The sequence below is a fragment of the Anaerobacillus sp. CMMVII genome, assembly GCF_025377685.1.
Lineage (GTDB): Bacteria > Bacillota > Bacilli > Bacillales > Anaerobacillaceae > Anaerobacillus.
Genome location: NZ_JACEHK010000015.1, coordinates 403,701 through 585,548, shown reverse-complemented (window position 1 = coordinate 585,548; position 181,848 = coordinate 403,701). Strand labels below are relative to the sequence as shown.

Below are 181,848 nucleotides of genomic sequence, written 5' to 3'. Positions count from 1 at the left end.
TAATTTACCACTTTTTTTATTTGGGCAACTAGTGGTTGGGAGCCAACGTTTGTATATATTTTCAGATGATTTTTCTCCTGTTTTAGGATTTGAACAGGGACGCTAATCACTAACCCATGATTTTTTTTGCTTGCATTTTCTTCGATTTGAAAACTTTCTGCCTGAATACCGATCAGTAGTTCTTGCCCGTTAAAAGTTGATACTCATGATAAAGCTTTTGCGGCAGTCTGCAAGTATAGCCAGATGAAAAAAATTGCTGATCTTTTATGGTGCCCTTCAAAACGAAAAGCCTTCCCCATTCATATACTTTGCCACAAATACATGTTTCGGATCTTTTAGCAGAACTTTTGGCTCGCCCTCTTGCAGTATAGTTTTGTTTTTCATGATGACAAGTCGATCACAATATGGGAGCCATTCATATATATAACTACAAAAAATTACTACGGGACAACCTTTCCATTCATGAAGCTTGTCCTTTATTGTTGTTAAGATTAATTTCCGTTTACTATTCGATAATTGATAAAAAGGTTCATCAATGAAAATTAGTCTTGGATTCAAAATCGTAGCTCTTAGAAAGGCGACAGTTATTTTTTCTTCTAGTGATAGACCATACATATTTTTTCGAAGTCCATTGAAAAGGAAAACTGTCGTAGCAAATGATTAATTCTCTTTTCTACTTCTTTTTCACTGAAACCTTCTAATCTTAACGGAAAAGCGAGATACTCATAAATTGTTTTTGAGCCATTTTCGTCAATTAAATGATTATGAATAAATGCAATTTTAGCAGGATAATCTTCCATACTCTTAATGTCTTTCTTGTGTAAACTTATATAGCCTTCATATTCATTATCAAAACCTAGTAACACTTTTTTTAGCTCCTCTTTTCCATCCCCTACTGGACCTGAAATGAGGAGCCATTCACCATCATTAATGAAGAGAGAGACATCCTTAAGCAGAAAGGCTGTCTCTTTTTTTTTCCAGACATGTTTCATTGAAAGTACGTTCATAGTTTTTCACCTAATGCTATTGTTCCTTAAAATGAATTATTCAATCAGATTTTGCATCAAGCTGACTTAATTCTCTTCTTAAAATTAATAATCCTTGTCCAAGCGTCTGGATATCAATCATGTTCCACTCGTACAATTGCCTTAACTCCATTTCAAAAAGTTCAAGATCGCCTGCACGGTCACCAGTATAGATAAACGCCCCATGTTTCTGTAAAAACTGTCTTAGTTCATGCATTGTATTCATTCATATTTCACCCTATTTCATCGTCTAATAACTTTTATTATATCAGTTTAAAAAGTCCGATGAAAAGAAGGGGAACTAGTGGAATTAACGCAAAAATTTGCGGTGTACGATTCCGATGAATTAATTGATAAATAAACATAAACCCTAGAAATAAACCGCCACCAAAAAAGATCGTTCCAAAAATGGTGAACCAAAGTGAGACCTCTAAAGCCGCAATTTCGAATCCTAACACTAAAAAAAAGACTAGAAAAATAATTAGTGATGCTGGTTCTTGCTTTACATATCCAAAAGATGGATCATACTTCCAAATTAAAAAGCCAATTAGACCTAGACAAAAATACCAAAGAAAATACTCATAGCTCCATGACTGACAAAGCCTAAAAACTTCGTACCGATCACCATACCAAGATAAAAGAATAGAAAAAATGCCAACCCTACAAAAATAAACACCGTTTGATGCGGCTCCATTCTCCTTGAAACAAGTAACCCACCAGTAGACAAACCAACCAAAAAACAGTTAAAATAGACGATATAATAATTGCCATAAAATCTCTCACCTCAATTTAAATACTTGTATTAGTTTATGAATGTATGCTTATATTAAGGACAAGAAATTGAATTTATTTATCTCAAATGATGAAGAAGTTGAAAAGAGGGATTAAGTTGCAAGAAAATAAACTACATGACATACTGTTTCAAGGAATTCACGGTAGGGCAGAAACACTACCAGAAGAAAGAGCCTTATTCTTATCAACTATAAGTGAGCGAATATACTTAGCCTTAACAAATAAGCAAGTTATACATAAGGGAATGTATCCCGAAGCACTTGAGGTAATGCGAACAAAAAAAGACATTCACTTATTTATCAATGGTAAGCTTTCCTATCATTTGTATTCTAATTATCTTAAAGAAGCATCAAAGTACCGTATTCCTTTCACTGTTGTAAATGATGGTCATGACACTCCGATTGGACTTGTTCTAGCAAGCCAAACAGCGGTTAACTCGGGGAAGGACTATACCTTCTTTGTTGAAGATGATACTTTCCAAAGAGATATGGGAAAAAGTTAAATTCATTATCCTGAGTTTATAGAGAAATTTTTTTACCGTCTTTTGAAACTAAATGAGCGATAAGACAAATTCACTTGTCTTATCGCTCATTTAGTTTCAAAAACTTCAAGCATAGCATGAAGAGCCAAACGATGCTTGGCTAAAGTACAGTAAGATAAAATAAATATTCAAGAAACATTTTTTGTAAGATGACATTAAGCCACCCTCAGATTATGTTCGTAGCAATTCTACATTCTACATTATTTCTAAATTCTACATTCCTCATCGATCCTCATCTAAAGGATGGATGGCTGTTGGTCGTTGTCTTTTTAACGGAATTGGTGACCTAAAGATTACATCGCGAAAGCTTCTTGCTGAAAATGGCATAAATGGCCATAAATAAGGTGTGTGATAGACTTTCATTGTTGTCAGCAACAAAAATAACAGAGTAATCGAGATAACATAACCATAAACATGGAAAAACCCAGTCGCTAATAAAAGAACAATACGAATGAGACGGTTAGCTAAACTCATTTCATAGCTTGGTGTCGCAAAGGAGCCTACAGCAGCCACGGCAAGATATAATACGACCTCAGGTGAGAATAACCCTACATCAATGGCTACTTGTCCAATTAAGATTGCGGCAACAAGACCTAGAGCAGTTGCCAAAGCAGATGGTGTATGAATCGCTGCCATTCTTAGCATCTCAATCCCAACCTCTGCAATAATAAACTGCGCTAACAAAGGTACACTTCCTGTTTCATTTGGGCCGATGTATGCTAAACCTTCTGGCAAGAGTGCTTGGTTAGTAGCCAACAAAAGCCATAAAGGCAAAAGGAAAATGGATGCCCACACTGCCGAAAATCTTACCAATCTCAACGCTATCCCGATGATCGGCTTTTGACGATATTCCTCCGCATGCTGTAAGTGATGCCAAAATGTGGTTGGTGTAATAATAACACTTGGTGAGCCATCAACCATTATAATCACATGTCCTTCGAATAGGTGTGCTGCCGCAACATCTGGACGTTCGGTATATCGTACTAGAGGGTAAGGATTGTAATGTTGCCCAAATAAATATTCTTCAATCGTTTTATCGCCCATTGGCAAGCCATCTGTATCAATTTTCTGAAGAGCCTGTCTTATGTTATTAACAAGTAATGGATCAGCAATATCTTCAATATAAGAGATACATAAATCTGTTTTAGAGCGTCTTCCTACCGTCATGTATTCATGGCGAAGTGTTCGATCCCTAACCCGCCTTCTAGTAAGAGCCGTGTTAAAAATAATGGTTTCAACAAATCCGTCTTTTGCACCTCTAATAACCTGTTCAGTATCTGGCTCCTCAGGTCCTCGCACTGGGTATGTTCTCGTGTCAATGAGAATGACTTCTTCTATCCCCTCAACAACAAGAGCTGCTGGGCCTGCCAGGACTTGATCAACAACTTTATCTAGATCCTTTTCTGTTTCAATTTCCACGTAAGGGATCTTCGATTTAATTAGTGTTTGTAGGGCATCTTCTGTTAATTCTTCTTCTTTAATAGCCATAAACTCTCTTTGGATTTGAGTTAACGATTCATCTTTTGCAAATCCATCAACGATAAATATGGCCATTTTCCTACCGCCGTATTTAAGGTCAACCCTAACTATATCAAAACTTTTTTCGACGCCAAGTTCTTTGTTCAAATAAGCGATATTTTGCTCAAAATCTCGAGATATTTTATGTTTTATTTCTTCGTTCGACAATTTTACCGCCTCCACTTCAATTACATTTTTAGCTAAAGTAGAAAAATCCATGCAAAAAATATACAGAAGGTTGAATGAATCATGAAAAAACAGATTGCGAATTTCTCACAATCTGTTTTTTCATCATTCATAATTAATAATGCATAATTAGTAATTAAATTTACACCATTTCTGATAACATATAATAATAAATTAGTTTACTAGTATTTTCTAAAGACGACTCATGTGTTCTTTCATGAGAATGCGATTCTGCAATTCCTGGTCCGATTAAGCCATGAACGATATCGTTGCCTGAGCGAATTGCTGCTGAAGCGTCTGAACCATAGTAAGGATAAATATCAATCTCATAATTTAAACGGTGCTCTTTTGCAAGGTTCACAAGCTTATTTTTCAAGCGTAAGTTATATGGACCACTCGAGTCTTTTGCGCAAATGGATACACAATATTCGGTCGTTGTTTGGCCAAGCCCAATTGCTCCCATATCTACTGCTAAATACTCCACAGTTTCTGGACTGATATTTGAATTACCACCGTAACCGATCTCTTCATTATTAGAAATGAGGAAATGCGTCGTATATGGTAATTTCACATCATTCTCTTTAATTTCTTTCATTAAATTAAGTAAAATCGCTACACTAGCTTTATCATCTAAATGACGAGATTTAATAAAGCCACTAGCAGTTCTTTCAAATCTTGGCGCAAATGAAACAAAATCACCAACAGAAATTCCTAGCGACTTGACGTCTTCATCATTCATAACTCTCTCGTCAATCCTAACCTCAATATTTTTTTCGTCACGTTCAGCAGTTCCTGCATCTTTATAAACATGAACGGAGGCTTGTTGCATTAATATCGTACCAGTAATAGAGTTCCCCTCACTCGTTTCTATTTGACAATATTCACCTTCCACAGAATTCCAACGAAAGCCACCAATCATTGTTAATTTAAGTCGACCATTCTTCTTGATTTCTTTTACCATTGCACCTAAGGTATCGACATGGGCAGTTAACATTCGATGCTTTGAATTGTCTTCACCGTCAAGTGTAATGACTAAACCACCTTTTCTATTCCGTTTTGATTGGATATGTAGTTCATCACAATACTTTTCAATGAATTGGATAACCTTTTCTGTATTTCCAGAGGGGCTGGGAATGTTTACTAAACGCTCAATCAATTCAACGACTTCATTTGTATTAACAGTAAACGACATTTACTTCACTCCTTAAGTTTTTTATCATAATTAGCTTATTTTAAACATAAAGTTAGATAGGCTGTCCGAGGAGGGATATCTATTGAAAAAACTTATTGGCATTATCACTATTGTAGCACTAATGACTGGTAGTCTTCTATATTACGTAACTTTCTTAAATCAAACATTACAAGAAACCATTGCGAACTTTCCTATTGATGAAACAAAGAAATATAAGCACGTGGAAACAACAATCGAATTAATAGATCAAAATGACGAAGATGAGTATACATTAATTTGGAAGACTAAGTCTGAAATCAATGAAAAGTTGTATCTTAGTCATGATATTTCCCTATTATTTGAGGATGGACGCCTAAAAGAAATCCTAACTCAAGCAAAAGAAAATAGTAGCAAACTAACTCAATCTCTAAAAATTGCAGGTGAAGATAGCGGACACTATGAGGCGATTAGTTATCACTATGGTCAATTACATTATCCAAATGATATAACCAAGAGTGTGCAATCAATGAGCTATGACCAAATTTACATCCTCGATTCTCCACTAAGCCCATTAGTGTACTTCAAGAGTCCTGAAACTACAGAAGAACAAGAAGGAAAGAGAGTCTTAGATACTATTATTAATCAAAATTTACAGTACAACTGGGAGGAGCTAATTGATTATTTTCAAATCAATTCTGAAAACTACCACTCTGTTCCATTAACAAGTCTACATAAATACGGATATACAACGTTCCCTGAACTAACCAGTGAGGAAAGTAGGGAACTTATTGCCCAAACATGGGGAGCTATCTATCAATATTATTTTTTAGGCATTGAAAAACAGGATGGAACAGTTGTAAGCCCTTTGGCGAGCAGTGTTCCTCTTATCCTATACCACAAGACATACTCACACTTTATTATTATTTTTTCTAGTACGGGTGGGCAAAAGTACAGTGTCGTCAAAAATACGGGAAGATTTTAAGTTTTATTGTAGATTGTGATTGAAAAATAATATATGGCTTCAAACCATTCCATTTTTCAATTTACAATCTACATTTGTTTTTCTAGTACTTTTTCAATTGTCGTTTTTAACTCAATATATTCTTCCATATTTGGCTCTAACTCCAACGCCTTTTCTACAGCAAGATACGCTTCTCGATACTGTCTTAATTCATAGTAAACGAGAGATAAATTAAAATGAGCTTCATGAAGCAAAGGACGCTGCTCAATCGTAATTAGAAGGTTTCTTTCAGCATCTATCAAATAACCTAGCTTAGCTTCACTATAGGCTAATAAAAAATGAGCTTCTACAATATCTACCTCACTATCAACAGCAGCTTTAAGCAGTGGATAGGCTTTTTCAATTTCCCCTCTTTGTAAGAGTTCCTGACTAATTTGGATATTAATTAAATGCGTTTGTTGTGTATCTTCTTGGGTAGAAAAACCAAAGAGTAACAGTCCACTTACTGTTCCTAGCATCACAAGGAGGCTAGTCATTTGTAGTTTCCATTGTTTATTTCTCGGTAAGTGTATGCAGGACGCCGCCAAAAAACCACCAACTAATCCGCCTATGTGGGCACTGTTATCAATCATTGGAATTAAAAAACCTAAGCTAAGATTAATAATTAAGATAATGATAACGTTTTTACCCATTGTTCGAAAAAATAGTTTACGATGGATCATTCCGAAAAAAAGGATTGCACCAAAGCAACCAAAAATAGCCCCAGATGCACCTGCAGATACTTGACTGTTAAAAGCAAAGCTACTAATAGAACCAAATAATCCTGCTATGAGATAGATTAACAAAAACCTCGGTGTCCCATATATCCTTTCAACAAGTCCACCTAAGTAATAAAGTGCAATAGAATTCATAACAAGATGAATAATACCTATATGTAAAAAAACAGCTGTAAAAAAACGCCACCATTCACCTTGATGAATAAGCGGATCATATTTTGCTCCAAATTCGACTAACGTTAATAAACTAGTACTACTTCCATAGTACTCCATAAATCCAAAAATAATGAGAACGCTAATTAAGAGTAAAAATGTGAGCACTGGCTTCCCATAAGTGAATAAAGCTCTTTCTTGCTTTGACTTTCTGTCAGAAATTGCTACAACCTCGCGGCGGTACTGATGTATGTCTCCGACAGGATCATGACTAATTTGAGTTAATCTAGGAAGTTCGCAATTTATAACCTCACTTAACTTTGAAACTCTTTGTTCATATCCATGTTCACCATCAAGAATAAATGATTGTATAGTAATTCGGTTATTTTTTGTTTTTACTGGGTGATCCAGAAATCTCTCATACGAGTCCACCGGCAAGAAGCTAGAGATATACACATTAATAATATGCAGGCGTTTACTTCTTAGGTCTTTCCGCACATGTTCGGCATCTTTTGCTAGGTTTTCTAGATCTCTAGCAATATAGTTGCTCCAATTCATATCATGACGTAGAATTCGAATGACAGTTGTTCCTTCAGATGAGTCCTCTGTGGTTTCTAGCCAAATCTCCTTTTCCTCTGACTTAACTAGAAACGCACTCATACCAATATTTTTAACAAGATGATGAATCACTTGCCAATAGTAGACATCTTGGCTTAATTCGTCCATAATTTCATCCTTCCAAGTTGTTTTCGTTATAAATAAATTTAGCAACTTCAGGGAGACTATAACAAATATTTGCTGGCCTATGCCCAGTTTTTGGAGTTTCGTTTCTCGTATTCAAAAGATAGAATCCCAGCCGGCTTCTATCGCCCCAATGACGTCATGGTCCCACGAGTCTCCTACAAAAAGGTAGTCTCCGTCAGATTGTAACTTTTTCTTTGCTAGGTCAAAAATTTCTCGATTCGGTTTACAAACCTTAACTTCTTCCGAAATCAAAATACAATCATCGCTAAACCATTGATTAAGCGCCAATTTATTTATTTTATTATATTGAGTATCGGCAGTTCCATTCGTAATAATACCTAATTTAATATTTGCCTTAGCTAGATTTTCCATTAACAACGATAATTGGGGATAAGGTTCACTAAAGTCATCTATCACTAAGTAATAATGTTCGTGGAAATCATCCGCCTCTGAGTAGGTAAACGGGAAGTGAAAATGTGCCGCAGTTTGTAGAAAACGTTTTCGACGATATTCCGTTTGAGACAAAACGCCGGTTTCATAATCATTCCAATAAACATCACTATACTTTTTAAAAACAGTAAATAACTTTTTCGTATCAATTCCTTCTTGGAGATTTTTTGCTTTAAGGAGCGTATCAAAGCAAAAACAAATAGCTTTTTCAAAAGCATCCTCATGACTAAACAATGTGTTATCTAAATCGAAACAAATCGTTTTCCATCTCATAATACTCCCCCTTAAGTTTATTATAACAATCATTTCTGAGCTTTTCGAATGACCAGTATTATTTATTTTTCTTCTCTTACGTAAGCATAAAAAGAAGTAGACAGCTTCTGTCCACTTCAAGTTAGTTTTTCAAGTTTTTGGGCGGTTTTATGTTGCTTTTTAGATCGTCTGTTGCGAAGAAAGTTCAACCACACGTGAAGAGCCAAGCAACCGCTTGGCTACACTAAAATAAAGTAGCAACTCCTAAAAAGGCATAAACCGAGCATAAAAGCGATCTCGGATAAACGGAATTTGTAAAGCTCCAGAAACAGCTAAACGTCGGATCCACCTTGTACCCAATACCAAATTTATAATTCGATATCGGTACTGATAAATAAAAAATACTGAAATCATTGAGAGTACCATTGTCATTAACATATTACTGTTGTTGTTCCTGTTATCGAACATCCTTCAATCACCTCATTAATAAGTTTGCATTAATAAGGTAAATTTATTCTCAGATGATAAAAAAAACTCCAACACTGAAGTTTAGAAATCCAGTACTAAAAACGGTACTGTTTTCTTATTCTAAAAGAAAAACCTAATCGGCGGATTAGGTTTTCGGGGATAATTAAGATATTGGACCCATCGCATCCCGTAACACTTTGGCTGAATGGTGTAATTTTTGTCTTTCTTCATCACTTAAATTAAGCTCTAACACTTCTCTAATACCATTACTATTAACGATAGCTGGAACTCCAATATAAATATCATCCAATCCATATTCACCTCGAAGAAGTGTCGATACAGTTAACACTGAATTCTCGTTACGTAAGATCGCTCTTGTTAAACGAAGTAATCCCATTGCAATAGCATAGTGGGTTGCACCTTTACGTTCAATAATATGATAAGCTGCATCACGAACATTAATAAAGATTTTATCTAGATCTTCCAATGATCGTCCTTCCTTATGGTCTTCAAAATAGCTAAGGATCGAACGCCCACCAATATTCGCATGGCTCCAGACCGGAAGTTCGGTATCACCATGTTCGCCCATGATGTAGGCGTGAACACTTCTTGAATCGACATTGAAGTACTGTCCTAATAAGAACCGAAAGCGAGCGGTATCAAGAATTGTACCTGAGCCGATGACACGTTCCATCGGTAAACCTGAATACTTCCAGGTAGCGTAAGACAGAATGTCTACTGGATTTGTCGCAATAATAAAGACACCATTAAACCCACTCTTCATCACTTCACCAACAATTATTTTGAAGATTTTCGCGTTTTTTTCGATCAGATCCAAACGGGTTTCTCCAGGACCTTGATTTGCCCCAGCAGTAATAACAACTATATCAGCGTCTTTACAATCGGCATATTCCCCAGCCCAAATTTTCATAGGCGAGCCAAATGGCATGCCATGATTTAAATCCATAGCATCGCCTTCTGCTTTTTTCTTATTTAAATCGATCAATACCATTTCATCTGTAATTCCCTGGTTAAGTAGCGCAAAAGAATAACTTGAACCTACAAAGCCTGTTCCAATTACGACAACTCTGGTTGTTTATTATACTCCATTGATAAATGATCCACCTTCCAATAAAAATTCTATCTTGCAAAACGAAAAAAAGTGTTACAAGCCAATATATCTAGCGTATAAACTTTTTGCTCGAGTAATATCTTCTGTACCCTGCACGAGCGTTCTACCGTCAGGAAATAAGACTAATTTTTCGCCTTCAGTTAACTGAGCTCGAATTAAAAATGGGGTTTTTGTTACTTCTGCTACTTTGACAGTTTTTCAGCCCATACATGTAAATCTAATTTTTGCCCCATGTTAATCTGGACCGTTTCTCTTCCACAAAGCGAAGTTACGGCTTGCTCTTTATCCTCGTGAAGCGCTGGATATTCATGCAAACTGCACGTTGGACAATTCTCTTTGCTTTTAGAAAATTTCATTTCATACATATGATGCTTCCACACATCAAAAGTTATCAAACTTTTTCTTTGGACATCATGATTATCCGTTAAATACTTTAATGCTTCGATCACTTGAAATGAGGCCACGATATCAACAACTGGAGAAATAACTCCGATTGTATCGCATGTTTGACCTGCTGTATTCCCACCGCCAATAAAACAACGTAAACAAGGGGTAACTCCCGGGATAAAAATCGCCGACATACCTCTAGAACTAACCGCCCCACCATAGACAAACGGGACACCTGCTTTATAGCAAGCATCATTTATTAAAAAGCGTGTCTGAAAATTATCAGTCCCATCTAACACCAAGTCAACGCCATCCATTAACTCAGTTATGTTTTGCAAGGTAACATCAGTGACGACTCCTTCAACAGTAACATCTGAATTAATTTTCTGTAACCGATTTTGAGCTGCAATTGCCTTTGGTAGAGCTTGAGTTACATCATCTTCGTCAAAGAGCATTTGTCTTTGTAAATTACTTCGCTCAACATAGTCACGATCCGCGAAGCGAACATGACCAACCCCTGCCCGAACTAGATGATTAGCCAAAACTGTACCTAGTGCCCCCATCCCTACAATTAGGACTTTTTTGCTGCTAGTTTTTTTTGACCTTCTTCGCCTATTGGTTGAAACAGTATTTGTCTAGAATAACGTTCAATACTACCCATGACACATCCTCCAAGTTCTTTATGTATTACTAATTAATTTCTCAACAGCGATATCATGTTCCTCGGCTGGAACTTCTTCAACAATCTGCATCTCAAACGCTAGAGAAATTGTCTTATTGGGATAATCACTTAGGAAGCGGTCATAGTAACCTCCACCGTAACCGATCCGATAACCTCTTTGGTCATAAATAATCCCCGGAACAACGACCAAGTCTATGTCTTCTTTTTGAACAAGCTTAGTAATTGAGATGATTGGTTCTTTTAACGAATAGAAACTGTCCTCAACTTCTGTAAAAGAATTAATTTGATAAAATTTCAACTCTCTTTTTTGGGGATAACATTTCGGGACAACAACCCGCTTATTTGTCTGCCATGCCTCTTCAATGATAGCTAATGTATCTACTTCACGTCCTGTAGATATAGTAATCCCAATTGTTTTAGCCTCAGACCATTCAGTGCTGTTAAAAAGCTTCTCTCTAATTTTTTTAGATTGTTGCCAGTAGTCCGCTTCGTTCATCTCAGCTAGTCTTTGTTTCATTTTATTACGTAAATAGACTTTTTCCATATGATCACCTTTTAAAAGCTATTTTTAAAATATATGTAAAAGGATGCTATGAAGCTCTATTTTAAGAGCACCTTGATGTTTATTATACTTTATTCGTTTCATAAGTTAAACCTTCTGTATGTAAAAAAATAACTTGTGTTATCCGGATAAGAATAAAAAAAAGTAAGCAGAAAAAGTCTGCTTACTTTGTTTCGCGGTGCAAAGTCATCTTTTTTAATCTTGGGCTATATTTTTTTAACTCAAGACGATCTGGATTATTACGTTTATTTTTAGTAGTGATGTAGTTACGATCACCTGTTTCTGTACAAGCTAATGTAATATTTACGCGCATTCATTTTCCCTCCAAACATGCTTTACTTCAATCATACTTTTAAATAATAGCAAAATACTTTCTAACAATCAAGTACTTCTTTTTGAGTTATGACTGTTTTCCTTTAGAATATTAACATCCATTTAATGGAACTGATTTACCTTCTTGATATGATAGGCAAATCCCAAAGAGATATCTTGAAGCTCCATTTACTTTGAACACACCTGCGTTTTATTATTCTTGATAAAGGAAATGTTTAATTGCGTTAATGAATTATTCGTTAATACCTGTTCTTCAGTCCCATGACACATCCACAAATAGGCAACACTTTCTTCATTTGCTTTAATTTCTCCCTCTAAACTTATAACACTACTCATTGTTCCCCCAGAAGAGAACGGCTGCGATAATACGTGCCCTTCAGCTATTGAACTTGGCTGCTTAAAGTTCGCACAATATTGAACAATTCCACGATTCCCCATTTGTCCGTTCATTAAGAAATAATCTTCACCAAAAGAACGAACTAAAGCTGAAACCGCAGGGGCATAAAATGTTACTCCTTCTTCGGAGGATTCATTTGGACTTTGATTAAAGAAAAGCTTGATTTCTCTATTCTTACTCAGGTAGTTGCGAATTGAAATTACATGGACCATTGTCCCTTCATACGTACAGGGCTCTATAAGAACGGATAGCTGCATGGTTTCATTGAAAAAATTACTAGTTTCCGTTGACCATGAAGCATCATCTAACCAGGAAAATTCACCATCAATCCATATTCCATACTTAAGAGTACTATAGCTATTATATTGACCAAAATTCATTTTTTTTCACCCACCGTTTCTAGTGCTTTCGTTTTCCGATTGGTGCGACTTTTTTTCGCGTACTTTTTAGGCTTACTTCGCTGCTCAAATAATGAGGTATGAACGATAGTCGCTTCTGCAATCCCTTTATTTGGCCAAACCATCACGTCTGGTTTGATGGTTACTCCTACTGCAATTGTACATTTTTCACCGACAACCGAAGCTTCATAAAGTGAGGTTTCTTTTTCCAGCTTTGTTCCTTGGCAAATTGTCGTGCCACGTAATTCACTCTTAGCTCCGACAAATATATCATTCCATAAAATAGATTGTGTTAAAGAGCAGTCCGTTGACAATACCGAATGATTCCCAACAACACAATTTTCACCAAGTGCAACTCCCGAGCATATTACTGTTCCCTCACCTATTGATAGGGGAGCCTTTAATAGAACTCCCTCTTCAATTATTACATTGTCTCCAAACCACATGCCTTCTTGAACTTCAGTACCCAAAAGGTTAACATTTACTTTTTTCTGTAACATATCAAATTGAGTGTTTCGATAGGACCTGAGGTTTCCCACATCTGACCAATACCCTTCAGCATGAAACGCGAATAAGCGTTTTTTTTCCTTCATTAACAATGGAAATAGATCTCTGCTAAAATCAGTCGGTACACCTACTCTTAAATAAGATAGGATCTCTGGTTCTAGGACATATATTCCTGTATTAACTGTATCACTAAAGGCCTCATTCCAGCTTGGTTTTTCTTTGAAGCGGATAATTTCACCATTTTCATTCGTCGCTATTACCCCATAGTCGATAGGAGTATCAACTTGCTTCATGAAAACCGTCGCTAGCGCTTCTTTTTCCTCATGAAACTGAATTCCTTTAACTAAATCAAAGTCTGTTAACCCATCGCCGCTAACAACAATAAAACGTTCATCTAGAAACTTTTCCGCATTTTTTATACTCCCAGCTGTACCCAGGGGAATATCTTCATCAAAATAATATAACTTTACGCCAAATTGACTACCATCACCGAAGTAATCTTTGATAACCTCAGATAAATATTGAACGGTTACTGCGATTTCAGTAATTCCATGTTTTTTTAATAATTCAATTAAATATTCCATTACCGGCTTATGAATAAGTGGAACCATTGGTTTTGGAATGTTACAAGTTAAAGGACGAAGGCGAGTACCTTTTCCACCAGCCATGATAACAGCTTTCACTCTATTAACCCCCCAAGCGATATACTCTGTAAAATCAAACTAATATCAGGAAAGACTTTTTACTTCCATAACGGATAAACACTCTTCATAAATAGCGATTGTTTCTTTGGAAATGGAACTCCAACTATATTTGCTCTCGGCGAGCTTTTTACCATTTCGAGCAATTCTTTTGCTAGCTCTTGATTTTCAATTAAATTAATTACTTGGTTCGTTAAACTTTGTACGTCTTGTGGATAGATTGTTACTCCTGTTTTTTCATGTGTAATAATTTCTCCTAATCCTCCTGTATCAGAAACAATCGTCGGCTTTCCGACTATCATTCCTTCTAGAGCTACGATACCAAAAGGTTCGTAGTAACTAGGAAATAGACAAATGTCACACCCCTGAAAAATTTCATTTCGTTGATGATCCTCCACAAATCCAATAAAATAGACATGCTTCTCTAACTTTTTCTCGATAACCTGAGATCGATAGTCTTCTAACAGTGGTCCTTTTCCAGCGATTATAAATTTTACATTTGAATGTCTTGAAATTATCATTGGTGCTGCATCAATAATCGTCTGAAACCCTTTTTCCTTTACTATTCTCCCAACTGAAAAAATATAAATATCATTTTCTGAACCATATGTTAGCTTCCAGCTTGAGGAAGCATTTCCTATCACCATTTCGCGATCTACCCCATTTGGAATGATTGCTATTTTATCCAATGGCAACTGAAAGATGTTGATAACCTCATCTTTCATGTAATGACTACAGACAATTACCATACTCGCCTCATAGGTTAATTGCCATTCTTTTTGTGAGATATTTTGTTGCAGTTCTGTATAAATTCCATTGTTTCTTCCATGCTCAGTAGCATGAATAGTTGCAACGACAGGGATTTTCAATTGTTCTTTCAATGATATTGTAGCCACAGATACCAACCAGTCATGAGCATGAATAAGGTCAAATTGGACTTTTTTTGAAAGATCAAGGACATAGTCACAAATGGCTAAATTAAAACTACCTACCCAATCATAAAAGTCATTTGCCTCTGGCTGTAAACTAGTAACACGATGAATATGAACATCATTTATCATTTCATAATCTGGAGAACCAGTAACTGCTGTCGTTATTACATGGACCTCACAATCTTCATTCGCTAATGCCTTAGTAAGGTCAAACACATGTCTTGATAAGCCCCCAACAATCATCGGCGGATATTCCCAAGCTAGCATTAGGATCGTTTTTTTTCGTAGATTTAGCTGTTTTGCTATTTTCTGCTTAAAAGCGTTGTTCCCTTGACTTTTAACGAATATATCTAAAATAATTTCAGCTAGAAATGGATATTCAGCTTCATATTCAGATAAAAGGTTGTGATTTAATTGCATATTCACCAGAGAACTCCTTAATTGTTCATAACGGTTCATATGCTCAAGTAGACGATTAATTGCATATTGTGTTGCACTTTCACTATCTAGAATAAAAGGCCAATCACTACTCACTGCTAGCATCCACTCCCGTACCAACTGCTTTAAACCACGGTCTGTTTCAGCTGATTTCCCCTTAAATTCAGTTACTAACTGAACTAAGTCATTTTCCATACAGTGTAATTTGGGGTAGATCCAACAATTTTTTTCATTTAACCAAACCTCACCATATCCATCTCTTCCCCAGGTACTAAACGTAACTTCAGCTGTCTCAATGTCCAGGTAATGGCGCTCTAGAAATACTTCTGGAGTAATAAACTCTACTTCTTTACCACCATCAGTCAGCAAATGTTTTAACCAATCTGGTCCTTCAAACCACCAGTGACCAAAGAGTTCAGCATCAAATGGGGTTACAATAAGATATGGTGGTTTTATGGGTGATTCATTGAGCTGAAGCTCTTCTTTTACTTCTTTTATAAAATGATCACTATGCTCTTTAACCTTTGCTAAAGCATTTTCTCTAAGATAATAGTGTTTGTCTTCAGTCCTACCAGTGACCCGATGAAATTTTAGCATTGAGTCAAATCGAATTCCTTCAGAATGCATAAAGGGCTGGATATAATCCCAGTCACGTTCATGGGCAATGTCTCGATAAAACTCACGGTAATTGACATCACCTGGATATCCATCATACGAACTCCAAACCTGATTTGAGAGTCTCGTGTTCCGGGGAAACAACATAATCCCATTAGGTGAATAAATTGGTACAGAGGCCCCCTTGGAAGGTACTGGCTCTGCATATTTTAAAGCATGTTCATCAACAAACGTATAGCGAATTCCTTCTTCAAACAAGATACGATCGAGACCTAGATTAAAGGCACACTCAGGAAGCCAAAAACCTTTTGGTTTGAACCCGAAATATTTTGCAAATGTGCGGATTCCATGAACTATTTGCGCTCTTAGGCCTTCTGATGTTTGTAGATATGGTAAAAAAGCATGAGTAGCAGAACTGCAAATGCAGGTAATCTTTCCTTCCTCGCAATAGTTGCGAAAACCTTTTAAAAGATTTTGTTCATATTTTAGAAAGGTTTCCCTAATTTTCTCAAAACGTCTTGTATAAAACTCAACTAATAATCGTTCTTCGACTTTTTTAACTGTATTTTCTTCTTTTTTTAATAGAGACTGTGTCTTTTCAAGACTATGTAGAAATCTTCTTTGCATAAGAGGATCAGCTAACATTTCCATTAAAGGTGTAGAAAAGGATATTGTAAAAGCTTTTTGCTCATGTTGTTCTTCTAAGTTCCAAAGAAGCGGAATGTACGTTTCACACATGGCTTCGAATAACCAACGCTCTTCAAGTCTTTCATTCTCCCGATGTCTAACAAAGGGTAGATGTGCATGTAGTACAATAGAAAAATAACCATTTACCATTAGTTTCTCCACCCTTACGTTTATTTTTCATAATAAGAATAACTACTAAATCCCTCTATCCATTTAGGTTTGTCACTTCTAGCTTCTACCCAATTCAACTCACCCTCTACAATATCGTTTTGGGGTGCACGAGGTGTACCAATCGAATTAGATCTAAGGATTGAAAAGAAGCCACCGTTTTTTACAATCACCCCAATATCTACACAATATGTACGATTGGGATTTACGTGATAAAAAAACCATTGTCGACATTCTTCTGGTAGCGTGTACTCCTGAAATTGGTGGGCATTGTGTCCATTAAAAGTCATTGAGGTTATATCAAACAACCTAATTTTTTTTTCTAAAGTAGACCATTCCTGATTTAAATGTAGTTGAACGCTTCGTTTTTTTCCATTAGAAAACTCCCAATAACAAAATAGAGAGTGGGGTGATTGTACCATTAATCCACATTGATTACTTTGTGTCCAACCGGAAAAAGGCAAATCTTCTTTGTTAGCTTGGCTATCTGTTCTCTCCTTTTGATAGGAATAAGCACAATAATCTTCTAGCTGTTGTTGATGTTTATTGATTTGATATTGGACTGTACTTATGGACAAGTTTAATTCAGAGGCAATTTCTCTGATCGACAATCCAATATTTTGATATTTAAGAATTTCACTAATCAAGCACTTTTTCACCTCAATATAATCCGCGACCGCATTTCTTCGAAGTATAATTACATCTTACAATTGTTAGAAACCGGCAACAAGCAGTCTATTTTGTAGAAATATGTCTGTCCTATACATCATACTATGTATTTAATAGAATTTTTTATTTTGACTTCCTCTTTTCTAGGATTGAAAGAAAATCTAATCCAATCTGCAACAAGTATGACAAAAGTTGCTATGATTCTACTTGGCCAATTCTTTTTTTAGGTACAAGGTCCGACATTTTTCTAGGCAAAGGAGATTTGCATAATAAATCCAATTCCCTTTCGACCCTTCTGTATTTTTAGCATTTATGATATAAATGAATAGTATTGGACAAGGGAGGTATTACAGATGGGATTTACAATAACAATTTTACTTTTTACATCGATCATTTTGTTTACTATTTCTTTTGTGAAAAAGGACAGAAATAAAGAGGTAGAAAAACAAATTGAGAACTTTTCGATCACACTGATGCAAGAAATCTACCAACTCAAAAAGAAGATTAAAGTGCTAGAAGAAGAGATTTTGATTGGACAGGATGAACGTTATTTTACCAATAACCAAGATAGTTTCATAACATATGATCGAGATAAAATCTTAGCTTTATATGAAGATGGTCATTCTTTAGAAGAGATTGAACAAATGACTGGACTAAGTATTGAAAAACTTAATGAAATCTTAGGATAACCCTTTGAATTCGATCCAGTGAAAGGAGAAGAAGATGACAAAAAAGATGCTCCAAGGAATTGCTACCGGTATTTTACTGACAACTTTACTGTTCACCTATAAATATTATTTTACAGATGATTTCCATGTAATTACAGAGGTTACAAGCAACGAAAAGGTTGTTTTTACGGAACAAGACCTAGAAGAATATTTACAAGTTCACGGATTAGCTGTAATTGATCAATTAGAACTAGAACAATTACAAAATAATCAGGCTGTCTTAACCGAAACCCCTGAAACTACTCCTCCTCCAGAAAAAGTCATTGAAAAGGAAGTCATTAAGGAAATTACCTTTACGATTGAACCAGGAACAAGTAGTGGTAGTGTAGGACAGTTATTAGAGGAAAAAGGGCTGATTAGTGATCGGAAATTATTTGATAACTACTTAATAAAAAATAAGCTTGAAGGTAAAATAAAAGCTGGTGAATACTTTTTAACATCAGAAATGACGCTAGAAGAAATAATTGAAAAACTTACTTAAAACTAGACAAAATAGTAAACACTAACGATAATAAGAAAAGCGCAAGGCGCCCGCCTATCGGCGACAAGCAAATGTTCTGTCAGATTAAAAGTGCGCTTTTCACTTTTATATCTGGCAGGTTATTTGACCTCGAGCCGATGGCGCCTGAAGCTAGACATCTAGTACTATAAACGCATATACTTTCTTATTTTTTAATAATCGTCTAAAGGAGTTTACGATGAAACTAGTTGCAATTATAGTTGTTACCTTGTTTGCATTTCTAATTATTCCTCTCCATTATCTCGTGATCATGAAATTCACACATGCGGTTGATTATCCAAAAACACCGTTAATTTTGCTAGTAGTTGTAGCATTTTTAGCAGCGATTTTCACTGCAGGATATAATGAAGATAGGAGATGAACTTAGCAAATAGGGAATAAGGTTTGTATAAAAAGCATTTTGTCCGTAGCCAAGCATTCGCTTGGCTCTTCACGCTCTGCGTGAAGTTTAGGAAATTCATGTACGTAGACATCTTTCCCCAAAAAAATTAGTATATTTATTAAAAAAAATGAGGTGACACCGTCACCTCATTTTTGGTTACTCTTCAGTTTCCTCTTCTGTATCTTCGTTTTCTTGTAAACTGTCTCCATTCGGACCATTTCTATTTTCTTTCAAATCAAAGTACTTATCTAGAATTTGTGCCGTTATATTGTTTGCTGGACGACCAAAGTTATCAGCAATTTTTAGATAAGGCACGATTACAGCAAAAGCAACCTCTGGATTATCATAAGGCGCATAACCAACAAATGTATGATTATTAGCCTTATTGTTCAATACCTGCGCTGTACCTGTTTTCCCAGCTACCTTATAAGGCTTATTTGCCAGAACTCGAGCTGTTCCTTGATTTCCATGAACAACCAAACGGAAGCCTTCTTGGACTCGTGCAATTTGTTCATCCTTCATATCAACCCGATTTAATACAGTAGGAGAAAATTGTTTGACGATATTACCTAATTCGTTTTCTACCGTACTAGGTTCACGTATTTCTCTTACAAATCGAGGTTGAACACGATAACCGCCATTAGCAATCGTTGATACATACTGAGCCATTTGCAATGGTGTATACGTATCAAACTGACCAATACTATAGTCAAGTAAATTTCCGAGCTGTTGAACGCCACCGTTATAGCCGGTAGCCTCATTTGGAAGATCAATTCCTGTCTTAACTCCTAGCCCAAACTGATTAAAGTAGTAACGCATTTGGTTAAAACCTATCGTTCGATCATTTAAACCACCACCACGCTTTGATGCATAGTGATAATTACCAAAGGCCATTGCTATTTCAAACATATAAACGTTAGAAGATCTTTCGAGAGCTGTAAGATCATTAATACGACCTAATGATCTACCACCAAATGAACTTTTTCGCGTTTGCCCAATCATAATTGGACGATCAAAAAAAACTGTTCCTGGATTGGCATAACCAGCCTCAAAACCAGCGAGCACTGTAGCACCTTTCACTGCAGACCCCATGACAAATGCATCGTGAACTACGCCTAAATCATGATTATTCCCAGATTTAGAAGTATCGTAACCCGCCATTGATAAAATTTCACCTGTATGTGGATCCATCATCACAACGTAGGCTGCTCCATTATTAATAAAACCACGATTTGCAAGGACTCTCTCTACCTCATCAGCGATAATTTGTTCAACAGCAAGCTGTAGCTCCATATCTACAGACAAAACTAAATCTTTTCCACGTTGCCCCTCCTTTACTCGAGGTGCTCCGATCATTTTTCTAGAACCATCTAAAGTCTGTTCCACAACAGCTTTTTTTCCTCTTAACACATCTTCATATTGTTCTTCAAGTCTACTTGTTCCTACATGATCACTACGATCATAGCCCAATGCTAAATAACGATCTATTTGCTCTCTTGGTATTTGTCCCGTGTTCCCCACAAAGGCAGAAAACGAATTTCCGTAATTGTATTTTCTTTTTGAATCCCTAAGAATATCTACTCCAGGTAACTCATTTAAATTTTCTAATACCTGGGCTGCTTCTTTATAGGTAACCCCAACTTTTACTCGCTGTGGCGAATGAGCATAGCCTCGATCAAATTCACGTTTAATCGCTAAAACTTCCAATTCATCTTCAGTAATCTCTTTTAGATGCTCATCTGTTATTCGATCTAATTGGAGGCGGTAAATTTTCATAGGATCATTTTCTAATTCAATCATTTCTTCTCTTGATACTAATTCTTTTGCTTCCTCTGTCCTCGTTATAAGCCAGTAATCTTTCTTATCTCTCTCGGTAATACTTGAAAGATCCACTTCAATAAAATCGTTAAGTCTTTTCGCGACACGAAGCTTCTCCTCATTTGATGTATTTCTGCTTGTGTAGGTTACCGATAATACTAGCTCATTATCAACAACAACATTACCAAAGCGGTCATACATGATTCCTCTTGGTGCATCGGTTTTAGAACTCACACTTACAGTTCGTTCAATTTTCCGTTGGTAATCTTCTCCCTGTACAATTTGGACAACGCCTAAACGTAATATAAGTGCAGAAAATAATAAAAATACAACAAAAAACAAGATATTTAACCGAACCGGCATATGCGTTTTCTTCTTATTTTTACCCATGAACCAGTTCACCTCTTTCTAGATTGTAATCAACATACCCCTCCTATTATACTAAAAAAAACAAAAATAGACACCCTCGAAGGTGCCTATATAAAGGATGTAAAATGTAGAATATTATTTAATTAGCTCAGTAAGCCTTTTCAAAAAAATCTACATTCTACATTTTACATTAAACCGGTGATCCGTCATTTTGTCCATCACCTTGTTTTTTATTTCTGACTAGGCTGTATTCTTCTCCGCCTTTTGATGGGTTGTCAATGTTTATTTTTCTCACAAAGAAGTAAATGATTAGATGTCCTGCTCCAAGAAGTAATAAGAGCATCGGGATCCCCTTTTCTTCATCAAACATTGTTACAGTTAAAAGAAATAGTAGTATCGAGGTTATTCGTCCACTATTTAAAAAGATCTCCCTAACAACGATATACTCAACCCGCATTTCAGCTGCCTTCCAGCCTCTACCTATAATATCGTAAGTTAATGAAATATATGGAACAAGAAGGATGGGATAAGAAATAGATATAACGATCCCATACATAATTAATCTTGTGAAAGTTGGTTCAAAGGCAATCAAGAAAATGGCTAAATATAAACCAATCCCACCAATTAAAATTGCTTTTTTACGAAAATGCGGCTTTATAAAACGCCCAACTAAATAATATGTGACAAAAGAAACCGCTGAAGCTACTAAACCATAAGTTCCAATTGCCAATTCACTATTCGTTGCAATATAAACCCATACAACAATCACAAAAACAAACGTACCCTCGCGTAGTCCCTGAAAAAAGTGAGCAAACAAAATATTTTTCCAATTAGGACTATGCTTTCTTTCTTGAATAATACGCTTAAAATCAAAGGTACCTGTGGCTGGACGCCTATTTAAGAAAAAGCTTAGGATCACAGCTGCTACAAAAAGGGCCAAGGAAATACCGAAAATTACTCGATAACCAGTAAACTTTTCCATACTCGTAATGAGAAAACCAGCTAAAATCGGCCCGATCATTCCCGCAAAAGATGTCAGCAATCCAAGAAAACCATTAAAAAAATCACGGGTTTCCGGTTCGGTAATTTCAAATGTTAATACATTAAACGCAAGCCAGTAAAAACCAAAACCAATCCCTATTAAAGCCCCTAAAAGCAGTAAATAACTATTGGCTTTTTCTCCTAAAAATAAAACCGTGAAAAAGAAACGGATAGGAAGGATACTCCTAACCGTAAAACAATAACCCGATCAATTTTTTTGGCCCATCTACCGGCTAAGATAAACGTAAGCGGCTGCATGACAACTGATGCTAAATTGTAAAGAGCAATATGAGTAAATTCTCCTGATTGCTTCCATAAGTAAACATTTACAAACGTATTAGACAAGGCAATACTAAGTGCATATAAACCACCAATGATTAAAAGGAGGGTTAAATCACGGTTTACTTCTACCTCGCCAAGAACTTTTTAAAGAAATTTTTCATTTGCGACTCCCCTTTAACATCTCAATGCTAGTTTGTCTTAAATAAGAGTCGTTATACTAATTAATTGGTAATAAAACTGCTAATTATTTGGAAGTTTTTCTTTGAACCTATAGAACTAAATGATGAAATATTAAATTTGCAAAAAAAGAGACTTACTCAAATTTGAGCAGTCTCCCTTATTTAACAATTATTTAGCAGCGTTAAAACGCTTTGATACTTCATCCCAATTTACAACATTCCAGAATGCTGCAATGTAATCAGGACGCTTGTTTTGATAATTTAAATAATAAGCATGCTCCCAAACATCAAGTCCTAAGATTGGTGTTTTGCCTTCCATAATTGGCGTGTCTTGGTTTGGTGTGCTCGTAACAGCCAGTTGACCATTGTCAACGATTAACCAAGCCCAACCAGAACCAAAGCGTGTTGTAGCCGCTTTTGCAAATTCTTCTTTGAAAGCATCTAAGCTACCAAATGCAGAATTAATCGCATCAGCTAATTCACCAGTTGGAGTGCCGCCACCATTTGGTGACATTACTTCCCAAAATAGTGAATGGTTTGCATGGCCACCACCATTGTTACGAACAGCAGTACGAATGCTTTCTGGTAGTGCATCTAGGTTGTTTAATAAATCTTCTAGGCTCTTCTCAGCCAAATCTGCATGACCTTCTAGAGCATTATTTAAATTTGTTACATAAGTATTGTGATGTCTACCATGGTGAATTTTCATTGTTTCTTCATCAACGTGTGGTACAAGTGCATCAAAAGCGTAAGGTAATTCAGGTAATGTAAAGTTTGCCATTAAAATATCCTCCTTAAAATGCTTAAAAATTATTTTTCCTAAAACTTATGTTTTAGCAATTTCCTTTTTTCAACAGTTCTTCACTGTCATTACCTACATTAGCAGATTTCCCCTCTCCTTTCAAACGATTAGACTTGAGATGATCCCAGAATAAGTAATTAATGATTAAATTCACTTTTACCTTGCTATGATACCCATAAAATTACGTCTCATAACTAATCTTCGTATCACTACTAGCAATTTTAAAAGGAACAATCTATCAGAAAAAGCTTTTATGATAGTATTATTAGTTCTTTAGGTAGCAGCCAAAGCAAAACCCCAATTGTCATGCTTGAAGTCAAAACGAGGGAACACCTAAGAGCAACAAAGTCTACAAATGTAGCCAACAAAAATAATACGATACAAAAAAACTTTATAGAAGATGTTTTACGCATTTTTTTGAAAATTTTATTTATACATGTATAGACAGGCTTTTCATGCTAAAGGAGGAATAGAAAGATGAATTGGTTCGAAGCACTTATTTTAGGAATTGTTCAAGGCCTTTCTGAATTTTTACCAATATCCAGCTCCGCTCACCTTCTGCTCGTACAGAAGCTGCTTGGAATAAAGGTAGATGGAAACCACTTAGAATTTGAAATATTACTTCACTTTGCATCTCTACTGGCAGTAACTATTTATTTTCGAAAAGAGTTATTAGACATTATTCATGGGTTCTTTGCCTATCTTTTATTCAAGAATAAAGAAAAGGTAGCTCAATTCCGCTTTAGTCTATTATTAGTATTTTCCACAGGAATAACAGCAATTATAGGGAAATTGTTTGAAGGCCTTATTGGAGAAAACATCACGAACACAGCAACAATCGGAGCATCATTGATTGTCACTGGACTATTTCTCATCTTAATCGAACATGGAATTAAACCAGGTAAGCGTACCGCTCGCGAGATGAATTGGAGAGACGGTTTCTTAATTGGCTTCGGCCAAGCACTAGCAATTTTACCAGGGATTTCAAGGGCTGGAAGCACATTAGTGACAGCATTATGGTGCGGATTAGAAAAGAAGACAGCGGTACGGTATTCTTTTCTACTTTCCATCCCGCTGATTTTAGGTATAACTATCGTTGAAGTTCCAGACATGTCCCCGGATTTTTTCAACCTTTATTTTGTAGAAACAACGATTGCGTTTATTGCTAGTTTCCTTTTTGCTATTGTTGGTATTAAGTGGTTAATTTCAATGGTAAACCGCACCCGACTTTCGTATTTTGCTATTTATTGCATTGGTTTAGGGACACTCGTTTGGATTTTTCTTAGAGATCTTCCCTTCGTCTAAGCAAGAGGCTTGAAGAAAAAATTTGATTATTACTAGAAAGCTTTAAACGGTTATTCTCAAAATGTATTCGCATTTGTTCATCAAAAAAGATGGTATGCTTCTTAAACATAAAAAGTCGAAACTCATTAGTCTTAATACTCACCAGTTCATTTTGCATAGTACCTGCTTCAATATTAAGAACAGGAACACCATTCATAGCACAACCACAACCCTCAGTATCATAAAAAAGAACCAAAATTTCATCCGGTTTTAGTAACTCAGAAATGTATTTACTTGCATCGCTTGTAAAATTTATTTCCATCTCATTTCCTCATTTCAGCTAATATATATAATTCCTACTAACCACATGAAGTTTAGCACTTTATGTGGTCTTTTCATGTGCTTGGGAACTATTGAAACATTTTACTATAGATCATACCGTTTAAGTCATATTTGTTTATAGTGTACTCCTTTATCAACTTTTTCATTTTGATTCTACCCTGAAAATAGTTCAGTCTTCGGAAGTTCAACAAATAGAAAAAACGATCTATAGGCTCATATAAAATGAACATACAGATCGTTGGATTATGTACTATGGAGGAGGAAGAGGGATTCGAACCCCCGCGCGGTTTAACCCGCCTGTCGGTTTTCAAGACCGATCCCTTCAGCCGAACTTGGGTATTCCTCCGTAATTAATTGGTGGACCCTGTAGGACTCGAACCTACGACCAACCGGTTATGAGCCGGTAGCTCTAACCAACTGAGCTAAGGGTCCAATTTAATATTAAATCATTTCAAGGGCGATTGATGGGAATTGAACCCACGAATGCCGGAGCCACAATCCGGTGCGTTAACCACTTCGCCACAACCGCCATATGAGAAAGTGAATAAATTGGTAGCGGCGGAGGGAGTCGAACCCCCGACCTCACGGGTATGAACCGTACGCTCTAGCCAGCTGAGCCACGCCGCCATATATGGCTCCACAGGTAGGACTCGAACCTACGACCGATCGGTTAACAGCCGATTGCTCTACCACTGAGCTACTGTGGAATAAAAATTAAGGACAAGATTTATATTACCATGAATTAAATTCTATTGTCAACAACTTAATTTTAATTATTTCTTCATTAAGTTTTTAGAATAAATTCGAATGACAAGAAAAATATACCATATTCCTTTTTCATTAGCAAGAACTTTTTAACATGAATGTGCCTGCGCATCCATTGCTTAAGATGGCAGGCACACATTATTTACTTAAAGATTTTCTTCACCAATAACGGCTTCAGCGATATTAACTGCATGATCACCAATACGTTCTAAATTACTAACAATATCTACAAAACGATTCCAGCTGCACCAGTACAACTTCCTTCATTCACACGCAGAATATGGTTTTTACGAAGCTTTCGTTCCATTTTATCAATCTTTTCTTCTTTTAACATAACTGAACGTGCTTCAATTATATCATTAAGCTCTAAAGCCTTAATTGCTTGCTTTAACGTTGAAATGGTCAAATCAAACATTTCATCTAGATCTTGTATAGCTTGATCTGAAATCGTTACTTTGTTGGTTATTTTATAGTCAATTAATTCAACGATGTTTTCCATATGGTCCCCAACACGTTCTATATCACGTACTGTATCCAAAAGCATCGAATGTAGTTCTGAATCTTTAGCAGATAAAGACTTAGCAGAAATTAAAATTAAATAATCGGTAATTTTATGGTCTAAGTTGTTAATTGCATCCTCAAATTGCACCGTCAATTCTGCATGCTTCTTCTGATTCGTTTTCGCATAATGACTTGCCTCAATTAACCCCTGCTCTGCAAACTCAGACATTCTTAAGACTTCTTTTTTCGCTTGTCCTAATGCAATGACTGGGGACTGCTGAATAAACAGAGGATCTAAATGCTGTGCTTTGTATTCAATTGCCGAATCCTTTCCAGGTATAATCTTCGTTACGACCAAGGCTAATACCGCAACGAAAGGTAGCTGTATCAGTACGTTGGCAAAGTTAAAGATCCCGTGGGCAAAGGCAATTTGCATTGCTGGATTAAGTTCAAGTAACTCCCCAATATAAGCAATAAAGTGTGTGTACGGCACTAATAATAGCAAGATAATAAATGTACCTATTAGATTAAAGATAACATGTGTTAAAGCGGCTCTTCTTGCAGCAATAGACGCTCCAATAGAAGCCAAAACTGCTGTAATAGTTGTCCCAATATTATCACCAAATAATACTGGAAGTGCTGCCCATAAATCCATAGTCCCCTGTTCATATAATGTCTGCAATAAACCAATCGATGCTGATGAACTTTGAACAACAACAGTAAATACTGTTCCAATGACTACACCGAGAATTGGGTTTTCACTCATACTCACCGTTAAATCTGTAAACGCTTGGAGAGTACGGAGCGGTTTCATGCCATCTCCCATTAAACCTAACCCATAAAATAGAGCACCAAACCCGAAAATAACTTGTCCATAATTTTGTGCTTTTTTATTCTTAATAAAGAAGATAAGAAAGTACCTATAGCGATAATTGGGAGTGCGTATGCCTGAATTTTAAAACCAATGATAAAGGCAGTAACAGTTGTTCCAATGTTTGCCCCCATAATAACCCCAATTGCTTGTTTTAAGGTCATAAAACCTGCATTTACAAGACCGATCGTTAAAACGGTTGTCCCTGTACTAGTTTGTAACGCTACTGTTACTACTAACCCTGCGATAACCCCCATTACCGGGTTTGATGTGAATTTATCCAAGATATCTCTAAGTCTGTTACCAGCTACTTTTTGGAGACCATCACCCATGAATTTAATACCGAATAGAAATATTCCTAGACCTCCAAAAAACAGAAAAAGAATTTGTTGAATATCCAAAATACTCGCCCCTTCAAAAATAATTAACCTCTTTAATTCGACAATCCTCTACAAGCATACTTCTTAAATGTTGATGAATTATTAATGCTTTGTAAAGATTTTGTAAAGATTATAATTTCGTCTTGCTTATTTCCAAAGTTTTCATTTATTTCTTTATTGGTTTCTAATTGTTAGTTACTACTACTTGTTAGGGTCTTAAAGTTTCTGTAAAATATACAAGTAACAAATTTTTATTGGATCGAATAAAAAATTTATAGTTATAAAGGAGACGGAGAATGAACATTTTCCAGCAATTAGTTAAAAGTATTTATTCACCACCAACCGTGGCTAAGTTTCGTTTTCAAGGAATCGGAAAAACAATTTTATATGTATTCGTCTTAATGCTGATTACAACTTCAATATCTGGATATCAGCTAGCTACAATGATTTCTACAGCAGCAAACCAATTCCAAAATGATCTTACAAATGAAGTGCCAGATTTTGAAATTAAAACAGTATCCTACTATCTGATATTGATGAGCCTGTTTACCTACAGCAAGATGACGGAATATTTATCTTTGATTCGACTGGAACTTTATCCGCGGCCGATCTTGAAAATAATTATGATGCCGCTTTAGCTTTATTGGAAACAGAAGCGGTATTTATCTCAGATGGAGTTGCAGAATCATTTCGTTATCGAGATTTAGGAAACATCAATATGACGAAACAAGAAATTGAAGAGTTTACTGACACGATCATTGAACTGTTACCTTTGATAATCGCTATTATTGTATTCCTATTATTTATCGTTCTTACAACGTTGAAGTATATCGGTATTTTTGTTCTCACTTTATTTGGGTTAATCATAAAACGTAATACTGGGATTACGCTATCCTACAAGCAAGTTTGGGTTTTATCTGCTTATGCAGTTACATTACCAACTGTATTCTTTGCAATCATCGATGGTCTAAACATCACGATTCCTTTTGCATTCACACTTTATTGGGTAGTTGCTGTAATTATGCTTTACCTTATCTTTAAAGAAATACCTCAATCTCAAGTGAAAAAGGAAGAAACAGCAGACGACCTTGATCGATACTAATAAGACAAGAAAAGCGCAAGCGCCCTGGGAGCCCCGACAAAAGCTACTGACCTCGTGCACAACATGTTTTACTTCCAGAGTTACTTCATTCAGCTTTGCCTCGAGGGGCTGGGCGGGGCTCCTGCGTCACTACGTTTACTCGTCGCAAAACCTGCAATGAAGTAACTTCATAGATGTGTCTTGGAGCTAGACAGTTATTACGTTGAAATTTTATACATTCTTATCTTATAACAAAAACGAGTAGAGGCTTTTAGCTCTACTCGTTTTTTTCTGTAACATCTATGATTTTTCGAACTACTATTCGAGTCCCATCTACTGAAATAACTTCAACATTTGTTCCTGCATCTAACCATTGACTATCACTGGTTGCACTATAATATTTACCCTCTATTTCAATTGTTCCAATCGGTCGAAATGGAGTTGTTGTCAAAGCCTGCTTACCAACTAACTCTCGATAGGATGCATTAAGCGAATTATACCCTAATTCTCCGGTTAAACGGTCTTTTAAGGTCATTTTTGACCAAATATTTCTAGCTGGAAACACCTTCATAAAAAGTGCTGAAGCAAGAGCTCCAATGATTAGTGCCATCGCTACTAAAAACCCATATAAAATGGAAGGTGCAGGGAGGGCTATACCCAAGATCATTAAGAAAATCCCAAGCAGAGCTACAGTACCATCCGTAATAAATTTACCATCGATGACAATTAAACTTATTCCACACAGATAAAGTACCGCTACCCATAACCCCATTCCAGAGCCAACTGTAATATGATACGAAAAATAAGTGGCCATAATTGCAATTCCCAAAATAGCAAATAGACCTTTTACTTTCACTAATAGCTCTCCAAATAAAAATAATGTACCTAAAAAGACAACTAAGAAGCCAACACTAGCTATATTTAATATTTCCAATCCAATCCGCTCCTCTCTACATTTTTTCTGTACTATATAGTTACGAAAATAGATCTACTTTCGTTTCAAAAAATTATCAATGATTATTTACAAATTTGGCATAATAATTATGAGGTGATAGTAATGAAAAAAAATCATGAGAAAAAGAAACAAACAGTAAGTCAACCAAAGCAAGTGACGTTCCCATTCAAACAAATAGAAACAAAGAAACTCTCTGTCTAGACGTTACATATTCTTACCAGTTTATTTATATTAAAACAACATGATGCCTATTAGACTAACCAAAAGGGCCACCTTCTAATGAAGATAGCCATTATTTAGATTATCCTTTTGTAAACCAACCTTTTATGACATTTATTAGCTCATTCAAAACATCTAGAAATCTCGCAATAAACGTTTGGGTATCTTCTCTACCTAAAAAATCGCCTAGGTTGTCACGAATTTTGCCAATTTGATTTTGAACTTGATTCCAATCAATATTTAGATCCTTCATTCGCTTAAATAATGAAGTTAATCCATTGAGTTCTTCATCCGTTAGGGTAATTCCAAGCTCTTGTGCAACACGTAAAATTAAATCTCTTAATTCAGCGTCAGTAGTCACTGGATTTTTAGCAATTTCTTCTTTAATTCTAGTCATAAGTTCTGTTGCTTGATCTAATCCAAAACGGTCCCCCAACTCGGCAGTCTTAACCATTTCTTCATTAGCCACTTGCTTTTGTTCTTCAGGAATTTCAATGTCAGTTGTTATTTCGTATGCTTTAATAATTCCAGTCAAAGCTCCAGTCCCTGAAACTTTAAAAGGAGCGGTTACATATATATCTGCATCTGTAATTCCTGCCGTAACTAAAGCATTCGCATACATTCCCTCGGAAACCCAATCAATATTGTTTGTTTCAACATTAATACCAGCGCCACTTTCTAACATAGTAATTCTAGTTGAGGAAATTGAGCGAGTTCCAATTTTCTGTTTACTAATATAGTTTCCTAAATATTGGTGCTCTTCTTGGTTTGTTACGGTAATAATCTCAACATCATCAGATACATTCATTTCACGAAGTAGCTGGGTCTTTTGTTCATCAGTTAGATTTTCTCCCAATGTAACAATTACTTCTCCTACTACAGCATCACCAAACACTGCGGTAGGTGTAAAAATACAAAATAGTCCTATTAAAATTAATAAGGTTACTTTTTTCATTAGTATATTGCTCCCTCCATATGTAGCTATTGTGGTACTTAAAGTAATAGAACACTTTTTAAGGACAAATAAAAAGTGACTTTTGACCTATTTTAAAGCATCCACCCAAAAAAGTGCAAATTATTCCGCTTTCATATGACTATTTTGAAAATGTCGGTCAATGCTTAAGACCCCAAAAAAGAATTTCACCACTATCCCCTTTTTATTTCTTTTCTCGCAAATAAATTTATATTCATTTTTAATGCTGTTATAACCCAAATGCTCATAAATAAAAATAAAAAAGCTGCTTTTACAAACATATCTACTACCTCAACCATCCAAACAGCAAAAAAAATTGGTCCAAAGGCTACACCTAAAAAACGAATCATTCCATATAAAGAAACAATTAGTCCCCTCTCTTTTCCACCTACTGAAGAAGTTATTAGCGTATTAATACATGGCAAAGTAAATCCTACCCCCATACCAATCATTGTTACTCCAAAGATAAGACTAGAAAACGTTGGACTAAATACCAAAAATACCAGAGCCCCTAAAACGATAGCTGAGCCTATTAATAATAGCTTCTTCATATAGCTATGATCTTCACCAATTTGCTTACCTGTCCAATAAGAAACTGCAGTTAAAGCTCCTAAAGGAATTGTAAAAACGCTTCCCTTAAAGATGCCATCGACTGCAAAAATCCGTTCAATTTCAAAAGAGAGATATACTAAAAGACCAAATAAAATAAACAAACCAGCGGAAGCTAAAAAGGATAGTGGAAAAATCCAATTTCCTTCTTTTTTTAGCACACTCACTAACATCCTCCCATAGCTCGATAACGACTCATTGTATTTTTCTTGAACAACAGAATTTACTGAGAAATATATACCTATGAATGCAAGTAACGAGATAATAAAATACACATAAAATGCACTATACCAAAAAATTAGAGCAGCCAGAGCCCCGATAAAAGGACTAAATACCTTACCAATCCCATTAAAGACTTCTAAAGCACCTAAGTTTTTGCTACGTTCTTGACCAGAAAAAAGATCGCCAACCAAGGCCATGGCTAAAGGAGCTGTTCCTCCTGCACCAATCCCTTGAAGTACCCTGCCAATCACAATCCAACGAAAGGGATCAGAAACTCCCTTTCCCGCAACAATTGTAATGATTGAGCCGATCATGACAAATATAAGAGAAATAAGGACAATTTTTTTCCTGCCATAACGATCCGATAAAAAGCCCACAACCGGTATCACAATAGCTGCGACAATTGAAAACACCGATAAAAGGAACCCTACCTCGACAGCAGAGATATTTAATTCTTCTTCCATAACTGGCAATATCGGAATTAGCATGGAATTCCCTAGGACCATGACCAATGGTAAAAGTCCGATGATTAACATTAGAAAAGATTTATTTTTCATAAACATCCCCAGTTTTTTAGTCATATTAGAAATTGGACAAGCATAGCTTAAATTAACAGCTTGTCCACGGTTAAAGATAAATTAGGAGGGTTTCCATGAAAAAAATAGTAATACCCATACTCTTATTAATTTCAATATATAGTATTTATTATGACCTTAATATTGGTACATTACCCACGAAACAAGTAGCCACGGCTCATGCACAAGAGATTGAACCTACTCAAAATAGTGTAACGGGTGAAATACCCGCTGAATCGATAGTTGTTGAGCCTGGATATACGGTACTGTCGATTGTAGAGGAACTTCATAATGAACCTGTTAATGCTTCAATCCAACAAATTATTGTTGATTTTGAAACACTTAACCCAGGTACTACCGCTAATAAAATCCAAATCGGCAAAGCTTATCTCTTTCCGGTTTACCGAAAATGATTTGTTTCTTTCTTGCCAAACATTCCACTTCATTGATAAAATGAAACTAATTTTGAATTGTTTTTAGGTAAAGCATAATTGCTTCTAACCTAATGAATATTTCAAATTTTCTTTAATTCTTATTTACAAGAAGGGGCGAATTCTAACCAATGACCCAAATCATTCATAGAACGAAAACAAGACCTGTAAAGGTAGGTCCGCTGACAATTGGCGGAAATAATGAGGTCATCATTCAAAGTATGACGACAACAAAAACTCATGACGTAGAGGCAACTGTCGCCGAAATCTTACGCTTAGAAGAGGCAGGATGCCAAGTTGTACGTGTTGCTTGTCCTGATATGCGAGCTGCAGAAGCTATTAGTGAAATAAAGAAAAGAATAAATATCCCGCTTGTAGTTGATATTCATTTTGATTATCGCTTAGCCTTAAAAGCAATTGAAGGTGGAGCAGACAAAATTCGTATTAACCCTGGAAACATTGGCAAGCGCGAAAAAGTCGAAGCGGTGGTTAAATTAGCCAAGGAAAAAGGAATCCCGATTCGTATTGGAGTGAATGCTGGAAGCTTAGAAAAACGAATTATTGATAAATACGGATATCCTACAGCCGATGGCATGGTCGAAAGTGCTCTGCACCATATTAAATCCTTGAGGACTTGGATTTCTATGACATCATTGTTTCCATGAAAGCATCGGATGTTGATTTAGCGATAGAAGCATATGAAAAAGCAGCCCAGGCATTCGATTACCCGTTACATTTAGGAATTACAGAATCCGGAACCTTATTTGCTGGTACGATTAAGAGTGCTGCCGGACTTGGAGTCCTTCTTCATAAAGGCATTGGAAATACAGTTCGAATTTCCCTTAGTGCTGATCCTGTTGAAGAAGTAAAGTTGCTCGAGAACTACTTAAATCATTTGGTCTCGCTGCAAATGCTGCAACTTTAATCTCATGTCCAACTTGTGGTCGCATCGAGATCGATTTAATTAGTATCGCAAATGAAATTGAAGAATATATCTCAAAGATTAAAGCACCAATTAAAGTAGCTGTATTGGGTTGTGCAGTGAACGGCCCTGGTGAAGCAAAAGAAGCTGATATAGGGATTGCTGGTGCTAGAGGAGAAGGCTTATTATTTAGACATGGAGAAATCGTTCGTAAAGTTCCAGAAGCCGTAATGGTCGAAGAGCTTAAGAAGGAAATTGATATCATTGCAGCTGAAAAAATTCAAAAGAATCTCCAGAAATAAGAAAAGAGGGTTAACTTAACGAATGTTAAGTTAACCCTTTTTTTAAATCCATCTTTGCTATTAGAAAAATGGTGAGAAAAACAACGTTAAGATAAGCGAAACTGCACCGATACCAATTGCCCAGTTTCCTAGTCCCGTTGCGCCATTTCGACGAGCGATAAAGCCAACAATTATACCTGCTGCTCCTAAAATCACAGGTAAGAAGAACAATGAAATTATTGACAATACGATAGCAAAAGCTCCTACGCCTCTACCTTCGTTAACTTCACCGTCCATGTCAGCATCAACCTCTCTGTCCTCTGCAAACGGACGTTCTCCAACAAAACCACGTTGCGGTGCAAACTCGGCTGCTGTTTCTTCTCGATGATCGCCAATAGGATAGTCAGCGGATGTTACACCATTTGGATTTTCGTCTCTCTCTGTATTTTCTAAACGAAGAGATCGATTATCTTGATTGGTGTTATTGTTATTTCCCCCGTTGAACTGATTGGTGTTTGTCGTATTATTTACACCATTAAACCTATTGTTATTGGTTATTCATATCAGTCATTGTCATCCCTCACTTTCTTTTTTCAGGAGCATTTTTAGTATTACACTACTTTTCTCAGTTATAGATGTTAATGATTTCAAATTAAGGAATGATCTATTTTATGGTATTATTATATTAGCGTATACCTTAGTTCCATTGTGCACTAAGGTTACTGCTTGCATTTTTGCTTTCTTAATTTGTGAAATGAAATATGAATGGTGGGTCTAATATGAAAAAGCAAATTCGTTTTGGATTAGATATTGATGGAACTGTGACTTGTCCTGAGACGTTTATTCCATATTTAAACAAACATTTTAACAAAAATATTACATTAGCAGATATTACTGAGTATGAACTGTCCCCTCTACTAAATGTGACAAAAGATGAATTTTGGGTTTGGATGAGTAAACACGAACCAATTATCTACGAAAATGCAAAAGTCGCTGCATCATTTCTTGAAGTTTATAAAAAGTGGCAGGATCAACACCACTTCACTTATATAAGCGCACGTGGGAACCATCTTCTTGAAATTACTCAACGCTGGTTTGAAAAACATAGTATTCCCTACCATCACATCGAACTCTTGGGAAAACATGATAAATTAAATGCTGTTAAAAATCACAACATCGAAATTTTCTTTGAAGATAAGCATGACAATGCCTGTGACATTGCTGAAGAATGCAACATCCCAGTTATTCTAATGGACACCCCCTACAATCAGGATCCGATTCCAAATCAAGTAGTTAGGGTCAAGGATTGGAATGAGGCTGCAGTTTGGGTCAATAATTGGATGAATACTTAGAAAAGCCAAGCCTCCCTGCTTAGTCCGACAAGCAAATAACCTTCCGCCCCAAAGTGGCTTTTCACTTTGGGGCGGAAGGTTATTTGACCCCAAGGGGCTGGGGCTTGCGCTAGAAACCAACTAAGATATCAATAAAGTAAAAATTTACTTAGAAAAGCAACAAAAAAAATTCCTCCTAAATTTAGGAGGAATTTTTTAATTACTAATACAGTTTTTGCAATAACCATAGACTTCGAATTTATGGCCGACAATTGTAAACTCCGGTGTAGCGGTAAGTTGATCCATAGGACATAAGTGCACATGTTTTGTCTTTCCACACGTCAAACAAATAATGTGGTGATGGTGCTCCTTTACAGAACAACTAAATCTAAATTTCTTTTCACCATCTAGTTCTGTCATTTCCAATATTCCTAAATCAACAAAGGTAGATAAATTACGATAAATAGTATCAAAACTCAAACCTGGATAATCATTTTGCATAGCTTCCAATACATCCTTAGCTGCGATATATCGTTTTTGATCGGAGAAAAGTTGCAACATTTGCTCTCTTTTCCCCGTATGCTTGTACCCTTTTTCTTTTAAAAGATGTAATGCTTGTGTTACATCCATTATTAAACGCCTCCCCTGAGTTGTCATACATCTTGTTAAGGTTTCTTTTTAAGACAATTGTTATGATCAATATCATCACAGCTGTTACAACAATGGTTCCACCTGGTGCCAAATCTAGATGATAAGCGCTAATTAAACCTATGATGACTGATAGCTCACCAAACAAGATCGAATAAATGAACATTTGTTTAAACCCTTTGGCAATCCGCATACTTGCAGCAACTGGTAAGGTCATTAATGAAGAAACAAGAAGAATCCCTACAATACGCATTGAAGAGGCTATGACAAGCGCGACCATGATAATAAAAATTAAATGAACGAGTTTTTTATTCACACCAGAAACGATCGCTTGTTCTTCGTCAAAAGATAAGAAGAACAATTCTTTATAAAAGATAATTAATAATATGGTAACAATTAATGTTATTGCTGAAATTGTCCACAAATCTGATCGAGTTACAGCAATTACACTTCCAAATAAATAGTTAAAGAGATCTGTATTGAACCCTTCTGCTAGTGATATAAATACAACCCCTAATCCGATCCCACCTGAAAGGATTATTGGAATTGAAAGTTCTTGATATGACTTGTAAACTGTCCTTAATTTTTCAATGAGCAGTGCTCCCCCAACCGAAAAAACAATTCCTAAATAAAGAGGGTTAAGCCCAGCAAATAACAATACGTGTTTTCCTAATAATAAACTACCAGCAATTCCTGCTAAAGTAATATGCGACAGCGCATCGGCAATTAAAGATAAACGCCTAACTACAAGAAACACACCTAAAATAGGTGCTAAAAATCCAACCATAATTCCAGTTAAAAAGGCATTTCTTAAGAATTCATACTGGAGAAAAACTGAGATAAACTCCATTCTACTTCCCTCCAACAGTGTTACTATTATGGTTATGAACAAGCAAATGTACATCCTGCCCGTGAAAAGCTGAAAGCCCATGGTTTTCTTGAAATTCTCTCGTATTTCCATGGAAATGTAATTGCTTATTTAAGCAAGCTACAGCATTAACGTATTCTGTCATTGCCGCGACATCATGCGTAACCAAAAGTAGGGTTATTCCGGTTTTATTTAGTTCACTTAACATTGAATAAAAATTGGTAGCAGACTGAATATCAACTCCGACAGTTGGCTCGTCTAATATTAATAATTCGGGATCACTAACTAAGGCTCTTGCAATAAACACTCTTTGCTGCTGTCCACCTGAAAGTTCTCCAATATTTTGCTTTGAATATTCTGTCATACCAACTAAATCTATGGCTTCTCTTACCTTTTCTTTATGTTTTTTCGTTAAAAAACGGAAAAGTCCAACCTTTGCAAACAACCCCATTGAGACAACTTCAAATACTGTTGCTGGAAAACCAGTATTAAAACTATTTGCTTTTTGTGAAACGAACCCAATCTTTTCCCAATGATGAAATTTATTAATTGGATGTTCGAAAAGGTTTATTTGTCCTTTAGTTGGCTGTAATAAACCTAATATACATTTAATAAGCGTAGACTTTCCTGATCCATTTGGTCCAACTACTCCAAGAAATGTACCTTTTTTGACCTGTAAATTAATATTATCTAACACAAGTTTTGATCCATATTGAAAAGATAAGGACCGAATGTCAATAATATTTTCAATTACCTCAATATCTTTTTGCATAAAAAAAATCCTCCAATGAAAGCTACTATAAGAAAAACCCACTATTACAGAGTAAATTTCAAGCTTTTCTTATAACATCTTTACACTATTTTTATAGATTACAAATACTCCAATTTTCTCTCCAAGAAAAAACCTTTTTATTTAAGAACGATTCCGTTTTACCCATTGTAGTATACATGACTAAATTTGTTTTGTAAACGAAACTCCCTTTCCATTATAGTGTTGTATAATGAAAAAAATGCTTTTTTCTTTCCACATAATAGTAGGAGGTTACAACTTTAATGCACAAAGAAAATTTAGCTCTTATCGATATAGGCTCAAATTCCATTCGCCTTGTTATTTTTCAACTAGATGAAGGCGGTTATCATAAAGAGGTACAAAATTTAAAGGTCGTTGCTAGGTTAAGTAGCCACATAAATGGTGATGGAAATCTGACAGATCAAGGTATGAACGTACTGCTTGCTTCATTAAAAAGGTTTCAAGATATTACCCGTACATATGAACTCATAAAAATTAAGTGCGTTGCTACCGCAGCTATACGCCAAGTGAAAAACCAAGAAGCAATCTTAACGAAAATTACGGAAGAAACAGATTTTTCCATTCGCATTTTAACAGAATACGAAGAAGCTTTCTATGGTTATTTGGCAGTTACCAACTCAACAAACTTAAAAGATGGGATTACCATTGATATAGGTGGTGGAAGTACTGAAGTAACACTGTTCAATAATAGACAATTGCTTTATTATCATAGCTTTCCTTTTGGCGCCATTACGTTAGCGAATAAGTTTATCAAAAATGAAATCCCCACGAGTGAAGAGTTAACTCAGTTAAGAAAATTCCTAATAAAACATTTTCAAACATTATCATGGGTTAATCAAAAAGACTTACCTCTCATAGGTATTGGGGGAAGTGCAAGAAATCTCGCACTTATTCAGCAAAGGAACATAAACTACCCGCTTTCTGGCTTACATCAGTATATGATGAAGTATTCCAATCTTAAGGAAATTACAGAAAACTTGATCACATTACCTCAAAAGCAACGTCAATCAATTGATGGATTGTCAAAGGACCGTGCTGATATTATCATTCCTGCTGCTGAAGCAATTACAGCTCTAATGGAAGTAGCGAATGCGAAAACATTCATCATTAGCAATAAAGGACTTAGGGATGGTCTTTTTTACGAGGAACTATTTAAACAATTACATATTGATCGCTTTCAAAATGTAGCGGAAGAAAGCTTTAACCTCCTTTCTCGCAATTATGATATTAGCTTGAATCATGTTACTTATTTATCTAGTCTGGCAAGAAACTTATTTTGTGAATTAAAAGGATTATTTGCTCATGATCTTACTAAAGAAGATCTGCGCCTTTTACATTTAGGTTGTCGAGCACTTTATATAGGTGAGTTTATTAGCCATGAAGCTAGTAGTCAACATACTTTTTACCTATTAACGAATTTATCCATTGACGGAATTTCACACTCAGACCGCTTAAAGATTGCCCTGATTGCTTCCTTTAAATCTAGGAGTAGTCTGCAATCCTACCTTCTGCCTTTTAAAGAGTGGTTTACAAAGGCTGAGTGTGAAAAAATTGAATTCTTAGGTGCACTTTTGAAATTTTCATACAGCTTAAACTTAACAAAACGGAAGGTTTTTTCTACAATAAAACTAACCACGCAAAGCGCTGATAACATTCACATAGAATTAAACTATCTAGAAAATCCCTATTTTGAAGAAAATCAAGCACAAAAGTATAAAAAGCACCTTGAAAGAATTTTAAAAAGGAGGATCGGTCTGATCTTTTGTAGTGAAACTTAACATATCATTTATTAAGACTGTTTTTCTTAAAAATTGTTACCTTTAAAATAGCTGTAGTAAAGACAAGTTATATCTAGTTCTCAGGGGCATCTTTTCTAACATGCGATGGATGGAAACGCATATATAGGGAGTAATTTATTAAATTAGTGTCTATATACGAAAAGTGCTTTTAATTAAAGCCAAACCAAATTTATGAATAGCCATTGTGCTAGAATTTTCTATGTCTGGAAAGGTGGATTTCATGCTTGAAAATTCAAAATTAATTAGAAATAATATTGATTTAAATAACCCCCATTTTTACAATAACAGAGAGTTAAGCTGGCTCAGATTTAATGAACGAGTTTTAGAAGAGGCTATTGATGAGCGAAACCCCTTATTAGAACGATTAAAATTTATGGCTATTTTCAGCTCTAATCTTGATGAGTTTTTTATGGTTAGAGTTGCAGGCTTAAAGGATCAAGTGAAAGCTGGATTTAATAAGCCTGAGAATAAAGCAGGACTAACCCCAAGGGACCAGCTTGAAAAAATATCTACCTTAAATCATCGAATTGTTGCATTACAAGACCGACTATTTACAGAAACTCTTGTTCCGATGCTATATCATGAGGGGTTTCAATTTTTGGCTATTGAACAATGTAATAACGAGCAACTTCAGTACCTAAAAGAACGTTTCGTATCCTATATTTTACCTGTTCTGACACCGATGGCTATTGATGCTTACCGTCCTTTTCCAATGCTACTAAATAAAAGCTTAAATTTAGCTGTTTTATTAGGAAAAGCAAATCAAAAGAAAGAAAAGTTGGCAATCGTTCAGGTTCCAGGAGTTTTGACACGCTTTATTGCAGTCCCCTCTTCAAATGGAAAAAGTCAATTCATCCTCCTAGAAGATGTGATTAGTCATTTCATTTATAAACTTTTTAACGGATATTCTGTTATATCAGTTTCTCCTTTCCGGATTACAAGAAATGCTGATTTAACGATACATGAAGAAGGCGCTCGAGATTTATTAAGAGAAATTGAAAAAGAATTAAAAAAAAGAAAATGGGGAGCAGCAGTTCGACTAGAAATGCAAGAGGGAAAAATGTCAGAGAACGTATTAGCCTTCTTGCTAGATGTCTTAGAATTAAAACAACGCGATGTCTATTCTTTTAATGGCCCTCTTGATTTAACATTTTTGTTTAAGTTTTATTCGCTCATAGGTGCAGAGCATGATTACTTAATCAATGAAGCATTGGTTCCTCAACAGCCAGAGGATTTGGCCAATGAGGAAGATATATTTGAAGCAATCCTCAAAAAAGATATTTTTCTACACCATCCTTATGAGTCCTTTCAACCGATTATTGATTTTATTTCAACTGCCGCTGACGATCCTAATGTATTGGCAATTAAACAAACTTTATATCGGGTCAGTGGTGACTCACCAATTATACGTGCATTAGCAAGAGCTGCTGAAAAAGGAAAACAAGTGACCGTACTTGTTGAGCTAAAAGCAAGGTTTGATGAAGAAAATAATATCCAATGGGCCAAAAAGTTAGAAAAAGCCGGAGTTCATGTAATCTATGGTATCACTTCATTAAAAACCCATAGTAAAATCACTCTGGTCGTTCGACATTACAAAACAACATTCAGCGCTTTATTCATTTGGGTACAGGAAACTACAATGACACTACTGCAAAACTCTACACAGATATGGGGTTGTTAACCTGTGACGAAGATTTCGGAGTTGATGCAACTAACTTTTTTAACTATTTAAGTGGTTTTAGCGAAAAACCAAAATGGAATTATATATCAACTGCTCCTTTTGAAATTAGAGAGACTTTCTTATGCTTAATAGATGAGGAAATCGCTTTTCATAATCAAACTGGGAATGGAAAGATCATAGCGAAAATGAATTCTCTAACCGATAAGCCAATTATCATGAAACTTTATGAAGCAAGTCAAGCCGGTGTAAAAATTGAGTTAATTATCCGGGGGATTTGTTGTTTAAGACCTGGCATTCGTGGTGTGAGTGAGAATATCACGGTTATTAGTATCGTCGACCGCTTTTTAGAGCATAGTCGTGTATTTTATTTTAACCATGGAGGAAAGCAAGCCATTTACCTTTCTTCAGCAGATTGGATGACCCGAAATATGGAAAAGCGAATTGAAATCCTATTCCCAATTAGAGATGAGCGGATTAAACAGAGAATTAAGGAGATTTTAGATATAAGCTTAAAGGATAATGTAAAAGCAAGACGACAAGACAATCAGGGAAGCTATAACTATGTAAAGAAGGGCAACTCAGAAATAGAAATCCAAAGCCAATTGATTTTCTATCGAATGGCTGCAAAGTACTTCGAGGATAGCTAGAAAATGACAAAAAAGCGGAAGGCACTGCCTTCCGCTTTTTTTATCGCTCTTTTCTAAAAAATAGTTGCTATTAGTTTTTAGGGTGATTTTAAGCCGTTAACAAATGTCGTTACATTTGCTTTCATCATTTTTATATACGAATTAGTATCGTCTGTTTTACCTATAGCGTCGGTAAAAACTGTACCTGCCACATCTACACCTGTTTCAGTTGCAATTTGATTTATATATCTTGGGTCTACTGTTGTTTCAATGAATAAAGCAGGAACATTTCCATCTCTAACAATATCAATAATTCGAGAAATTTGCCCTGTTGTTCCCTCTTCATGAGAATTTATATCCCAAATTCCCTCTGTAATAAATCCATATTCTGCCCCAAAATATTTAAATGCATTTTCACTAACAACGATGACACGGTTTTCTATCGGAATATTTGCTACTTCAGTCTCAATCCACTCGTGTAATTGCTGAAGCTCTTCGATATACCGTCCGCCATTCTCTTTATAAAGTGAAGAACCTTCCGGATCTAATTCTGATAGTTTACCCACAATATTATTTACGTACTGAATTACATTCACAACACTTAGCCACGCATGAGGATCATATTCATCAGTGGAGCCTACCAAAGGAATAGGTTCTATACCTTGAGACGCTTCAAAAACTGGTGTGTTTGTTACCTGCCCCACTATTTTCGTTAACCATTCCTCTAAATCTAGCCCATTTACAATAAATACATCGGCATTACTAACTTTCTGAAAGTCACTGTTTAGTGGCTCATACTCATGAGGTTCTTCCCCAATAGGAACAATGTAACTCGTTGTTCCTCGATCACCAATAATTTCCCCTATGATATCATCTAAAATTGAGAAACTCGTTACTATTGATAATCCCTCAACAGATTGGTTAGCTTCTTCATTATCATCGGTACCACCACAACCAACGACTACGAACATTGCTGTTACAATTAATAGGAAATACTTATAAATTTTTTGTTTTAACATGTTTTCTACTCCTTCCATCAACCTTGTTGTATATTTGATCGAAATGCCCGCCAAATCACACCTTGTTTAGGTGAGAATAAAAATGCTAAGCCAAACAATAATGATGCTATTAAAACAATCATTGAACCTGAACTTACATCAAAAATAACTGAGAAGAACAGTCCGAGGACACCAGAAACAACACCAAATAATGCTGAGAAAACAAGCATAACAGACAAACGATCAGTTAGCAGATAGGCTGTTGCCCCCGGTGTAATAAGCATTGCAACTACCAGGATAATCCCTACGGCCTGTAATGAGGCCACTGTAACAAGAGATAAAAGTAACATTAGCATATAGTGAATGAATTTCACTGGTAGTCCTGTTGCTTTGGCCATTGTTGGATCAAAGGTACTTAATAGCAATGGTCGATAAAACAAGATGATCATAAAAATAACGAATACACTCATGCCAAAGGTAACCCATAAATCTGTTGTTGAAACTGCTAGGACATTACCAAAGAGAATATGCCATAGATCAACACTTGTTCCTTTTAATGACGAATTAAGAACAACACCAAAAGCAAACATCGCTGTAAACATTATCCCAATGGCAGAGTCATCTTTTATTTTACTATTTTGAGAGATGTAGCCGATTCCTAATGCGGTTAATACTCCAGTTACGACTGCTCCAACAAAAAAACTAGCTCCAAGCATATAAGCAATAACTACTCCAGGTAATACTGCATGTGAAATGGCATCGCCCATTAATGCCATACCTCTCAAGATAATAAAACAGCCAATTACCCCGCAAATAATCCCTACTAAAATAGCAGCAATTAAGGCATTCTGTAAGTATTGATACCTTGATACTTGGTCAATAAAGTTCATTACTTGTTGCATTAATTGCTCACCACCATCATGTTTTCCTGATTTCCAAATAGCGTTATACTTCCTTTATACGCAGTTGAAAGAAGTTCAGGTTTATAAATATCGGCAACTGTTCCAGCGCCAACTAACTCTTGATTTAAAAGTAAAAGATGATCAAAGTATTTCTCAACCTTACTTAAATCATGGTGAACGACAAAGATTGTCTTCCCCTCATATTGAAGCTGGCGTAATAAATTTACGATGATCTCCTCAGAAGTAGCATCGATACCAACAAACGGTTCATCTAGAAAAAACATATCTGCTTGTTGTGCTAGAGCCCTCGCAATGAATACTCTTTGTTGCTGACCACCAGAGAGCTGACCAATTTGTCGTTTCGCAAACTCTGTCATCCCAACCTTCTCTAATGCATCTCTAGCTATCTCTTTATCTATTAAGGAAGCCTTTTTATACCACGGAATAAACGCGTATCTTCCCATCAACACAACATCTTCCACTAAAACAGGAAAGTCGAAATCAATGGCACTTCTTTGTGGTACATAGGATATTTTCTTTCGCATTTCTTTTATCGATTTACCACAGATCTCAATCTTACCTGCAAATTTCTCGAGTCCGAGTATTGCTTTGATTAATGTTGACTTCCCCGCTCCATTTGGGCCTATAATTCCTACTAACTGGCCACTATGAAAGCTGAAATTAATATTCTTTAACGCTTGGTGACCATCATAATTTACAGAGAGTTTCTCTACTATTATTTCAGGTTGATTAGCTCTCATTTGTTTTCCTCCTTTAGGTTTGTAAAAAGTTTGCGCTAGGAACATATTTTGCACTACGGCAACTTATAGATTAAAAAATATAAGTTTTAACTAATTGCTAGAAACAATTCCGTTAAACTTATATTTGTTTTTCAAAATAATGAATTTCATACTTCATTATTTTCGCTATTCTATTCTAAATGTAGTTGCGTAGAAACCCTTCGAAACTACATTTAGATTGATACAGCTCGGTTAAGGTAATTATGAAATTCACTCAAATACAATCTAAACTAATTACAATATATGAACGTTAGCTACATTTGTGCATTAATATTGCCTATAATCCAAAATGTTTCCTTAAGTAAACATTTTTAACCACAACTAAATTATAAAACAATTATTTAATTTTGCAAACATTTTATTTTTGATTGTAGCGAGCAATTCAATAATCAGATAAATAAGTTCTATTCAATATATCGTTTTATAGCATCTTTGTAATAAGAATAAAAAAGATGTTCACCCTCTAAATCCTCTTACATAAAATAAACAGACTGATTATTTTAGAGAGAGGAGAGCTAAAAAAATGAACCCTTTTATCTTACAAATGGTTAATAATAAATTAAATTCAATTAAAAAAGATGAGTTAATTCATTTAGCAAAACAATATCAATTTAAAATAACAGAGGCACAAGCTAAAAAGATTATTGCCATTTTACGTTCAGAAACAATCGATGTTAGTAATTTAGCTCAACGGGAACGGATCTTAGCCAAAATCAAACAACAAGTTGATGCTAAAACTGAGAAGCAAATGAATGAAATGTTGAAGCAGTATGATCAGTTTTTGTAATTATAGAATGTCGAGTGTGAGTTGTTGTTGTTGTTGTTAGTTAAACAAGGAGACATCAAACTAAAACTAAAAACCTCCCTACATTAGGGAGGTTTTTACTATGCCATAATCTTCTCTTTTATTTCTGGATCGAAAGTTTTGCTTCTAAGCATGGCGATTTCATGTTTATATGGTGCTTTTGTATCCTTTTTATCTGGACCAACAAATGGTGTTTCCAATATCTTTGGAACATCGGCTAGTTGCGGATGATGAACAATGTAGCAAAGGGCATCGAAGCCAATATGACCAAATCCAATATTTTCATGACGGTCTTTTTTAGCACCGCGTTCATTTTTACTATCATTGATATGAAGAACCTTTAAGCGATCTAGGCCAATTAGTTGATCAAATTGATTTAAGACCCCATCAAAGTCCTCAACGATATTATAGCCAGCATCATGTACGTGGCAAGTATCCAAGCAAACGGATATCTTTTCATTTAGATGGACACCATTTATGATTTCTGCTAGCTCCTCAAAGCTTCGTCCGCATTCAGAACCTTTACCAGCCATCGTCTCTAACGCAATTTGTACTTCTTGATCTCTTTCTAACACTTCGTTAAGTCCTTCAATAATCTTCTTAATTCCGATATCGGCACCAGCATTCACATGGGCACCAGGATGAAGAACAATTTGCTTTGCCCCAAATTCATGTGTTCGAGCTATTTCTGACTTCAAGAAATTAACCCCTAACTCAAACGTCTCAGGCTTTTGTGAATTGCCAATATTAATGATATATGGGGCGTGAACAATAATTTCGTCAATTCCATGTTCAAGCATATGAGCTAGTCCAGCAGGAATATTTAACTCCTCAACTGGCTTTCTTCTTGTATTTTGGGGTGCACCAGTATAAATCATGAACGTATTAGCACCATATGACACTGCTTCCTCGCTTGAAGCAAGAAACATCTTTTTACCACTCATTGATACGTGTGATCCTAGTTTCATCCTCTCAATTTCCCCTTATTATTTTTTTTTCTTTCTTCTATTTTTCAGATCTTCTTTTTCTTGTGCCCATCTAGCTCTCTTCTTATAAGAAGGCTTTACCTTTTTCGGTTTCGCCTTTGCTTTTCCACCTGTATTAGCAACAACTGTACCTTTTTTGGTACCTGTTGGAGTAACTAATGTTGTTTTTCTCACATGACGTCTTACTTTATTTTCTAACTCTACCCATTCACCATTCTTCAAGTCAACATATTTGAAGCGAATTTTTCGATCCGTTAATTTTTGAATCGCTTGTTCGTCCTTCTCCTCAAAAATAGATAGAGCAATTCCTGATTCCCCTGCGCGAGCAGAACGTCCGACACGGTGAATATACCAATCCAAATCATTTTTCGGTAATTCATAATTAATGATGTGAGTGACACCTTTAATATCAATACCTCTGGCAGCTAAGTCTGATGCAACTAGATACTGAACTTTTGCTGCATTCACATCCTTCATCACTTGCTTCCGATGCCTAGGCTGCAAGCCTCCATGGATTCTTTCTACATTTAACCCCGCTTGAAGCATAGCGTCTGCCACTTCATCCACTTGCTCTTTTGTATTAGCAAGATAATCGCAAAATAAGGATTATATTTCTTTGCTATTTCTACTACAAGCTTTAATTTATCTCGATGTTTTGCCGGTAATAAGAAGTGTTCAATTTTTTCAGCAGTCGTTTGTTGTGGATCAACTTGAACATGACGCGGGTTGTTCATATATTTCTTAAGAAATGGTTGAAGTTTTTCTGGAATGGTTGCAGAGAATACTAACATTTGTAACTCTTCACCCATACGCGAAGCAATTTTATCAACCTCTTCAATAAAGCCCATATCAAGCATTTGGTCTGCTTCATCAACCACAAGGATTTGAGATGTATACACTTTTAACGCTTGTTCTTCCACCATATCAAAAATGCGTCCCGGTGTCCCAACAACAATTTGTGGTTGCGTTTTTAATTTTCCAATTGTTCTTAATCGATCTGTTCCACCTACAATAAGTCTAGCATCGATTTCATCTTCACCACTAGATGTTACCAATAGTTTTTCCAGTTCTGAAAAAATTTGAGCAGCCAACTCTCTAGTCGGTGCAGTGATTACTGCTTGTACTTCTTCCTTTGTAATATCGATCCGTTCAACCAATGGAATTAAAAATGCTAACGTTTTTCCTGAGCCTGTTTGTGATTGTCCAATTACATCTTTCCCTGAAATAATTGCTGGAATTAACCGCTCTTGTATTTCAGTTGGCATAAAAAAGCGTTGCTCATTTAATGCCTCAATAATAAATGATTTTAGTTGAAACCGTTCAAAATTTGATTTAGTACTCATTCTCATTCTCCTACCTTTTATATCCTCTATTATTTTAGAGCTATTTCGATCTAGTTTACTCCTGTAAATAGTAACCGATCGAAAGTTCACTTCCTATTAACGACAGGTTTTCAATTATGTTTACATCTTGGTTTGATGAAAGTGAGCTTTCTTTGTGTTTACTCTGTAAATAGTAAGTACTCGAAAGTTCACTTTCTATTATTGACAGGTTTTCAATTATGTTTACATCCTAGTTTGGTGAAAGTGAACTTTCTTTGTGTCTGGCATTTTTATCCTAGACACTATACTATACCATTCTTTTCGGAAAATCAAAACGACATAATTCTAGGATTATGATTATTGTTCCCAAACTGAAGCACACCCATTTATATACGTGCATATACCTAATTGTAGAGAATGATGTTTTTGCAAAGGAAAGGATGGAGCTCATGTATCCAATGCCAACACCGCAAATGCCACCATATGCTCCTGGCCCTTCAATGTTAGCACGGGGGTTTTTTCAGGGAGGCGCACACCAGCTAAGTCATGTACCTCTACAACAAGGGATGGTTGGTCAATCAGGTGGTTTGTTATCAAAACTGTTTGGTGGTGCACAAGCTGGAGGAGGGGGCTTGAATAATATATTAGGTATGATTCAAAACGCCCAAAAAGCCATTGGTGTCGTTCAACAAGTAAGTCCAATGGTACAGCAATACGCACCGTTTGTGAAATCTCTACCTGCTCTTATTAGTATGATGAGAAATAGTAATTCAGAGGATTCAGCAGACGAAAGCGAAGCAACCGAAGAAAAACCTGTAAAACTAACTGGTGGTAAGAAGAAAGCTATAGCAAATGAAAAAAAGCAACAAGGAAAACCAAAAACTAAGAAAAAACATACTAATCGAAACAAGAAGCCAAAACCTTTAAACATCAACAAAACACCAGTCAGAAAAGCACCAAAAGAAATTACAAAGGGAGTTCCTGCTCCTAAGTTATATATTTAACTATCTATCGTTTCAAACAGCTCACCCATGATAAGAGGCTGCCTCATTTTATTTTTTGAGCCAACCTCTTCTTTTCATACATAATTTTAACTAGTTAGGACATACTATAGTAGTAGACAGGAAAACAGTAAATTGTTGTAAAATTTTTCTTTTTCACACAAATGTGCTATACTATATTTATCCTCAAAAATCTTCATCAATAATTACCACTGTTTTTTACATATTATGCTCCGCTTAATTGTACTATTCTCCTATTAAACCCATATGAATAGTTAGGTATTTATGGAGAATAGCTGTTTATTGTATAAAAACGTTTGGAGGTATGCTTATGTTCAATATAGGTGATCACGTTGTCTATCCATATCACGGTGCCGGAACAATTCGCGACATCGAGGAAAAGGAAGTTTTAGGGGAGAAATTATCCTACTTTGTTTTATATTTCCCTTTAAATGATGTTACATTAATGCTTCCTGAAAATCGAATCAATAGTTCTGGTTTAAGAAAAGTTATTGAAGAAAATCAACTAGATGAACTAATTTATGCACTTCAAAACGGTATTCAAACTAAGAATGAAAATCCTAAGCAATACTCTAGAGAAAATGAGAATTTATTAAAAACAGGGAATATTATTGATGCAGCACATGTTATTGCTAACCTGAGTCTAAAGGAATTTGAAAGAACAAATGGACTTCATATTCAGGATCGTAAAAACTTAGATAAGGCAAAGCAATTCATTGTGAGTGAGTTAATGCTTGCAAATGAAATGACAGAAGAAGAGGCATACGCTTTTATTGATAAAAACGTACAAATTTCACAAGGTGCTTAAAGTATTAACAAAGGCTTTCGCCACAGCGAAGGTCTTTGTTTTTTCTATTTTTATATAGAAACTTTAAGTACAACCGCGTTTTACTCATTACACATTCATTGCATAATGTTCCATTATTCAATTATAATGAAGAAAGTTCAGCGAACAAAAGCTTTAGGCTGGTTTTCTGTCTTGTTAAGCATAAACTAGGAGGTTACTAAACGTGGAAGTAATAAAAATTTCTCCCCGTGGCTACTGTTATGGTGTGGTAGATGCAATGGTTCTAGCTAGGCAAACAGCTAAGAATTTAGATTTACCAAGGCCAATATATATTTTAGGTATGATTGTTCATAATAAGCATGTTACTGATGCTTTCTCTGAGGATGGTATCATTACATTAGATGGGCCCAATCGTCTTGAAATCCTTAAAAAAGTTGATAAAGGAACTGTTATTTTTACAGCCCATGGTATTTCTCCGGAAGTACGAAAAATTGCAAGAGAAAAAGGCCTTACAACAGTTGATGCAACCTGCCCTGATGTAACAAAGACCCACGACCTAATCTCAGAAAAAACAAAAGAAGGTTATCATGTTATTTATATCGGCAAGAAACATCATCCTGAACCTGAAGGAGCTATTGGTGTCGCTCCAAACCATGTTCACCTTGTTGAAAATGTCTCAGATGTAGAAAAACTTGATTTGACTAGTGAACGTATCATTATTACTAATCAAACGACCATGAGCCAATGGGATGTCTCTCACATCATGAAGGCTGCGCTAGACAAATATCCGCATGCTGAAATCCATAATGAAATATGCCTCGCGACCCAAGTTCGTCAAGAAGCAGTAGCCGAGCAGGCAAAAGAGGCTGATCTTCTTATCGTCGTTGGGGATCCAAAAAGTAATAACTCCAATCGACTAGCTCAAGTATCTCAGGAAATTGCTGGCACTACCGCCTACCGCATTGCTGATATTTCTGAGTTAGAATTATCATGGCTTAAAGATGTAAAAAAAGTAGCGGTTACGAGTGGCGCTTCAACACCTACACCAATTACCAAAGAAGTAATCAATTTCTTAGAGCAATATGATGCTGAAGATCCTTCTACCTGGACGATTGAAAGAAAAGTTCCTATAAATAAAATTCTACCAAAAGTTAAAGACTAAAACGGACCTTATCGGCCCGTTTTTTTTTATGAATTGATTGTTTTTTTTAATTAGAGTGATATACCTCAAACACTAAGCTCTCGAAACTCTAAATGAGCTGCTATAAAAATGTAAAAGGGTCTGTATTTAATGTAGAGAAGATAACCTTTGTATCATAATTTTTTTCTACAAAGAAAGCTTCTAGGTAGTTTTTTACGGCTTCTTTCATAATTTTTTCAACGTTATGTCCGGGATCGATGATATTTAAACCGTCCATCATCGCATCATGGGCAACATGGTAATAGACATCACCCGTCACAAGGACGTCAGCACCCTTAAATAGAGCGGTAGGAACATATTTATTACCATCCCCACCTAATACAGCTACTTTCCTTACACGGTCATTTAGGTTACCTACTACTCTTAAACCTTCGACCTCAAATGCTTGTTTTACAATTAAGGCAAAGTCCTTTAAGGACATCTCCTCTTTAAGTAGTCCAATTCGCCCTAACCCTAGCTGTTCTCCTTTGTTGTCTAACGGATAAATATCATAAGCAACTTCTTCATAAGGATGTGCTTTTTTTAAGCTTGAAACTACTTTATTTTGCAGATTAGCAGGAAAAATAGTCTCAACTTTTGTTTCTTGAACAAATTCAAGCTTATTAGCCTCTCCGATATAAGGATTGGCTGTTTCTTCCGGTTTAAACGTTCCAGTTCCCTCTGAATTGAACGTACAATGACTATAGTTTCCGATGTGCCCAGCTCCAGCATTAGCAAGAGCTTCTCTGACAGTGTTAGCAGCTTCAGTAGGTACAAAAACAACTAATTTTTTTAGCTGAATTTCTGAGGTTTGAGCTAATACCTCTGTTTTTTCTAACCCAAGCCTTTGAGCCATTAAATCATTAACTCCGCCCTTAGCTACATCCAGGTTCGTATGAGCAGCATAAACAGCGATATCATGTTTGATTAATTTTTCAACGATCTTACCGTAAGGGCGATCAGTTTGTATCGCCTTTAATGGACGAAAAATAATTGGGTGGTGAGCAATTATTAAATCGACCTCTTCTTTAATCGCCTCATCAACTACCGTATCTAGTAAATCTAGGACTACCATAACCTTTTTAATCGGTTTATTTAACGTACCAATTTGCAGTCCAATCTTATCGCCTTCAACTGCCAAAGATTTTGGTGACCAGCTTTCAAAAGCCTGTATGATTGTCTGGCCATTTGCTAATTTGGTCATTTTAATACCTCCTCAACACTTCTTATTCGCTCTACTAACTCCTGTTTTTTGTTTTGCACTTCAGGAGTTGGCTTCGCTTTTTCAAATTGAGTTAGAATTTTACGCCATTCTGTGATTTCATTTGTCCATTTTTTTATAAAAATCTCATTACGAATTTTCATCAGGATTGGCCCCAATAATAACTCTAACTGATAATTAGCTACGCTATATGGGTTTTCCCCGTGCCTTTCCGCAGTTAAGATTTCATATATAATTCCATCTTCTTCAAGAATTAGCTCATTGATGAGGGTCCACCCATTTGCTTCAAGCCAAACTCTAATTTGATTTGCAGCTACATTTGGTTGTAATACTAGCCGTTTTACACCCTCTAACTTCGTCTTACCTGCTTCCAAAATTGATGCAATTAACGGCCCACCCATTCCTGCAATGGTTATTACGTCTACCTCTCCTTCAGCAATGACTTCTAACCCGTTTCCTTTTCTGACCGATATATGGTCTTGATAGTTTAGTTTGTTTACCTGATCAACGGCAGAATGAAATGGTCCATCGTTTACTTCACCAGCTATCGCCGCAGTAATTATGCCATGTTTAAAAGCAAAACAAGGCAAATAAGCATGATCTGAACCAATATCAGCTAACCTACTACCAGTCGGAATTTGTTCTGCTACTAATTTTAATCGTTTTGATAAATTACTCTCATTCATATGCTTCACCTAAATTTTATGTAGTCTATTAATTCCATCTTAATTGTTTCAGTAGATACATGCAACTTCGCAAGACATGAAAAAGAAGGATTGCCGTAACACAATCCTTCTTAGCGATTACTTTGTTGCTTCTAGTAAGTATTCTGCAAGAGCCTCTACTTCACCAGCATCTTTAACTAAACCACCTGGCATACTTGTTCCTGGAATGCCTTCATTAATAATTGCAATTACTTCTTCTTTTGAATATCTGTCTCCTAATCCAATTAGGTTAGCCATTGGACTTTCAAAACTCGCACCATGGCACCCAATACATGTCGCTTTATAAGCTTGTTCACCTAATGCCATTGGATCTGTCGTATCAACCGGTCCTTGTGGTGGTTGCTCACCTTCTCCTTCTAAAGCTAATCTTGCATCCTTTTGGTTTACACCTATAAAGGATAAAACTAACATTAGGGCTAAACCGACCACTGCGATTGCAGCATATCCGTATAAAGGTTTTCCTCTCATACTGCCACTCCTTCACTTGATTATCTTTTTTTATAAGACCATTTTTTCAAACTAATGCTATTTTACTCGAAAAATGGGCACTAGAAAGGGAAAAGCATAATTTTTTGTGAGAATCCTTAAATTATTCACATTAACATCATAAATATAGTTATATCATAATAAAAATTAATAGAACAAGCTTTATTTAAGATTAAAAAATAAAAAAAATGTTCCTATTGCAACTCCAAAAACACCTGAGAAAATAAAATACTTCAAGTTATATCTTTTCCCAATTAAGAGCCAGACAAAACAGGTAAAAATAATTGTTACAAAAATTGCTTGAGGTTGATCTGGGAAAAAACTGCTAACCCCATAAACCATAGCAAGAAAAACCATTAATGCTCCTAATAAAATATAGAGGTGCATAAAAATCTTATTGTCTTTTTTTACTGATACTGCTAATAAAAACATAATACTACTAAAAATAAACACAAGACCCGTTTGCAAAAAGGGTGAAAAGTCAGTAAAATAAATTACAAGAAATGTTAATCCAAATATTACTAAACCAAACGTCATCATGATAAGCTGAAAAAGCCTTTTTGAACGATTTTCTTTTGGAACGACCAAGTTCCCAGTTTCTTCACCTTCTGTGTAGAGTGTTAATAAAAAATTACAATATTGTTCTGGGAGAAGTCGAGTCTTTTTCCAATGCTTAATTTCATCGATAATTATTTTCTTTCGTTCCATGTTTATTTACACCTCTAGATTATGTAACTATATTTCAAGCATGATTTCATTTGGTTGGTTATCATGTTATACTGCTGTTTTCATGTCGTATTAGTTGTTTCAACAGCACTATGCGAATACAATCCTAATAAAAAAGGCTTACTTCATAAGTTTGAAGTAAACCTTAAAAAATCAAGCTTATTCTAAGAAGTCTTTAAGGCGTTTGCTTCTACTAGGATGGCGAAGTTTACGTAACGCCTTAGCTTCAATTTGGCGAATACGTTCACGAGTGACACCAAAAACTTTCCCTACCTCTTCTAGAGTGCGTGTACGTCCGTCATCAAGCCCAAATCGTAGACGTAAGACATTCTCTTCACGATCAGTTAACGTGTCTAAAACATCCTCTAGCTGCTCTTTTAATAGTTCATAAGCCGCAGCATCTGAAGGCGCTAATGCTTCTTGGTCTTCAATAAAGTCGCCAAGATGAGAATCATCCTCTTCACCAATAGGTGTTTCTAAAGAAACCGGCTCTTGAGCAATTTTTAAGATTTCACGAACTTTTTCCGGTGTTAAGTCCATTTCAGCTGAAACTTCTTCCGGTGTCGGTTCTCGCCCTAAATCTTGGAGTAACTGTCGTTGAACACGGATTAACTTATTAATTGTTTCAACCATGTGAACAGGTATTCGAATCGTTCTTGCTTGGTCGGCAATAGCTCTTGTAATTGCTTGACGAATCCACCAAGTTGCATACGTACTAAACTTATAGCCTTTTTCATAGTCAAACTTTTCAACAGCTTTAATTAAACCCATATTCCCTTCTTGAATTAAATCTAGGAATAACATACCTCTACCAACATAACGTTTAGCAATACTTACAACTAATCGTAAGTTTGCTTCGGCTAAACGACGCTTTGCTTCTTCGTCACCCGTTTCAATTTTTTTGGCAAGTTCAATTTCATTTTCTGCTGATAGTAAAGGAACACGACCAATTTCCTTAAGGTACATACGAACAGGGTCATTAATTTTAATTCCTGGCGGAACACTTAGGTCGTTTAAATCAAATTCTTCTTCCTCTTTTGCTACCTCTTGAATGTTTGGGATATCATCTGACTCATTTAATACCTCAATACCTTGGTCACCTAGATATTCAAAGAACTCGTCCATTTGATCTGAATCTTGCTCAAAACCAGATAGTTTTTCTGTTATTTCGGCATATGATAGTACACCTCGTTTTTTTCCGAGCTCTACTAATTGTTCCTTAACTTGATCGATTGACATTTCTCCTTCTGCCACTGGGCGAAGTGGTTTCTCTGCCATACGACCCCCTCCTTCCGATAGTTCAACTACAAGCTCCTACATATCAAAACAACGATTGTTGCTAGTATTAGAACAGTTATATTTTTTTTATTTATAATAAAAGCAATTAGTGCTTTAATTCCTTTTTCATCTGAATAATTTCCATACCAATCTTTGCGGCAAGACCATGGTCTTCCCTGCTCTCTGCTTCTTTTCGTTCTTTTTCTTTATGTTCAATTTCCAGGATTCTTGGATAGTTTGTGATTTGCTTAAAATAATCATTCAATTCTTGCTCCGACAATTCTTCACTTACTGTCATCATCGCAATTTCCGCAGCAATTCTAGCTAGTTTTTCATCCGGTAATTTTTGGATAAATTGACTAGAGTTCGGCTCATTTCCTTCAGCATAATATGAATAAAGATAGGCCACTATTGATTGGTACTCATCAATATTAAAATTCCCACCGATTTTCGCTTGCACTTGACTTGCAATGTTGACATCTTTCATCATAAAAGCCAAAAGCATTCGCTCTGCATTATGAAATGCAGGTAGGAGACGTTTTTTTGTAGCAAAATTTGATTTGAACTTCGGTGCTTCCTGTTTTGCTTGGTTTATACTTTTACGATTATTTGATTTATCAAGGCGATACAGTTCTTGTTTCAAGGCATCCAAGGAAAGGGAGAATTCTTCTGCAAGTTGCCTAACATAATGATCTCTTTCAATCGGTTTTGAAAGTGATGTAATTTCTGTTAGAACAGCTTCTATGTATTGCATTCTTTCCCCTTCATTTTGTAGATTTCTTCCTTTTCGTAAGTAATTCATTTTAAAAGCCATTGTCGTCTGATTAGCACCAATAACTTCAATTCGAAATTTCTCAGAACCGTGTTTTTGAATATAATCGTCAGGATCATAGCCCTCAGGTAACTTTGCAACTTTGACATAGCAATTGTTCGCTTCAAGGATTTGAATGGCTCGATAGGTTGCCTTCAGTCCGGCTTTATCCGAGTCATAACAGACAATTACAGTTTCAGCATTTCTTCTAATTAGTTTTGCTTGTTCTTCTGTAATTGCCGTTCCTAAGGTTGCGACCCCATTACGGACGCCAGCCTCCCATGCAGCAATAACATCTACATAACCTTCAAATAAAACTGCCTCGTTTTTCTTTCTCATTTCTGCTCTAGCAAGGTGTAATCCGTACAGAATATTACTTTTATTAAATAGCTTTGATTCTGAACTATTTAAGTACTTAGGTAGTTCATTCCCTAAACTCTTCCACCAAAACCAATGACCTTACCATCCTTGCTCCAGATTGGAAACATGACCCTATTTCGAAAACGATCAAACAGTTTCCCATCAAAGTCTCGTTTAGCAAGTAGGCCAATTTGTTCCATATAATTTAGTGGGACATTTCTCTTCTGAAAAAAATGTGTTAAAGTTTCCCAGGAATCAGGCGCAAAGCCAATTGAGAAATGATTTATCATTTCTTTTGTGAAGCCTCTATTTACTAAGTAGTTTAAGGCATCCTTCCCTTGTTCTGTATTCATTAATAGATGATGATAGAGCTTAGCTGCTAGTTCGTTACCAGCAATCATCGAATTAAGTTCATTAGACGCATTTGTAGGTTCACTTTTTTCTAATTCTGGTAAATCAATGTTAACCCTTGCGGCTAAATGTTTTACAGAGTCTAGAAATTCATATCCCTCAATTGCCATTAGGAAGGAAAACGCATTGCCACCTGCCCCACAACCAAAACAATGATACAGTTGTTTTTCTGGTGACACTGAAAAGCTAGGTGTGTTTTCCCCGTGAAACGGACATAAACCAATTAGGTTTCGTCCTTGTTTCTTTAATTGAACATATTCACTAATCACATCAACAATGTCTACAGAATTTCTTATCTTTTCGATTTTTTCTTCAGAAATTCTACTTCCCATAAAAACCACACCATTCTCACTCGCTCTTATAAGAGGTCGGAGTATATTAATTCGAGTTTTTTTGCTAAATTCCTTCTACGTTAGACAAAATTTTTTCGAATTTCTCAACAAATTTTAAATTATCTTCTTTTGTAAACTTAGTAGGGCCCTTTGTTTTCATTCCAGCCCTTCTTTGCATCTTTCCTAAATACCTTGCCAATAATAGTTCGTCAATGTCCTCATTTAGAAACTGTTTCCCTCTAGGTGAGATTACTTTAATACCTTTTGGTAATAACAAGGAGGCCAAACCATGGTCCTGAGTTACAACTATATCACCGCGTTTACAATGATTAATGATATAAAGATCTACCTCTTCCATACGAGAATCCACCATCACAATGGTAGAACCTTCTAAACGATCAAGTGAATGTGCATAAGAAGCGACAAAAACAACAGTTTTTTTATATTTTCGACAAATCGACACAATCTCTTCTTTTACTGGACAAGCATCAGCATCTACATAAACGGTCTGTTCACAATTGCGCATAATTGACTATTCTACATCTCCCAGAGAAATCCTTCTTTTTTAACAGTAGCTTACAAATCTTCGTTGATTATCTCCCTTACTATCATTACCAAAAAAAAAATATTAAATCTTGACTTTTTTAATTTATTTGTTCTAGTTGGAAAATATGCATATTTTTTGATCACAATATTTCATTATAAGCCATTTTTTCCATTCTAGCCATATTTTTTTTATAAATGCATTTTAACATTCATTATTTCGCTAATAAGTTCTATATGCAGTTGCGTAAAAACTGTTCGCAACTACATATAGTAAATATAGCTTGAATTATTTGGTATTGATGAAATTCACTCTTTCCAAGAACAAAGCGCAAGCGCCCTGGTTAGCCAAGGTCTTCCTGGGTTACTTCTCTGCTTTGCTCCTGCGTCACTACGTTTACTCGTCGCAAAACCTGCAATGAAGTAACTTCATTGATGTGTCTTGGAGCTAGACTGTCACTATAATTAAACTTATCCACAGATGGTAAAACATATAATTTCCTTAACAAAGAAAAAAGCACAAAGTTTATTCACCTTGTGCTTTAATAAAATTTATTTCCCATTAAACATATTCCAAATCAAATTTGCAGTTTCTTCAACAGCTTTGTTAGAAACATTGATCACCGGGCAGCCAATTCTTGTCATAATCTTCTCTGCATAATCAAGCTCTAACTTAATTCTTTCCATATTTGCATAGTTTGCTTCCGCTTTTAGTCCAAGTGCTTTTAACCTTTCAGCACGAATATCATTTAGTTTCTCTGGACTAATTGTTAATCCAACACATTTCTTTGGAGAAATTGTAAAGAGTTCGGCTGGCGGTTCTACTTCAGGAACGAGAGGAACGTTCGCTACCTTTAAACGTTTATGGGCTAAATATTGTGAAAGTGGAGTCTTAGATGTTCTAGATACCCCTACTAAAACAACATCTGCTCTCATAATACCTCGTGGGTCCCTGCCATCATCGTACTTTACAGCAAATTCGATCGCTTCAACTTTTCTAAAGTAATCTTCATCAAGCTTATGAACTAGACCTGGTTCGTATCTAGGCTCTTTCTTAGTTAAGTCCTGAAGTTTCCCCATCATTGGACCAATAATATCAACTGTTGTAACGCCAGCCTTTTCAGCTAGGTCAATTAGATACTGCTTTTTATCTGGAATTACTAACGTAAATGCGATAATCGCATTTACTTCTTGAGCTAAAGTCACTACTTCTTCAATCGTTTCATTATCTTCAACGTAAGGAATTCTCCTGATATCGATCATAGAATGATTAAATTGACTAGCAGCTGCTTTGACAACTAATTCTGCTGTTTCCCCGACAGAATCGGATACTACATAGACTATTGGATGATTGATTATCTGCATTCTTACCTCCATTTTCATGTTTGAATTTTCACCTAAAAAAATTCAAAATGTGACATAAAATCAGTGAAATACTTATCTCTTTATTTAAACCAATTCATCATTTGCGAGATCTACAATCGCTTTAGTAATATTCGTTTTCGTTATTCTCCCGACAACCTCAAATTTCGTACCATTTTCATTTTTTACTACCGGAAGTGCATCAATTTGTTTCTCAATAAGTTTCTTTGCTACATCAATAATTAGATCTTCCTTATAACAAATCGTTACATTTGGCATTCTTGTCATAATAATACTCACCGGGATTGTCTCGAGCATTTGTTTTCCTATACTTGCTCTTAATAAATCTTTTCTCGATAGGACGCCCACTAGTGATGATTCTTGATCTACAACAAATAACGTACCAACATCTTCTAAAAACATGGTGCAAATAGCATCATATACAGAAGAAGAATCTGTAACAACCACTGGAATAGACTGATATTGTTGTACTGTTAACTTTGTTAATCTCTCAGTTAAAAGTCTGCTACCACTTTTCCCAGTGTAAAAGTAACCTACTCTTGGGCGAGCATCCAAGTAACCAGCCATCGTTAAAATAGCTAAATCTGGACGCAATGTAGCCCTAGTCAAGGAGAGTCTTTCAGCTATTTGTTCTCCTGTTATCGGGCCATTATCTTTTACGATTTGCAAAATAAGTTCTTGCCTTGTATTTAGTTCGATTTTTATCACCGCCTCCATAACACACATTACTAGTAAAACTAGCTATCCTTAAACTGACTAATGAGTTTTCCAGCTTTATGTATTTGTGTTTTTTCCAATCAAATGTGTTATGCTTTTTCGATAATTATATACCATAATAAGCAATTTTCAAATCCTTCTTGTCAAGAGTTTATATTTTTTTGATGATTTTGGCTAATCTAATTTGAATGTGCCGTAGCCAAAAATAGATTGTCGTCACTTAGCCGCATCCATAAAACAAGTTTTGCATTTTGACGTTTTCGTAAACTAAATGAGGCGGAGGGACAAATGAATTTGTCCCTCCGCCTCATTTAGTTTACGAACTTCACGCTATGCGTGAAGAGCCAAGCCTTGCTTGGCTACGGTCATAATGCAATTGTAATGGAAAATTAAAGTGGCTGTTGAAACTACTCAGCAGCCTGAAAGATAGCTCTAAAAAGAGATATCTTTCGATTATTCAATTTTCATTTTATCTATCTGATTTAAAAACCGTTTACTTTTTAGATATAGTCCTGAATATGCCTCAAAATACGCTTCTAAAATTTGTTTCAACTGCGCTTTTGTTTCGTTCTTGACTGAGATTGAACCTAAGCGATTTAAATCGAAATGATAAAATAGCCGTAGCAATTTAGCAGTAGCGGCATTCATTTTTAGTGTTCTTTCATCCATATGTACACAGCGGTGACAGAGAAACCCTCCTTCTTTTATCGAAAAAGAAAATTCTCCTTCAGTTGAACCACAATGCGAACAACCATCTACATGTAATCCAATTCCTGCAACTTTTAACATTTTCACTTCGAAAATTCTAGTCAAGATCTCATAATCTAAACCCTCATCGATGTAATTTAACGTTTGATATAGTAACTCGTATAAATACGGATTAATATCATTTTGCTCTGTTAATTTATCTAACAATTCTACGTTATAAGCTGCATAAGCTGTTAAAAAAATATCTTCTCGTATATCACGAAAGGATTTTATCATTTCCCCTTGGTTTAAAACACCAAGTCCTGAGGTTTTTTGAAACACAAACTGTCCGTGAGTAAATAATTGCGATATTGAAGAAAGACGGCTCTTTGGGCGTTTAGCACCACGAGCCATCACTCCAATTTTCCCTAATTCTCTAGTATACAATGTTAGGATCTTATTCGATTCACCATAATCGGTTGTACGAATAACAATTCCCTCTACTTTTTGAAGCATTCGTGATCACCGCGCCATTTTAGAATAGCAAACAAGATCAATTTGTAGGAGTGTCTATTTCATCTAGCTTCTCTCCGAACTCCTCTGTTGATTGCGTAGTGTCTCTTTCAATTTCCTTTAATATTAAGTAAGTGTCGACGCTACCTGTCATCGAAAATACCTTCCAGGAAAAATCTAACATAAGACATACCACCCTTTCTTTTTTCGAGAAACTAATTTCTGTCGTTCACGGTTTTACCCGAATTTCTATTTAAGCTATCCTAGACCTCGCTATAACATTTAGAGTGACCTTATTTACGAAAAACATGATAAGGAAAAATTACTAATTTTTTTAGTGTATAGTGCAATAGTGCAAAAAACATCGGGTACAATGCCTTAAATTGTACTCATTTTGAATAACTTTCACAACTTTACCTCTACACTCATTTTAGCTTATTTTCTAAATAAAAAACAATGGCTGTATAAAGCCATTGTTAAACAATTTAGTGCTATTTTTAATACTCATCTTCTCTAAAGCCAAAATCTCTTAAAAATCCTGGTTTATTTCGCCAATCTTTTTGGACTTTTACCCACAGTTCTAGGAAAATCTTAGAACCAAGCAATACTTCAATGTCCGCCCTAGCACGTTTACCAATTTCTCTAAGCATTGCTCCTTGTTTGCCAATGATAATACCTTTTTGAGAACTTCTCTCGACAATGATCGTCGCACCTACATAAACAGTCCCACCTTCACGTTGTTTCATCTGCTCAATTCCAACCGCAATTGAGTGAGGAATTTCCTCCCGGGTTAGGTGGAGAACCTTTTCTCGGATAAGCTCTGAGACTATAAAACGTTCAGGATGATCGGTTACTTGATCTGCTGGGTAATATTGAGGCCCTTCATTTAGATTTTGGATAATCTGTTCTTTTAATGTATTTACATTGTTGCCTTGCAACGCGGAAACAGGGATAATCTCCGCAAAGTTAAATTTCACTCGATATTCATCTATAAATTTAAATAGCTGATCAGGGTGTACTAGATCAATTTTATTAATGACTAAAAATACAGGTGTTTTAACGGATTGCAACTGCTCGATAATCATTTGATCACCACCGCCAAACCCTTCTTTAGCATCAACAACGAATAGAATTAAGTCAACTTCCCGTAAAGTTTGGTAAGCAACCTTCATCATAAAGTCACCTAATTTATGTTTAGGCTTATGTATTCCAGGTGTATCAATGAAAACGATTTGCGCATCATTTTCTGTGTAAACTCCTTGCACTTTATTTCTCGTTGTCTGTGGTTTATCACTCATAATGGCAATTTTTTGGCCAATTACATGGTTTAACAATGTTGATTTCCCGACATTTGGTCTTCCTATAATTGACACAAAACCTGATTTGAAGTTCTTTTTATTCATTTAAATCCTCCGGTGAAAAAGCTCCTGGTAATAAATTTGCGACTGTTGTTTCTTCAATAATTCCATCTAGGTTCGTTAAAATCACTTTCATATCACTTGGGCACAATTCTGAGATCACTTGCCTACAAGCTCCACAAGGAGGTACTGGACGTTTTGTATCAGCAACAACACATAATGTATCAAATTGTTTATCTCCTTCTGAATACGCCTTAAACAACGCTGTACGCTCTGCACAATTACACATACTATAAGCAGCATTTTCAATATTGCAGCCATGATACACTTTTCCATCCGTCGTCAGTAATGCTGCACCAACTTTAAATTTAGAATAAGGTACATATGCTCGTTCTCTCGCTATTTTGGCTTCTTCAATTAAGCGACTGTTTTCCATGTTTTATTCTTCCTTCCTGCTATTAACTTTTACTAGAATTTCTTTCTCAAAAGACTGTTTTTGTTCCGTGTTATTTTTTTCTCTTAGTACCATTGTCGCACGATCAGGCGGAACAACAACACCACCGGAAATAATAAATTTCAAGCCTTGTTCAACCGTCATGTCTAATATAGTTACATCTTCTTCCGGAACTAACACTAACCACCCCGAGGTAGGGTTAGGTGTCGTGGGCAAAAAGATATTGATACAGTTTTTGTTGGTTCTTCTTTGTACCTCACCTTTTGATTCTCCAGTTAGAAACCCAAGTGTATAGACACCTTTTCTTGGATACTCTACCATTACCACTTTTTTGAACGATGAACGTTCTTGAGTAAACGCATTAATCATTTGCTCTACAGAAGAATAAATATAATTGGCCACTGGTATTTTCCGGAAAAAATGATCGACACGGTCAAACAGATGTTGCTTGTTCCCTTTTCTTCTTAAAGAACCGATCACCGCAATAATGATGATAGTTAAAATAAAACCTATCCCAACAATTCGTTCAGAAAATGGTGTATATACCCCTAGGAAGTAGATGGTACCCTCATCAATTCGAATAATTCGAAGAGCTTTTAGGATATCTGACAAAAACTGCCCTAGGAACCGATCAATGATTGAAAACAAAAGCTGTAGAACGTAAATAGTTACGATCGCTGGTAAAAGTGATATAAAACCGACAATAATATTTTTTTGAAACGTCTTCCACATGAGAAGTAACCCCTCTCATTCGTTAGTATAGGACTGTTATCGCCTTGGTTTGCTTCTAAACCTAAACACTAAGGTCTCGTGGCATCTTTTCTAACAATGTACGAAAATAGCCTAGTATAATGAATTTTCACCAAAGAGTATTTACTATCTCTACTATTGGTTTATAAAAGATTAATATGCCTATTATAACTGCAAAAATGCTAAAAATGAAAACCGCACCTGCTGAAACGTCCTTAGCTACTTTCGCCATTGGGTGATATTCTGTCGTGACTAGATCTACTACCCTTTCTATAGCAGTGTTTACAACTTCTAAAGAAATAACGATTCCAACGACAAGGAGTAAGATTATTTTTTCTAGAAGAGGGATGTTTAAAGCAAAAGCTAAGACGATCACAACTAATGCAATGAAAAGATGAATTTTCATATTTTGTTCGCGGTGAATCGCATGTTTTAAACCTGTCCAAGCATATAAAAAGCTACAGGTAAATCTTTTCCAATAACGATCGTAATTATTTTTGAAGTCCATAAGCCTCTAATAATTCCTCTTGACGTTTAAACATTACTTTCTCTTCTTCCTCATTCATATGATCATACCCCAAAAGATGGAGAAAACCATGAACGACAAGAAAACCAAGCTCTCGGTCAATTGAGTGACCATATTCATCCGCTTGCAAAACAGCCCTTGGATACGAAACGATAATGTCACCTAATAGATTAGGTATATTTTCAGTAAACATATCACTCTCATCGTCATTTAGTGCAAAGGAGATAACGTCAGTTGCCGTGTCTTTATTTCGATATTCCTTATTAATTTCTCGGATTTTCTTATCATCTACGAAGGTAATTGAAACCTCTGAACCTACCGGCACTTTTTCCTCAACAGCTACAAAGTTGACAATTGTTTCTACAAGTTTCAATTGTTCGCTGGAAAGTTCATCTGTTTCATCATGGACTTCAATCTCAATGATCACTACTTTTTTCTCCCTTCTCTTTCACATCTTCTGGATATTCAATTCTAGAATGAAACGTTCCTTTTAGTGTTTCGCATATCGATGTAGCAATGATATTTAACTGCTTTAACGTTAGATCACATTCATCAAATTGGCCATCCTCTAGGCGATCTGTAATAATTTTCTTTACTAACAACTCAATTTTATCCGGAGTAGGCTTGGCCATTGATCGAACAGCTGCCTCAATACAATCACAAATCCCAACAACCGCTGCTTCAACCGTTTGTGCCTTAGGACCTGGATAGCGAAATTCCGCTTCCGGTAAAGGTTTTTCAATATCTTTATTTGCCTTATGGTAGAAGAACTTCAATAAACTTGTACCATGATGCTGCTCAGCAATATCAATAATTTCCTTTGGCATTTTGTAACTACGAAGCATTTCAGCACCATCATAAGGATGTGAAATAATAATCGTCTTGCTTAACTGTGGAGAAAGCTTATCATGCGGGTTTTCCATTTTCATTTGATTTTCAATGAAAAAGTGAGGCCGCTTTGTTTTTCCTAAATCATGATAATAAGACCCTACTCGAGCTAATAGTCCATTGGCACCTATTGCCTCGCAAGCGGATTCTGATAAATTAGCTACCATCACACTATGATGATAAGTTCCTGGAGTTTCAACCAAGATTTTTCGAAACAGTGGGTGATTTGGATTCGAGAGCTCAATTAATTTCATTGATGATAAAATTCCAAAACCAGCCTCAAAGAATGGTAATAAGCCAATTGTTAAAACTGCCGCAAGAAACCCAGACAGAAATGCAAAACCAATATTCGAACCAATCTCAATCCAGCCATACTGAGCATTCTTTAACATTAGTAATGCCACAATTGTACAAATATTAATAGCAGATACAAAAAGACCTGCTTGTAATATTCTTGAAACACGATTTGATTTACTTAAGAAGAATACACCAGCTACAGAACTAAAGAACACATAAATTCCTAAAGTATAGTTAAGTACAGCTGTCGATTCTGAATTGAAGATAATACTTGCCACAATCGAGAAAACCATACTAGTAAACAAGGCAACTCGTTGATGAATTAACATTGTGAGTAACATTGATCCGACGGCAACAGGGGCGATAAGCGTTATTCCTTGTAAATTTAAATTGTTAGTAAAACTAGTAATTTTCATAATAACCACTGTTACAAGGAAAACTAGCACATACATTAACAGATGACTGTTATTCTTTTGTAACGAGGTTTTTGCGTCACTAAAATAATAAGCGAGCATGGAAACTAAAAGTAATACCAAAATTGCTAAGCCGATAAAAGGAAAACTATTTACTTGGTCCTCATGAAGACCTAATAGAACGATTTGATTGTAAATCGTTAAAGTTATTAAATCCCCTTCTTCTACTAGCAACTGACCTTCACGGATCATTACCGGCTCGATAGCATCTCTAGCAGCTTGCTTTGCAAGTTCAGTAGCTACATTGTCATTCATATGGTTAGCAGTTATCGCAAAACGTGCGATCTCGATCATTGCTAAGTATAATTTCTGAGTACTTACTGATGAACGAACAATCTTATTTTCCACTAGATCTTGCGCTTGGTCGACATCATTTAAACTAATTTCTTCTCTCATGACAGTACGAATTGCGTCTAACGTAATATCCCTAGCGATATTTAATTCAGACTTATCCGTTTCCAAAAAGGTTATTAATGTTTGATCACTTAGATCGTCACTTGTCTGATGTGAGATTATCGCTCTTAATTGGGTTAATTTTTCTTCTATCGGAACAGCTTGTACCTCATTTAAATGTTCCTCAAGCTCTTCCTCTGTCTCGAATTCTCTTTGCTCTACTTCTTCTATCGCATCATTATATTTTTGTTCAGCTTCATCATTAATTCGACTCACTAGGTCAAAAATTTCTTCTATTTTCCTTGCTTGCTTTTCTTCAAAGTCCTTTTTATTAGTATATTGTGGTCCGACTGCATCTGCTGCCGCTCTCTTTTTCTCTTCTGTTGCAGGTTTATTCTCAATTGTTATTGGAGCTCGGATGTCTTGATCAGCTACAGCGCCTACAGACACATCAATCCGATGAGGGATGACGTTACTTAACATCGACAAATATAAGATCATCCCTAAAGTAAAGAACAGGATAACCCTTATGTAACGGTGGTCTTTTAATTTTTTCCACCACTTTTGTTGGTCAATTGGTGCCCTTTTCCCCATTTTCTCACCTCTTAAAATTTAAATCGTGGATATACTTTAATGCTACCATAGTTTTTATGCCTATAAGTACAAAATCGAGAATTAACAAAATGTTAATTCTCAATTTTATTATACAATATTAAATTTGTAAGCAGGTTACAAGATCATTACTGTTTTTGGGAATTATTTATTTTTCAATAATATTTTCTTGTTTTTCATACGCATTAATAACTTTTTGTACTAAGGTATGACGAACAACATCCGCAGCTTGCAAGTGTATAAAATCAATACCATGAACGTTTTCTAACACTTCAAGAGCAGTCCGTAAACCTGATTTTTTTCCTTTAGGTAAGTCGATTTGTGTTAGATCGCCAGTAATCACCATTTTAGATCCAAATCCTAATCTTGTTAAAAACATTTTGATTTGTTCTGATGTTGTATTTTGCGCTTCATCTAAAATGACAAATGAATCATCCAATGTGCGTCCACGCATATATGCTAACGGTGCTACCTCAATCGTTCCTCGCTCCATTAGTCTTACAGTTTGCTCTACACCTAAAACATCATGCATAGCATCATATAAAGGACGTAAGTATGGATCAACCTTTTCTTTTAAGTCACCTGGTAAGAAACCTAAACTCTCTCCAGCTTCAACTGCAGGCCTCGTTAAGACGATCCGTTTCACGTGCCCATCTTTTAAGGCGTTAACAGCCATAACAACCGCTAGGTACGTCTTTCCTGTACCTGCTGGCCCGATTCCAAAGACAATATCACGTTTTCTAATCGCTGAAACATAATGGCGTTGACCTAATGTTTTTACTAAAATAGGCTTTCCTTTAACATTCATTGCTATTTTTTCTTGATATAATTCCAGTAACTCTTCAAGCATACCTCTTTCAGCAAGTTGGACTGCGTAAATAATATCTCGCTCTGAAATGTGAGTTCCCTTACGAATTAAAATAAGAAGAGCATCTATTACCTCAACAACGACAGCTATTTGCGCGTCTTCTCCAGTAACTAAAATCTTTTCACCTCTAGTTACGATTGTAACATCTAACTTTTCTTCCATACGTTTTAAATGAATGTCGTTTGGTCCAAATAAATTTTGTGCCTCGTTTGCATTCTCTAATTGTAAGTCTATAAGCTTTTCAGACAATATTCTCAATCTCCTTGAATGATTGGTTGTGAAATTGCGATATCTTCTATTACTTGGTAGTGTATCATTAATTTTACTTTACCATTCTCGATTGTTTCGTGCAAAACTTTTTCCCGTTTTATGACTGCATCTTCATCCAACTTTTTTGTTAATTCTTCTCTAGCCATTTGCGTAGCAAGGCTTCTAGCTTCTTCAGTACTATATTCCACTATTAGTGTTTCCTTTTCTAAAAAATATTTACGGTTATATTTAATTGGTAACACCCACTTTAAAAACTTAAAGTTGCTACTATATTCATTTATTTCATATTCAGTGAATTCCGGTTTTCCAAAACCCCAAATCGGCACGTTAACATTTAGGATTGATAGTGAATAATTCTTCTTATTCTCTCCTGTAAGCGTCGAAAATTCACTTACTAATGGAATGGACACGTTAGACTTGTACCAAACTTCGCCAAAAATTTCCCCTTTTGCCGGGGCTATTTCCATCTTACCTTCCTTGCCAATAAAACCACTAATTAACATCTCACCTTTATCAACGAAATCATTTGGTACCACTTTTCCCTGCCCTTGTTCAACAAAAATATCATAGATAATTGCTTTTTTCTTTGAAACCAAATGACGTGGAGGAATAGGTTCTTGTTTTTCTGGAAACGTCTGCTCGACTACATTAAAGTGGTAGGTCGTCCCATTCAAAGTCACACCTATCCAAGTTGCTTCCTCAATCTCCGAAGTTACCTTCATTTGGATCTCTTCAACGCTTGGGAGTAGAAAGTGAAATCTCCCTTTCTTTATACCTAATTCTTGAACTGCTTGCGATAGTTGATATTCTACTTTAGGAGATGCCCCTTCAATTGATACATCCCAAACCATGTTTGATAAAATAAATAAAATAGCGACAAAGCTTAATACCCCTGCAACAAACCCAGTTCTTGATATCATCTTTTTAACAAAAAACGGCATTCCCCTTCTCTCAATAAAATACAACTTCACTTTCGTTTCTTTAACAATTGGGCGGAGCCGTTTTACATCTTCTAATGCAACATAACAAACAATTGTTTCATCTCCAACACGGCGAATATGCCAAATAGAAACGTTTTCCCGAATACATCTGTTCAAGAATAGCTCGGTATATTTCCCAACCACTTTTATTCTTGAAAAACCTGAAATTGTATTTGTCCATGAATTCTTCATTCACTTTTCACTCCTAACTACCTTTTTTTCTGCGCATTTTCATTTATGTAAATGACTTGGTCAATAATTCCTTCTAACAGTAGTTCTTCTGGTAAAATTGTTTTAATAACAAAATGATTGCCTTTTATTAATAGCTGACCCTGCTCTAATAACAATCTTAATTCTTGATTTGAAAATTTTAAGACGCCACGGTGATTTTCAATATAAATATGCAATTGACCAATCATCGTAATTCTTGGAAGATCCATCATGACATCTGCAGGAAGTTCCATTTTATCTGTCATCCATTTTCTGACCATCTTATTTATCTTCCTCATATGTAACGAACCCCCTTTCATATCATTTTTATGTTCAAAACTGAAAGGGTATCACACTTTTTTCTAATCTAAGAAGGAAAGCTACGAGATACAATTGAGAATGTAAAGTGCAAAGTTGAAAATGTGATTTTTTTTTGGGCAAACAAAGTAAAAGAATAAGAAAAGCGCAAACGTTAAGACCTGACAAAAGCAACTGACCTCGTTCACACTTCTAGAGTTTCTACTTGTAGCTTTGCCTCTAGGACCCGCTGGACCACAGAGGTAGCGTTTAAGTGAACAATTGTTTTTGTTCCCGAGGAGCTGGGCAGTGGAGCAGGATATTAACTACTAAAAACGTTTACTCAACTTACAAAAAAAAACAAGGCTAAGCATTATGCTTAACCTTGTTTTCTTCTTGTATTTAAAGTAGGGCGATATGAGCCTTTGGATCGTGGCTTTCCTAGTACCTCTGACCAAACGATCCCTTTAACAGCCTCATCTCTAGTAATATTGGAAAAGTCTAACGTTACCGGATTAGATGCTGTAATATCGTCTTTATATATAGGTGACTCTTTTGAGATGCGCTCGGTTCTTTTTGCAGTTTCCTTATTTTTCTTCGCTTTTTCGTATTTCTCTAAGAGCTCATTTCTACGTTGAACTTCAGCCGAGATTTCCTTTGGCTCACTATAAGAATATGACTGAGGCTGTTGCTTCTTTTGAGCTGGCTCCGTTTGAGCTTCTTGTCGGAAAATTTCTCGCCAATCTACCTCTTTTTGTTGCGTTTCTTGTCTAACTGGTGAGCCTGGCTTCCTCTTTCCCTTTTCTTCTTCTTGTTCATTTCCCTTTTTTAAATAATTGAGAATGGCACCAATGATAAAGAAAAGTAAAATCGGATTTGTAAATATTCTTAGGAGATCCTCCATATTTTACGGCCTCCTTTCTAATGTAAGAACTAGAAAAAAATGCTAAAATGGTACATTGTTTTTAGGACCTTGCTTATTTCTTTTTATCCTCATCAGTAGCTTTACCAATTGAGTCTCTCATATCAGTATCAGCCATAATGTTTTGGATGTTCATATAATCCATAACTCCAAGGTTACCTGATCGTAAAGCTTCTGCCATAGCAAGTGGTACTTGTGCTTCTGACTCAACAACCTTCGCTCTCATTTCTTCTACTCTTGCCTTCATCTCTTGTTCTGTCGCGACAGCCATCGCACGACGCTCTTCTGCTTTCGCTTGAGCAATCTTCTTATCAGCTTCCGCTTGGTCAGTTTGAAGCTCTGCACCAATATTTTTACCGATATCAATATCCGCGATATCAATGGACAATATTTCAAAAGCCGTTCCAGCATCTAACCCTTTAGATAACACTGTCTGAGAAATTAAATCAGGATTTTCTAATACTTTTTTATGACTATTGGCAGAACCGATGGTAGATACAATCCCTTCCCCTACACGAGCAATTACAGTATCTTCACCAGCACCCCCGACTAAGCGGTCAATATTTGCACGAACTGTAATACGTGCCTTTGCTTTTACTTCAATTCCATCCATAGCAACACCAGCAATAAAAGGTGTTTCAATAACCTTTGGATTAACGCTCATTTGAACCGCTTCTAACACATCACGACCTGCAAGATCAATCGCAGCAGCACGTTCAAAACTTAAATCGATGTTTGCTCTTTGTGCAGCAATTAATGCATTTACGACACGGTCGACATTACCACCAGCTAAGTAATGTCCTTCAAGCTGGTTAATGTTTAACTCAAGTCCTGCTTTAACAGCTTTAATTAACGGATTAACAACACGCGCAGGAATTACGCGACGAAGTCTCATCCCTACTAATGTGAAAATCCCAACACGAACCCCTGCAGCTAACGCAGAAATCCAAAGCATTACTGGTACAAACGTAAATAACACCGCAAAACCAATAATAAATAAACCTACAATAATGAGTAAAAAGATTTCTTGTGGCATTTTTTATTTCCTCCTTAATATTTAAAAAAATTAATCTACACTACTAAAGATACCCATAAACATTGGAACATTGCAAATGTTATCCTTAAGGTAAGTAAAAACTATGACTGATCTTCGACTTCACGAACTACAATTCTAGAGCCTTGAGTTGCTACAATTTTAACTTTTTTCCCTTGTGAGATAAATCCACCTTCTGATATAACGTCTAGTCGTTCATCATCAAAAATGACTGTCCCTGAAGGTCTTAACACTGTTGAAGTGTAGCCTACCTTACCTACAAGTTCTTGCCTCGTCGGATTAGATACATATCCTTGCTCTGACGTTGTTGCATACGTAAGTATCATTTTCTTTAACGGGCCTTTATAGCCAAAATACTTAAAGAAGAACACAGAAACGACAACTGTTACGACGACAGCTATTAAAATCGACAACAAAATATTGACAGTTGAATACGAAGCTAGAACCATACTGCCAATAATTGCGACAATCCCAAGAATACCAAATATTCCGAAGCCCGGGAAAAAGATTTCTACAATGATCAGAACAATACCCGCAACAAATAAAATCACCACTTCAAATCCAGCAAATCCAGCCACTAAATGACCGAAAAAGAATAAAAACAATGCAGAAAGCCCCATAATTCCTGGTATACCAAACCCTGGCGAATACAATTCTAAAACTAAACCTAAGCTCCCAATCGAAAGTAAGATCGGAATGATTACAGGATGTGTTACAAACCGGGCAATTTTCTCAGCAAAGCTTACTTCTAAATCTTTTATTACGGCATTTTCTGCTTCCAAAAATGTTAACAAATGATCACGATCATTTGCAATCGCTTCAGCATACCCTACTTTAATCGCATCACCTGAAGTTAAAGTTAGTAGTTTCCCCTCTCCAGCTCCTACTTCTGGTAGGTTAACACTAGTATCTGCCATGGCTCTCGCATAAATTGGATCTCGACCATTAAGCTTTGCAGCCTCTTCGAGTGTCGCAAGCCATGCTGACTGCATTTTGTCCTCGGCAGCATTTCCAGCACCATCTATAACAGCAGCCGAACCCATAGTCGTTCCAGGCGCCATGACAATTTGATCAGCATTTAGGGCTATGTAAGCTCCAGCTGACCACGCTTTTCCGATAACATAGGCTGTAATCGGGACTTCTGTCTGTCTGATTAAGTAAGCGATCTCTGTGGCAGCATCCACAAGGCCTCCTGGAGTATCTATTTCAAGGACAATGTGTGTCGCGCCTTCTTCAACAGCGGTAGAAAGTGCACGCCTCAAGAAGGCTTCTAGACCACGTTCTACCGATTGCTCGACAGGTATAAAGTAAACTACATCATTACTAGACTGACTATGTGCTGGAGGTTGTGCTATCCAAATGACAATAGCACAGGCGATTAGTGATAGAAAAAACATTCGTCTCATTACTAATTTACTCATGAACATCCTCCTTTCTTGTAGTTATGTAAATTCAATAAATAACAGACATTACATATACGTTTCTAGTATAGGAAAGTTCCCGCTTTTTTAAAAATAAATAAACGAATTTTATAATCACCTGAAATCAAGCTAGTTTCTATGATTACAAATAGACTTATTTGAAATAATACAATATGAAATTCATTAAATTGAGTGAAATTCATCATTACCTTACTATATCAATCTAAATACCTAAGCATATAAAAAACGCCTTGTGCTAGACAAGACGTTGTTTTATTTATGATAAATATTGTTGTACAAGTCGATTTACTACTGAACCATCAGTTTTTCCTTTAACTTTTGGTATAATCGCTCCCATTACCTTCCCCATATCAGCTTTTGAAGTAGCACCAATTTCTTGGATTGTCGATTTGACGATTTCAGCAACTTCTTCTTCTGATAATTGCTCTGGCATGTAAGCTTTTAAAATAACAACTTCTTCTCGTACTTTTTCGGCTAGATCTTCACGATTAGCCTTTTCAAACTCATGGAGGGAATCTTTGCGTTGTTTAAGCTCGCGATTAAGAACAGTGAGTGCTTCGTCTTCTGTAAGTTCTTTCTTAAGTTTAATCGCTTCGTTTTGTAAAGCTGATTTAACCATACGAATAACAGAGAGCCTTTGCTTTTCCTTATTCTTCATCGCTTCCTTCATATCAACAGTTAAACGATCAAGAAGATTCAAATCCAACACCCTCTCTTATTAGAACTTACGCTTCCTTGCTGCCTCTGACTTTTTCTTGCGTTTTACACTAGGCTTTTCATAGTGCTTACGCTTTTTCACTTCAGCCAAAGTACCTTCTCTAGATATTGACTTTTTGAAGCGACGAAGAGCAGCGTCAATCGATTCATTTTTGCGAACACGAGTCTCTGCCATCTTTAATTTCCCTCCCTCCGAAACAACCAATGAAAACATGTTTTACATAGCTCTCCTATATTAGAGGCTAAAAAATAGTGAAACAATCGCTAATTAGCGACAGTGAAAAAACATGTCTTTTAAGATTATAATATAACGACAATTTTAGGTCAACTTTTTTATTGTTTTTTCGATTTAATGAATTTCACATTTCATTATTTCCGCTACTAAGTAGGAAGTTCACTTTTTCTCTCGAAGGCTATATGACCTCGAGGGGCTGGGGGCTTGAGCTAGACATCTTATTCTAAAAACGCTTATGCTTCCTTAACCTTCAAAAAATAAAATAGTGCCTCTTCCCCTTGGCCTAACAACCTTTTTCTAATTTTTATTTTTTATTAGTCATGCCTGTACTCACTTGTCCATAGAAATGATAAAGAGGTGAGATTTATGGGAGAATTATTTTCTTTATTTGCTGTTTATATAACGATATTTCTTTTTGGCATGACGGTAATGAGAACTGGTTTAGTAAATTTATCACAAGACCGACTAAAAGTTACTTTAATGAAGATGACTAGTACACCTTGGAAAGGTTTATTAGTCGGTACCATTGTTACAGCAATTTTACAAAGTAGTTCAGCAGTAATGGTGATGACCGTAGGTTTAGTAGCTGCAGGATACTTAACGTTTAGGCAGTCAATCGGGATAATTCTCGGAACCAATATTGGTACTTGTTTTACGACTGAATTAATTGCTTTTAACATTACATCTGCAGTCATTCCTTTGTTGGTTATTGGCGTTATTTTATTAAATACGAGAAAGCATATCGCCTATTGTCTCGGATGTGTTTCTTTTGGTCTAGGCTGTATTTTTGTAGCAATGCAAGGATTAGAAAAGCTTGCTTATCCTATCGCCTCTATTCCTACTGCATATAATTTCTTGCAGTTAACAAACGAAAACAACCTGATTGCTATTGCTGTCGGTGCTGTTCTTTCTGCACTTATTCAATCAAGTACTGCAACTACAGCTATTGCTATGGGATTTATGAATGATCAGGTATTAGCACTACCTGCTGGGATTGGGATAATCCTAGGCGCAAACATCGGGACTTGTTTAACTGCTTTCTTAGCAAGCGTTGGCGCAAGTAGACCAGCAAAATTAGTTGCTTTTGCGCACATTTGGTTAAATATTATTGGGGTCTTAGTTTTTTTCCCATTTATCGGTTGGCTAGGCACAGTATCTGCTAGCTTAACAACGATTCCGAATCTACAGTTAGCACATGCAGGTACGATCTTTAATATCATCTCATCCTTAGCAGTTTTACCTTTCGTAGCACTGTTCGCTAATTTGATAAACACGTTACATGGGAAAGAGCAGTTCAGAGTGTAGAGTTTTGAGTTTTGAGTTTTGAGTTTTTTTTGCTTTGCTTCGTAGCTTGCTAATTTAACTCTTAACTCCTAACTAAAAACTAAAAAAGTGAGCCAATGGCTCACTTTTTAGTAGGTTGCGTCTGATTTTTCACCTTTAACGATAGATATCCCTGCGCTAGCCCCAATTCGGGTTGCACCTGCTTCTACCATTGCGAGTGCAGTTTCCCGGTCACGAACGCCTCCTGATGCTTTTACACCGATGTCAGGACCGACTGTTTTTCTCATTAAGGCAATGTCTGCCACAGTAGCCCCACCAGTAGAAAATCCTGTAGAAGTCTTAACAAAATCTGTTCCAGCCTTCACAGCTAGTTCGCATGCCTGAACTTTTTCTTCATCAGATAATAAGGATGTTTCAATAATTACTTTTGTTAGTGCTTTCCCTTTGGCAGCTTCAACTACAGCACGGATATCCTGCTCAACTAACTCATAATTCTTATCTTTTAGTGCACTTATATTAATTACCATATCAACTTCAGTAGCCCCATTTTCAATGGCATTTTTTGTTTCGAACGCCTTAACTGCTGAAGTTGTTGCACCTAATGGAAAACCAATAACGGTACAAACCTTTACTTCCGTTCCTTGAAGAATTTCCGCTGTTTTATGTACCCATGTTGGATTAACACATACAGAAGCAAAATTATATTCCTTTGCTTCGTTTGCTAATGTAATGATTTCTGCCTCTGTTGCATTTGCTTTTAGTAGAGTATGATCGATCATACGCGCTAAATGTTCACTCATAGATTTTACCCCCTTTTTAAGTTGTACGTACATCTCACATCATATCATTAATATTTTGAAAATACTATATTTAATATAGACTGTTTTCGCAAAGTTTGTTGCTTGAGTAAATACTAAGATTTCACTACTTATTTAGTAGGTAGTGCTCTTTTCTTACTCAATTTAATGGGTGATATCTTCATCTAACAAATTTCTCCAATTATTTTAGGTTAAAAAGCAACAAGTTTTTTTGTGCGACGAGTAACCGCAGGAGCAATCTTTTAGAAAAAAGCGTTTAGAAAAGAGCCTTAAGATAATAACTAAAAACTCCTAACAAGAAACCTTGCTAGGAGTTAGAATTAACTATTTACTTCTATTTCATGCAACTCATCTTCAATTACCCGGACAAATTCACCATAATTAACAGGATAACCCGCTTTAGCAATTTTAACTTTCACTAGCTTTCCAATCATATCTTCTGAAGCAGCAAATTTCACTTTTAAATAATTATCCGTGTATCCAATAAAATAACCACTTTCTTGATCATCACGATCCTCAGGAATAACCTCTAGTACTTCTCCTTCGAACTGTGAAGCGTATTCTTTAGCCAATTGGTTAGATAGCTCAATTAACTTATGAACTCTTTCATTTTTTACTTCCTCATCAACCTGGTCTTCCATTCTGGCTGCAGGGGTACCTGTTCGTTTCGAATAAGGGAAAACATGTAACTCTGAAAACTTATGTTTTGCAATAAAATCAAACGTTTCCTGGTACTCTTCAGCAGTTTCCCCTGGAAAACCGACGATTACATCACTAGTCACAGCAAGACCTGGTAAAGCTTCTTTCAAACGATCAAGACGTTCAGCAAAGAATTCCATTGTATACTTACGACGCATTCTCTTCAAAACTGTATCAGAGCCAGATTGAAGCGGAATATGCAAATGGCGAACAATTTTTTCAGAGTCATTGATTACCTGAATAACTTCATCGGAAATTTGGCTTGCTTCAATCGACGAAATTCGTATTCTCTTTAAGCCTTTAACAGATTCTAACTCTTTTAGAAGCTTGGCTAAACTATAATCCTTCATGTCCTCACCATACCCACCTGTATGAATACCTGTAAGAACAATTTCCTTATAGCCAGCAGCAACAAGTTGTGTAGCTTGTTTAATAACATCTTTAGGGTCACGCGAGCGCATTAAACCTCTAGCCCATGGAATGATGCAAAACGTACAGAAGTTATTACATCCTTCTTGTATCTTCAAAGAGGCACGAGTACGATCTGTAAAAGCTGGTACGTCTAGCTCCTCATAAACCCTAGCCTTCATAATATTACCAACTGCATTAATAGGCTGACGTTCAAGATTATACTGTTCAATGTATTCAAGCATTCGCGTACGATCTTGTGTACCAACAACGATATCAACACCAGGAATATTCATAATTTCGGCAGGAGACGTTTGGGCATAACAACCTGTCACACAAATAACTGCATCAGGATTTCTACGAACAGCCCTACGAATTACTTGTCTACTTTTTTTGTCACCTGTATTTGTTACAGTACATGTATTTATCACATAAACATCGGCTATTGTTTCAAAATCTTTCTTCTCATAGCCATTTTGTTGGAATAATTGCCAAATTGCTTCTGTTTCATAATGGTTAACTTTACACCCTAACGTATGAAATGCAACTGACGGCATACTCATCACCTCAACATCTCAAAATGATATGAAACTGCACTTAAAAAATACATTGCAGCAGTTTCCGTTCGTAAAATTCTTGGTCCAAAAGAGCAGGGAATAAAGCCTACCTTTTCTAGTTCTGTTACCTCTTCACCCGTTAAGCCACCTTCAGGTCCAATCACTACTAAGATAGAGTCTCCAGCTTTGGTCTTTTGAAGAGTTGTAACTAAATTTGTTTTTTCACCTTGCTTCGCTTGTTCTTCGAATGCAACTATTTTAATGTCATAGTGTACACTTTCTTTAACAAGCTGTTTAAAAGATAAGCTATTCAATACCTTAGGAATGACGTTTCGGTACGATTGCTCAGCAGCCTCTTTCGCAATTTTTCCGAGGCGTTCTAATTTTTTTTCAGCTTTTTTATCGTCCCACTTTACAATAGAACGATGAGCTCCGAAAGGCAAAAAAGCATGTGCTCCAAGCTCTGTTCCTTTTTGGACAATTAACTCTAGTTTATCACCTTTAGGAAGCCCTTGTGCAACGGTAACTTTTACCGGAAGTTCCGTTTGTTCAGTTAACACTTTAACGACAGTGCCACTGACTGCATGATTGGAGGTAGTGACAATTTCACATAAGGCTACGAGACCATCTTCATTAATGCAAATCAGTTGATCTCCTTGGTCCATTCTCATGACCTTAGTTATGTGCTTCACGTCTTCGCCACTAATCGAAAAATTTAAGTCATTTAGCTGATTATTTGCTACAAAATACCTTTGCACAAGTTCCACCACCAAAAGGAATTACTTACAAAACTTGAGCCTTGCTTTTGGCTCAAGTTTTGCAGTTCAAACATCTACAATTATTTGTTGTTCTTTGCAATAAAGGCGATCCAATCATCCATTTCAAGTGTTTCCTCAATAATAAAGCCGTTTTCTAATAGCGCATGTTCAACTTCCTGTCTTTTATTTCTAATAATGCCGGATGTGATAAATGTGCCATCATTTTTAAGGATCCTTCTAGCATCATCAATAAAGCGCAAGATTACTTCGGCTAAAATATTTGCGACTACTACATCGACCTCTCCTGTCACTTGTTCAAGTAAATTATTTTGTTTTACAGTAACAGTATCTTGAACTTTATTAAGCTTCACGTTTATTGTAGCACTTTGCACGGCAACCTCGTCTAAATCAAGCGCTAGGACTTTTTCTGCTCCTAATTTTGCCGCCGCAATGCTTAAAACGCCGGTACCAGTTCCGACATCAATGACATGATCGTTAGCAGTAATCTTCTTTTCAATTGCCTGGATGCAGAGTACTGTGGTTGGATGTGTCCCAGTTCCAAAGGCCATCCCAGGATCAAGTTCAATAATGCATTCGTCCTCACTCTGTGGAATATACTCTTCCCAAGTTGGAGTAATCGTAATGTACTTAGAGATTTTTACAGGCTTATAGTATTTCTTCCATGCAGTCGCCCACTCTTCTTCATTTACTTCACTTATTTTAACTGTGTTATGACCAATATCAATTCCATAAATGAGCAAACCGTTGATGGCATCTTTAATGCCGTCAACAGTTTCACCTAGAAAACTATTCACTTGAAGGTAAGCTTTAATGATAACTCCTTCTTCAGGATAATCGTTAGGAGATAGCTGATAGATTTCACCAAAATGATCTTCCCGTTCCTTCACAAGGTCTTCAGGATCTTCAATTACTACCCCACTAGCACCTGCTTCATGTAAGATGTTACATACAGGTTCAACAGCCTCTTGTGTTGTATGAATACTTAATTCTGACCATTTCATATGAATACCAACTCCATCTTCCTCATTAATTTTAATTAATCATTAAAGCTCTTAAACGCACGCTTAACTTTTGAGAAAAAGTTTTCATTTTGTTCATCTTGAGCTTGATTTCCTGTTAATTCTCCAAATTCTCTAAGCAAGTCTTTTTGCTTTTCTGTTAGATTCTTTGGTGTGATAACTCGAACCTTGATATGTTGATCACCTTGGCCATACCCACGTACATTTGGAATTCCTTTTCCTCTAAGCCTAAAATTCGTTCCTGTTTGTGTACCAGCAGGTATTTTCAATTTAATTTTGCCTTGTAATGTAGGAACTTCAACCTCATCACCTAATGTTGCTTGAACAAAGGTAATTGGCATTTCACAGTATAGATCATCTCCATCACGCTCGAAAAACTCATGTGGTTTCACATTGAAGACAACATATAGATCACCTGGAGGACCTCCATTTACCCCTGCTTCTCCTTGGCCAGATAAACGAATTTGTTGACCACTGTCAATTCCAGCAGGAATCTTAACGTGGATTTTTTTTCGTTTACGGACTTTACCTTTTCCTGCACAAGTTTTACATTTGTCTTTAATAAATTTCCCAGTACCATCACAATGGTTACAAACACGTCTATTTACAACACGTCCAAATGGTGTGTTTTGTTCAACATTTAATTGCCCTGAGCCATTACAATGAGAACATGTTTCTGGTTTTGTACCAGGCTTAGCACCACTTCCAAAACATGTATCACACGTTTCTTCTTTAGGAATTTCGATATCTGTTTCTTTCCCAAAAACAGCTTCTTTAAACTCTAAAGTCATCGTATATTGCAAATCTGCTCCTTGCCTTGGTGCATTCGGATTTCTTCTTGAAGCACCACCGCCAAAGAACATATCAAATATATCACCAAAACCACCGCCGAAGTCACCGCCACCAAAACCTTGATTTGGATCAGTATGACCAAATTGATCATAATGAGCCTTCTTTTGCGGATCATTTAGCGTATCATAAGCTTCTTTTACTTCCTTAAACTTACTCTCAGCATCCGCTTCTTTATTTACGTCTGGATGGTATTGACGAGCTAATTTCCGGTATGATTTTTTAATTTCTTCTGCAGATGCGTTTTTGTCGACCCCTAACACATCATAAAAGTCTCGTTTACTCATTGAACCCACTCCCGAATTTATTACATAACGAATATCTTAACACTATCCCTAAAAAATGTGAAGTAGAGACCTACTTTTGTGTTAATGTGGAAAAAAGTCAAAGCCTATAGAGCGGGACTTTGACTTTTTTCTCTAATCTCTTTAGAAAGAAGATTTATTTCTTATCTTCCTTTACTTCTTCATACTCTGCATCAACAACATTGTCGTCTGCTTTTGTTTCCCCAGCTTGAGCGTCTTCCCCGCCTTGTGCTGCTTGAGCCGCTTGTGCTGCTTGTTCGTAAAGCTTAACAGATAGAGCTTGAACTAATTCTTGAAGTTCATCTTTAGCCGTTTTAATTGCTTCGATATCAGTTCCAGTTAAAGCAGTTTTAACCTTTTCTTTTGCTTCATTAGCTTTTGCTACTTCAGCTTCATCAACTTTACCTTCAAGGTCTTTTAAAGTCTTCTCTGTTGTAAAGACTAAATGATCTGCTTCATTGCGAAGATCTACTTCTTCACGACGCTTCTTATCCGCTTCAGCATTTGCTTCCGCATCTTTCACCATTTTTTCAATTTCATCATCAGTTAAACCTGAAGAAGATGTAATTGTAATTGATTGTTCTTTATTAGTTCCAAGGTCTTTTGCCTTAACATTCACAATTCCGTTTGCATCGATATCAAATGTAACTTCAATTTGTGGGATACCACGTGGTGCTGGTGGAATATCCGATAACTGGAATCTACCTAATGTTTTGTTATCAGCAGCCATTTGACGCTCACCTTGAAGTACGTGAATATCAACAGAAGGTTGATTATCACTAGCAGTCGAGAATACTTGTGACTTACTAGTTGGAATTGTTGTGTTACGATCAATCAGTTTTGTAAATACGCCCCCCATTGTTTCAATACCAAGAGATAGCGGAGTTACGTCTAGTAAAACAACATCTTTAACTTCACCAGTCAAAACACCTGCTTGAACAGCTGCCCCTAACGCAACTACTTCATCAGGGTTTACGCCTTTATGAGGGTCTTTCCCAGTTAACTTTTTGATTGCTTCTTGTACAGCAGGAATACGTGTAGATCCACCAACAAGAACAACTTTGTGAATGTCACTTGGTGTCATTCCAGCATCTTTCAAAGCTTGACGAGTAGGTCCCATCGTACGTTCTACAAGGTTGCTTGAAAGTTCTTCAAACTTCGCACGAGTTAATGTCAACTCTAAGTGCTTAGGTCCTGTAGCGTCAGCCGTAATAAACGGTAGAGAAATCTGCGTTGATGTTACACCTGATAAATCTTTCTTTGCTTTTTCTGCAGCATCTTTTAAACGTTGTAATGCCATTTTATCTTGAGCTAAATCGATCGAATTTTCTTTCTTGAATTCAGCTACTAAGTGGTCAATAATTACTTGGTCAAAGTCATCTCCACCAAGCTTATTGTCTCCTGATGTTGCTCTAACTTCGAAGAAACCTTCTCCTAATTCAAGGATCGATACGTCAAACGTACCTCCACCAAGATCATATACAAGAATTGTTTGCTCTTCTTGCTTTTCAAGACCATAGGCTAGAGCAGCTGCAGTTGGCTCATTGACGATACGCTCAACTTCTAAACCAGCAATTTTACCAGCATCTTTTGTTGCTTGACGTTGAGAGTCATTGAAGTATGCAGGTACAGTAATAACAGCCTTTGTTACTTTTTCACCAAGATATGCTTCTGCATCTTCCTTAAGTTTTTGCAGAATGATTGCTGAAATTTCTTGTGGAGTATATTGTTTACCTTCTACTTCTACTTTATGGTCAGTACCAATATAACGTTTGATAGATTGGATCGTATTTGGGTTCGTAATTGCTTGACGCTTGGCAACTTCACCAACTAAACGCTCACCATTTTTAAATGCAACAACTGATGGAGTTGTACGATTTCCTTCTGGATTAGGGATAACTGTTGCTTCCCCACCTTCCATTACAGCTACACATGAATTTGTTGTACCTAAATCAATACCTATAACTTTACTCATTGATTATTCCTCCTAAAAATATATGTAATCCTTCTATTATTGACTAACCTTAACCATTGACGGTCGAATGACACGGTCTTTTAATTTGTAGCCTTTTTGAAGTTCCTCAACTACCTGATTTGGTTCAAACTCGTCACTTTCGACCTGCATAACAGCTTGATGGTAGTGTGGGTCAAAACTTTGTCCAACTGCATCAATTACTTGTAAGCCTTCAGTTTTTAATGCATCAGTAAGTTGGCGATAAACCATTTCCATTCCTTGTAACAAGCTTTTTGCATCATCACTTTCTACCTTTACCGCTAAAGCACGATCAAAGTTATCGATGGCTGGGATTAAGTCTTCTATAAGGCTTTGTGCCCTAAATTTAGTAGCCGCCTCCATATCTTGCCTAGTTCTGCGACGGAAATTATCGTAATCCGCTTGCGAACGTAGAAGGCGATTATTCAATTCTTTCACTTCCGCTTGAAGTGCTTGAATTTGCTTTTCTTCTTCTGTTAAAAGTTCTTGAGTTGCATCTTCTGTATCTAGTTGTTCTGCCTTAACAACATCATTTTCAACTACTTCAGCTTGAACATCTGTTTGTTCTTCTTGTGTTTGTTGTTTTGCTTGATCCAACTATTTCACCTCCCTAACAAAATAACTACTCTATATTTGAAATCTTCCTCGATCATCGAAGTTTCGATCATCGAGGGAAAATGAACGACCAATTAGAATGATAGATTTTTTTCACTCTTTGTCAATATTGCCATTACTTATTCCTTTGATACAAACTAGTTAATGTATTTGTCATACCTTTAGATAGGTAATCTAAGACACTAATCACACGCCGATATTCCATTCTGGTTGGTCCAAGAATTCCAATCGTCCCTAAGTGCTTTCCATCAACAGTATAAGTCGCAGTTATCACACTACACTGATCAATGGCCTGTAGTTTATTTTCTTGGCCTATTTTCACTGTAATCCCAGAGTTTTCAGATCTAAATATTTGATGAATTAGTTGCTTTTCTTCAAACATCTCTACTATTTGCTTAACTTTATCAACGTCTCGAAACTCCGGCTGAGAGAAGATGTTTGTTTTTCCACCAAAAAAGATTTTGTCATTCTTTTCTTGTTTCAACGATTGCTCAACCATTTTCAGCATATCTTTATAGTTCGTGATGTGCATTTTAAGCACGTCCCCAACCTCAGAAAAGATCTTCCCTCTCAGCTCCAGCATTGAAACTCCCTTAAGGCGCTCATTTAAAATGTTCACCATTATTTCAATATCTGATAACTCCATTCCCTCAGGAATTTTGATGGACTGTTTCTCAACATGACCAGTATCAGTAACGATAATGGCAACTCCCGTATCTTTTGAAAGTGGAATGATTTGCAAATGCTGCAACTTCGTTTCAAAAACTTCAGGTCCCAAGGCAATTGAAGTGTAGCTCGTCAAATTAGATAAAATTTGGGCTGATTGTTCAATCACTTGCTCAACTTCCTGGATTTTTTGGACGAACAAAGATTTAACGTCAACAAACTCTGGCTTATCTATTTCTTCTGGTGATAATAATTGATCTACATAGTAGCGATAGCCTTTTTGCGAAGGTATTCTACCAGCAGAACTGTGTGGCTTTTCAAGAAAACCGAGTTCTTCTAAATCTGCCATCTCATTTCTGATGGTAGCAGGGCTATACGAGATGTCTTCTCTTTTAGACACACTTCTAGAACCAACTGGTTCAGCGGAACGAATGTAATCATCAACAATAGCTTTTAGTATCAATAATTGTCGCTCTGTTAACATATCATATCACCTCTGTTAGCACTCATCTATGTCGAGTGCTAATTACTAACAATAATAAATTACCAAAAATCTAGGCTCGTTGTCAATGATATTGAAAAGATAGTTTGGAGTTTTGAGTGTAGATTTTAGACTTAAAGCTCGAAGTGATCGAAGTGCTATAAATCCCTTTAGTGTCTAGACATTTTTTTAACTCCGTCTTGCTTGTATGAACTACACCCTACACTAATTAAGAAGGAATTTTTCAAATACTTCGTTAGCTACAAATAATCCTCTCCTTGTTAATGCAATCCTATCGTTACTTACTTTTAATAGACCTTGTTCTCTTAATTGCTGAATTTCTTTTCCAAAAAGATCGTAGGGTGATTTTTGATATCGCTCTGTAAAAAGTGAAACAGATACTCCCTCAATTTTTCTAAGTCCGAGAAACATTTCCTCTTCGATTTTTTCATTGTCTGTTACTTTATGACTTTCAATAGTTGAAACACCTGTAGTCTCAATAAGAGATAGGTACTTTTTTATTGGGCCAGCATTCGCATGCCTATTTCCGTAGACATAACCATGCGCCCCCGCACCGATACCATAATATTCTTCATTGTTCCAATAGGTTAAATTGTGTTTGCTTTCAAATCCCTTTTTTCCAAAATTGCTGATTTCATAATGCTCATATCCGCTACTGATTAACGTGTTAATTAACAGATCATACATTGCTACTTCATCATCTTCTGGAGGGAGTTGCAGCTTCCCTTTTCGAAACAGTTGGTGAAAGACTGTTTTTTCTTCTATCTTTAGAGAATATGCCGAAAAATGTGGAACTTCTAACTCAATGGCTTTTTGTAAAGTTTCAGCAAACATCTCAGTTGTTTGCTGAGGTAAACCGAACATTAAGTCAATTGAAATATTGTCCAACCCATGTTTTCTAGCACTTGCAATTGTTTCATAAATATCTTTCTCTTCATGGGTCCTGCCAATCTTTTGAAGCAAATCTTTTTGAAAAGCTTGAACACCAATACTTAAACGGTTAATTCCTCCTGCTTTCATAACTGCTAATTTTTCAGCATCAGCATTTCCAGGATTTAATTCAATAGTAAATTCTCCACTTGGTTTAAAAATCTGATTAATCGCTCTTAAGAGGGTCTCTAACTGAGTGGCTGATAAAGCTGATGGTGTGCCTCCACCAATGTAGACAGTGTCAATAACATCAAAAGGAAATTTTGCCACTGTGGCTTTCATTTCTTGTTCGACGGCTGCGACGTATTCATCTACTGGCTGGCCTTTAAGAAACACTTTATTAAAATCACAATAATGACAAATCTGCTCACAGAAAGGGATATGGATATAGACTGCTTTTGGCTTAGACACGGGTTCACCTTCTTCTTTAATGTAGTTTTGAGTTTTGAGGGTTGAGTTTTGAGTTACTTGAAAGATTTGCATCGAAGCTTATCTTACAAAAACTCATAACTCAAAACTCTACACTCTTAACTGAATTTAGTTTGCGTAGAAAAACCGTAGAATTTCCATCTACGGTTCTCCCTTTTAAATCATTTATTTGCTATCGTCCATCTTAAGTACGGCCATGAATGCTTCCTGTGGAACTTCAACACTTCCGACACTCTTCATCCGCTTTTTACCTTCTTTTTGCTTGTCAAGAAGCTTACGTTTACGGGAAATGTCTCCCCCATAACATTTAGCTAGAACGTTTTTACGAATAGCCTTGATGGTTGAACGTGCAATAATTTTTTGTCCAATACTTGCTTGAACTGGAACTTCGAATTGTTGACGTGGGATTAATTCTTTCAGCTTTTCAACAATTACTTTCCCTCGTTCGTAAGCTGCATCACGGTGAACAATTACAGATAATGCGTCTACTTTTTCAGCATTTAACATAATATCCATTTTCACTAGTTTCGATTGCTTATAACCAATTAGTTCATAATCAAATGAAGCATAACCTTTTGTACTTGATTTTAGTTGATCAAAGAAGTCGTAAACAATTTCTGATAATGGAATGTCGTATGCTAGAGTTACACGGTTCGCATCTAGATATTGCATATCGAGATAATTCCCACGTTTTCGTTGACATATTTCCATGACTGAACCAACGTAATCATTTGGAACCATGATCGAAGCTTTCACGTATGGTTCTTCAACAAAGTCGATCACTTGTGGATCAGGCATTTTTGAAGGGTTATCAATACGCATTTCCTCACCACTTGTTAAAGTTACCTGGTAAATAACACTTGGTGCTGTCGTAATAAGGTCAATATTAAATTCTCTTTCAATACGCTCTTGGATAATTTCCATATGCAATAATCCTAAGAAGCCACAACGAAAACCAAAGCCTAATGCTTGAGACGTTTCTGGTTCATATTGCAGAGAAGCATCATTTAGTTCTAATTTCTCTAGAGCATCTCTTAAGTCGTTGTAATCATTTGTATCCAACGGATAAAGTCCACAGAACACCATTGGGTTCATTTTACGGTAACCTGCTAATGGTTCCTTGGCAGGGTTAGAAACACTTGTAATTGTATCCCCGACTCGAGTATCACCAACATTTTTAATAGAGGCTGTTAAGAAACCTACATCCCCTACTGTTAGCTCGTCCCGTTTTACTGGTTTTGGCGTAAATACTCCAGCTTCAATTACTTCAAATTCCGCTCCAGTTGCCATCATCCGAATTTTTTGACCAGGCTTTACCGTGCCCTCTACAATTCGAATGTAAACGACGACTCCTCGGTAAGGGTCATATAAAGAATCAAAGATCAGTGCCTGTAAAGGTCCTTCTGGATCACCACTTGGAGCAGGAACCTTCTGAACTACTTGTTCTAATATTTCTTCAATTCCAATCCCGTTTTTTGCAGAGGCTAAAACTGCATCAGATGTATCTAAGCCAATGATATCTTCGACTTCCTTTTTCACTCGTTCAGGTTCTGCACTCGGTAAGTCAATTTTATTTATAACAGGTAAAATCTCTAGATCATTATCAAGTGCCAAATATACATTCGCTAGTGTTTGTGCTTCAATACCTTGGGCAGCGTCAACAATCAATAAGGCACCTTCACAAGCCGCTAAGCTTCTTGACACTTCATAAGTGAAGTCAACGTGACCTGGAGTATCAATTAAGTGAAAAATATATTCTTCTCCATCTTTCGCTTTATACGTTAACTGGACGGCATTTAATTTGATCGTTATGCCTCGTTCTCTTTCTAAATCCATTGCATCTAGCATTTGGTCTTTCATTTCCCGTTGCGTTAATGCACTTGTTTTTTCTAGAATACGGTCTGCTAACGTTGATTTCCCGTGATCTATATGAGCAATAATCGAAAAGTTACGGATTTTCTCTCGACGTTTTAATCGTTCTTCTTTATTCATGAATTCATCACTCCTATATAATAAAAGCGCAGAGGGCCTGTTTAGCGGCGACAAGCAAATGTTCTGACAGGAAAGCTACTTCTTGAAAACACCTCTTGCAGCTTTGCGACGAGTAATCGCAGGAGCAAAAGTGTGCTTTTTCACTTTTTTATCTAAGAAAAAGTGAAATCCTTTTTCCTCGGCAGGTTATTTGACCTCGAGCCGCTGGCTCTCGTAGCTAGACAACTTTTAAATTTTTTAACTTTATATCTTTTAAAAAGCGCAAGCGCCCATTTAAGCCCCAAAAGTAAAAGTTCTAACGGATAAAAAGTGCGCACTATCACGATTTACCTGCGAATTTGAACAGTATGAGGGACATGGCGCTGCAGATATACATCTTTCCAGCTTCTAATTAAGTATTTATATTCTTGGCCCATCTTTTAGAATTGCCAATACACATAGAATAAATTATAACAATAGCAAGGTGTTGTTTCAATCTATTTTAGTTTAGTGACCTTTTAGATTACTCAAAAATAGGATTTTATGTATTCATAGGGATCATTTTTTCTTAAAATATGCCAAAAACAGCTGACAGATTTTAATCGTTAACAGTGGTTACGCACTAAAAAGACTGCTAGAAGCAGTCTTTTACGTCAAAATATTCCCAATTGTCGATGTCAACTTTGAAAGTAAATTCGAAAATACAACATTAAGCCCATCCGAGAGCTTAGCTCCCATTTGTGAAAATAAATTAAACGTTTCAATTTGTTCTAGCTTCGCTTGTTTCCCTTTTAAATCATGACTAGTTAATTCTCTTGGATTACTAGTAACGGTTTCGGTGTGAACGGACTGAACCTCTATTTTTTCTACAGGCTTTGTTAGGGCAAACTGGCTATCACCAGTCATCTTAACCATACTATTGCTTGCGACCTGTATACCGATTAATACTCCTAAAAATAAGATTGTTGTCGTAAAAAAACATTTTAATAAAAATTTACTCATCCGTTTACACCTCCAACATTACTGTTTATTTACTTTTTGTGCATTCCAATAGAATTCACTAAATACTTCTGCAAAGGCTTCTGCAGAGCGATAGGTTTCTTCTAGAGTATTTTCAACTCCACCAAATTCAACTAAGATTGAGTTTGGCGATAAATCCTGATTGTATCGTCCATTTGAACCAGATCCACCCTTTGCGATAACCCCTCTACTCAGCCCTGGATATTTCTTATCCAGCATTTCATGAAGTTCTGCAGCGAGTTTAGCATTTTTCTCGAAATTTTTATTGTTTTCACCGATAACAAAAAAAGTTCGAGCGTACTCAACACCATTTATCGTTACTGTAGTAATTTCCCTTCCTACACCATCTCGATGTAAGTCAAAGAAAAACTCCAAATCGCCATTCGTACTTATTGCTTCTTTAACAATCTCGCGTGACGCATCGTATGACTGACCATATACCCAACCACGTTGACTCAGCATTGAACCGATATCACTTTTATCAACTTCAACACCTATTCCCCTTTTTTCTAATTCACGACCTAAGCGTTCGCCGACAAGTGTAATGTTCACTTCTGAATGAAAAGCCTGATTCGGGACATTTGTATCTTTTAACTCTGGTAAAAATGATTCACGACTATGAGAATGAATAATGTGAACTACTTTTCTTCCATCAGTTGTTACTTGTGGTGGTGGAAACTCCTCTGCTGCTTTATCTAATTTATCCAAACTTTCTTGAGATGCTTCCCTTTCAGCCATCATCACTTCCATCGGCGGTGCCGATTCAATTGGCATATTCGTATAATCGGTTCCTTCACCAGCGACGATAATTTTTCCATCAAATAAGGCAAACCCAGGTAGTTCTCTTCCAAGTAAACTTCTGGGGTCATCCGGATTTAAACTAGTAGCCAATTCAAATGCTAGTGCTGAGATTTTAGGCGGTTCACTTTCTTCTGGCAAAACTTGCGTAAAATATGGGTTTTCAGTACCCATCATGTACATTAATGCATCACTTGATACATAGGAACTCCATGCATGTACAGTTGAAGAAGATATTCCATATCCAGGTTCAAAAGCGGTAAGCATCCCAGTAATAATAAATAAGGCAATCACCCCAACAATTACGAGGACCGCAAGCCGCTTAATACTTGTCCTATTTAACGAAAACGTAATACTTTTAAACTTTCTAGAAGACATGATCTCACCCTTTCAAGCTTGTCTACATTATGTGTATGACAAAGAATGAAGGGGTAGAACTTTTTTTAAAAGTTTTGAGTTTTGAGTGTTGAGTTTTTATGATTGGAATGCTTCGAAGCAAAACCCACATAACTCTTAACTCAAAACTCAACACTCAAAGCTTTAGTGAGTGTACATCCCAACATTATCTTGATCTACATCTCCGTGAAGGGCTGCGTTTAGTCCCGCTGCAATAACATTGGCCATATCTTCGATGAACACATCTACTTCTTTTGGTGTCACCATTAGATTGTGTCCTAGTGGTGCGAGTACCTCACGAATTAATTGGCGTTTCTCTTCTTCTTCTAAACCACCAATCATTCCCATGATATTTTGTCTAGTTTCAAGTTCAGGAAGATCCTCGTCTGTAAGAACTCGCTTTTCACCAAACGTCATCCCAGCAGGGGTTAAGGAACGAGATGGTTTCTTTCCTTCTCGCATCTCTCTGCCAAAATGTTTAAGAACAAAGTCAATTGTATCGCTAGTAATCGAAACGGCATCAACTACCGTTGGAATTCCCACTGCTATAACAGGAATACCTAGAGTTTCTTTACTAAGTTCCTTACGCTTATTTCCAACCCCAGATCCAGGATGTATTCCGGAATCAGATACTTGAATCGTTGTATTTACTCTTTCAATAGATCTTGCCGCTAGGGCATCAATTGCAATGACGAAATCGGGCTTCGTTTTTTCAATTACTCCATGGATGATATCGCTCGTTTCAATACCAGTGATCCCCATGACACCTGGAGTAAGAGCACTTACAGGACGGAAGCCGTCTGATATTTGTTCTGGTTGCAGTTCGAAAATATGTTTTGTTATTAATAAATTTTCTACCGCGATCGGACCTAGGGCATCCGGTGTAACATTCCAATTCCCTAACCCAACGACTAAACAACTTGCATCCTTGCTAATCCCTAATTGTTTTAAAAATTGATTAAATTCCTTTGCAAAAACACGTTCAACTTTTTCTTGTAATTCAGTATCTTTATTACGGATGCCCTGAATCTCAAATGTTAAATAACTTCCTGGTTTTTTCCCTAACCTTTGGGCACCTTCTTCAGTAATATCAACTGTTGTTATATGTACTCCCTCTTCTTCACGTTCTTTAACAATAACTCCATTGATTGTTTGCTTTTGCTCTGATTGACCTCTAGCTTCTCTTTCTTGGACTAACTCGTGAGCCTCAAGAGCTAAATCAGTTCGAACGTTATATTGCTCAAGATTAATTTCCTTAGACATAATAAGCACCCCTCATAACTTTTTCTATACAAATTGTTCCCTGTATAGTTTTATGCTATTCTCCTTTTCAATCCCCTATTGCAATTAGTCCAGAGTTTTGTTACAATGCAATGTGTTGTACTTATATATTCGCAATTTATCCGGTTGCATCAAGGAGGTGAAAGGAATGCCAAATATTAAATCAGCTATCAAACGCGTAAAAACAAGTGAAAAACGTCGTGCTCAAAATGCTTCAGTTAAATCTGCACTTCGTACAGCTATCAAAACTTTCGAAGCTAAGGTAGAAGGCAACGAAGTTGAAGAAGCTAAAAAAGCGTTCTTGGTTGCAACCAAAAAGCTTGATAAAGCTGCAACAAAAGGTTTAATTCATAAAAATGCGGCATCTCGTCAAAAATCTCGCCTAGCGAAGAAATTAAACGAGCTTTCAGCATAATAATTATATGAAAATGAAAAAAGGGCTACTGTTGTCAAGCTCCTCATTAGAGGAACCTGACAACAGTCAGCCCTTTTTTAGTAAGGCTATTTTCGCAAAGTTTGTTGCTTAAGTAAATACTAAGATTTCACTACTTATTTAGTAAGTAGTGCTCTTTTCTTACTCAATTTATTGGGTGATATCTTCATCTAAGGAATCTTTCCAATTTTTTTAGGTTAAAAAGCAACATGTTTTTTTGTGCGACGAGTAACCGCAGGAGCAATGTTTTAGAAAAGAGCCTTTAGTAAAAATATTCTTTTGTAGTTTTTAGAAATACGGAATTATTCCCCACCTAATACCCTTATGATAAACAGTTCTAACGCAAGTTGTTTATCCATTTTACCTGTTTTGATTTTGTAGTCAGTTTCAGCTAGTTCATCAATAAATCGCAATAAATTTTTTTCATCAAACAAATTCGCTTGTTGGTTTGCTAATTTAACGACATAAGGATGCAGCTTTAAAGTACCTGCAATGTTTTGCTGAGAATAACCTCGACTTGAGAGTTCCTTGACTTGATATAAAATTCGAAACTGACGTGCCAGTAAAGATAGTATCTTTATTGGTTCTTCCTTCTGTTTTATTAAATCATAAAAAACTTGAAGAGCTGCTTGCTTTCTCCGATGGACGACATGATCTACTAAGGAAAAAACATCCTGCTCCGTTGTTTTCGAAACTAATTGTTGAACAGTTAATTCATCAATAACTCCACCTTCTCCAGCATATAGAGCAAGTTTTTCAATTTCCCCGGCAATCATAATTAAGCTATTCCCAAGTAGTTGAATGAGTTTCTCTTTACCGGGTTTGGTTATTTCAACATGATATTTTTTCACACGACTATCAAGCCACTTCTCCATCTCCTGTTCAGAAAATGGAACAGCTTCAAGGACTTCTGCTTCTTTTTTTAACAGTTTAACGATTTTTTTTCGTTCATCAAGTTTTTCATATGGAGCAACAATAATAAAAATTGTTTCGGGAATCGGATTTACCAAATAATTCTCAAAAGCCTTTAAATCATGCTCAACCTTTGATTGATCCTTTCCAGTTAAAAAATGTGGATCCTTAACGATTACGACTCGATGTGTTCCCATAAAAGGTATTGTTAAGGCTTCCTCAATAGCAACAGAAATTGGCGTTTCCTTTAACTCATATGTAGACAGGTTGAAATCATATTGATCTTCTGTTAGAACTTTAGTAAGGAGCTTCTGAATCGTTTCCTCAATTAAAAAGGTCTCTGTACCATAAAGCAAATACACAGGGGACAACTGGCCTTTTTTGATGTTTTTTTGCACTTGTAAAAAGCTCATTTTTCTGATACCCTTTCTTTTAATGTAAATGTTAGTTATTACAATTTTATACATAGAAATTAAGTTAGTACAAGTAAAATGTGAACATCTTAGTCCCTGAACTTACTCGTACGGACTTTTAGCTAGTTAAAATTTTCTCTTAACAAAACAAAAGAGGAATTAACCGAATTGTTAATCCCTCCATTTATGATAAACGTCAGCTAGAGGTGCCTAGGATACCTCCTGATGACGATAATCAATGATGTTTTTTCTCGTTTATTAGATATCATATCCTATGCGGTTTCATTCTATAGGTGACAACATTTCACAGTATTGCTAATTCCTAAAATGCAATAATTACAATAAAATGTTCGATATGAGGTTGCGTTAAACCGATCGCAACTACCTATAGATTGTTATAGCCTGATTGAAATTACTCACAACATATTATTTTAAAACGCTTCTTTCTAAAAGTAACAAAATTTACGAAAACAGCCTTTTAAAAAGACTGTCCAAAACTTTTTAGGTAGTTACCCACATAAACATATAGAAAATGTTACAAATGTAGATTTTTTATCATTTTTCGCTTATACTAAAAACTGTATTAGGAGGGATGTCCAATGAACCAATTTGAAAAGGAAGTCCAAAGCAACCGTAATGATGCAGTAGATTCTGCAGTAGGTTTCGTTGTATCATTCGGATTTTTTGCCACAGTATTTGCTGTTGCAGTAGTTATTGACTTATTTGTCTAATTTTTACAGGGTGAAGAGGCTGACTAAAGGATCGTAACCTTACGACCTTCAAAGTCAGCCTCTTCTCTTTATTAAGGTACTTCAATGACAGTTTCAAAACTCCCTCCGCCGTTTCCTTTAAATACATAGCGGATTGCCCCATGTTGATCGGTTCTAAAAATCATCATTCTCTGATTTTCGAGTCTGGCAAGTGTTTCTGGATGGGGGTGACCATACAGATTATTTTTCCCCACTGATATCAATGCAACACTTGGCTTAGTCCTGTCTAACAATTCACTCGTCGTTGAGGTATTACTCCCGTGATGCCCTACTTTTAAAACATCAACACTGAAATTAGGATATATTTTTATTAATTGCTTCTCTCCGTCCCTTTCCAAATCCCCTGTAAATAGCCACTTTAAGCCTCCTAGCGTTGCATATATGACAATCGATTGATCATTTAGTTTTTGTTCATAGCCATATGGCGCCATAATTAGAAATTCACTATTTCCATTACTCCAATAATCCCCTTGTTTTACATATACGACCTCAGTACCAAGGGTAACAAAGCTGTTCAACAAATCCTTTACAATTTCCCCTTCTAATGGAACTGCACCATATAAAAGTGTTTCAACAGCAACCTTACCTACTATAGCTTCTGCCCCTCCGATATGATCATAATGTCCATGGGTTAAAATTAATTTATTTATCTTTCTTACACCCTTGGCCTGTAAAAACGGAAGCAGTACATCATTCCCAATGTTAAATACACGTTCTTTCGGTACTAACTCTTGATTAAAATCTACGATACCTCCCGTATCAATTAAGTACACGGCCTTTCTTTTTGGAAGTTCAATGTAGATACTATCCCCTTGTCCAACGTCAATCATGGTAACTTCACCTTCACTAGTTAAATAGGGAAGATTCCAATGGACCAAAGCGACAATAAAAAATACAATACTAGCTTTTAAAATTGTAAGTATAGAATTTGATTTTTCCCAAATGTAAAAAAGATAACCAATGGCTACATAATAGCAAACTACTAACCAGATTGGTGGTTTCCCAAAAAGTAACGTGGAAAGCGGTAACTTCATTCCTACTTGTAAACCATTATGGGCAATTTCTATCACAAAGTCATACAATACAAAGAAGAATTCACCAACTGGTGGAATAATTATGTAGCTAATAAATACGATAAACGAAAAAGGTAAGGCAAAAAAAGTAATAAACGGGATATAAATGAGGTTCAGTGGGATACTCCATAACGATACTTCATAAAAGTGGTAAATGATTAATGGGAAAGAAATTAATTGAGCTTGAATTGTAACAACGGATAGTTGTATTAGCCAGTTTGAATAGCGCGTTAGGATTAGACTTGCCGAGATAATGAGTTGGTAAGAAACGAGGAATGACAACTGAAAGCCTATATGAACTATGTAATTAGGATTTATTAACAGCAAAACAATACAAACGACACTAATTCCATCTAAAGGATTTATTTTTAGGCGGGCTTTATTTGAGAGAAGGATTACTACTAACATTGCAGAAGCTCTTATAACTGAAGGGGCTCCACCAGCTAAAATAACATAAATCGGAAGAATAACTAGTAGAAAGTCTACTGTTCTTTCTTTTGTCATACCAAGGCGGATTAAAATGAAATATAAACTAGAAGTCACAAGTCCGACATGAAGTCCAGAAACAGCTAGTAAATGGATAATTCCTAATGTCTGATATGATTTTAAAGTATCACTATCCATTAACCCTCTATCACCAAAAATTAATGCAGTGACAATCCCTTTACTTTCATCAGGAAAGTGGTCTTTTATCATTTGTACCCCAGTTTGTCTAGATCTTTGAATGATACTAAATGGAGATATCCCATTATCTGTACAATTTTTTAGTGATAAACTGACTGGGCTAAATTGGTAAAAAATATTCCTAGACGCTAAATAGCTCTTGTAATCAAAACTATAAAAGTTCTTTGGCATTGGCGGATCTTTAAAATTCCCTTGTAATGAACAATTCAGTCCGTACTTAAGTGTTTTTAAGTTATTTAATTCATCAATAGTTTTTGCAAAATAATTAACTTCTACCCTTTGTTTGTCTATTGTTTTTAGTTCAAATGAAATCTTAGTTCCATTATATTTAGGTATTGAGATTATTTGTCCTATGATCACATTTTGAGAAGGCACTGGTGGTGGTGGGGTAAAATAATAGGGGTTCACATAAAAATAAACAAAAAGTGTGATCGAAACAAAAATAAGTGGATACTTGTATTTGTTTTTATACAAAAGGTAGATTAGGGCTAACAATAAGCAAATGGAGACGCTATGTAAGCCCTGAATCCGAAAAATAATACTAGAAATCGTGGCCAGAGTTAAAATGTAAATCTTACCAGACAACTTTGTCAAACCTCCAAATCAAGAGATTATATTTTCTCAACCAGGTAAAAATAACTTATTAGCCTGATCTTTTAAACTCTTTAGCTCTTCCTCACTGATACCTGCCTCTTCAAGTTTCGTCAGTAATTCCGCTGTAAAAGCTAATTTTTCAGTGGTTTTCATATCTAAAATCATTTCCTCTAACTCTACATTTTCCACATGCACACCTGCACTTTTAAACAACTCAATAGCATATGGGTGATTTTTGTAATCTTTCGCATAGAAAACAGCTTTTATGCCGCTTTGTATAATTGCTTTAGCACAATTTAAACAGGGAAAATGAGTGACATAAATTTCAGCACCTGCAGTTGGGACTCCGAATTTAGCACATTGTAACAATGCATTTATCTCCGCGTGAATCGTTCTAATACAATGATTATTCTCTACATAGCAATTATCATCTGTACAATGGTCTCCCCCAGAAATTGAGCCATTATAACCGCCAGCAATAATTCGCTTATCTCTTACAATCGTTGCTCCTACCATTAATCGTGTACAAGTACTTCTTAGTGCAAGCAAATGACTTTGAGCCATAAAATATTGATCCCATGATATCCGTGACAAGGTTTGTCCCTCCTTCTTGCGTTTCTCTCTATAGTTTAGACAAAATATGACACGTCCGTCAATGTTTGAATGTAGAATGTTGAGTGTTGAGTGTTGAGTGTTGAAACATTGTGAAATTTTCACAATGTTTCAACACTCGTAATTCGTAATTCGTAATTATTAGCTCTGGCTTACTTCAAGTGCTTGTTGTAGGTCTGCAATTATATCGTTACTGTTTTCAATGCCGATTGATAGGCGAATTAGCTCAGGTGTGACCCCCGCAGATCGTTGCTCTTCTGGTGAGAGCTGCTGATGTGTTGTACTTGCTGGATGAATGACTAGGGACTTAGCATCACCAACGTTAGCTACATGTGAAAATAATTGTAGCGCATTAATAAACCTTTTCCCTTCTTCAACACCACCCTTAATTCCAAAGGTAAGAATTGCCCCCTTCCCATTTGGAAGGTATTTTCTTGCTAACAGATGGCTTGGATGGCTCTCTAAGCCCGGGTAGCTAACCCATTCTACTAAAGAGTTTTCATTTAAGTAATTCGCCACCTTTAATGCATTTTCACAATGGCGTTCCATTCGTAAGTGTAAAGTTTCTAAACCTTGTAATAATAAGAAGGAATTTAAAGGAGCTATTGCCGGCCCTATATCTCTTAATAGTTGTACTCGAGCTTTAATAATATAAGCTAAATTCCCAACTGCTTCTGTATAAACTATTCCATGATAACTTGGATCTGGTTTTGAAAGACCTGGAAATTTACCATTCGCCCAATCAAAATTTCCTCCATCAACAATAATTCCTCCGATTGAGGTACCATGACCGCCAATAAACTTCGTCGCAGAATGGATGACAATATCGGCTCCGTGTTCAATTGGCCGACATAAAGCAGGAGTAGAAAATGTTGCATCGACAACAAGTGGAATTCCATTTTCATGAGCAATAGTTGAAACAGCTTCTAGATCAAGGACATCCCCTTTAGGATTCCCGATAATTTCACCATAAAGAAGCTTTGTTTTATCAGTTATAGCAAGACGATAGTTTTCTGGGTCAGTTCCATCCACAAAGTTGACTTTAATCCCTAACTTTCTGAATGTATGCGCAAAAAGGTTATATGTTCCTCCATAAAGTGAACTTGAAGCAACAACTTCATCTCCACTCTCACAAATATTGAGGATCGCTAGCGTTATTGCAGATTGGCCACTAGCAGTTGCCAACGCTGCTATTCCACCTTCAAGTTCAGCAACCCTTTTTTCAAAAACATCTTGAGTCGGATTCATAATTCTTGTGTAGATGTTCCCTGGCTCTGCTAGAGCAAAAAGATTTGCCGCATGTTCAGTATCTTTAAAAACATAAGAGGTAGTTTGATATATTGGGACTGCCCTTGATAACGTATTACTATCAGCTTCCTGTCCCCCATGTACAGCAATTGTTTCTAAACTCCATTTTCTTTCGGTCATTTTTTGTTTTCCTCCTCTAATTGAGTGAATTTCATAATTACCTTAATCGAGCTATATCAAATCTATTTGTAGTTACGAATGGTTCTACGCAACTACATTTAGAACTAGTAGCGACAATAGTGAATTATGAAATTCATTAAAATAAATTCCCAAAATAAAAAACTCTTCCTCAGGTTGAGAGAAGAGTTAATATCTGCTTCTTTCTCTCATTTTTCAGAACTACAAAGCTCTGTTGGATTTAGCACCTTGTGTTTTCACACTGGTTGCCGGGTTTCATAGGGCCAGTCCCTCCACCTCTCTCAATAAGAGTTTTCATTTAATTTTGCCATTGTGGTGATTATACCGGCTAATAGTAAGAATTGTCAATAAATTTAAAGGTAAATGTTTTATTACTTTACCTCGATGAATTCTGTCATCTTTTCAACAGTTTTTTGACCTATTCCTGATACATTCGTTAATTCTCCAATGCTGTTAAATTTCCCATTTTCTTCTCGATATTTAATAATTGCGGCTGCCTTTGCAGGACCGATCCCTGGGATCTTTTGTAGCTCATCATTTGAGGCAACGTTTACATTGATTTTTTCACTAGATTTATTGGAGATTAATGGTACTAAGTCTTGTATTTCTTCCTCACCAGTTATTGGAACAAAAATTACCATTTCGTCCTCTAGCAATAAAGCCAAATTTATGACATTTTTATTTGCCTCTTGGAGAAATCCATTTGCTTTTTCAATGGCATGGACCACCCGATCTCCAAGTTTCATCTCATAGACTCCAGGTTTTTCTACGGCTCCTTTCACGTCAACGATGATGGGCTGAGCTATTGGGACAGTTTCTGTTTCGATGTCTACAGTTTCTTGGTACATAGCTAATTGAAATTGCTCTTGAGTATCTATGCTGTTGTCAAAATTTCTAATAAAGCTTACACTAAGTAGCAAGGCAATTGTACAGACCGCAATTAAAAAAATACGGTTGCGTTTAATTTTGATCATTTTAATACCCCCTAAATGAATGGTAAAAAGGAGAATCTTTACATGAGTGTACATTTACAAATGAAGGCCCACGTAAATAAATTTATTGCTGGAGAAAAAAGATACCGAGAACTGGATTTGTTACGGGAAGAAAAAATTGAGGCTGTAATACAAGCGGCGAAGAAAAATCAGGAATTTTCTTTAACAGAAATAAATGCTATTACTGAAGAGATGAACAACCTAAGTAGAAAATTCCGTTTTCCAATGAGGAAACTTGTCAAAAAAGAAATGGTAGTAGAATTTATTAATCGAAAAAACTAAACTTTTCTGCTCAGCAATGATTTATTTGCTGGGCTTTTTTGTATTTTCGCAAAGTCGCTGATTTGTGGCATAATCACTCTTTGAGGCACATAGACTTAAGGGAAGAAAGTTCGACAAGGAGGGGGTTGAACACATGAAAATCGGGATTATCGGAACAGGTAGTATGGGGAGCATTTTACTTGAAGCGTTCGTTGAATCAACTGCAGTAACCCCATCTCAACTTATCATCACAAACAAAACAATTGAAAAAGCATATGCTTTTACTGAAAGATTTCCAGATTTAAAAGTAGTTGAGTCCGCTAAAGATGTTGCTTGCGAGGCTGACATAATGTTTATATGTGTAAAACCTTTACAATTTCATTCATTACTTAAGGAGATAAATCCTGTATTGAAAGAGCATCAAATGATTATTTCAATAACTAGTCCGATAACTATTGATCAATTAGAGTCAATTGTTTGTTGTAAAACAGCCCGCATTATCCCAAGCATTACGAATAGTGCTTTAGCAGGGACTTCACTAGTAACTCTAGGAACTACATGTACTGCTGGCGATGCTGAAACTCTACACAGTCTACTGACACATATTTCCACACCCGTAATTATTGATGAAAAGATTACACGTGTAGCTTCTGATATCGCTAGTTGCGGACCAGCCTTCTTTAGTTATTTGGTACAGTGTTTTATCGAGTCCGCGGTACGCAAGACTGAAATTACACAAGATGATGCAACAAAGTTAGCAAGTGAAATGGTGATAGGATTTGGAAAATTACTTGAAAAAGAAATTTACACATTACCGACCTTACAAGAGCGGGTTTCAGTTCCAGGTGGTGTCACGGGTGAGGGCTTAAAAGTTCTAAAAGAAGAAATTGGGGATATGTTTGACCTCGTATTTGAAAAAACACATGCAAAATACTATGAAGACATAGAAAAAATAAAAAAACAATTCCAATAAACATATTATAAAAAAAATAACAATATGTGAAAAGAGTCAATTTCCACAAAATTAGGAAATTGACTCTTTTTTACTAGATCATGAAAATACTAAGCTTTTTTAGCAACAAAAAACCAACGTTCTGCTTTCTCATTGAGCTCGTTTAAAGAAAAATCACCAGTAATTGACACTAAATTAAATCCAGCGTTATGCAATGCTTGCTCATACATATTAATCGGGTATGTCCGTTGCTGATGAAATTCATCAAAACGCTCATAAAATCCCTGCTCATTTAAGACAAAAAAGGATAAATCATGCTCAACACTATAGGCAGGTTCACCAGCAAAACATTCCCAAATATAGGCGATCTCTTCACCATTATGTGCAAACGTATGGCCAGTAAACACTTCTTCAACTTTATAAATGGAATGAACATCAAATATAAATAATCCATTGTCCTCTAGATGGTCCGCAATTCTTTGAAAGGTTGTCAAAATTTCTTGTTCATTTTTCAGGTAGTTTAACGAATCACATAGAGAGACTACCGTATTAAATGTACCTAAGCCTTCTAATTCTCGCATATCCTGTTGATAAAATTGCACCGTTGTTCCTTCAACTTTGCTTTTTTCGTTAGCTATAAATAGCATTTCTTCTGATAAGTCCACTGCCGTTAGTTTAAATCCATGCTTACTTAATGGTATTGCAATATTTCCAGTTCCACAGCCAAGGTCGAGAATTTCTCCTTGATTTAAGTGATTCATTTCCAATATTTTTAAAACGAAAGACACCCACTGGTCATAAGGGGCGTCTTTCATTAACTCATCATACAAATAAGCAAACTTTCCGTAATTCATCCAATTTACTCCTTTTTATACGTCCAACCATCTTTTTGATAAATCTTACCTTCCTTTAGAAGTTTTCCGATGGCTCGTTTAAATGCCCCTTTGCTCATGTCGAACTTTTGCTTGATAATCATCGGATCTGAATTATCCGTGTAAGGCATACCACCCTCACGTTTCAATAAAAAATCATAGATTTTATCAGCATCATCATGTCTTCGTTCATGCGCTTTAGGTTGCATTGATATATTAATTTTCCCGTCATCTCTAACAAAGGTTACTCTTGCAGTTATCACTTTTCCAAGGTGCAAATCATCGGTTGTTTCATTAAAATGAAGAAAGGCAACATACCCCTGATCCGTCATTACGAAAACGCCTTTTTCCGCAAATGAATAAATCGTTCCTGTTATTTCCTCGTTTAAGATTGTCTTTGGGGCAAGTTCTGCCGCTTCCTCTATTGGCGTTCCACGAAGTAATCTCCCCATTAATCTTCCTTTTTTATCATAAATTAATGATACAGGAATTTTGTCGCCAACTTTTGGCCATAACGCACGGTCAGGACCTAGATCATCCATAGACAAGAATAGATCACGATCAATACCATTATATAAGAAAACACCATCTCTTTCATTTACAGATACAACTTTAAGCCAATCAAATTTCCCAAGTGAAATAATAGGCTTTTCCATTGTAGCGGCAAGACGTCCTTGATGGTCGTGAAATAAGAAGACTTCAACAGTGTCACCAACTTCGATTGGATCCGTGACTTGTCGTTTATGCAATAAAACATCTTCACTGTCTACTTTTTCAGATGTTAAAAAATAACCAAAATCAGCTTTGCGTGCCACCTTTAACTTAACAATTATTCCAGGCTTAAATTCCATTACCCAAGAACCCCTTCTACATCAAGTGTAGGCGCATCTCCCCAAAGCTTTTCTAAATTATAATAAACCCTCTCGTCCTTATGGAACACATGAACGACAACATCATCAAGATCGATTAGGACCCAGCGAGCTTGATCAAAACCCTCTAATCTTTTCAACTCTATCTCATTCTCTTGTGCAGTTTTCTTTATTTCAGTTGCAATTGCTTGGACTTGCTTTTCTGAGTTACCGTGGCAAATCAGGAAATAATCAGAGATCAGAGAAATCCCCTTCATATCTAAAACCATAATATTTTCTGCTCTTTTATCGTCTGCTGCTTTAACTGCTAATTCTAAAATTTTATTTTCATGCATGTACTAAAACTCCTCCTTTAAAATTAAGTGATTGTATGCTGCTAATGTATCTGGAAAAACTGGTTGTTTCTTTTTTATCAAAAACTGTATCGTGTTGGAGATCGAGGTCGTTAACGCTTCATTTAAATTATTTGCAGCTAGTAAACGAACTTCATCAACGCCAGAAAACGAACGATTTGGTTCAATATAATCTGCAATATAGATAATTTTCTCAAGTAAAGTCATATTAGGTCTTCCGGTCGTATGAAACCGAATTCCATCTAAAATATCTTCATCATTTATCCCAACTTCTTTTTTCACTAAGTATGCACCAACCGGAGCGTGCAGGAGCTCTTTACCGTACTTTAATAGTTTGTCACCCATGTTTTGCTCCCTAACAATTGACTTCATTTCTTCAATTGGTCTGTATTTTGCATAGTCGTGAAAAATAGCTGCTAACTCCACCTTTTTCATATCGGCGCCGTATTTTTCAGCTAACATTTCAGCTGTCTCTAAAACACCAAGTGTGTGAATATATCGCTTTTCTGGAAGTTGACCTTTAATAATTTCTAAAGCCTTTTCTCTCTCCATAAAGATCCCTCTCCTTAATATAGTCAAATACTGCCTCAGGAAGAAGGTACCGAACAGATCTGTTATTCAGTAAGCGTTCCCTAATTTCGCTTGACGAGATTTCTAATTGGGGCGCATCTACCAACACTACCTTTTCGTTATAATCTGATTTAACTGAGTATCCTGGTCGTTGCATACCGATAAAAGTAACCAAAGCTAGCAATTCATCAATACTCTTCCATTTCGGTAAATAATTTACCATATCCCCACCAATTATAAAACTAAAGTGATAACCTGGATACCTAACTCTCAGTTTTTTTATTGTATCAATCGTATAAGATGGACCCGTTCTCTCAAATTCGATTAATGAAAGGGCAAAAAATGGATTACTACCAATAGCTCTACGTACCATTTCAATTCTATCTTCATCGCTACACAAGTTGCTACTTGTTTTATGTGGGGGTAATCTTGTAGGCAAAAACCAAACTTCGTCTAGTGAGCAAGCCTCCCTAGCCTGTTCGGCAATTAACAGATGCCCAAGATGAGGAGGATCAAATGTACCGCCTAATAATCCAATTTTCTTCATAATCCTCCTCCTACCTTTAATATTTTCACCAATTACCTTTTCTATGGTAATTGGAGAGTTTTGTTTTCCCTGGATTCTTTATATAGGACTATCGTATTCCCAATCACCTGTACTAACTCAGCTCTTGCCCCTTTTGATAATTCTGAAGCAACTTCATCTTTATCCATTTCACAATTTTGTAGTACACTTACCTTGATTAGTTCGCGCGCCTCTAAAGCTTCTGAAATTTGCTTAATCATATTCTCATTAACACAACCTTTTCCAACCTGAAATATTGGGTTTAAATGGTGTGCTTGTGATCGTAAAAAACGTTTTTGCTTTCCTGTTAACATGAAAATCCTCCTAATTGTTGCAATACTATTTTCCTCATCCTAGCGGTGTCCGGTTGTTGACCTGTCCACTTTAAAAATGCTAAAGCACCTTGTTCAACAAACATCCCCACACCATTATGAGTAGTAATTGCTCTTTCTTCACCAATTTTTAATAACTTTGTTTGTAGTGGGTTATAAATTAAATCGCTAAGTATTGCTGTTGACTTGATATTGTCAATTGATATTGGAACCGCATCTATTTGAGGACTCATTCCTATGGATGTGGTATTAATCACAATATCATACATGGCTAAATTCTTTTCTGCATCTTGTAAGGAAAGGATATTAAGATTCGCCTTTTTATAGGTAAGGTAATTATCCTTAATTTCTATTGCCTTTTCTAATGTGCGATTGGTAATTGTTAATAGGGAAACACCTTGATTTGCTAAGGCTGTTACAATTCCCCTAGAAGCACCACCTGCACCTATTACTAGTACATTCGAATCTGCTAGTGGTTTTTTTAGCATTGGAATTAATGAGGTTAGATAACCTCTTCCATCAGTATTATAACCAATTAGACGACCTTCAATATTAACTACAGTATTTACAGCCCCAACCATCATCGCTTCTTCGTCAATTTCGTCAAGTAAATTCATAATTGAAACTTTATGAGGAATCGTTACGTTAAAACCAGAAATATTAAAAAGCTTAAAAGCTTCAACTGCTTCATTTAATTTTCCCTCTGGTACATCAAAAGCGTGATAAAATCCGTTCATGCCAAGCTGTTTAAACGCATCATTGTGCATAAGAGGGGACATTGAATGCCCAACAGGATGTCCTAGTAAACCATACAGTTTATTCATAGCAATATTCCCCCTTTTATAGCAGTTTTGAGTTATGAGTTTTGAATTTTGAGTTGTATTTAAAGTATTGCTTCGAAGCCTCTGCCCAATTAACTCAACACTCTTAACTGAAAACTAAATTAATGCTTTTCTAATTGAAACGACTACTCCTTTTGGTACATAGGCAGCTACTCTAGCTTTTTCTTCAACTGTCACCCAGCCGAGCCCAGAAAAGACGATGTCAGTCTTCTCATCACCAATTGTAAATTCATGTCTTACTAATGGTGGAAAATTTTCTAGATCTTCTACTCCAGGTGGTTGCAGAAGTTCACCAAGATGGTTTTTATATAAATCATCTGCTTTTTCTAGTTTGGTTCGATGAATTTGAATCTCATTTGAAACGTAACAAATAAACGAATTACGTCCTCCTGTTATATAATCGAGGCGAGCTAGACCACCAAAAAATAATGTTTGTGCTTCATTTAATTGAAAAACTTTTGGTTTAATCTCTTTTTTCGGCGTTATCGTTTTCAATTCATTTTTTGTTACATAATGAGCCATCTGATGATGATTTATAATTCCTGGGGTGTCATATAAGGAACTCCCATCATCTAAAGGGATATCGATCATGTCTAGAGTTGTTCCTGGAAAATGTGAAGTTGTGATCAACTGCTCCTCATCACCGCCAAACTCATTTATTAATTTATTAATAAATGTGGACTTCCCTACATTTGTTGCTCCTACAACAAAAACATCTTTTTTATTTCTGTATTGCTCAATAGCATCAGCTAACTCTAAAATACCTATGCCCTTATCAGCACTAATTAAGAAGACATCTAAAGGTTTTAATCCCAACTGCTTCGAAGCTGACTTCATCCAGTTGATTACACGGTTATGATTTAAAGCCTTTGGTAATAGGTCTACTTTATTCCCAACTAGTAAAACGTTATTTTTCCCGACAAACCGGTGTAATCCAGGTAACCAACTTCCGTTAAAGTCAAAAATATCAACAATTTTTACAATTAGGGCATCACGTTTGCCTAGACCATTTAGGATTTTTAAAAAGTCATCATCAGTTAAAGAAATATCCTGAACTTCGTTGTAATGTTTTAATCTAAAGCATCTTTGGCAGATTAGGATGTCTTTCTCTAATGCTGACTTCGGTACAAAGCCTAACCCTGTACTATCTTCCGTTTGTACCTTGACACCACATCCGGAACAAATTAATTCATGTTCATTCAACAGTATTGCCTCCTATTTTTTTCTTCATTTTAATGATATTTATAGTATTCTCAATAATTGAAGTCAATATAAAAAAGTCATTTAACCCCAGTCTCTCAATAATTCCAAGTATTTCAGAATTTCCTACTATTCACCCATTATGGTAAATAACTATTATAATCCAATACTGTCCAATGTTTCAATCTTATTCTCTTAAAAAAATTATGGCGTATTTCGTAACAGTTTTTAAAATAGTACAAAAACTTTTCGACAAATTTTTCCACCAAACTACAGATGTGGATATGTTTATACACAAATCCACACTTAATTTCCAGGGTTTTCCTTCATTTACAAACAGGTTATTAACACCTTACCCACAGGTTTGTGTGGATAATTCGAACGGTTGTTCCATTTTCTAGGACATGTTAGAATTTACTTAATCACAACTTACTACTATATGAAACCAAGATTATATACATGACAAAAGAATTTCAATACTGGAGGTGAACTGCGGATAACGCAGGCTACAATGAAAAGCTTATCTGATGATCTTTTAGTTGAAACATATTATAAAGCACTTGAATTAAAGCTAAGTACAGATTTTATTATGTTAATCAAGGAAGAAATCGAACGAAGATCCTTGCTAGACAAAATCAAAAAACTTCCTAATTCGTTCAGTTCAAACATAGATAAAGACAGAGAAAAGGTGAGCATAAAGCTCACCTTTTTATTTTTATATATTCTCTTGGACGAAATCTTTCGGTTCTTTGTTCTTCATCTACCATAAGGCCTTGGAATTGTTCACTTTGTTCATCTATATAATATCTTTGCTCATTCAATTCGTTTGCCCACCAAGCAACTACAAATAGGATACTAAATATTCCTAAAGCGACTATTGCTTTTTTCATCATCGCTACTCACCCTTTATTTCCATTTGTTATAAGGATGATGATATTTCAGGAAATATATACATACGATTTTCATTTGTAAATTCCAAAGTTACTTAAATCAAGCCATGTCAATTACATATAGTTACTTCGTGGCGCTTTTCCTTATTATTAAAAAAATTCTAAATTTATAGTTTTTTATTGTTCATAAAAAATATTTTTTCAAATAATCCCCTTAGTTTCTTCTTATTTAATAATTTTTTTACTAACGTGAAACGCTAACTTGAAGGAGGATGCACGAGAATAAATTTTAGTATATAATTTTAATGGTCTTAGTGCGGAGTTGTAGTGCAACAGTTTAAGCAGCAATTAATTGTTTTTTTAATTATTAAGAATAGGGGGTAAATCATTTGTCGTTGTTACATCTCGTTATTTTAGCACCATTTATCTTGGCCTTACTTGTTCCTTTTTTATACAAGTACATTCGTCAAGTACATACTGGTTGGTTTGTTATGATCCTTCCTTTAACATTGTTTATCTATTTAATTCAGTTTCTTCCTACTATTTCACGAGGTGAAACGATCTATTATCCACTGTCTTGGGTTCCGTCATTAGGAATTAATTTTGACGTTTACTTAGACGGCTTGAGCCTATTGTTTGGGCTCTTGATTACTGGGATTGGTACTTTGGTTGTACTGTATTCCATCTACTATTTATACAACAAGCAAAAAGAGGCGCTAAATAACTTTTACGTCTATTTACTAATGTTCATGGGGGCCATGCTTGGAGTTGTCATGTCTGATAACCTCATGACACTGTACATTTTTTGGGAAATCACTAGTTTATCATCAGCGTTATTAATCGCCTACTGGTTCCATAAAGAACGTTCAAGATATGGGGCACAAAAGTCGATGTTAATTACCGTAGCTGGTGGACTTACTATGCTAGCTGGATTTTCACTAATTTTTGTAATGACAAATACATTTAGTATCCGGGAAATAATCGCCCAAGCCGATGTGATTATTACGAATCCACTTTTCATTCCTGCAATGCTTTGTGTACTAGTAGGCGCATTTACAAAATCGGCACAATTTCCGTTCCACATCTGGTTACCAGATGCAATGGAAGCACCAACACCAGTAAGTGCGTATCTTCACTCTGCGACAATGGTTAAAGCTGGGATATATTTAGTAGCTCGTTTAACACCTGTTTTCGGTGCAGCACCCGAGTGGTTTTGGATCGTCTCAGGATTTGGGATTGTTACGTTATTATGGGGTTCAGTTTCTGCAATAAGACAAAAGGATTTAAAAGCTATTTTAGCCTTTTCAACGATAAGCCAACTAGGGTTAATTATGGCATTGCTTGGCTTAGGTTCTGCTGCCTTTCATTATGACGTAGCTGTAGTAGGTACTTTATATTACACTGCAACATTAGCAGCTGTCTTCCATCTTATTAATCATGCAACGTTTAAAGGTAGCTTGTTTATGATTGTCGGGATCGTCGACCATGAAACTGGGACTAGAGATATTCGTAAACTCGGTGGGTTGATGACCATCATGCCGATTACTTTCACTGTTGCCTTAATTGGTACACTTTCCATGGCTGGTGTTCCACCGTTTAATGGCTTCTTAAGTAAAGAAATGTTCTTTACTGCAGCCGTTAATGCTACAACATTAGACATTTTTAATATGCAAACCTTAGGTCTCATCTTTCCTATTGTTGCATGGATTGCGAGTATCTTTACCTTTGCATATTGTATGCTCATGTTCGTGCGTACCTTCTTAGGAAACTTTAAACCAGAGAAACTAGAAAAAGAAGTTCATGAAGCACCAATTGGGTTGTTAATTCCACCAATTATCCTTGCTTCATTAGTCGTTATTTTTGGTTTATTTCCAAACCTCCTTGCTTACTCAATTATTGAGCCAACAATGGCGGCAATTTTACCGGGAGTCTTAGCTGAGGGAGAACGTTTTTATGTAAACATTTATCATTGGCATGGATTTAATACCGAGCTATTTATGACAATTGGTGTCGTTATCTTCGGTGCTCTAGTTTTCTTAAACCTGAAGAAATTTGCCGAAACAACTTTCTTCTTAAGAGAAAGAGATCCGCTAAATCAGGTGTACGACAAAGGCCTTGTTGGTCTAGTATCTGGTTCTTTAAAAATAACAAACATGCAAATGACTGGCTTACTAAGAGATTATTTTGTATTTATGTCAGTATTCATCGTTGGTCTTATGGGCTACACAATGGTGAAATATAATACATTTGCGATTGATTTGAATAACGTGGCAGAAATACCACCTTATATTTTCGTTATTATCTTTGTTTTACTTGCGACTACTGTTGCGTTACCGTTTATATCACATCGGGTAACCGCTATTGTTGCAACAGGAGTTCTGGGCTTTATCGTTGCATTATTGTTTGTTGTGTTCCGTGCCCCAGACTTAGCATTAACTCAATTATTAGTTGAAACAGTTATGGTTGTTCTTTTCTTACTTGCGTTCTACCATTTACCAGAACTCAGAAAAGAAAAGTTTACACCACGCTTTAGATTAACCAACTTAGTCGTATCTATTGGTGTTGGTCTTGTCGTGACACTAACAGCGTTAAGTGTTCATGCGATGAGCTATTCTCATCCAATTCAATCAATATCTGATTACTATGTTCAAAATGCTTATGAACTAGCTGCAGGGAAAAATATCGTAAATGTCATCTTGGTTGATTTCCGTGGAGTTGATACGATGTTAGAAATAGTAGTATTAGCTATCGCAGCTCTAGCTATTGTTGTCCTAATTAGATTACGCATGACAGGGAGTGAGGACGTATGAGAAAGAACCTACTGATGCTCCATACAGTTACAAGAATTGTCGTCTTTATCATTCTTGCCTTCTCTGTATTCCTGTTTTTTGCAGGACATAACAATCCTGGTGGTGGCTTTATTGGTGGGCTAATGACGGCAGCTGCTTTACTGCTTTTATATGTTGCCTTTGATGTAAAAACAATAAAACAAGTAATTCCATTTAACTATACAACAATGATTGGTGTTGGTTTGTTAATTGCAATTGGTACAGGTGTCGCTTCAATGCTTGGAGGGTTTCCATTTTTAACTCAATTTGATCGGTATGTGACTGTTCCTGTGTTAGGCAAGCTTCATTTAACAACTGCGTTACCGTTTGATTTAGGGGTATACCTTGTTGTTGTTGGGGTAGCGTTACTCTCCATCTTATCAATAGCGGAGGATGATGCATAATGGAAATTTTAATGATTTTAACAATTGGGGTTATCTTCACTGTTAGTACGTATTTAATTTTAACGAAAAGTCTTTTACGAGTCGTTATCGGTATTGTTCTACTTAGTCATGGGGCTCACCTTCTTCTGTTAACATTAGCAGGATTTAATGATGGTGCACCTCCATTACTAGGGCAAGAAGCGGTAACTTATGCTGACCCATTACCACAGGCGTTAATTTTAACAGCCATTGTAATCAGCTTTGGTGTGACTGCATTTTTACTTGTAATTGCTTATCGCACATACAAAGTTCACAATACAGATGATTTAGATCAATTAAGGGGAAGTGCTGATGAATAACTTAGTCATTCTACCGATACTTTTACCGTTAATCGTAGGCGTAGTCTTAATATTGTTCGCTAAAAATTTAAAGGTACAACGTGTAATCAGTGGAATAACTGTCTTTGCCCTTTTAGGGATTGCGTTGTACCTAGCCCATCTCGTCTATTATGAGGGGATTTATACACTTGAACTAGGAAATTGGCCAGCGCCGTTTGGAATTGTTTTTAGTCGCTGACTTGTTTGCTACATTGATGGTTATTCTTGCTAGTGTTGTTGGGGTCGCATGTTTATTTTTTGGTTTTCAAACATTAAGTGAAGAAAGACAAAAGGGTTACTTTTTTCCTTTTTACTTCTTCTTATTAACTGGCGTTAACGGAGCGTTTTTAACAGGAGATTTATTTAACTTATTTGTATTTTTTGAAGTAATGCTTCTCTCTTCGTATATTTTAATTGTTCATGGTGGTACGAAATACCAACTACGTGAATCAATAAAATATGTAATCATAAACATCTTCGCTTCAGGATTATTTATTGTTGGTGTAGCTTATATATACGGTATTACTGGCACACTAAATATGGCTGATATTTCAGTTAAAGTAGCTGAGCTTGAGCAACAAGGTGTTTTAAATGTTATTGCGATTTTATTTTTAATCGTTTTTGGTATGAAAGGAGCTTTATTTCCACTTTATTTTGGCTCCCTAAATCTTACTTTGGTCCACCTGCAGCTATTGCAGCTCTCTTTGGTGGATTGTTAACAAAAGTCGGGATCTACGCGATCATTCGAACCTTTACATTAATTTTCTATCACGACCCTGGGTTTACGCATAATATCATTCTAATTTTAGCAGGAGCAACAATGTTCTTTGGGGTACTCGGGGCCGTTTCGCAATTTGACTTTAAACGGATTCTTTCCTTCCATATTATCAGTCAGGTCGGATATATGGTTATGGGCTTAGGTATCTTCACACGTTTGGCTATTGCTGGAACTATTTTCTACATTGCCCACCATATTATCGTAAAGTCTGCGTTATTCTTATTTGCGGGGGCTACCCAAAAGATAACCGGAACAACAGATTTAAAGAAAATGGGTGGATTGTTAAAAACTCATCCATATTTAGGTTGGTTCTTCTTCATTGCTGCAATTTCACTAGCGGGAATTCCACCATTAAGTGGCTTTTTCAGTAAGTTCGCGTTAATATTGTCAGGTATTCAAGAAGGCCGTTACATTATCGTCGCAGTTTCATTAGTCGTTGGGTTACTTACACTATTCTCAATGATGAAAATCTTTATATATGCCTTTTGGGGAGAGCAAAAGCTTACAAATGAGGAAGCGAAACAAAGAAAGGTTGGCAAATTATTACTACCAATCGTACCTTTAGTCTTCTTATCAATTATTTTAGGATTAGCTGCGGAGCCTATTTTCCAATTTTCTTTGGTAGTAGCTGACCAAATCCTAGACCCATCATTTTATATTAATTCTGTACTTAATAAGGAGTAGTTGCCATGGCGTTTCAAATCTTATTAAATATTGGTTTAGCGATAATTTGGATGCTACTTAGAAACGATTTCTCCCCTATCGAGTTTTCATTGGGTATGTGGTCGGAATAGCACTCCTCTATGTATTAAGACGATTTTTACATTTCGACTTTTACTTCCGTCGAGTTATCGCGATTATCAAGCTTATCTTATTGTTCTTATGGGAGTTAGTTCTAGCAAATATTGATGTTGCTAAGATTGTACTTAGCCCAAAGCTAGATATTCAACCTGGAATAATAGCAGTTCCAACCACATTGAAAACGGATTGGGAAGTAACGTTACTTGCTAGCTTAATATCACTAACTCCTGGAACCGTATCTATGTATTTTTCAGAAGATGGAAAGACAATTTACGTGCATTCCATTCATGTCCCTGATAAAGATGCAATGATCAAACAAATTCACAACACGTTTGAACGAGCGATCATGGAGGTGACTGAATAATGCTAAATATATCTCTAAACATAGCTCTAATCGTAATGTCAATGGCAATAGTCGTTTGCTTTATTCGTATTATAAAAGGGCCAACTATGTCTGACCGAGTAGTGGCACTCGATACAATTGGAATTACCCTGATTGGAATTATTGGGATTATCATGGTTATCCAAAATACAATAGCATACGCTGAGGTTATCCTTGTTATTGCAATCCTTGCGTTCATTGGGACAATTGCTTTAGCAAAATTCATTGAAGGAGGTGTGATCTTTGACCGAGATCGTAATTAGTGCCTTCGTGCTTCTAGGAGCCTTTTTAAGCCTTTTAGGCTCGATTGGGATTCTAAGGTTCCCAGACGTGTATGGACGCCTTCATGCGGCAACTAAAAGTGCCACATTAGGTGTCATTAGTATCATGCTTGCCGTCTTCATTTATTTTCATTTTGTCGAAGGCCTATTCAGTGGAAAGGTTCTGTTAACGATTGTCTTCGTGTTCATAACTGCCCCTGTGGCTGGCTTCATGGTTTCAAGATCTGCTTACAATACCGGAGTCAAGCTTTGGGAGAAGAGTGTCCAAGACGATTTACAGAAGGCTTTTGAAAATAAAAAGGTCAAAGGAAAAAAGGCTAGGTCATAATGCTAGAGCAGAAGTAGAATGTTGATAAAAGATTTAAGATGAGGTGCGCATATTGCACCTCATCTTTTTTGGTTTAATGTAGTTTGATCTATTGCCATGCTTTTGTAGGTCCAATCATTGACGCTATTAGCGCCTAAGTTTTACAGTTTCTTACAGATCAAGACTCTAATCACCGCTATTAGCGACCTAATTTTACAGTTTCTTACAGATCAAAGCACTAATCAGCACTATAAGTGACCGAGTTTTACAGTTTCTTACAGATCAAGACTCTAATCAGCGCTATTAGTGTCTGGATTTTACAATTTTTTTACAGATCAAAGCACTAATCAGCACTATTAGTGACCGGATTTAAACAAAAAAGAAGATTAACTCCTAAGAATTAATCTTCTAATCAACATGTTATTTATTTAGGGTAAATGCTTTACCATTACCTATTAAGACTGTCCTTCTGCTTTCCTTACTGCTTCTGCTAAAAGGTCGACGATGTGAACGCCTCGTACATCCTTTTGCAAGCCAGCACGCTCAATTCCAAGTTTCATTTGCAGTAAGCAACCTGGATTGGCTGTGACAAGGGTCCTTGCTTTTGTTGCCTTTGCATCTTCCATTTTTACATCTAATATCTGCATCGACATTTCTTGCTCAATAATGTTATAGACACCTGCAGATCCACAGCAACGATCAGCATCCTTCATTTCAGTAAATGTTACCCCCTCTATCGATTGAAGTAACTTACGTGGAGCACTGAATGTACCCATTACATTACGTAAATGACAAGAATCTTGGTACGTAACTACTTGTGGTTCTAAGACCATTCTCGGCATACCAACTTCAAGCAATACCTCCGAGATATCTTTAATTTTAGCAGAGAATGCCTTTGCACGTTCAGACCACTCTGGATCATCCTTTAAAAGGTGTCCATAATCAACCAAAAGTGCTCCACAACCACCAGCATTAGAAATAATATAGTCTGCTTCAACTTTTTCAAAGGCAAGGATATTTTCTTTCGCTAATTGTTTAGCGCCGTCTTTTTCACCACTATGGGCATGTAAAGCTCCACAACAGTTTTGCTTTTTAGGAATAACAATTTCACAATTGGATTTGCTTAAGATAAACAATGTTGAGTCATTTGTGTCCATAAACATTGTATCCATTAAACAGCCTGAGAAAAAAGCAACCTTCTTTTTAACTACGCCTTCTGCTTTAACATGCGTTGGGCGGTTATTCATCTTACTAGGTGATGGAACTTTTGGTAACACGCGCTCTATTTGTGATAAGTTGCCTGGTGCAATTTTCGTTAAATGTGTAGCTTGAGCGATTTTTTGAATACCAGTTGTTTGGTAAAACCAAAGTAAGCTACTAATCATCCTCATCCGATTTGGTTTCGGGAAGAGTTCGTTGAAAACAACATTGCGAAGCATTTTAACAGGCATACTATGCTTTTTCTTTCTTTGGATAATATCACGAGCATCTTCTAATAAAAAGCCGTATTTCATTCCAGAAGGACAAGCTGGTTCACATGCGCGGCAGCCTAAACATTGACTAAGTTGTTTTTCAAAATCCTCATCGGGTTCCATAATTCCATCAACAACGGCTTTCATTAAAGCGATTCTTCCACGCGGAGAAGCAGCTTCATTACCGCCTGACTCTCGGTACGTTGGACAGGCTGGTAAACAGAAGCCACATCTCATACAATTGATTAGCTCATCGTAATCCATACCTTCCTTCATATCGATGGCTAATTCTTGTTGTCTTTTTTCAGTTGCATTGCTCATCGATTAACCACCACCCGTTTACGCGATTCTTTTGCAAACATTTTTCCAGGGTTCATAATATTGTTTGGGTCGAAAGCCATTTTTAAAGTTTTCATAGCTTCTACACCTTCTTCTCCTAGCTTCCAAGCTAGGTAAGGTGATTTCATAACGCCAACACCATGTTCGCCTGTGATCGTTCCACCTAATTGAATAGCTTTTTCAAAGATTTCTTCAAAAGCAATTTCAACACGGTGCATTTCGTCTTTATCTCGTGCGTCAGTCATACAAGTTGGGTGTAGGTTTCCATCCCCAGCGTGTCCAAAAGTACAGATTTGTACATTATTTCGCTTTGCAATTATTTCAATTTCACGAACCATTTCAGCAATTTTAGAACGAGGCACTGTTGCATCTTCTAATATTGTAGTTGGCTTCAGTCTAGCTAAAGCTGATAGCGCCGAACGTCTAGCAGTAGTTAAAGCTGTTCCTTCTTCGTCAGTTTGAGCAATTTGTACTGATAAGGCGTTTTCTTCTTGACAGATTTCCGCCATTCTCTTAATATCTCTTTCTACTACTTCTAGCGGTCCATCTTGTTCAATAAGTAAAACTGCACCTACGTCGGTTGGTAAGCCGATTTTTGCAAAGTCTTCTACTACGCGGATGGTTGGTTGATCTAAAAATTCTAGTGTTGTAGGAATAATTTTATTTGCAATTATTTTCGAAACGGTACGGCCAGCAGCCTCAAGACTATCATAAAGCGCTAGCATTGTTTTTTTTGTTTCTGGCTTTGGAATTAGTTTTAATGTCGCTTCTGTAATTACACCTAACGTCCCCTCAGAACCAACCATTAATCTAGTAAAATCGTAACCTGCTACATCTTTTGCAAGCTTTCCACCGGTACGAATAATATTTCCATTCGGTAATACAACCTCTAAGGCAATCACGTAATCACGAGTAACACCATATTTTAAGCCACGTAAGCCACCTGAACCCTCATTGATGTTTCCAGCAATTGTTGAAATTTTCATCGAGCTTGGATCTGGTGGATAAAATAAACCTTTTGCTTCAACTGCATTAATCATATCTAACGTTATTAGTCCCGGTTGGACTGTAACTGTTAAGTTTTCTTCATCAAGTTCTAGAAGTTGGTTCATAAGTGTAAAAATCATTACGATTCCACCTTCTAGAGGGCATGTCCCAGCACAAAGGTTCGTTGCGTTTCCACGTGGTACGATTGGAATTTTATACTCATTACAAACTTTTACGATTTCAGATACATCCTGCGTATTTCTAGGTTTAATTACAGCATCTGGAAGTGCTTGGTAATTAGGCGTTGCATCATAAGAATAGGCAACCAAACTTTGTTTTGAGTCAAGGTAATTTTCTTCCCCTACGATCGCTTGTAATTTTTTCTTTGCGTCTTGACTAATCATTTTCATTCATCCCCCTATGGTTAGAAACTATAGCAAATCACTATACATCCCCGAAAAAGTTACATATAGATAACGATATGAGTAATTCGTAACTTTATTATAATTTTATAAAGCGCTTTCTTCTATAGTTTTTAACACAAAGATAAAGACGAATATCTAGTTTTTTTTGTATTATTATCTAACCTCTTTCCAAAAAGAGAGAGCAATGTAATACATAACCAAATTTTCTGTTTCTTTTAAGGAATATCCTGTCAATTCGTAAATCCGTTTTAAGCGATAATGGAGAGTATTGATATGAATATGAAGTTGTTTTGAGGTCTCTTTAATTGAAAGATTACTCTCTAGATAAGCCTCCAAGGTTTCTAATAGTTCAACTTCCTTTAAGAGAATACCCAATACCTTATCAACCACTTCTTTTCTAGTTTCATCAGTAATTTCTGCTAAAGCAACATCCAGAGTTAAATCGTCATAATTAATAAAAGAGCCACTTTTTTTGGCCACTCGTAACGCCTTTTTTGCATGATTATAGGTACAATGAAGCTTTTCTGGTACTTCAACCCTAGTTCCGATCCCGATATTGAGAGATATCCCATAAACTTCTTTTATCGTACGTTGAGCGATTTTCAATGGTGCAATCACACTATCTTCGAGATTTGTACTAGTGATCGCTTTCAGTAAGACAAAACGCCCGCTTCCCCATTGAACAAGCACATCTTGAGAATCCCCTGGAAAAAACTCTCTTAAGATTTCAATGGCTTCCCTTTCGATCATTTGATTTTCTTGCATTTTATTTTCAAGTTGAGCAATCTCAAGTAGAGCACAGCACCGGGGAATATCCATAGAAATCCCTAAAATTTCTCCTCGTTCTCTAAAATCTTCGTCTATATGCTGCAAGTGTAGCCATTCATAAACGTAGGTTTCAAGACCTCTGTATTTCGATTCTAGCTTCTCATGAGAATGCGCTTCTTGGATGATAAGTTCCGTCATTCTTTGGATAAGTTCACCAAACTGATTAACCTTACTAGGCTCTCCAGTAATCCCAATTACACCAATTGCTTTGTTATGAAAAATTATCGGTAAATTTATGCCTGCTTTTACACCTCTAAGATGATTAACATCCTCTTTTGAAATAACAATCTTACCTTTATTTTTAACAGCTATTAAGGCACCTTCATGAAAACTTCCTACTCGATTATGATCACTACCAGCAATGATGATACCGGTATGATCCACTACAATGACCTCTTCAGCTAAAATATGTGTTACTTCATTAACAATTCTTTGTGCCAATCCTGAAAGTAACTTCACCCTATTCCCGCCTTTCCTTTTGATATGTTCGCTGTCTACTTAAGCCCTATCTTTACAAGGGATACCATATTGAAATTACATAGCAGAGCTATATCAATGTTTTTTTACGCAACTACATATTCATAAAATTCATTAGCAGTTTATAAAAAGTATTACATTAAAGGGTTTGAAAAACCATGGCGATTTTTCAAACCCTTTGTTGGAACAAATAACATTCTATTTAATCGCTTATTTCGTTCCAACAGACGCCATTGGAACAAAAGCGCAAGGCGCCCGCCTATCGGCGACAAGCAAATGTTCTGTCAGATTAAAAGTGCGATTTTCACTTTTATATCTGGCAGGTTATTTGACCTCGAGCCAAGACCATCCTCGAATCAACTCCATCGCACCTTTGCGACGAGTAACCGCAGGAGCAGATGGCGCTTGAAGCTTGACACCAAGTACTAAAAACGCATATAATTTCTTATCTTTGAACAAAAAACATTCATATTCTAGCTTATTTCGTTCTAACTATTTAGTTAAATGTTCCGATTTTCAAACCTACTTGTACATCCATCGGTACCGTTAAAGAATCATCTAAGTGAATGGTACCTTTCTCAAATAATAGTACTACTGTTGAACCAAAGGAAAAATATCCAATTTCTTCACCTTTTCTCACGTTATCTCCTTTGAACGTTGGGTGAATACTATTAACATTCATCGCTCCAACCTTAACTAACGAATAGTGTTTCCCGTTTTCCATACGAATCTCAGTAATTATGCGATAATTTTTGGACAAAGGACGTTTTCCAAGCTGCAAACCTAACTCATTTACTGGATATGATTTATTACCTAATGCCCACTTTCCAACTACAGTTCCTGAAACTGGAGTATGAATTCGATGATAATGACTCGGACTTAAGTATAAAATGATATAAGTCCCTTCTTTATATTTTTCAGCCCGATTTTTATTTCCAAGCATCTCAACTAAGCTATAGTCTTGATTTTTAACATGAAAGGAACAATTTTCCGTTATCTGGCCAACGTTAGCCATTATCCCGTCTACTGGGCTGACAATACTTTTTGGCTCCTTGTTAATAATCCTTGCATCCTCCTTTAAATTTCTAACGAACAATTCCTGCAAACTGCCGTATTGATGCAAAGGCTTTTCCATTTCTGCCTCGTTAATGTTATAAACTTTTACAAAAGATTTATTGATAAATTTACTCGCTTTAGATTTTGTAAACGATTTTAATAAATATGAGTTCAAACGATTTCCTGATAATTCTACAAAAGATTGATAAATTGCTTTTTTCAATTTGCTTTCCTCCATGTCCTTAAGCACTAACCGGCTATTTTCATAGGTATTTTATAACTTTAATGGTTTAAAACAAAAAAAAGTCTGTCAATAATTGTTTACTACCTTTATAATAAATATGATACCATTATTTTTTAAAGTAAAAAATGCTTATATTCTATCTCATATGGGTAGTTTATCACAAGGAGTGATGTTTTTGTTTATCCTTCAACATCTTGATCAAACAATTAAAAAAATGAGAAGTCAAGCAGCTAACCTTTTAACCATCTTAAATTTAGGGTTAGGAGCTTTTGCAATAATATTCGTACTACAAGGGCAATTATACACTAGTTTATTATTTATTGTTTAGCTGCAGTATTTGATCGTTTTGATGGTATAGTCGCAAGGAAGCTCAATATTACTTCTGATTTAGGGAAACAACTTGATTCACTGTGTGATCTAATTTCATTCGGTGTTGCCCCTGCCTTACTGTTGTATTCTGCCATACTATATGACTTTGGTACACCTGGAGCTATTTTACGATTATCTTTATTGCCTGTGGAGCAATTCGATTAGCAAGATTCAATGTATCAGAATACCATGGGTATTTTGTTGGATTGCCTATTACAGCAGGTGGTTGTTTATTAACAATTAGCTTTTTGCTAACCGGAGCTCTCCCAGCACCAGCATTTATGTTCATAACGTTGATTTTATCGTTACTAATGATTAGTACATTCAAATAAGGAAAGTATAAAAAAACTCCCAATTTGGGAGTTTTTTCTATTGCTTCGGTTTTCCATTCACTTTTACGATGACGATACTTGAGTTCTCAATGGCCTCAAACTCGTGATCATCTTCAACTTCAAATTTCCCTAAAATACCAGGTTTTAGTATTTCTTCTTTATCACCGCTACGGAAATAAACTTCCCCCTCATTTACGATAATAATTGCCTCGCAGGGAGCCAAGTGACGAGGAATTTTTTCTCCTTGTTTCAATTGCAAGTTCATGACAATCCCCTGTTCAAATTCGAGAAGCATTCTTTTTGAAACAGGTGTTTCATAAAGGCTCGGGTAATTAATAACGTTCATGTGTATGCCTCTTTTCTTAGGTAGATTTATTGTTTCATCATTTTACACCCTTACAATACACCAGTTTGTTAATTTGTTTCAGTGAGAACAGTCACAAAGTCTTAAATAAACTATTTTCGTAACATATGACTTTAAATATTACGATCTCTTCTAAAAGATTGTTGCGATTAGCTTATAAGTCGTAATCAAGAGAATGCTTGGTTCTTCACGCTTGGCGTAAAGCTTTTGAGATTTAATAAGCCTTTGGGGCAAGTAAATTTTTCCTAAAAAAGCTTATTTAATCTCAAAATACAACCTAAAAGCAACAAAATTTTCGAAAACAGCCAAATATTAAAACTCATTCAAAGTAATCAGCATTGCTACCATTTTTTTCTACAATTTGGTAAACTTACGTTAATAAAATCGTATTTTAAGCAGGAAACTGGGGGTTTGGGCTTTTGCAAGTAATCTTATCGCACATTAATTTAGACTTTGACGGATTTGCTTCTATGATCGCCGCAAAAAAACTTTATCCAAAAGCAAAACTAGTATTACCTACAAAACAAGGAAAATCGGTCCAACGTTTTTTAGCAATCTACAGAGATTCCTTTAATTTATATTATCCTAATCAAATTGCCTGGAACACTGTGACAGAAGTTATTTTGGTTGACATTGCTTCCTTACAAAGAATTGGAGAAGTCAGTAACTATATTAATAAGGAAGAAGTCGAGTTTATTGTCTACGACCATCATCAACCAAATAGTAGTAACGTTTCTTCAAAAGTAAGCCTCGTCGAACAGGTGGGCGCTACAATTACTTTGTTAGTTGAAAAGCTTCAAAATAAGCAAATACCAATTTCTTCATTTGAGGCTACTATTTTTGCACTCGGTCTTTATACTGACACTGGTTCCTTTACATACTTAAACACGACCCCAAGGGATTTAAAAGTAGGTAGCTACCTATTAGAATGTGGGGCTAACCTGCAACTTGTTGCCAAATTTTCAGTATCACCACTTCAGGAAGAGGAACAACAACTGCTTTATTCATTGATTCAACAGAGTGAAGAGCATTTTTTTCAAGGTGTTGATATTCTTGTCGCGTATCACCAGCAGAAAGATTACACAGGTGGCTTAGCACTTCTTGCTAGAAAGGCTTTAGAAATGACAGGAACAGATGCATTAATCTTTGTTGTAGAAATGGGGAAACGAACGTTTATAGTTGGACGTTCAACATCTGATCGCATTGATGTGTTACCAATTATCCAACGACTAGGTGGGGGAGGACACCAGAAGGCTGCCTCAGCAATGATTAAAGACGGAAACTTTCAAGAAATTTTAGCCACTGTAACAAAACATATTCCTGAATTAGTTAAGCCATCTTTAACTGCAAAGATATTATGTCAAGTCCTGTTAAAGTTATATCTCCTGCAACATCAATTGAAGAAGCTGCTAAAATGATGCTTCGTTATGGACATACTGGGTTTCCAGTACTGGAAAATGGGAATCTTGTAGGTATTATCTCAAGAAGAGATATCGATAAAGCAAAACACCACGGTCTCGGTCATGCTCCAGTAAAAGGATATATGAGTACAGACCCTACAACCATTCCTTCTGGACTCTCAATAGAAGAAGTACAAAATCTAATGATTGAAAAAAATGTTGGAAGACTTCCCGTCATTGATAACAATCAGATTGTTGGGATTATCTCTAGAACAAACGTTATCGAAGCGCTTCATGGTGAAAAAATTAAGGTTGGTCAAGTTATCAATAAAAAATCACCGATTAAAATTTCCTTATTAGGTAGGATGAAGAAGTTATTGCCATCTCAGCTACTAGATCTTTTAAGAGATATTGGGGAAAAGGCTGATCAATTAGATTATCCTGCATATATGATTGGTGGTATTGTCCGTGATTTAGTCATAGGTCGAAAAAATGAAGATATAGATATAGTCGTAAAAGGGGACGGTATTTCTTTTGCTAAATTATTAGCGACTTCCATAGGGGGCAGTGTTCGAGTTCATGAAAAATTTGGTACAGCTACCTGGAAACATCCCTCTGGGTTAAAGATCGACATTACATCTGCACGTACGGAATATTATGATTATCCAGCTGCTTTACCAACTGTAGAAATGTCAAGCTTACGAGAAGACCTTTTCCGTAGAGACTTTACAATCAATGCAATGGCTCTACAAATTAATAACAACTATTTTGGTAAATTAATTGATTTTTTTCATGGCTACCACGATATTAAAAATAAAAAAATTAAGATTTTGTATAATCTTAGTTTTGTTGAAGATCCGACTAGAATACTCCGTGCTGTTCGTTTTGAACAACGCTTTGGATTTAAAATGGACAAGCAAACAATTGAAATAGCTCATATATCCGTTGATAAAATTGCGTCCACTTCAAAGCCAAGAATTGGGCATGAATTGAGCAGATTACTAATGGAAGAGCATCCAGTAGAATCTCTTGTCCGCTTAAAGGAATTAGGGGTGCTTAACTACTTAGTTGGGCCTAACAGTTGTAATGAGCAAACAGTCACCTTATTAAAGAAGTTTAAATCCTTTTTTGATGAGGTCACACTCTCAACACAAATCGAAAGTTGCGCTACAAAGCAGAATTGGATTTGTTATTTAGCTATTTTATTTTATTACAAACCTAAAGGCCTTGAAGAGGTAAGAGAATTAGCTCTGAATAATGAACAATTGCAAATCCTAAATGAAATTACCCAATTAGTTTCTGAAGATCTGAACATTTCTACTAAATTCAATTTAGGTGATATTCATTTATTATTGAGGAAATACCAAACAGATGCTATCATCTGTTATTCCATCCTGAAAGAATTGCCAGAAGAATTGTTAGTAGTAATTAAAGCTTATCTAATGACGAGAGTTTCTTTACCAAGGCTTATTAATGGAACCGACTTAATGGCTTTGAATATCAAAGCTGGACCTATTTACACGGAAATCTTACTTGAAATTGAATCTTCTTATTTAAACAAGGAGATCTTAACAAAAGAAGATGCTTTGCAATTTGTTAAAGATAAGTATTTAACTAAGAAGAGCTAGTATTGAATCCAGGATAGGTTTAGGCTAGCTAAGCTTACCCTTCATGTAACTTTTAGGAAGGCTGTTTTGGCATTGTATTTAAATTGGATCGTTATTAACCTGAAACATTAAGGTCTCAGGGCATCTTTTCCTCCTTACGACAGGATAGTGGGATTGCAAGCAATTTAAGCAACATATTTATGAAAAGAACCAATAAGAAAAAAGCTAACTCAAAGATATCCTCTTAAGAACAATACCTTTGAGTTAGCTTCTCTATGTACTTACCCTCATACCTTTTATATAATTTTCCGACTCAATCTCATGGATGACACAATTAATTTCTGCTTTCGATACTCCCTCAATCTTTTCAATTTGCTCTATGATTCTCTGGACTAATAACTGTTTTGCCTCCTTTGATCTCCCTGTTAACATAGTGATTTCTACGAAAACGAAGTTTAACTTCCCGTTTTCATGGTTACTCCTGTCATACATAGGTGCTTCATAAATAATTACTTGACCATAAGTTTCATCGATTTCTAAGACATCAAGAACAACTTTACGAACAGCTTCAGCTAATCTCCCATTTCTTTGACGGTCATTCGTTAATACCTTATGGATAATTACTTGTGGCACAGTTTTGATCCACCTTTCTAAATTTTTACTTGGCTGTTTTCCATAGCTTCTTGCTTTGATAGTAGTATAAACCTGAAACATCTTTTCTAAATAAGCAAATTATTAATGATGAAAGATGTTTTCCTTCTCAATATTAATAAAAAAAATGTAGACGAAAAGAGCCTTTATAAAACTCAAAATTCTGAATATCATGTTAATTTTACCATCATTTTCTAGTTATGTATCACATTTATAAAAAATTTTTCAGATTCCCGGTCACTTTCTAACTTAATACCCTTAATCAGATATCTTTTTTTACAAAGCTCTTTTCGTAAACATTGTGGCTTTTTAACCTAAAATAATTGAAAAAACCACCTTAGATGAAGAAATCTCCAGTAGAATTCGTAAGAAATGAGCAATGCTTACTAAATAAATAATGATATCTTAATATAAATGTGTAAAAATCCGGCTTCTGGGATTTTTACGAAAGCAACAAACTTTACGAAATCAGCCTTTTACAAAAAAAATTCTTGGAAATGATCCAAGAACCTTTGCTCTCCTACTACGATCTAGCGTGGTAGCCTAATTTTTTTAAGAGTTCGATCAGAACAGACTTCTCATCAGCTGATAGCCCACTAAAAATTAGCTCAATTGCCTCTTTATGTCGAGGAAAAATATCATCCATTAGTCCGGTACCATTTTCTGTAATAACCGCATAGGTAACACGACGATCTTTTGGACACGATTTCCTAACCAAAAGATTCTTTTTTTCTAATTTGTCGACCACATAAGTTATACTGCCACTAGATAAAAGAACCTTCTTGCCGATTTGCTGAATTGGTTGATCACCTTTATGATATAACAATTCTAAGACCGCAAATTCAGTCGGATTAAGTCCGTAAGTTCTGATATCCTCTTCTACTAGGTCGTGAATAGCTCTAGTTGCCCTTGAAAGTACAATAAACAGTTTTAATGAAACATTATTTTCTTCTAGATTCATTATAATCATACCTTTATTTTTATTATCTTGATACCAAGATAATTATACTTGATTTATATTTTCTATGTCAACCTATATTGATACAGACCTGAAGAGTCAAGCAATCGCTTTGGTCAGCTCCAGCTATTAGCAATACTCTATCTACATGGAGCTTACTTAGACATCACCTAGGGCATTTTTATAAGCAAAAAGAATGACTCAACTAGAGACATTCTTCTTATTACGCTCTTTTCTAAAATTGCAGCTATTAGCTTTTAGGTCGTAACCAAGCGAATACTTGGTTCTTCACGCTTGCGTGAAGTTTTTAAATAAGCCATTGGGACAAATAAATTTGTCCCAACCTAAAAGCAACAAATATTACGAGAACAGTATCTTATTTACTCTTTGTTATTGATTATTTAATTTGAAAATACTGGTTTGCATTGTTATAACAAATGTCTTGAACCATTGAACCTAGTAACTTATAGTCAGCTGGAGCTTCGCCGTTTTCAACCCAACCACCAATTAATTGGCAAAGTACTCTTCTGAAGTATTCATGTCTTGTGTAGGAGAGGAAACTTCTTGAATCGGTAAGCATCCCTACAAAAGTACTAAGTAACCCTAGATTTGCCAGGTCTGTCATTTGGTTTAGCATGCCTTCTTTTTGATCAACAAACCACCAACCAGATCCAAATTGAATTTTCCCCTTACCTGCACCACTTTGGAAGTTACCGCAAGCAGTTGCAATTACGTAGTTGTGAACAGGGTTTAACGTATAAATGATTGTTTTTGGCAGTTCGTCAGCCTTGTCTAATTCATTTAAGAAACCATTTAATTGTTTCGCTAATGAAAAGTCATGAATAGAGTCAAACCCCGTATCAGGCCCTAATTTAGAAAACATTCTCTCATTGTTATTACGAATTGCGCCAATGTGTAATTGCATAGCCCAATCTAATGAATGATAAAGTCTACCAAGAAACAACAATGTATAGGTTTTGTATTTCATTTCCTCTAATTCAGAGATTGAAAGACCTGTTCTCGCCTTTTGGAAAATGGCTGCCGCTTCCTCTAAAGTACACTGTTCAAACGGTAATGTTTGAATACCATGGTCAGAAACTCTACAACCCAACTCATGAAAATAATGTGCACGATTATCAATTGCAGCTAACAAATTCTCAAATGTGTTGATTTCAATTTCAGTAACTTCAGAAAGCTGATCCACATAAGAATTAAAGTCTGGTCTTGCAATTTCAACTGCTTTATCTGGGCGGAATGTTGGTAGCACCTTTGTTTCAAAGTTTGCATCTTCTTTAATCACTTTGTGGTATTCTAGGTTGTCTATAGGGTCATCTGTTGTACAGATAACTTTTACATTAGATCTTTCAATAATTTTTCGAGCAGTAAAGTCTGGTGATTGTAGTAACTCATTACAGTGATTCCAAAGTTCCTCACTTGTATCTTCACTTAGTAATAAATCTGTATTGAAATAACGCTTTAATTCTAAATGAGTCCAATGATAAAGCGGGTTTCCAATCGTATTTGGTACAGCTTTCGCCCAACGTTGGAACTTATCATAGTCAGAACCATTACCAGAAATCAATTCCTCTTCTATCCCTAAGCTTCTCATTGCTCTCCATTTATAATGGTCACCCGAAAGCCATATTTCTGAAATATTTTTAAATGATTTATTTTCTGCAATTTCCTTTGGGCTTAAGTGACAATGATAATCATAAATTGGCATTTGCTTTGCGTAGTCATGGTATAAAATTCTCGATGCCTCTGTTGGTAAAATAAAATCTTCATTTATAAACGGCTTCATGAAGTTGCCTCCTTAATTTTTATTGCTCTCTAGCTACCTGTACTTCTCTAACAAATTGACGTGCAAGTTCTGTTAAGTTTGTTAAGTAAGTTTCGTCAATTACTGCCTTTGTATTTACAAGTGTACTTCCAACGCCTGCCGCTACTGCTCCGGCTTTAATATAAGATCCAACATTTGAGACATTAATACCACCGGTTGGCATTAATGGGATATGCGGCATTGGGCCATGAATATCCTTGAAGTACCCTGGTCCAACAATGTTAGCTGGAAAAACTTTTATTAAATCAGCACCATTTTCATATGCCGTCAGAATTTCAGTTGGAGTGAGTGCACCCGGCACACTTAGAACACCGTATCTTTTTGTCATTTTAATCGTTTCAATATTAACCACCGGTGAAAATACAAATTTTGCACCAGACATGATGGCTGCTCTTGCCGTCTCAGGATCAAGTACTGTTCCAACTCCGACAATCGCATCTTCTTTAAGTTCATCGGCCACCATTTCTACTAAAGATAAAATTTTAGGTGTTTCAACCGTTAATTCTAATGCCTTCACTCCACCAGCACTTAAAGCTTTGGCAATAGGAATTATGTTGTCCTTATTTGCACCGCGGATAACGGCAACAATACCACTATCTTGGATTTGATTAAGTAAATTCATGTTTACCTCCATAAAGGGCTCTAATATAATTATTTAAATTGGATATATCTTAGTTTTACCACACAGGTATTACACCAAATTGATCTCAACAAGATGTAGCGTAATATCGATCGAAATCATGAATATCAGTCTTATAGGTGGAGAAAAACTTCCCCACCTACCAGTTCATTTTTATTAAACAGCTGTTACTTCATTTACTAGATTTTCTACAGTTGCCTTCATGCCTTGATCTAAAATGTCTTGTAGGTACTTAGCCACTGTTGGCTTTAAGTCTTGAACTTCATTTAAGTCTTGACCCCATACCTCAGTATTTCCTAATACCTCTGTTACTAGAGCAGTAACAGCTTCAGTTGTACCGTCATACTTAGACCAAGCTTCATTTAACGCTTTTATAGCCTCTTGGTTATCACGGATTGCATACTCAGTATCGCCACGTTTACCAACTAAGTCATTTCCTTCAGCTCTTACTGGACGGTTAAATGCTAATAAACCTGCTAAAGCAAACGTGATTGTTTGTGGCAATGCATTCTTTTGAGCTACATAATCTAATAATGAAGGGATTAAACGAGACTTGAATTTATAAACAGAGCTTAAGGCAATATCCTTTAAGTAATGTTTATTATAAGGATTTAAAAAGCGTTCTGTTACTGACTCAACAAAATGTCTCTTTTCCGCATCTTCAATCGCAACTGTTGGATAAATTTCATTTAACATTGCTTCTTTAATAAACTTGCTTAATGTATCATCTTCCATTACTTGTTGTACTGTATCTGCTCCTGCTAAATAACAAACGGAAGACATCATTGTGTGTGGACCATTTAACAAGCGAACCTTAACGTTTCTAAACGGCGTAATATCGCCCCATTTCACATTTAAACCTGCTTTATCAAATGGAATTAGTTCTGCAACTTCTTTTGGTGCGTCAATCGCCCAAAGGTGGAATGGTTCCCCAACTGTAATTAGATTATCTTCATAACCTAGTAACTGACGGAACTCTTCGACTGCATCTCTTGGATAACCAGTAACAATACGGTCTACTAATGTGCTACAGAAATGATTATGATTTTCTACCCATTCTGTAAATTCAGCTGGAAACTTCCACTCTGCCGCTAACTTTAAAACGATCTCTTTAAGTTTTTTACCGTTTTCTTCAATTAATTCGCAAGGGATCATCACAAGACCAGCTTCTGGACTTCCATTAAACTCCATGTAACGATGATAAAGTAAAGCTGTTAATTTTGCTGGAAATGATGTAGGAGTTTTTCCTTGTACATATTCTTCTTCTAAATAAGCAATTCCAGCTTCAGTTGTGTTTGAAATAACGAATTTAATATCTTTTGATGCCGCTAATGTTAATAGCTCTGACCAATCTGTATATGGATTAATTCCTCTAGAGATACATGAAACAACTTCATTTTTTTCAACTACTTGCCCATTTTCAATACCTCTTAAGACAACTGTATATAAACCATCTTGATCATTTATCATCGGGATTAAGCCTTGCTCAATTGGTTGAACTACTGCTACTTTACCGTTAAACAAGCCTTGCTTGTTCATTTCATGGATCATCCAATTTACAAAAGCTCGTAAGAAGTTTCCTTCACCAAATTGAATGACCTTTTCAGGTAAGTTTTCTTGAGTTACAAAGCTAACATGTTCTGGAAGTTCTTCTCTATTTATGTTTTTATTTAACTTTTCCATGTGTAATCGCTCCTTTATTATCATAAAGCTTACTGTTATAGAATAACGCCATCTTTAAATATTGAGATTTCCTTAAAGCCGTGTTTTTCATTGTGTGTCAAAACGTCACCAGATGCTAAATCAACAACGTACTCGAATAATTCATTCGCAAGCTCATCCATTGGCTTGCCGTTTAGAAGCTCACCAGCGTTAAAGTCGATCCAATTTCTCTTTTTATCATAAAGTGGTGTATTTGTCGAAAGCTTAACTGTTGGAACTGGACCGCCAAATGGTGTACCGCGGCCAGTTGTAAATAAAACAATATGAGCACCCGCTGCCGCAAGAGCAGTTACTGCCACCAAGTCATTTCCTGGTCCTTCTAATAAATTTAGTCCTGGTTCTTTTAAGCGATCACCATATGCCAAAACGTCAACTACTGTTGAATAACCACCTTTTTGTACACAACCAAGTGATTTTTCTTCTAATGTAGTAATTCCCCCAGCTTTATTTCCAGGTGACGGATTCTCATATACTACTTGATCATGCTTGATAAAGTACTCTTTAAAATCATTTACTAGATTCACAGTTTTCGTAAATGTATTTTCATCTTTTGCACGTTCCATTAGGATCGTTTCTGCACCAAACATTTCTGGTACTTCTGTTAGTACTGATGTTCCACCGTGAGAAATGAGGATATCAGAGAATGCTCCAACTAGAGGGTTAGCTGTAATTCCAGAGAAAGCGTCTGAACCACCACATTTTAATCCAACTTTTAACTTAGAAACTGGAACTGGTTGTTTCTTAAATTTTGATGCGTACTCTACTAATTCTTCCATTATCTCTAATGACTCAGAGATTTCATCGCCAACTTCTTGAACAATCATGAATTTAACACGATCTTCGTCATATTCACCAATAACTTTTTTAAATTCTGATACATAGTTATTCTCACAACCTAGTCCAAGAACAAGGACAGCTGCAGCATTCGGGTGGTTAACTAAGTTACTTAAGATTTTTTGAGTATTTAGAAGGTCATCGCCTAACTGAGAACATCCGAAGAGATGTGGATAATGGAAGACTCCATCAATTCCTTGATCCTTGAATTGGTCATTCGCCATTTTTGCAATGATTTCACATGTTTTATTTATACAACCTACTGTATTAATGATCCAAACTTCATTACGAATTCCTACTTCGCCATTGTCTCGTACATAACCATTAAAGGTTTTTTCTACGGCTGGTACAGGCAATTGTACTGGTTCAACAGGAGCATATGAATACTCTAATGTTCCTGATAAATTCGTTTTTGTGTTGTGAGTATGAACCCATTCGCCAACAGCAATCGTTTCTTTTGCATGACCAATTGGATAACCATACTTAATGATATTTTCACCTTTTTCAATTGGTTGAATTGCAATTTTATGTCCAAATGGCGCATCCGTTTTTAAAGTGATCTCTTGACCACTAACAACGATTACCTCGCCCTCTGATAAATCTTTTAACGCAACTACGACATTATCATTTTTATAAACTAATATATTATCTGCTTTCATGTTGACCCTCCTCAAAATATTAAAACCTAGTAGTACCAGTCTACACTGCACTCGTATATTAATAACAACGTTGTTATTTTCATTTTACTGAGTTTTAACAACGTTGTCAATTCCTAAAAGTCAACATTCCGATCTTTTTTTTTAGTTCTATTTGATGCCCTAAGATAAGTCCTACTTTTTTATCTATATTTCTTTCGTAAACTTTGTTGCTATTTACAGACTTTAAGTATTGCATTAATACACGACTTGCCTTACTTAGCCAAGTATAAGTTAGATAAGGGGCTGCCAAACTTGATGCAAACCCCTATACGGTATAATTGAAGACTGTTTTCGCAAGTTTATTGCTTTCGCGGAAATTCCAAAACCTGGATTTTTACACATACATAATAGATTTTCACTACTTATTTAGTAAGTATTGCTCTTTTCTTACTAAATTTATTGGGTGGGCCTCCATCTAAAGAATTTTTCAATAAATTTAGGTTTAAAAACAACCTTATCTATTGATATCTTCAGAATCGCTACTGTTAATAAAGCGATCGATTTCCTCGCGATCCGGTAACCCTTCAAAATCGCCATGAACTTGAGTAGCCATCGCACCAACGGCATTCCCTCTTTCAACAGCTCGCTCTGTTGATAGGCCATCTAAAAGTCCTGAGATGACACCTGCGGCAAAGCCATCACCAGCTCCTACAGGATCGATTACAGTTTTAACTGGAAAACCTGCTACTAATTGAGAAGAGCTTTCCGTAAAGTAATAAGCTCCTTTAGCTCCAACTTTTAAAATGACTAACTCCGCACCATGTTCTAAAAATAGTTGCCCTAACTTAGTTGGATCGCTTTCACCAAACATAAAGTTACCTTCTTCTACACCAGGTAATATGATATCTGCTAGAGCAGTAATTTCTAATAAAACCTTGCGTGCTTTATCTTCACTCCAAAGCTTCCTTCTTAAGTTTGGATCAAAGATGATCTTTACTCCATTATCTTTTGCGATAGCAATCGCTTTCATAACTGTTTCATAGCAACTGTCACTAAGTGCTGGTGTAATACCGGTGATATGAAGATATTTCGCCTGAGCAATATACTCTTCGTTTAAATCACTTGGTTCTAGTTTGCTTGCAGCAGATCCTTTGCGATAGTACTCAACACGAACATTGTCCCCGCTTCTTACCTCTTTAAAGTAAAGCCCTGTAGGTGCTTGCAGATCAGTTTTTACTTGACTAACCTCAACACCTTCTCCACGAACAAAAGAAACCATTGCCTTGCCGAACTCATCATTTCCCACTTTACTAATCCATCCTGCTTTATGGCCTAATCTTGTTATACCAATCGCTACGTTTGTTTCAGCACCACCGAATTTTCGTGAATAAGTATGGGCATATCTCATTAAAGGTGACCCTTCTGGCGTAAACAAAACCATTGTTTCACCAATTGTAACTACATCCATTTTTGTTCCTCCTGTTACAGGTATGAAAAACCCTTTAAGATGAAGGATCCTCTAAGAGGATCCTATTATTTATGCTTTGCCCTGTGTTGAAACTATCTTGCCATCCATCCGCCATCTACAACTAATACATGTCCATTGACATAATTTGAGGCAGGAGATGCTAAAAATACTGCCGCACCTACTAGGTCACTAGGAGTCCCCCAGCTACCTGCTGGAATTCTACCTAGGATCGATTTATTACGTTCCTCATCATTTCTAAGTGCTTCTGTATTATTTGTTTCAATATAACCAGGTGCGATTGCGTTTACTTGAATCCCTTTACTAGCCCACTCATTTGCTAATGCTTTTGTAAGGCCAGTAATACCATGTTTACTTGCAGCATAGCCTGGAACGGTAATTCCACCTTGGAAAGATAAAAGTGAAGCAATATTGATGATTTTACCAGCGCCATTCTCTAACATTGACTTCGCAAACTTTTGCGTAACAATAAATGCCGCGTTTAGATTTGTATCAATAACGGCTTGCCAGTTCTCCAATGAATGATCAATCGCTGGCTCGCGGCGAATAATCCCTGCATTGTTTACTAATATATCAACATGGCCAATTTCCGAAATAACTTCATCGCATTTTGAAGGTAATTCTGATGTGTTAGATAAGTCTATAATAACTGTTTTATAGTCTTTTCCAATACTTTCAATCATTTGTTCTGTTTCTTGCATATTATTCTGATGTCCTAATAAAACAATGTTAGCTCCAGCCTCAGCTAAACCTACTGCAATCGCTTGACCAATACCCGTTCTAGCACCAGTAACCAATGCTGTTTTGCCCTCTAATGAAAACATGCCTGACATGATCTTCCTCCTACTCATCATTCAAAATTTTATTATTTTAAATCCTTCATATCAACAAAGTCCATATCAGTGAACGTGTAATTTTCTCCTGCCATTGCCCAAATAAATGTATAGTTACCTGTTCCAACACCAGAATGAATTGACCAGCTAGGTGAAATCACTGCTTGCTCATTGGCAACAACAAGGTGACGTGTTTCACTAGGTTCACCCATAAAATGCATCACGCGATTTTCCTCATTCAAATCAAAATATAAATACACTTCATTACGACGGTCATGAACATGCGCTGGCATAGTATTCCACATATTGTTTGGAGCTAATATAGTCATCCCCATCATTAACTGACACGTTTGAATACCTTCTCCGTGTAAATACTTATAAATCGTTCGCTTGTTTGATTGGCTATCGTCTCCTAAATTAACAGGCGTTGCTTCATCAATCGCAAGCTTTCTTGTTGGATACTCTTTGTGTGCTAATGCAGAAACAAAGTAAAAACGAGCTGGATTGTTTGTGTCTACACTATGGAATGTTACATCTTGCTTACAAAGCCCGATGTATAAGCAGTCTTTTGTATTTACTGTAAACTCCTCACCATCAATTTTAACGATTCCTTGAGGACCGATATTAATAATTCCAATCTCACGACGCTCTAAGAAATATTCTGTATTCCAAGTTGGATGAGCTTCAAGTTTTAATTCAGTAGTCGGAACAACTCCACCGATAACTACACGATCTTCATGGCTATAAACCATCTTTATTTCGCCAGTAACAAATAATTTCTCAATTAAAAACTCTTCACGAAGTTCCTCTGTTGTATAATGTTTTGCATGTTTTGGATGTGTACAATGTCTAATTTCCAAGATAATTGCCTCCTAAGATAAAGTAAGTTGTTTTTTTAAAATGATAGTTTGTCGTTTTTTAAACAGCTAGCAATAACAAGATATATCAAGGTCTAGGGAAATCTTTTCTAATCAATACGAAAAGAGCCTTAATAGGTCATTTCCTCAAAATTTTCAAATGTAAATAAAGGTCCTTCTTCTGTTTCAAGCATTATGTTCGAAAAGTGTACATTTTTACAGTGCGAACCAATGATACCTTTGGTTGATTTTGCCGTAATATTTTCAAACACTAATTTTTCAAGCGGCATTTCCGGAAGTCCTTTTAATAAAAGAGCAGTACCTGAGCCTGTACAAGCTACATTGTTTATGCTTATATTCCTAAAAATTGGTGTCTCATCTGAAACTGGTACTTGTGTTGCCGCAATATCCTCATCTGAAATTTCATAGAACATATGGAAAACGATAGCCTCTTTAGCGATATTATTCATTCGAATATTATCTATCGTAATGTTTTCAATTAAACCTCCGCGACCGCGTGTGCTTTTAAATCGTAAACCAACATCAGTTCCAAAAAAGCTACAGTCAGAAACGCTGATATTTCGGGCTCCACCTGACATTTCGCTGCCAATTACAAAGCCACCATGGCCACTATAAACTTGGCACCCACGAATTTCAATATCCTCACAAGGTATACCTAACTTACGACCTGCTTCATCTTTACCTGACTTAATACAAATCGCATCATCGCCAACATCAAAAATACTGTTTTCAACTAGTGCATAGCGACAAGACTCTAAATCTAAGCCATCACCATTTTGCCCAAACCAAGGATTTCTAACAGTTACATTTCTAACCGTCACATGCTCACAAATCCAAGGATGGAGATTCCATGCAGGTGAGTTTTGAAATGTTGGACCATCCAATAAAATATGTTTGCATTTTCTTAAACTTAAAAGATTTGGTCTTAGAAAGTCACGGATTGCAAGGAAATCCTCAACTTTATCCGTTTTCTGTGCACGTAACTCTGCATAACGCTGTCGACCTCGCATTGCTGCTTCTGTAGGCCACCAAATGACTTCTTTTCCACTGTGATCTACGATTCCGCCTCTTTCAATTAATTTATTCCACTGGATCTCTGTCATTTTGAATTTCTTTACAGGTCGCCAAGCGTCACCAGATCCATCAATGACTCCTTCACCAGTGATTGCAACGTGGTCTAAGTTTTCACCATCAAGTGGCGATTTGCAACGAACGATCTCTTCACCCTCAAAGCTTGAAAGAATAAGAGGATAATCATCAAAATTTCGACTAAACAGCAGTAATGCTCCTTTTTCCAAATGAAGATTAAGCTTACTCTTTAAGGCAATAGGGCCGGTTAACCAAATGCCAGGTGGTACGATTACTTTTCCACCACCAGCCTTTGAACACGCTTCAATTGCCTCCTGAAATGCACTCGTACATACAAATTGGCCATCTCCAACTGCACCAAAATCAGTAAGCAAAAACTCACGCTTTGGTATGTCTGGTAGCAGCACCGTAACTTTAGATGACTGCTTACTTGTTGATGTCATTTTCTAAAACCTCCAGTATTACTTCCATCACCTTAGATAATTACGTAATGAAAGATTTAAAGCTTTTAGTTCAGCAATTACTAGTCCTGCTATTAGAGTTGCTCCGTATTCCGAAAAATGTGTATCATCTTGAACACCTTCAGGATAATTTGCTTCTTCACCAGGCTTATACCAAAGAAATAATTGTTTTGCCTTTTCAGCACCTAGTTCTTCAAGTAAACTCTTACTCTTTGCACCCAAATCAATAACAGGAACATTGCACTCTTCTGCTAGTTCTTTCATTGCAGTTGGATACTCACCGTGTGAGTCTACAAGTTCACCGTTTTCGTCAAAAGTTCTTCGCTGAACTGGAGTAATTAAAACCGGGGTCGCTTGGTTTTCATTTGCTACATCGATATATTGACGCAAATATGTTTTATACGTACTAAAGGGTTTAGTATGCCTTTCTACGTCAGGCTTTTGGTCATTATGACCAAATTGAATGAGCAGATAATCACCTTTACCAATTTCTTGAGCTATTTTTTCTAACCTTTTTTCATCAATAAAACTTTTAGAACTTCGCCCTGATGAAGCTGCATTAATAATGGTAATTTCATTCCTAAAATAACTAGATAATACTTGCCCCCAACCAGCCCGAGGAGCTACATCGTTCTGGTAATTAGACATTGTTGAATCTCCAGCCAAGAACAGTTTTATTTGTTCCATATGCCCCTCCGAATCATCGTCACTAAAGAACCGATGTTTTTTCACTCTCTAATAACTCGCTAATTTTAATTTGTCGATTTTCTTGTGATGATTTCCACAAAGCCTCACCAACAGCAATCGAATACGCTCCTGCTTTAGCACCTGCTAAAATCTCATAATTCCGTCGTGGATCAACTCCAAGGAATAAATCCTCAAGAAGTAATGGATCGCCCCCACCATGGCCACCTTTGTTCTGAACAACATGGATTACTTCTTTTGAGCCAAAGAGCGGAAAGTAATCAACCGTTTGTTGCTCTGGAAACGGGAATGGAATACGACTCGGTTCGTGAAATTCTGTCGTTTCAATACGGCCCTTCGTCCCATTAATCGCTAGGCGATAGCCTTCATAAGGAACAGAAAAGTTGATCGAATAGCTTAGTAAAGCACCTTTGTCGTACTTGACAGTTGCGACATACGTATCCTCTATCTCAATTTCTTTATCAAAGATACAAGCATCTGGACGATAATCTGTATATTTTGCCCCTAAATCTAAAGGTGCCTTAATATGATCATCGCTTACTGCTGTTTCTTCGCTACGGTTTGTCCAACGCATATAGTATTGGCAGTCGATCTTTTCAGTGCATGTTCCACAAAAACGACTGTCTTGTTTAGAAGGATTTAATTCAGCTCCCTGTCCATAATAATTGAGGGCACCATAAGCAAATACTTCTTCTGGTAATTGATCAATCCACCAATTAACTAGATCAAAATGATGTGTTGATTTGTGTACTGATAGACCACCTGAAAGTTCCCTTACTCGATTCCAGCGTTTAAAATAACTAGCACCATGGTATGTGTCAATATACCAATTTAAATCAACAGAAGTAACTCTACCAATCTTGCCTTCTAATATCATTTCCTTAATCTTTCGATGTTGAGCTCCGTAGCGGTAATTAAACGTTACGACTACTTTCCCTTTACTGTTTGTTTCTGCATCAATTACCCTTTGAGCATCCCTTGCATTTGTCACCATAGGTTTTTCGGTAATGACCTCTAAATCATGCTCTAATCCTTGTAAGATATAGGCAATATGGGTATCATCTCTACCAGCAACAATCATTGAGTTTGGTCTTGTTTCTTGCACCATCATTTCAACTTGATCCGGCGCATAGGTAGGAACAGACTGCAACTGTGGAAACTCTTCTTTAACAGCAAGAAATCTTTGTGGATCGATGTCCAAAAGTCCCACTATTTCATTTTGACTTGAAAATTTCTCCAACATTGGTCCGATGAACATCTTGATTGCTCGATTGCTTAGACCACAAATCACAAATCGTTTCATATTCATAACCCTCTATTCATCTGATATTTAGTTTGATGAATTTCATAATTCCTTATTTTTGCTATCAAGGTCTATATGCAGTTGGATATAGCTCGAGTAAGGTATATGAAATTCACTCAGTTTGCTAAGAGATGCGCAAGTAATTTGACTGCAAGCTCTTTATCATCACTATAATGAGGAATTAATGCCACATATTGATTTGGTAATGGATTAGCTATATCTTTAAAAAGTAATGAGTTACTTGGGATCGGAACTGCATACACCGACATTGCTCCGGTTTCGTCATTATGAAACATGTATTCTTCAACCCTTTGGATCTTATCGTTACTTTCAATTAGCAAATCGAGAGGGTGTACTCCTATCGGATCTAGAGCAGCCATAACAATATCCTCTTCCAGAATAAAGATATCTCCGCCTTTAGTAACGATTTCAATTACAATTTTTTCAACCACTTTCGGAAATAAGTAAAGTCCAAACTCTTCTTTCGGGATAACTTCCTCAATCACATTTTCTAAAACCTTACTAACTCGACCATCAAAAGCGTCATTTAATTCAGAAAAGATATAAATTTGAAAGTGATCTTCCTGTTTGTTTCCACCACAGCCAACTAACATCAACAACAAAATTAAGAACATTGATATTCTCACGAGTTGTATTTTCATTCCCTATCCCTCATTTCGTATTGAGTGTTAACGTGTAGCAATAGTTGACCACCATAGGGCTAGACCTTTTAAAATTTACAAGCCCTATGGTGACTTTTTCTCTACTTGTTTAACTTACTCATTTCAACACACGCTAACATGAACGCACCTAAACCGTGTAAATCATTAACACATGTTTCTCTAGCAACATAGTAATCATATACTCCACAAGAAGTACCGATACAAATTCCTTCTAGCTGAAGTCTATTTTCTTCATCAAATGAGATCATTTTATCTAGTAATCCTTGATAACTTTTATTAGCTACTTCTAAATAAGAAGAGTCAAGATAGTTTCCATTAACTGCTTTAGCGATTGTGTAAACGAACAAACTTGATCCAGAAGATTCTAACCAGTTATCTTCTAAGTGTCCTTTGTCCACAATTTGATACCATAATCCGCTTTCTTCGTCTTGGTACTTTACAAGCGTGTCAACATACTGCTTCAATTCGCCGATTAACTCTTCTCTTGCAGGATGTGCTTCTGGTAACTCCTCTAAAATATCTACAATTGCCATACCGTACCATCCAAGTGATCTGCTCCAAACCTCTGGTGCACGGCCTGTTTCTGGATTCGCCCATGGTTGTTCCTTTTTTTCATCCCAAGCATGGTATAGCAGACCAGTAGTTTCGTCTTTTGTATGATTTCTCATTAATTTCTCTTGGTATAAAACAGATTCTATCAATTCAGGCTCGTTAAATACTTTTCCGTAAATAACCGAGAAAGGACCAGCCATATATAACCCATCTAACCACATTTGGTATGGATATTTATCCTTGTGCCAATATCCACCTTCTGTTGTTTTATTTAACGTTTTTAATAGGTCACGAAGTTTTGTAGCTGCAACTTTATACTTTTCCCCTTTCGTTGCTTCATAAATTGGAAATAGTAATAGTCCAGGTTGAATAGCATCTAACTCATCACGACGGAAATAGAAGTTTCCTTCTTCATCGACTAGATCATCAACATATTTTTTGAAATAAGCGAAATATTCTTCCTTTTGTGTTTGTTGCCATACTCTATACATTCCATATAAGTAAACACCTTGGTGATAATGCCAACGATTTTCTGGCGGTAACTGCATAGGTGTATACCTTTCCATTAAAGATACACATGCTTTCTCAGCCCACTCTAATGGTGAAAGTTGCGTAGTAGTATTCTGTTGATTAGTCAAAAAAATCTCCTCCAATAACCAGTGCTTTATTTTTAGTTTCTTTTCTCCATTAACTTCCAACGTAAATCATTATTAAAATTACTGTTCCCTAAGTACATGTTAAATTTATCTTACTGTTAGAAGGTACGTCTACAATCCTCAATTCAGTTAAGTGAAAACGCTACCAGATCACTAATAATTCCCCTAAAAACTAATGAAATGAACGTAATGTAAGCAAATGATTGTTATGATTTACGGAGTTTTTTTAATTTGGATAGTAGAAAACGGTTACAAAAATTGTCGAATTTAGGGTGTTGCCAAACAATACTTTCATGTATAATTGTGTTCTAAACGTTTGTTATGGCATGGACAAGGAGGGTACTCATGAAAAAGGGAACCACTAAATTTTATCTGAGACTCATAATTCTTATATCAATTATTAGTGCATTACCTATTATTTTAGTAGGGTCTTTTTCTTATATAAAGGCATCAAACGCTTTATATGAAAAAGTGATGGAAGAAAAAACACAAAGTATTTATCAGATTAACACCAATGTTGAACAAGTTCTAAAAACTGTTGATCACTCTTTAACTTACTTTATTAACTCTTCATTTTTTAAAGAAACCATTAAGGAACCAATGGATGCTATCCAATTCCAACTTTATCGTCAAATTAAACAAGAGCTTAATCATCTTCAAACTTTTGACACTGGTGTAGAGGATGTCTTAATTTTAAGTCTTGAAGGTAATTGGGTCATTAATAATCGTGGCCTCTATCGAACAAATCCAACTGAAATTAACCAAGAATTTGCTCAGTACTTCGATTTACCACTTAGTTCGATGTGGATCTTAGATAATAACAACCTTGTCATGCAAGAGAGTCCTTATCGCGATAGTTGTACCTATAACGTTAGCTTAGTTAAAAAGCTGCCTTTAAATTTTAGTACAAAAAACGGGCTTGCAATTGTTAGTATCCCTACCTGTAATCTAGCTAAAGTGTTATCCGGAGACTCTGAAACAGAAACCTTAATGATACTAGACAATGATTATCGCATTATTGCTCATAATAACCTCTCATTAATTGGTGAAAGCTTTTCTAATGAACGGTTTATTTCTGAAATAAAGGAAAAACAAATTAAACCTGTGGGACAATATGCTACAGTTATTGATCAATCGAATTATACCGTAACCTATCGCAAATCAGATTATAACGGCTGGTTGTATCTCTCAGTAATTTCAAATAATACGCTAAAAAAAGAAACAACGCCAATTGGGTTATTTACTTTAACTATCTGTTTAATTGTTTTATTCTTATCGCTTTTACTATCTTGGATTGGTTCTAGACATATTTACCGTCCAATTAATGATCTTTACAATTCCATTGTTACTACCTTTAAAGGGAATTCTACTACTGCGAAGCAAAGTAATGATGAGTTTGAATTTATCAACGATCGAATTCATCATATGTTAGATCAAAACAATGAACTAGAAAGCAAACTTCAACGTCAAGTCGAGCAACTAAAGCATTTATTTATTACAAGACTGCTTGATGGCCATTTAAGTGACGAAGAGTTAAAAATGAAATATTTATCTTATAAATATCCTGAGACATGGAACCACTTATGTGTCCTAACACTTCAAATTGATTCTTTAGAGAGAACCAAATACATTCCTGAACAATCAGACTTGCTATTATTTACGATTAATACAATAGCCGGGGATATCATTCCTAAAGAGCGTCGACTAACACCTGTTCTTCGCAGAGACGTACAAATTACGATTATTGTCAGTGATCATGAAACAACAAAAGAGTTCGAGGCTTTTGTACATGAAATGGCTCAAAACCTTCAAAATAAAGTGAAAGAGGAACTCGAGTTACCAGTAAGTATTGGTGTGAGTCAACCGTTTACTAAACTATCACAATCAAGAGAAGCATATCAACAAGGGGTAGAAGTTCTTAAATATCGATTGAAATTTGGAAGTGAAGCAATTATTCATTATAAAGATGTTGATCATGGAAACTCATTAAAAACCTACTTCCCTGAAAATATTAAAAATGAATTATTTGATGTAATAAAATTAGGTGAACGTGAAAAAGTTGAGGAAACCTTAAATCTTTTAATTGAGAATATCTTCTCGAAAGATTTAAATACAAATCAATATCAAATCTCTCTTCTGCGTTTACTAAATGATTTGATTTTGCTTATGCAAACTCTAGGTGTCGAGTTAGAAAATCTTGATGATAAGAAATCCTTATTCGACCAACTATTTGAATTGAAAACTGTCAATGAAATTGAAATTTGGTTTAAAGAAACAATTGTTATACCACTAGTCACATCGTTGGAAGAACGTATTAATTCCCAATATAAAAATATCTCTGATCAAATCATTCATATTATTCAACAAGAATATGACTCAGATATATCACTAGAAGCAATAGCAGAAAGACTTCACTACAATCCAAACTACCTAAGTAGTATTTTTAGGAAAGAAACAAACATCTCATTTAGTGAATATATCTCTATGTATCGCTTAAACATGGCTAAAAAGTGGCTTGTTGAATCTGATTTATCAATTAAAGATATTGCAGAAAAGTTTCATTATAATAACTCGCAAAACTTTATTAGATCCTTTAAGAAAAAAGAAGGCTTAACACCTGGTAAATACCGCGAACTACATTCTACAAAAAAGTTTGATTAATTGCTTGGTAAAAATACAATGAGGATGACTCAAATGAGAGTCATCCTCATTGTAGATTACATGTGTTTCTGTATATTGACCATAGCCAAGCATTGCTTGGCTGCGGTCAATATTATATTAATAATTTCTATCGTAACTACCCGCCACTTAATATCGATAATTTGAAGTGGGGTCTTCTATTATCAGTGTGAATTATTTTCCGACTTCTCGTTTTGCACTTTTGAACTGAACCGTTACACCAAAGGTATAACTTTCTTATATTAGATCGTTTCTCTAGGCAACCAGTTATTTTCTCCTTTGAATACATGTTCAAGAGATATTTCTTCGGTAAGAATTGCTGACCAATGGACACGAGTATGTTCGCTTGCTCCAGGTCCAAAGCTTTGATATTCAGCATACCTTGCTGTTTTTTCATTTGCCTCATCCCGCCAGTTATCCCAGCCCACCTTCTTAATATGTGGTCCCATCCATGTCCGAATAAAAATCGTAGATGCATCTGGTCGCCACGGTCGACCGAGATAAACAGAATCTTCGTCTGCTGAACCGGTCAATTTACACTCTAAGAACACAAATCCAAAATTGACTTCTTTTGGGGTTGATGCCGCTGTGATATATCCTTTCCGTAAACTATGAATTTCACATTGATCAAATATAGCGGTAGCTGAACCAAAGATGAAATCTACATGACCTTCGATGTAACAATGAGTAAAGTAGTGTCGACCTTTCGCTGTATAAAGGGTATCTTGATTTGCTAGTAATCTTATATTCTTATATGTACAACGATCTCCTGAAACGTATAACGCTAATGCTTGACCTATCTCTGGGCCATAGCCAGCAGTGTTTTCAATTGTTAGATTTTCTACGTTTATTTCATCTGCTTGAATGTGAACAACTGCCGTTTTAAATGTACCGAGCTTTTGGATGTTTGCATCCACCATTTCCGCATAGGTGCCATCCGAAATAATTGTATGATCCTTACTCTCACCTCGAAGAGTAATGTTTGGTTTATTATCCGGAATTATCAATCGCTCGTGATATCTTCCATTTTTTATATAAATTAACACAGGCTCTAAAGGGTGGACTCGAACCTGATTTATCGCATCTTGCACTTTTTGAAAATCCCCTGATCCGTCTAAGGCTACAGTTAGTTGTAACATTTCTGTTTCTCCTCTCATTACCTCTGTATTTTTTATGCTATTTGGGCCGTAGCTAAGCGAATACTTGGCTAAGACCCAAAAGTCTTGCAGTTAATTCAAATCACTTGTATTTACAATTGATTGAAACCCTAACTCCTCTTTCGCATTTTTCATATCCCATGGCTTGCCTGGATTATCTGAAACACCATAATAAATTCCATAATGAGTATTTGTTTCAATAGCTGCACTGAACAAGTTGATCACGTCAACGCTAGATAATAAAGTCTTCCTTAATCTTGGTTTTTCTCTTACTGACCTCTTTTCATCATCTGGTACTGATCCAATACGCAGATTGATGATTGATAACCCATGGTCATCTGCAAAAATATGACCTATATTTTCAGAAGCTAGCTTTAAAACCCCATACAAACTTCTAGACAATGGATAATCCTTGATATTAATTTCTCTTGTCAACGTTGAGTTTCCGTCAACTTCATAATAATCTGTCACATGATTACTACTTGCGAAGATGACTCTTGGCACCTTTAAGGTTACAGCAGCTAAAAATATATAATAAGAGGCTTTAAAAAAGACATCCGTCATATCATTCAATTTTGAGACATCACTAATGCTTTCATTCGTGTGAGTAGCTAATAAATTGATAATAACATCTGCATCTTCCGGAATATCGTCTACTAATTCATCAAAATTTGTAGCATCCGTTTCAATATGGCCTTCGTCTTCACGGATATTTTTGTCTAGTACTATTATTTCGTACCTTTCATGCAGGCCTTTACTTAAAATGGTCCCGATTCTTCCGGCCCCACCAACTAATACAACTTTCTTCTTCATGAGTACCTCCAATTTGCAATTATTTCATTCATACTATGAGGGTACCCAATCCTGGAATGACAATTCTTGTCTTTTTCCAAAAGGCTGTTTTCATAAACTTGGTTGCTTTTAAGTCTTTTGAGAATAAATATGCTTTTGGGGACAAATTTATTTGTACCAATGGCTTATTTATTCTCAAAAGCTTCACGCAAAGCGTGAAGAACCAAGCTTTCGCTTGGTTACGACCTAAAAGCTAATAGCAACAATCTTTAAGAAAAGAACGTTCCAAAATGAACCTATCTGTTGTAGATATAGGAACACCACGAGTATAAGATTGTCTCTATCCTACTCGTGGTGAATTATTTTTCCTTTAATTTACTTGGAGTGATGCATCTAACTTTTCTTGTCGTTTTTTCTCTATATGAACAAAAGTACCGTTAACTAGCCACATCACAAAATAACTAGTAGTGCTAACTGCGAAAAATGGAATTAAACCTGGTATTTTCATAAAAACGAATTGTAAAGCAAAAATCCCTACTGCCATAAGAACTGTATGAACTGGATAACCGAGCCCGATGATTAATGCGTCTCTGACATAGTGAGACAGCTTTAATTGATAATGAACGTATATAGGGAAAAGGTATAACACGGTAATGACAAATAATACTGTAAGGAAAAATAGAACATATCTCACTAAATCCATCCAGAAAACATCATTCTGTAGCAACATAAAGTTGGTATAGAGTAACACGATCATGATATATAGGAAAAGTCCTAGCAAATTTGATTTGATAAATTCTGTCTTATAATATTTCCAATATGATTTAAGAATAGAGACATCCTCTCCATTAACCCATTTCCTAGTAATTGCAAATAATGCCACCGTTGCTGGCATTATTCCTAAGACGACACCGCCTAACAAAGTGAACATAATCCAAAGTACATTTATATAAGCAAGTCTCGAAATGTGAACACTAATTCGATAAAAACCGCCCATAAATCCGCCCATTTCCATCATAATTAACCCCTTTCTTAGTAGTTTAGTTGCCTTAAGCAAACAAGAGTTAAGGTTAGATGTAATTCTAGTAATATATATTCTTAATACTAGTATACAATTCTATGGATGTAAACGCCTTGGTAACCGTTTCCTTTGCTTGCTACTAATAACCGACATATTCAAACCAGTCAAAATCTGCATAATTACAACTTTCCTGACCATGACTAGTTGCATACATTCCAATAAAAGCTCCAACAAATCCACCAGCTACATCTGAGCTTAAAATCGTACCATCTACATCTTCCCTTAATAAATTCCATGTTTCCGGTGTTGTTCCATAGTAAAAACTATATGCTTGCCCTATCGCTTCGATTTTCAAATAAAGTAGATCAGTCGTTATTGGCTGAATAGCTAGTAGTTCATCTTGCCCATTGCTTCTTCTTATCAGCCGTATCGAGGATTGGTTCTCGTGTAAACCGTACTCTACTCTCAATTGATAATTATGATTCTGCAACAATACGATGCCAGCAGACTCACCCTCATTCAATGGAGAAAACTCGAGCTTAGTACGAACTGAAAAATTCATATGTTGTTGCCTTCGGCCAACAAAGCTGGGATTTACTTCTTCCGTTATGACTTCTTTCTTGGTCTTTAGGCGTAAGTACCCCGGTCGATCTTTTAATGACCAAAAATCCTCTTTGGGTGTACGAATAAAGCTCCATTTTAGGCCTAATTCACTTCCTTCAAAGTGATCACATGCTGGTTCAGTCCCCCATCTTGTTTCTACAAGATCTGGACATTGCATTTCCAATTCTATGATACCTTTTCCAGGGTTAACGACTGGCCACCCCTCTTCCCATATAAACGGAACTAAATACGTTTCACGCCCTAAGTTACGATAATGGCCACCATAAGGACGCGTTGCTAAACAAACCATCCACCATTCTCCATTTTGAGTTTCAATAATATCTGCATGACCAACATTTGTAATTGGATAGTTTCTTCCCAAATGGCGATGCGTTAAAATCGGGTTTGTTTTGCAGACCTCATAAGGTCCTGTAATCTCTTTACTACGAGCAATGGTTACTGAATGAGTAAAACCGGTACCACCTTCAGCGATAATTAAATAATAATAGCCATTGATTTTATATAGGTGTGGAGCCTCTTGAGCGTGAATTTGCTTTAATGCTCCGTCCCATAGGCTATATTTTGGACCGATGAGCTGCTTTTTCTCTAAATCTAACTCCTGCATCCAAATTTCAACGTGCTTAGGATACTGTGGCCCCTCAGGCGGGACACGGTTTCCTGTATAGTAAACTCTTCCATCTTCATCAAAAAATAACGATGGATCGATTCCAGGAGCATCTTCAAGCCAATTTGGCTCCGACCAAGGACCACTGGGATTAGTAGCAGTTACATAAAAGTTCTTACGTGCACCAGTAGCAGAAACCACAAAGGTTGTTATCGTGTAAAAAATACCTTCATGATATCGTATTGTCGGTGCATAAATTCCTCTTGAGTTTGGTGTACCATCTAAGTTCAATTGAGATGGTCGATCTAATACATGGCCAATTTGCTGCCAATTCACTAGATCTTTGCTATGAAAAATAGGAACTCCCGGGAAATATTCAAATGTTGATGTAACTAGATAATAGTCTTCACCAACCCTACAGATCGAAGGGTCTGGATAAAAACCGGGTATAATAGGATTTTTAAAAGTTTTCATATTAGATCGTCCTCTCTCGAATACATTTAGATAAGCGATGGCGCATGAAGCTAAACATAAAGTACTAAAAACGCTTATGCTTTCTTAACCTATTAAAAATGTAAAATGGTAAAATTAGAACGTCTTCAGTTCTAATTTTACTTTCTTACACTTTTGAGAGGGGTGACGCAAATGGCCACCCTTCCCTAAAGTTATTTACTTACTCTAAACCAATCAAAGTCAGCATAACCTGAGCTTGCATTCTCCCCTCTATTTATACAGAAAATTCCAAGTTGAGCGCCAATCCATTTTCCTTCAGTTGCAATAAAGCGTTGTTCAATCGATTTGAAATTCTCACCATCAATACTATAGCTAAATTGGCATTGAGCACCTTCAGCTACTTCAATTCGTAAAAAAACCGTCTCTACATCAAGTTGGTCTACTATTTCTTCTATTTCAGAGGTTGTGTTTCCGTTATTCTCACCGGTAAAATGAACTAAAGACAAGCCCGCATCCGATTTTTTCAGCATCACTCCTGCGTATTTCAAACCGAACATCATCAAGCCACTGCAGTCCTCACTACTTTCAGGCGTAAATGTGACACTGGTAGTTGCCGTAAAGGTAAGTGCTGGCAGCTTTTGTGTTAAGATTTGTCCTGCATCATATAGAGTTTCGACACCTTCTGGTAACGGAGTGGCAAAAAGTCGTAATTGGCTTTCGTTTTCACCGATCTTATACCATTCAACTTTTTGATTTGCGCGCCACTGCCATTGAAGTCCTAACGTATTTCCGTCAAATTCATCATTCACCTGCGGCACTGTGATTTCTTGTTGTATAGTAGTTGGTTTCTTCCAACGTGTAACCGGTTCACCGATCCCGTTTTCATCAACATTGTCCCCCATGACTGGCCAGTCATTCTCCCAACTCATCGGTTGTAAATGAGTGATTCTCCCATAGGCACCTTTATCTTGAAAATGAATAAACCAATTTTCTCCATTTTCTAGCTCGACCCACCCACCTTGATGTGGACCGTTGATATCAGTGCTTCCTTGATGGAGGACAATTTTATCTTCATAAGGACCATAAATGGACTTGGAGCGCAAAATTGTCTGCCAACCTGTTGGAACTCCACCAGCAGGGGCAAAAATGTAATAATACCCATTTCTCTTATACATTTTTGGACCTTCGATCGTTTCATGATGCAAATTTCCATCAAATACATGAACACCTTCGTCTAGTAGCGCTGTTCCATCAGGCTTCATTTTACTTACATGTAAGATACTTTTAAAACCAATTCTACTTTTAGCAAATGCATTAACTAAATACGCTTGACCGTCTTCATCCCAGAACGGACAGGTATCAATCCAACCTTTTACTTCTTTTACTAAATGTAGTGGTGACCACTCACCAAATGGATCTTTCGTTTTACTCATAAAGACGCCTTCATCAGGAGCCCCAAAGAATACCCAATAAAAACCGTCATGATAGCGAATACTAGGAGCCCAAACACCATCACCATGTCGTGGTTTATCGTAACTTTCAAAAGGCAACTTATCACAAACATGGTTAACTATTTTCCAATTTACTAAGTCCTTTGAATGCAAGATTGGTAAACAAGGCGACATATTAAAGCTGGAAGAAACCATAAAGAATTCTTCACCGACACGAATGACATCGGGATCTGAATAATCAGCATGTAATATTGGATTTTGATAGTATCCATTACCAAGGTCAGCTGACCAAACCTTATGATCTACCTGAGAAATTTCAGATTTCGTTTTCACGTTTTTTTACTTCCCCTCTTAGAATTCTAGTTTTACGAAAGAATAGATAGAGTAATTGCCTAATTTTTACTTAGCGGTAGATCGTACCGTTGCTACTATTCTCTACTTCCAAATATGTTTCAGAATAGATTTGTGATTGACGGCCGTTGATTGTTACATTATCGACTTTATTAAGCTTAACAACCGGTGTTGCTTCGTGTGTCTTTTTCATGACAACATTGTCAATATCAACATCTACTACTTCTTCCATCGTTAATGCAGGACCTTGGCGAGTTTCAACACGAACACGGTGGAATTCAATACCATTCACATGCTTACAATATATCCCTTCTCCTGCCATGATGATTTCGTCCTTCACCATATCAGGTTCTCCACCTTCCTCATTTGGATCAGTTGTCATTTCAAAGGTTACATTGCTCAATGAAACATCTTCAATTGGCATCTCTGGAAGACCATAGATGAAGGCTGCTGCAGCACGACATTCTTTTGCTGTGACATTACTAATTTTTATATGTTCAATTTTTGGTGTTTTTTCAGTGACCGGTATAGCTTCTGGTGCATTCATTAGTGGATCATTAACATCTACCCCGTAACGATAGAACGAGTTAATCGCAAAAGCGCAAAATACATTTTCCATGTAAATATTGTTGATTAGGATATTTTTCATGTATGCTCCACGAGCTCGATTAGTTTTTAAACGAATTCCACGATCAGTGCCGATAAATACGCAGTTAGAGATTGTTACGTTTTTAATTCCACCTGAGTTTTCACTCCCCATAACAACGCCACCATGTCCGTGAATCATTGTACAATTCGTAATCGTTACATTCTCAGTCGGTTTTCCAACTCTTCTGCCATCCTCATTAATTCCGGACTTTAAACATAGGCAATCATCCCCTACATCAAAATGGCAATCTGAAACTCTTACATTTGAGCAAGAATCAATGTCTAACCCGTCACCATTTGGAGTGTCCCATGGATTTTCGATTGTCACTTTACTTACGTTTACATGGTTACAATATACGAGATGCGTATTCCAAAATGGCGAATTCTGTAATGTAATTCCTTCCAAAGTAACATTCTCACAATTAAACAATTGAAGTAATGCTGGGCGTAAAAATTGCGACTCCCATTCTACTAAATTTGTATTTGGATCAGAAAGCACATTTTTATTTAATTCGGCAATTTCTTTTGTTCTAGAAGAAGAATAAATTTCTCCATTTTTAATTTGGTGGTAAACTTTCCACCATGCAGATCCTTGACCGTCAAAGGTACCATGTCCCTTAATTGCTACATTTTTTAAGCCATTTCCGTATATTAATGGTGAATAGCCGTAACACTCGTACCCAGACCATCTTGTTTGTACTGGAGCATATACATCAAAATTTGTATCAAATAATACCAACGCACCTGATTCTAGATACAAAGTGATATTACTTTTAAGATGTATCGGACCAGTTACGTATGTTCCTGCTGGAATATAAACAGTACCACCACCACTAGCTGCACACTCATTGATTGCATTTGCAATTGCCTCTGTATTGTCTGTTGCATTATCCCCTATTGCTCCGTACTTTGTTATATCGAAAAAAATCATCTTTGTTATCCTCCTAATCTATAATTCCCTATATTCAAAGTTTTGAAATTTTACGAGTCCATCTCCAGTAGCATCTAAGCCAATCCTTAAGCTTAGGAAACCGCCAAAAGTATTATGATGAAACCCTGAAGCGTCTAGAACTTTATCATATTTGGTCCATCTTCCTGTTTCATTTAAATAATAAAATGAAACAATATGATGATCATTTCTAATTCTTAATCTAACCGTGTCACCATCATAAGGGACTACTTTATACTTTTTAAATGTCCGAAAATGCTGAATTCCTTCTACAGTGACGGAAAGTCCAAAATATGAATTTTCGTTGTAATACAACATAAACTTTCCTTCAACAGCTTCTTCAACTGAAACATCAACTTCAACCTCATATGACTTATCTTGTGCCATATACAGCAGTGGTGAAACACCCCCAGTACTGTCCCCTTTAATATTTAGCGCCCCATTCTTAATCGAATAGCGTTGTTCATCTACTTCACCATTGGTTTGCCAATGTAAACCTATTCTTTTTTCTTCAAAACGATCTTTGGTTGGAAAACCGTGAGTTCCTGTTTCTCCCAATGGCTTTCGGAGCGGTTGATCAGCTTTTATCCCTTCTGGAACTTTATACCAACCGTTCTCTGTCCATTCTATTGGTAAAAGCAATGTTTGCCGGCCTAGTGTATGAAAGCCATTTTCATAAGCGTGATAAACCATCCACCACTCTCCTGAAGGAGTATCGATCAATGTGCCATGACCTTGTGACCAAAAGCGCTCTTCTTTTGTTTTCGTTTTGGTGATCGGATTGTATGGCGAATGTTCCCATGGTCCCCAGGGAGTTTTCGAACGAGAGCTAGCAACCATGTGACTCGTCGGTGGACCAGCTGTACCACCGACAGCTAGAGTTAAGTAGTAGTACCCGTTATGAAAAGTTAACTTTGGACCTTCTGGACTAAAAGCTTCAACTTCCCATTCTTTTGGGTATTTCCAAGGTTCATAGACATGCTGTACGTCTCCAACTACTGATAGCCCATCTTCTGATAGTTGCACCATATGTCCTCCAGATAAATGCAGGTATCGCTTCTTATCTGGACCAACTACATGGCCAGGATCAATATGTTTTGTATTCAGATTAATTGGTTTACTCCATGGGCCTTTGGGATCTGTTGCCGTAACTACCCAATTTGTTTTCTCTGCTGGAAAATAGATATAATACATTCCTTCATAATAAACAAAGTCAGGAGCCCAAACATCTCCATTAAAATGCTCAAGTGCGGTACCAATTGGCTTCCAATCGATAAGATTTTTAGAATGCCATATTATTAATCCCGGTAGATATTTGTAAGATGTGTTGACCATATAATAGTGATCCTCGACACGAATAATTGAAGGATCCGCATAGTTCCCTTTAAGAATAGGGTTAAGAAATGTTTCGGCATTATCTACAACTATTTCGCCAACCATTTTTCAATCAACCTCCTATAAAAATAAGAGGAATATGCAGCTTATTATTCATGTAAAAATACTACATTTTTAATGAATTCCATCGTTCATTATCCTCGCTCCCCGCTCTATATGCAGTTACGTAAACAATTGCAACTACATATAGATTGGTATAGCTTGCTTAAGGTAATTATGAAATTCACTTATTTAGTAAGTACCTAATTTGAATAAAAACGTTGCATATTCCTCTAAATGTAAATTCTAATTAACCTTTTACCGATCCTAAAAGAGCACCTTTTGCAAAATACTTTTGAATGAATGGATAAACCATGAGTACTGGTAAGGTAGCTACCACGATTACCGCCATTTTAATTGTAATTTCAGGTGGTGGCACGTCCGTAAAGTTGGCCCCATCATAGTTCATTCCAGTTGCTAGTACAACAATTTGTCGTAAAAGAATTTGAACTGGCCATTTCGACGAGTCACTGATATATAGAACTGCATGCATATAAGTGTTCCAATACGTAACTGCATAGAAAAGTGAGATTGTTGCAATCGCTGGTAATGAACATGGGATAACAATTCTAAATAGAATTCCAAAATCACTACATCCATCAATTTTTGCTGATTCTTCTAAACCTGCAGGAAGGTTTTGGAAGAAACTTCTTAATATAATCATATTAAAAGCATTGATCGAGACAGGGATAATTAACGCCCAAAGTGAATTCATTAAACCCGTTTGTTGAACTACTAAGAAAGTTGGGATCATCCCCCCGTTGAAAAGCATCGTAAAGATGATAAAGAATGTAATTTGTCTGCGACCTACTAAATCACGACGTGAAAGTCCATATGCCGTAAGTGTAGACATAAACATACTCCATAGAGTACCAACAACAGTTACGAATACTGAAATTGCCATCGCCTTCAAAATAGTATCTGTTGAGAAAATATAACGATAAGCATCTAAACTAAAAACCGTCGGGAATAACAGGAACCTTTTCTGAGCTAGTTCTGCACTTGTTGCAAAAGACGCTGCAATTACATGTACAAATGGGATAACTGTTAGAAACGCAATGATTGCGAGTATTGTATTGTTTGTAACATTAAATATTTTACTGCCTAATGATTTATCTTCTACCATTTTTTACGCCCTCCTTAAATTAAATCTTAGTAAACGCCTTCTTCTCCAGCTTTTTTCGCTGCCCAGTTAGCAAACATGATTAATACTAGACCTACAAAGCCTTTGAAAAATCCTACTGCGGTACTGTAACTAAACTGCCCTTGCTTTAAACCAGCTGTATATACATACGTGTCAAAAATTTCCCCTACTTCACGATTTGCTGCATTTAATAATAAGAAGATGTGTTCAAAACCTAATTCTAAAACATCTCCAACTTTTAAGATTAATAGAACGATAATAACACTCTTAATCGCTGGAATTGTAATGTGCCACATTTGTTGAAGGCGGTTCGCTCCATCCATTCTTGCTGCTTCATAAAGAGATGGATCAACAGCTGAGATTGCCGCTAGGAAAATGATTGTTCCCCAACCAGCTTCACGCCAAATTACTTGAATGATATACATCGGTCTAAACCATTCAGAGCTTAGTAGGAAGTTTATCGGTTTAAAACCTAAAAATTCTAATAGTCCATTAACCATCCCGCCATCTAACGTTAACATTACATAACTAATGGAAACGATTACAACCCAAGACATAAAATGAGGAATATAGATTAATGTTTGGATACTTCTTTTGAAAAATTCTTTTCTTACTTCATTTAGCATTAACGCTAAAATGATTGGTATTGGGAAATAAATAAATATTTGGAGTCCAAATAATATTATCGTATTCTTAAAGATCATTCCGAAATCTGCACTTGTAAATAGTCTCTCAAAATGCTTTAACCCAACCCATGTACTACCACTGATACCTTGATAAGGTTTATAATCTTGAAACGCAATGATTAATCCGTACATCGGTACATATTTATAGATTAAGAAATATAAAAGTCCTGGAGTAATCATTAAGTAGATCATCTTATTCTTCTTAATTTTTCTCCATAACTCGGCACGTTTTTCCGATTTTGGAGATTGTGGTGGAACTTGTTTTTCGACTGCTACATTATTTTCCATTTTCATCTACCTTTCTAAAACTATAATTTTTCATCTCTTTGTTCCTTTCAATCATGTTTTCTCTCCTTGGTTAAAGATTAATCTATTCTTAGAATAACAGCTATAATCATCAGGTTATTTAGGTACTAAAAACCCTGATTTTATAAGGCTTTTTTCATAAAAGTGAGACATTGATTATCAAATATATAAGCGGAATTTTCTTGTTTTAATCGGTCCTTAAACATAACTATTTTCAAGCAACCCTCTTTGAGAAAACATCCTTTCTAAAAAATTGTTCCTATTAGCTTGTAGGTCGTAACCAAGCGAATGCTTGGTTCTTCACGCTTTGCGTGAAGCTTTTGAGAATAAATAAAGGCTAACTCACAATGAGTTAGCCTTTATCATTTTCATTTAGTTAGCAGCTTTATAAGATGCTGTGAATTCTTCAATAATTTTGTCTCCGCCTTGTGATTTCCAGTTATCAACTGCTTTTTCAAATCCAGCTTCGTCAAGTTGTCCAAGAATGAACTTAATTGTAGCATCTTCAATAATTTGATATAATCTTGGGCCATCTAATACAAACGTATCAGAGTCAAGTGTTAATGTTGGGTTAGTGATTAAATAAGACTCATTTTCAGCTTGTAATTCAAGAGCTTTTAATTGAACATCGTATGAGAAGTAAGCATCATAACGACCATTTGTTTCAGGCTCACCAATTTCAAGTGAAAGGTAAGGTCTAACTTCGTTGTCGAATAGAGTTTGATCAAGAACTTTAGCTCTTCCATCGATTGCTTCATAATGTTCGCCTTCAACACCTCTAATTAAGATGTTAGCTACTTCTGGAGTCATTAACTGATCATAGAATGAAAGAATTCTTCTTAATTCAGCTTCTGTTTTAACAGAAGATTTCGGGAACATTACAACACTACCAAATCCAGGGATAGACCAAATTCCATACTCTCCATGTGGCCCTTCAATGTAGTTATGAACATCAAATACTACGTCTGGGTTTAAAGCTACAGTATCATTATATAAGCTGTTAACATCTGGCATTGAACCTACATAAATACCTGCAGTTCCATTTTTGAATAATGCTTGTTGATCATTCTTACTAGTTACAGGGAAATCTTGGTTCATGTAACCGTTTGAGTGAAGATCTCTCATATACTTTAAAGTGTCCATATATTGCGGAAACATAAACTCAGGTAAAATTTGACCATCTTGAATTCCGAAGTCATTTGGTACACCATGCCAAGAAGCAATTGTTTTAAATGCACCATATACTAAGTCACTACGGTCAGTAATCCCGATTGTATCTTTTCTGCCTGATCCGTTTGGATCGTTCTCAGTGAAAGCTTTCGCCATTTCAAAGAACTCAGCAGTTGTTTTTGGTGTTTCAATTCCAAGATTGTCAGCCCAGTCTTTACGGTAAATAAATCCTTGACGAGATAACGGTCTTCCTTGATATAAAGAATAGATTTTTCCATCTACTTTCGTGTTTTCTAAGATCTCTGGCTTTAACTTGCTTAAGTTTGGATACTCATCAAGATAAGCTCCAACTTCCCAAAATTGATCATCACGGATTGCATCTTTAAACTGATTAAATGTTTGGAAGTTCATTGGAACTACCATCGGTAAAGTTCCTGTTGCAAATGCAGTATTTAAACGGTCACTAAAGTTAGCATCTGGAACAAATTGAATATCTAGTACTGTGTTTGTTGCTTCTTCTACCATCTTTTTAATTCTATCACTAGGAACTTCAGGTGTATGAAGGTTCATCATGATTGAAATTTCAAATGGTGCTTCCTCTGCAGGAGTACCATCAGCATTACCCTCTGTATTCGTGTTTGTAGCGCTTTCATTTTTTCCACATGCAGCTAACAATAGTACGAAAAGTGTTAGTGTTGTGAAAAGTGTCATAAACTTCTTGTTTTTCAATACGTTCATTCAAACAACCTCCAATTTTTTTTGATTATCTCTTAAGCTAGTGATTGGATGACAAGTGTTTTATAGTAATAAAAATTGGCGATACGTCCATTTTACTATTATAAACGAATAGACCTAGTAATTGATTAACTATTTTTTACAATCCAATTATAGGAAAAGTAATTACTAACTATCCACACACGTTACCCGAGATAATATAAGGATAGAAAACAGATTGCTAACTTTAAAGCGTAAGGTTACTAAATCATAAAGAGGGGAAGATCTTGAAACGTTTCTCTTCCTTCAGCTCTTATCGGATTTCTTAACGGTAACGCTTTCAAAAAATTTACTATCTCTCTTTTTTAACCCCCTCTTCGATCCATCACTCCTTAATTGACATTGTGATAAGTTACAACTTGGTTGTTACATCCTTACTATAAAGAACGAATAGCCATTGCGTATATAATCAATACCTTACATGAATGTGTACTCTATCTTCTTTTTTGAGTTTGACCAGTGCAATGACTACTATTGATGACCCCAGTAAACAAGGAACCGTACCGTTTGAACACCCTTATCTCTACTAGAAAATCGGGTGTTGGCTATCAAATCGCTATTTTGACAACGTTTTCATACATCTAAGAAAAGGATTATCATATTATTTAGAGATTATTATTCCATTCTTCTAGGTCGAGATAGACATTATCTAAAGCCTTGTCCTCTCAACCAAGAACTACAAATCCTTGACCAACTTGCGACATGTGAATCAGCCTCCGCTAGTCCCAACCCATGTCTACCACTTTGAAAGATATGTAACTCAAACAGAATGTTATGAGTACTTAGAGCCTTAGCAAATGCCAAGCTGTTCTCAACTGGAACTGATCGATCATCTGCAGTGTGCCATAGAAAAGTTGGTGGCGTAGTCTCCTTCACTTGTTTTTCCGCTGATAATACAATGCGCTCTTCTTCAGTACTTCCTTCACCTAGTAAATTGACGACTGATCCTTGATGATAATTTTCAACAAATGAAATTACTGGATAGCACAAGACTAATACATTAGGTCTAGAACTTTCCCTCTCAACTGGATCTACAGCATTCTGATTTCCTAAATCAAACTGTGTTCCGGCAGTTGCCGCTAAATGACCACCTGCAGAAAAGCCTAAAATACCTATCTTATCTTTATCAATATTCCAATTAGGAGCATGGTACCGGACATAACGGATCGCGCGCTTTGCGTCCAATAATGGAGCTGGATGTTTAGAAGGGGCAACTCTGTAGTCAAGTAGAAATGCAGAAATTCCAAGACTATTTAACCACTTACAAATTGGTGCCCCCTCATGTAACGCTCTATGGTGATAACCTCCCCCTGGGCAAACAATCATTCCTGCAGATTTCGCTTCTCCTTCTACTATAAATGGAGTAAGTATCGGTACCTCCTCATCCATTGCTCCAGACACTTTGGGAGCACCATCTTTCCAAAGTAGTTTTGACATATTTCATCACCTTTTCCATTTGAAATTGTTTTACATAAGGATCTTTTCTTGAGGAAGCGGTATACTTAAGCTACCAACTATACTTTATTTTTGAGGTGGAACATGAACAAACAAGAGCTTCGCAACAGACTCTACTCCTTGCTGGGAGAACTTCCAGCAAGAGAGACACAAATTCAAATTAGTGTAATCGCAGTAGAAGAAAATGAGCATTACAAACTTGAGAAATTATTATTAGATTTAAACGGATTAGAATTGGTTCCAGCCTATTTTTTGAAACCATTACATAGTGATAATAAAAAGCTACCGACAATATTATTTAATCATTCACATGGTGGTAAATTTCATCTGGGAAAAGAAGAGCTAACTTCGGGAAATAGTTATTTATACACGCCTGCTTTTGGGATTGAATTAACCAAAATGGGCTATGCTGTTCTTTGTATCGATGCCTGGGGCTTTGGAGAAAGAAGTACTCGTACAGAAAGCTCTCTTTTTAAAGAAATGCTCTGGAAGGGGCAAGTTTTATGGGGCATGAGAGTATTTGATAGTATTAGAGCACTTGATTATTTACAAACCCGTTCTGATGTTGATGGTGAAAGAATAGGAACCATGGGAATGTCCATGGGTGGTATTATGACTTGGTGGTTAGCTGCTTTAGATACTAGAATTAAGTGGTGCGTTGATGTTTGCGGTTTAGCTGATTTCCAAGCTTTAATTGAAACGGATAGCCTGGATAAACATGGTTTTTACTTTTATGTTCCAAGATTGTTAAAATACTTTTCAACTGCTGAAATTAATTCTCTAATTGCTCCACGTCCACATTTAAGTGTCGCTGGTATTCACGATAAACTAATTCCAGTTTCAGGATTAGAACGAATCGAACCGATCTTAAAACAAATTTATGAAAATGAAGGAAAACCTCAAAACTGGAGTCTCAAAATGTTTGACTGTGGACACGAAGAAAATAAAGAAATGCGAGAAGAAATTGTTCGATTTCTCAAAAGAAACTTTTAATAAAAATCTGCCATTCTCCTTACTATCAAACACATCTCTGTAGTGAGGAAAATGGCAGACAAATTTTCATATTGTTTTATTGAATATCTTAACTACCTAAGTCTTATTAGGTAACACTAGAAATAGCCGTGCTATCTGTTCAGACCTGGTGGTGTAATCGGTAAACCTGGAGGAAACGGACTACCTTTACCTGGTGGTGTAATCGGTGGGCCTGGTAAAACAGATGGTTTGCCGCGACGTTCATTATCATCTCCAGCTGTTTCTTCAATTCCCATATAGGCGTTATATACTTCCCATAAATCTCCCCACTGAATGTTACCTTCAGCATCCCGCTTAATTCCAATAAGCTTCTCTTGGTCATCGTAAACGAGAATTTCTTGTAAGCTCTCTAGAATTTCATTAGAAAGTTCTTCACCAGATGCATTTACAGACGCTCCAGATTTAAACATATAGTTATTATCAGAATCTAAGTGTGTTGGATAACTATCATTTCTATGATCAACACCTTCAGTTCTGTAAGAGACAAACCCATTAATCGAAAAATCAGTTGGAATATGGGCATATGTTGAAAAGCTTAGATTTGCACCAACATTGTTAAAACCAATATTGTTGTTTGCAATTAAACCAGGATTACTGTTACTTGTAAACCCAAAGTATCCATTGCCAATTGCAATACTATTTTCAATAACGTGAGGAACATGAACCCCTTCGCCCCCAAGTTTAAAACCATTTTTACCGGCACTACCTTCATATCCATTCGTTAATGTTCCGTTACTAAAGGCAATACTATTTTTTATTGTTACAGGTCCAATTGCCCCTGTACCAACTTTCGTATATAAATCCCAACCATCATCAATATTATTATGAGATATACAACCATCAAATACATTTCCTTCACCCACTGTAAGCTTTGCTGCAAATCCATCGGCATTGTTTTGAGACGGATCAATATTGTCAAATGAAATACTATTAAGAATAAGGTTATAAGATGGCCATTGAGATTTATCATTTTCTGACGTGTCAGTTCGGCTTATTTGTAAACCTGTATCTCCATGCTCATAAAGCCTTACATTTTCAATGATATTATGACTTCCACCAACAGTATAACCTTTCGTATTTCCAGCTGAACGTGCAAAGTCTATCCCCTTAACATGCCAATATTTTCCACTATGGACAACCCCTTCAGACCTCTTATCGAAATCAATGACAGGTCTTGTAGTTGCTGCTGGGTCAGCTATTAGAAACTTCATTGCTTCAGTAGTACCATCATTATACTTTTTAATTTCAATTTTTGAGTTACGTACATAATTACCTTCAAGCACAATGATCGTTTGACCAGGTTTTACAAATTCGATTGCTGTATCTAGGTTAAGAGGATTTTCTCTCGTACCATCACCAGAGTTTGTTCCAGTTGGAGATACATAAATATCACCTTCTCCTCCAGCAAACGTTTTCGTTTGAACTGTAAAATTACGAACAATCGGTGCATACGAAGTTAAATATTGAGTATCGTTTGGTAAAAACGTTAAGCTAAAATTTGTATTGCTATTAGCAGATAAAATTGTAGGAATTTTTAACAGTTCTCCTTGTTCAACTTCCACCTCAGACGCAATTTCAGTCTGGCCTTGTCTCACTGTTACAGTTCCATTCACATTTGATCTTACGATTAAGTCATATTCAGACAATGGAGTTTTATCAAGAGATAAAATCTCTACATGTGGTGAAACTGGTTGTGCTGGTGGTTCTATTTTTGGAGCGTCTGTTGCAGCTGCCGTAACTGTATAGTCAATATTACTTACTTCAATGGTAGCAAGGCGTGCAGCATAGAAACCTACGTAAATTTTTGAATCTTGAACATTTAGTAAATCTGGCTCAAAGAAAATAGCCTCTTCGCCATCATTTAACATTCCCGTATAACCACTATTTGTTTTTGCTAATGTTAAGCGATAATTTTCTGTTGTATTAGCTGTAGTCGGTCTTTCATTTTTTAACATCTTTTTCTGAATTCCTTGGCTACCTTCACCATCAGAAGCTAGTACCCCGGTTCGCACAAATGCTTGCGTACCATTTGCATCTCTTGTCCCACCGCTAAATCCACCTACTGCGGCAATATTCGAAGCAAATACACTTGCATCTTGAACTGGGTTTATTGCATCTCTTGCCATAATACCGAAAGATTCTTGTCCATCATGAGGAGTTTTCGCATAAGTGATTACATGAATATCTGCTGATAAAACAAAGTTATCTTCATTTGCATCAATCTCGGTATAGTAAAATGCGATACCGTCATGATCACCAGTGATTTTTCCACCACCTTCAAGTGCGACAACTTTAATTGTTCCATCTTCTAAAACTTCTACATAGTTATTTGCATTTGAAGTAGATTGACCAAATCTCATCTTCTTCCATTCTACTTCCACTTCTTCTCTTACAGTTACTTGGTAAATAATAGATTCAATTTCAAGATTGTTTGGTACGATTTCAATATCATATATTCCTGCAGCTGAAAGATCAAAACTAGCTGAGTTGATCGTATATTCTCCAAAAGCCAATACTTCTCTATCACCATTATCATATACTTTTGAAATCACTAAGCCATCAACATTAAACTCTTCACCAACAACAAAAGTTGTCTGCGGGTAGTCCGCAACCTCAATGTTTGTTACCTCTTTAATCTTTACACTAACTGAGAATGTTACTTCCTTACTTTTGTGTGTAAGAGTAATTTCTTTTGTCCCTGGATTTTCAGAATCAAACCCAGAAACCTCGTATTCATTAGGCAACAGCCTTACACTAGAATTATCATCATAGCTTGCATAAACATTAATACCAGCTAGGTCCAATTCGTCACCAATAAAATAAAGCATTTTTACTGGTAATTGTCTAATGTCTAGTTGAGTTAGATCAGCATCTTTAACAGTAACATTGAAGGCTGTAGTTGTTTCTGGTGTTTCATTTGAGGAAATAGTAACTTCTACAATCCCTGCTTCTAAGAATTCATATCCTTCACCATCAAGGTTACTAATTGAAAACGTATATTGATCACTTGAGAGATCAGCAAATTTGTATCCGTCTTCATAGTTTGCTACAATGACAATTCCTGTAGGATCAAATTTATCGCCTTTATAGTAGACTGTTTTTGCAGGGAAATATTTAATCTCTAATTCGGTAACTGATAACGATAAAATCTCTAATTCAATCGTTCTCGTTACCCCATTATAATTAATTGTTATGGTATTTGTTCCAACTACACTGCTATCAAACCCAGTAACAATATAATCAGAATCAGATAATACCTGTTCAGTACCATCTGAAAACACTGCTGTTACTTTTAAACCATCTAAGTTTAAGTTTTGCCCTAACAAAAATTCAGTGTCCATTTCGGACGTATCTACCTTTAATTCACTTACTTTTCGTGCATCCACTTGGATTTCGAAGTTACTAAAGGTAACATCTGCATCTCGTGCTACGTAGAAACCTACGAAAACTTCATCTTTAAATAAGTCTACTGCAGAAAAGGTTTCACTTTGACCATTTGTTGTTACTACAAACGTATCTCCAGCTTTTCTAATTGATAAATCGTATTCTTGACCGGCAGCTGGCATTACTACATCTGCAAATGGTTCAAGTTTTGTCATATTTCCGGCTTGTACATTACTATCAGTCTTGTAAAAACCTTTCATAACTGTATCTAGTGCACCAACCGCTACATAACGAGAGATATGGCCACCTGTACTTGCATGCGTTCCAATTTCATCTCTTAGCATTAAACCAAATGATTTTTGGTTTGGAGTACTGATCCCACTCGTACTATTAAAACTATTTACTGTAGCTTTAGTGGTAATCTCAAAATTCACGCCTGCTGGTACTTCTTTATAATAGAAAGAGATCCCATCAGTAGTATTTGATACTTTACCTCCAGTAGCTAACAATGTTACTGAACCATCCTGATTTAATGTTGGTTCTGGATTTCTCGGTGGATTATTTGTTGTATTTGTATTATCACCAAACGCACTGAACTCCCAATCACCTAGTTCAATTTGTCCTTCAATTGCTAACTTTACGTTGCTGAATGTTACGGTTGTGTTTCTTGATGTAAATAGACCTGCATAGTTGATGTCACCTGTGAAGTTTTCGATCAACTGTTCTTCGTCACCGACTTTTAAGATAAATAGATTTCCTGTTTTCTGAATACTTAACTGGTATTCTGTTTCAGCTGCTGGAACGACAGCTTCCTCAAATAACCAATCGTTTTTTGCAAGACCTGTAGCTTCGGATTTATAAAAACCTTTGATTACTTGATCTAGAGCACCGACAGCTACATAATCTCCGGTAAATGTGCCCATATTTGTATTTACTAAGATGTTTTCGCGAAGCATTAAACCAAAAGCTACTTGATTATTAGCTGTCCATGCATCTACATGTGCAGTGGCTGTTAGTTCAAAATTCCCATCAAGAGGAACATCCTTAAAATAGTAAGCTATTCCTTCTGAACTGCTCGCGATTTTCCCTCTATTATTAGAACTTCTTAAGATTACAGTTTCATTTTCATTTTCTGTGATTTCAAAGTTTTCTTTAGTGATATTACCCTGTCCACCATTATCACCAAATACACTTCCTTGCCAGTCACTCGAAATATTAATCATGCCTTCAAAAGGATCTTGTTGAACTGTTTCAGCAAATGCCAACGTTGTTAAATTTAGAGATGAAAACATTAATAAAAAGATTAAAGTAAGTGAGAGCCATCTTCTTTGTTTCAAAGTAAATATACCTCCTTAAATTTGTTAACGCTTACAACTAACAGTAAATGAATCCCCCCTCCAAATAGTTTTGATAGTATTGTCACTCGTAAAGTCGACGAGCTATGACCGATACAAACCAAATCACTAGAGAGATTTAGATAATTTAAACCTCAACAACTTAATGAATTTCATAATTCATTATTTTCGCTATTAAGACCTAAATGTAGTTGCGTATAAACCATTCGCAACTAATTTAGATTGATATAGCTCTTTTAAGGTAATTATGAAATTCACTCAACTAAATAGAAATTAAAGTTTTGTTCTTGATAATTATAAGTACCACTTAACAAATAACACTATAATCATTTACTCAGGTGTGTGATAACACCACGTTTTCATCCTATGAAAAAAAGAAAAATGATTATTCGAACTATTAAAAGATTATAAAAAAAAGGCTTCCTGTCTACTATGACAAGAAGCTTCCTTTTCACTTATTTTACTGATAAGCTTGCAACTTCTGTTAACATACTCTCAATGTATTGTTTCGTTTCCGCCATATTTTCTGGTTTTACTGTATCAAGAATTATATCTACGTATGGCTTGTATTCAAACAATTTCTTAAATATTAATTCGTAATTTAGTTGACCCTTGCCAATTGGAGTCCAGATCATTGTATTTGTATCAGTAACTAAACAATCTTTTGCTTGAAAAGCGACAACTTTATTTCCCAGTAAATGAAACATCTCTTCAATTACTTCATCTTGATTAGCGATATTTTCTATTGTAATAAGGTTTCCAGGATCTAGAACGACTCCGATATTTGAAGAAGGAACCTCATCTAACAATTGTTTTAGCTTTACAGCATTATCAACCATATGATGCTCCGCAGCCTCTATTCCAATGAAGATCCCCCACTTTTGGGCTTCTTCCACTAGTTCATTAAGAGTTTCCTTTAAATTGAGCCAATCCTGATCTGTAAAATCATTATTTGGAAGTTTCCCTACTTCGACCGCAACAGTTGCTGTCCCAAAAAACTTAGCATGACGTAAAATTTCTTTAAATCTTTCAATATTCCTTCTACGTTGTTCTTCATTTCGATCAAATAAATGAAGATAGCACCCTAAGACAGAAATAGAGACTCCATACTTTTGAAACTCATCTCTAATTAACTTCGCTAAACCAGGACTTAACTTTCCAGGTTTCGTATAGTCTATGTCATCAAATGCTTTCCATAGAGCTAGCTGAACGTGACTAAAACCGTAGGAACCTACATTTTTAGCTACCTCTTTGTAATTGGATTTTCCACATAAATGAGCTAATACACCGACCGACATTTTCCCAACCTCTTTTCTATAGTTTCTTATTTTAATAGATCTTCTCGAAGTGGAGTGAAAATATCGACAATGATTGATTTTTCAAGAGCCTTTGCCCCGTGTTTCGCATTGCTTGGAATGACTAGCGTTTCACCTGCTGTGATAATATGCGATTTTCCTTCAATCTGAAATTCCAATTTACCTTGAATACAATACGTTAGCTGTTCATGTGGATGACTGTGTTCATACCCCTCTGCGCCTATCTCGAAGTGAACCTCCATCATCATTAATGACTTCCCTGGCTCAAAGATCTTCCGAGTTACCCCGGGTTCTGCATTTTCCCATTTTCCAATTGAACTCATAGTTTTATCCCTCCACTTTACTCTATGTTATTTATTGTGCTTGTTTTAGTTTTGCTAGATTTGAAGGTTCTGCCACTTTTTTAACAGCCCATTGCAAGAAAAATTGCATAAGTGCCATGAAAAACAATAACCAAGGCAAAAAGCCCGCATCTACATTTTGTATCGAAAGCATGACGATGATAACGCTAGTTGCTCTACCTAAATTAATCGCAGTTTCTCTAACCACAATCGATTCAATTCGGAAATTTTTGTTTAATGGAAGCTCATCCATCATTTGATAATAGTGCGCTGTGTAAGTGTTTGAATGCAGTGGATTAAAGATATGGTAAATAATCATGAATATCACAACTGTCCACATATTTATTCCCCACAAAAGCAATGATGAGGCTATGGAAAAGCCTATAGCAGCCAATAACATATACATCCCTGTTTTCTGAATAGAAGCGTAACGAGAAATTAAGTAGCTACAAATAATGGTTAAACTAAAGAAAAATACATTCATAAAGCCAATGATTTGTTCTTTCTCAAAAACAGTAAACAATAAGATTGCCGGGATATACATCATAATCCCTTGAGGAAGTCCGATAATGTACCAACCAGTTAAGGAACGAGAAAATTGCTTATATTTCCTAAGCATTTGAAAAGTATATTTGAGATAGTATGTTTTATGATGTGTTGGTGCCTTTTCCATTCTTAAACTACCGATGGAAGCAGTCAAAAACATCACAAATGCTAAACCAAAAACAATTGAATAGCCTGTTAAGTCAGTATATATACCGATAATGATCCCCGCTAGTGCCGGCCCTGTTAGTTGGGCAATATTATTGACGATCATATTCCAACCTAGGTACCTGTGGCGATTATTGTTATTAGAAAAATCATACATTAATGTAAAATGACCTAACCAATAAAAGGAGGTAGAAACACCTTTTAATAAGGCAAATAAATAAAAGTACTCTACCATTCTCTCCATCGCTAGAAAAATGGCTAAGTAGAAAATAGCCGTTAAAAAGATACCTGAGCGGTAAATAATTAAACGATCTTTTTGTTTTGCAATTTTACCAATCAAAATCGTTGCGATTGGCGCAGACAATAACGTAATTAAATTATAGGCACCATTAATCCATAGGTCATTGGTTAATCTCCATAAGTACAAGTTAACAAAAATAACCGATAATGAATTTCCAAACTGAAATATCCCGTGATTCGTTAGGGTTATTATCGCTTGTCGTGATAACCTTTTTTCCTTTTGGACACGAAACCATTTCATTACTCTAACCCCTCAATGCATCGACCATCTTATAGAACTGTTCAAAATCTGGATGTTGATAGTCAAAATCTAGATTTGCTAAACGATAACATAGACGGTGGATTAATACAGCTTGAGTGGAGGCATTCATATCTCCTTCAAACAGCCCTTGACTTAAACGAACCGCCACAGGCATATCAGGATAATAATCCCCTTTTTTCACCTGAGCGACATTGGGTGCAGAAGGTGAGTTAGCAATCTCTCTTGAGAATCCACCATCCTCACGCTTTAGCTTTCGTATATTAGCTGTTGTAATTTCAATAATAGTGGTTAAATCTGAATCTGAAATTTCTACTTCCATATAATCTAATAGATTTATAGAATTTCTAATGTAACACATATCAGTTGCGACCTCTGATTTTAAGCATTGAATGATACTTTCATAGATTTTTTCACTTCTAGGTAGAGGCTTTTGAAAACGACTATAAAATGTATGCAATTTAAATGTACCAGAAATTCGCACATACATTGACCCCTCACCCCATAATCCTGTCTCAGGGTCTTGGATTTCTTTAAAAAATTCTAGGGCTGTATTTAAATACTCTTCACGGATACCTTTAGGTAACTCTGCTAAATATATAGCTGACACACCTAAGCGGTCACAGCCTCTCCAACTATTTCGTAAATCAATGCTTTCTAACCATTGGCGGTATGATGCGATTGACTCCATATAATCAGGTGCTGAGTTATCCTTACTCGGAAGCGGGTAAAGTGGTTTTGCACCAAATTTCGCTAGCCTGTTCGTGCTGTAACCAATTGCTCTGGCTACCATTACTTCATCATCAACCATGTTTGGATTCCGGTCTAGAAAATAACCCGTATTCATGTCTTGTTTTTGTTGAAAAAAGGTTATTAACTTGCGTTTCATCTCCTCAGGCATAAGTTCAATTAGATGATAGCGCTCAAGGATATTTAATGCTTGGGCACTAGATTCAATATCTGGTTCAATGTTTTGCAGTTCCCTAGAACTTTTTGCATAATAAAAGCCGCCATTTTCATGATCATACTGACCAGCTAACCAAGGAAAAAAGTCATTAAAAAGATCCTCCAATGGTTTTAAAAGCGCTTTCTTTTCACTTATTGGCAATTCCATCTATTCCTCAATCCTCCCTAATTGTGAAGCCTGCTCCTATCATATGGTAGAATTCATATAATAGAAATAATCTGTACTACAGAAATAACAACCAAATGAAAGTTCTAACAAATTGATTATGACAAAGTGTCTGGATTGTTAGTTGATCTATGAGTACAAAACATTTTCTTTTAACAACGTTGTAAAAATCAAATAAATACTCTATTATTTATGTATATGTCCCTTATTTATGGAGGAATTAAAATGAGCATAACAATTAAAGATATTGCCAAACATGCAGGGGTTAGTTACTCAACTGTATCAAAGGCTTTAAGGAATAGTCCTCTCGTTAAAGATCCCACAAAAAAGAAAATCATAAAGATTGCCGAAGAATTAGGCTATGTACCTAACATCGCCGCTAGAAGTCTCGTACAAAAAAGGTCATATACGATCGGAGTTGTTTGGCCTACTGTTGAAAGGGTTGCTCCCTCAGCATTAATAACGATAATAAACGACATGCTCGAAAATCATTCATATACAACCTTACTCTCAATTAATAAAATTGATTCAGCCATATCAACGTTTAATCGTTTTCAAGTTGATGCCGTTGTTGTTTTTGCTGATAATGAAAGTGATGTAAGTCAAGCAGAAAAGTACCACTCAACAGTCCCAATTCTCTACTACGGAATAAATGCAAATTCAGAGTACCCTACGATTGATGTAAATAGAAGACTGGCGGTAGGGTTAGCTGTTGAACATCTAACAAGCTTAGGACATAAAAATATTAGTTATATTGGAGAAATCTCAACAAAAGATCCACTTCAAAAAGAAAAATATATTGGGTATGTAGAAGCTATGGAAGCTAATAATCTTCCAATACAGCCAAATATGGTTATCCCAACCAAGGGCCTAGATGTATATGATGGATATTTAGGCGCTAAATCTTTGTTTCAGGACTCTGAAGACGTGACTGCAATTATTAGTGGTAGCTACGATTTAACAAGAGGAATACTTAGAGCTACTCAAGAGCTGAATATTAACGTTCCTAGTGGACTTTCAATCATTAGTTACGACAATATCCCTCAGACAGAAAATCTTGACGTTCAATTTACAAAAGTGGGTGTTCCACTAAATCGAATTGCTCAAAAAATAACTGAAACCATTCTTGATATTATTGAGGAGAAAGAAATTAATGAAGCGATAATATTAGAGCCCGAAATTAATATTAGCGACTCGTGTGCTCCCCCAAGAAGAAATGAAAAACTCATAAAAGAATAGTTTTTATATAAATGAAAAAACAGGTTTGGCAATTATACCAAACCCGTTTTTTTTAACGGGTTTACTTAAGAGGTGCAAAACGGAAAAACGCAGGCAATTACACTCGCTAAATCACACAACTTTCACAACCGAAATCACAGTATAATTCGCATATTAAAATGGCACGAAGGACTTCGTGCCATTGTTTTTCTTTTTGCTTATCGAACGCTAATCACTCCTTATTCATTATTCATGACCCCACTCGGACCAATGAGGGAATCAACAACATGGGTTGATATAATAAGGGGAGAAACTTCCCTTAAATAGGAAACGTCACTGAAAAGAGTTAAAATAGAAGGAAAATTTCCCGCTATTTACTAAATAAACATGAAAATTTGATTATTTTGCTATATTAAAGGGAAAACCTCCCCTTATTTCCCCCTAACCAAGCTATATTCCGAAGCATAAGGGGAAAATCTCCACTTATTTTAAGTACCTTTGGATAATACACATAGCAAATAGAAATCACATCGAAATCACAAGAAGGAAATATTTATTTCCACCTATGTGAAAGGGGAGGTGAATTATTTTGTGATTTCAAATCTATTTTGTAATGAAAAACTGATATAACAATAAAAAAACACATGTGATTCCTGCTGTGAAATCACATGTGTTTTTGATTGTGAGTGGCTTGTTTGCACCTTTGAAATAAACCTGTTAGTTTTTTTATTAGTGATTTTATTTGGTGCATCTTTGAAATTGTCGTATCGGAGCTACCTCATCAACATACTACCTTTCTCCATCAATATAAAATTCTAAAATATTCAGCAATACATACTGATTAAGAAAAATTCAACGTACTCCTGAGTTAACGGATTTAACGATTGTCGTTGTTACGGACCGTCACTTAGATAAACAAATTTATAAAATATTTACTAGAATGCCGATTTGTTATTCGCGGAATATCATGGGCTAATGCCATGCTAGAACCCCTGTATTTGCATTGCTTCTTTTTAAATAATAAAACTTCTTCCTATAAACTCTTTAAATATTTCCGGTGTATTTCGCATTTTGACCGCTTTCGTAAACTAAATGAGGCGTAGGGACAAATGGATTTGTCCCTACGCCTCATTTAGTTTACAAACTTCACGCTATGCGTGAAGAGCCAAGCTTTGCTTGGCTACGGTCATAATGTAATTGTCCCCTCTGTCTCAGGTAAAGCTAAAAAATTACTTCTTCCCCTTCTGGCTCTGCTTATAAAACTCATGAAACAGCTTCATCAAAGCTCGCTTTTCAATGCGCGACACATAGCTTCGTGAGATGCCCAAGTCTTTGGCAATTTCTCGTTGTGTCCGTTCCTTTTTCATATCAAGTCCAAAGCGACCAATGATCACTTCTTTCTCTCTGTCATCTAGAATATGGATATAGTCATACACTTGCTTTTTTTCCATCTTTAACTGGATTGTATCGACGACATCGGCAGTATCTGCCTGGAGGACATCGATAAGAGTAATTTCGTTCCCTTCCTTATCTGTTCCAATTGGATCATGAAGAGAAACATCTTTTTTAACTTTCTTTAAAGCTCTTAGATGCATGAGGATTTCATTCTCTATACAACGGGCCGCATATGTGGCTAGTTTTGTTCCTTTTCCAGTTGAATAGCTATCAATTGCTTTCATCAATCCAATTGTTCCGATCGATATTAAGTCTTCTGTATCTTCTCTTGTGTTTTCAAATTTCTTAACAATATGTGCAACAAGCCGTAAATTATGCTCGATCAAGCGGTTTCTGGCAATGTCGTCTCCCTCAGCCATAAGCTTTAAATATTTTTGTTCTTCCTCCTCTTTTAACGGTTGCGGGAACGCATTGTTTTTTACAAACGAGACAAAGAAGACTATTTCTTTAATGAAATAACTTAGTGCTGCGATAATACTGGACATCCGCTCACCTCCATAGGCATTTATTCTATACTTATGTAATGGTGAGCTTGTGTGTGTCTGTACATATTTAATTCTTTTAAAAAGAATGTTTTCCTCAAAGTTTGTTGCTTGTAATTTAGCTAGTAATGACAAGATATATCCAAAGCCTCAGGAGCATCTTTTCTAACATTCGGTGGCTGTAAGCGGTCAAATAATGATTTATTTTATTTTCACAATGTTTACGAAAGGCTCTTTTCTAAAAGATTGGTGCTATTAGCTTTTAGGTCGTAACCAAGCCAATGCTTGGTTCTTCACGCTGTGCGTGAAGCTTTTGAGAATAAATAAGCCATTGGGACAAATAAATTTGTCCCAATGGCTTATTTATTCTCAAAAGACGACCTAAAAGCAACAAAGTTTATTAAAAGAGCCTTTAAAAAAACAAAATGCCCCTGTTACCAAGTAACTCACTCCAACAAAGCCTTATGGTTTGCGACGTAGATTTACAGTTAATCGCTGTATCAAAAAAAAGCGACTGACCCTAAATCGTAGTGTCAGTCACTTTCCTACTTATTGTAAATTTTCTGCAATGATTAACTCAGGCTCGGTCGAGTTTTTGATATCCTCAACTGTGTATCCTTCCATTACCTCAATTAGCTTTAAACCATTTTCAGTAACATCTATCACAGCGCGATCAGTAATAATTCTATTTACTACTCCTTTCCCCGTCAAAGGGAGGGTACAGTTTTTTAGAATTTTAGGTTCTCCTTTTTTGTTCACATGCTCCATAATGATGACAACCTTTTTGGCACCATGAACTAAATCCATGGCTCCGCCCATTCCTTTTATCATTTTCCCCGGGATCATCCAGTTTGCTAAATCACCATTTTCAGCGACTTCCATCGCACCTAAAATGGCAAGGTCAATATGACCACCACGGATCATTGCAAAGGATTCAGCACTACTAAAATAAGCGGCACCCTTAATGGCTGTTACAGTTTCTTTCCCTGCATTGATTAGATCGGGATCGACTTTTTCTTTTGTAGGATAGGGACCTATACCTAATAAACCATTTTCTGACTGAAGAACAACTTGTTTATCTTCAGAAATATAGTTGGCAACAAGCGTTGGCATTCCGATCCCTAAATTTACGAAAAATCCATCTTGCACTTCTTTTTCGGCACGGCGGGCAATTCGTTCGCGAATATTCACTATTTACGCCTCCCTTTCATTAATCACTAACAGTTAGTCGTTCGATGCGTTTCTCTTGCTTACCAACAATGAGTCGTTGCACATAAACACTTGGCGTATGAATTTGCTCCGGGTGAAGTTCGCCTATTTCATAGAGCTCTTCAACTTCAGCAATCGTAATCTTTCCTGCAGTAGCAATCATTGGGTTAAAGTTTTGCGCTGTTTTGTTATAAATTAAGTTTCCAAGCTTATCGCCCTTCATTGCTCTAACTAAACTAAAATCAGCAACAAGAGCTTCTTCAAGCAAGTATTCTTTCCCATTAAAAACCCGAGTCTCTTTGCCTTCAGCAATTGGAGTTCCTACTCCAGCAGGTGTAAAAAAGGCCGGAATCCCTGCACCACCAGCTCGAATTTTCTCTGCTAGCGTTCCCTGCGGTACTAGTTCAACTTCAAGTTCTCCAGATAATACTTGACGTTCAAATTCTTTATTTTCACCGACATAGGATGCAATCATTTTTTTAATTTGCTTGTTTTTCAACAGCAAGCCAAGTCCCCACTCATCCACACCACAGTTATTGGAGATGACAGTTAAATCTTTGACCTCTCGCTCGAGTAGTGCTTTAATCAAATTTTCGGGAATTCCAACTAAACCAAAACCACCTACCATTAAAGTTGCTCCATCTTGAATATCTTTTACGGCATCAACAAATGAAGTATAAATTGGTTTCAACAATCTCACTCTCCCTTATATAGATAAATGTTAAACAGGATAAACTGGATGTTTTCTTTCAGAGAACACTACATATTTAGACATATACATCGAAAGGCGAGTACTTAATTCATGACGTAGTGAGTTGGCTGGGATAATTCCATCAATAATTAATTCTGAAGCTAAACGATAAATATCAACATCTTCGCGGTACTCACTTCGCTTTTCCTCAATAAATGCTGGACGCTCTTCTTCACTTAGCTGAGCAATTTTGTTCGCATAAACAGCATTTACCGCTGCCTCTGGCCCCATAACAGCAATCGAGGCTGTTGGTAAAGCTAAGCAGCAATCGGGATCAAATGCTGGACCCGCCATCGCATAAAGACCGGCACCATAAGCTTTTCGGACGATGATTGAGATTTTTGGAACAGTTGCCTCAGCCATTGCTGAAATCATTTTTGCCCCATGGCGAATGATCCCTGCACGTTCTACTTTTGTTCCAATCATAAATCCTGGAATATCCGCTAAAAACACAAGTGGAATATGGAAAGCATCGCATAATGTAATAAACTTAGCTGCTTTATCAGCAGAATCATGGAACAATACGCCACCTTTTACTCGCGGCTGATTGGCAATAATTCCGACTGATTGGCCATCAATTCTTGCAAAGCCTGTTAGTAGCTCTGGAGCAAAAAGCTTCTTAATTTCAAAAAAGCTATTCTCATCAACAACACGATTGATTAAATCAACCATATTAAAAGGAGCATTTTGGTTTTTTGGAATAATATCTTCAATTGATTTATCAAATTCTTTAACCTTAACTGTCTCTACGATTTTCGGCTTTTCTAAGTAGTTTTGCGGTAAGTAGGATAAATATTTACGTGCTTGATCAATGGCATCAGGTTCATTTTTTGCTAGAATATCTCCACACCCTGAGACTGAGCAATGCATTTTTGCTCCACCCATTTCCTCCAGCGTTACTTTTTCACCTATGACCATTTCAGCCATCCGCGGCGAGCCAAGGTACATGGAAGCATTTCCTTCAACCATGATGACCACATCGCAAAATGCTGGGATGTAAGCACCGCCTGCAGCTGAAGGGCCAAAAAGAACACAAACTTGTGGGATTTTCCCTGAAAGCTTTACTTGATTGTAAAAAATTCTTCCTGCTCCTCTACGACCTGGAAACATTTCGATTTGATCAGTGATTCTAGCTCCCGCTGAATCTACCAAGTAAATCATCGGTACTTTTAACTTTTCAGCAGTCTCTTGAATTCTGATAATCTTCTCTACCGTTCTTGCTCCCCATGATCCAGCTTTTACTGTTGAGTCATTGGCCATAAAGCAAACAGATTGTCCATTGATTTTCCCCATTCCAGTGACAACACCATCAGCAGGCAATGTCTCATCCTGGCAGTTAGCTAACAGGCCATCTTCAATCTCAACACCCTCATCTAATAATAGGTTTAGTCTCTCTCGAACAAAAAGTTTCCCTTTTTCTGCGTTACTTTGATGATACTTCTCGGCGCCACCTTTTGAAATTTGGGCGACACGCTCACGTAAACGATCTTCTAACGACATTCCGTTAGCCTCCTTCTCTCTATTCACCAGTATAATTTGGCGGTCTCTTTTCTTTAAACGCTTGTAAGCCTTCTAAACGATCTTTTGTTGGGATTGTAATTTCATAAGCGGCTTGTTCAAACGCTAAACCTGCTTGAAGATCCATTTCATACCCCTTGTCGATAGCAAGCTTAGCTTGAGAAATCGCAATTGGGGCATTTTTACATATTTGTTTTGCAAGTTCCATTGCTTTGCTCATAAAATCCTCGTCCACATGCTCCACAAGACCAATTCTTTCAGCTTCATTTGCCACTATTTTTTTCGCTGTATAAATTAACTCTTTGGCTTTTCCCTTACCAACTAAACGTGCTAACCGTTGCGTTCCACCAGCACCAGGAATAATTCCCAGAGAAGTCTCGGTTAGTCCCAGCATTGCTCTATTAGCTGCTATTCGAATATCACAAGCAAGGGCAAGTTCAGTTCCACCACCAAGTGCTACCCCATTTATTGCTGCAATGACAGGCTTTGGTAGCTCTTCAAGATCGTTAATCGTCTTGCGAATGAGGGCAACCGTCTTCCGAACCTCCTGTTGATTCATTGTTGCTCGCTCTTTTAGATCAGCGCCTGCACAAAACGCTTTTTCACCGGCACCAGTAATAATGACACAGCGAATTGCTGGATTGTATTTTATTTGTTGGATAATTTCTTGGAGTTCAGTTAGCATTTGAACAGATAAGGCATTGGCTTTTTCAGGGCGGTTTAGTAATATGATGGCGATTTCATTTTCTTGTATAGAAAGTATTGCTTCACTTCCCACCACTTCTCCTCCTTCCAAGTAAACTAGTACTCTATCAACATTTACTACGATTAATTAACATGCTATGACTCATAAGTCTTTTATTTAGACATGTTTCAATAAATTGAGCTGCATCTAGTAACTTTTCATCTTCAATATTTGTTTCAATACCCATCTTCTTTAACATGTAGTTCACATCATCGGTAGCAACATTTCCTGAGGCACCCGGAGCGTAAGGGCATCCACCTAAACCTCCTAGTGAACTATCAAATACAGTCATCCCCATTTCTAGACTTGCGAAAATATTCGCTAATGCTGTACCCCTTGTATCATGAAAATGAAGGGCAATTTTTTCTTTCGGAAACCGTTTTAAGAACTGTTCAAGGAAAAGTTGAACTTGTCTTGGGGTAGCAACTCCAATCGTATCCCCAAGCGATAGTTCAGAAACTCCCATTTCAAAAAGTTTTTCTGTCACTTCTATTACTTGATCAATATTGATTTCACCCTCGTAGGGACAACCAAAAACAGTGGATAGATATCCACGAACAGACTTTTCGGCAGCTAAAGCATCCTTTACAACTCCGTTTAGTACAGGGTATGTTTCTTGGATTGATTTATTAATATTTTTTAAGTTATGTGATTCACTAGCAGACATAAAAATTGAGATTTCATCAATGTCCGCTTGTAACGCTTTTTCTAAGCCTTTTTGGTTTGGCACTAAAGCCGCATAGGTGACGCCTGGCTTTTTCTCAATCCTTGTCGCTACTTCAAAACAGTCCGCTAATGCAGGTATCCACTTCGGATTTACAAAGGAAGTAACCTCAATATAAGATAGTCCAGTTTCAGAAAGCATATTAATCCAGGATACTTTATCGTCAACCGTAATAATCGTTTTTTCATTTTGTAGGCCATCGCGTGGACCAACTTCTTTTATCGTAACTTTGTTAGGAAACATAGCGGCCTCCTGTTACTCAACAATGATTAAAACATCATCCTCATTGACAAAATCACCTTCATTAATCTTGACACTTTGAACTGTCCCGGACACCTCTACAGCAATTGGAATTTCCATTTTCATTGATTCTAAAATGACGACATCTTGGCCTTCTTCGACTTGATCGCCTTCTTTTACTAGTACCTTCCAAACATTTCCTGCCATGCTTGCTAAAACTTTCTCCATGTTCTTTTCCTCCTATAATTTCGGTTATTTTGATTGGTTTAAATATGTTTCTACGAAGCTAGTAGTCGTATCGCCATTAATAAATGCATCATGCTCGGCTACTCGTTTTAGCATTGGAATATTTGTTTTTATTCCCTCGACATGATACTGACTTAATGCTTTTTGGAGTTCATTGATCGCACTTTGTCGATCATTTCCCCGCACAATCAATTTTGCAATCATTGGATCATAAAAAGGAGTGACTTTACTCGTTTCATCAACACCCGTTTCATTCCGTATATTCTCACCTTGTGGAAGAATGTAAGCAGTAATTTGACCTGGTGATGGAAAAAATCGAACCGGATCCTCTGCATAAATTCTTACCTCGATGGCATGCCCCTGTAATTGAACATCCTCTTGTTGAAATTGTAGTAATTCACCAGAGGCTATTTTCAATTGCTGTTCGACTAAGTCTAAACCTGTAATTTCCTCTGTAACAGGGTGTTCTACTTGTAATCTTGTATTCATCTCTAAGAAGTAAAAATTCTTTTCCTCATCTACTAGAAATTCAATTGTTCCGGCATTTTCATAGCCAATTTCTTTTGCAGCTCTCACTGCAGCTTCGCCCATTTTCCTCCTCGTTTCAGGATCTAGAAATGGTGATGGGGCTTCTTCTACTACTTTCTGATGACGTCTTTGGATTGAGCATTCTCTTTCCCAAAGATAAACGGTATTCCCAGCTTTATCTGCCAGCACTTGAATCTCGATATGCCGCGGGTTAGCAATATATTTTTCTAAATACATCGCACCATCGCCAAAGAAATCTTGAGCACGCTTTTGGTTACTAGCAAACGCCTTTAGTAATTGTTCCTCATCTTGAACAATTTGCATGCCAATTCCGCCACCACCACTTGATGCTTTTAACATGACTGGAAAGCCCATTTCGCGAGCCCTAAGAACTGCTTCCTCAGCATCAACTAATGGTTCATTCCCACCTGGAACAATGGGCACATTGGCTTTTTCCATCGTTTTCCTAGCCTCAATTTTACTACCCATACTTTCAATTACCTCGGGGCTAGGTCCTATAAACGTAATACCCGCATTTTCACACGCTCTAGCAAAGTTGGCATTTTCTGATAAAAGACCGTATCCTGGATGAACAGCCTCTGCTCCTGTATGTTTAGCTATCTCAATAATTTTCTCCACTTTTAAATAGCTTTCATTTACTCTAGGTGGACCTAGTAAAAATGCTTCATCTGCGTATTTTACATGGAGAGCCTGGGCATCTGCTTCTGAATAAACAGCTACCGTTTTTATGCCTAGTTTTTTACAGGTGCGCATCACCCGAATGGCAATCTCTCCACGGTTCGCAATTAATATTTTCTTAAACATCGGCTCACTCCTCTTTTTTTCTCTCTATTATTTAGCTTTAAGTGACTTTTGTTAGCGCAACTGACTGCTCCCGTAATTTAAATTTTTGAATTTTCCCAGAAGCAGTCATTGGGTATTCCTCACAAAAAACGATATACTTAGGGACTTTATAGCGGGCGATTTTCCCTAAACAGAATTGGCGAATTTCCTCATCTGTAGCTGTTTCACCTTCTTTAAGTTTCAACCAAGCAACTACTTCTTCACCAAACCTTTCGTCAGGCACACCTACCACTTGAACGTCAACAACTTTGGGATGCTGATATAAAAACTCTTCAATTTCTCTTGGATAAATATTTTCACCACCACGGATGATCATATCCTTTAGACGACCTGTTATCTTACAGTAACCATCATCATCCATTACAGCTAAATCCCCTGTATGTAACCATCCCTCATGGTCTATGGCAGCACTCGTTGCTTCTGGATTTTTATAGTAACCTTTCATAACTTGATATCCTCTTGTGCATAACTCTCCTTGAACCCCACGAGGGACCTCCTCGTTTGTGGTCGGGTCAACAATTTTCACCTCCACTTTTGGAAGTGCTTTTCCAACTGACGCTACACGTAGCTCAATAGGATCATATACCCTCGTTTGCGTAATAACAGGAGACGATTCTGTTTGACCGTAAGCGATCGTGATTTGGTCAGCCCCCATTTTTGTCACTACGGCTTTCATGACCTCAATCGGACAAGGTGAACCAGCCATAATTCCAGTCCTTAAACTAGATAGATCATACTTATCAAAATCAGGGTCATTCAGCTGTGAGATAAACATGGTTGGTACACCATGAAGAGCTGTACATTTCTCTTGTTCAACTGCTGTTAACACATCTTTTACATTGTATTCTTGAACCGGAACCATCGTCGCCCCTACAGTGACACAAGCAAGGGTGCCAAGGACACAGCCAAAACAATGAAAGAAAGGAACTGGAATACACATACGATCCTGCTCTGTTAAATTCATACATTCTGCAATATTTACTGCGTTATTCACAATATTATAGTGTGTTAACATAACCCCTTTCGGGAACCCCGTTGTACCAGAAGTGTACTGCATATTAATTGCATCATTTGGATGAAGTGTGGAGATGCGTTTTACTAACTCCTGATCGGATACCTCATCTTTAAAAGAAACAATATCCTCCCATAAAAAAGTACCAGGATAGCTGGTTTCACCTAGGACAATCACGTTTTTTAAAAAAGGGAATTTTTCTGATTGCAATTTGCCCGGCTCTGCTTCTTTTAATTCAGGAATGATTTCATACAGCATTTCAATATAAGAAGTATCTTTAAATTGCTCCATTAAAATTAACGTTGTGGAATCAGATTGTTTTAATAAATATTCTAACTCTGACGAACGGTAATTTGTGTTCACCGTTACTAACACTGCTCCAATTTTACCTGTGGCAAATTGACTGGTCACCCACTCTGGACGGTTGGACGCCCAAATTGCCACATGTTCGCCTTTCTTGATCCCAAGCTTCATTAATCCTTTGGCAACGTCTTTACATTTATGATTAAATTGCTCATAAGATAATCGTAAGCCTCGATCTGGGTATACGAGGGCATCTTTCGTAGGAAATTTATTTGCAACACTCTCTAGCAACTCACCAATAGTTAATTTAATTTCGGCAGCCATTCCACGCCTCCTTATAAGTGTTCATAAATTTATGTATCTGACTAGTTTAGAAAACTAGTCAGAAAGACTAAACTTTTACTTAACTTTATGAAAGTAATTGACGAGCAATCACCATTCTTTGAACTTCTGAAGTTCCTTCACCTATCTCCATTAATTTTGCATCTCTCAAATAGCGTTCTACTTGATATTCACGCATATAGCCATAGCCACCATGAATTTGAATGGCCTGATTACAAACTCGTGTAGCCATTTCAGAAGCAAATAACTTCGCATATGCAGCTTCTTTCTTAAATGGTTTATCTTGATCTTTTAACCATGCCGCTTTTAGTACCATGTTTCTAGCTAATTCAATTTCCATCGCCATATCAGCTAATTTAAATTGAATGGCTTGGAAATTAGAGATAGCCTTCCCAAACTGCTTTCTTTCTTGAGAATATTTTAAAGCTGCTTCAAATGCCGCTTGAGCAATTCCAACTGCAAGACTAGCAATCGAAATCCTTCCGCCATCTAATGTATAAAGAAATTGTCCGAAACCTTTTGTGGATCGCCTAATAAATTTGATCTAGGTACACGAACATCTTCTAAAACTAATTCCGTCGTATTGGAAGCTCGAACCCCCATTTTTTCATACGGTGTATTAATTGTAAGTCCCTTCGTATCAGTCGGTACGATGATTGCTGAGATGATATTTTTTCCTCGCTCATCTTTTCCCGTTACCGCTGTCACAATCACTGTTCTAGCAAAGGAGGCATTAGTGATCCAGCACTTCTCGCCGTTGATAACAAAATCATCTCCATCAACAATAGCCTTTGTTTGTGTTCCACCAGCATCTGAGCCTGCATTAGGTTCAGTTAAACCAAATGCCCCTAATGATTTTCCTGAAGCTAGCGGGACAAGATGCTCTCTTTTTTGCTCTTCAGTTCCAAAATAATATAGCGGACTTGCACCTAATGAAGTTGTTGCAGCATAACTTAAGCCAGTACTTCCGCAAGCTTTCCCAATTTCCTCAACAGCTAAAATGTAGGAGATGGTATCCCCACCGGAACCGCCATACTCCTCAGAAAAAGGGATTCCCATCAGTCCTAACTCCCCCATTTTTCTAAAGGTTTCAATTGGGAAGCGTTCAGTTTTGTCTAACTCGGTCGCATAAGGAGCAATTTCGTTTTTCGCAAAGTCCCTAACCATTTCTTTGATCATTTGTTGTTCTTTTGTTAATTCAAAATTCATTTGTATCCCCCTTATTTTCCAATGTAAGTGTTTTCATTTTCTCTCAAAAGAAAAACTTGACTTATCACCCTGAACAACCGCTCATTCGGTTCAAAACCAAACTTCAATTCTATTATATTATAATATTTAGAATTTTAATAATATTTTTCCTTGAAATTTTGAAAGTTTGTCACTTGACAAGATGGGTCTGTATTAAAAGCTAACTTTTACTGATACAATACTTATAGAATTAACGCGAAAGAGGAGACTTTACTTTGACAACAAATCGTCCTTATTTGAACTTAATCCAACATTCAGTAAAGAATGATGGTGTATCTTTTGAAGAAATTGTCCCGAACTACTTGTATCGTGCCATACTAGGAGAGAAATCTTTCTTAATGCATGACGTTGAGGTTGGATTAAACAATAGCGCAGCAGCAAAAACAGCGATGAGTAAGTCTGGAACGTATGAGACTTTAAAATATTACGATATCCCAGCAATTGAACACGCTTTTTTAATGAACACTAGTTCGAGATTTAGCAAAAATGACTCTTTTGAACTAGCCAAGCAGCTATTTTCTCAATGGAATAAAAAGGTTGTAGTAAAACAGGATAACGGCTCTCAAGGAAATAATGTTTATAAAGTAACGTCAATAGAAGAGTTAATTAAGTGCTTGAAACTACTTTTTCAATTAGGAGTCAACGCTTCCATTAGCCCATACGAAGAGGCTACGTATGAATATAGAATTGTCACATTAGCAAGCAAACCAAAATTATTTTTAGGAAAACAACGAACAACCTCATGGAAGCACAATTTAATTAGTGGAGCTATAGCAATTGATATTCCCGATGAACAAGCTCCCCAACTAGCTACTCTTGCTAATAAAGCAGCTAGTGCCTTAGAATTAGATTTCTGTACAGTAGATATTTTACAAACTTCTAGAGGATTACATGTCTTAGAAATTAATGAACAGGTCATGCTTGATGAATATTGTAAGAATAATCCTGACAGGCAACGAAAAGTTGCAGACGTATATCGAGAGGCCGTCCTTAGAAGATTTAAGAAAATCTAGCATTTTTACTGACACCTGTCCCTTTCAGACTCCATTCCATCGCATATAGTAGTAAATGGGGGAAAGGATTTTGCTGAGGAGGGAAATACCATGCCACACAATAAAGACTTAAGAGATGAGGTCAATGAACTAAAACAAAAGTTGTCCTTTTAGAGGATCGTTTAAAGCAATTAGAGGATGTTCCCACTAATGAAAAAACGGAAAATATGATAAATAAATCCATAGAAAAACTTCCGAGAGAAGATAAAATTATTGTCATGATTCAAGAAACACTTAGAAAAGAAAATATCGTAACAAATGAGGCTGTTGAAAAGAAGCTGGCGAAGCTAAAATTATGGTTATACGTATCAGCAGTTGGTATGATCGCTTTAGGACTAAGAATATTTTTATAACCGAGTGAATTTCATAATTACCCTAATCAAGCTAGCTATCACTCTAAATAAATAACCAAAATAAAAAAGCAAAGGACTCCCTTCGCTTTTTATTTATTTCTAAAATTGAATGGCCGTATCTAAGGCGATCTCAACCATCTCGCCAAATGTTTTTTGACGTTCTTCAGAAGTTGTTTCTTCTCCAGTTAACACGTGGTCACTCACAGTTAAAATCGAAAGAGCTCTAGCTCCAAACTTAGCAGCTAACGTGTAAAGAGCCGTTGTTTCCATTTCCAACGCTAAAATACCATGCTTCGCCCAATTTTCAACTGCTGCTTTATCTTCATTGTAAAATGTATCGCTCGTAAATACACTTCCGACGCTTACTTTTTATTGCGACTTATGGCAATATCATAAGCCGTTTTTAATAAATCAAAATTTGCTGTTGGAGCATAGTCAATTCCCTTAAACCTAACTCTATTCACAGACGAGTCAGTAGAAGCACTCATTGCAATGATCAAGTCCCTCACTTTCACATCTTCCTGAATAGCACCGCATGTCCCAACTCGAATTAAATTTTTGACACCATAGCTTTGCATTAATTCTTGTGCATAAATCGATATTGATGGAATTCCCATACCAGTTCCTTGGACAGAAACTCGCTTTCCTTTATATGTACCTGTAAACCCTAGCATTCCACGAACTTCGTTATAGCATTGTGGGTTATCTAAAAATTTTCAGCTATAAATTTTGCTCGTAACGGATCCCCTGGTAATAAAATTGACTCAGCTATTTCATTTTCTTTAGCACCTATATGTACACTCATTTACATTTCCTCCTACATGTCTAATTCTCATACAAAAAAATCCCCTTATAACCATCTCTATTAAGCTTTCCTTTGTGAGAGACGTTATACATGAAGGGACCTTTAAAAATATGTTATTGCGGTAAGTTTTTTTCCCTTTTAACCCTAGCTTTTTCAATAACTAATGTTTTTTTCGTAACCAACCTTTTTCTTTCATCAAAACAAGATGTTGTCTTTAGCTTCTCTGCAAGTGCTTTACCTTTTCAATATCCTTACTACTCAAAAATCACTATAATCCATGAGCACAACCCTTCCTGTATAAATTGTTATACAACAAAAGATCCTTATCTTTTAGACGCACTCTCGATCTGTTATATATTAATTATAACACAATATTTCCTCGAATTAATAAAAAATACCTAATCAGGTAGGAAGGGACTAACCTAAGTAATAGGTTAGTCCCGCGATTTTAACAACATTCGTTAATTCCAACCATAACAAGGCCAGAACCTTGTGGAGTTTCTTGGAAATCCAGGGTTAACCCCTCAGTTTGGTCTTTAATGCTTTTTTCAAATGCTACTTGTACACCGTTAATTGTTTCAACGATATCCTGGTCTGTTGCCTCTTCCAGAGACAATCCTAA

159 protein-coding genes, 5 tRNA genes, 13 pseudogenes and 1 riboswitch (1 of these 178 cut by a window edge) are annotated in these 181,848 nt (G+C 36.3%); of the genes and pseudogenes, 38 read left to right on the top strand and 139 right to left on the bottom strand.

Annotated elements, in window-relative coordinates; genetic code table 11:
- Positions 1–276: 276 nt before the first annotated feature.
- From H1D32_RS20125 to H1D32_RS20110, 4 genes are all read right to left on the bottom strand, one after another.
- Positions 277–558 (bottom strand): ATP-binding cassette domain-containing protein, encoded by a 282-nt coding sequence (locus H1D32_RS20125; RefSeq protein ID WP_261179989.1) that lies wholly within the window; start codon positions 556–558, stop codon positions 277–279.
- 38 nt (positions 559–596) lie between these two features.
- Positions 597–1,007, bottom strand: a complete 411-nt coding sequence (locus H1D32_RS20120; RefSeq protein ID WP_261179988.1) for an ATP-binding cassette domain-containing protein — start codon at positions 1,005–1,007, stop codon at positions 597–599.
- 40 nt (positions 1,008–1,047) lie between these two features.
- A complete protein-coding gene (locus H1D32_RS20115; protein WP_261179987.1) occupies positions 1,048–1,251 on the bottom strand; it encodes a YqgQ family protein in 204 nt (67 codons plus the stop codon).
- Between the two features lie 327 nt (positions 1,252–1,578).
- Positions 1,579–1,719: a hypothetical protein gene (locus H1D32_RS20110; RefSeq protein ID WP_261179986.1), complete on the bottom strand. Its 141-nt coding sequence runs from the start codon at positions 1,717–1,719 to the stop codon at positions 1,579–1,581.
- A 195-nt stretch (positions 1,720–1,914) separates the two neighbouring features.
- On the opposite strand from H1D32_RS20110, the gene H1D32_RS20105 reads away from it, so the two are divergent.
- On the top strand, positions 1,915–2,319 hold the full coding sequence (locus H1D32_RS20105; protein ID WP_261179985.1) for a YueI family protein: 405 nt from the start codon (positions 1,915–1,917) through the stop codon (positions 2,317–2,319).
- Between the two features lie 261 nt (positions 2,320–2,580).
- On the opposite strand, the gene H1D32_RS20100 is transcribed toward H1D32_RS20105, so the two are convergent.
- Both H1D32_RS20100 and H1D32_RS20095 read right to left on the bottom strand, forming a co-directional pair.
- On the bottom strand, positions 2,581–4,044 hold the full coding sequence (locus H1D32_RS20100) for a spore germination protein (protein WP_261179984.1): 1,464 nt from the start codon (positions 4,042–4,044) through the stop codon (positions 2,581–2,583).
- Between the two features lie 160 nt (positions 4,045–4,204).
- The gene (locus H1D32_RS20095) at positions 4,205–5,254 is read right to left on the bottom strand and encodes a M42 family metallopeptidase (RefSeq protein WP_261179983.1); all 1,050 of its coding nucleotides are present in this window, start codon (positions 5,252–5,254) and stop codon (positions 4,205–4,207) included.
- A gap of 82 nt (positions 5,255–5,336) precedes the next feature.
- On the opposite strand from H1D32_RS20095, the gene H1D32_RS20090 reads away from it, so the two are divergent.
- Entirely contained in the window at positions 5,337–6,215 is an 879-nt protein-coding gene (locus H1D32_RS20090; protein ID WP_261179982.1) for a hypothetical protein, read from the top strand.
- A gap of 68 nt (positions 6,216–6,283) precedes the next feature.
- Here the strand turns inward: H1D32_RS20090 and H1D32_RS20085 are convergent, their stop codons facing one another.
- From H1D32_RS20085 to H1D32_RS20035, 11 genes and pseudogenes are all read right to left on the bottom strand, one after another.
- Complete coding sequence (locus H1D32_RS20085) at positions 6,284–7,849, bottom strand: rhomboid family intramembrane serine protease (protein WP_261179981.1); 1,566 nt, start codon at positions 7,847–7,849, stop codon at positions 6,284–6,286.
- A 111-nt stretch (positions 7,850–7,960) separates the two neighbouring features.
- Entirely contained in the window at positions 7,961–8,590 is a 630-nt protein-coding gene (locus tag H1D32_RS20080) for an HAD family hydrolase (protein WP_261179980.1), read from the bottom strand.
- Positions 8,591–8,833: 243 nt separating this feature from the next.
- The gene (locus tag H1D32_RS20075; RefSeq protein WP_261179979.1) at positions 8,834–9,037 is read right to left on the bottom strand and encodes a sodium:proton antiporter; all 204 of its coding nucleotides are present in this window, start codon (positions 9,035–9,037) and stop codon (positions 8,834–8,836) included.
- Between the two features lie 163 nt (positions 9,038–9,200).
- Positions 9,201–10,127, bottom strand: a pseudogene (locus H1D32_RS20070) (L-lactate dehydrogenase); the annotation flags it as partial.
- Between the two features lie 75 nt (positions 10,128–10,202).
- Positions 10,203–11,217 (bottom strand): annotated as a pseudogene (locus H1D32_RS20065) (ThiF family adenylyltransferase).
- Positions 11,218–11,236: 19 nt separating this feature from the next.
- On the bottom strand, positions 11,237–11,782 hold the full coding sequence (locus H1D32_RS20060) for a 5-formyltetrahydrofolate cyclo-ligase (protein ID WP_261179978.1): 546 nt from the start codon (positions 11,780–11,782) through the stop codon (positions 11,237–11,239).
- A gap of 181 nt (positions 11,783–11,963) precedes the next feature.
- Positions 11,964–12,113 carry a 50S ribosomal protein L33 gene (gene rpmG, locus H1D32_RS20055; RefSeq protein ID WP_071312021.1) on the bottom strand — a complete coding sequence of 50 codons (150 nt, stop codon included), beginning with the start codon at positions 12,111–12,113 and terminating at the stop codon, positions 11,964–11,966.
- 188 nt (positions 12,114–12,301) lie between these two features.
- Positions 12,302–12,910 carry a hypothetical protein gene (locus tag H1D32_RS20050; protein WP_261179977.1) on the bottom strand — a complete coding sequence of 203 codons (609 nt, stop codon included), beginning with the start codon at positions 12,908–12,910 and terminating at the stop codon, positions 12,302–12,304.
- Positions 12,907–14,118 (bottom strand): nucleotidyltransferase family protein, encoded by a 1,212-nt coding sequence (locus tag H1D32_RS20045; protein ID WP_261179976.1) that lies wholly within the window; start codon positions 14,116–14,118, stop codon positions 12,907–12,909. The genes H1D32_RS20050 and H1D32_RS20045 overlap by 4 nt, the downstream gene beginning before the upstream one ends.
- Before the next feature lie 59 nt (positions 14,119–14,177).
- Positions 14,178–16,958: a 1,4-alpha-glucan branching protein domain-containing protein gene (locus tag H1D32_RS20040; protein WP_261179975.1), complete on the bottom strand. Its 2,781-nt coding sequence runs from the start codon at positions 16,956–16,958 to the stop codon at positions 14,178–14,180.
- A 20-nt stretch (positions 16,959–16,978) separates the two neighbouring features.
- Positions 16,979–17,623 (bottom strand): DUF4912 domain-containing protein, encoded by a 645-nt coding sequence (locus H1D32_RS20035; protein WP_261179974.1) that lies wholly within the window; start codon positions 17,621–17,623, stop codon positions 16,979–16,981.
- A gap of 375 nt (positions 17,624–17,998) precedes the next feature.
- Here H1D32_RS20035 and H1D32_RS20030 point away from each other — a divergent pair, with 375 nt between their 5' ends.
- The 3 genes from H1D32_RS20030 (at position 17,999) to H1D32_RS20020 (ending at position 19,254) form a co-directional block, all read left to right on the top strand.
- Positions 17,999–18,334, top strand: coding sequence for a hypothetical protein (locus H1D32_RS20030; protein ID WP_261179973.1), 336 nt, complete (start codon positions 17,999–18,001; stop codon positions 18,332–18,334).
- Positions 18,335–18,368: 34 nt separating this feature from the next.
- On the top strand, positions 18,369–18,854 hold the full coding sequence (locus H1D32_RS20025; protein WP_261179972.1) for an endolytic transglycosylase MltG: 486 nt from the start codon (positions 18,369–18,371) through the stop codon (positions 18,852–18,854).
- Positions 18,855–19,071: 217 nt separating this feature from the next.
- Complete coding sequence (locus H1D32_RS20020; RefSeq protein WP_261179971.1) at positions 19,072–19,254, top strand: hypothetical protein; 183 nt, start codon at positions 19,072–19,074, stop codon at positions 19,252–19,254.
- Positions 19,255–19,431: 177 nt separating this feature from the next.
- Here the strand turns inward: H1D32_RS20020 and H1D32_RS20015 are convergent, their stop codons facing one another.
- The 3 genes and pseudogenes from H1D32_RS20015 to H1D32_RS20005 form a co-directional block, all read right to left on the bottom strand.
- Positions 19,432–21,483, bottom strand: coding sequence for a peptidoglycan D,D-transpeptidase FtsI family protein (locus H1D32_RS20015; RefSeq protein ID WP_261179970.1), 2,052 nt, complete (start codon positions 21,481–21,483; stop codon positions 19,432–19,434).
- Positions 21,484–21,652: 169 nt separating this feature from the next.
- A pseudogene (locus tag H1D32_RS20010) lies at positions 21,653–22,881 on the bottom strand (MFS transporter).
- Positions 22,882–23,133: 252 nt separating this feature from the next.
- Positions 23,134–23,745 (bottom strand): superoxide dismutase, encoded by a 612-nt coding sequence (locus H1D32_RS20005; protein ID WP_261179969.1) that lies wholly within the window; start codon positions 23,743–23,745, stop codon positions 23,134–23,136.
- A gap of 498 nt (positions 23,746–24,243) precedes the next feature.
- On the opposite strand from H1D32_RS20005, the gene H1D32_RS20000 reads away from it, so the two are divergent.
- Positions 24,244–25,071, top strand: a complete 828-nt coding sequence (locus H1D32_RS20000; RefSeq protein WP_261179968.1) for an undecaprenyl-diphosphate phosphatase — start codon at positions 24,244–24,246, stop codon at positions 25,069–25,071.
- Here the strand turns inward: H1D32_RS20000 and H1D32_RS19995 are convergent.
- From H1D32_RS19995 to H1D32_RS19965, 7 genes and pseudogenes are all read right to left on the bottom strand, one after another.
- On the bottom strand, positions 25,049–25,372 hold the full coding sequence (locus tag H1D32_RS19995) for an iron-sulfur cluster biosynthesis family protein (RefSeq protein ID WP_261179967.1): 324 nt from the start codon (positions 25,370–25,372) through the stop codon (positions 25,049–25,051). The genes H1D32_RS20000 and H1D32_RS19995 overlap by 23 nt on opposite strands.
- 273 nt (positions 25,373–25,645) lie before the next feature.
- Positions 25,646–25,738, bottom strand: a tRNA-Ser gene (locus H1D32_RS19990).
- Between the two features lie 9 nt (positions 25,739–25,747).
- Positions 25,748–25,824: transfer RNA gene (locus tag H1D32_RS19985), tRNA-Ile, on the bottom strand.
- Positions 25,825–25,848: 24 nt separating this feature from the next.
- Positions 25,849–25,921: transfer RNA gene (locus tag H1D32_RS19980), tRNA-His, on the bottom strand.
- Between the two features lie 21 nt (positions 25,922–25,942).
- A tRNA-Met gene (locus H1D32_RS19975) sits at positions 25,943–26,019 on the bottom strand.
- A gap of 5 nt (positions 26,020–26,024) precedes the next feature.
- Positions 26,025–26,099 (bottom strand) — tRNA-Asn (locus H1D32_RS19970).
- Between the two features lie 204 nt (positions 26,100–26,303).
- Positions 26,304–27,930 (bottom strand): annotated as a pseudogene (locus H1D32_RS19965) (Na/Pi cotransporter family protein).
- Between the two features lie 275 nt (positions 27,931–28,205).
- Here H1D32_RS19965 and H1D32_RS19960 point away from each other — a divergent pair.
- On the top strand, positions 28,206–28,547 hold the full coding sequence (locus H1D32_RS19960) for a DUF1189 domain-containing protein (RefSeq protein WP_261179966.1): 342 nt from the start codon (positions 28,206–28,208) through the stop codon (positions 28,545–28,547).
- On the top strand, positions 28,442–29,011 hold the full coding sequence (locus tag H1D32_RS19955) for a DUF1189 domain-containing protein (RefSeq protein WP_314733468.1): 570 nt from the start codon (positions 28,442–28,444) through the stop codon (positions 29,009–29,011). Before H1D32_RS19960 ends, H1D32_RS19955 begins: the two co-directional genes overlap by 106 nt.
- A gap of 256 nt (positions 29,012–29,267) precedes the next feature.
- On the opposite strand, the gene H1D32_RS19950 is transcribed toward H1D32_RS19955, so the two are convergent.
- The 3 genes from H1D32_RS19950 to H1D32_RS19940 all read right to left on the bottom strand — a co-directional run bounded on the left by H1D32_RS19950 (position 29,268) and on the right by H1D32_RS19940 (position 32,549).
- Positions 29,268–29,924 carry an NfeD family protein gene (locus H1D32_RS19950; RefSeq protein ID WP_261179965.1) on the bottom strand — a complete coding sequence of 219 codons (657 nt, stop codon included), beginning with the start codon at positions 29,922–29,924 and terminating at the stop codon, positions 29,268–29,270.
- Between the two features lie 322 nt (positions 29,925–30,246).
- Complete coding sequence (locus tag H1D32_RS19945; protein ID WP_261179964.1) at positions 30,247–31,119, bottom strand: DUF1002 domain-containing protein; 873 nt, start codon at positions 31,117–31,119, stop codon at positions 30,247–30,249.
- Between the two features lie 191 nt (positions 31,120–31,310).
- Entirely contained in the window at positions 31,311–32,549 is a 1,239-nt protein-coding gene (locus H1D32_RS19940; RefSeq protein WP_261179963.1) for an MFS transporter, read from the bottom strand.
- 71 nt (positions 32,550–32,620) lie between these two features.
- On the opposite strand from H1D32_RS19940, the gene H1D32_RS19935 reads away from it, so the two are divergent.
- Positions 32,621–32,956, top strand: coding sequence for a hypothetical protein (locus H1D32_RS19935; RefSeq protein WP_261179962.1), 336 nt, complete (start codon positions 32,621–32,623; stop codon positions 32,954–32,956).
- A gap of 149 nt (positions 32,957–33,105) precedes the next feature.
- Positions 33,106–34,198 (top strand): annotated as a pseudogene (gene ispG, locus H1D32_RS19930) (flavodoxin-dependent (E)-4-hydroxy-3-methylbut-2-enyl-diphosphate synthase).
- Between the two features lie 60 nt (positions 34,199–34,258).
- Here ispG and H1D32_RS19925 read toward each other — a convergent pair.
- Positions 34,259–34,573, bottom strand: coding sequence for a DUF4190 domain-containing protein (locus H1D32_RS19925; RefSeq protein ID WP_261180016.1), 315 nt, complete (start codon positions 34,571–34,573; stop codon positions 34,259–34,261).
- Positions 34,574–34,956: 383 nt separating this feature from the next.
- Between H1D32_RS19925 and H1D32_RS19920 the strand changes: the two genes are divergently transcribed.
- Positions 34,957–35,529, top strand: a complete 573-nt coding sequence (locus H1D32_RS19920; RefSeq protein WP_261179961.1) for a hypothetical protein — start codon at positions 34,957–34,959, stop codon at positions 35,527–35,529.
- 195 nt (positions 35,530–35,724) lie between these two features.
- Here H1D32_RS19920 and H1D32_RS19915 read toward each other — a convergent pair whose 3' ends face one another.
- From H1D32_RS19915 to H1D32_RS19905, 3 genes are read right to left on the bottom strand one after another with little or no spacing between them, the layout of a single operon-like run.
- Entirely contained in the window at positions 35,725–36,138 is a 414-nt protein-coding gene (locus tag H1D32_RS19915) for a Fur family transcriptional regulator (RefSeq protein WP_261179960.1), read from the bottom strand.
- Positions 36,026–37,006, bottom strand: coding sequence for a metal ABC transporter permease (locus H1D32_RS19910; RefSeq protein WP_314733463.1), 981 nt, complete (start codon positions 37,004–37,006; stop codon positions 36,026–36,028). The genes H1D32_RS19915 and H1D32_RS19910 overlap by 113 nt, the downstream gene beginning before the upstream one ends.
- Position 37,007: 1 nt before the next feature.
- Positions 37,008–37,796: a metal ABC transporter ATP-binding protein gene (locus tag H1D32_RS19905; RefSeq protein ID WP_314733462.1), complete on the bottom strand. Its 789-nt coding sequence runs from the start codon at positions 37,794–37,796 to the stop codon at positions 37,008–37,010.
- A 281-nt stretch (positions 37,797–38,077) separates the two neighbouring features.
- On the opposite strand from H1D32_RS19905, the gene ppx reads away from it, so the two are divergent.
- The gene (ppx, locus tag H1D32_RS19900; protein ID WP_261179959.1) at positions 38,078–39,613 is read left to right on the top strand and encodes an exopolyphosphatase; all 1,536 of its coding nucleotides are present in this window, start codon (positions 38,078–38,080) and stop codon (positions 39,611–39,613) included.
- 241 nt (positions 39,614–39,854) lie between these two features.
- Positions 39,855–41,962, top strand: a pseudogene (locus tag H1D32_RS19895) (RNA degradosome polyphosphate kinase).
- Positions 41,963–42,039: 77 nt separating this feature from the next.
- Here H1D32_RS19895 and H1D32_RS19890 read toward each other — a convergent pair.
- From H1D32_RS19890 to H1D32_RS19880, 3 genes are read right to left on the bottom strand one after another with little or no spacing between them, the layout of a single operon-like run.
- Entirely contained in the window at positions 42,040–42,960 is a 921-nt protein-coding gene (locus H1D32_RS19890; RefSeq protein ID WP_261179958.1) for a metal ABC transporter solute-binding protein, Zn/Mn family, read from the bottom strand.
- 17 nt (positions 42,961–42,977) lie between these two features.
- A complete protein-coding gene (locus H1D32_RS19885; RefSeq protein ID WP_396126265.1) occupies positions 42,978–43,829 on the bottom strand; it encodes a metal ABC transporter permease in 852 nt (283 codons plus the stop codon).
- A gap of 11 nt (positions 43,830–43,840) precedes the next feature.
- A complete protein-coding gene (locus H1D32_RS19880; RefSeq protein ID WP_261179956.1) occupies positions 43,841–44,602 on the bottom strand; it encodes a metal ABC transporter ATP-binding protein in 762 nt (253 codons plus the stop codon).
- Between the two features lie 562 nt (positions 44,603–45,164).
- Here H1D32_RS19880 and H1D32_RS19875 point away from each other — a divergent pair.
- Positions 45,165–45,428: a DUF2624 domain-containing protein gene (locus tag H1D32_RS19875; protein ID WP_261179955.1), complete on the top strand. Its 264-nt coding sequence runs from the start codon at positions 45,165–45,167 to the stop codon at positions 45,426–45,428.
- Between the two features lie 98 nt (positions 45,429–45,526).
- Here the strand turns inward: H1D32_RS19875 and H1D32_RS19870 are convergent, their stop codons facing one another.
- Positions 45,527–46,414, bottom strand: a complete 888-nt coding sequence (locus H1D32_RS19870; RefSeq protein ID WP_261179954.1) for a deoxyribonuclease IV — start codon at positions 46,412–46,414, stop codon at positions 45,527–45,529.
- Between the two features lie 18 nt (positions 46,415–46,432).
- Positions 46,433–47,775: pseudogene (locus tag H1D32_RS19865) on the bottom strand (DEAD/DEAH box helicase).
- Positions 47,776–48,203: 428 nt separating this feature from the next.
- Here H1D32_RS19865 and H1D32_RS19860 point away from each other — a divergent pair.
- The 3 genes from H1D32_RS19860 (at position 48,204) to H1D32_RS19850 (ending at position 50,725) form a co-directional block, all read left to right on the top strand.
- Positions 48,204–48,758, top strand: a complete 555-nt coding sequence (locus H1D32_RS19860; RefSeq protein ID WP_261179953.1) for a YqfQ family protein — start codon at positions 48,204–48,206, stop codon at positions 48,756–48,758.
- 328 nt (positions 48,759–49,086) lie between these two features.
- Positions 49,087–49,584: a CarD family transcriptional regulator gene (locus H1D32_RS19855; RefSeq protein WP_261179952.1), complete on the top strand. Its 498-nt coding sequence runs from the start codon at positions 49,087–49,089 to the stop codon at positions 49,582–49,584.
- A gap of 202 nt (positions 49,585–49,786) precedes the next feature.
- The gene (locus tag H1D32_RS19850) at positions 49,787–50,725 is read left to right on the top strand and encodes a 4-hydroxy-3-methylbut-2-enyl diphosphate reductase (protein WP_261179951.1); all 939 of its coding nucleotides are present in this window, start codon (positions 49,787–49,789) and stop codon (positions 50,723–50,725) included.
- Positions 50,726–50,825: 100 nt separating this feature from the next.
- On the opposite strand, the gene H1D32_RS19845 is transcribed toward H1D32_RS19850, so the two are convergent.
- From H1D32_RS19845 to rpsU, 26 genes are all read right to left on the bottom strand, one after another.
- Complete coding sequence (locus H1D32_RS19845; protein WP_261179950.1) at positions 50,826–51,947, bottom strand: Nif3-like dinuclear metal center hexameric protein; 1,122 nt, start codon at positions 51,945–51,947, stop codon at positions 50,826–50,828.
- A complete protein-coding gene (locus H1D32_RS19840; RefSeq protein ID WP_261179949.1) occupies positions 51,944–52,651 on the bottom strand; it encodes a tRNA (adenine(22)-N(1))-methyltransferase in 708 nt (235 codons plus the stop codon). The genes H1D32_RS19845 and H1D32_RS19840 overlap by 4 nt, the downstream gene beginning before the upstream one ends.
- Positions 52,652–52,768: 117 nt before the next feature.
- On the bottom strand, positions 52,769–53,158 hold the full coding sequence (locus H1D32_RS19835; RefSeq protein WP_261179948.1) for a c-type cytochrome: 390 nt from the start codon (positions 53,156–53,158) through the stop codon (positions 52,769–52,771).
- A gap of 180 nt (positions 53,159–53,338) precedes the next feature.
- Positions 53,339–53,884 (bottom strand): hypothetical protein, encoded by a 546-nt coding sequence (locus H1D32_RS19830; protein WP_261179947.1) that lies wholly within the window; start codon positions 53,882–53,884, stop codon positions 53,339–53,341.
- Between the two features lie 177 nt (positions 53,885–54,061).
- On the bottom strand, positions 54,062–55,180 hold the full coding sequence (gene rpoD / locus H1D32_RS19825; protein WP_261179946.1) for an RNA polymerase sigma factor RpoD: 1,119 nt from the start codon (positions 55,178–55,180) through the stop codon (positions 54,062–54,064).
- A gap of 106 nt (positions 55,181–55,286) precedes the next feature.
- The gene (locus tag H1D32_RS25125; protein WP_314733461.1) at positions 55,287–56,330 is read right to left on the bottom strand and encodes a toprim domain-containing protein; all 1,044 of its coding nucleotides are present in this window, start codon (positions 56,328–56,330) and stop codon (positions 55,287–55,289) included.
- Positions 56,331–56,422: 92 nt separating this feature from the next.
- The gene (locus H1D32_RS25120; protein ID WP_314733460.1) at positions 56,423–57,094 is read right to left on the bottom strand and encodes a DNA primase; all 672 of its coding nucleotides are present in this window, start codon (positions 57,092–57,094) and stop codon (positions 56,423–56,425) included.
- Positions 57,095–57,158: 64 nt separating this feature from the next.
- A complete protein-coding gene (locus H1D32_RS19815; RefSeq protein WP_261179945.1) occupies positions 57,159–57,620 on the bottom strand; it encodes a YaiI/YqxD family protein in 462 nt (153 codons plus the stop codon).
- 569 nt (positions 57,621–58,189) lie between these two features.
- Entirely contained in the window at positions 58,190–59,002 is an 813-nt protein-coding gene (locus H1D32_RS19810; protein ID WP_261179944.1) for a pyruvate, water dikinase regulatory protein, read from the bottom strand.
- 84 nt (positions 59,003–59,086) lie between these two features.
- Positions 59,087–59,737, bottom strand: coding sequence for a transcriptional regulator CcpN (ccpN, locus tag H1D32_RS19805; protein WP_314733459.1), 651 nt, complete (start codon positions 59,735–59,737; stop codon positions 59,087–59,089).
- 453 nt (positions 59,738–60,190) lie between these two features.
- Positions 60,191–60,940, bottom strand: a complete 750-nt coding sequence (recO, locus tag H1D32_RS19800) for a DNA repair protein RecO (protein WP_261179942.1) — start codon at positions 60,938–60,940, stop codon at positions 60,191–60,193.
- 37 nt (positions 60,941–60,977) lie between these two features.
- On the bottom strand, positions 60,978–61,121 hold the full coding sequence (locus H1D32_RS19795; RefSeq protein ID WP_261179941.1) for a YqzL family protein: 144 nt from the start codon (positions 61,119–61,121) through the stop codon (positions 60,978–60,980).
- A 313-nt stretch (positions 61,122–61,434) separates the two neighbouring features.
- Positions 61,435–62,340, bottom strand: coding sequence for a GTPase Era (era, locus tag H1D32_RS19790; protein ID WP_261179940.1), 906 nt, complete (start codon positions 62,338–62,340; stop codon positions 61,435–61,437).
- A complete protein-coding gene (locus H1D32_RS19785; protein ID WP_261179939.1) occupies positions 62,333–62,731 on the bottom strand; it encodes a cytidine deaminase in 399 nt (132 codons plus the stop codon). Before H1D32_RS19785 ends, era begins: the two co-directional genes overlap by 8 nt.
- Before the next feature lie 3 nt (positions 62,732–62,734).
- On the bottom strand, positions 62,735–63,481 hold the full coding sequence (locus tag H1D32_RS19780; protein WP_261179938.1) for a DUF502 domain-containing protein: 747 nt from the start codon (positions 63,479–63,481) through the stop codon (positions 62,735–62,737).
- A 127-nt stretch (positions 63,482–63,608) separates the two neighbouring features.
- The gene (locus H1D32_RS19775; protein ID WP_261179937.1) at positions 63,609–64,007 is read right to left on the bottom strand and encodes a diacylglycerol kinase family protein; all 399 of its coding nucleotides are present in this window, start codon (positions 64,005–64,007) and stop codon (positions 63,609–63,611) included.
- Positions 63,991–64,452: an rRNA maturation RNase YbeY gene (ybeY, locus tag H1D32_RS19770; RefSeq protein ID WP_261179936.1), complete on the bottom strand. Its 462-nt coding sequence runs from the start codon at positions 64,450–64,452 to the stop codon at positions 63,991–63,993. Before ybeY ends, H1D32_RS19775 begins: the two co-directional genes overlap by 17 nt.
- Positions 64,442–66,670 carry an HD family phosphohydrolase gene (locus tag H1D32_RS19765; protein WP_261179935.1) on the bottom strand — a complete coding sequence of 743 codons (2,229 nt, stop codon included), beginning with the start codon at positions 66,668–66,670 and terminating at the stop codon, positions 64,442–64,444. Before H1D32_RS19765 ends, ybeY begins: the two co-directional genes overlap by 11 nt.
- A gap of 166 nt (positions 66,671–66,836) precedes the next feature.
- Positions 66,837–67,805: a PhoH family protein gene (locus H1D32_RS19760; RefSeq protein ID WP_261179934.1), complete on the bottom strand. Its 969-nt coding sequence runs from the start codon at positions 67,803–67,805 to the stop codon at positions 66,837–66,839.
- Positions 67,806–67,810: 5 nt separating this feature from the next.
- Positions 67,811–68,998, bottom strand: coding sequence for a sporulation protein YqfD (yqfD, locus tag H1D32_RS19755; RefSeq protein WP_261179933.1), 1,188 nt, complete (start codon positions 68,996–68,998; stop codon positions 67,811–67,813).
- A 17-nt stretch (positions 68,999–69,015) separates the two neighbouring features.
- A complete protein-coding gene (gene yqfC, locus H1D32_RS19750; RefSeq protein WP_261179932.1) occupies positions 69,016–69,315 on the bottom strand; it encodes a sporulation protein YqfC in 300 nt (99 codons plus the stop codon).
- 377 nt (positions 69,316–69,692) lie between these two features.
- A complete protein-coding gene (locus H1D32_RS19745; RefSeq protein ID WP_261179931.1) occupies positions 69,693–70,217 on the bottom strand; it encodes a hypothetical protein in 525 nt (174 codons plus the stop codon).
- A 73-nt stretch (positions 70,218–70,290) separates the two neighbouring features.
- Positions 70,291–71,271 (bottom strand): flotillin-like protein FloA, encoded by a 981-nt coding sequence (floA, locus tag H1D32_RS19740; protein ID WP_261179930.1) that lies wholly within the window; start codon positions 71,269–71,271, stop codon positions 70,291–70,293.
- Between the two features lie 101 nt (positions 71,272–71,372).
- A complete protein-coding gene (locus tag H1D32_RS19735; protein WP_261179929.1) occupies positions 71,373–72,710 on the bottom strand; it encodes an NfeD family protein in 1,338 nt (445 codons plus the stop codon).
- 277 nt (positions 72,711–72,987) lie between these two features.
- On the bottom strand, positions 72,988–73,431 hold the full coding sequence (locus tag H1D32_RS19730) for a GatB/YqeY domain-containing protein (protein WP_261180014.1): 444 nt from the start codon (positions 73,429–73,431) through the stop codon (positions 72,988–72,990).
- Positions 73,432–73,449: 18 nt separating this feature from the next.
- Positions 73,450–73,623 (bottom strand): 30S ribosomal protein S21, encoded by a 174-nt coding sequence (gene rpsU, locus H1D32_RS19725; protein WP_071317389.1) that lies wholly within the window; start codon positions 73,621–73,623, stop codon positions 73,450–73,452.
- 426 nt (positions 73,624–74,049) lie between these two features.
- Between rpsU and H1D32_RS19720 the strand changes: the two genes are divergently transcribed.
- Positions 74,050–74,988: a Na/Pi symporter gene (locus tag H1D32_RS19720; RefSeq protein ID WP_261179928.1), complete on the top strand. Its 939-nt coding sequence runs from the start codon at positions 74,050–74,052 to the stop codon at positions 74,986–74,988.
- A gap of 107 nt (positions 74,989–75,095) precedes the next feature.
- Here H1D32_RS19720 and deoC read toward each other — a convergent pair whose 3' ends face one another.
- From deoC to gpr, 13 genes are all read right to left on the bottom strand, one after another.
- Positions 75,096–75,767, bottom strand: coding sequence for a deoxyribose-phosphate aldolase (gene deoC, locus H1D32_RS19715; RefSeq protein WP_261179927.1), 672 nt, complete (start codon positions 75,765–75,767; stop codon positions 75,096–75,098).
- A 338-nt stretch (positions 75,768–76,105) separates the two neighbouring features.
- Positions 76,106–77,449, bottom strand: a complete 1,344-nt coding sequence (gene mtaB / locus H1D32_RS19710; RefSeq protein ID WP_261179926.1) for a tRNA (N(6)-L-threonylcarbamoyladenosine(37)-C(2))-methylthiotransferase MtaB — start codon at positions 77,447–77,449, stop codon at positions 76,106–76,108.
- A gap of 5 nt (positions 77,450–77,454) precedes the next feature.
- Complete coding sequence (locus tag H1D32_RS19705; protein WP_261179925.1) at positions 77,455–78,207, bottom strand: 16S rRNA (uracil(1498)-N(3))-methyltransferase; 753 nt, start codon at positions 78,205–78,207, stop codon at positions 77,455–77,457.
- 80 nt (positions 78,208–78,287) lie between these two features.
- Positions 78,288–79,229 (bottom strand): 50S ribosomal protein L11 methyltransferase, encoded by a 942-nt coding sequence (prmA, locus tag H1D32_RS19700; protein WP_261179924.1) that lies wholly within the window; start codon positions 79,227–79,229, stop codon positions 78,288–78,290.
- A 35-nt stretch (positions 79,230–79,264) separates the two neighbouring features.
- Positions 79,265–80,383 (bottom strand): molecular chaperone DnaJ, encoded by a 1,119-nt coding sequence (gene dnaJ / locus H1D32_RS19695; RefSeq protein ID WP_261179923.1) that lies wholly within the window; start codon positions 80,381–80,383, stop codon positions 79,265–79,267.
- A gap of 154 nt (positions 80,384–80,537) precedes the next feature.
- Positions 80,538–82,376: a molecular chaperone DnaK gene (dnaK, locus tag H1D32_RS19690; protein WP_261179922.1), complete on the bottom strand. Its 1,839-nt coding sequence runs from the start codon at positions 82,374–82,376 to the stop codon at positions 80,538–80,540.
- Positions 82,377–82,412: 36 nt separating this feature from the next.
- Entirely contained in the window at positions 82,413–82,991 is a 579-nt protein-coding gene (gene grpE, locus H1D32_RS19685) for a nucleotide exchange factor GrpE (RefSeq protein ID WP_261179921.1), read from the bottom strand.
- 133 nt (positions 82,992–83,124) lie between these two features.
- Positions 83,125–84,159 carry a heat-inducible transcriptional repressor HrcA gene (gene hrcA, locus H1D32_RS19680; protein WP_261179920.1) on the bottom strand — a complete coding sequence of 345 codons (1,035 nt, stop codon included), beginning with the start codon at positions 84,157–84,159 and terminating at the stop codon, positions 83,125–83,127.
- A gap of 222 nt (positions 84,160–84,381) precedes the next feature.
- A complete protein-coding gene (gene hemW, locus H1D32_RS19675; RefSeq protein WP_261179919.1) occupies positions 84,382–85,518 on the bottom strand; it encodes a radical SAM family heme chaperone HemW in 1,137 nt (378 codons plus the stop codon).
- 183 nt (positions 85,519–85,701) lie between these two features.
- Positions 85,702–87,528, bottom strand: coding sequence for a translation elongation factor 4 (gene lepA, locus H1D32_RS19670; protein ID WP_261179918.1), 1,827 nt, complete (start codon positions 87,526–87,528; stop codon positions 85,702–85,704).
- 627 nt (positions 87,529–88,155) lie between these two features.
- Positions 88,156–88,509: a DUF3679 domain-containing protein gene (locus H1D32_RS19665; RefSeq protein WP_261179917.1), complete on the bottom strand. Its 354-nt coding sequence runs from the start codon at positions 88,507–88,509 to the stop codon at positions 88,156–88,158.
- 18 nt (positions 88,510–88,527) lie between these two features.
- The gene (gene spoIIP / locus H1D32_RS19660; RefSeq protein WP_261179916.1) at positions 88,528–89,703 is read right to left on the bottom strand and encodes a stage II sporulation protein P; all 1,176 of its coding nucleotides are present in this window, start codon (positions 89,701–89,703) and stop codon (positions 88,528–88,530) included.
- 162 nt (positions 89,704–89,865) lie between these two features.
- Positions 89,866–90,984 (bottom strand): GPR endopeptidase, encoded by a 1,119-nt coding sequence (gpr, locus tag H1D32_RS19655; RefSeq protein ID WP_261179915.1) that lies wholly within the window; start codon positions 90,982–90,984, stop codon positions 89,866–89,868.
- Between the two features lie 166 nt (positions 90,985–91,150).
- Here gpr and rpsT point away from each other — a divergent pair, with 166 nt between their 5' ends.
- Positions 91,151–91,417, top strand: coding sequence for a 30S ribosomal protein S20 (rpsT, locus tag H1D32_RS19650; protein ID WP_261179914.1), 267 nt, complete (start codon positions 91,151–91,153; stop codon positions 91,415–91,417).
- Between the two features lie 320 nt (positions 91,418–91,737).
- Here rpsT and holA read toward each other — a convergent pair whose 3' ends face one another.
- On the bottom strand, positions 91,738–92,760 hold the full coding sequence (gene holA / locus H1D32_RS19645; protein WP_261179913.1) for a DNA polymerase III subunit delta: 1,023 nt from the start codon (positions 92,758–92,760) through the stop codon (positions 91,738–91,740).
- A 599-nt stretch (positions 92,761–93,359) separates the two neighbouring features.
- Here holA and H1D32_RS19640 point away from each other — a divergent pair.
- Entirely contained in the window at positions 93,360–93,491 is a 132-nt protein-coding gene (locus tag H1D32_RS19640) for a YqzM family protein (RefSeq protein WP_261179912.1), read from the top strand.
- A gap of 71 nt (positions 93,492–93,562) precedes the next feature.
- Here H1D32_RS19640 and H1D32_RS19635 read toward each other — a convergent pair whose 3' ends face one another.
- From H1D32_RS19635 to H1D32_RS19620, 4 genes are all read right to left on the bottom strand, one after another.
- Positions 93,563–95,872 (bottom strand): DNA internalization-related competence protein ComEC/Rec2, encoded by a 2,310-nt coding sequence (locus tag H1D32_RS19635; protein WP_261179911.1) that lies wholly within the window; start codon positions 95,870–95,872, stop codon positions 93,563–93,565.
- Between the two features lie 36 nt (positions 95,873–95,908).
- On the bottom strand, positions 95,909–96,475 hold the full coding sequence (locus H1D32_RS19630) for a ComE operon protein 2 (RefSeq protein ID WP_261179910.1): 567 nt from the start codon (positions 96,473–96,475) through the stop codon (positions 95,909–95,911).
- Between the two features lie 159 nt (positions 96,476–96,634).
- On the bottom strand, positions 96,635–97,921 hold the full coding sequence (locus tag H1D32_RS19625; protein ID WP_261179909.1) for a homocysteine synthase: 1,287 nt from the start codon (positions 97,919–97,921) through the stop codon (positions 96,635–96,637).
- A gap of 203 nt (positions 97,922–98,124) precedes the next feature.
- A riboswitch (SAM riboswitch) is annotated at positions 98,125–98,230 on the bottom strand.
- Positions 98,231–98,310: 80 nt separating this feature from the next.
- The gene (locus H1D32_RS19620; RefSeq protein WP_261179908.1) at positions 98,311–98,913 is read right to left on the bottom strand and encodes a helix-hairpin-helix domain-containing protein; all 603 of its coding nucleotides are present in this window, start codon (positions 98,911–98,913) and stop codon (positions 98,311–98,313) included.
- 42 nt (positions 98,914–98,955) lie between these two features.
- Here H1D32_RS19620 and H1D32_RS19615 point away from each other — a divergent pair, with 42 nt between their 5' ends.
- Positions 98,956–99,213 (top strand): DUF2533 family protein, encoded by a 258-nt coding sequence (locus H1D32_RS19615; RefSeq protein WP_261179907.1) that lies wholly within the window; start codon positions 98,956–98,958, stop codon positions 99,211–99,213.
- Positions 99,214–99,346: 133 nt separating this feature from the next.
- Entirely contained in the window at positions 99,347–100,165 is an 819-nt protein-coding gene (gene comER, locus H1D32_RS19610) for a late competence protein ComER (RefSeq protein ID WP_261179906.1), read from the top strand.
- Between the two features lie 89 nt (positions 100,166–100,254).
- Here the strand turns inward: comER and H1D32_RS19605 are convergent, their stop codons facing one another.
- From H1D32_RS19605 to yqeH, 8 genes are all read right to left on the bottom strand, one after another.
- The gene (locus tag H1D32_RS19605; protein ID WP_261179905.1) at positions 100,255–100,998 is read right to left on the bottom strand and encodes a class I SAM-dependent DNA methyltransferase; all 744 of its coding nucleotides are present in this window, start codon (positions 100,996–100,998) and stop codon (positions 100,255–100,257) included.
- A 5-nt stretch (positions 100,999–101,003) separates the two neighbouring features.
- Positions 101,004–101,867, bottom strand: a complete 864-nt coding sequence (locus tag H1D32_RS19600; protein ID WP_261179904.1) for a CvfB family protein — start codon at positions 101,865–101,867, stop codon at positions 101,004–101,006.
- Positions 101,867–102,220 (bottom strand): ribosome silencing factor, encoded by a 354-nt coding sequence (gene rsfS / locus H1D32_RS19595; RefSeq protein ID WP_261179903.1) that lies wholly within the window; start codon positions 102,218–102,220, stop codon positions 101,867–101,869. The genes H1D32_RS19600 and rsfS overlap by 1 nt, the downstream gene beginning before the upstream one ends.
- Positions 102,221–102,223: 3 nt before the next feature.
- Positions 102,224–102,790, bottom strand: coding sequence for a bis(5'-nucleosyl)-tetraphosphatase (symmetrical) YqeK (gene yqeK / locus H1D32_RS19590; protein WP_261179902.1), 567 nt, complete (start codon positions 102,788–102,790; stop codon positions 102,224–102,226).
- Positions 102,759–103,355 (bottom strand): nicotinate-nucleotide adenylyltransferase, encoded by a 597-nt coding sequence (locus H1D32_RS19585; protein WP_261179901.1) that lies wholly within the window; start codon positions 103,353–103,355, stop codon positions 102,759–102,761. Before H1D32_RS19585 ends, yqeK begins: the two co-directional genes overlap by 32 nt.
- A 41-nt stretch (positions 103,356–103,396) precedes the next feature.
- Positions 103,397–103,687, bottom strand: a complete 291-nt coding sequence (gene yhbY / locus H1D32_RS19580) for a ribosome assembly RNA-binding protein YhbY (RefSeq protein ID WP_261179900.1) — start codon at positions 103,685–103,687, stop codon at positions 103,397–103,399.
- A complete protein-coding gene (gene aroE, locus H1D32_RS19575) occupies positions 103,681–104,529 on the bottom strand; it encodes a shikimate dehydrogenase (protein ID WP_261179899.1) in 849 nt (282 codons plus the stop codon). The genes yhbY and aroE overlap by 7 nt, the downstream gene beginning before the upstream one ends.
- 114 nt (positions 104,530–104,643) lie before the next feature.
- Positions 104,644–105,750: a ribosome biogenesis GTPase YqeH gene (yqeH, locus tag H1D32_RS19570; RefSeq protein WP_261179898.1), complete on the bottom strand. Its 1,107-nt coding sequence runs from the start codon at positions 105,748–105,750 to the stop codon at positions 104,644–104,646.
- A 508-nt stretch (positions 105,751–106,258) separates the two neighbouring features.
- On the opposite strand from yqeH, the pseudogene H1D32_RS19565 reads away from it, so the two are divergent.
- Positions 106,259–106,387, top strand: a pseudogene (locus H1D32_RS19565) (sporulation histidine kinase inhibitor Sda); the annotation flags it as partial.
- A 61-nt stretch (positions 106,388–106,448) separates the two neighbouring features.
- Here the strand turns inward: H1D32_RS19565 and H1D32_RS19560 are convergent.
- Positions 106,449–106,640: a hypothetical protein gene (locus tag H1D32_RS19560; protein ID WP_261180019.1), complete on the bottom strand. Its 192-nt coding sequence runs from the start codon at positions 106,638–106,640 to the stop codon at positions 106,449–106,451.
- A 386-nt stretch (positions 106,641–107,026) separates the two neighbouring features.
- Between H1D32_RS19560 and H1D32_RS19555 the strand changes: the two genes are divergently transcribed.
- The 7 genes and pseudogenes from H1D32_RS19555 to mnhG all read left to right on the top strand — a co-directional run bounded on the left by H1D32_RS19555 (position 107,027) and on the right by mnhG (position 112,795).
- Positions 107,027–109,447 carry a Na+/H+ antiporter subunit A gene (locus H1D32_RS19555; protein WP_261179897.1) on the top strand — a complete coding sequence of 807 codons (2,421 nt, stop codon included), beginning with the start codon at positions 107,027–107,029 and terminating at the stop codon, positions 109,445–109,447.
- A complete protein-coding gene (locus tag H1D32_RS19550; protein WP_261179896.1) occupies positions 109,444–109,869 on the top strand; it encodes a Na(+)/H(+) antiporter subunit B in 426 nt (141 codons plus the stop codon). The genes H1D32_RS19555 and H1D32_RS19550 overlap by 4 nt, the downstream gene beginning before the upstream one ends.
- A complete protein-coding gene (locus tag H1D32_RS19545; protein ID WP_261179895.1) occupies positions 109,869–110,207 on the top strand; it encodes a Na(+)/H(+) antiporter subunit C in 339 nt (112 codons plus the stop codon). Before H1D32_RS19550 ends, H1D32_RS19545 begins: the two co-directional genes overlap by 1 nt.
- Positions 110,200–111,687 (top strand): annotated as a pseudogene (locus H1D32_RS19540) (Na+/H+ antiporter subunit D). The gene H1D32_RS19545 and the pseudogene H1D32_RS19540 overlap by 8 nt, the downstream one beginning before the upstream one ends.
- Positions 111,688–111,692: 5 nt before the next feature.
- Positions 111,693–112,168: pseudogene (locus H1D32_RS19535) on the top strand (Na+/H+ antiporter subunit E).
- Positions 112,168–112,449: a Na(+)/H(+) antiporter subunit F1 gene (locus tag H1D32_RS19530; RefSeq protein WP_261179894.1), complete on the top strand. Its 282-nt coding sequence runs from the start codon at positions 112,168–112,170 to the stop codon at positions 112,447–112,449. Before H1D32_RS19535 ends, H1D32_RS19530 begins: the two are co-directional and overlap by 1 nt.
- Positions 112,430–112,795 carry a monovalent cation/H(+) antiporter subunit G gene (gene mnhG / locus H1D32_RS19525; RefSeq protein ID WP_261179893.1) on the top strand — a complete coding sequence of 122 codons (366 nt, stop codon included), beginning with the start codon at positions 112,430–112,432 and terminating at the stop codon, positions 112,793–112,795. The genes H1D32_RS19530 and mnhG overlap by 20 nt, the downstream gene beginning before the upstream one ends.
- A 434-nt stretch (positions 112,796–113,229) precedes the next feature.
- Here the strand turns inward: mnhG and H1D32_RS19520 are convergent, their stop codons facing one another.
- The 4 genes from H1D32_RS19520 to H1D32_RS19505 all read right to left on the bottom strand — a co-directional run bounded on the left by H1D32_RS19520 (position 113,230) and on the right by H1D32_RS19505 (position 118,581).
- The gene (locus H1D32_RS19520; RefSeq protein WP_261179892.1) at positions 113,230–114,567 is read right to left on the bottom strand and encodes a (Fe-S)-binding protein; all 1,338 of its coding nucleotides are present in this window, start codon (positions 114,565–114,567) and stop codon (positions 113,230–113,232) included.
- Positions 114,564–115,976, bottom strand: coding sequence for a glycolate oxidase subunit GlcD (gene glcD / locus H1D32_RS19515; RefSeq protein ID WP_261180013.1), 1,413 nt, complete (start codon positions 115,974–115,976; stop codon positions 114,564–114,566). Before glcD ends, H1D32_RS19520 begins: the two co-directional genes overlap by 4 nt.
- A gap of 174 nt (positions 115,977–116,150) precedes the next feature.
- A complete protein-coding gene (locus H1D32_RS19510) occupies positions 116,151–117,284 on the bottom strand; it encodes a CdaR family transcriptional regulator (RefSeq protein WP_261179891.1) in 1,134 nt (377 codons plus the stop codon).
- Positions 117,285–117,798: 514 nt separating this feature from the next.
- Positions 117,799–118,581: a phosphatidylserine decarboxylase gene (locus tag H1D32_RS19505; protein ID WP_261179890.1), complete on the bottom strand. Its 783-nt coding sequence runs from the start codon at positions 118,579–118,581 to the stop codon at positions 117,799–117,801.
- Positions 118,582–118,777: 196 nt separating this feature from the next.
- Between H1D32_RS19505 and pssA the strand changes: the two are divergent.
- A pseudogene (gene pssA / locus H1D32_RS19500) lies at positions 118,778–119,303 on the top strand (CDP-diacylglycerol--serine O-phosphatidyltransferase).
- A 37-nt stretch (positions 119,304–119,340) separates the two neighbouring features.
- Here pssA and H1D32_RS19495 read toward each other — a convergent pair.
- Positions 119,341–119,649: a cupin domain-containing protein gene (locus H1D32_RS19495; protein ID WP_261179889.1), complete on the bottom strand. Its 309-nt coding sequence runs from the start codon at positions 119,647–119,649 to the stop codon at positions 119,341–119,343.
- A 437-nt stretch (positions 119,650–120,086) separates the two neighbouring features.
- On the opposite strand from H1D32_RS19495, the gene H1D32_RS19490 reads away from it, so the two are divergent.
- Together H1D32_RS19490 and H1D32_RS19485 are read left to right on the top strand one after the other, a co-directional pair.
- On the top strand, positions 120,087–121,085 hold the full coding sequence (locus H1D32_RS19490) for a DHH family phosphoesterase (protein ID WP_261179888.1): 999 nt from the start codon (positions 120,087–120,089) through the stop codon (positions 121,083–121,085).
- Positions 121,025–122,695, top strand: a complete 1,671-nt coding sequence (locus H1D32_RS19485) for a CBS domain-containing protein (RefSeq protein ID WP_261179887.1) — start codon at positions 121,025–121,027, stop codon at positions 122,693–122,695. Before H1D32_RS19490 ends, H1D32_RS19485 begins: the two co-directional genes overlap by 61 nt.
- 252 nt (positions 122,696–122,947) lie before the next feature.
- Here the strand turns inward: H1D32_RS19485 and H1D32_RS19480 are convergent, their stop codons facing one another.
- From H1D32_RS19480 to H1D32_RS19415, 14 genes are all read right to left on the bottom strand, one after another.
- A complete protein-coding gene (locus H1D32_RS19480) occupies positions 122,948–123,307 on the bottom strand; it encodes a tautomerase family protein (protein ID WP_261179886.1) in 360 nt (119 codons plus the stop codon).
- 541 nt (positions 123,308–123,848) lie between these two features.
- On the bottom strand, positions 123,849–124,286 hold the full coding sequence (locus H1D32_RS19475) for a MarR family winged helix-turn-helix transcriptional regulator (RefSeq protein WP_396126252.1): 438 nt from the start codon (positions 124,284–124,286) through the stop codon (positions 123,849–123,851).
- 394 nt (positions 124,287–124,680) lie between these two features.
- Entirely contained in the window at positions 124,681–126,084 is a 1,404-nt protein-coding gene (uxaC, locus tag H1D32_RS19470) for a glucuronate isomerase (RefSeq protein WP_261179884.1), read from the bottom strand.
- A gap of 19 nt (positions 126,085–126,103) precedes the next feature.
- Entirely contained in the window at positions 126,104–126,745 is a 642-nt protein-coding gene (locus tag H1D32_RS19465; RefSeq protein WP_261179883.1) for a bifunctional 4-hydroxy-2-oxoglutarate aldolase/2-dehydro-3-deoxy-phosphogluconate aldolase, read from the bottom strand.
- Between the two features lie 174 nt (positions 126,746–126,919).
- A complete protein-coding gene (locus tag H1D32_RS19460; protein ID WP_261179882.1) occupies positions 126,920–128,446 on the bottom strand; it encodes a tagaturonate reductase in 1,527 nt (508 codons plus the stop codon).
- 35 nt (positions 128,447–128,481) lie between these two features.
- Complete coding sequence (locus H1D32_RS19455) at positions 128,482–129,978, bottom strand: UxaA family hydrolase (RefSeq protein WP_261179881.1); 1,497 nt, start codon at positions 129,976–129,978, stop codon at positions 128,482–128,484.
- Between the two features lie 493 nt (positions 129,979–130,471).
- Positions 130,472–131,425 carry a sugar kinase gene (locus tag H1D32_RS19450; RefSeq protein ID WP_261179880.1) on the bottom strand — a complete coding sequence of 318 codons (954 nt, stop codon included), beginning with the start codon at positions 131,423–131,425 and terminating at the stop codon, positions 130,472–130,474.
- A gap of 92 nt (positions 131,426–131,517) precedes the next feature.
- Positions 131,518–132,276, bottom strand: coding sequence for a 2-dehydro-3-deoxy-D-gluconate 5-dehydrogenase KduD (gene kduD, locus H1D32_RS19445; protein ID WP_261179879.1), 759 nt, complete (start codon positions 132,274–132,276; stop codon positions 131,518–131,520).
- A 32-nt stretch (positions 132,277–132,308) separates the two neighbouring features.
- A complete protein-coding gene (gene kduI, locus H1D32_RS19440) occupies positions 132,309–133,136 on the bottom strand; it encodes a 5-dehydro-4-deoxy-D-glucuronate isomerase (protein WP_261179878.1) in 828 nt (275 codons plus the stop codon).
- 128 nt (positions 133,137–133,264) lie between these two features.
- Complete coding sequence (locus tag H1D32_RS19435) at positions 133,265–134,686, bottom strand: glycoside hydrolase family 28 protein (protein WP_261179877.1); 1,422 nt, start codon at positions 134,684–134,686, stop codon at positions 133,265–133,267.
- Positions 134,687–134,713: 27 nt separating this feature from the next.
- On the bottom strand, positions 134,714–135,391 hold the full coding sequence (locus H1D32_RS19430; protein WP_261179876.1) for a rhamnogalacturonan acetylesterase: 678 nt from the start codon (positions 135,389–135,391) through the stop codon (positions 134,714–134,716).
- A 22-nt stretch (positions 135,392–135,413) separates the two neighbouring features.
- On the bottom strand, positions 135,414–136,712 hold the full coding sequence (locus H1D32_RS19425) for a Gfo/Idh/MocA family protein (RefSeq protein WP_261179875.1): 1,299 nt from the start codon (positions 136,710–136,712) through the stop codon (positions 135,414–135,416).
- A 116-nt stretch (positions 136,713–136,828) separates the two neighbouring features.
- Positions 136,829–137,374, bottom strand: coding sequence for a hypothetical protein (locus tag H1D32_RS19420; RefSeq protein ID WP_261179874.1), 546 nt, complete (start codon positions 137,372–137,374; stop codon positions 136,829–136,831).
- A 101-nt stretch (positions 137,375–137,475) separates the two neighbouring features.
- The gene (locus H1D32_RS19415) at positions 137,476–138,513 is read right to left on the bottom strand and encodes a glycoside hydrolase family 88/105 protein (RefSeq protein WP_396126264.1); all 1,038 of its coding nucleotides are present in this window, start codon (positions 138,511–138,513) and stop codon (positions 137,476–137,478) included.
- Between the two features lie 435 nt (positions 138,514–138,948).
- Here H1D32_RS19415 and H1D32_RS19410 point away from each other — a divergent pair, with 435 nt between their 5' ends.
- On the top strand, positions 138,949–141,264 hold the full coding sequence (locus H1D32_RS19410; protein WP_261179872.1) for an AraC family transcriptional regulator: 2,316 nt from the start codon (positions 138,949–138,951) through the stop codon (positions 141,262–141,264).
- A 260-nt stretch (positions 141,265–141,524) separates the two neighbouring features.
- On the opposite strand, the gene H1D32_RS19405 is transcribed toward H1D32_RS19410, so the two are convergent.
- The 11 genes from H1D32_RS19405 to H1D32_RS19355 form a co-directional block, all read right to left on the bottom strand.
- Positions 141,525–142,421: a pectinesterase family protein gene (locus tag H1D32_RS19405; protein WP_261179871.1), complete on the bottom strand. Its 897-nt coding sequence runs from the start codon at positions 142,419–142,421 to the stop codon at positions 141,525–141,527.
- Positions 142,422–142,511: 90 nt separating this feature from the next.
- Entirely contained in the window at positions 142,512–143,252 is a 741-nt protein-coding gene (locus H1D32_RS19400; protein WP_261179870.1) for an NAD-dependent epimerase/dehydratase family protein, read from the bottom strand.
- 349 nt (positions 143,253–143,601) lie between these two features.
- On the bottom strand, positions 143,602–144,249 hold the full coding sequence (locus H1D32_RS19395) for a YesL family protein (RefSeq protein WP_261179869.1): 648 nt from the start codon (positions 144,247–144,249) through the stop codon (positions 143,602–143,604).
- Positions 144,250–144,391: 142 nt separating this feature from the next.
- Positions 144,392–145,954 carry a glycoside hydrolase family 43 protein gene (locus H1D32_RS19390; RefSeq protein ID WP_261179868.1) on the bottom strand — a complete coding sequence of 521 codons (1,563 nt, stop codon included), beginning with the start codon at positions 145,952–145,954 and terminating at the stop codon, positions 144,392–144,394.
- Between the two features lie 191 nt (positions 145,955–146,145).
- Entirely contained in the window at positions 146,146–147,717 is a 1,572-nt protein-coding gene (locus H1D32_RS19385; protein WP_261179867.1) for a glycoside hydrolase family 43 protein, read from the bottom strand.
- A 70-nt stretch (positions 147,718–147,787) separates the two neighbouring features.
- Complete coding sequence (locus H1D32_RS19380) at positions 147,788–149,314, bottom strand: glycoside hydrolase family 28 protein (RefSeq protein ID WP_261179866.1); 1,527 nt, start codon at positions 149,312–149,314, stop codon at positions 147,788–147,790.
- A gap of 18 nt (positions 149,315–149,332) precedes the next feature.
- Entirely contained in the window at positions 149,333–150,772 is a 1,440-nt protein-coding gene (locus H1D32_RS19375) for a family 43 glycosylhydrolase (RefSeq protein ID WP_261179865.1), read from the bottom strand.
- 244 nt (positions 150,773–151,016) lie between these two features.
- Positions 151,017–151,892 (bottom strand): carbohydrate ABC transporter permease, encoded by an 876-nt coding sequence (locus H1D32_RS19370; protein WP_261179864.1) that lies wholly within the window; start codon positions 151,890–151,892, stop codon positions 151,017–151,019.
- A 26-nt stretch (positions 151,893–151,918) separates the two neighbouring features.
- On the bottom strand, positions 151,919–152,884 hold the full coding sequence (locus H1D32_RS19365) for an ABC transporter permease (protein ID WP_261179863.1): 966 nt from the start codon (positions 152,882–152,884) through the stop codon (positions 151,919–151,921).
- Positions 152,885–153,274: 390 nt separating this feature from the next.
- Positions 153,275–154,810 carry an extracellular solute-binding protein gene (locus H1D32_RS19360; RefSeq protein ID WP_261179862.1) on the bottom strand — a complete coding sequence of 512 codons (1,536 nt, stop codon included), beginning with the start codon at positions 154,808–154,810 and terminating at the stop codon, positions 153,275–153,277.
- A gap of 681 nt (positions 154,811–155,491) precedes the next feature.
- The gene (locus H1D32_RS19355; protein WP_261179861.1) at positions 155,492–156,283 is read right to left on the bottom strand and encodes an alpha/beta hydrolase; all 792 of its coding nucleotides are present in this window, start codon (positions 156,281–156,283) and stop codon (positions 155,492–155,494) included.
- A gap of 102 nt (positions 156,284–156,385) precedes the next feature.
- Between H1D32_RS19355 and H1D32_RS19350 the strand changes: the two genes are divergently transcribed.
- On the top strand, positions 156,386–157,294 hold the full coding sequence (locus H1D32_RS19350) for an alpha/beta hydrolase family protein (RefSeq protein ID WP_261179860.1): 909 nt from the start codon (positions 156,386–156,388) through the stop codon (positions 157,292–157,294).
- A gap of 131 nt (positions 157,295–157,425) precedes the next feature.
- Here the strand turns inward: H1D32_RS19350 and H1D32_RS19345 are convergent, their stop codons facing one another.
- From H1D32_RS19345 to H1D32_RS19325, 5 genes are all read right to left on the bottom strand, one after another.
- Positions 157,426–162,054, bottom strand: coding sequence for a bacterial Ig-like domain-containing protein (locus H1D32_RS19345; RefSeq protein ID WP_261179859.1), 4,629 nt, complete (start codon positions 162,052–162,054; stop codon positions 157,426–157,428).
- A 473-nt stretch (positions 162,055–162,527) separates the two neighbouring features.
- Positions 162,528–163,370 carry a sugar phosphate isomerase/epimerase family protein gene (locus H1D32_RS19340; protein WP_261179858.1) on the bottom strand — a complete coding sequence of 281 codons (843 nt, stop codon included), beginning with the start codon at positions 163,368–163,370 and terminating at the stop codon, positions 162,528–162,530.
- Positions 163,371–163,396: 26 nt separating this feature from the next.
- On the bottom strand, positions 163,397–163,711 hold the full coding sequence (locus H1D32_RS19335) for a cupin domain-containing protein (RefSeq protein WP_261179857.1): 315 nt from the start codon (positions 163,709–163,711) through the stop codon (positions 163,397–163,399).
- A gap of 31 nt (positions 163,712–163,742) precedes the next feature.
- Positions 163,743–164,981 (bottom strand): MFS transporter, encoded by a 1,239-nt coding sequence (locus tag H1D32_RS19330; protein WP_261179856.1) that lies wholly within the window; start codon positions 164,979–164,981, stop codon positions 163,743–163,745.
- 4 nt (positions 164,982–164,985) lie between these two features.
- Positions 164,986–166,113, bottom strand: a complete 1,128-nt coding sequence (locus H1D32_RS19325) for a hypothetical protein (RefSeq protein WP_261179855.1) — start codon at positions 166,111–166,113, stop codon at positions 164,986–164,988.
- A gap of 243 nt (positions 166,114–166,356) precedes the next feature.
- Here H1D32_RS19325 and H1D32_RS19320 point away from each other — a divergent pair, with 243 nt between their 5' ends.
- A complete protein-coding gene (locus H1D32_RS19320; RefSeq protein ID WP_261179854.1) occupies positions 166,357–167,370 on the top strand; it encodes a LacI family DNA-binding transcriptional regulator in 1,014 nt (337 codons plus the stop codon).
- Between the two features lie 1,208 nt (positions 167,371–168,578).
- Here H1D32_RS19320 and sigK read toward each other — a convergent pair.
- From sigK to H1D32_RS19270, 10 genes and pseudogenes are all read right to left on the bottom strand, one after another.
- Entirely contained in the window at positions 168,579–169,289 is a 711-nt protein-coding gene (gene sigK / locus H1D32_RS19315) for an RNA polymerase sporulation sigma factor SigK (RefSeq protein ID WP_261179853.1), read from the bottom strand.
- Between the two features lie 546 nt (positions 169,290–169,835).
- The gene (locus H1D32_RS19310) at positions 169,836–170,480 is read right to left on the bottom strand and encodes a CoA transferase subunit B (protein ID WP_261180012.1); all 645 of its coding nucleotides are present in this window, start codon (positions 170,478–170,480) and stop codon (positions 169,836–169,838) included.
- Positions 170,481–170,496: 16 nt separating this feature from the next.
- Positions 170,497–171,186 carry a CoA transferase subunit A gene (locus H1D32_RS19305; RefSeq protein WP_261179852.1) on the bottom strand — a complete coding sequence of 230 codons (690 nt, stop codon included), beginning with the start codon at positions 171,184–171,186 and terminating at the stop codon, positions 170,497–170,499.
- A 30-nt stretch (positions 171,187–171,216) separates the two neighbouring features.
- Positions 171,217–172,746: an acyl-CoA carboxylase subunit beta gene (locus tag H1D32_RS19300; RefSeq protein ID WP_261179851.1), complete on the bottom strand. Its 1,530-nt coding sequence runs from the start codon at positions 172,744–172,746 to the stop codon at positions 171,217–171,219.
- Positions 172,747–172,765: 19 nt separating this feature from the next.
- Positions 172,766–173,542: an enoyl-CoA hydratase gene (locus H1D32_RS19295; RefSeq protein ID WP_261179850.1), complete on the bottom strand. Its 777-nt coding sequence runs from the start codon at positions 173,540–173,542 to the stop codon at positions 172,766–172,768.
- Positions 173,543–173,576: 34 nt separating this feature from the next.
- Positions 173,577–174,476, bottom strand: coding sequence for a hydroxymethylglutaryl-CoA lyase (locus H1D32_RS19290; protein WP_261179849.1), 900 nt, complete (start codon positions 174,474–174,476; stop codon positions 173,577–173,579).
- 12 nt (positions 174,477–174,488) lie between these two features.
- Complete coding sequence (locus H1D32_RS19285) at positions 174,489–174,701, bottom strand: acetyl-CoA carboxylase biotin carboxyl carrier protein subunit (RefSeq protein WP_261179848.1); 213 nt, start codon at positions 174,699–174,701, stop codon at positions 174,489–174,491.
- A gap of 24 nt (positions 174,702–174,725) precedes the next feature.
- Positions 174,726–176,072: an acetyl-CoA carboxylase biotin carboxylase subunit gene (gene accC / locus H1D32_RS19280; RefSeq protein WP_261179847.1), complete on the bottom strand. Its 1,347-nt coding sequence runs from the start codon at positions 176,070–176,072 to the stop codon at positions 174,726–174,728.
- A 37-nt stretch (positions 176,073–176,109) separates the two neighbouring features.
- Positions 176,110–177,750 carry an AMP-binding protein gene (locus tag H1D32_RS19275; protein WP_261179846.1) on the bottom strand — a complete coding sequence of 547 codons (1,641 nt, stop codon included), beginning with the start codon at positions 177,748–177,750 and terminating at the stop codon, positions 176,110–176,112.
- Positions 177,751–177,835: 85 nt separating this feature from the next.
- Positions 177,836–178,977, bottom strand: a pseudogene (locus tag H1D32_RS19270) (acyl-CoA dehydrogenase).
- 254 nt (positions 178,978–179,231) lie between these two features.
- On the opposite strand from H1D32_RS19270, the gene H1D32_RS19265 reads away from it, so the two are divergent.
- Together H1D32_RS19265 and H1D32_RS19260 are read left to right on the top strand one after the other, a co-directional pair.
- Positions 179,232–180,029 carry an ATP-grasp domain-containing protein gene (locus H1D32_RS19265; RefSeq protein ID WP_261179845.1) on the top strand — a complete coding sequence of 266 codons (798 nt, stop codon included), beginning with the start codon at positions 179,232–179,234 and terminating at the stop codon, positions 180,027–180,029.
- Between the two features lie 206 nt (positions 180,030–180,235).
- A complete protein-coding gene (locus tag H1D32_RS19260) occupies positions 180,236–180,421 on the top strand; it encodes a hypothetical protein (protein WP_261179844.1) in 186 nt (61 codons plus the stop codon).
- A 99-nt stretch (positions 180,422–180,520) separates the two neighbouring features.
- On the opposite strand, the pseudogene deoD reads toward H1D32_RS19260, so the two are convergent.
- Positions 180,521–181,226, bottom strand: a pseudogene (gene deoD, locus H1D32_RS19255) (purine-nucleoside phosphorylase).
- Positions 181,227–181,674: 448 nt separating this feature from the next.
- Positions 181,675–181,848 carry the 3' portion of a HesB-like (seleno)protein gene (locus H1D32_RS19250; protein ID WP_396126263.1) on the bottom strand. The gene runs 78 nt beyond the window's last position, so 174 of the gene's 252 nt are visible here — the last part of the coding sequence; its start codon lies off the right edge, out of view — the gene reads right to left on this strand; its stop codon occupies positions 181,675–181,677.

Coding starts and splice junctions, on each gene's coding strand:
- H1D32_RS19890 (WP_261179958.1), bottom strand. CDS start 42,960: ATGTTAAAACAAAAAATTTATAAGTATTTCCTATTAATTGTAACAGCA.
- H1D32_RS19855 (WP_261179952.1), top strand. CDS start 49,087: ATGTTCAATATAGGTGATCACGTTGTCTATCCATATCACGGTGCCGGA.
- H1D32_RS19845 (WP_261179950.1), bottom strand. CDS start 51,947: ATGACCAAATTAGCAAATGGCCAGACAATCATACAGGCTTTTGAAAGC.
- H1D32_RS19340 (WP_261179858.1), bottom strand. CDS start 163,370: ATGTCGGTCGGTGTATTAGCTCATTTATGTGGAAAATCCAATTACAAA.
- H1D32_RS19935 (WP_261179962.1), top strand. CDS start 32,621: ATGAAAAAAATAGTAATACCCATACTCTTATTAATTTCAATATATAGT.
- H1D32_RS19840 (WP_261179949.1), bottom strand. CDS start 52,651: ATGAATGAGAGTAATTTATCAAAACGATTAAAATTAGTAGCAGAACAA.
- lepA (WP_261179918.1), bottom strand. CDS start 87,528: ATGAATAAAGAAGAACGATTAAAACGTCGAGAGAAAATCCGTAACTTT.
- H1D32_RS19475 (WP_396126252.1), bottom strand. CDS start 124,286: ATGAATCTAGAAGAAAATAATGTTTCATTAAAACTGTTTATTGTACTT.
- H1D32_RS19350 (WP_261179860.1), top strand. CDS start 156,386: ATGAACAAACAAGAGCTTCGCAACAGACTCTACTCCTTGCTGGGAGAA.
- ppx (WP_261179959.1), top strand. CDS start 38,078: ATGCACAAAGAAAATTTAGCTCTTATCGATATAGGCTCAAATTCCATT.
- H1D32_RS19880 (WP_261179956.1), bottom strand. CDS start 44,602: ATGAGAGCTAATCAACCTGAAATAATAGTAGAGAAACTCTCTGTAAAT.
- H1D32_RS20040 (WP_261179975.1), bottom strand. CDS start 16,958: ATGGTAAATGGTTATTTTTCTATTGTACTACATGCACATCTACCCTTT.
- rpsT (WP_261179914.1), top strand. CDS start 91,151: ATGCCAAATATTAAATCAGCTATCAAACGCGTAAAAACAAGTGAAAAA.
- H1D32_RS19395 (WP_261179869.1), bottom strand. CDS start 144,249: ATGATGGAAATGGGCGGATTTATGGGCGGTTTTTATCGAATTAGTGTT.
- H1D32_RS19810 (WP_261179944.1), bottom strand. CDS start 59,002: ATGCAGATAATCAATCATCCAATAGTCTATGTAGTATCCGATTCTGTC.
- H1D32_RS19920 (WP_261179961.1), top strand. CDS start 34,957: ATGAAAAAGCAAATTCGTTTTGGATTAGATATTGATGGAACTGTGACT.
- mtaB (WP_261179926.1), bottom strand. CDS start 77,449: ATGCCGTCAGTTGCATTTCATACGTTAGGGTGTAAAGTTAACCATTAT.
- rsfS (WP_261179903.1), bottom strand. CDS start 102,220: ATGCATGAAAATAAAATTTTAGAATTAGCAGTTAAAGCAGCAGACGAT.
- yqeK (WP_261179902.1), bottom strand. CDS start 102,790: ATGGAGAGAGAAAAGGCTTTAGAAATTATTAAAGGTCAACTTCCAGAA.
- hrcA (WP_261179920.1), bottom strand. CDS start 84,159: ATGTTAACAGAGCGACAATTATTGATACTAAAAGCTATTGTTGATGAT.
- H1D32_RS19290 (WP_261179849.1), bottom strand. CDS start 174,476: ATGTTTCCTAACAAAGTTACGATAAAAGAAGTTGGTCCACGCGATGGC.
- H1D32_RS19330 (WP_261179856.1), bottom strand. CDS start 164,981: ATGAAATGGTTTCGTGTCCAAAAGGAAAAAAGGTTATCACGACAAGCG.
- H1D32_RS19400 (WP_261179870.1), bottom strand. CDS start 143,252: ATGAAGAAGAAAGTTGTATTAGTTGGTGGGGCCGGAAGAATCGGGACC.
- H1D32_RS20120 (WP_261179988.1), bottom strand. CDS start 1,007: ATGAACGTACTTTCAATGAAACATGTCTGGAAAAAAAAAGAGACAGCC.
- H1D32_RS19425 (WP_261179875.1), bottom strand. CDS start 136,712: ATGAAACGATTTGTGATTTGTGGTCTAAGCAATCGAGCAATCAAGATG.
- floA (WP_261179930.1), bottom strand. CDS start 71,271: ATGCCACAAGAAATCTTTTTACTCATTATTGTAGGTTTATTTATTATT.
- H1D32_RS20005 (WP_261179969.1), bottom strand. CDS start 23,745: ATGGCAAACTTTACATTACCTGAATTACCTTACGCTTTTGATGCACTT.
- H1D32_RS19390 (WP_261179868.1), bottom strand. CDS start 145,954: ATGAAAACTTTTAAAAATCCTATTATACCCGGTTTTTATCCAGACCCT.
- H1D32_RS19910 (WP_314733463.1), bottom strand. CDS start 37,006: ATGGAGTTTATCTCAGTTTTTCTCCAGTATGAATTCTTAAGAAATGCC.
- H1D32_RS19600 (WP_261179904.1), bottom strand. CDS start 101,867: ATGGAATTTAAGCCTGGAATAATTGTTAAGTTAAAGGTGGCACGCAAA.
- H1D32_RS19785 (WP_261179939.1), bottom strand. CDS start 62,731: ATGGAAAACAGTCGCTTAATTGAAGAAGCCAAAATAGCGAGAGAACGA.
- H1D32_RS19520 (WP_261179892.1), bottom strand. CDS start 114,567: ATGAGCAATGCAACTGAAAAAAGACAACAAGAATTAGCCATCGATATG.
- H1D32_RS19995 (WP_261179967.1), bottom strand. CDS start 25,372: ATGGAAATAAATTTTACAAGCGATGCAAGTAAATACATTTCTGAGTTA.
- H1D32_RS25125 (WP_314733461.1), bottom strand. CDS start 56,330: ATGAGAAAGAAAAACGAGGCAGTTTTATTTGAAGGTTATGTAGATGTT.
- yqfD (WP_261179933.1), bottom strand. CDS start 68,998: ATGAAGAATTCATGGACAAATACAATTTCAGGTTTTTCAAGAATAAAA.
- H1D32_RS20075 (WP_261179979.1), bottom strand. CDS start 9,037: ATGTTCGATAACAGGAACAACAACAGTAATATGTTAATGACAATGGTA.
- yqfC (WP_261179932.1), bottom strand. CDS start 69,315: ATGAGGAAGATAAATAAGATGGTCAGAAAATGGATGACAGATAAAATG.
- H1D32_RS19835 (WP_261179948.1), bottom strand. CDS start 53,158: ATGAGAGGAAAACCTTTATACGGATATGCTGCAATCGCAGTGGTCGGT.
- H1D32_RS19375 (WP_261179865.1), bottom strand. CDS start 150,772: ATGGTTGGCGAAATAGTTGTAGATAATGCCGAAACATTTCTTAACCCT.
- H1D32_RS19615 (WP_261179907.1), top strand. CDS start 98,956: ATGAGTGTACATTTACAAATGAAGGCCCACGTAAATAAATTTATTGCT.
- rpmG (WP_071312021.1), bottom strand. CDS start 12,113: ATGCGCGTAAATATTACATTAGCTTGTACAGAAACAGGTGATCGTAAC.
- H1D32_RS20025 (WP_261179972.1), top strand. CDS start 18,369: ATGACAAAAAAGATGCTCCAAGGAATTGCTACCGGTATTTTACTGACA.
- H1D32_RS19875 (WP_261179955.1), top strand. CDS start 45,165: ATGAACCCTTTTATCTTACAAATGGTTAATAATAAATTAAATTCAATT.
- H1D32_RS19775 (WP_261179937.1), bottom strand. CDS start 64,007: ATGGACTTCAAAAATAATTACGATCGTTATTGGAAAAGATTTACCTGT.
- H1D32_RS20110 (WP_261179986.1), bottom strand. CDS start 1,719: ATGGAGCCGCATCAAACGGTGTTTATTTTTGTAGGGTTGGCATTTTTT.
- H1D32_RS19530 (WP_261179894.1), top strand. CDS start 112,168: ATGCTAAATATATCTCTAAACATAGCTCTAATCGTAATGTCAATGGCA.
- dnaJ (WP_261179923.1), bottom strand. CDS start 80,383: ATGAGTAAACGAGACTTTTATGATGTGTTAGGGGTCGACAAAAACGCA.
- accC (WP_261179847.1), bottom strand. CDS start 176,072: ATGTTTAAGAAAATATTAATTGCGAACCGTGGAGAGATTGCCATTCGG.
- H1D32_RS20085 (WP_261179981.1), bottom strand. CDS start 7,849: ATGGACGAATTAAGCCAAGATGTCTACTATTGGCAAGTGATTCATCAT.
- dnaK (WP_261179922.1), bottom strand. CDS start 82,376: ATGAGTAAAGTTATAGGTATTGATTTAGGTACAACAAATTCATGTGTA.
- prmA (WP_261179924.1), bottom strand. CDS start 79,229: ATGAAATGGTCAGAATTAAGTATTCATACAACACAAGAGGCTGTTGAA.
- H1D32_RS19285 (WP_261179848.1), bottom strand. CDS start 174,701: ATGGAGAAAGTTTTAGCAAGCATGGCAGGAAATGTTTGGAAGGTACTA.
- yhbY (WP_261179900.1), bottom strand. CDS start 103,687: ATGTTAACAGGAAAGCAAAAACGTTTTTTACGATCACAAGCACACCAT.
- H1D32_RS19380 (WP_261179866.1), bottom strand. CDS start 149,314: ATGATTTTTTTCGATATAACAAAGTACGGAGCAATAGGGGATAATGCA.
- kduD (WP_261179879.1), bottom strand. CDS start 132,276: ATGTCAGGCATGTTTTCATTAGAGGGCAAAACAGCATTGGTTACTGGT.
- H1D32_RS19585 (WP_261179901.1), bottom strand. CDS start 103,355: ATGAAGAAAATTGGATTATTAGGCGGTACATTTGATCCTCCTCATCTT.
- H1D32_RS19815 (WP_261179945.1), bottom strand. CDS start 57,620: ATGCGCAATTGTGAACAGACCGTTTATGTAGATGCTGATGCTTGTCCA.
- H1D32_RS19365 (WP_261179863.1), bottom strand. CDS start 152,884: ATGGAAAATAATGTAGCAGTCGAAAAACAAGTTCCACCACAATCTCCA.
- H1D32_RS19420 (WP_261179874.1), bottom strand. CDS start 137,374: ATGAAAATACAACTCGTGAGAATATCAATGTTCTTAATTTTGTTGTTG.
- H1D32_RS19275 (WP_261179846.1), bottom strand. CDS start 177,750: ATGGCTGCCGAAATTAAATTAACTATTGGTGAGTTGCTAGAGAGTGTT.
- H1D32_RS20020 (WP_261179971.1), top strand. CDS start 19,072: ATGAAACTAGTTGCAATTATAGTTGTTACCTTGTTTGCATTTCTAATT.
- H1D32_RS19780 (WP_261179938.1), bottom strand. CDS start 63,481: ATGTGGAAGACGTTTCAAAAAAATATTATTGTCGGTTTTATATCACTT.
- H1D32_RS19325 (WP_261179855.1), bottom strand. CDS start 166,113: ATGGAATTGCCAATAAGTGAAAAGAAAGCGCTTTTAAAACCATTGGAG.
- H1D32_RS19450 (WP_261179880.1), bottom strand. CDS start 131,425: ATGGATGTAGTTACAATTGGTGAAACAATGGTTTTGTTTACGCCAGAA.
- H1D32_RS19640 (WP_261179912.1), top strand. CDS start 93,360: ATGAACCAATTTGAAAAGGAAGTCCAAAGCAACCGTAATGATGCAGTA.
- H1D32_RS19360 (WP_261179862.1), bottom strand. CDS start 154,810: ATGAACGTATTGAAAAACAAGAAGTTTATGACACTTTTCACAACACTA.
- H1D32_RS19435 (WP_261179877.1), bottom strand. CDS start 134,686: ATGACATCAACAAGTAAGCAGTCATCTAAAGTTACGGTGCTGCTACCA.
- H1D32_RS19620 (WP_261179908.1), bottom strand. CDS start 98,913: ATGATCAAAATTAAACGCAACCGTATTTTTTTAATTGCGGTCTGTACA.
- era (WP_261179940.1), bottom strand. CDS start 62,340: ATGAATAAAAAGAACTTCAAATCAGGTTTTGTGTCAATTATAGGAAGA.
- H1D32_RS25120 (WP_314733460.1), bottom strand. CDS start 57,094: ATGGGAAGTAGAATTTCTGAAGAAAAAATCGAAAAGATAAGAAATTCT.
- H1D32_RS20030 (WP_261179973.1), top strand. CDS start 17,999: ATGGGATTTACAATAACAATTTTACTTTTTACATCGATCATTTTGTTT.
- H1D32_RS19560 (WP_261180019.1), bottom strand. CDS start 106,640: ATGATGAAAAAAGCAATAGTCGCTTTAGGAATATTTAGTATCCTATTT.
- H1D32_RS19745 (WP_261179931.1), bottom strand. CDS start 70,217: ATGGAGGATCTCCTAAGAATATTTACAAATCCGATTTTACTTTTCTTT.
- H1D32_RS19625 (WP_261179909.1), bottom strand. CDS start 97,921: ATGACCGAAAGAAAATGGAGTTTAGAAACAATTGCTGTACATGGGGGA.
- H1D32_RS19860 (WP_261179953.1), top strand. CDS start 48,204: ATGTATCCAATGCCAACACCGCAAATGCCACCATATGCTCCTGGCCCT.
- rpoD (WP_261179946.1), bottom strand. CDS start 55,180: ATGGCAGAGAAACCACTTCGCCCAGTGGCAGAAGGAGAAATGTCAATC.
- H1D32_RS19460 (WP_261179882.1), bottom strand. CDS start 128,446: ATGGAAAAGTTAAATAAAAACATAAATAGAGAAGAACTTCCAGAACAT.
- H1D32_RS19485 (WP_261179887.1), top strand. CDS start 121,025: ATGTCAAGTCCTGTTAAAGTTATATCTCCTGCAACATCAATTGAAGAA.
- H1D32_RS19905 (WP_314733462.1), bottom strand. CDS start 37,796: ATGCAAAAAGATATTGAGGTAATTGAAAATATTATTGACATTCGGTCC.
- glcD (WP_261180013.1), bottom strand. CDS start 115,976: ATGATTAGTCAAGACGCAAAGAAAAAATTACAAGCGATCGTAGGGGAA.
- gpr (WP_261179915.1), bottom strand. CDS start 90,984: ATGTCTAAGGAAATTAATCTTGAGCAATATAACGTTCGAACTGATTTA.
- H1D32_RS20000 (WP_261179968.1), top strand. CDS start 24,244: ATGAATTGGTTCGAAGCACTTATTTTAGGAATTGTTCAAGGCCTTTCT.
- H1D32_RS19430 (WP_261179876.1), bottom strand. CDS start 135,391: ATGGAACAAATAAAACTGTTCTTGGCTGGAGATTCAACAATGTCTAAT.
- H1D32_RS20115 (WP_261179987.1), bottom strand. CDS start 1,251: ATGAATACAATGCATGAACTAAGACAGTTTTTACAGAAACATGGGGCG.
- H1D32_RS20050 (WP_261179977.1), bottom strand. CDS start 12,910: ATGAATTTTGGTCAATATAATAGCTATAGTACTCTTAAGTATGGAATA.
- H1D32_RS20060 (WP_261179978.1), bottom strand. CDS start 11,782: ATGGAAAAAGTCTATTTACGTAATAAAATGAAACAAAGACTAGCTGAG.
- H1D32_RS19940 (WP_261179963.1), bottom strand. CDS start 32,549: ATGACTAAAAAACTGGGGATGTTTATGAAAAATAAATCTTTTCTAATG.
- H1D32_RS19765 (WP_261179935.1), bottom strand. CDS start 66,670: ATGGGGAAAAGGGCACCAATTGACCAACAAAAGTGGTGGAAAAAATTA.
- H1D32_RS20080 (WP_261179980.1), bottom strand. CDS start 8,590: ATGAGATGGAAAACGATTTGTTTCGATTTAGATAACACATTGTTTAGT.
- deoC (WP_261179927.1), bottom strand. CDS start 75,767: ATGAGTGAACATTTAGCGCGTATGATCGATCATACTCTACTAAAAGCA.
- spoIIP (WP_261179916.1), bottom strand. CDS start 89,703: ATGTCTTCTAGAAAGTTTAAAAGTATTACGTTTTCGTTAAATAGGACA.
- H1D32_RS19410 (WP_261179872.1), top strand. CDS start 138,949: ATGAAAAAGGGAACCACTAAATTTTATCTGAGACTCATAATTCTTATA.
- H1D32_RS19495 (WP_261179889.1), bottom strand. CDS start 119,649: ATGAACGTTATTAATTACCCGAGCCTTTATGAAACACCTGTTTCAAAA.
- H1D32_RS19870 (WP_261179954.1), bottom strand. CDS start 46,414: ATGAAACTAGGATCACACGTATCAATGAGTGGTAAAAAGATGTTTCTT.
- H1D32_RS19960 (WP_261179966.1), top strand. CDS start 28,206: ATGAACATTTTCCAGCAATTAGTTAAAAGTATTTATTCACCACCAACC.
- H1D32_RS19605 (WP_261179905.1), bottom strand. CDS start 100,998: ATGAATTACGGAAAGTTTGCTTATTTGTATGATGAGTTAATGAAAGAC.
- comER (WP_261179906.1), top strand. CDS start 99,347: ATGAAAATCGGGATTATCGGAACAGGTAGTATGGGGAGCATTTTACTT.
- H1D32_RS19550 (WP_261179896.1), top strand. CDS start 109,444: ATGAGAAAGAACCTACTGATGCTCCATACAGTTACAAGAATTGTCGTC.
- ccpN (WP_314733459.1), bottom strand. CDS start 59,737: ATGGAGGCGGTGATAAAAATCGAACTAAATACAAGGCAAGAACTTATT.
- H1D32_RS19415 (WP_396126264.1), bottom strand. CDS start 138,513: ATGGAAAGGTATACACCTATGCAGTTACCGCCAGAAAATCGTTGGCAT.
- H1D32_RS19320 (WP_261179854.1), top strand. CDS start 166,357: ATGAGCATAACAATTAAAGATATTGCCAAACATGCAGGGGTTAGTTAC.
- H1D32_RS19830 (WP_261179947.1), bottom strand. CDS start 53,884: ATGGAACGAAAGAAAATAATTATCGATGAAATTAAGCATTGGAAAAAG.
- H1D32_RS19545 (WP_261179895.1), top strand. CDS start 109,869: ATGGAAATTTTAATGATTTTAACAATTGGGGTTATCTTCACTGTTAGT.
- H1D32_RS19335 (WP_261179857.1), bottom strand. CDS start 163,711: ATGAGTTCAATTGGAAAATGGGAAAATGCAGAACCCGGGGTAACTCGG.
- H1D32_RS19355 (WP_261179861.1), bottom strand. CDS start 156,283: ATGTCAAAACTACTTTGGAAAGATGGTGCTCCCAAAGTGTCTGGAGCA.
- H1D32_RS19465 (WP_261179883.1), bottom strand. CDS start 126,745: ATGAATTTACTTAATCAAATCCAAGATAGTGGTATTGTTGCCGTTATC.
- H1D32_RS19795 (WP_261179941.1), bottom strand. CDS start 61,121: ATGTTAGATTTTTCCTGGAAGGTATTTTCGATGACAGGTAGCGTCGAC.
- H1D32_RS19915 (WP_261179960.1), bottom strand. CDS start 36,138: ATGGATGTAACACAAGCATTACATCTTTTAAAAGAAAAAGGGTACAAG.
- uxaC (WP_261179884.1), bottom strand. CDS start 126,084: ATGAAGCCGTTTATAAATGAAGATTTTATTTTACCAACAGAGGCATCG.
- rpsU (WP_071317389.1), bottom strand. CDS start 73,623: ATGGCAGAGACTCGTGTTCGCAAAAATGAATCGATTGACGCTGCTCTT.
- H1D32_RS19945 (WP_261179964.1), bottom strand. CDS start 31,119: ATGAAAAAAGTAACCTTATTAATTTTAATAGGACTATTTTGTATTTTT.
- H1D32_RS19405 (WP_261179871.1), bottom strand. CDS start 142,421: ATGTTACAACTAACTGTAGCCTTAGACGGATCAGGGGATTTTCAAAAA.
- H1D32_RS19665 (WP_261179917.1), bottom strand. CDS start 88,509: ATGAGTAAATTTTTATTAAAATGTTTTTTTACGACAACAATCTTATTT.
- H1D32_RS20015 (WP_261179970.1), bottom strand. CDS start 21,483: ATGGGTAAAAATAAGAAGAAAACGCATATGCCGGTTCGGTTAAATATC.
- H1D32_RS19735 (WP_261179929.1), bottom strand. CDS start 72,710: ATGAGTAAATTAGTAATGAGACGAATGTTTTTTCTATCACTAATCGCC.
- H1D32_RS19370 (WP_261179864.1), bottom strand. CDS start 151,892: ATGGTAGAAGATAAATCATTAGGCAGTAAAATATTTAATGTTACAAAC.
- aroE (WP_261179899.1), bottom strand. CDS start 104,529: ATGAATAAACTGTATGGTTTACTAGGACATCCTGTTGGGCATTCAATG.
- H1D32_RS19300 (WP_261179851.1), bottom strand. CDS start 172,746: ATGTCGTTAGAAGATCGTTTACGTGAGCGTGTCGCCCAAATTTCAAAA.
- H1D32_RS20095 (WP_261179983.1), bottom strand. CDS start 5,254: ATGTCGTTTACTGTTAATACAAATGAAGTCGTTGAATTGATTGAGCGT.
- holA (WP_261179913.1), bottom strand. CDS start 92,760: ATGAGCTTTTTACAAGTGCAAAAAAACATCAAAAAAGGCCAGTTGTCC.
- H1D32_RS19455 (WP_261179881.1), bottom strand. CDS start 129,978: ATGAAAGCAGATAATATATTAGTTTATAAAAATGATAATGTCGTAGTT.
- sigK (WP_261179853.1), bottom strand. CDS start 169,289: ATGTCCAGTATTATCGCAGCACTAAGTTATTTCATTAAAGAAATAGTC.
- H1D32_RS19720 (WP_261179928.1), top strand. CDS start 74,050: ATGGGAGAATTATTTTCTTTATTTGCTGTTTATATAACGATATTTCTT.
- H1D32_RS19885 (WP_396126265.1), bottom strand. CDS start 43,829: ATGAACTTTATTGACCAAGTATCAAGGTATCAATACTTACAGAATGCC.
- recO (WP_261179942.1), bottom strand. CDS start 60,940: ATGCTTCAAAAAGTAGAGGGAATTGTTATTCGTACAACCGATTATGGT.
- H1D32_RS19260 (WP_261179844.1), top strand. CDS start 180,236: ATGATAAATAAATCCATAGAAAAACTTCCGAGAGAAGATAAAATTATT.